Source organism: Nonomuraea typhae (assembly GCF_009760925.1).
In the GTDB taxonomy this organism is placed as follows: domain Bacteria; phylum Actinomycetota; class Actinomycetes; order Streptosporangiales; family Streptosporangiaceae; genus Nonomuraea; species Nonomuraea typhae.
In genome coordinates this window covers 446407-670632 of the sequence record NZ_VRLV01000005.1, presented here as the reverse complement: position 1 = coordinate 670632, position 224226 = coordinate 446407, and the positions used below count along the sequence as shown (strand labels likewise).

The following is a 224226-nucleotide window of genomic DNA, read 5'->3' as shown; positions in this document are numbered from 1 at the left end:
GCCGGCCGGGCGGGTCGGCGACCTGGTAGTGGAGGGTGTACGGCTGCAGCTCACGCACCTTGGTGATCAGGTCGCCCTCGTCGATCTGCGCGTGGTACAGGTCGAGCAGGACGCCGACGTGCCCGGCGTCGAGCGCCTCGGCGATGGCGGCGGCCTCGGCCTGCGTCCGCAGGACCCGGCCGGGGTTGTCACGCCGGTTCTGGGCTTCCAGCACGAGGCTGACGCCGCTGCCGGACGACTGATCGGCGGCCCAGGCGAGGTTGGTGATCAGGCGGGCGTAGGCGCGTTCCTGGCTGACGCCCTCGGGGCGGGCGCCGGCCCGGACGTGGACGAGGCCGGCGTCGAGCACGAGCGCGTACTCCATCGCCCGCTCGAAGCCGTCGCGGAAGCCGTCGGCGCGGCAGGCGTCGGCGTCGGCCGGGGTGTTGATGAGCACCTGTTTCAGCCCGGCCGCGCGCAGGAGGCCGTCGAGCTTGACGGGGTCGTGGTCGTAGGGCGAGGCGTACTCGACGCCCTCGAACCCGGCGGCCGCGGCGGCGTCGAAGCGGGCCTCGAACGGCAGCTCGGTGAACAACCACTTCAGGTTCGCGGCGAAGCGCATGGGCGGGACCTCTATCCGGCGTGTTCGGGGTTGACCGTGAAGGCGGGGGCGCGGCCGTTCAGGACGTCGATGACCGCTTGGGCGGCCATCTGCCCGGACCGGGCGCGGGACTCGGTGGTGGCGGCGCCGATGTGCGCGGTGACGATCACGTTGTCCAGCTCGCGCAGGCGGCTGCCGGCGGGCAGCGGCTCGACCTCGACGACGTCGAGCGCGGCGCCGGCCAGCTCGCCGCGGCTCAGCGCGCTCGCCAGCGCGCCCTCGTCGACGACCCCGCCTCGGGAGGTGTTGATGAGGTACGCCGTGGGCTTCATCAGGGCGAGGGCGGCGGCGTCGATGAGGTGGTGGGTGGAGGCGTCGAGGAAGATGTGCAGGCTGATGAAGTCGGCGCGGCGCAGCAGTTCCTCCAGGGGGACGGCCTGGATGCCGGCTTCGCGGGCGTAGTCGTGGTCGAGGTTGGGGTCGTGGGCGAGCACCTCCATGCCGAGCACGGCGCCCAGCTCGGCCACCGCCTTGCCGATGGCGCCCAGGCCGACGATGCCGAGCGTGGCGCCGGCCAGTTCCCTGCCGCTGGGCTGTTCCCAGCCGCCGCTCTTCACGCTCTGGATGTTCTGGGGCAGCAGGCGGGCGCAGTTGAGCATGAGGGCGAGCGTGTGCTCGGCGACCGCGCGCCGGTTGACGCCGGGCGTGGGGCAGACGGCGATGCCGCGGGCGGTGGCGGCGGGCACGTCGATGTTGTCGTAGCCGACGCCGGTGCGGCCGAGGACCTTGAGGCGGGGCGCCGCGGCCAGCACCTCGGCGGTGAAGGCGTCGGTGCCCGCGACGATTCCGTCGGCCTCGCGCACCAGGTCGGTGAGCGGCTCGTGGCGGTCGGCGAACGAGGAGTGGACCACCTCGAAGCCTTCCTCCCTGAGCAGGCGGTCGACGTGGTCGCCGGGGCGCAGCCAGGCCGTGGTCACGAGGACGCGCATCGAAGATCCCTTCTCTTAGAATATATTATATCTATCAATTCTATAGTCAAACTCTTGAGATAATCGGCTGCGACGAGAGGAAGCGTGATGTCCGAGGCCCGCAAGAAGAAGCAGCCCCTTGCCGACCAGATGTACGAGGTGCTGCTCGACCAGTTCATGACCGGCCGGCGGGCCCCCGGATCGCCACTCAACATCGGCGCCCTCTCACGCGAGCTCGACGTCAGCCAGACCCCGCTGCGCGAGGCCCTGGCCCGGCTCGAGCACACCGGGCTGGTGGTGCGCGAGGCGCTCAAGGGCTACCGCGTCGCGCCGGTGTTCACCGACCGGGAGATCGGCAAGCTGATGGACGCCCGGATGGTCCTGGAGCCGGCGCTGGCCTACGAGACCTGCCGGCGCACCACCCCCGAGTTCCTGGAGGAGCTGCTGGGGTCGGTCGAGGAACTGGAGCGCTCGGTCGGGCTGGCCGACACCGACACGGTTTCCTTCCGCTCCTACTGGGCGGCCGACGACCGCTTCCACGGCCTGATCGCCCAGCAGTGCGACAACCCCTTCCTGGAGACCGCCTACCGCTCGCTCAACGGGCAGGTCCAGCGCTTCCGGCTGTTCTCCCGCATGGGCAACACCGGCGCCGCGTTCGCCGCCAGGGAGCACCGCGCGATCTACGACGCGCTGGCCGAGGGCAACCCGGAGATCGCCTCCATCCGGATGCGCGAGCATCTCGAGAACGCCAACAAGCGCAGGAAACAGCAGCCGGTCGCGGCGGCCCGCTAGACGGCCTCCTCGACCACCTCCTCCCGCCCCTCCTTCGTGTAGAGCTGGAGGAAGGAGACGATCCCCGCCAGCGCCGCCACGATGCACATCCACTCGGCGAACGGGCCGCCGAAGAACGACGTGAGCCCCGGGCTGGCCGCCAGGATGCCGACGACCTGGAAGAACGTCACGGCCACGCCGCCGAGCACGAAGGTGATCAGCAGCAGCCGGAAGACGGTGAGCAACAGCTTGTACATCCCTGCCTCCTTTAGAAGGGAACCCAGACCAGGCTCAGGGCCACGACGATCCCGGCGAGGAACGAGGGCACCAGGTAGTACCCGATCACCGGTTTGAAGATCTTGACCGGATCGCTGCCGGAGATCCCCGCGGCGACGTAGAGGGGGGCGGCGCCGGGCGGCGAGCACCCCTCCGCGCTGGCCCAGACGATGAGGGCGGCGTAGGCCAGGTGCGGCGGGATGCCGGCGCTGGTCAGCGCCAGGAACCCGACCGAGCCGACCGCCGCGATGGTGGCCGTGGTGCTCAGCGGCCCCGAGACCAGCAGGACGATCAGGCCCACGACCATCACCATGACCAGCGTGGGCACGCCCTGCATGCGCGCGATGAACGGGGCCAGTTGCTCACCCAGGCCCAGCGTGGACAGCGCCTCCGAGGCGGCGAACGCCGAGACCATGGTCAGGCCGACCACGGCGAACTTGGGGCTGATCTCGCCGAGCATGTCCCACCACGCGGCGGGCCGGCGCGGCAGCCTCTTCCAGCCGACGATCACGCCGACGACCAGCATGAAGATGGGCAGCCAGAACAGCACGGGAATGGTGTCGGCGGCGTCCTCGCCGATCCGGTCCACGACCCACTGGGCGGTCGCGCCGGCCGTGGCCAGGATCGGGATCGCGACCGCGGCCAGCACCAGCAGCGAGGGCCAGCCCGCCCGCAGGGTCGCGCGGAGCGGGTGGACGTCGTCCGGGTCCATGCGGTCGACCCCGCGCCGCCGTACGATCACGTAGGCGATGATCAGCCGCATGATCACGGTCCAGGTGGCGACGACGAACATCGGCACGATCATCTGGTCGGCGTTCAGCACCGGCGCGACCGTCGGGGCGGCCAGCAGCAGGAAGAACGCGCCGCTGAACGGGAAGACGGCGCCGACGCCCGCGTTGCCCGAGATGACCAGGGCGGCGGTGTCGCCGCTGGTCTTGGAACGTTTCATCCACGGGATGGCGATGGAGCCGATGGTGGCGGCGATGGCGGCGCCGTTGTGCGCCACGGCCCCGAACGCGCCCGAGCCGACCGTCGCGGCGTAGAGCGCGCCACCGCGGCGGCGGCCCAGCATCGAGCTGAGGATGTCGATCAGCCTGCCGATCAGGCCGATCCTGGTCAGCAGCTCGCTGACGAAGACGAAGGCCAGGGCGGCGTAGGTGACCTCGGATTTCATGCCTTCGACGAGGCTGTTCCAGGCCACCGCGGGCGCGTTCAGCCCGGCGAAGGCGGCGCAGGCCAGGAAGCCGACGAACATGGACTCGGCGATGTTGCGCTTGAAGACGACGTTCCAGATGACGATCACGGCGATGAACGCGGCCAGCGCGAAGATGGCGTTCACGGTTGGGGGTGCTCCTCACTGTGCCGGAGGATAGTACAGCCGTAATGGCGATGAAATACTATAGCGATGTTCTGTGCAGTCTCCCTGGCCGAGCACGCAGCGTCAAGACCCCTTCGGCTACCGTGTGCAGGCATGACCACGGAAAGAGTCGGTCCGCCGCTCGTCGCGGACGAGCGCGAGATGTTGCGCGCGCACCTGGATTTCCATCGCGCCACCCTGGCCATGAAGTGCGACGGCCTGACCGACGAGCAGTTGCGGCGGCGCTCCATGCCGCCGTCCACCTTGTCGTTGCTGGCGCTCGTGCGGCACATGGCCGAGGTGGAGCGGCACTGGTTCCGGCGGGTGACCGGGGGCGAGCAGGTGCCGATGGTGTGGTCGGCGGAGATGTTCGACTTCCAGTCCGCCTACGACGCCGGAGCCTCCACGCGTGCCGAAGCCTTCGCGGCGTGGGAGGCGGAGGTCGGGCACGCCCGGCGGATCGAACGGGAGGCTGCCTCGCTGGACGTGACCGCCTACAACGCCCGATGGGAGGCGGACGTCTCGCTGCGGATGGTGATGTTGCACCTGATCCACGAGTACGCCCGGCACAACGGGCACGCCGACTTCCTGCGTGAGGCGATCGACGGCACCGTGGGAGCGTGAGGCCATGCTGATGCTGACCCAGTCGGAGGTCGAGCGGTTACTCGCCCCCGCCGACTACATCGACCTCGTCCAGGACGCCTTCGCCGCCTACGCCCGCGGGCAGACGCTGCCCAGCCGGCTGGCGCACCTGGACAGCCCGCCGGGCGAGTTCCACATCAAGGCCAGCGGCCACGGGGGCGTCGTCGCGGTCAAGATCGGGGCCTGCTTCTACGACCGGCCCGCCACGCTGGGGCTGCCGAGCATCGTCGGGGTGATCGCGCTCTTCGACTCCGCCACCGGCCAGCCGGTGCTCTTCCTGGAGTCGGCCACCGTCACCCGCCTGCGGACCGCGGCCGCCACGGCCGTCGCCGTACGTCATCTCGCTCGTCCCGACGCCGCGACGCTGGCCGTGCTGGGCCTGGGGGCACAGGCGGCCAGCCACATCACCGCGATCCAGGCGGTTCGCGATATTTCACGAATCGTGGTGTGGGGGCGGGACCCGGAGAAGACCGCCCGCTTCGCCGCTCTTCACGGAGCCGAGCCCGCGCCCTCCCCCGCCGCGGCCGCCGCCGCGGCCGACGTGATCGTCACTCTGACGCCGGCCACCGCGCCCTTCCTCGCCCTTTCCGACGTACGGCCCGGCAGCCTCGTGGCCGCGATCGGCTCCGACGCCCCGCACAAGCGCGAGCTCCACGACGACCTGCTGGCCGGAGCGGTCCTCGTCACCGACGTCACCCACCAGTGCGCCGACGTGGGCGAGCTGCACCACCGGCCGCACACGCCCGTCCGCGCCGAACTGGGCGAGGTGATCACCAAGGCCAAGCCGGGCCGCCTGACGGCGGAGGAGATCATCGTGTTCGACTCCACCGGAACCGCCGTCCAGGACGTGGCCGCCGCCGAGGCGTTGTACCGGGCGGCGGTCGCCGCGTCGGCAGGGACCTCGCTGCCCCTTTGGGAGTGAAAGCTAGAGTTGCCCAATGCTGCTCACCGTCGCCCCTGCCACGCCCGAAGACGGAGATGTCCTGGGCGAGATCCACGCCGAGTCCTGGAAGGTGGCCTACGCCCCCTTCTTCGACCCGGCCTTCGCCGAGGAGAACGTGGCCGACCGCCGCACCCGCTGGCACGCGCGCATCGGCGCGGGCGACGACTCGATCCTCCTCGGGCTGGCCGACGGCCGCCCGCTGGCCCTGTCGTACTTCGGGCCCTCCCAGACCCGGCCCGGCCTGGCCGAGATCCACGGGTTCTACGCCCACCCCGACGGCTGGGGCAGCGGCATCTCCCAGACGCTCATGGACGCCACGCTGGCCCGGCTCAAGGAAGCCGGATACACGCGGGCGCACCTGTGGACGCTCCGGGACACCCCGCAGTCGCGCCGCTTCTACGCCAAGTGCGGGTTCACCGAGAGCGACGCCGTGCGCGACCACGACTTCGGCGACGGGAACCCGCTGGCCCAGGTGGAGTTCGAGATCGATCTCTGAACCGGCTATGCCGAGGGTGCGGTCGAGGCGTGGACGATGCGGAGCTGATCGCGGGTGAACCAGGGATGGGCCGGCTCGCGGTCGAGTTGCTTGTAGAGCAGGACGGCGTTGAGGACCGCCACCGCCACGAAGAACAGCTGAACGACCAGGGCCACCACGTCGTCCGCCGTGGAGATCCCCTCCGTGACCATGAGCAGCGCCGTGCCCAGGGTGAGCGCCCCCATGACCCCCTGGAGCACGTGCGAGGCCCTCCGGCCTTTGCCGCGGTGGAGAAGGATGACCACCACGAGCACCCACACGGCCTGCAACGCCTGGCCGACCATCACCGCCCGGTTCACGAGCACATCCTCCTTCGCCAGCTCCCCCACCATCAGGGTCCCGAGCGCGAAGAGCGTGAAGGAGAGGACCTGGAACCAGTGCAGTGCGACGACCGCTTTCACTAATCCGGGCATCCGTCTTTTCATGAGAATCTCCCTCTTTCTTGAGGTACGGCGAGGCGCCTGCGCCGCTTCACTTCCGCGAACGGCACGCCGACCAGGAACAGCCCGGCGACGACGCCCACGGGGCCCAGGGCCGGCGCCCAGCAGAGGGCGACCACGGTCATGGCTGAGTACTCGGTGACGGTGAATCTGGACATGTCGCCGTTCCTCCGGAATGGACTGCCTTGTGCGCCAAGGCTGTCGTTCCGGGCTTGCAGCGCCGTCTCACCCGCGTTTCACGGCCGGTCGGCGGCCAGCCAGGCGAGCGCTTCGAGGCCGGGCATGAAGCAGTACTCGCCGCCGCGGATGGTGATGAAGTCCGGCAGCCCGGCCAGGCGCCTGCGCAGCGGCTTGCCGGGGATGGTGAACGTCGCGGGCCCGTCGTGCAGGCTGACCAGCGGATCGGTCTCATCGCCCAGCTCGACGAAGTCGCCGTTGTTGATCCACGCCTGATGGATGAACTCGAACTGGCGCACCAGACTGGCCCCCATGAAGATGAAGATCAGCCCGCGCTCGGCCCCGTCGTCCTCGATCTGCCCCTCCGGCAGAAGGGGGCCGTAGATGGCGCCACGGCGTACCATCCGGTGAATCCTGGCGTCGACGATGCTGCTGCCGCTGAGCGAATCACGAGGATTGACCCGGCGGATATGAGCACCGCGCGGCACCCGAAGGCCGTCCGGGTCGTCGCCGAGATAGGCGAAGTCGTTGTTGCGGTGCGGATCCGCGCCGAGCTCCGGATCGTCCCGCTCCGGCGCCAGCGCGAGCGGCGCCCCGCTGCGCCACCGGCCGACGATCTTCGCGGCGAGCAGCTCCTCGTCCTCCGGGCCGCGGGCCTGCTCCTTCAGGTAACGCCGGAACCCGGCGACATCCGTGGCGACCTGGCGGAAAGCGAGGAACGTGCCGTTGCGGCCAAGGATCTCCGGGTACGGCATGGCCGGCACCTGGCCCGACTCGTCCTCATAGCCGAGGATGAACTCGCCCGGCATGACCGGATCCTGGCCGGGCAACGCCTCGATGCCGCTGCCCATGACGTACGGGCCGCCGATCCCCTCCAGGAACCCGAAGTGCTCACGGCCGTCGGGCGGGATGTAGACGTCACACCGGTAGAGCTGGGACAGGCCCTTGAGCCCCGCCGCGATGGCCAGCGGCTCGGCCAGCCCCGCTGCCTCCCTCGAGATGATCACCACCCCGATGTGGACCTGGCCGGTGCCCATCGGGGCGACCCAGCGGGCCGGGTCGCTGGCGCCGATGTCGCCCAGCACGTCCTTGCGGGCGGCCATGCCGTACCGGAACTCCTGCGGGAAGCTCGCCAGGGACTCCTCGGGCACGCCGAGCGCGGCCAGCCCGGTGTAGGTGAAGACGATGTTGAAGGTGAAGGGGCGCGGCTCGTCCATGTGCGTGGCCGAGGTGACGGCGGGCAGCACCTCGCGCAGCGCCCGCCTGGCCGCGGCCGCGTCGTCGATCCGGTACAGCAGGTACACGCCCTCGCACACGCCCGGCCTGGGGCGCAGCACCGTGCCTTGGATGTCGCCGAGGTCGAGCCGCGGCTCCGGGCGGGCGCTCATCACTGGATGGTGTCGAGGAGGTCGTTGAGGGAGGTCAGCGCCTTCTGCCCGCGGGCGATGTCACGTACGGTGGCCTGCTCGTTGGAGCCGTACCAGACGCTGGCCTCCACCTGGTATTTGGCGATGTAGTCGAGTGCGCCCGGCGCCTGCAGACCGGGGTAGCCCTCGGCCACGTCGGTGAACATGTAGTCGATCCACGGGGTGGCGAACTTGATGACGTCCACGACGTACGGCTTGAACTCGTCGCTGTAGGAGGCGGCGAACAGGATCTGCGTGTCGTCGTTGATCAGGGCGACGCGCAGGTCGTGCACCGTGCCCAGGCGACCCTCCCAGTAGGCGGCCTCGACCTGGGCCTTCTTGGCCCGTTCGCGGAAGATGGCGGCGCCGCCCGGCTTGAGCGGCGCGACCAGGGTGAACTCGGCCTTGTTGCCGACCCGCAGGCCCACGCCGTCGGTCTGGCGGCGGCACGGCTGGGTCCACTTGGCGATGTCCTCGGCACTAACCTCCGCCGAGATCGGCACATAGTCGGACATAAGATCATCCTTCTTTCTCGCTGCTGGGAAATAGCTCGGAGACGGCCTGCGGCTCCTGCCGTACCTGACCGTTGAGGCCGTGGCGTTCGACGGACGAGCGCCGGTAGACCTCTTTGCGGATGCGTTGCAGGGATCCGACCGGGACATGCTCGGCAGGGCAACGCCAGGGCGTGAACGAGACGCGGTCGGCCGCCGCCAGATTGCCCTCGCCGCCGATGTCCTGGCGCGGGAACCGGATCCTGGCCACGGTGACGAACGGCGAAAGGGCCTCCGGCCACTCGACCGTGAGATCGTCGATCGGCATCTCCTCCAGCGAGGTGCAGAGCTGCACCTGGAAGTCGAACTCCGCCCCGTGCCCGGCCAGCTCGGCCACGAGCGCGGGCCGGAACACCTCCTCCTGAGCCGCCGGATCCAGATCGCGGACCTCGACCGCCTCCGCCGACGCCTCCGTCGGCCGGACCCGGAGCTTGGCGATGTAGTCGCCGTGCCGTACCGCGGCCATCGACCAGAACGTCGACAGCAGCAGGTTCTGCCAGCGCGCCTGCGCGCTGATCCGGAGCAGGGCGCCGAGCTCCTCCCACGCCCAGTCCTCCGGCTCCAGCGCGCCGTAGCCGGTGACCCAGTCGTAGTACAGCTGACGGGCTCCCCTTTTCCCGCCGGAACGGTACTTGGGCAGATCGATGAAAGCCTTGGCCAGGAACCGGTAGTGGCGAGCGGTGTTGCAGAAGAAGACCGGGCCGTTGATCAGGTTGAAGTCCATGGTCCGGCTCTGCCGCTCGTCGGGCAGCGTGGTCTCCCCCTCGACGCCGAACACCTTGATCGCCATGCCGACCACGTGCCCCAGGGAACGGTCGGCGCCCAGGTGCGACAGGCCGTTGGAGTAGCGCACCACGAGGTCGTGGATCCCCGGCCGCGCGTAGACGCCCTGGGCGTACTCCTCCGGGACGCCGTCGAGGATCTCGAAGGTGCCGCGGACCAGGCCATAAGCCTTGGCATGCGCGAAGCGGACCGCGCGGTCCTCGCCTTCGGCACGCACCGAGTTCCGCTCGAACTCCATGATGATGTCGATGACCTCCTGCTGGCTTTCCTCGAAACCAGGCTCAGGAGGCTCGACGTCGGGCGAGTATCTGATCGGACGCATGACTACATAGTGTAGTCAATGCGCGACATAGAGCGACGGAGGCTAGAGGTTGCGGCTGATGACCAGGCGCTGGATCTGGTTGGTGCCTTCGAAGATCTGCATGATCTTGGCTTCGCGCATGTAGCGCTCGACCGGGAAGTCCCGCGTGTACCCGTACCCACCGAACACCTGCACCGCGTCCGTGGTCACCTTCATGGCCGCGTCCGTCGCCACCAGTTTGGCCACCGACGCCTGCCGGCCGTACGGCACGCCGGCGTCCTTGCGGCGGGCGGCGTCCAGGTAGGTGGCGCGGGCGGAGTCCACGGCGGCGGCCATGTCGGCCAGGACGAAGGCGAGGCCCTGGTGATCGATGATCTTGCGGCCGAAGGTGGTGCGTTCCTTGGCGTAGGCCACGGCGGCGTCCAGGGCGGCCTGGGCGAGGCCGGTGGCGCAGGCGGCGATGCCCAGGCGGCCGGAGTCCAGGGCGCTGAAGGCGATCTGGAGGCCCTGGCCTTCGGAGCCCAGCAGGCGGTCTTCGGGCAGGATGGCGCCGTCCCAGTGGGCGGTGGTGGTGGGGATGGCGTGCAGGCCCATCTTCTCCTCCGGGCGGCCGAAGGTGAGGCCGTCGGCGGTGCCGGGGGCGAGGAAGCAGGAGATGCCCCGGCTGCCTTCGCCGGTGCGGGCGAACAGCGCATAGAAGTCGGCGATGCCGCCGTGCGTGATCCACGCCTTGGTGCCGGTGATGCGGTAGCCGTTCTCCACCTTCTCGGCCTTGCAGGTCAGGGCTCCGGCGTCGGATCCGGCCTGGGGCTCGGAGAGGCTGTAGCCGCCGATCTGGTGTCCGGCCAGCATGTCGGGCAGCCACCGGTCGATCTGCTCGCGCGTGCCGTACTCCTTGAGCGGGAAGCAGGCGAGCGTGTGGACGCTCACGGCGACCGCGACGGCGGCCCAGCGTGCGGCGAGCTCCTCCAGGACCTGCAGATAGACCTCGTACGGCTGGCCGCCCCCGCCCAGTTCCTCGGCATAGGGCAACCCCAGAAGCCCCACCTCACCCAATTTCGCGAAAAGTCCGGTTGGGTAGGTCTCCGCCCGCTCGTGCTCCTCCACGCGGCTCAGCAACTCTTTGTCGGCCAGCGAGCGGGTCAGGTCGAGCAGGTCGTACGCGTCCTGCGTGGGCAGGAGGCGGGATACGGCCACGTGTGTCTCCGATCTCAGAGTCCGGCCAGGACCTTGCGGGCGCGCTCACGGAATTCCGCGACCCGGGCGAGCTTGATGTCCTCGTACCCGCGGATCATGTCAGGCAGCGCGGCGATGTCGGCGACCGCTTCGGATGACGTGCCCGCGGCGAGGGCCTGGCGCACCAGGGTGCGGTATTCGTGGATGAGCTCCCGCTCGACCCGGCGGACATGAGCGTAACCGAAGGGGTCCAGGGCGGTCCCCCGCAGGAACCGGGCGGCACGCAGCGTGCGGAAGACCGGCTTGGCGGTACGGCGGAGCTTGATCTTCCGCTTCATGCCCAGGGCGCGCAGGACCGGCGGGTGCAGCAGGACCGCGACCTTGTCCGCCGGGTCGAACTCCTGCTCCAGGTGGAGACGGGCCACCTCGTACTCGTCCTTGTAGGCCATGAGCTTGTACAGGCCCTTGGCGTAGGCGACGGCGACGCTCTCGTCGGCGGCCAGCTCGGCCACCTGCCGCACGTCGTCGGCGTAGGTGCGCGCGTAGTCGGCGTTCTGGTAGGCGGCCAGGTCGCCGGTGCGCAGGTCGACGATCTCGGCGAACGTCTTGGGCTTCTCCTCGGCGGGCCGGTGCAGCGCGGCGGCGCGGCCGTGGGCGAAGGCGGCGAGGTTCTTCTCGACGGCCGCGCCGTTGAGGCGGATCGCCTCCTCGATGGCCTCGGCGCCGATCGGGATGCAGCCGTGCTGGTAGGCGGCGCCGATGAGCAGCATGTTGGCGGGCATGTGGTCGCCGAAGAGCTCTTCCGACAGCGTCTGGGCGTCGAGGTACAGGTTGTCGTGCGTGACGGACTCGATGCGCTCCAGCGCGGCCTGCGCGCCCGGGAGCGCGGCCCGGCCGGTGACCATCTCGGCGGTGGGGACGAGCGCGGTGTTGACGACCGCGACGGTCCGGTCGGCGGCCAGCACCCCGAGGTTGCCGTCCGCGGCGGCGCCGAGCAGGTCGAAGCCGATCAGGACGTCGGCCTTGGTGGCCTTGACCGCGCCGGTGATGGGCTCGGGCGAGATGCGCACGTCGCTGATGACCGGTCCGCCCTTCTGGGCGAGGCCGGTCTGCTCGAGCCCGGCGGCGTGCCGGCCGTCGAGGTGGGCGGCCATCTGGATGATCTGGGAGACGGTGACGACGCCGGTGCCGCCGATGCCGGGCATGCGCAGCGTGACGGCGCCGGTGAAGCGGCGTACGGGCTCGGGCAGGCCGGCGGGCGGCGCGGGCAGCGGCTTGCGCTTGCGCGGGCCGGGCTCGACCAGCAGGAACGAGGGGCAGTCACCCTTGAGGCAGCTCAGGTCGGAGTTGCACGACGGCTGGTGGATACGGGTCTTGCGCCCGAACTCGGTCTCCACCGGCTGGACGGACAGGCACGTGGACTTGTCCCCGCAGTCGCCGCATCCTTCGCAGACCCGTTCGTTGATGACGACCAGCTCCGCCGGGGTGGGCAGTTTGCCGCGCTTGCGGAGCCTGCGTTCCTCGGCGGCGCACCGGTCGTCGTGGATCAGCACGGTCACCCCGTCGAGAGCGGCCAGTTCGCGCTCGGTGTCGGCGAAGGCGTCGCGGTGCCGTACCGACGCGATCGGATCGAGGCGCACCCCCCGGTAGGCGGCGGGGTCGGCGGTGGTGATCACCACGCGGCGCACGCCCTCGATGGCCAGCCAGCGGGTGAGCTCGGGGATGCCCAGGCGGCCCTCGGCGCGCTGGCCGCCGGTCATGGCGACGGCGTCGTTGTAGAGCAGCTTGTACGTCATGGACACCCCGGCGGCCACCGCGGCCCGGATCGCCAGGGAGCCGGAGTGGTGGAAGGTGCCGTCGCCGAGGTTCTGCACGAAGTGGCGGTCGTCGGTGAAGGGCGCCAGCCCGATCCACTGGGCGCCTTCGCCGCCCATCTGGGTGAGGCCGAGCTGGGTGCCGCGGCCGTCGCCGTCCAGCGCGATCATGGCGTGACAGCCGATGCCGACGCCGACCAGCGTGCTGTCGTCGGTGCGGGTGGAGATGTTGTGCGGGCAGCCCGAGCAGAAGTACGGCGTGCGGGCGGCGACCAGCGGCAGCATGCGCGGCTTGCGCGCGGACGCGGCCCCGGCGCCGATCCCGAGCGCCTTGGCCACGTCGGCGGCGCCGACCGTCCCCCGCAGCGGCAGCAGGCCGCGCACCTTGGGCGCCTGCCCGCTGCCGTACAGCACGGCCTTCAGGTGGTTCTCCAGGAACGGCACCTTGTCCTCGACGACCAGCACCTCCTCCAGGCCGTCGAGCATGCCCAGGAGCTCGTCGCGGTCCAAGGGGTACGGCATGCCGATGCGGATGAGCCGGATGCCCAGGTCTTCGGGGTCCGCGGAGCAGTCGGCCAGGGCGCGCTGGACGGCGGCGAGAGCCGTACCCGAGGCGACGATGCCGAGGCGGGCCGAGGAGGCGTCGAAGACGACGCGGTTGAGCCCGGCGGCGCGGGCGTAGGCGCGGGCCAGGTCGAGGCGGCGGGTGAGCAGGTCGTATTCGGCGTCGAGCGAGGCGGGGCCGACCAGCGTGGGCGGCGGGGTGTCGGCGCGCTCGGCGGCGGGCACCGCCGGGCGCAGCGTGCCCAGGTCCACGGTGGCGGAGGCGTCGGCCACGTCGGCGACGATCTTCAGCCCGACCCAGAGGCCGCTGGCGCGGGACATGGCCACGGCGTGCAGGCCGAACTCGACGATCTCGGCGACGCTGCCGGGCGCCAGCAGCGGCATGCACAGGCTCTGGCACATCGGCTCGCACGAGCTGGGCACGGTGGACGACTTGCTGCCCGGGTCGTCGCCGATCCAGGCGACGGCGCCGCCCTTGGCCGCGGTGCCGGCGACGTTGGCGTGCCGGATGGCGTCGGCGGCGCGGTCGAGGCCGGGGTTCTTGCCGTACCAGAAGCCGGTGACGCCGTCGTGGCGGCGGCCGGGCGCGGCGTGGAGCAGCTGGGTGCCGGCGACGGCGGTGGCGGCGAGCTCCTCGTTGAGCCCGGGCTGGAAGACGACGCCGACGGGGTCGAGGTGCCGGGCGGCGCGGGCCATCTCGAGGTCGACTCCGCCCAGGGGCGAGCCCTGGTAGCCGGAGACGAAGACGCGGGTGTCGAGGCCGCGCTCCTCGTCACTGCGGCGCTGTTCCAGCGTGAGCCGGACCAGTGCCTGGATGCCCGAGAGGAGCACGCGCCCGTCGCGAGCCGTGTACTTGTCGTCCAGCGTCACCATGGGAAGAGTGCAGCAATTCACATGCCACTTGCACAAGCATTGGGCGACATAATGCGATAAAGACGCAAATTGTTTGCGACGCCGGGCTTCTCGTGAAGGCTGGTTTGCGTGAGGAGCACCCGTGACCGAGATCGACGAAATAGACCACCGGCTGCTGCGCCTGCTGCGCGAGGACGGCCGACGGACGTTCTCCGAGATGGCCGGCGACGTGGGCCTTTCCGTGGCCGCCGTGAAGCGCCGGGTGGACCGGCTGCGCGAGAGCGGCGTGATCACCGGGTTCACCGTGCAGGTGGACTACGCCAAGCTCGGCTGGGCCATCGAGGCGTTCACCGAGGTCAGGTATTCGGGCGCCACCCCGGTCAGCGAGATCCTCCGCTCGACCACCGCCGTCCCGGAGATCCAGGCGGTCTTCACCATCGCCGGCGACCCCGACGCGCTCATCCACATCCGGGTGCGCGACCTCGACCACCTGCAGCAGATCATCGACGGGCTGCGCAGGACGGGCAACGTCACGGGCACCAAGACCCTCATGGTCCTGGGCTCCTGGACCCGTGACACCGTCCGCGCCCCGCGCAGGGGTTTCACGTGAGGACGGGCGTGGTCTGCGCCGAGACGATCCGCCACCCCTCGCCGTCCTCGGCCACCACGTAGGTCAGCCAGCCCTCGGTGGCGTGGAAGGAGTCGTCCGACTCTCTCTCGTCGTGCACGAACTTCTTCACGCCCACGACCGCCACGTCCGGACGGACGAACCGGATGTCGGTCACCTCGACCGTGGTGCGCACCTGGGCCAGCGGCGTGGCCAGCGCCGCCCGCATGGCCTGCCCGATGGCGTCCCTGCCCAGCACCCGGCGTCCGCCGAAGTTCACGATGCTGGCGTCGCCGGCGTGCAGGGCCAGGAAGGGCTCGGGGTCGTTCTGGTGACGCGAGGCGTCCTCGACCAACTGGCGGATGGCGGCTTCTGCGCTCATGACTCATCATCTCCTTAATCGGAGCGTCGCGCTCCGGTTAGGACTTTAGACCGGAGTGATACGCTCCGCAAGTGGCGCGCAGAGTTGCCTACATCGTCGGGATCGCCGTGCCCGTGAAGGAGTTCCGGGCGGCGCTCGGAGAAGGGCTGCGGGTGCTCAGGGAACTGCGGCCCGGCCAAGTGGTCGTGGTCGCCGACGACCCGGGCCTCGACGTGGCCGGGCTCCCCGGCGTGCTCTGGGTGCGCCGCGACAAGCCCGAGCACATGGATGAGGGGCCCGGCACGCGGCCGGGCCCCTCATAGGGCGGTTACTGGACGGTTATCTTGTCGACCTCGACGGTGATGCCCCGCACCTGCGGAGTCGACGTGGCGGTCGTGACCGAGCCGACGCCGTTGGCGACGCCGCGCACCCGCAGCGAATAGGTCAGGCTGCCGCCGGGGGCGCCCGGGGTGCTGGTGACCCGGAGGTCGGTCGTCGGCGGACCGGTGATCTGGCCGCCGGCCGTACCCTCGTCGTTCTCCGCGCCCACGGTCAGGCCGAAGCCGGCCGGCGGGTTGCCGGGCAGGTTGGCCGGGTCGTAGGTGAAGGAGATGTCCTCGGAGCCGTTGACGCCGATCCACTGCTGGAAGACCTTCTGGCTGGTCGTGCCGAACAGGTTGACCCGCCATTCCAGCACCAGCCAGGTCAGCACGCCGTCGGTGAGCGTGGCCGCGTAGATGCCGGGCGCGCCGGTGCCGTCCAGGTCCGTCCAGTAGGAGGCCAGGACGTTGTTCGGGCGGGCCGGATCCGGCAGGTTCTGCGGCTGGAAGGTGATGTCCTCGCTGCCGGTGGTGCCGCCGACGACGGCGTAACCGTTGGAGGTCACGCCGATGCGGTTGTAGCTCTTGCCGGCGAAGACGTACGGCGGGACGGTGAAGTTGAGCGCCTGCTCGTCACCGATCGGCACCGGGGTGACGCCGAACAGGTCGAGCGGCAGATAACCGGCGGGGCTGGCGCCGGGGGCGATGCCGGGCCGGTCGGGCTGGCGGGCGGCCAGCGTCTGCTTGGTCGTGGCGCTGTGGTCGCCGACCTGCGTGGCGCCGGTGACGCCGTTGACCCGCAGCTTGGACCGGTCGACCGTGGTGAGCGCGGTGACCTCGGCGTCCTCGAGGGTGTTGTTCTGGACGTTGACCGTGCACACCGACTCACCGGTGTTGCGCGGGATGGCGGCCGGCGCGCAGGTCTGCTCGACCGGGACGTTGCCCTCCTTGCGCACGAACGCCACCGGCAGGTGCAGCTCGCGGCTGCCGCCCACCTGCTTGAAGTTGACCTGGCCGAAGTACTGGCCCTCGGCCAGTTCGGGCGCGGCGATCACGATGTTCACCGTGGTGCTGCCGCCACGCGGCACGACCACGAGCGGCGGCACGACGGCGATGGTGGCGCCGTTCACCGTCTTGCCGGTGGCCGTGAACGTCAGCGTCCTGTTGGTGACGTTGGTGAGCTTGCGCTTGGCGGTGATGACGCCGGGCATCGTGGGCGCGTTCACCGACGGCAGGTTGAGGTCGATGCGGTTGAGCACGTCGGTCTCGGCGGCCACGAAGTTCGCGGCGGTCTCGTCCAGCGTGATGCCCGGGTCGCCGGCCTTGGCCAGGTCGATGCGCCCGCCGCCGAAGTCGAACGGGTCGGCCGGGGTGGTCCGGTCCTGCTTGGTGACCTTCGTGGTCGCGGTCGTCTCCAGCGCCGACTTGACCTGTCCAGGAGTGAAGGACGGGTTGAGCGCGAAGACGAGCGCGGCGGCGCCGGCCACGTGCGGCGAGGACATCGAGGTGCCGGCGATCACCTGGTACAGGTTGCCCGGCGGGCCCTCCAGCGGGCTCTCCGGCGTCGGCGTGTGACCGGCCAGGATGTGCAGGCCGGGCGCGGTGACGTCGGGCTTGAGGAAGTCGCCGCCGGGACCGCGCGAGGAGAACGTGGTGATGGCGTCGCCCTGCCACGTCGTCTTGGCGCCCTGCGCCCACGTGGCGGTGGTGCCGGGGTTGGCCGCCAGGAAGGCCAGCAGCGCGTCGCCGTCCGGCTTGTCCAGGTGGACGGTCGGCAGCCAGTGGTTGTCGGTCATGATGTCGAGCGGCGAGGAGTTGTACAGCAGCATGCCGACCGCGCCGCCCTGCTTCACGTTGAAGCCCTTCAGCACGCGGTTCGGGCCGCGCTCACACGCGACGACCTTGCCCGCGAACAACCCCGGCGGAGCCGGCGTCGTGCACAACGCGTTCGAGTACGGCGGCGCCGAGGCGAGCACCACCGGCGCCGGCGTCGGCACACCCGCGGTGACCGTGGAACCGGACACCGTGGCGGTAGCCGTACCGGCGCCCTTGAGCGTGACGGTGGAGCGGAAGGTCCGCGTCTGCGTCGAGGCGGCGACCGTGGTCACCCACGGGCTGACGTGGTTGACGGTGGCGGCGCCGGGGCCGTCGTTGCCCGCCGAGGCCGCGACCAGCACGCCGGCGGCGTACGCGTCGAGGAAGGCCAGCTCGACCGGGTCGCTGTAGGGGTCGGTGCCACCGGAGATCGAGAAGTTGATCACCCGGACGCCGTCCAGGATGGCCCGGCCGACGGCCTGCGCGGAGTCGGAGGGGAAGCAGCCCTCGGCGCCGCAGACCTTGTAGACCGAGACCTGCGCGGCGGGCGCGATGCCGTGGATCGGGCCGCGGCTGATGCCCAGCGGCGTGGCGTTCGCGACGGGGCCGCCGGCCGAGGTGGTGGCCGTGTGGGTGCCGTGGCCGTTGGAGTCACGCGCGGAGTCGGGGTAGACCTCGCCGCCGATGACGACGTTGTAGGTGTCGAGGAACGGCCCGCCGCCGATCAGCTTGTTGTTGCAGGCGAACACGTCGGTCGCGGGGGTCAGCGGGTTGTCGCCGAAGTCGCAGATGCGCGGCGTGCCGTCCTTGGTGGGGCCGGGCGCGGGCAGGTTGCCCGGGTCGGCGAAGGACGGGTGCTCGGGCCAGGCGCCGGAGTCGAGGATGCCGACGTTGACGCCCTTGCCCGAGCTGGGCGCGCCGCCGAGCTGCTTGTAGATCGCCGGGGCGCCGATGAAGGCCGGGCTGGAGTCGGTCAGCATCTTCTCGGGCGCGTCCGACTGGACCGCGGCGACGCCGGGCAGCTTCAGCAGGTTCTTGGCCTGGTTGGCGGGCAGGCGCAGGGCGATGCCGCCGTAGACGACCCTCAGCTTCTGGCCGGCCTTCGCGCTGGGAACGTTCCTGGCGAGGGCCGCGAGGAAGTCGTTCTCCATCTTCTCGATGTGCGTGCCGTACTTCTTGGCGTCGGCGCTGCGCACGTCGAGCGCCTTGCCGGTGACGGAGGGGCTGGTGCCGGGCAGGCCCTTGAGCCCGCCGCGGTACGACGCGAGCGCGTCGTAGTCCAGCTTGACCATCACGCTCACTTCGCCGGCCGCCGTGGCGTTGATCAGGGCGGCGTCGTTCTCGGCGAGCTTGCCGGATGCGGACTTGTCGCCGTCCACCAGTTCGGCGCCGGTGAGCGGGGTGACCTTCCACTTGGCCTTGTCCGCGGGCGGGTCCGCGAAGGCCGGGGGCGTGGCCGTGAGCACCAGCGCGAGGGCCGCGGTGCCGACGGCTAAGCGCCGGGTTACGGATAAGCGAGGATTGCTCGACACTGAGAAACCTCCATGAAGGGGCTGACTTGAGTCCCGCGGGAGGTCTGTCACCCACCCGCCGGATGGCCGGAGGTACCTCGACGACCCTCCCCCGCGGGTGACATGCCAAATGCGGAGCCTAATTCGGGGTGTGGATCTCGCCTAGGGGAGGAAGTTGCCAGCGCTGGCAGTGGCGAGATGGCAGAAGTATCCCTTTCCAGACACGGTGGAGCGCCCCCGGAAGCCGCCGCTCCGGGGGCGCTCGCCAACCGGCCTTAGATCCGCTGCCAGAGTGCGGGTACGGCCGGCGGTGTCCAACCTGGCTGGGAGGTGTGGGCCTGGAGGCACCGGTAGGAGGCGCCGTCGTAGGTGACGGTGGCGCCCACCGCGTACGCGACGCCGGGAGCCCAGGTCCCGCCGGGAGGCGTCCCGGTCGGGGTCGAGGTCGGGCTGGAGGTGGGTCCGCCGCCGCCCGCGAGCGTGAGCTGGTACGTCTGGAGGATCTCGTTCACCGGCTGGTGGAAGGTGGTTCCGCCGCTGGAGCAGTTGCCGGAGCCACCGGAGGTGACGCCCTGCGCCTGGTTGCCGGAGATGTACGAGCCGCCGGAGTCACCGGGCTCGGCGCACACGGTCGTGCGGGTGACGCCGCTGACGGTGCCCTGGGGGTAGGTGACGCTGGTGTTGTGCTGGGAGATGGTGCCGCAGCGATACTGCGTGGTGGAGCCGGAGCGGCAGATGGACGCGCCGACCGCGCCCTGCTGCGAGCCGGTGACGTTGATGATGCCCTGGTTGTAGGCGTTGACCACGCCGACGGGCGTCCACTGGGTGTTCACCTCGACCCAGGCGTAGTCGTTGCCCGGGAAGGAGGAGCCGCGGAAGGTGCCCTGGGCGACGCGGTTGAAGCCCGAGGTGGTGGCGCCGGTGGTGCCGCAGTGGCCGGCGGTGACGAAGCCGCCCTGGCTGCCGGAGCGGTTGACCGAGAAGCCGACGGAGCAGCGGCTGCCGCTGCCGATGTAGTAGGCGTCGCCGCCGCGCACGTCGTGGAACGGCCGGGGCTGCTCCACGGACTTCTGCACCTCGACGAGCGCGGTGTTCACGCCGCTGGCGTCCACGAACTTCTGGGTGGCGACGACGTTCTTGGCCTGGAGCACGACCTTGTTGGCGCGGATGTCGGCGAACCAGGCGTGCACGCCGGCGGGCATACGGCGGGCCTGCCGGTCGAATTGGGCGGTCACGGCGTTCAGGTCGTTCAGCGAGTGGTTCACCAGCACCGGTTTGGCGCCCAGCTCACTGATCTTCGCGAAGCCGCTGACCTGCGTGGTGGCCAGGACCAGTTCGGCGGTTGGGCCGGTCACCCACAGGCCGCCGAAGGCACTGCCCAGGCGGGCGGAGTAGTCGGCTTCGACCTGGGCGGCGGCGGCCTCGTTGACCAACCGGGCGATGGCCTGGTCGGTGGTGAGGCCGAGGTCCCGCTCGAGGCCGGCGATGACCTTGGGGTCGGGGTTGGCGACGGCCGCGGCTAATTCCTTGGCCTGCGCGTAGGGGTTGGGGGCCTGGTTCGCGCCGTTGCTGGCGGCGTAGGCGACCACCGGGATGGTAGCGAGGGTGAGGCTGAGCGCAACACTCATCCCCACGACGTGCTTGCGGAGCATGGGGGGTTCTCCTCGAATTGGGGGGCGCGCCGTCAACGTAAATGGAAAGGACCGCTTTCCGGGCATATCAACCTGTTAGTCACTGCGCGTTATGGCACTTTTAAGAGGAGAACGTTTCAGCAGGTGAGAGGGGATGTTGAAGATCGGGTGAACAACCGCGGTCCGGCCATAACATCTCGTCCCAGCTTCACGTTATACCGAAGGACTTGACAGCCGGTATGCGCCGGGAGTGAGACCGTAGACGCGAGTGAACCACCTGGTCAGGTGCGCCTCGTCTCTACGGGGTCCCAGGGCGCAGCAGGCCGCTCTCATAGGCGGCGATCACCGCCTGGACGCGGTCGCGGAGCCCGAGCTTGGTCAGCACGTTGCTGACGTGTGTCTTCACCGTGTGCTCGCTGACCACCAGCGTCGCGGCGATCTCGGCGTTGGACAGCCCCCGGCCGAGCAGGGTGAGCGTCTCGCGTTCGCGTTCGGTCAGCTGGCCGAGCGCGGCGGGCGGCGGGCCGGGGCGGACGTTGCGGCGGACCACGTCGTCGATGAGCCGACGGGTGACCGCGGGCGCGAGCAGGGCCTCTCCCCCGGCCGCCACCCGCACCGCGTGCACCAGGTCGTCCCGGCGCACGTCCTTGAGCAGGAACCCGCTGGCGCCCGCCCGGAGCGCGTCGTAGACGTAGTCGTCCTGGTCGAAGGTGGTCAGCATGATGACCTTGGTACCGGTCTCGGCGCAGATGAGCCGGGCGGCCTCGATCCCGTCGAGCTCCGGCATGCGGATGTCGAGCAGGGCCACGTCCGGCTTGACCGCACGCACCGCCGCCACCGCCGCCCGCCCGTCGCCCGCCTCGGCCACGACCGACATGTCCGGCTGGGAGTCCACGATGAGCGCGAACCCGGACCGCACCAGCTCCTGGTCATCCGCGACGACAACGGTGATGGTCATGACATTTCTCCGATCGGCAACCGCACCACAACCTCGAACCCCGCGGCATCCGGCGTGGTCGCCACCGTCCCGCCGTACGCCGCGGCCCGCTCCCGCATCCCCACCAGCCCGTGCCCGCCCTCGAGCCCGGCGGGAGCCCCGCGCCCGTCGTCGGAGACGGTGATCACCAGCTCGTCGTCCTTCCAGTCCAGGCTGACCAGGCCGTGGGCGGCCTGCGCGTGCTTGACCATGTTGGTCAGCGCCTCCTGCACGATCCGGTACACCGCCACTTCGGCGTCGGCCGGGAGGTGCGACGGGGTGCCCGCGACGGCCAGCCGTACCTGAGGGCCTGCGGCGGAGACGCGCTCGACCAGGCCGGCGAGGCCGGCGAGGGTGGGCTGGGGGGCGCGTGGGCCCTCGGCCTCGTCCTTCAGGAGGTTGAGCATGCGGCGGAGCTGGGCCTGCGCGTCGCGGCCCGCCGCGCCGATCGCCTCGAACGCCTTCTCCGCGCGTTCCGGCGCGGTGCGTACGGCCAGCGGCCCGGCCTCGGCCTGGACGATCATGATGCTGATGCCGTGGGCCAGGATGTCGTGCATGTCACGGGCGATCCTGGCCCGTTCGCGTTCGGCGGCACGCTCTTCCATCAGGGCGGCGCGTTCCCGATAGTGCACGGCGGAGCGGCCCAGCGCGTAGGCCCCCAGAGCGGTGAGGGCGCCGCGGATGAAGGTCCCCGGTGAGACGCTGAGGGCGGGCGCCGTGCTCAGCAGGATGGCGAGCATGCGGGTCCAGCGCGGGGACAGTGACGCGACGGTGTAGAGCGCGATCAGCCAGCCGTACCAGATGGGCTGGGGCGGGATGTCGGGGTCGCGCAGCGAGTAGATGGCCGCGGAGGCGACGGTCAGGATCAGCACGGTCAGCGGGTAGCGGCGGCGCACCAGCAGCGGGACGACTCCCAGGAGCACCGGCAGGTATTCGGCCATGGTCCACGGCTCGGGGCCGCTCTGCCGCTGGGCGAAGAAGAAGGGCACGGACTGCCCGATCAGGACCAGCAGGGCGATGGCGAAGTCGACCACGAGGGGCGGCAGCGCACGCAGCCGGGCGGCGATGCGGGACTCCCAGCCGCCGGCCGGCCTGCTAACGAACATTTCGGACACAAGGCCCCAGTATCCCCCGCGCGAGCGACCCCGCAGATCACCCGCACCGGCGATGCCCCTAAAGGCCGAAATTTCGAGACTTATGGCGTTCCAAAAACCAAGGAGACCCATGAAGCTCACGGCCCTGCTGCTGGCCCTGTCCCTGCACGCTCCCGCCCCGGTCACGAGTACGGAGGTGACCAGCGTCCCCGTCACCTTCACCACCCAGGACGGGCAGAAGCTCGGCGGCCGGATCTTCCAGCCCGCCAAGGCCACCGGCACGCTGCCCGGCATGGTGCTGGTGCACGGCTCCGGCGCCGGCAACAGCTGGGAGGAGCTCCGGCCCGAGGCGGAGGCGTTCGCGAAGCAGGGCATCGTGGTGCTGGCGCCGGACAAGCGCTCGGCCGGCTACAGCTCCGCCCGCCGCGACTACCACCAGCTGGCTGACGACGCCCTGGCCGCCTTCGCCCTGCTGAAGGATCGGCCCGGCGTCGGCAAGGCCGGGATCTGGGGCATCAGCGAAGGCGGCTGGGTCGGGCCGATCGCCGCCAACCGGGGCGCGGACGTCGCGTTCCTGGTCACCGTCGGCGGGCCTGGGCTGAGCCCGTTGCGTACCCAGGCGTGGAACGCGGCCGGCAAACTCGACCGGGCCGGGGTCAAGGGGTCGCTGCGCCGTACCTATGCGCATGACTTCCACCGCCTGGCGGCCGACGCGGGGCTGTTCGCCTCGGCGCAGCACGACCCGGCGCCGGAGCTGCGCAGGATCAAGCAGCCCGTGCTCGCGCTGTGGGGCGCCGCCGACAACCAGGTGCCGCCCGCCGAGTCGGCCGAGCAGTTCACGAAGAACGTCCGGGGAAGCCTGACGGTCGGGTTCTTCGCCGGCGCCAACCACTCCCTGCACGACGGAGACGCCCTGACCGCCGGCTACGCCGACGCCGTGGGCGCGTGGGTGCGCGCAGTGGCCGCGGGCGACGTGCCGAAGTCGAGCGCGCAGCCGTCGCCCGCCCAGACGCGCAGCGTGGCCACCCCGCCCTCGGCCTGGTGGGAGTCGTGGCAGCTGCACGCCGGCACCATGGTGCTGCTCCTGCTGGCCTTCCTGGCGTACACGATCCGGCCCCTCGGCGCCGGGCGCTGGCCCGCCCGCGTGGTCGCCATCGCCGGCTCGGCGTCGATCCTCGCCTTCGCCGGCACGCTGTTCGCGCTGCTCGCCTCGTCGAGCTCGCGCGGGGTGGCCGCGGGCCCGCTGCTCCTGGGCCGGCCGCTGCTGTGGCTGGCCGCCCAGCTCCTGGCCGCGGTCACGGCGGTCGCCGCGCTGGCCTGCCTGACGCAGTGGCGCGCCGCGTCCTTCCGCGTACGGCTGGCGGGCGTGGCCGGCGTCGTGTTCATCCCGTGGGCGGTGTACTGGGGGCTGCTGCTGCCCTGAGGTGGTTTAGCGTGGTCGGGTGGAAGCGTGCGTGTTTGACCTCGACGGTGTGCTGGTCGACTCCGAGCCGGTCTGGGAGGAGGTACGGCGGGCCTTCGTCGCCGAGCACGGCGGCACGTGGCAGCCCGACACCCAGTCCCGGCTCATGGGGATGAGCACCGGCGAGTGGGCCGCCTACCTCCACGAGCTGGGGGTACGGCTGCCGCCCGCCGAGATCGCCGCCGGGGTGATCCAGCAGATGAAGGCCCGCTACCACGACAAGGGCGTGCCGCTGATGCCCGGCGCCGCGGCGGCCGTGGCGCGCATGGCGGCGGCGGTGCCGCTGGGGCTGGCCAGTTCCTCGCCGCGGGCGCTGATCGACACGGTGCTGGCCGAGACCGGGCTCGGGACCCACTTCCTGGCGACGGTCTCCACCGAGGAGGTGGAGCGGGGCAAGCCCGCCCCCGACGGTTACCTGGCGGCGGCGCGGGCCCTGGGAGTCGCGCCGGAGCGGTGTGTGGCGGTGGAGGACTCCAGCAACGGGCTGCGCTCGGCGCACGCCGCCGGCATGCGGATCATCGCGATCCCGCACCCGGTCTACCCGCCCGCCCCGGACGCGCTGGCGCTGGCCTGGAAGGTACTGCCCGGCCTGGACGCGCTGACCCCGTGATCAGGACCAGGCAGGCGGCGGACCTGGACGCCTGCGTGGCGGCGCTGGCCGAGGTCCAGAAGGCCGACGGCTACCCGGTGTCGTGGCCCCGGGATCCGCACGGCTGGCTGGCGCCACCGGACATGCACCGGGCCTGGATCGCCGTGGCGGCCGGAGCGGTGCTCGGGCACGTGGGGCTGGTCGTGGCCGATCTGGAACCCGAGGTGGCCGAGGCGGCCGGCCGTACGCGTGCGCCCACGGTGGCCAGGCTCTTCGTGACCCCGGGCGGACGCGGACGCGGCCTGGCCGAGCGGCTCTTGGCGACGGTGCGGCGGGAGACCGAGGGGCCGCTGGCGCTGGAGGTCTCCGACGAGGGCACGGCCGCCATCGCACTGTATGAGCGCACGGGCTGGCGGAGGGTGGCCACGACGCAGGCGACCTGGCTGAACAACGCGGGCACTCCAGCCGTGATGTACCACTACGTCATGCCCTGACCCGCATTTGAGCGGCCCTTGCCACATTTCCGGATAAGAACCCAGCTATGGCACAGGCAACGGACATCCTGCTGAGCGCTCTCAACGCATCGGCCACCGGCGACGCGAAGGCGATCCGCCAGTACTACGCGCCCGACGTCGTCGGCTGGAGCGCGGGCGAGGACATCGCCTCCGTCGAGGACCTCCTGGCCGAGGCCACGAGCAGGAGCGGCGCACTGTCGGAGGTCCGGGTGGAGGCCGCGCCGGTCGAGCTGCCGGGCGGCCCGGTCGTGGCGGAGTGGACCATGACCGCGCGCCACACCGGCCCGCTGAAGCTCGACGACGGCCTGGCGATCGCCGCCACCGGGCGCCGCCTGGAACTGCGCGGAGCCACCTTCGCCCGGCTCGAGAACGGCAAGGTGGCCGGCTTCCGTCAGTACTGGGACCCCGCCGACCTGCTGGAACAGCTGGGCCTCATGGACGAGGAGTGACCTCCCTGCCGGCGACCAGCGGGGAGGCCCACCGCGTCGCCGGATCGGCGTCCACCAGCACCGCCCGCACGAACGCGCTGAGCGGCACCGCCAGAATCGCCCCGAGCGCCCCCAGCACGTACGCCCACACCAGCAGCGACAGCATGGTGAGCGTCGTCGAGAGCCCGGCCGAGGCGCCGGTGTACTTGGGCTGGATGACCGACTGGATCACGAAGTTGAGCACGCAGTAGACCACCACGACCCAGACCATCGTCGCGGGCCCGGAGGCCAGCAGGGCCAGCAGCGCGGGCGGCACCAGGCCGATGACGAAGCCGACGTTGGGTATGTAGTTCGTGATGAACGCCAGCAGCCCCCACAACAACGGCAGCGGCACCCCCAGAATCGCCAGCGCCGCCGCGTCCAGCACCGCCACGATCAGGCCGAAGACCGTGGAGACGACCAGATAGTTGCAGGTGTCCTTGGCGAACCCGGCCAGCGCGGAGGCCACCGGCGCGGGTGTGAGCCGGCGGATCGCCTCCTGGAGGAAACCGGCGTCCAGGCTCATGCCGAACAACAGCAGCACGATCAGCACCGCCGCCGAGACCACGCCCAGCAGGCTCGACAGGATGTCCCCGGCGGCCTTGACCAGCTTGCCGGGGTCGAGGGTGGAGAAGATCTGCTTGGCCTGGCCGGCGGTGATCCCGATCCGTTCCAGCGCGGCCGTCACCGAGGCCAGCAGCTCCTGGAACCTACCGGCATAGGCAGGGACCAGCTCCGCGAGCTGGGCGACCGCCACTACCAGCGCCAACGCGAGCGCACCGAGCACCACGACGACCGTGGCCAGCGGCACGAACACGGTGACCCAGCCGGGCGCGCCCCGCCGTACCAGCCACGAGCGCAGCGGGCTGACCGCGATCGTCAGCGTCAGCGCGAGAAAGGCCGGGCCGGCGATCTCGCTGACCTCCCGGATGCCGGCCAGCGCGACCACGGCGGCGGCGGTCCCGATGAGCACACGTAGTCCCCGAGACATCATGTTCGCAACGGTAAGTCAGGAATCGAGCCCGAAGCGTGGTCAACGCGCCGACCAACTATCCTGCGTGCCGTGCGCGACATCACTGTCTTCAGCGGAAGTGCCCACCCCGAACTGGCCGAGGAGATCTGCGCCCACCTGGGCACCCCCCTGCACCCGGTCAGCGTGAAACGGTTCGCCAACGACGTGCTGGAAGTTCAGCTGCAGGCCAACTGCCGCGAACGCGACGTGTACCTGATCCAGCCCCTGGTGCCGCCGGTGCAGGAGCACCTGGTGGAGTTGCTGCTCATGCTCGACGCCGCCCGGGGCGCCTCGGCCGCCCGCATCACCGTCGTCCTGCCCCACTACGCCTACGCCCGCTCGGACAAGAAGGACGCTCCACGCATCTCCATCGGCGCCCGGCTCGTGGCCGACCTCATGGTGACCGCGGGCGCGAGCCGCGTGCTGACGATGACGCTGCACTCCCCGCAGGTGCACGGCTTCTTCAGCGTGCCCGTCGACCACCTGCACGCGCTGCGGGAACTGGCCGCGCACGTGCGCCGCTACGACCTGTCCAACGCAGTCGTGGTCTCCCCCGACCTGGGCAACGCCAAGGAGGCGGCCAACTTCGCCCGCATGCTCGGCACCGGCGTGGCCATGGGCGCCAAGCAGCGCTTCAGCGACGACCGGGTCGTCATCAGCTCGGTCATCGGCGACGTGGCCGGCAAGGACGTGATCGTGCTCGACGACGAGATCGCCAAGGGCACCACGATGATCGAACTGCTCGACCGGCTCGCGGAACGCGGGGTCAACTCGGTGCGCCTGGCCTGCACGCACGGGTTGTTCTCCGGCGGCGCGATCGAGCGCCTCAGCGCCCGGCCCGAGGTCGAGGAGATCATCTGCACCAACACCGTCCCCGGCCACAAGGCGGACGGCAAGCTGACGGTCCTCTCCATCGCCCCCGCCCTGGCCGAGGCCATGCGCCGCATCCACGAGGGCGAGTCGGTCAGCGCCTTGTTCAGCACGTCCTGATCCGCCCCCTGTGCCAGGGTTGACTCATGACCACCTGGGCGGGCGGCACAGGTTCCGTGGCCGTGGCCGGCGACGTGTCGGGCACGGTCATCACCAACGCGCCCGGCCTCCCGGTCCAGGCGGCCTTACGCGGGGCCGGGCGGCTGTTCGACGAGTGCGCCGCGCTGGTCGGGCGGCAGTGGCTCACCTCGCGCGTGGACGCCTTCCTGGCCCGCGAGCCGCGCGGCTACTTCCTCATCGAGGCCGACGCCGGCATGGGCAAGAGCGTCTACGCCGCCTGGCTGGCCACCACCCGCGGCTACCCCGGCCACTTCACCCGCGAGGGCGGCGACGTGCGCCTGGCCTCCACCGCGGTCCGCAACCTCGGCGCCCAGCTCATCATCGCCCGCGACCTGCACGACCTGGCACCCGGCGGCCTGCTGCCCGCCGAGGCCGCAGGACCCGCCTGGCTGAGCCGCGTGCTCAGCGCCGCGGTGGCGCAGGGCCCGGTCGTCCTGGTCGTGGACGGCCTCGACGAGGCGGCCGACGCCGACCCCGGCGCGCTGCCCCTCGGCCTGCCCGCCGAACTGCCCGACGGCGTCCACGTCATCGCGACGCTCCGCCCCGGAACCGCCCTGCCCGGGCTGCGGGAGCCGTACGAGGTGTGCAAGTTCGGCGACCACCGCGACGACGACCTCGCCGACCTGAGGCGGCACATCGGCGCGCTGGTCCAGGCCATGCCCACGGACCTGCCGGAGGACGAGGCCGTCGACCTGCTCATGGACCGGTGCGGCGGCGTCTGGGTCTATCTGCACTACGTCGCCGCGTCGGGCCGCCTGGACCAGTCGCTGCCCCGCGGCCTGGAGGACTACTACGCGGCCAACCTCGACGGGCTCCGCGCGTGGCTGCCCCTCCTGGCCACCCTCGCCGTCGCGGAAGAACCCCTCGACGCCCCTTCCCTGGTACGGCTGAGCGGCGTCGGCGACGTGGACAGCGTGACCGATCTGCTGACCGGGCCGCTCCGGCCGTTCTGCCGGGTGGAGGAGGACACGTTCGCCTTTTACCATGCCAGCCTGCGTGACTTCTTCACCGGCGCCGCCGCCGGGCCCGCCCTCGACGCCCAGGAATCCGCGCGCCGGCGCCGTGCCCGCGCGGGCCGCGACGCCCATGACCGCATCGGCTCCCACTACCTGTCGTGCGACATCGATGGGTACGGGCGCCGCCACCTGGTCACGCATCTGCTGGCAGCCGGACGGGTCTCCGATGTTCACGCCCTGCTGGCCAGGGAGAACTCGGAGGGGCGCAACCTTTGGCATGAGCTCCACGAGACGGCCGGGGACGTGTTCGGGTTCCTTCAGGACGTGGAGCTGGCCAGGAAGGCCAGCGATTCACCGGCGCTGGAGATCCGCTACCGGATGATCGAGGCCAGTCTCCTGTCCACGGTGCGCAGGATGCCCGTCGAGTTGCTCGCTGGACTGGTGCGCGAGGGGGTCTGGGCCTGGGAGCGTGGCCTGGATCACGTCATGCGTCACCCCGATCCGGCGTGTCAGGTCCGGGTCTGGGAGCAGTTGCTTCCACTGATGCCCGCAGCACGGCGGGACCAGGCCGTCGAGGCACTGTTCGCCCGCGTTCCTCGGGAGAGGCGGGGTCCTCTGGTCGAGCTGCTGCCGAATATGAGCGCAGAGCACAGGACGGAGCTTGTACACGACATCCTCGCCATGTGCCGCCCTCGCTACGTCGTCCGGATGGTGGAACTCATGGGGCCGCTCCTCGCGCCGGAAGACGCCCGTGATGCGTTCGACTCCATCCTTGCCGAGGCCGACGATGACTTCCACATGTGCCACCTGGCCGCGGTCGCCCCCTTTCTACCGGACGGGGAGCGGCAATCCGCACTCGAATGGATCTGTGCGGAATCTGCAGGGCTCGCCAATCAGGCGGCCATGGTCCGTGTCGCGGATCTCCTCTCCCGGTCGCGGCGAGCGGATCTCATCGCCGAGGTGACCGACCGGGGGTCGCAGTGGCTTCGCGTGGAGGCATTCGAGTTCCTCTCGGCCGGTGAACGCCACCGCTTGATCGACGAGGCGATGGCCGAACGCGATCTCATCGTGATGGTCGCGCTGGTGCGCAAGGTTTCGCGGCGGGACAGGCCACGCATCGTCAGACAGGTGCTCAACCAGCTCGACAAAGAACCGTGGCTCCTGGGGATCCACCTCGTCGAGCTGGCGCCTTATGCGGAGGGCCCAGAGCGTGAGTACGCTCTTGAGCGTGCCAGGAGCGCGGGGCCGGATGTGCTGGCGGCCTTCGCCCGGCCAGGGGATCGGGATCTCCTCCTGGAGGCTCTGGGAGCGTTGCCCGCGGAGACAGCGGACCTCGAGTGGGCTGAATTCCTGGCTGCCACCGCCCCGCTCATGCCTGTCCAGGTGCGGGAGCATGCCCTGGACAGAGCGCTCCGAGCAGCTTTCGCCGTGCCCCACTACCCCTTCCCTTTCTCGATGATGGCCGCTCTGGCCCCAGAGCGATCCGCCGAGATACTCGAGCACGCGTCGCATGGGAACGGGGACCTGCATGCGCTCCTGACCTGCGTGGCGGATTCCTTGGCGGCACAGTCCCTGGGCACCGCGCTTGCGATGGCGGAGTCGATCTCCGACCCTCGCCAGCGCGTGCTCTCCCTGTGCGCGCTCCTGCCGCGGCTCGACGGCGATTTGCGCGGTGCGACCTTGGTGAAGGCCGTCAGCATGGCGCGCGGTCTCGGCTCCGCGAGCGACCAGGCCGAGGCGCTCGTCGAACTGGCCCCTTACCTCCCGGCAGAGCACGCGGCCGAGCTGGTGGACTGGCTGGACAGCGCCGTGCTCCTGGCCGAGTTGGTCCCGGCCCTGCACGAGCCCCTTCGTGCCCACGCGGTCGACAAGACTCTCCGACTGGCAAGGACGGCAACCCTGCATATCGTGCTCAGCCGGGTGGCACCGTACTGCACGCCCCATCAGCTCAGGGATGTGATGGTCTGGCTAGAGAAGGCCGACCCGGGGGCAGGCGCTCTGGGGCTGGCGTTGATCGCCCCATACTGTCCGAAGGTAGTGCGGGACACGATCGTCCGGAGGGTGTTGCGCGAGGCGGAGAGGATTCCGGCGGCGGGCTTCCACCAACACCCGGTCGTCACGCTGGTCAGGTCCCGCCTGGTCCGCGATCTGCAGCAGTTGGCCCGCCTGTCGCCTGATGTCAGGGTTCTGGGACTGGCCACGCTCTTCAGCATCGGAGCCGGGAACGACGCCCTGAACCATTGGCCGACCGGCATCGCGCGCCCCCAGGCCCTGGGCATCCTGACCGAGGCCGCCGGCTGGCTGGCCGAGCGGGGTGCCGTCGAAGATGTGGTGAAGGCGGTGGACGACGTGTTCCGGTGGTGGCCCTAGACGGTGCGGGTCAAGCGAATCAACGCCTCGACGACCTGCTCCTTGGACAGCCCCCGCTCCCTGCGTTGAAACGTGTAAACGTCCGGAGCCAGCGGCGCCAGCAGAACGTCCACCAGCGCGTCCGCATCAGGCGTCCCGGCCGCCACCAGCAACGACAGCACGTGCACCCGCCAGAACCCGTACGCCCCGGTCTCGAATCGTTTTCCCCCCACCTCGGTCCCGAGCACCAGATGGGCATGGTCCTCCAGGAGGTCGGCCATCGCCGCGTAGAAGGCGCCCAGCCGCTCGGCAGGCGGTGCCCCGGGCCCCAGCGGCGGCGGCCCGCCGATGAGGCGTTCCTGGAGCGCCCGCTCGTGTGAGTCCAGCAGCGCGACGGCGATCGAGGCCCGGTCGGGATAGCGGCGATACAGGGTCCCCCGCCCGACGCCCGCCGCCTTGGCGATCTCGTCCATGGTGACGTCCTGCGGCGGCCGGGTGGCGAACAACTCCGCCGCCACCTGCAGAATCCTGGCTCGGTTGCGGGCGGCATCGGCTCTTTCCATACCCAGGAATATATCCGGACAGTGCGTCCGTTTAACCGGACACACTGTCCACTTAGGAGACCCACGATGCTGCTTCACCTGGACGCCAGCGCCCGCCGTACCTCCTTCTCCCGGGAGCTGTCCAAGACCTACGCCGACGCCTGGCGCGCCGCCCACCCGGACTCCCCCTACGTCTACCGGGACCTGGCCGCCGACCCGGTGCCGCACATCGGCCAGGCGTGGACCGAGTTGTGCGACTACGTGCTCGCCCACGAGATCACCGACATCTCCCGCTACCACGAGGCGGTCAGGACCCCGGAGCAGCGCGCGGCCTGGGACACCCTGCGGCCGCTGCTCGACGAGGTGGTCGCGGCCGAGGTCGTGCTGATCGGGACCCCGATGTACAACTACTCGATCCCGTCGTCGCTCAAGGCGTGGCTCGACCAGATCACCTTCCCGAAGATGTCGCTGCGCGGGCGCCGGTTCGTGGTCACCTCGGCCCGCGGCGGCGCCTACGGGCCCGGGACCGTCCGCGAGCCCATGGATCACCAGGAGCGCTACCTGCGCGACTTCTTCCAGGGCCACTTCAACGTCGAGGACGTCACCTTCATCTCCACCGAACTCGCCAACGCGCTCATCGACCCGCGCCTGGCACACCTGCGCGAGCAGCACGAGGAGTCGCGCCGCGCCGCTCTTAAGGAGGCAGCACAGTGAACTGGCTGATTCTCGCCCTCGCCGGCCTGGTCGAAGTGGCCTGGTCGCAGAGCATCAAGCCCACCCAGAACTTCACCCGGCCCATTCCCACGATCATCAGCCTGCTGCTCATGGCGGCCGCGGTCTTCCTTCTGTCGGTGGCGATGAACACCCTGCCGGTCGGCACGGCCTACGCCGTCTTCACCGGGATCGGCGCAGTGGGGGCGATCGCCCTCGGCATCGTGCTCAACGACGATCCGGTGTCCGTGGGCAGGATGGCCGCGCTGGCGCTGATTGTCGGCGGGATAGTGTTGGCGCGAGTAACGACCTGACCCCTCGGAAAGGCATGCGCATGGGCGAGATTCGGGAGTCCTACCTGGTCGCCGCCGGTTCGGCGGTCGCGCTGCTCGGTCACCCCGCGGTCGCCGCCGCGTGGGCCAAGCCGAGCGCGCTGACCGAGTTCAGCGTCGGCGGGCTGGCCGGACACCTGGGGCACCAGCTCGTCCGGGTGGACGAGGTGCTGCCGCACGATCCGGATACGCTCGCCCCGATCCCGCTCATCCAGCACTACACCAGCTCGCCCTGGGTGGAGGCCGGGCTCGACCACGAGAGCAACCTGGCCATCCGGCAGGGCGGCGAGGCCATCGCCGCCTGCGGGGCCGCGGTGCTGGCCGAGCGGATGCGCGGGGTGCTCGACCGGATCACCGCGGCGCTGAAGGACGAGCCGGGCGACCGGGTGGTGCACCTGGGCTGGAACGGCTGGTCGCTGCGGCTGGACGACTTCCTGCTCACCCGGCTCATGGAGATCGTCGTGCACTCCGACGACCTGGCCTCCAGCGTCGGCATCGAGACGCCGGAGCTGCCGGAGCCGGTGATCGATCCGGTCGTGGATCTGCTGGCGCGGCTGGCCGTACACCGGCATGGCGCGACGGCGGTCATCCGCACGCTGAGCAGGGCCGAGCGGGCACCCGCCACCATAAGCGCGTTCTAACCTCCGCCACCATGAGCGCGTTCCAACCTCGGCCACCATGAGCGCGTTCTGACCTCCGCCGCCACAAGCGCCTTCTGACACCTCCGCCGTCTGGGTGCTCTAGGACGTGATCGCGCGAAGGGCCGTGACGACGTCGCGGCCCTTCATCGCGCTGTCCGGGTCCAGCAGCCACTGGCCGAGCAGGCCGGTCAGCATCGCCTGATAGAAGGTGCCGGTCAGGCGGGCGCGCTCCGGCTCGGCGTCGGGGTCGACGCCGAGGAACAACTCCGCCAGTCCGGTGCGCGCCTCGCCCATCACGCCGATCAGCTGCGCGCGCACCTCGGGCAGGTGGTCGAGCTGCCCGAGCAGGTCGAACTGCGTGACCCAGAGCGGCCGCATGCGCTCGAACGACTCCACGACCCGGTCCCATGCCTGCTCGAAGCGTTCCATCGGGGTGGCCTCGGGCTTGAGGTCGGCGGTGAGCGTGGTGCCCAGTTCGTCACCCCATTCGCGCATGACGTCGAACAACGCCTCGTTCATGAGGGCGTCCTTCGAGCCGAAGTGGTAGCCGATCGCGGCCAGGCTCACGCCTGAGGCGTTGGCGATGTCGCGCGCGGTCGTGCGCGAATAGCCCTTCTCCATCAGACAGCTCTTGGCGCCGGCCAGCAGATCCTCGCGATTTCCCATGCCCAGAGATTAGCACAAACGTCTTGGACATACGTCTTGCACATCTGTCTAAGACTGCTGTACCGTTCACGGCATGACGAACATCCTGATCTCCGGCGCGAGCGTCGCCGGCACCGCGACCGCCTACTGGCTGCGCCGCCACGGCTTCACCGTCACCGTCGTCGAGCGGGCGCCCGCCATCCGCATGGGCGGCTACAAGGTCGACGTCCGGGGCGCCGCACTCGACGTGCTCGACCGCATGGGCCTGCTGGAGGCGGTGCGCGCACGCAGCACCGAGATGACGGTCGCGACGAACTACGACGCCAAGGGCCGCAAGGTGGCCACGATGGACGCCGACCTGTTCGGCGGCCGGATGGACGGCGACGACGAGCTCATGCGGGGCGACCTGACCCAGTTGCTCTACGAGGCCACCCGTAACGACGTCGAGTACGTCTTCGGCGACTCGATCACCTCGATCGGCGAGGACGGCACGGTCACCTTCGAGCGCTCGGCCCCGCGCCGCTTCGACTACGTCGTCGGCGCCGACGGCGTGCACTCCAACGTCCGCAGGCTGGCCTTCGGCGAGGAGAAGACCTTCGCCCGCGACCTCGGCTACCAGATCGCCATCGCGACCGTGCCCAACCATCTGGGCCTGGACCGCGAGGAGGCGGTACACCTGGCGCCGGGCCGTACCGTCAACGTCTACAGCACCAAGCAGGACACCAACGCCAAGGCGCTGTTCATGTGGTCGGGCGAGGAGGACCTGTTCACGGCGTTCGCGGGCGTGGGCTGGGAGACCCCCAAGCTGCTCGACGCGGTACGGCAGGCGCCCGACCTCTACCGGGACACGCTCACGCAGATCCACATGGACCGCTGGTCGAAGGGGCGCGTGGTGCTGGTCGGCGACGCGGGGTACTGCGCCTCGCCCGCCTCGGGCCAGGGCACGAGCCTGGCGCTGGTCGGCGCGTACGTGCTGGCCGGCGAGCTGGCCGCCGGCTCCCTGGAGGGCTACGAGCGCGAGATGCGCCACTTCGTGGCGGAGAACCAGAAGCTCGGCCCGGTCAACATCAAGGGCATCGTCCTGAACTCCAAGGGGATGATCTGGTTCCAGCTCCGGATGATCAAGCTTCTGCCCCGCCTGCCCTGGAAGAACGCGGTCATCGACCGGATCGCGGGCGGCATCCGCCGGGCCGCCAACGCGATCTCGCTCAAGAAGTTTGTGGAATAAATCGTTCCGTTCTGTTAGAGTGAGATCAGAACATTCCGTTCCACACTCTTCAGAAGGAGTTTCCCATGACCTTCCTCGTCACCGGCGCCACCGGAACCGTCGGCCGCAACGTCGTCGCCGAACTGCTCGCGGCCGGCCACCGGGTCCGCGCCCTGACCCGGAACCCCGCCAAGGCCGGCCTCCCCGAGGGCGTCGAGGTCGTCGCCGGCGACATGGCCCGCCCGGAGACCCTGGAGGCCGCCTTCGAGGGCGTCACCGCGGTCCACCTGATCAACTTCGCGGGCGACGACTTCGAACCGCTGGAGCGCGGCGACCTCATCGTCAAGCTCGCCGAGAAGCACGGGGTACGGCGGGCCGTCGTCCTCGGCGGTCGCGCAGAAGGCTCCCTGGAGCAGGCGCTGACCGGAAGCGAGCTGGAGTGGACGCTGCTCAACCCGGTCGAGTTCATGTCCAACACGCTGCAGTGGTGGGCCCAGACCGTGCGGGCCGGCGAGGTCATCAAGGAGCCGTTCGGCGGCCGGCTCAGCGCGCTGGTCCACGAGCGCGACATCGCCGCCGTTTCAGCAAAAATCCTGATCGATGGTGGTTACCACGGCCAGACCCTCGTCCTGACCGGCCCCGAGGCGATCCCCACCACGGAGAAGGCCCGCATCCTCGGCGAGGCCATCGACCGGGAGATCACCTTCGAAGAACTGACCGAGGCCCAGGCCCGCGACATGTGGGCCGCCCAGGGCATGGGCCAGGAGATCATCGAGTTCCTGGTCAACGCCCTCGGCAACACCCCCGAGGTCGGCTACATGGTGGTGGACAACGTCGAGCGCGTCACCGGCCGGCCGGCGCGCCCCTTCGCGCAGTGGGCGGAGGAGAACGCCGCCGCCTTCCGCGCCGCCTGAGCCCTCCGGGGGCTCTCCCCGGAGGGCCCCCGCTCAACCGCCCCCGCCTCAACCGTCCCCGCTCAACCGCGCGCAGCGTAATGACAGGCCGCCTGAGCGGCCGGTACGGCGGGCAGGATCTCCAGCAGCTCAGAACGGCACTTCGCGGCCACCCCCGCCTCCTCGGCCAGCCCCGAGGCCAGCACCTGACAACGCGCGTGGAACCGGCAGCCGCCCGGGATCCGGGTGGGGTCCGGTGGCTCGCCGGTCAGGACGACGCGTTCCGGCGACTCGGGCAGCACCGACAGCAGCGCCTGCGTGTACGGGTGCCGGGGCGCCGTGAGCACCTGCTCCACCGGGCCGGACTCGACGATCCGGCCGAGATACATGACCGCGACCCGGTCGGCGATGTTCCAGGCCAGCCCGAGGTCGTGGGTGACGACCAGCGCGGACAGCCCGAGGTCGGCGCGGAGCCTGAGCAGGAGCGCCAGGATCTCGCCGCGCACGGAGGCGTCGAGCGAGGCCACCGGCTCGTCGGCGATCAGCACGCGCGGGCTGAGCGCGAGCGCCCCGGCGATGACCACGCGCTGGCGCTGGCCGCCCGACAGCTCGTGCGGATAGCGGTGGAAGAAGCGCTCCGGCGGGCGCAGCCCGGCCCTGGACAGGGACTCGGCGACGACCTTCTCCTCGTCGGGCAGGCCGTGGATGCGCGGCCCCTCGGCGACCGCCTCGTAGACGGTGTGCCGGGGATTGAGCGAACCGGTCGGATCCTGCAGGACGAGCTGGACCTCGCGCCGGTATGCCTTGAGCGCCCTGGAGCCGTAGGCCAGCGGGGCGCCGCCGTACAGGACGGAACCGGAGCTCGGGCGCTCGAGGCCGAGGAGCGTGCGGGCGAGCGTGGTCTTGCCGCAGCCGGACTCGCCGACGAGCGCGACGATCTCCCCCGTGCCGACGGCGAGGTTGACGCCGTCCACGGCGCGGGCGCGGCGGCCGCGGGAGGCGAACGAGACGTGCAGGTCGCGCGCCTCCAGCAATGTGGTGCGGGTGGCCTGCTCCTGCTCGACGGGCGCCTGGGTCTCGGTCATGACGCCTCCTTCACGTGGACGCAGGCGGCGGTACGGCCGGCGCCGGCGGGCCACAGGTCGACGGCCAGGGACGGGCAGGCGTCGACGGCCACCGGGCAGCGGGGGTGGAACGCGCAGCCGCCGGGCAACTGCATCGGGTCGGGCGGGTCGCCGCCGAGACCCTTGGGAGCCATGCGGGAGACCGGGTCGCCCACCGTGGGGAAGGCGGCGGCCAGGGCCTTGCTGTAGGGATGCTTGGCGTCGTGGAAGACCTCGTGGGAGGGGCCGTACTCGACGATGCGACCGGCGTACATGACCGCCAGCTGCCCACACACATCCGCCAGAACCGACAAATCGTGAGAAATCATGATCAGGGAGATGTCCTGCGAGGCCACCAGATCCTTGATCAGCGTCAGCACCTGAGCCTGAACCATCACGTCCAGCGCGGTCGTCGGCTCGTCGGCGATGATCAGCCGCGGCTCGCAGGCCAGCGCCATCGCGATCATCACCCGCTGCCGCTGCCCGCCGGACAGCTCGTGCGGATAGCTGCGCGCCCGCCACGAGGGCAGCCCCACCTGGTCGAGCAGCTCGGCGACCCGCTTACGCGCCCCCTCCGGCTTGGCCAGGCCGTGCACGAGCAGCGGCTCGGCGATCTGCTCGCCGATGCGGCGGACCGGGTTCAGCCCGTGCTGCGCGCCCTGGAAGACGATCGACGCCTCCGCCCAGCGCACCGCCCGCAGGCGGCCCCACTTCATGGTCAGCAGGTCCTCGCCGGCCAGCATGATCTTCCCGGTGACGCGGGCGTCGCCGGGCAGCAGCCGCAGCAGCGACATGGCCAGCGTGGACTTGCCGGACCCCGACTCGCCCGCGATGCCCAGCGCCGCCCCGGCCGCCAGCGTCAGCGAGACGCCGCGCACCGCCGGAACCTCGCCCGAGGCGATCCGGTAGGTGACGCTGACGTCGTCCAGTTCGAGCAGGCTCATCGCAACCTCGGGTTCAGCACGGCTTCCAGGGCCCGGCCGACCAGCGTGAACGCCATCACGACGGCGACGATGCACAGGCCGGGGATGACGATGTACCACCAGGCGCCGTTGGCGGCGGCGTTCCAGTCGTAGGAGCCGCGCAGCATCGTGCCCCACGACGTCTTGTTCGAGCTCACGCCGAGGAAGGCCAGCGTGGACTCGGTGACGATCGCACTGGCCACCTCCAGCGTGATGCTGGCCAGCAGCAGCGGCGCCACGTTCGGCAGCACGTGCCGGGTCATGATGTGCCAGTGTCCCGCGCCGAGCGCCTTCGAGCGCTCGATGTACGGCCTGGCCTCCACGGCCAGCGTCTGCGCCCTGATCAGGCGGGCGGTGGAGGGCCAGGCGGTGACCCCGATCGCCACGATGATCGTCACCATGCTGCCGCCCAGGATGGCCGCGAGCACCAGCGCCGTCACCAGCGAGGGCAGCACCAGGAACCAGTCGGTCACCCGCATCAGCAACGCGCCGAACCACCCGCGGAAGTGCCCCGCGGCGATGCCGATCACGGTGCCGATGACCATGGCCAGCACCGCCGCCAGGAACCCGATGAGCAGCGAGGTGCGCGACCCCCACCAGATGAGCTCCAGGATCGAGCGCCCCGACTCGTCGCGGCCGAGCACGGAGTCGGCGCCCGGCGCGGTGAACTTGCCGCCGGTGTTCTGCAGCACGCTGGTCACGCTCTCGTCGATGAACAACGGCGCGATCAGCGCCATCACCACCGCGATCACCAGGACGGCCAGGCCGACGACACCGGCCCGCCGGGTGCGGAAGACGCTCCAGAACCGGCCGAATGCCATCCTTCTGCGCGTCCACGCCAGCGTGGTCATGCCGACCTCACCCTCGGGTCGAGGACGTGGTAGACCACGTCGGCCAGCGTGTTCATGAGGATGACCGAGACGCACAACACCATGAACGTGCCCTGCATCAGCGTGAAGTCCGGCACCCTGACGGCCTCGTAGAACAACTGCCCGAGACCGGGCCAGGTGAAGATGGCCTCCACGGTGACCGCGCCGCCCATGATGAAGCCGATGCGCATGAAGACCAGGGTCACGGTCGGCAGCAGCGCGTTGGGTACGGCGTGGCGGCGCCGTACCTGATCGTCGCGCAGGCCCTTGGCCCGGGCGGTGGTGATGTAGTCCTGGCCGACCTCGTCCAGCAGGGACGAGCGCATGACCAGGAGGTACTGCGCGTAGACGACGCCGACCAGCGTGAGCACGGGCAGCACCATGTGCATGCCGACGTCCAGGACGTAGGCGAAGCCGTCGGGGGCGTCCACGCTCTCGATGCCGCGCGTGGGGAAGAGGCCGGGGATCGGGCCGATGCCGTTGCCGAACGCCATGAGCAGGAGCAGGCCGAGCCAGAACGTCGGCACCGACCAGAAGATCAGCGACGTGCCGGTGGAGAAGCGGTCGAAGCGGCTGCCGGGCCGCCAGCCCGCCTTGGTGCCCTGCCAGACGCCCAGGCCGACCGCGATCACCAGCGCGGTGCCGGCGAGCAGGACGGTGGCCGGCAGGCGGTCCCAGATCAGGTCGAGGACCGGGCGCTTGTACTCGTAGGAGGTGCCGAAGTCCAGCCGGAACGTTCCGGTCACGAAGTCGATGAACTGCTCGAACCGCGGTTTGTCCAGGCCGAGCCGGTGGCGCTCCAGGTCGAGCGCCTCCGGCGTCATGTTCCTGCCCTGCGCGAGTGCCCGGACCGGGTCGCCGGGCAGCGTGCGGAACAGGAAGAACGTGCCGATGATCACCATGCCGATGCTGAGCAGGGCCCCGCCGGCCTTGGTCGCCGCGTACCGCAGCGTACCTCGGTAGGCGGGGCGCTCGTCACCGGGGCCCGCCGCCTGCGCGGCGGCGGGCTCGGCAGCTTCGAGCGGAGTCGTCATTCGCGTTCGTCCGCGGCGCCCTTGCGCCGCCTGGCCAGGAAGATGGCGGCGCCGCCGACCACGACGACCGCGGCGGCGATGCCGACGATCAGGCCGGTGTTGGAGCCGCCGCCGGTGCTGCCGCCGGAGGCCGCGGTCGCCTTGGCGTCCATGGTGAAGAACGGCCAGTAGCCGCTGCCGCCGTAGATGAGCCCGTTGCCCTCGGGGATCGAGGTGATGCTGGTGATGCGGTCCTTGCGGTACGCCTCGAGGTCGTTCGGGTAGTAGATGGCGATGACCGGGGCGTCGGTGTAGAGCTTCTTCTGCATCTGCTTGAGGATCTCGGCGCGCTTGGGCCGGTCGAGCTCCTTGAGCTGCTCCTGGTAGAGCTTCTCGAACTCCGGGTTGCAGTAGAAGGACTCGGTGCCGCCGCCCTCGCCGTTGGCGTCCGGCCGCCGGCTGCACAGGTGCGTGGCCATGACCTCTTCGGGGTCGGGGTTGACCGACCAGCCGCTGATGGCGATGTCGAACAGGCCGGTGACGCCGGTCTCCTCGGTGAACTTGCTGGAGTCCAGCCGGTTCGTGGTCAGCGTGATGCCGATCTCCTTGAGGAAGCCGGTGAGGTACTCGGCCAGCTTGTCCTCGACGGGGGTGTCGGTGTGGATGCTGAAGCGGAACTCCAGCTTGCGCTTGCCGTCGGGCATCGTGCGGACGCCGTCGGCGCCCTTCTTGTAGCCGGCCTCGTCGAGGATCTGGTTGGCCTTGGCCGGGTCGAAGGTGATCTTGTCGGCGCCGGTGGCCTCCCAGAAGAAGTCCGTGTACATCGGCGGCACGATCGAGCCGTCGGCCGGCTTGGCCAGGCCGCCCTGGACGTCGGCGACGAGCTTCTGCTTGTCGATGGCGTAGTGCAGGGCGGTGCGGACCTTCGGGTCCTTCAGCGCCGGGTGGCCGTCGCCGACCGGCTTGTCGTCGGTGGTGGTGGCGCCGTGGTTGATCTGCAGGTAGGCGGCGCGGCGGCCCTGCTTGTTCCACTGCTCGATGTTCGGCTTGCCGGTGAGCGCCTGGAAGTCCGGGGGGAAGAGGCGGCCGATGAGGTCGATGTCGCCCTTCTCCAGGCCCACGATCGCGGCGGCCGGGTTGTCGTAGAAGATGACCTGCAGCTCGTCCAGCTTCGGCCGGCCCCGCCAGTAGTTGGGGTTGGCGGTCAGCTTGATGAACTGGTCCTTCTTGTGCTCGGTCGCGATGTACGGCCCGCTGCTGACGGACGGGTAGGTGTCACCGGTGGCGTTGGCGATGTCGGTGACCTTCTCCCACACGTGCTTCGGCAGGATCGGGATGGGGTTGTCCAGCATGGACGCCTGCGGCGCCTTGAGCTTGATGGTGAGGTCCTGGCCGGAGGCGCTCACGCTCTCGAAGTTCTCGACCGCGGGACCGTTGGCGGTCTTGGCCGCCTCGTCCGTCATGATCTTGTTGAAGGTCCAGGCGGCGTCGTCGGCCGTGACCGGCTTGCCGTCCGACCACTTCGCCTGCCGGATCTTGAAGGTCCAGGTGAGGCCGTCCGGCGAGGTGGTCCACGATTCGGCCAGGTCGGGACTGGGCTGCAACGTCTTGGAGTCGGGCACCGTGAGGAAGCCGTAGGTCCAGCGGTGCACCGCGGTGGAGATCAGCCGGACCGCGAGAAACGGGTTCATCGAGTCGACCGACTGGGTCGCGCCCATCCGGACGATCTTCTTCCCCGCCCCGGGGTCTTGAGCCAGGGCGGCTTGTCCCTGGCCTGCGATGACGAGCGCCACGCCCAACGTCACCAGGCGCGCGAGCCATTTCCTCATGTGTGCCTCACCTTCAGGCGGGGGGTTCCTGTGTAGAGAAAGGCACACCATCTCGCGGTCGCGTGTCAACGACCGGCGGAAAATTGTTTCATTCTCGTTTCCTGGAGCGGTGTTAATTTTCAAAGACCTGGCCGTGATCGACCCGGAGATGGCGATCTACCTGCACAGCCTCGAGCATGCGCCGGTCGTGGGTCACCAGCAGGAGGGTGCCCGGATAACCGGCCAGCGCCGACTCGAGCTGCTCGATCGCGGGCAGGTCCAGGTGGTTCGTCGGCTCGTCCAGCACCAGCAGATTGACGCCTCTGGCCTGCAGCAGCGCCAGCGCCGCCCGGGTGCGCTCCCCCGGGGAGAGCGTAGCGGCCGGGCGCAGCACGTGCGCCGCCCGCAGCCCGAACTTCGCCAGCAGCGTCCGCGCCTCACCCGGCACCAGCCGCGCCTCGCGGGCGAACGCGTCGATCAGCGGCTCCTCGCCCACGAACAGCCCGCGCGCCTGATCCACCTCGCCCACCACGACACCCGGGCCCAGCGAAGCATGCCCCTCCTCCAGCGGGATCCGGCCCAGCAAGGCGCCGAGCAGCGTGGTCTTGCCCGAGCCGTTGGCGCCGGTGATCGCCACCCGCTCCGCCCAGCCGACCTCCAGATCCACCGGGCCCAGCGTGAAGCCGCCCCGGCGCACCACGCCCTGCCGTACCGTGGCCACGACGGCGCCCGCGCGCGGCGCCACGGCGATCTCCATCCGCAGCTCCCACTCCTTGCGCGGCTCCTCGACCACCTCCAGGCGCTCGATCATCTTCTCCGTCTGCTTGGCCTTCGCCGCCTGCTTCTCCGTCGTCTCGATGCGCGCGTTGCGCCCGATCTTGTCGTTGTCGGGCATCTTACGGCGGGCGTTCTTGACGCCCTTCTCCATCCAGGCCCGCTGGGTCCGGGCACGCGACTCCAGCTCGGCACGGGTCTCGGCGTACTCCTCGTACTGCTCGCGGGCGTGCCTGCGGGCCACCTCGCGTTCGTCCAGGTACGCCTGGTAGCCGCCGCCGAACAGGTTGACCCGCTGCTGGGCCAGGTCGAGTTCGAGCACCTTCGTCACGGTTCTGGCAAGGAACTCACGGTCGTGCGAGACCAGCACCGTGCCCGCCCGCAGCCCCTGCACGAACGCCTCCAGCCTGGCCAGGCCGTCGAGGTCCAGGTCGTTGGTCGGCTCGTCCAGGAGGAACACGTCATATCGGCTCAACAGCAGCGACGCCAGCCCCGCCCGGGCCGCCTGGCCGCCGGAGAGCGTGGTCATCGGCTGGTCCAGGTCCACCTTCAGGCCCAGCTCGACGGCGACCTCTTCGGAACGTTCCGCCAGATCCGCGCCGCCCAGCGACAGCCAGCGCTCCAAGGCGACGCTGTAGGCGTCGTCGGCGCCCTCCACCTGGTCCACGATCGCCTGGGTGGAGGCGTCCAGCTCGGCCTGGGCCCGCGTCACGCCCGTGCGCCTGCCCAGGAAGCCTCTGACGGTCTCGCCGCGGCGGCGCTCCGGCTCCTGGGGGAGGTGACCGACGACCGCGCTCGCCGGGCTCAGGCGGATCTCGCCCTCCTCGGGCGTGTCGATCCCGGCCAGCAGCCGCAGGAGCGTGGACTTCCCCGCGCCGTTGACCCCCACCAGGCCGATCACATCGCCCGGAGCCACCACCAGATCGAGACCCGAGAACAACACCCGCTCGCCGTGCCCGGCAGCCAGGCCCTTCACCACCATCGTCGCGCTCACGTGTACTGATGCTATCCAGCGGTGCGTGACCTGGTCGAAACGATTTAACGGCAGGAACGTTGACGATCGGCGTCCGATGGCCCGTAGTGTTCGGGAGATGCCGCGCTGGATCACCGCCCCCGCCGCCCTTCTCACCGTGGCCGCCGGTCTCGGCGTGCGCGCGCTGTGGGACGGCCCCGTCGCCAAGTACGCCGGCGACGCGCTCTACACCGTGCTGCTCTACCTGCTGATCGTCTTCATCGTCCCGCGCGTGCGCCCGTGGGTGGCCGCCCTGGTGTCCGCCGGGCTGAGCTGGGCCATCGAGTTCACCCAGCTCGCCGGCATCCCGGCCGTCCTGCGTCCCGTGCTGGGCAGCACGTTCAACCCGCCCGACCTGTTCTGGTACGCCGTGGGGGCGGCGCTGGCCGGCGCGCTCCATTTCCTGGCCCGTCGGCCCACATGAGAGTCCACGCATACACCGGCTATATCCGGAAAGGGGGCCAGGAAAGGGAGGAATCACCATGCAGGGACGAAAGATCGCATTCCTGGCCGCCCCCGAGGGCACTGAGCAGGTCGAGCTCCTCGAACCGTGGAAGGCCGTCAAGCAGGCCGGCGGGACCCCTCGCCTGATCTCCACCCGGTCCGGATCCATCCAGGGCTTCAACCACCTGGACAAGGGCGACGTCTTCGCCGTCGACGCCACGGTGGACGAGGTGAGCGCCGCCGACTTCGACGGGCTCGTGCTCCCCGGCGGCGTGGCCAACCCGGACCTCCTGCGCACCGTTCCGCAGGCCGTACGCTTCGTGCGCGACTTCTTCGACAGCGGCAAGCCGGTCGCGGCGATCTGCCACGCGCCGTGGACGCTCATCGAGGCCGACGTCGTCCAGGGCCGCACGCTCACCTCCTGGCCCAGTCTCCAGACCGACCTCCGCAACGCCGGCGCCACCTGGGTGGACCAGGAGGTCGTCACCGACACCAGCGGTCCCGCCCTTCTGGTCACCAGCCGGAAACCGGACGACCTCAAGGCCTTCTGCCAGGCCATGGCGGACGCTTTTGCCTGACCGCCCGCCGTACCCCAAAAAAAGGGGTAAATATCGCGAAACCTCAACGACCACGTCAACCAGGTGGAAACTCTGATGTAACGGCTTGATCGAAGGGTCGGATTGGTCTAGAAGTAGACCAAACACCCCTCGAGGAGACCTCATGACCACTGACGAGGATTCCCGACGACTAGCCGAACTGGGCTACAAGCAGGAACTTGCCCGCACCTGGAGTGGCTTCTCCAATTTCGCCATCTCCTTCTCGATCATCTCGATTCTCGCCGGCTGCTTCACGACCTTCTACCAAGCCTGGAACAACGGCGGCCCCGTCGCCATCTCCTGGGGCTGGCCGCTGATCTCCATCTTCATTCTGATCATCGGCTTCTGCATGTCCGAGCTGGTCTCCGCCTACCCGACGGCGGGCGGCATCTACTGGTGGGCGACGCGGCTGGGCAAGCCGGTCCACGGATGGTTCACCGGGTGGCTCAACCTCATCGGGCTCGTCGCGGTCACCGCCTCCGTGGACTACGGCTGCGCGACCTTCCTCGACCTCACGCTGACCCAGTTCTTCCCGGACTGGGAGCCGAGCCTGGCCAGGGTCTTCGGGTTCTTCGCGGTCATCCTCATCCTGCACGCGCTGATCAACATCTACAGCCACCGGCTCATCTCGCTGCTGCAGAACGTGAGCGTCTGGTGGCACGTGATCGGGGCCGCGGTGGTCGTGGGCCTGCTGGTGTTCCTGCCGCAGCAGCACCAGTCGCTGTCGTTCGTGTTCACCGAGACGATCAACAACTCCGGCTTCGGCGACGGGACGGGCGGCCTGCCGTTCTGGTTCTACGTGCTGCCGCTGGGATTCCTGCTCACGCAGTACACGATCACCGGCTTCGACGCGTGCGCGCACGTCTCGGAGGAAACACAGGGCGCGGCCATGTCGGCGGCCAAGGGGCTGTGGAAGTCGATCTTCTACTCGGCGATCGGCGGCTGGATCCTGCTGCTGGCGTTCCTGTTCGCCGCGACCGACGTCCAGTCGATCAACGACAGCGGCGGCGCCGTCTCCACGATCTTCACCACCGCGCTCGAATGGGCCCCCGCCACGCTCATTCTCGCGATCTCGACGCTGGGCCAGTTCTTCTGCGGCATGAGCTGCGTGACCTCGATGTCGCGGATGACCTACGCGTTCTCGCGCGACGGCGCCGTGCCCGGTTGGAAGATGTGGTCGCGCGTGGACGCCAACCGCACCCCGGTCAACGCCATCCTCGCCGGGTGCGGCGTCGCGCTGCTGATCACCCTGCCCGCGCTGTGGGCCCCTCCTGGTACGGCGGCGCCGACCGCGTTCCTGGCGGTCGTCTCGATCGCGGTCATCGGGCTCTACCTGGCCTTCCTGATCCCGATCTGGCTGCGGCTCAAGCAGGGCGACGCGTTCGTCCCCGGGCCGTGGACGCTCGGGTCGAAGTACAAGGTGCTGAACTGGATCGCCATCATCGAGATCATCGTCATCTCGATCTACTTCATCCTGCCGGTCTCGCCCAAGGGCGTGCCGGGCAACCCCGAGTTCACCTGGACCGCGGTCAACTACGCGCCGATCGCGGTGGGCGTGGTCCTGCTCGGCATCGCCCTGTGGTGGACCCTGTCGGCCCGGCACTGGTTCACCGGGCCGCGCCGTACCATCGACGAGGTTCCGACGACCTAGGAGGCTTCGAAGGCGGCGGCGACGACCTCGCGGACCTCGGTCATGGACGTGGCGCCCAGCTCGCGCTGGACCGAGGTCATGTCGACCTCGGGCATGCCGCAGGCTACCGCCCAGTGCCAGGGCTCGAGGTCGCCGTCGACGTTGAGGGCGAAGCCGTGGCTGGTGACGCCGCGGCTCTGCCGCATGCCGATCGAGACGATCTTGCGGCTGGTCGCGGTGGTCCACACGCCGGTCAGCAGCTCGTGGCCGGGCGGCGTGTCACGGCGCTCGGCCGGGACGTCGAGCTTGGCCAGCGCCTCCACGAGGCGGAGCTCCACCTCGCGGACGTAGTCGACGATGCCCTCCTCCTCACCGAGCTTGACGATGAGATAGCCGACGAGCTGGCCGGGGCCGTGGTAGGTGAGCTGCCCGCCCCGGCCCGTCTCCACGACGGGCACGCCGCGAGCGGGGTCGGGCAGGTGCTCCAGCGGCGTGCGCCGCCCGACGGTGAAGACCATCGGGTGGCTGAGCAGCCAGAGCGTGTCGCCCCGCTCATCGCGTTGCCGCTGCCCGACCAGGTCGGTCATGCGGTCCATCGCCTGGTCGTAGTCGACGAGATCGTCCTGGATGAGCGTGAGCGGGCGCGACTTCATATCAATGAGCGTAACTCCGCGGGCCGTTGGGCAGGACGATCCACAGGATGACGTAGAGCACCCACATCGGCCCGGGCAGCAGCGACAGCAGCAGCCACAGCGCGCGGACGACAGTGGGCGACCAGCCGAGCTTGTCCGCGATGCCGCCGCAGACGCCGGCCAGAATTCGGTGCTCCTTCGAGCGGTACATCTCGCTCCTCCGTATGGTTGCGAACTCACCCGAGAAAACGGACAACCAGGTGATTCACGTTCCACTAAGGACCCTGAGAAAACCCTGACAGGGTCAGCCACTCGGCGGCCAGGTCGACATGTCGCCTGGTCAGGCCCCGATCCGGGGCCACCTGGACGAGCAGGAAGTCGCCGACCTCCGGGTGGTCCCTGAGGAAGCGCTCGTCGCCGGCGAACAGCAGGTCGTCGAACCACACGAACGGCCGCCCCTTGACGTAGGCGGCCACGTGCGGCGTCTTGAACATCTCCCCGGCCGCACCGGCCTCTTGGTGGGGGACGCGGATGACCGGCAGCCTCGGCAGCCCGAGGCGGGGCGAGATCCAGTCGTTGGCGTGGTGCTCCCAGGTGGTCGCCCACACCAGTTCGGCACCCGCCCGCACGGCCAGTTCGAGCAGCCAGGTGCCGTGGCGCGGGTTGAGGTGGACCATGTAGATCTCACCGTCGAGCACGCACCGGTAGCGCCGGAAGTCCGCGGACGGCCGGCCGAACGGGTTGAGCACGCCGTCGATGTCGACGAGCACCAGGGGTTTCATCCGACTTTGAACTCCTGAGGGCTGACCCCGCGGACCCGTTTGAAGGCGGTGCTGAGGGCGAACGGGCTGCCGTAGCCGACCTTTCTGGCGACCGCGCCCACGGTGGCGCCGGGTTCGCGCAGCATGTCGGCGGCCAGGGCCAGGCGCCAGTCGGTGAGGAAGGCCATGGGCGGCTCGCCCACGAGTTCGGTGAAGCGCCTGGCCAGCGAGGCGCGTGAGACGCCGACCTCGGCGGCCAGGGAGGCGACGGTCCAGGGGTGGGCCGGGTTGTTGTGCAGCATGCGCATGGCCTTGCCCACGACCGGGTCGCTCTGGGCGCGGTACCACGCGGGCGCCTCGTGGTCGGCGAACCAGGAGCGCAGCGTGGAGATGAGCAGCAGGTCGAGCAGGCGGTCGAGGACGGCTTCCTGGCCGGGCTCGTCGCGGACCATCTCGGCGCCGAGCAGGCCGATGAGCGGGCCGCCGGGCAGCACGAGGAGGTTGGGGAGCGCGTCCAGCAGGCGTTTGCTGACCTCGGTCTCCATGCTGTACGTGCCGACGATCATGATGGTCTCGCCGTCGGGGCTGTTGCCCCAGGTCCGTACGCCGAGGTCCATGGACTGGTAGAGGGACTCGCCGTCGAGGGTGGTGCAGTGCTGGTCGGGGCCGATGATGATCTGCGGGGGCGTGCCGGGCTCGTCGGCGACGACGTAGTCGTCCGGCCCGCGGACGAGCGCCACCTGGCCGGGCATGAGCGGCACGGGCTCGCCACCGCTCGGCACGATCCACGCTTCCCCCCTGACCACGGCCACCAAAGTGAGGGGCGCCCGGTCCTCCACCCGCATCGACCAGGGTGGATCGAGGATCGCGCGGAGCAGGAACGCGCCTCGGGCCCGCGGCCCGTCGAGTAGTGCGGCAAGCTGATCCATGATTGAGACGATTGCATATGGAAACGCGCGCTTCAACCATGTTCAGTCTCATCGCTACGGACTTGAATATGACCCATGACGAACAACACGACTCTGGTTCTCGGTTCCAACGGCAAGACCGGCCGCCGCGTGGTCCAGCGGCTCGAGGCGCTCGGCCACGACGTGCGCAAGGGCTCGCGCCCCGCCTTCGACTGGGAGGACGACACCACCTGGCCGGCGATCGTGCAGGGTGTGCACGCGGTGTACATCACCTACTACCCCGACCTCGCCTTCCCCGGCGCGCTCGAGCGCATCCGCGTCTTCACCGACCTCGCGGTCAAGGCGGGCGTGCGCCGGCTGGTCCTGCTGTCGGGCCGCAACGAGGAGCTGGCCCAGGAGGCCGAGCAGGTCGTCCTGAACGCCGGCGTGGACGCGACGGTCGTCCGCTGCTCGTGGTTCATGCAGAACTTCGACGAGGGCTGGCTGCTGGACCCGGTCATGAGCGGCACCATCGCGCTGCCCGCCGGCGACGTGACCGAGCCCTTCGTGGACGTGGAGGACATCGCCGACGTCGCCGCCGCCGCGCTCACCCAGGACGGCCACGCCGGCAAGGTCTACGAGCTGACCGGCCCGCGCCTGCTCAGCTTCGCCGAAGCCGCCGCCGCGATCTCCCGGGTCACCGGCCGCGAGATCACCTATGTCCCGGTCACCCCCGAGGAGTTCGCCGCCGGGGCGATCGAGGCCGGCCTGCCCGAGGAGGAGGCGCACGGCCTGAACGCGCTCTTCGCCGAGGTGCTCGACGGCCGCAACGAGTCGCTCGCCGACGGTGTACGGCAGGCGCTCGGCCGTCCCGCCCGCGACTTCGCCGAGTACGCCCGGCAGGCGGCTCCGGCGTGGAAGGTCTAGCCGCCCCTTCGAGCGGGTCGGCGCGGACGGCGGCGCGGGGGCGCGACCGCGCCGACCCTCACGTGAGGACCCACCCGGGACGCGGAACGGAGGCCAGGAGCCGGCGCGTGTAGTCGTGCGCCGGCTCGGCCAGCACCGTGGCGACCGGCCCCCGCTCCACCACGACCCCCCGGTGCAGCACCAGCGTCTCCTCGCACAGGTGGCGCACCACCGCGAGGTCGTGGCTGACGAACAACAACGCCACCCCCCGCTCGGCCCGGATCCGGGCCAGGAGTTCGAGGATCTGCGCCTGGATGGAGACGTCCAGGGCGGCCACCGCCTCGTCCAGCACCAGCACCGCGGGCTCGACCGCGAGCGCCCTGGCGATGGCCAGCCGCTGGCGTTGGCCGCCGCTCAGCTCGTGGGGCCGCGCCCCGGCCTCGCGGCTGCCGAGCCCCACCTGCTCCAGCAGCTCCTCCACCCGGTCACCGGGCCCGCCGTGCAGCCGCACCACGGCCCGCAGGCACTGCGCGGACGTCAGCCGGGGATCCAGCGAGACGTAGGGGTCCTGGAAGACCATCTGGATCTCCCTGGCCCGCCGCAGCCGGGCCTCCCTGCCTCGTTCCCGGGGCGGCTGCACCCGGCCGGCCACGCTGATCGTGCCCGCGTCGGGCCTGGCCAGGCCGACCAGCATGCGGGCGATCGTCGTCTTCCCCGAGCCGGACTCCCCCACCAGCCCCAGCGCGCCACCGGCCGCCAGGGTGAAGGAGACGTCGTCGGCGGCGAGCGTGCCGCCGGGGAAGGTCTTGCGCAACCCGTCCACGACCAGCATCACAACGCGCTCCTCTCGCTCACCAGGTGGCAGGCGGCCACGCCGCCGCTCACCGCGACCGGCTCCGGCGCCACGGACGCGCACGCGTCCACAACCTGTGGACAGCGGGGCGCGAACGGGCACCCGGCCAAGGCGTCGTCGAGCGACGGCGGCCGCCCGGGAATGGGCCGCAGGGGCCGCGGATCGCCCAGGTCGGGCGTGCAGGCCAGCAGCCCGGCGGTGTAGGGGTGCCGCGGATCGGCGAACAGCTCCTTCGCCGGCCGGCTCTCCACCACGGTCCCGGCGTAGAGCACGTACACCCGGTCGCAGTAGGCCGCGGCCAACTGGAGGTCGTGGGTGATGAAGAGCATGCCGAGCGAGCGCTCCGCCTGCACCCGGCGCAGCAGCTTCAGCGTCTCGGCCTGGGTGGTGACGTCCAGCGCGCTGGTCGCCTCGTCGGCCAGCAGCAGCACCGGATCCGCGGCCAGCGCGGCGGCGATCACCACCCGCTGCAGCATGCCGCCGGACAGCTCGTGAGGGTACTGTCGCATGCGCAGCTCGGGCTCGCGCAGGCCCACGGCCGCGAGGAGCTCCAGCGCCCGCTCCCGCGCCGAGCGTTTCGTACGGCCCAGCGTCAGCACCATCCGCTCGGTCAGGAAGTCGCCGACCCGGCGCACCGGGTTGAGCGACGAACGCGGATCCTGGTAGATCATCGCCACCTGGGTCGCCCGCAGCTCGCGCAACGCCGTACCGGACATCTCCAGCACGTCCTCGCCCTCGACCCGCACCCGCCCGGAGACCCGCGCGCCGTCCGGCAGCAGGCGCAGCACCGCGCGGGCGATCGTGGACTTGCCCGAGCCGGACTCGCCGACCAGCCCGACCACCTCGCCCCGCGCCACGTGCAACGCGACGTCGCGCAGGATCGGCCGCCGGCCGCCCGCCTCGATCGTGAGCCCTTCCACCGACAACACCATCAGGAACCCCTCACGCCCAGGCGATCGGCCAGCCGTACCCCGATCACGTTGAAGCAGACCACGACCAGCGCGATCGCCGCCCCCGGCACCAGGACCGGCAGGAACGCGCCCTGCACGATCGCCGGCTGCCCTTCCTTGACCATGAGCCCCCAGTCGGAGGCGGGCGCCTGCGCGCCGAAGCCCAGGAAGCTCAGCGTGGCCAGGCTCATCAGCCCCTCGCCGAACAGCACGACCAGGTAGCCGACGATCGAGCGGGCCAGGTTCGGCACCAGGTAGCGCGCGCAGATCGTGAACCCGCCCATGCCCTGCACCCGATATGCCGCGATGTACGGCTTGGCGCACTCGGCCAGGGCGACGCTCCTGGTGTATTTGGCGATCGTGGGCGCGTAGGCCAGGCCGAGGGCGATGACCGCGGTGGTCAGGCCGTTGCCGAAGACGGCCACGACCAGCACGACGAACAGCAGTCCCGGGAAGGCGTACATGACGTCGGTGAGCCGGGAGACGACCGCGTCGACCCAGCCCCGGTGCCAGGCGGCGAGGGTGCCGAGGGCGACGCCGAGCAGCGAGGCGATGGCCAGCAGGCCCAGCGGCCCCAGCAAGGAGGTCCGCGCGCCGTACAGGACGCGGGAGAGCAGGTCGCGGCCGGACTGGTCGGCGCCCAGCGGGTGCTCGGGCGTGAGCGGCGCCAGCGAGGCGGCGAAGTCCACGGCGTCCGGCTCGTAGGGCGCGAGCAGCGGCGCGAGGACCGCCGCGGCCACGACCAGGATCAGGAAGGCGGCGGCCAGCCGGTAACCGAGAGGGGTGCCCGCCCGCAACGGCTTGCCGAGGCCGATCGAGGTGGTGGTCATGCCCGCCTCCACTCGCCGGGGCCGGTCGTGGCTGTCATGCCCGCCTCCGCGCTCTGGGGTCGATCACCGGCTGGACCAGCTCCACCACCGTGGTCACCGCGATGTAGGCGGCGACCATGAGCAGCAGCACGGCCTGGGTGACCGGGAAGTCGTGGGTGTTGATGGCCCCGACCAGCAGCGAGCCGACGCCGCTGAGGCCGAAGGCGGTCTCGATGGTGACGGTGCCGGCCAGCATCCCGGCGGTGACCAGCCCGCACATGGTGACGATGGGACCGAGCGCGCCGCGGAAGACGTGCCGCAGCACGATGCTCCGCTCGGCCAGCCCGGAGGCTCTGGCCACGGTGACGTGGTCGAGGCCGCGTTGTTCCACCATGGCCTGCCGGGTGACCCGGCTGATGATGGCCAGCGCGCCGAGTGCCAGCGTCACCGCGGGCAGCGTCAGGTGCCACAGCGAGCCGCCGCCCGCGACCGGGAACCAGCCGAGCTGCACCCCGAACAGTGAGATGAGCGCGGTGGCCACCACGAACGGCGGCACGGAGGTGGCGAAGGTGGTGCCGGCGACCACGGCCGAGTCGGTGCGCCCGCCGCGGACCGCGGCCAGCACCCCGAGCGCCACCCCGAAGACGGTGAACAACACCGCCGCGTAGGCGACCAGGCCGAGCGTCGTGGGCAGGCGGGCGGCCAGCAGGTCGGCCACCTGGTCGTTGTACTGCAGCGAGCGGCCCAGGTCGCCGGTGGCGGCGTCGCCGAGCCAGCGCAGGTACTGCACGAGGAACGGGTCGTCCAGGTGGTACTGCGCCCGGATCTGCGCAAGGTATTCGGGCGTCAGGTTCTCCTTGCCCCCGGCCAGGAACGTCACCGGGTCGCCCGGCGCGGCGTAGGCGGCGCCGAAGATGACGAACGAGGTGGCCGACAGCGTGGCGACCAGCCCGGCCAGCTTCCTGAGCACGGGCTCAGCCCTTGGTCCCGAGGTCGGCCGCCCACGGGTAGCCGAAGTACGTCATGGACGCCGGCGGGCCGGTCACCTTGCCGCCCAGCACGACGGTGGAGGGCACCTCGACCAGGGAGATCCACACCATGTCGGCGGTGAAGCGCCGCTGCAGCTCGATCACCTGCCCGGCGCGTGCGACCGGGTCGGTGGTCTGCAGGGCCTTGCCGACGAGCGTGTCGTACTCGGGCGAGCTGAAGCCGGCCCAGTTGTTGGAGGAGCCGGTGAGCGCGTTGTCGTAGAAGCCGATCGGGTCGCTCTTGGTGATGTACCAGTCGTCGGGCACCAGGTCGACCTGGGCCCGCTTGGCGGGGTCGGTGTAGAACGAGCCGAACTCCGCGCCGGGCACGGTCTTGATCTCCGCCTTGAGCCCGATCTTCTTGGCCGCGTCGAGGACGGCGTTGGCGATGACGTTGCGGGCCTGGTCGCCGTCGCCGGCCACGACGAACGGGGTCTGCGGGGAACCGGCTTCCTGCACGAGTTTCTTGGCGGCCTCCAGGTCGGGGCTGTCGGGCGCGCCCTGGAGCTCGTCGTATGCCTTCTGGAACGCCTGCCGCTCGTAGGACCAGGCGCCGGCCCCGACCGGCGTCTTCCACGGCCGGGCGAGTCCGGCAAATCCGGATTTGGCGATGCCGGCCCGGTCGATCGCCAGCGAGAGCGCCCGGCGGATCTTCGGGTCCTTCATCACGCCCTTGTCCGTGGGCAGCAGCACGAAGACCCGCGTGGTGGGGCCGTGGGCCACGGTGGCGCCCGACTTGGCCAGCGCCGCGGCGGGACCGGTCTCGCTGAGGTACGCGCCCTGGGCGGCTCCGGTGACCAGGCTGTTGACCAGCGCGCCGTCGTCACCCCACTTGAAGACGACCTGCTTGGTCAGCGGCTTGACCGCGGTGTTCCAGTAGGCGTCGTACCGTTCGATGACGACCTCGGCGCCGGACTTCCACGCGCCCAGCTTGTAGGGGCCGGAGCAGGCGTCGGGGTGGCCGGGCGTGCCGTACTCCTTGCCGAGCTTCTCCACGACCTTCCGGTTGAGCACGACGCCCGCGTCGCCGGCCATCGCCTGGGTGAACAGCGCGTTGGGCTTCTCGAACGTCACCGTGACCTGGTCGTCGCCGGTCTTGGCGACGGCGGCGACGTCCTCGAACTCGTCGGACTCGCTCATGCCCTTGCCCGCGTGCCGCTTGAGGCTCCACACCACGTCGTCGGCGGTCAGCGGGCTGCCGTCGTGGAAGGTGAGGCCCTTCTTGACGGTGAAGACGAGCTTGCCGGGGTCGGACTCGTCGAGCTTCTCGGCCAGCCACGGCTTGATCGTCATGTCGGGCTGCGTCTGCATGAGCCGCTCGCAGACGTTGGTCATGATCGTGCGGTTGGCGGTGCCGCCGTCGACGTCCAGGTCGAGCGTGCCCGGCTCCTCGCCGAGCAGCCAGACGGCCTGCTCCAGGGGGCCGGTGGCCTTGGGCGTCTGGTTGACCAGGGTCAGCCGGGATACGTCCGCGGTCTGGCCCGAGGTGGCGGCCTGGCCGCCGCAGGCCGCGGCCAGGCAGGCGAGCCCGGCCAGCGCGAGTGTCTTCTTCACAGGGACTCCGGTGCGTCGTAGAGGTTCCAGGGCACGACCTCGTAGTCGTGGTCGCAGGGGGTGCCGGCAGCGATCATGTAGTCGCCCGTGGTGAGGTCGACGCAGCTCGACAGCAGCGTGGCCCACCTCTTGACGGCGGGCTGGGCCTCGTCGGGGTGGGTACACAGGGACTCGGGGTAGCCGAGGTGGTCGGACATGGCCGATCTGATGCGCTTGCGCGCCTCAGCGGTTCCGGAGGACGCGTGTACGGCCCGCAGCCCCGTCTCGGCCCTCGGCACGCGGAACAGCGAGTCGGCCGAGCCGGGGCGGTAGGTGGCGGCGAGCTGGGGCGGGACGAACGCCTGGTAGTGGTTGCCGTGGACGAGCAGGCCGCCCTCGGGATACATCCAGCCGACCGCGCCCGGCGTGGTCTCCAGGTCGATGGCGAAGCCGTCGCGGTGGGTGATCAGCGCGTTGCTGGCGATGTGCGCCTTCGACTTGGTCAGCGCCTCCAGGGCGGCGTTGAGGTTGGGGCTGTCGAGCACCCGGCGCCGGATGAGCGTCTGCGGGACGCCCACGGCCGCGTCGAAGCGCCCGCCGAGCCCGTTGGCGTTGAGCGCGATGCCGGCGGAGCTGGCGCCCTGCCGGCCGACCTGGCCCGCCTCGACGTGCATGATGACCGTCGGGCGGCCGGGCTGGACCACCCTGAGCACCATGACCGTGTCGGCCACGGCGTGCCGCCAGTCCCAGTTCTGCCCGGCGTAGACGTGGCCGTCGCCGCTGGCCTCCTCCAGCAGAGCGAAGGAGGTGCAGCCGTCCGGCGGCTCCATGGTGGCGAACGTGCTGTCGTAGATGATCTCGCCGCGGGCGTTGAGCGCCAGGATGTCGAGGAAGCCGACGCCGGCGCCCTCGGCGATGCCGGTCATCTCCTCGACCAGCTCGGGGGCGAAGGCGGCGCTCGGCTCGACCCAGCGGGCCGCGCGCTCGGTCACCTGGCGCCAGGTCAGGCCGCTGGAGTGGCCGAACGCCTCGGCGTAGTAGGCCATGGCGCGGCCGATCTGCGCCCGGGCCTGCTCGCCGTACTGGCGGCCCCGGTCCCGCGGCGGGCCGGAGATCTCGACGAGGGGCAGGGAGGTGAGGCTCAATGGTGCTCCTTGGACCGGCCGGAGCCGTGTAACGTTCGTTTCAGCAGACCGCGAGTCTGTAGCGCGCGTTTCAGGACAGAGTAACGACCGCTACGAAGGAGTCAAGAGCCGTAATGGAAAATACACACAGCCCGATCGAGCAGCTCAGGGCCATGGTGAGACAGCTGTGGGACGAGCTGTCGCCGGCCGAGCGGGCCGTGTGCCAGTATGTCGTCTCCAATTCGCCCGAGCAGATCCTGTTCGCCAGCGCCAACGAGCTGGGCCGGGCCACCGGCACCAGCAACGCCACCGTCGTGCGCACGGTGCAGCGGCTCGGCTTCGACGGCCTGCCCGCCCTGAAGCGGGCCCTGGCCGGCGAATTCACCTCCGCGGTCGCCCCCGACGTACGCCTGCAGCAGCGCATCAGCCACGTCGGCCACGACCTGTCGGCCATCTGGTCACGCGTCTTCGACGAGGCCCGCGAGCGCATCGACCAGTGCCGCGCGCTCTGGGACGCCGACTCCTTCAAACGCGCCCTGGAACTCCTGGTCAACGCCTCCTCGACCCTCGTGTACGGCGTGGGCGCCTCGGAGCCCGCGGCCCGGCATCTCGCGCTCAAGCTGGGCCGCCGCGGCCACCGCGCCCGGACGAGCTCGGCCACCGGCTTCACGCTGGCCGACGACCTGCTCGCCCTCGGCCACGGCGAGGCCGTGGTGATCTTCCAGCCGGGGCGGCGGCTCAAGGAGATCACCGTGGTGATCGACCGGGCCCGCCAGGTCGGCGCCGGAGTCATCCTCATCTCCGATGAGCTGGGCGGCGCCTTCGCCGACCGGGTGGACGCCGTGCTGAACGCGCCCCACACGCCCACCGGCATCACCGCGGAACCCCTGACGGGCATGATCGTCGCCGACGCGCTCCTGCTCGCCATCGACTCCCTCGACGAGAATCGATCTGTCGAGCACTCTCACCAGCTCACCGCCCTGCGCGAGCAACTCCTGTCACCACCTCGTCCCGGCGACCGATAGCCTCCAGTCGTTAAAGGGACGGGCTCAGAAAGGTGTGCGCGCGTGATCGGCTGGTTCGAAGCTGTGGTCCTCGGCCTCATCCAGGGCCTGACGGAGTTCCTTCCGATCTCCTCCAGCGCGCACATCCGCGTGGCCGGAGAGCTCTTCGGCTGGCAGGACCCCGGCGCCGCCTTCACCGCCGTGATCCAGCTCGGCACCGAGACGGCCGTGCTGATCTACTTCCGCAAGGAGATCTGGCAGATCATCTCCACCTGGACGCGCTCCCTGTGGACGCCCGCGCTGCGCGGCGCCTTCCACGCCAGGATGGGCTGGTTCATCATCGCCGGATCCCTGCCCATCGGCGTGCTCGGCCTGCTGTTCAAGGACCAGATCGAGACCGTCTTCCGCGACCTGCGCATCATCGGCACCACGCTCATCGTCTTCGCGATCATCCTGTGGTTCGCCGACCGCACCGCCCGCAACAAGCTCACGCTGGAGCGCCACCTCAGCTTCACCCACGCCATCGTGTACGGCTTCGCCCAGTCGCTGGCCCTGATCCCCGGCGTCTCCCGCTCCGGCGGCACCATCACCGCCGGCCTCCTGCTCGACTACCGGCGTGAGGACGCGGCGAAGTACTCCTTCCTGCTGGCCATCCCGGCCGTGCTCTCGTCGGGCCTGCTGGAGGTGTTCGAGATCGGCGAGGGCCAGGCGCCCGCCTGGGGGCCGACGATCCTGGCCACGGTCATCTCGTTCGTCGTCGGGTACGCCGCGGTGGCCTGGTTCCTGAAGTACATCAGCACCCACCGCTTCACCGGCTTCGTCATCTACCGGATCCTGCTGGGCCTGCTCATCATCTTCCTGGTCACGACCGGCGTGATCGAGCCGCTTCCGCACTAGCTCCCGTAGCCCGGCGGGCGCACCGCCGGATGCCGGGCGGCCAGTTGCGCGGCCAGCCCGAGCAGGTGGGTCTCGCCGCCCGGCGGCGCGATGAGCTGCACCCCGATCGGCACGCCCGCCGAGTGGGTGGCGATCGGCACGGTCGCCGCGGGCCAGCCGCACATGTTCCACGGCCCGGTCACCGGCGCGTACCTGGCGTTGACCAGCACGTTGCGCAGCAGGCCGCGCTCGCCCCAGCGGTCGGCGCGCGGCGGCACCGCGGCCAGCGTCGGGGTGATGAGCACGTCGGCGTCCCCGAACCACTGGTCGGCGCCGTACCCCCGCCAGCGCTCGCGCCCCTTCGACCCGTCGAGCGTGAGCCTGGCCAGCAGCCGCCCGGCCCGGCCCAGGGCGCGGCTGCGCCGTTCCAGCCGGGCTCGGTCCAGGCCCTGGACCGCCGCGCCGGAGCGGGCCAGCCAGGCCGCGACCGTGGCGGGGCCCAGCCAGCCGGGCAGGCGCCGCGGGTGCTCCACGATCGTGTGCCCGGCCACGCGCAGCGTCTCGGCCGCCGCCTCCACCGCCGCGCGGAACTCCGCGTCCACCGCCATCCCCACCGGCAGCGGCTGCGGCGCGTAGGCCACCCGCAGCTCGAACAACCCGTCCTCGGCCGCCCGGATCGTCCGCGGCGCCGCCCAGCCCTCGTCGTCGTCCTCGGCCCAGATCGAGCGGAGCATCGGGCGCACCGGCTCGGTACGCGTGCCGGTGCGCCAGGACTCGGCCAGCCCCGGGTCGGCCGCCAGCACCGACAACGCCAGCGACAGGTCGGCCACGCTCCAGGCCACGGGCCCGTTCTCGGTCAGCCCGTCCCAGTCGTCGACCGGCGGCGGCACCACGCCGGGCCCCGGTTTCAGCGCCAGCACGCCGCAGCAGGCGCCCGGAATGCGCAGGGAGCCCATGCCGTCGTTGCCCAGGGCGATCGGGACCATCCCGGCCGCCACGGCCGCGGCGCTGCCGGAGGAGGAGCCGCCGGCCGTACGGGAGAGGTCCCAGGGGTTCCTGACGGTTCCGTACGCGCTGTCGCCGAAGCCGACCAGGCCCAGCTCGGGCATGTTGGTCAGGCCGACGATCACCGCGCCCGCCGCGCGCAGGCGGGCGACGGCCGGATGGTCCTCGGCCGCCGGGGCGTCGGAGGTGGCGCCGGAGCCGAGGCGGCAGGTCTCACCGGCGACGGCCAGGTTGTCCTTGACCGCCACCGGCACGCCCGCCAGCGGCAGGTCGGCCAGGTCGCGGCGTTTGCGCACGGCCCTGGCCTCCTCGACGGCACGCGCCCTGACCAGGCGGAACGCCTTGATCTTCGGGTCGCGTTCGGCGATGGCGCACAGATGTTCCTCGACCACGGTCTCCGGTGCGGCCTCGCCGTGCCGTACGGCTTGCGCGATCTCGACAGCGGACTTGCCTGCCCAAATCATGCATAAGAGTGTGCAGGTTTCTAACGTTCGGCGCGAGGCTCCCGCTTGGCTTCTTTCAAGGCCAGCCGTAGGGCGTACTCGATCTGCGCGTTGACGCTGCGCAGATCGTCGGCGGCCCACTTGGCGATCGCGTCGTACACGGCCGGATCCAGGCGGAGCAGGAGCTTCTTCTTCTCAGGCATACAGGCTGCCGGCGTTCACCACCGGCTGTGTCGCCCGGTCGCCGCACAGGACGACCAGAAGGTTGGAGACCATCTGCGCCTTGCGCTCCTCGTCGAGGTCCACCACGCCCTCAGCGGCCAGGCGGTCGAGGGCGAGCTGGACCATGCCGACGGCGCCCTCGACGATCTTGGTGCGGGCGGCGACCACCTGGGCGGCCTGCTGGCGCACCAGCATCGCCTGGGCGATCTCCGGGGCGTAGGCGAGGTGGGTGATGCGCGCCTCCAGCACCTCGACCCCGGCCAGCTCGGTGCGCTCGCGCAGCTCGCCGGTCAGCTCCTCGGCCACGCTGGTGCCGTCGCGCAGGCTGGTGCGGGAGTCGTCGTGGGAGTCGTACGGGTGGGTGGTGGCCAGGTGGCGCACCGCGGCCTCCGACTGGATGGCGACGTACTCCTCGTAGTCGTCGACCGCGAAGACCGCACGGGCGGTGTCGGTGACCTTGTAGACCACGACGGCGGCGATCTCGACCGGGTTGCCGTCGGCGTCGTTGACCTTGAGCTTCGCGGTCTCGAAGTTCCTGACCCGGAGCGTGACCCGGCGCTTGGTGGTCAGCGGCAGCACCCACTGCAGGCCGTTGTCGGTGACCGTGCCGACGTAACGGCCCAGGAACTGCACCACGTTGGCCTCGTTCGGGTTGATCACCGCGAACCCGGTGAGGACCAGCAGCGTCAGCGCCCCGAGCACCACGGCCAGGACCAGGCCCGCGGCCGTGCCGGACAGCGCCGAGAACCCCGCGACCGCGGCCAGGGCGATCGCCAGGATCAGGGCCAGGAAGCCGTTAAGGCGGAAGGCACGTCGTTCCATCGCGACTCCTTGCTATCGAAGTGATATCACCATGATAGCCCACGAGTCCTGTCGGCGGCGTTGCGTAGGCTCACCCGCGTGAACGCACGACCCTCGCTCGCCGTCGCCCAGCGCTCCTTGGGCGATCCGTCCCTCAGCTATCCGCTCCTGCCGCCCCTCACCCGTGGCTGCCCCGAGACCAGCACCCCTTCCGTGGCCTATCCGCTGGAGGTGGACTACGACTACGCCCGGGTGCCCGGGGATCTGTTCGCCCAGGCGCCCCTGCCGGACATCGCGCGATGGTCACCCCTGCTGCCGCCCCTGGCCGCGCCCACGCTGGGCGAGGGCGGCACGCCGCTCCTGGAGTTCGACGGGGTCTACGTCAAGGACGAGTCCCGCAACCCCACCTGGTCGCACAAGGACCGGCTCAACCGCGTCACCGTCAGCGCCGCCGTCACCACCGGGGCGCCCGGGGTGGTGGTCGCCTCCTCCGGCAACCACGGCGCCTCGGCCGCCGCCTACGCCGCGCGGGCCGGGCTGCCCGCCGTCGTTCTCGCCTCGGCCGAGTCGCCGCCCGTCGTGCAGACCTTCGTGCGGTCCTATGGGGCGAAGGTGCTGACCGTGCCGGCCGACAAGCGGTGGCCGTTGCTGCGGGAGATCGTGGACGAGCTGGGCTATCACCCGGTCAGCAACCAGAGCGTCACCCACACCGGGCACCCGTATGGGCCGGAGGGGTATAAGACCATTGCCTATGAGTTGTTCGCGCAGCTTGGGCGGGTTCCGGCGGCCGTGTTCACCCCGACCGGTTACGGAGAGCTGGTCTACGGGGTGTGGAAGGGGTTCGCCGAGCTGCTCCGGCTAGGGGTGGCCGCCGGCACGCCGGCCATCTTCACCTGTGAGCCCGCCGCCGGTGGGCCGACCGCGCGGGCGCTGGCGACCGGGGAGCCCGCCGTGATCGTTCCCGCCGGGCGCTCGGCCGCGTACGCCATCCTGTGCGACGTCGGCGGCCATCGCGGCGTCCGCGCCGTCCGCGACAGCGGCGGGCAGGCGCTGCTGGTGAGCGACGACGCCATGCGCGCCGCCCAGCGGGAGCTGGCCCTGCGGGGAGTCTGGCAGGAGCTGTCGGGCGCCGCCGGGCTGGCCGCCTTCCGCTCGCTGGGGCGGGCGTTCGACGGGCCGGTGGTGTGCGTGGCCACCTCCAGCGGGTTCAAGGATCTGGGGGTGGGCGAGCACCGGACCGAGGTGCTGGAGAACCCCACCTGGCGGGACGCTATCCACTCTCCTTGAGCCAGACCCGCAGCGCCCCGACCGGCGTGAACCCGTGGCGTTCGGCGGGCTCCACGTCGCTTTCGTAGCCGACCAGCGGCCGCCCGGGGAACAACCGGGCGGCCATGGCGAGCGCGCCCGCCCACGCGTCGTCCACGTCGCGACCGGCGGCGAAGACGTTCGAGACCCCGGCCACCCCGTCACCGGCGTTGAGCACGGCCCCGCAGACGATCTCGCCGTCCACCCGGCCCGCGAGCACCGCCGCCTCGGCCAGGATCGCGGGCCGGAACAGGTCGTTGTCCCGCCCGCCGTTCCAGGCGCGCTCCCAGGCGCGCAGATCGGCCGCGTCCTCGACCCGGCTCCAGTTCACCTCGCCGGGCAGGTCAGCGTCCACGGGCGCGTCCCGGTGGATCCACTGCGCCGCGAAAAGCACCTCGAACCCGCCGAACGGTTCCAGGGCGGCGAAGCTGTCCTTCACCGAGGCCCAGGGGCCCGCGTCGATGCCATCGAGCACGTCCGCGGCCGTGGCGGCCGGGTCGAGGGTGACCGCGTCCGGGTAGTAGGGCGGCGTGCGCCGCGCGCTACGCCACACCCTGGCGCCGAACTCCCCCGTGACACCGTGGGCACGGGACATCAGGTCGCACCACTCGGCGTTGTTGCGTGCCGCCGCCAGTGCCCGGGGGTCCGTCATGTGCCCATTATCCGGGCTTTCGTGTGACGTGTGGGGGCCGCGGTGAGGGGGTCCTCGGGCCACGGATGCTTCGGATACCGCCCCCGGAGCTCCGCCCGGACCGCCTTGTAGCCCTCCCGCCAGAACGACGCGAGATCCGCCGTCACCGCCGCCGGACGCCCCGCCGGCGAGAGCAGGTGGATGACCAGGGGCACCCCCGCGACCTTCGGCGCCTCCTGCCAGCCGAACAACTCCTGCAGCTTGACCGCCAGCACCGGCTGCTCACCCGAGTAGTCGACCCGGATCCTGGACCCGCTGGGCACCTCGATCCGCTCCGGCGCCACCCCCTCCAGCCGCTCGCTCCACGGGATCAGCCGCCTGAGGGCGCCGGCCACGTCGATCCGCGTCAGGTCGGCCCGCCTGCGCGCCCTCGACAGCTCCGGCTCCAGCCACTGATCGGCCAGGTCGAGCAGCGCCTGGTCGTCCACGGCCGGCCAGGGCGCCCCGATCGCCCGGTGGCAGAACTCCATCCGCCGGCGCAGGGCGGTGGCCTCGGGGGTCCAGCTGAGCACGCCCTCGGTCCGCAGGCCGTCCAGCAGCGCCTGCCTGACATCGGCGTCCTTCAGCGGCGACGACGCCACCTCGATCGCCCCGATCCGTTCGACCCGCCGGGCCACCACGTCTCCGTACCGCTCCCCCGGCGGCACCCGCCAGGCCACCTCGTCCTCGACGGTGACGCCGAAGGCCGCCCGCGCGATCTCCTCGTCGATCACCGCCGCCTGCCTGATGCGCGTTCTGGGCGAGCCGAGCGGCCGATCCGTCACCGCGACCGCCAGCCACTCGACCCCCTCGAGCCGCGACCCGCCGAGAAGCTCCGCCTGGGTCCCCGAGGCCATCAGATACGCCTGACCCTGCCGCCGCGCCACCCGCTCGGGAAAGGCCAGCGCCACGGTCAGCCCGGCCACGGCGTCCCGCACCCGTCCCGGTTCGCGTACGGCCGGCGCCAGGCGGTTCACCTCCTGCCGCCAGCGCGGCAGGGCGCCGCGGCGGGCCGAGCGCCAGACCTCGGCCAGGTCGTCGGAGGCGTCCCTGGGAAGCTGGTCCGACAGCAGCGCCACCACCTCGGCGGCATCGGGACCGGCGTCGAGAAGGGCCCTGGCCAGGCGCGGATGCACCCCTGCCCGGGCCATCCGCAGGCCACGTTCGGTCACGGTCCGGCCGGCCAGCGCCCCGAGGGTCGCAAGGACGCGGGCGGCGGCCGACATCGCGGCGGGCGGCGGCGGGTCGAGCAGACGCAGGCCGGAGGCGTCCGGGCTGCCCCAGCACGCGGCCTGCAGGGCGAACCCGGTCAGGTCGGCCAGGGCGATCTCGGGCCGTGGCTGGTCGGGCAGGCGTTCGTGCTCGGCTTCGCTCCAGCATCGGTAGACGACGCCGGGCGCTTCGCGGCCGGCCCGGCCGGCGCGCTGGACGGCGGCGGCCTTCGCGGCCCGGATCGTCGTCAGGGAGCCCAGCCCGCGGGCGTGGTCAGTGCGCGGCTCCCGAGCCAGCCCGGAGTCGACCACGACCCGGACCCCGGGCACGGTCAGGCTGGACTCGGCCACCGACGTGGCCAGCACCACCCGCCGGGCCGTACCGGGCGAGAGGACCGCGTCCTGGACCCGCGCCGGCGCCTGCCCGTGCACCTGGAGCACCTCGGCGGGCAGATCCCCGGCGAGCATCCCGGCCACTTTGGCGATCTCGCCGACGCCGGGCAGGAAGCACAGCACGTCCCCCTGCTGCTCGGCCAGCGCCCGCCGTACCGTCGCCGCGACGTGGGCCAGCAGCGCGGGGTCGACGCGCAACCCGTGCGGCGGGGCGACGGGGCGGGGCGGCGGCGCCCACATCGTCTGGACGGGGTGCATGGCGCCGGAGGCGGTCACGACGGGCGCGTCGCCCAGGAGCCGGGCCAGCGGGGCGGCGTCCGCGGTGGCGGAGGTGGCCAGCAGGCGCAGGTCCGGGCGGAGGGTGTCGCGCACGTCGAGCAGGAAGGCGAGGGCGGTGTCGGCGTCCAGGTGGCGTTCGTGGCATTCGTCGAGGATGACCACGTCCACGCCGGGCAGTTCCTGGTCGCGCTGGAGGCGCTGCAGGAGGACTCCGGTGGTGACGACCTCGACCATGGGGTTGCGGCCGGTCCGGCGCTCGCCTCTGATCGTGTAGCTCGCCCCCATCCGGCGGGCGGCAGCGCGTACGGCCAGCCGTCGCGGCTCGGCGACCAGCACCCGCGCCCCCTGCCCGGCCAGCGCCAGCGGGACCACGGTGGTCTTGCCGGTGCCGGGCGGGGCGGTGAGGACGGCGCTGCCGTACCGCTCGAGGGCGGCCGAGAGCTCGGGCAGCGCCTCGGTGATCGGCAGATCGGGCAGCGCGGATTCAGCCATGGGCGGGCACGGCGAGCTCCGAGGCGGCGACGATCGAGTCGATGAGCCCGGGGAACCGGGCGTCGAGGTCGGCGCGGCGCAGGCTGAGCAGGCGTTCGCGGCCGTTCACCCGGGTCCGGGTGACCCCGGCCTCGCGCAGGGCGCGGTAGTGGTGCGACAGCGTGGACTTGTGGATGTCCAGGTCGTCGCCGGCGGTCGAGCACGACAGCTCCGAGCCGTCGGCGAGCTTCCTGACCAGCTCCAGTCGCACCGGATCGCCCAGCACCCGGAGCACGTCCGTGAGCTGGATGTCCGCGGTGGCGGGGTGGGGTGGCTGGCGCATATCGCCCACTCTACTTCAGTTTGATTGTTTGACAACCATCCAACATTGATGCCAGCGTAGGCGGAGTGAATTCCAGGCTTTATCCCCTTGCTGTGGGTAATTTCGCCATTGGCACGGGCATGTTCGTCACCGCCGGACTCCTGCCCCCGATCTCCCAGAACCTGCACATCTCCGTCGCCGCCGCCGGGCAGATCGCGACCGTGTTCGCCCTGGCCTACGCCATCCTGTCACCGGTGCTGGCGGCGCTCACCGCCCGCCTGCCGCGCAAGCGGCTGCTCGTGATCGCGCTCAGCGTGTTCATCCTGGGCAACCTGCTGACCGCCATCGCCCCGACCTACCCGTTGATCATGGCGACCCGGGTCATCGCGGCGGCGGGAGCGGCCATGTTCACGCCGACGGCCTCGGGGGTGGCCAATGCGCTGACCTCGCCCGAACGCCGGGGCAGAGCGCTGGCGCTGGTGATGGGCGGATTGACGGTCTCCTCGGCGCTGGGCGTGCCGCTCGGCACCTGGCTCGGCGCGTCCGCCGGCTGGCGGGCGACGATCTGGCTGGTGGTGGGGCTGGGCGTGCTCGGGTTGATCGGGGTGGCCGCGGTGGTGCCCGAGGTGGTGATCCCCTCCTCCGGCCGGCTGCGCGCCCGCTTCGCCCCGCTGGCCGACCGGCGGGTGTCCGCCGTGCTGATCACCCAGTTGCTGATGTTCTCGGCGGGATTCACCGCCTACACCTACATCGGCTCGCTGCTCGACCTGTCGCTGCCCGCCGTCCTGTGGGCGTGGGGCCTCGGCGGGATCGTCGGCAACCAGCTCGGCGGGCGCTTCACCGACGCGTACGGGCCGCGCCGCATGGTGTTCCTGAGTCTCGGCGCCGCCACCGTCTTCCTCGCCCTGACCCCGGTCGCGAACCTGGCGTTGCCGGTCGCCCTGGTCTGGGCCTTCCTCTGGGGCGCCGTGGGCTGGCTGATCGCGCCCGCGCAGCAGTACCGGACCGTCGCCGCCGTCCCCGACAGCGTGCCGGTCGGCCTGGGCCTGCTGTCATCGGCGCAGTACGTGGGGGTGTTCGTGGCCGGCGTCACCGGCGGCCTCGCCCTCGAGTGGTACGGCAGAGCGGGCGTCATCGTGCTCGCCACCGCCTTCGGTGCCATCTCGCTGCTCTTCACCGCGGTCACCTATCGCCGCGCTCCCGCTCAGGTGGCCACTGCGCGGTGAAGACCTTCCTGGCATGCTCGACCAGCGCGCGGGCGGCCGGGCTCACGGGCTGGTCGGTCCGCCAGGCCAGCCCCATCTGACCGCGCATGGCGGGCTCCTCGATCTCCAGCACGTGCAGGTCGTCGTGCCGGGAGACCGCCGAGCGCGGCAGGATCGCCACCCCGAGGCCGTGCGCGGCCAGCTTGGCCAGGAAGTACGGCTCACTGGCCTCGAACGCCACCTGCGGGCGGAACCCGGCGCTCAGGCAGGCCGCCTCGACCACCGACCGCAGCCCGGTGCCCGGCGGCAGCGTGATCAGGGTCCGGTCGCGCAGTTCGGCCACCGTGAGCCGGTCACGCCCGTCGAGCTCGCCGCCCCGCCGTACCGCGGCCACCACCGCCTGGTCGATGACCACCTGGGTCTCCACCCCCGGCGGCAGCGGCGCCCCGAGCCCGAGCAGCGCCAGGTCCACCTGCCCGGCGGCCAGCGACTCCGTGAGGCTGACGGGGTCCATCTCGTTGAGCGTGATCTCCACCGCCGGATGGGCGTGATGGAAGCCGGCCAGCAGCCCCGCCAGGTCGAGCGCCCAGGGCGCGGTGACCACGGCCATGACCACCCGCCCGCGCAGCAGCCCGGTGAACTCGGCTACGACGTCCCGCGCCCCAGAGGCCGCCCACAACGCCGCCCGCGCGTACGGCAGCACCGCCGTGCCCACCTCGGTCAGCGCCACGTTGCGCCCGCTCCGGTCGAACAGCGGCTGCCCGAGCTCCCGCTCCAGCCGTTTGATCTGCGCGCTGATCCCGGGCTGCGCCACGTGCAGTCTGGCCGCTGCCTTGGTGAAACCGCCCTCGTCGACCACGGCCACGAAATATTCGAGCTGCCGAAGCTCCATAACTGTCGATTATAGCTGTGAGAAGAACCTGCTCTTGGACTTATGGATCCTGTCCGGGGCACGCTGACGTCATGGCCAGAAGAATCACTCCAGAATCCGATATTTACGACAGCGAGCGCCTCGGCTACCAGCGCTCCTCCAGCCACAAGCCCGACCTGATCTTCCCCGCGGAGACCGCCGCCGACGTGCGTGAGGCGGTGGCCCACGCCGCCGCGCACGACCTGCCCGTCGCCGTCCAGGCCACCGGCCACGGCCTGGCCCGGGCGGCCGAGGGCGGCGTCCTGATCACCACCGGCCGCCTGAACGCCGTCCACGTGAACCCGCAGACCCGCACCGCCCACATCGAAGCCGGCGCCCCGTGGTCCACGGTGATCGAGGCCGCCGCCGTACACGGCCTGGCGCCGCTGTCCGGCAGCGCGCCCGCCGTGGGCGCCGCCTCCTACACGCTCGGCGGCGGCATCGGCCTCATGGCCCGCACGTACGGCTACGCCGCCGACCACGTCCGCGCCGTCGACGTCGTCACCGCCGACGGCGAATCCCACGTGGCCACCCCGGACCACGACGCCGACCTGTACTGGGCGATGCTCGGCGGCCGCGGCGCCATCGGCATCGCGACCTCCCTGGAGATCGACCTGGTGCCGGTCACGACGCTGTACGGCGGAGCGTTGCTCTTCGACACCTTCGACGCCGTCCACGCCTGGCGGGAGTGGCTGGCGCACGTCCCGGAGGAGATGACCAGCTCGGTGGCGGTGATCCCCTTCCCGGACGGCCGCCGCCGCACGCAGGTCCGCATCGCCTACCTGGGTGAAGACGGCGACAGCCTGATCGCCCCGCTCCGGCGGCACCAGCCGCTGACGGACACGGTGAAGGACATCCCGTACACGGCGACGGCGACGATCCACAACGACCCGACCGAGCCCGCCGCCTACCAGTCCTCCCACACCCTGCTACGCGAACTGCCCGCCGAAGCGGTAGAGGTGGCCAGGAACCAGACGACGAACGTGGTGGAGATCCGCCACCTGGGCGGAGCCCTGTCCCGCCCGGTCAGGCCCAACGCGATCGGCAACCGGGACGCCCATTTCCTGTACGGCATCGTGACAAGGGGCCCAGAGGTTCCGCCGGTCCACGAGAAGACGGCAGAAGCCCTGGAGGAATGGTCGACGGGCGGCCACGCGCTGAACTTCCTGTACGCGGCCCACGCCACCCCCGAAGCGGTCAGGACGGCCTTCGACCCGGAGACGTACCAACGCCTCCGGGCCCTGAAGGCCACCTACGATCCGGCCGACCTGTTCCGCCACACCCACGTGATCGAAGGGCCGTAACGGCGCGCAACCACGTCCGACGTGAGAAGCGACCCCCACGATCGGCGTAAACCCACGTCGGCGGGTGGCGGGGGCGGCGGCTACGCCGTAAAGAATCAGACTCCGATGGGGTGCCAGACGGTCTTGGTTTCCAGGAAGTGGGTCATGCGGGAAATACCAGGATCCGCCGAGTGGTCCTCGTCGGACGCGCGCCGCACCCGCTTGAGGTTCTCCGCCGCCTCCTGCTCGCACGTGAGCGCCAGGTCGGCATCCTCGACCCCGCCGAGGTCCAGCCCGTTGACGTCCATGTGCGCCGCCAGCCACGGGGCCAGCTCGCGCTGATGCCCGGTGAGGAGGTTGACCACTCCGCCCGGCAGGTCGGACGTGGCCAGCACCTCGGCCAGCGTGATCGCGGGCAGCGGCGCGCTCTCCGAGGCCACCACGACGCAGGTGTTCCCGGTGACGATCACCGGCGCGATCACCGACACCAGCCCGAGCAGCGGGTCGGCGGGCGCGACGACCGCGACCACCCCGGTCGGCTCCGGCGTCGAGAGGTTGAAGTACGGCCCGGCCACCGGATTGGCCGCCCCGCGGACGGCCGCGATCTTGTCCGACCACCCGGCGTACCACACCAGCCGGTCCACGGCCGCGTCCACCCTCTCGGCCGCGGCCTTCTTGGGCCCGCCCAGTTCCTCGGCGAACTGCGCCCGGCGCCCCTCCAGCATCTCGGCGACGCGGTAGAGGATCTGCCCCCTGTTGTACGGCGTGGCCGCCGACCACCCGGGGAACGCCTTGCGGGCGGCGACCACGGCGTCACGGGCGTCCTTGCGCGATGCCCTGGCCGCGTTGGCCACGAACTCGCCCTTGGCCGTGGTCACGACGTAGGACCTTCCACTCTCGGATCGCGGGAACGCCCCGCCGATGAACAGCTTGTAGGTCTTGCGGACGGCCAGCCTACTCATCGCCGCGCCCCCTCCACGTGATCTCCTGGGTCAGCTGCACAGGAGCGAAGATCTGACCGCATCGGCTGACGCCGCAGCGGTGTGCGAACCAGCCGGTGCGCGCGGGACGCCCGGCCCTGGCGAAGCCGTGGCCCCGGGTGGCCTGCGCGCGGCGGGCTCTGCGTTTGGTGCGCCGGTGCTCACACATCGAGGTATGCCTCCAGCCCGGCCAGGCCGCCTTCCCGTCCGTAGCCCGACTCCTTGTAGCCGCCGAACGGCGAGGTGGGGTCGAACTTGTTGAAGGTGTTGGCCCACACCACGCCGGCCCGGAGCTTGTCGGCCATCCAGAGGATGCGCGAGCCCTTCTCGGTCCAGACGCCGGCCGACAGCCCGTACGGGGTGTTGTTGGCCTTCTCCACGGCCTCGGCCGGGGTGCGGAAGGTGAGCACGGACAGCACCGGGCCGAAGATCTCCTCGCGGGCGATCCGGTGGGACTGGGCGACGCCGGTGAAGACGGTCGGCGGGAACCAGAAGCCCTTGGCCGGGATCTCGCAGGGCGGCGACCAGCGCTCGGCACCCTCATCCACCCCGATATCCGACATTTCACGAATCTTTGCCAGCTGCTCGGCCGAGTTGATGGCGCCGATGTCGGTGTTCTTGTCGAGCGGGTCGCCGAGGCGCAGCGTGGCCAGGCGGCGCTTGAGCGCGGTCAGCAGCTCGTCCTGGACGGACTCCTGCACCAGCAGCCGGGAGCCCGCGCAGCACACGTGCCCCTGGTTGAAGAAGATGCCGTTGACGATGCCCTCGACGGCCTGGTCGATGGCGGCGTCCGCGAAGACGATGTTGGCCGCCTTGCCGCCGAGCTCCAGCGTGAGCTTCTTGTCGGTGCCGGCGACCGTGCGGGCGATGATGCGGCCCACCTCGGTGGAGCCGGTGAAGGCCACCTTGTTGACGTCGGGGTGGGCGACGACGGCGGCGCCGGTCTGGCCCGCCCCGGTGACGATGTTGACCACGCCAGGCGGCAGGTCGGCCTGCTGGCAGATCTCCGCGAACAGCAGCGCGGTCAGCGGCGTGGTCTCGGCGGGCTTGAGCACGACCGTGTTGCCGCAGGCCAGCGCCGGCGCGATCTTCCAGGCCAGCATGAGCAGCGGGAAGTTCCAGGGGATGACCTGCCCGGCCACGCCGAGGGGCTTGGTGCCGAACCCGGCGTACTCCAGCTTGTCGGCCCACCCCGCGTAGTAGAAGAAGTGGGCGGCGACCAGCGGCACGTCCACGTCGCGCGACTCGCGGATCGGCTTGCCGTTGTCCAGCGACTCCAGCACGGCCAGCTCACGGGCCCGCTCCTGGATGAGGCGGGCGATGCGGAAGAGGTACTTGGCGCGTTCGGCGCCGGGCAGCGCGCTCCAGACGCCGAAAGCCTTGCGGGCAGCCTGGACGGCCCGATCGACGTCGTCGGAGGTGGCGGTGGCGATCTCGGCGAGCTTCTCCTCGCTGGCCGGATTGACCGTCTTGAAAGGGGTGCCGGATCCCTCGGCGAACTCGCCGTTGATGAACAGCCCGTAGGACGGCTTGATGTCGACGACATCGCGCGACTCGGGCGCGGGCGCGTATTCGAAGACCATCGTCAGTCCAAGGTGAAGTAGTCGGGACCCGCGTAGCGGCCGGTGGCCAGCTTCTCGCGCTGCATGAGCAGGTCGTTGAGGAGCGAGGAGGCCCCGAGGCGGAACCAGTCGGGGGTCAGCCAGTCCTCGCCGGCGGTCTCGTTGACCAGGACGAGGTTCTTGATGGCGTCCTTCGTCGTGCGGATGCCTCCGGCGGGCTTCACGCCCACCTGCCGGCCGGTGACGTCGCGGAAGGCGCGCACCGCCTCCAGCATGATCAGCGTGACCGGGAGCGTGGCCGCCGGGGCCACCTTGCCGGTGGAGGTCTTGATGAAGTCGGCGCCGGCGATCATGGCCAGCCATGACGCCCGCCGTACGTTGTCGTAGGTCGCCAGCTCGCCCGTCTCGAGGATCACCTTGAGGTGGGCCGCGCCGCAGGCGGCCTTCACCGCGACGATCTCCTCGAAGACCTTGACGTAGTCGCCTTCCAGGAAGGCGCCGCGGTCGATCACCATGTCGATCTCGTCCGCGCCCGCCGCCACGGCCAGCGCGGTGTCGCTCACCTTGACCTCGAGGGAGGATCGGCCGCTGGGGAACGCGGTGGCCACCGAGGCCACCTTCACCCCCGAGCCCTTGACCGCCTCGGCCGCCACGGACACCAGGTCGGGGTAGACGCAGACCGCCGCCACGCGCGGGGCTCCGCCGCCGGGATGGATGGCCTTGGTGCACATCGCCCGCACCTTGCCATGCGTGTCCGCGCCTTCCAGCGTGGTGAGGTCGACCATCGAGATGGCCAGGTCGATCGCCTGCGCCTTCGCGGTCGTCTTGATGGAACGGGTGCCGAGCATCGCCGCTCGCTGGTCCGCGCCGACCCGGTCGACGCCGGGCAGGCCGTGCAGAAAGGCACGCAGGGTGGCATCGGATGCCGCCACGTCCGCGAGCGAGGTAGTCAGTGTTGACACCCCCACAGCATCGCCGACCGGGCACGCAAGCTCCAAACCGGAACAGTCACGGATAGGTGAGGATCAGCTGACGCGCCACTCCCGCCTCGTCCGTCTCGGCCGTCGCCCACATCTTCCTGGTCCCGGGCACGTTGGCCAGGCCGGTGACGGTGACGTTCTTCCCGATCGCGGTCTGGGTCCAGCGGCCGGAGGTGTAGCGGGTGAGCACGTCCGGGCGGTCCTGGCGGCGCGTGGCCAGCCACAACCCGCCGGCGCCGTCGGGCACGGCCGCGGTGTAGGCGGTCTCGGCCGGGCGGTGGGGCAGGCGCAGCCACGCCTTGCCGTTCCAGCGCAGCACCAGGGCCTCGCGCACGATGCGCTCCTCGCCGAGGATGAAGGAGATTCCGCCCACGGCGTACGCCTCGCGGGGGCCGAGCGCGACGATGTCGTGCAGTTCCGCGTAGGCGTCCCCGGCGCGCGAGCGTCCCGGCAGCGAGATCGACGGCACCGGCGCCTGCCGCCACCCCGCCTTCGTCAGCCGCAGGATCGCCGCCGCGTGCCCGGCGGACTGGGCGCCCAGGCTGCTCAGCGCCCACACGTCCGCCGGCGAGGAGGCGGCGAAGTCCGTGATCGGCAGCGGCGTGTGCACCTCGGTCCAGCCCTTGCCGCTCCAGTGCCACACCGCGTCCTCCATGCCGCGCGCGCCGAGCCGCAGCCCGGACACCCAGCAGTCGGACGGCCCCGTGGCCAGCGCCGCGACCGCGTGCGTGCCCTGCACGGCGATCGGGTGCTCGTGCCACTTCCCGCCGTGCCGGTGGCGCGCGTCCAACCGGGCCGGGCTCTCCACGAACTGCCACGCCTCACCCGGCCCCGTCGCGGTCACCAGGTACGGCACCGCCGTACCGCCCGACTCCCGCCAGGTCTTCCCGTTCCAGCGCAGCAGCGGCAGCCCGGTGCGCACCACCCAGGCGTCCTCCGGTCCGGTGGCGCCGACGTCCGCGTAGCCGCCGCTCGTGGAGTCCGCCGTCCTGGCGACCCGCCATCCCGCGTCCTGAACACCTGTGACCAGCGTCGACAGTGCCGCCCCCAGCAGCACGATGTGTTTCACGACGCACATGGTCGCCTGCCTTAGGGATGCCGGAGGGGTGCCCTAGGTAGGGGTGAGCCGATGGTTCGGCAAGAGATAGGGCATCCGCCCGATGTGGCGGGACCGGCCTTAGGAGGAGTGTTAGGGGTGCAGACAACGAAGGAGAGACATGAATCCCGAACTGGACTACCAGCTCATGAAGACCCACCAGAGCGAGCTTCGCCGACTCGCCGCCGAGCACCGCCGCGTACGCGAGGCGGAGCGCCGGAACAAGGCCGAGCGCCGCTCGGTCTTCGGCAAGCGCCGTACGCCATGAACCCGTCACGAGTGCCCGGCCGCATCCTCCCTCGCGGCCGGGCCTCACACCCTCCTTGACCCCTGCTGGTGCGGCCATTAATTACGGCGAAAACATCAGATAAGGCATGACATGCTGGATGACATGCTGGGACGTATGGTGAGTCCCGTCTTCGTCGGGCGGGAAGCGGAACTCGCCCATCTGGCCGACGCCATAGAAGCGGCCAGGCACGGGACGGCCACCGCCGTCCTCCTCGGCGGCGAAGCCGGAGTGGGCAAGACACGGCTGGTGCAGCGGTTCGCCGAGAAGGCCGCCAAGGACGGCGCGCACGTCCTGTTCGGGGCCTGCGTCGAGTTGTCCACCGACGGCCTCGCCTACGCGCCCTTCACCGCCGCCCTCAGGCAGCTCGTCAGGGAACAGGGCACCCGCAAGGTCGCCGCGCTCCTGCCGGAAGGCGCCGAACGCGACCTGGCCAGGCTGCTGCCGGAGTTCGGCGAGCCCACCGTGGACGGCGACACCGACACCGGTCGCGCCCGCCTGTTCGAGCAGTTCCTCACCCTTCTGGAGCGCCTGGCGGAAAGCCGCCCCACGATCCTCGTCATCGAGGACATCCACTGGGCCGACCGCTCCAGCCGCGACCTCATCGCCTTCCTCAGCCGCAACCTCGCCGCCGCCCAGGTCCTGATCGTGCTCACCTACCGATCCGACGACCTGCACCGCCAGCATCCGCTCCGCCCCGTCCTGGCCGAGCTGAGCCGGGTCAGCGGCGTGCTCAGGCTCGACCTGCCCCGCCTGTCCCAGGACGAGGTCGCCGAGCAGATGACCGGCATCCTGGGCCGCGTCCCCGAATACGCCAAGGTCGAGAAGGTCTACGAGCGCAGCGAGGGCATCCCCCTGTTCGTCGAGGCGCTGCTCGACGACCCCGACGGCGACTGCGCCTTCCCCGACTCCATGCAGGACCTCATCCTCAGCGCCGTCGAACGCCTGCCGGAGGAGACTCAGCGGGTCCTGCGCATGGCGGCCGCGGGCGGCACCCGGATCGGGCACTCCCTGCTCGCCGCCGTCAGCGGCCTGACCGACATCGAACTGGAGAGCGCCCTGCGCCCGGCCATCGCCGGCAACGTGCTGCAGATCGCCGACAACCGGGCCTACGTCTTCCGCCACGCCCTCATCCGCGAAGCCGTACACGAGGAGCTTCTGCCGGGCGAGCACCAGCGGCTGCACGCCCGCTACGCCGAGGAGATCTCCCGCAACCGGCAGCTCGTCCCGCCCGGCCGGGCCGCCGTCGAGCTGGCCCACCACTGGTACGGCGCGCGCAACGACGAATGGGCGCTCATCTCCGCCTGGGAGGCGGCGCGCAAGTCGATGAAGGCGTGGGCCTACGCCGAGGCGATCCCGCTGCTCGAACGCGTGCTCATGCTCTGGGACAAGGTGCCCGACGCGGCCACGCGGATCAACGCCGACCACACCTACGTGCTGGAGAAGGCCGCCATGGCCGCGGCCAACAGCGCCGAGGTGGAGCGCGGCGTCAAGTTCGTGCGCGCCGCCCTGGCCGAGCTCGACGAGGCCACGCAGCCCGACCGGGTGGCCATGCTCATGATCAAGTGGGGCGGCTTCAAGATCTCCAAGGCCAAGCTCGGCGTGGTCGAGGACTTCCACAAGGCCCTGGAGCTCGTCCCCGACCTCAGCCTGACCCGGGCCGAGGTGCTGACGAAGCTCAGCCAGCACCTCATGCTGCAGGGCGAGGTGGACGAGGGCAGAGCCCGGGCCGAGGAGGGCCTGCGCATCGCCAGGGACCTCGGCGACGAGTACCTCGAAGGCGACCTGCTCATGAACCTCGCCCTCGGCCAGGCCATCGTCGGCGGCAGCGCCGACCAGTACGAGACCAACGTCAACGCTCAGCGCATCGGCGAGCGGATCGGCTCACCCCGCCTCATCCTGCGCGCCATCGCCAACAACATCGACGCCCTCAACGACCTCGGCCGCTCCGACGAAGCGCTGGAGCTGTCCTACGAAGGCGAGCGCCTGGCCAAGAAGTACGGCGCGATCCGCACCAACGGCGCCTTCATCCTGAACAACCGGGCCGAGGCGCTGGAACTCCTGGGCCGCTGGGACGAGGCGCTGGAGACCACCGAGCAGGCGCTGCGCTTCGGGCCCAGCCTGCGCACCCGCCACCACATCATCCGCGTGCAGGCCGACATCGCGCTGTCCCGCGGCGACCTGTGCACGCTGGAGGGCACGCTGTCGGAGCTCGGCGTGCTGAAGGAACGCCCCGAGGACTTCGTCCAGGACATCACCCAGAGCACCCGCCTGCACATGGGCTGGCACCTGCTGAAGGGCGAGCCGGACGCCGCGCTGGCCGTGGCCCACCGGGTCCTGTCCCGGCCCACGCAGTCCAGCAAGTCCGCGCTCGGCTGGCGGCTGCTCGCCCTGATCAGCCACGTGTGCGACCAGGCCGAGTCCGTGGACCCCGCCCTGGCGGGGCACGTGCGCGCGCACGCCACCGAGGTGGCCGCCGCGCTGCGGCTCAGCGGCCCGCCCGCGGAGGCGTACCGGCTGACGTTCTCCGGCGACTTCGACGCCGCCGCCACCGCGTGGGAACGGCTGCGCCGCCCGCACCCGCAGGCCAAGGCGCTGCTGCACGCCGCCACCATCGCCGCCCAGACCGGCGACAGGGAGGGCGCCGCCGCCCGCCTGAAGGTGGCCCAGCCGCTGGCCGTCGCCCTGCGCGCCAGCCCGCTGGTCGAGGAGATCGAGATGCTGGCCCGCCGGGTCGGCGCCGCTCCCGCCCCCGCGAGCTCCACCGAGCTGCTCACGCCCCGCGAACTGGAGGTGCTCCGCCTGGTCACCCAGGGCCGCACCAACCGGGACATCGCCGCCGAGCTGTTCATCTCCGCCAAGACGGTCAGCGTGCACGTCTCCAACATCCTGGCCAAGCTGGGGGTCTCCAGCCGGGGCGAGGCCGCCGCGGCGGCACATCGGCTGTCCCTGCTGTCTTTGTGATCACCAGATCGCGTCGACCAGGAGGACGACGCCGAAGACGGCGAACGCGGCGGCCGCGCCGTACCGGATGACCTTCTCGGGCAGGTGCTTGCCCAGCATCCGCCCGACCACGATGGCCAGGGCGTCGGCGGCGACCATGCCGACCGTGGAGCCGATCCAGGTGCCGACCCAGCCGTGCTGCGTGGCCAGGACGATCGTGGCCAGCATCGTCTTGTCGCCCAGCTCGCTCAGGAAGAACGCGACCGTCACCGCGATGATCGCGTTCCTGGTGGTGCGCTGGGCCTTCTTCGACTCCTCCTCGCTCAGCTCGTCGCCCCTGAGGGTCCATACGGCGAAGCCGAGGAAGGCGATGCCCGCGACGATGGAGATCGCCGTGGTGGGCAGGGCGTCGCCGATCAGGCCGCCGATGGCGACGCTGAACAAGTGGACGACGGTGGTGGCGATGGTGATGCCGGCCAGCACCGGCCACGCCTTGAAACGGGTGGCGAACGTCATCGCCATCAACTGGCTCTTGTCACCCAACTCGGCGACGAAAATGGCCACAAGACTGATCCAGAACGCGTCCAACGGTCCTCATTCCCTCTGGAACCGGACCGGAGCGTCTGTCGGCGCACGACTCTTCGGCCCGGCATGACTGCCAGGCCGAAGGTCTCGTCCGCCCGTGAAGGCCCGCGTGACCGGGCGCGCGGGGCGCCAGTGTGTCGATCACGCGATTTGGGACTACTCCCCTTCGGAATATCTCGGCTACTTTAACAGCCTTCGCCCGGAGATTGTTCCCAGGTCACAACGCGCAGCCGACCATCACCGGCTCGTTGACGAGCGTGACCCCGAACTTCTCGCGCACGCCGTCGCGCACCTCGCGGGCCAGCGCCAGCAGGTCACCGGCGCCCGCCCGGCCGTCCGGGTTGGTCAGGGCCAGCGTGTGCTTGGTGGAGATGCGGGCGGGACCGCGGCGGTAGCCCTTGGCGAACCCGGCCTGCTCGATCAGCCAGGCGGCGGGCACCTTGGTCAGGCCGCCCGGCATCTCCCAGCGGGGGTGCCCCGGGGCGCGCAGCTCCAGGTCGGCGGCCTGATCGGGGGTGAGGATCGGATTGGTGAAGAAGGAGCCCGCGCTGCGGGTGTCGGGGTCGGCCGGGTCCAGGACCATGCCCTTGCCCTTGCGCAGCGCCAGGACGGCGGCGCGGACGTCGGCCAGGCCCACCCGCTCGCCCATCGGCACGTCCAGGCGCGCGGCCAGCTCCTTGTAGGCCACCGGGCCGGACAGGCCGGACAGCTCCAGGGCGTAGGTCACCCCGAGCACCACGTGCCGGGACGGATCCCGCTTGAACGCGCTGTCGCGGTAGGAGAAGCCGCAGCGCCTGGCCTCGATGTCCACCACCTGGCGGGTCCTGCGGTCGTAGGCGCGCACGCAGCGGATCGTCTGGGAGACGTCCTGGCCGTAGGCGCCGACGTTCTGGATCGGCGTCGAGCCCACCAGGCCGGGCACACCGGACAGGCACTCCACGCCCGACCAGCCCTCCCCGACGGCCCGGGAGACCAGCGCGTCCCAGTCCTCGCCCGCCTCGACCGTGAGCACCATCTGGTCGCCGTCGCGCTCGGCCCGGACCCCGGCCGAGGCCACGCGCACGACCAGCCCGTCGAAGCCCTCGTCGGACAGCACCAGGTTGCTCCCGCCGCCCAGCACCAGCGTGGGCACCCCGTCGCGGTCCGCCTCGGCCACGAGGGAGACGATCTGCTCGGCGGTCTCGGCCACGGCGAAGTCGCGGGCCGGTCCGCCCAGGCCCAGCGTCGTATACGGCGCCAGCATCTCCATGGGGCCCAAGCTTATGAGGCGTCCGGGATGCGCGGCACGTCCGGCCGTGCGGCCTCAGGCCAGTTGCACCACCGCGCGCGCCTTGGACAGCACGTGGGCGTCGCCGGACGTGGCCTCCAGCCCCACGACCACCCGCTTGTCCTCCAGCTTCTCCTCGACGACGCCGCTGACGGTGATCGTCGCGCCCGCGTCGTCGCCGGGCACGACCACCATGGAGGAGAACCGCACGCCGTAGTCGACGACCGCGGCCGGGTCGCCGGCCCAGTCGGTGACGAACCGCCCGCCCTGGGCCATGGTGTACATGCCGTGCGCGATCACGTCCGGCAGCCCGACGGTCTTGGCGAAGCGCTCGTTCCAGTGGATCTGGTTGAAGTCGCCGGAGGCGCCGGCGTACATGACCAGGTTCAGCCGCCGCACCGGGTACTCGACCGCGGGCAGCCGCTGGCCGACCTCGACCTCGTCGTACTTGACCGTCGCCGTCATCTCAGGCCGCCCCTCCACGCTCGACGATGGTGTTGTAGGTGACGCACACGGGCTCGCCGGCGACGGTGCTGACCTCGCTCTTGATGGTGAGCAGCTCGTTGCGGCCCGCGCTGCGGATGTCGGTGATCGTCGAGCGGGTGACCAGCTCGTCGCCCGGGTGGATCGGCCGGGTGTACTCGAACCGCTGCTCCCCGTGGACCACCATGGCGAAGTTCAGCCCCAGCTCCGGGTCGGCCAGCGCCTCGCCGCCGCTCTGCAGGCTGAAGACGATGGGGAACGTCGGCGGGGCCACGACGTCGGGGTGCCCGGCCGCCTGGGCCGCCTCGCGATCTCGGTAGATCGGGTTGTGGTCGCCGATCGCCGCCGCGAACTCGCGGATCTTCACCCGGCTCACCTCGTACGGCGCGGCGGAGGCATAGGTCCGCCCGACGAAATCACGGTTCAAGGCCATGCGTCCGACCGTAACAGAACAAGGTTCGGCTGTCGCTGGCGCGCTGTGAGCAATCCCACAACACGATCCCGCCATATCGGACAGAGAAGCCGTCTAAGGCATGATCTATTACATGCGCCGTTTCCTCGACTGGACCATCGCCGTTCCCGTGCTCGCACTCCTGGCGCTGGCCCTGACGTGGGGACGGGAGCCGCCGCTCCCCGTGGTGATCCTGGTCGCGGTGCTGCTCGCCGGCGCCGTGCTGGCCGCCGTCCACCACGCCGAGGTGATCGCCCACCGGGTCGGCGAACCGTTCGGCTCCCTGGTGCTCGCGGTCGCGGTCACGGTCATCGAGGTCGCGCTCATCGTCAGCCTGATGATCTCCGGCGGCGAGAAGACCGCCACGCTCGCCCGCGACACCGTCTTCGCCGCCGTGATGATCACCTGCAACGGCATCGTCGGCCTGTCGATGCTCACCGCCACGCTGCGGCGCCGCATCGCCGCCTTCAACGCAGAGGGCACCGGCGGCGCGCTCGCGACCGTCGCCACGCTCGCCACCCTCAGCCTGGTGCTGCCCACCTTCACCACCAGCGCCCAGGGGCCGGCGTTCTCCCCCGCGCAGCTCGCCTTCGCCGCCGTCGCCTCGCTCGCGCTGTACGGCCTGTTCGTGCTGACCCAGACCGTACGGCACCGCGACTACTTCCTCCCGGTCAGCCACGACGGCCACGCCATCGCCCCCGACGAGCACGCGCCCCGGCCCTCCGGCCGCACCACGCTGACCAGCCTCGGCCTGCTCCTCGTCGCCCTGGTCGCGGTGGTCGGCCTGGCCAAGGTGGAGTCGCCGGTCATCGAGGCCGCCGTCTCCGGCGCCGGGCTGCCGCACGCCGTCGTCGGCGTGGTCATCGCCCTGCTGGTGCTGCTGCCGGAGACGATCGCCGCCGTGCGCGCGGCCAGGCGCGACCACTTCCAGATCAGCCTCAACCTCTCGCTCGGCTCGGCCATGGCCAGCATCGGCCTGACCATCCCGGCGATCGCGATCGCCTCGATCTGGCTGGACGGGCCGCTGGTGCTCGGCCTCGGCGGCACCCACATGGTCCTGCTGGCGCTGACCGTCGGCGTCTCCACCCTGACCGTGGTCCCAGGGCGCGCCACTCTGCTGCAGAGCGGCGTGCACCTGGTGTTGTTCGCCGCCTTCCTGTTCCTCGCGGTCAGCCCGTAACCGCGTCAGCCCATCGACTTCTGGCCGTCGATGGTCTCGCGCACGATGTCGGCGTGCCCGGCGTGCTGGCTGGTCTCCGCAATGACGTGCAGCATCACACGGCGCACCGACCAGCGCGCACCCGGCTCGAACCACGGCGCCTTCGGCAGCTCGTGGGAGGCGTCCAGGTCGAGCGTGCGCACCAGCTCGGTCGTCGCGGCGGCCACCTCGTCGTAGCGCTTCAGCAGCGCCTCCAGGGTGTCCTCCCCCTCCATCCGGAACTGGCCCTCCCAGTCGATCGGCGCGCTGTTCATCGCCTCGGCGCCACCGGCGGCGAAGCGCTGCCAGCGCTCCTCCACGGTCGCGACGTGCTTGATCAGGCCGCCCAGGCACAGCTGGCTGGCCGTCGGCGTCAGCGCCGCCTGCTCGTCGGTGAGTCCCTGCACGGTGTGCTTGAGGAACCCGCGGTGCTTGTCCAGCGTCTGGACGAGGTCGTCGCGCTCGCTCGACATGGCGTCACCCCTCTGGGAACTAGATGCCCTTGCGCATCGCCCGGGTCCCGGCGTAGAGACCGATCAGGGCCACCAGGCCGGCGGCGGCTGCGCCGTACAAGACAGAGATATCACTCAGCCGCCCGGCGAAGAGCGCACGTTCCGCGTCCACCAGGTATCTGACCGGGTTCACCAGGCCGATGACCCGCAGCCACGCGGGCCCGGAATCCAGCGGCAGCAGCACCCCCGACAACAGCAGCATGGGGAACAACGCCCATTGCGTCACCAAGTAGAACATCGTGCCGTCCGGCGCCGACTTCAGCGCCAGCACGAACGACAACGATCCCAGCCCGACGCCCAGCACCACCAGCAGCGCCAATCCGGCGAGCACGCCGACCGCGTGCAGCTCGAAGCCCAGCGGCAGCGCCAGAAGGATGATCAGGACGGCCTGGGCCACCAGGACGGCCATCTCCTTGAGCGTCCGGCCGACCAGCATCGCCGCGCGGTTCAGCGGCGAGACCATGAGCCGCTCCAGCGAGCCGCCCAGCGCCTCGGTCAGCAGGTTGAAGCCCGAGCCCATCGGCCCCGTCAGGCACATCATCACGAGGATGCCCGGCACGAACCACTGCCACGAGCCGCCCGCGACCGCCCCCTGCAGCAGCGAGCCGAACAGGAACAGGAACAGCAGCGGCTGCAACATCTCGAAGATCAGCCCCAGCGGCTCGCGCCGGGACGGGGTGAACTCGCGGGTGAAGACGATCGCGGTGTCACGCAGGAACGTCGTCATCGGCCAGGCTCCTTCCGGTCAGGGCGAGGAAGACGTCGTCGAGGGTCGGGCGCCGCGTCTCGGCCGCCGTGACCTTGATCTCGTGCGCGTCGAGGGTCCGGAGGGTCTCCGGCAGGGCGGCCGGGGCGTTGGCCACGCGCAGCCGTACCGTCTCGCCGTCGCGCTCGCCGCCGGTCAGTTCGGCGGCGCGGGCGGCGTCCGGGGTGGTCAGGATGATGTGGTCACCGGCCAGGTCGTTCTTGAGCTGCCCGGCGGTGCCGTCGGCGATGATCCGGCCGTTGTCGATGATGATCACCCGCTCGGCCATGGCGTCGGCCTCTTCGAGGTAGTGGGTGGTCATGAAGATGGTCATGCCGGTGGCCGCGCGCATGCGCAGGATGTGCGACCAGACCTCGGCCCGGCCGGTGGGGTCCAGGCCGGTCGAGGGCTCGTCGAGGAAGAGCAGCTTCGGCCGGTGCACCAGCCCGATCGCCAGGTCCAGCCGCCGGCGCTGGCCGCCGGAGAGCGTGCCCGGCTTGCGGCCGGCCATCGAGGTGAGCTCCAGCATCTCCAGCACCTCGTCGGCGCGGCGGCCGGCCTCGCCGATCGTCAGGCCGTAGCTGCGGCCCTGCGAGACCAGCTCGTCGCGGACGCGGTAGCGCTCGCCCGCGCTGTTCTTCTGGCCGACGTAGCCGATGCGGGCGCGCACCCCGCCCGGATCGGTGGCGATGTCCCGCCCGGCGACCATCGCGCTGCCACTGGTCGGCGGCAGCAGCGTGGTCAGCATGCGCAGCGTGGTCGATTTTCCGGCGCCGTTCGGACCCAGGAAGGCGACGAGCCGGCCGTCTTCGATGTCGAGGTCGATGCCGCGTACCGCCTCGACGGTCTCTTTCCGTTTGAGTTTGAAGCTCCGGGTCAGGCCCCGGGCACTGATCATGGGCATGGCGAAACAGCCCCTTGCTTGGGAGGCGGGTGGATTTCCCTAAGTTTGTGCAGGGTTGGCTTTCGAAAGCAAACGCGAATGTGATGTTCACATTGTGCCTCTGACCTGCGAAAACACTTCGTGAAGATACGTTCGCAGATTGCCCCTGAGCTGGGCTTTCTCCGGCTTTCTCGGAAATTTCCTGACTTGCCGAGCCATGCTGGCTTCCGGGAAGATCTCAGCCGCGATCCAAGCTGAAGGGGGACCCTCATGAAGCGTGTCTTAGCGATGGCGGCGCTCGCCCTCGCCGGTGTCGGCATGGGGACCGCCCAGGCCGCCAACGGCGTCATCGGCGTCGACGTCAGCAACTGGACCGGCGAGATCGACTGGGCGAGCGTCGCCTCCGGCGGCGGGAAGTTCGCGTTCGTCATGGCCACGGAGGGTGGCGACTTCATCAGCCCCACGTTCGCCGCCCAGTTCGCCGGCGCGGCCGACGCCGGGCTGGTGCGCGGCGCCTACCACTTCGCCCAGCCGCACGAGTCGGACGGCGCCGCCCAGGCCGAGTACTTCCTGGCCAACGGCGGCCGGTGGACCGGCGACGGCGTGACCCTGCCGGGCGTGCTGGACCTCGAGGACAACCCGTACACCGCGCGCAACGGCAAGAACAACTGCTACGACCTGTCCCCCGCGGACATGGTCACCTGGATCAAGGGCTTCACGAAGCGCTACCACCAGCGCACCGGCCGCCAGGCGATCATCTACACCACCACGAGCTGGTGGCGCACCTGCACGGGCGACTCCGCCAAGTTCAAGGCCAACCCGCTCTGGCTGGCCCGCTGGGGCGCCGATCCCGGCGAACTGCCGAAGGGCTGGGAGAAGCACACGTTCTGGCAGTCGGCGGAGAAGGGCACGCTGGCCGGCGGGCAGAACACCTTCAACGGCAGCGAGGCCGAGCTGCGCGAGCTGGCCACCTCCGCGGCCGAGGTGACGGTCTCGGGCCAGGTCCGCAACCGCCGCACGTACACGGTCACGGTGGCCAACACCGGGCCCTACCCCGTGACGAACGTCAAGATCTCCGGTCGGGCGTACGGCGGGCAGAGGGTCGTCAAGGCACCGGGGTGCAAGTTCAGCGGGACGGCGGTCACGTGCCGGGTGGCCAAGCTGAACCGGGGGCAGAAGGTGCGGCTGACGTTCACCACCAAGCCGCGGGCCAAGGGCGTCGTGGGGATGCGGTTCACGGTGGGGACGGTGGAGCTGGACCTGAAGGCCCGGTGACCTTCTGCGCGATCTTTCGTGTAGTAGGCGAGAATTGACCCCGATTTAGGATGGTTTTGGGTAAATCGGGGGTGTGGGAGATGCCGGGGTGGGCGCGGCGGGTGCTGCCTGCGCTCGGGCTGTTGCTTCTGCTGGCCACCGCCTCGGCACCCATCCGGCAGTACGTGGCGCCGGAGATCGTCCGGCTCGCCTATGAGATCGAGGGGCGGGACATCGTCTACTCGTGGGGCGGCGGGCACGCCGCCGATCCGGGCCCCTCCAAGGGGACCTGCCTGGGCTACAAGGGCAAGATCAAACCCTGCCCGGCCGCGGACACGGAGGGGCTGGACTGTTCCGGGTTCACCCGATGGGTCTACGCGCTGGCGCACGGGGCCGACGTGCTGGGGCCGGGGAACACCAACGACCATGTGCGGCGGATGTACCGGGTGTCGGATCCGCGGCCCGGCGACCTCGTCTATTTCGGAAAAATCACGAAAAAGCGTATCAAGACGCACCACGTCGGGATCTTTCTCGGCGGCGGGAAGATGATGAACGCCCCCGAGACCGGCTCCGTGGTCCGCATCGACGAGATCAGCAGTAAGAAGGGCTTCGCGGGCTACTACCGCTACTGACGCGACTGACGCGAGGAGCGCGTGGGGTCAGCCGGGAAAATTGAGAGTGCTGGGGTCTACTGTGACTCGCTATGGACAGGCGATGGGTGGGGCCCTATGGCTACGAGATCGTCCCCGCGGTGCGCGCCGGCCGCCAGGTGCTCCGGATCCGCAAGCACGGCTGGCTCATCGCCGATTGCGTGTCCGTCGCCGAGGTCGCCAGACACGTCGACCTGGCCGACCTGTGTGAAGTGATCGCGCTGCCGATGGACCGCCGTTACAAGGCCGCCGGATAGCCGATACACGCCGCCCATATGGTCGCTGACATGCGGAAAGAGCATAACGTGGGCGCATGAAGAGGGCATCGGCGCTGCTCGCGCTCACCCTGGCCGCGGGCTGCGGCGCCGGCGGCGGCGTCCGGGTCGAGGGCCCGGCCCCCACCGCGCAGCGCGCCCGGCCCGTCTACGTCATCGCCTACATGGGCGACGCCCTGCAGCGCCCGCGCGACTTCGCGCTCACCGAGTTCAGCAGCATGACCGGCGTCCGCTGGACGTCCTGGGGCCAGGCCAGCGCCGTGGGCGCGGGAAAGCTGTCCGGCACCTGGTGCATCCCCACGTGCGACATCCCCGCGACCATCACCCTCACCCGCCTCCAATGGATGGAGCGCACCGGCTACTACAGCCGCTTCACCGTCACCGCCGACCGCGAGATCACCGAGGCCGACCTCGTCGACCAGAAGCTGGAGGTGCCGCCGCGATGACCGACGTGCTGCTCGTCGAGGACGACGCCGTGATCCGGGAGGCCACCCAGCTGGCCCTGGAACGCCACGGCCTGGCCGTACGCACCGCCGCCGACGGCCTGTCCGGCCTGGCCGCCGTCGAGACGCGGCTCCCCGACGTGGCCGTCCTCGACGTCATGCTCCCCCACCTCGACGGCGTCAGCCTGACCAGGCGCATCAGGGAGTCGGCCGGCATCCCGATCATCATGATCTCCGCCCGCACGGACGCCATCGACGTCATCAACGCCCTCGAAGCCGGCGCCGACGACTACGTCACCAAACCCTTCGAGCTCGGCGTCCTGCACGCCCGCATCCGCGCCGTCCTGCGCCGCGCCGCCGCGGCCGCCCCCGCCCTCCTGACGTTCGCCGACGTGAGCGTCGACACCCAGTCCATGGAGGTACGGCGCGGCGGCGCCCTCGTCCCGCTGACCCCCACCGAACTGAAGCTCATGCTGGAGTTCGCGGCCAACGCCGGGATCGTCCTGTCCCGCGACACCCTGCTGCAGAACGTCTGGGACTACGCCTGGGACGGCGACACCCGGGTCGTCGACGTCCACGTGCAGCGGCTCCGCGCCAAGATCGGCAACGACCGGATCGAGACCGTCCGCGGTTTCGGCTACAAGCTGAGGCGCACATGAGCCTGCGCGTCAAGATCGCCCTGGCGCTGGCCGCGACGGCGCTGGCCGTCTCCACGGTGATCGGCGTCCTGGTCCACGCCCGTACCGCCGAGAGCCAGCTGGACGCCGCCCGCCGTACCCTCGACGACCGCTTCCAGTCCCTCCTGGAACGCCAGGCGGAAGGCCAGGACGCCGGCCTGACCGTCGGCCCGGCCCGCGTCCCCCGGCCCCTGCTGGAGCAGGTCACCAAGGAGCGCGTCCGCGCCACCTACCTGACGGGCGACACGTTGTGGGCCGCCACCGCACTGGACGGCACCGTCGTCTCCCTCACCGCCCCCTACACCAGGGAACGGGCCTCCTTGTCCGCCCTCGACGGCACCCTCCTGCTCTCCGGCGCCCTGGCCACGCTGGTCGCCTCCCTGGCGGGCATCGCGGTGGCCGCGGGACTGAGCCGCCGCGTCCGCCACGTCGCCCGCACCGCCACCCAGATCGCCTCCGGCGACCTGACCGCCCGCGTCTTCCCGGCCGGCGCCTTCCTCAGCCGCCCCGAGCGGCGCGGTGACGAGGTCGTGGCGGTGGGCCGGGCGCTGGACCATATGGCCGACACCCTCCAGGCCAGGCTGGCGGCCGAACGCCGGGTGACCGCCGACATCGCCCACGAACTGCGGACCCCGGTGGCCGGGCTGACCACCGCGGCCGGGCTCCTGCCGCCCGGTCGTCCCACCGAGCTGGTGCGCGACCGCGCCGCCGTACTCGGAAAGCTGGTCGAGGACGTGCTGGAGGTCGCCCGCCTCGACGCGCACGCCGACCAGCCGGTCCTGGAGCGCCGGCTGCTCAGCGCGCTGGCCCGCCGGGCCCTCGCCGCGGCCGGCGCCGAGGAGGCCGAGCTGGTAGTGCTCCGGGACGCCGAGGTGGAGACCGACCCCAGGCGGGTGGAACGCATCCTGGCCAACCTGGTCGCCAACGCCCTGCGCCACGGCCGGCCGCCGGTGACCGTGACGGTGGACGGCGCGGAGGTGCGGGTGGCCGACCACGGTCCCGGCTTCCCGTCCGACATGCTCGCCCGGCTCAGGGAGTACGGCCCGCAGCGCTTCGCCAGCGGCGCGGCGGCCCGCGGCACGGGTGTCGGGCTGGGCCTGACGATCGCCGCGGGACAGGCCCGGATGCTGGGTGCTGAGCTGGAGTTCGGCGAGTCGGGCGACGGCGCTGTCGTGACGCTGAGATTGCGGGAATCGAGTTCGCATCATCGTTGAGTGCCGTGTATGGTTACACCTGTCCGCAACGCAGACAGCCCAGCGGACAAGGCCCCTATAGCTCAGTCGGCAGAGCGTCTCCATGGTAAGGAGAAGGTCAACGGTTCGATTCCGTTTGGGGGCTCCAGCTTCACCAGCCTCACCGGAAGTCTTCGGTTGAGGCTTTTGTTATGAAAGCCATGGTGAGGCATAATTGAGGTCAACCCTCCTGACCAGGCGGTGTACGTATGTGCTCCCTGGGTCGGGTATCCTCAACGGGTCCGGGTTGTTTTCGCCCGGCTCAAGGCGGAGTAGCTCAGTCAGGCAGAGCAAACGGCTCATAATCGTTGTGTCGCCGGTTCAAGTCCGGCCTCCGCTACGGCCCCTCCCCAGGTCACCTGGCCTGGGTACGGGCGTGTCCATGTCCCGAACGTAGAAAGGCACTCCCACGTGGCTGCCACCGACGTTAGGCCGAAGATCACGCTGGCCTGCCAGGAGTGCAAGCACCGCAACTACATCACGCGGAAGAACCGGCGCAACGACCCGGATCGGCTTGAGCTGAAGAAGTACTGCCCCAACTGCCGCACGCACCGCGCGCACCGCGAGACCCGCTAGTTCCTCGGGCCGCGGCCGGACCACCTCCCGATCACGGTCCGCCGCACCGCCGCCGCGATTCCACACGCGGCCGGGTTCTCCGCAGGGCAACACTCCTGCCACGCATACCGCACGAACCGGCACCTCACCACCGAGGCGCCGGTTTGTCGCGTTTCCAACCGCTGGTCCCTCCATCACGCCGGCCGTACCAGCGCTTCGAGGGCAAGTTCCCACGGCTGCTCGTCCTGCTCCCCGTCCGAGCCCTCCACCACCACGACCCCCTCCTCCCGCAAGCTCTCCACACTGCGCCGGAACGGCGCCCGGCCCGACAGCGCGGCGTTCACGAAGGTCAGCACCACCACCGGAATCCCCAGCCCGGGCGCCTCCGCCATCAACCCCAGCGCGTAGGTGTCGGTGATCCCCTGGGCGAACTTGTTCACGGTGTTGAACGTCGCCGGGGCCACGATGATCGCGTCGGGACGGGGCGGCTTGGGCTCGCCGGGCTTGCGGTACCTGCTGCGCACCTGCCGGCCGGTGCGCGCCTCCAGCGCGGGCACGTCGATGAAGTCCAGCGCCTGCGGCGTGGCGACGATCTGGACCTCCCACCCGGCATCCTGGGCGAGCGAGACCAGGCGGCCGACGTCCGAAGCGGGCGCCGCCGCGCACACGATCACATACAGCACCTTCACCCGGCCAATGTAGCCAAACCACCCGCACCGCTTAGGCTGACGGGCGTGACGAAGATCCCCCTTCGCCGGTTCACGGCACGCGCCCTCCCCATCAACGACGCAGGCCGGGTCCTGCTGCTGCACGGTTTCGACCCCGCCAACCCTGAGCATCCGTTCTGGTTCACGATCGGCGGCGCGGCGGAGGACGACGAGACGCTGCTGGACGCGGCGATCAGGGAACTGTACGAGGAGGCCGGGATCCAGGCCGAGCCCGCGGCCTTCACCGGCCCGCTCACGACCGGCACGATCGAGTTCTTCTGGGCCGACTACGCCATCACCCAGGACCAGACATTCTTCGCCGTCAGGGTGAACGGCACGGAGGTCTCCTTCGACCACATGGAGGAGATCGAGCAGCAGACCACCCTGGGCCATCGCTGGTGGAGCGCCGAGGAACTGGAGGCGACCGACGAGGCGTACTTCCCGCGCGACCTCCCCGCCATCCTCCGCATGATCACGTGGGACGGAGTGTCCGGGTAGCACCGGAGATCAACGCGGTGGCCAGGATCCAACCGGCCGTGATCAGCCCGTAGGCGAGCCCCTGCGTCCACCCCTCCGGGTCGAACAGTCCGCGCTGCCCGAACGCCCCGATCGGCAGCAGCAGGTCGAAGGTATAGGCGAAGGCGTCGAACTCCGGTGTCTCGGCGGGCTTGAGTGCTCTGGGTGGGTTCATCCCGAAGGCCACCGTGCCCACGAGCAGCAGGAACACGAACCAGAGCGCGGCCAGCCAGGGGCGGTAGCCGTACCCGACCGTGCCGTCGAGGAGGTAGCCCCAGATGCGGCCGGGCGCGCGGAAGGTGCTACGGCGGGCGCGGAGCTTGGCGAGCTGGGTACGGCGGGCCAGATGTTCGTTGCCGTCGCGCACGTACCACGCGGCGAGCTGCTCGTACGGCTGCGGCCGGAATCCCGACGGGTCGCGCCCGGCCCAGCTGATGCGCTCGGCGTTCATGCTGCCGCGCAGCCCCTCGTAGACCAGGCCGTTCAGGCGCAGCTTCGCCGGCCAGGTCTCCGGGTCGTCGCGGAGTGTGCCGACGCGAGAGTGGGCGAGGCTGACCACGCCGTCGATGGGCTCGGCGGGCCGCAGGACGAGTTCGCGCACCTCCATGTGGCTGGCGTGCAACGCGTACTCGGTGCCGGGGCTGCGGATGACACCGGTGATCGACAGAGTGCCGTTGAACCGGGCGCCGCGCAGCCGCACCACTCCCTCGGCGGTGAAGGCGCCTTCCATGGTGTCCTCGACCACCATGTTGTCGCCGGCCAGCGCGTCCTTGCCGGGGTTGCGGACGACGGTGTTGTTCATGAACAGGCCGCCGTTGAGCCGGGCCCCGACCAGGCGCATGCCGCCGGTCAGGTCGGCGTTGTTGAGGTAGAGGCCCGAGTCGACCACCATCGCGCCGGTGTACAGCGCCCACTCGGAGCCGGCGACGATCTTCGTGCCGCCCATCCAGAGGCCGCTCTCGAAGACCGCCCGGGCCAGCCGTACCGGGCCGGTCACGATCGAGCCCGACAGGCTCAGATGCCCGGCCACCCGCATGCCGCCGCCGTTGAGCCCGGGCAGGTGGCAGTCGGTGAGCCGCAGCGTCCTGGTCGTGGCGCCGGTGCAGTCCACGGGGTTGTCGAGGTGGCAGCCGCTCAAAGTCAGCTCATGCTCGGTGCTGCCGGCTCTGAGGACGACCTGGCCGGAGATGCGCGCGCCGCGCAGCCGTACCGCGGGAACCGTGCCCGCGGCCGGCTCGCGCGCCCCCAGCAGCAGCGCCGTGATCACCTCGCCGCGCACGGTCCGCTCGCGCCCCCACGAGTCACCGTCGACCGGTGCGTTCTCCCCCGCGGCGCACCGCTCGCCGGAAAACGTCACCGGCTTCGCGAACGCCACCCACTCGCCGGTCTCGAAAGCCTCCCAGACCCGCTGCTCCGCGGGGCTGAGCCGCATGCGTAACGCCATGATCCGATTCTGCCCTCTAGCGCTTGTAGCCCGCCATGCGCTCCAGCCGGGCCACCCGCTGCGAGGTGGGCGGGTGGCTGGCGAACATCCGGCCCAGCCCGGACCCGCTGAACGGGTTGGCGATCATCATGTGCGCGGCCGAGGTCAACCGGCTGTTCTCCGGCAGCGGCAGGCGCCGGGCGCCCATCTCGATCTTCCGCAGCGCGGACGCGAGCGCCAGCGGATCCCCGGTGAGCCGGGCGGCCGACTCGTCAGCGGCGAACTCCCGGGAACGCGAGATCGCCATCTGCACCATCCCGGCCGCCACCGGCCCCAGCACCATCATGAGCAGCGCGCCGAGAAAACCCGGCCCTTCGTCGTCGTCGGATCCCCCGAAGAACACCGCCACATAGCTCAGCCAGGTGATCATCGTGGCCAGCGCCGCGGCCACGGACGACAGCAGGATGTCCCGGTTGTAGACGTGCGACAGCTCGTGCCCGATGACCCCCCGCAGCTCCCGGTCGTCCAGCAGCCGGGTCAGCCCCCAGGTCACGCAGATCGCCGCCCGCCGCGGACTGCGTCCGGTCGCGAACGCGTTGGGCTGCGCCGTAGGCGAAATGTAGAGCCGCGGCATGGGCTGCCGGGCCTCGGTGGACAGCTCCCGCACGATCCGGTACAGCGTGGGCTGCTCCACCTCGCTCACCGGCCGCGCCCGCATGGCCGACAACGCGATCCGATCGGAGAAGAAGTAGGCGACCCCGGAGCTCCCGAGCGCCAGCAGGAACGCGATCTGCAGTCCGACACCGCCGCCCAGCCACGCGCCCCCCACGAGGAGCAGCGCCGACAGACCGCCGAGCAGCACGGCGGTACGCAGACCGTTGCGACGCAAGGTTCCCCCTTCCGCGGACTGGGTTTCACCAGCTCCAACGTCCGTCCCCCACCTCAGCGTTCCCATTCCACGATCCCGCACGGGGACGTGGAAATCTCCGGATCCCGGAGACGATCACGCTGCGGGCGGGGCACAGGAAGAGAACGCGCAAGCTCTCGGCCGTGTGCCCCAGGGCGCCCTAGCGGTAATTCACGAACTGCACGGCGATGTCGAGGTCCTTGCCCTTCAGCAGGGAGATGACGTCCTGCAGGTCGTCCTTCTTCTTGGAGCTCACGCGCAGCTCCTCACCCTGGATCTGCGCCTTCACACCCTTGGGGCCCTCGTCGCGGATCAGCTTGGAGATCTTCTTCGCGTGCTCCTGGTCGATGCCCTCCTTGAGGGCGACCATCATGCGGTACTCCTTGCCGGACAGCTTCGGCTCACCGGCGTCCAGGATCTTGAGCGAGAGCCCCCGCTTGATGATCTTCTCCTTGAACACGTCGAGAGCGGCGTTGGCGCGCTCCTCGCTGTTCGCCCTGATCTCAATGTTCTGCTGGCCGGACCAGCTGATCGCGGCACCGGTGTTCTTGAAGTCGAAACGGTGCCCGATCTCCTTCACCGTCTGGTTCAGCGCGTTGTCGACCTCCTGATGGTCGATCTTGCTGACGATGTCGAACGACGAGTCTGCCAAAGCCCGAAACCTCTCTGACGTGCCAAGTCGCGGCGGACTCAGCCTTCTTCACTCTCGATGGCCCGCACGGGCGCTGCGGCCCGATAGTCCTAGATAAGCCTGCCAAGCCTAGCCAGCATCCGCGCGCGCCGCTCTGCCGGTCAAATGTCGTTTACCCGAGCCTTGGCCGGGGAGATGGGGGTGAGCTGCGGGAATACCCACGACCAGGATGGTGAGAGGTGGAATCTTGAACAAGCAGTCATTGACCGCGGTTGCCCGCAACCAGCTCCAAACCGCGCGTGTCGCCACCAGCGGCCGCTCGGCCACCACTCTGTACGGCGGGCACGAACAGATGCTCCGGCAGACCATGATCGCCCTGGCCGCCGGTTCCCGCATGAGCGACCACAACAACCCCGGCGAAGCGACCCTCTACGTGGTCTCCGGCCGCGTCCGGCTCTCGGCGGACGGCGTCACGTGGGACGGCATGACCGGCGACCTGCTGATCATTCCGCAGGCCGTACACGCGGTCGAAGCCATCGAGGACTCAGCCGTCCTCCTCACCGTCGCCAAGGCCCGCTGAGCCCCAACCTCAAGCAGGACATTCCGATGTCACGTGCACCTCGAAAGTCCGCTATTCTTCTACCTGTCGCCGCGCAAGCGGGTCTGACATGGCAGGTTGCCCGAGTGGCCAATGGGAGCGGACTGTAAATCCGTCGGCTTAGCCTACCCAGGTTCGAACCCTGGACCTGCCACACCCTGGAGAAAGGGCCTCCAGCCCGCGGAAATGCGCGGCTGGAGGCCCTTTCGCTTGTCCGATTGGATCTGGCGCGACAGGGGTCGAAACCGTCCAGCGACATGCTGAAGTGGAAGAGGACCTTGCCGGCGGCCTGCTGCGGTTCGAGGTCGAACGGCTGGCGCTCCTTCGCTCGTCGTGCCTACACAGACAGACCGGACGGACGTCCCAAACTCATCGCCGATATTTGCTGACAACCCCCTCCGGGCGTCCTTGCGCCTGGAAGGCGGGATTCCCTCTTCCAGGCGCGTGGCCGTACGGCAGGCGCGCTGTGGGCGGCCTTCTCATCGGCCCTCGAACCGGCGGGAGCTACGGCGGGCTCTCACCACGCACGGACCGGCGGGAGCTACGGCGGACTCTCACCGCGTACGGCGCGGCCACGTGCACAGGCCGAGTGGACCGTGGTTTCGCGGTGGGTCAGAACTTGGCGGTGGTCAGCAGCCAGGACTCGACCGCGCCGCCGGAGGGGGCGGCGGCCGCCTCCGATGACAGGGTGGTCAACGCGGCGGCGCCCAGGCCGCCGGCGATGATCCCGGCGAGGACCTTACGACGTGAGACTGATTCGGACATGGTTGTCCTCCGCTTGCTAACGGATCTGCTGGCGTATGAGATCGATTTCCTTGGCGTCCAGGTGGTTCGTGGCGTGGCGCAGCAGTTCCTTGAGGGTTTGCGAATCGCTGTCCTCCAGGAGGATGATGCGCCGGTCGGCTGACAGTTCCAGCGCGACCACACGCGGGGCCACCTTGGCCAGTGCCACACGGCCGTGCGAGGTGTCCAGGTTGGTCACCTCGATCCAGCGGAAGCCGAGCCTGCTCGCGTCCGGCGCCTTCAGGGACTCGTTGACCCGCAGGCCGTCCAGCACCTGAACAACTGCGGATCGGGCGGGACCGTCGAGGGTCCAGCTCGGATTCGGCCGACCTGAATATATCTCGACCGTCGCGACGCTTGGCGATTCACCCTGGGCCTGGGAATTGCCGCACGCGAGCATGGACAGCGAAAGTCCGACCACCGCTAGTGCAAGCCGGATGGGCACTGGAAACTCCCTGACTAGTTGATTGTGGCCCGCGGGTTCACCCGGGCGTAGATGTACGGCGCCCCGTCCCACGTGTACGGGCCACGGTTACAGGTGATGGGGTCGGTAATGGGCTGCCCGGAATTGTCGACGTTCGTCGCCGGGGTGCTTCCTGGTTTGTGCGCCCACCGCCGGAGGCTGCCCCAGAAATCGGCGATCCGGTGGTAGAAGTGATAGTCCGTACCCGGCCAGATGCATACGTAGTCGACGAACCTGTCGTCGTTGCATCCAGCAGTGTAGCCGTCGCGGAAGGTCGCGTCCTTGACCGCGCCGATGGTCAGCGAGGTGAAGATCTGACCGGTGCCGCGACCGGGCTGCGCGAACGTGTTCGTCGCCAGGCTGGAGGCGAAGTTGTAGCAGTTGTTGGAGGGACGGCGGGCGCCGTTCCAGAAGGTGTTGAGGTCGGCCCAGGTCGACGACCAGGTCGCGCAGGCGGCGAGCGCGGCGTCCAGGCCGCTGGATCCCGAGTCCTGGAGGGCCGAGGGCGAGCCGATGGTCCTGGCGGATTCGGTGCTGACTTCCGGCGTGAGAATCTGCTGTGCGCCGGGGGTGTGTAACAGCCAGCGCTCGGCGACGTCCGAGACGTTCAGGCCCGTGGATTCCCTGAGCCGGAAGGCCGGCGGCAGTCCGGCGCGGGTGAGTCTTTCCTGTCCGGCGCGGTCGGCGTGCACGACCATTCCTCGATAACCCAGTCTGGACTCGACGTCACCGACCGGTCGCAGTGCTGCGGGGCTCGCCTTGAGCCGGTCGATGAGTTCGCGTTCCTCTCGAGCGGTGAGCTTCCAGTACGGATTCGGACGTCCTGAGAAGACGTCGAGTTCGATGTGGAGCATTGCCTCTCCTCCGGGGGTGTGATGATTCCACAGCGAAGTTAACAGGCAAGCATGCGCAGGGAAAGACTTGAATTTCGCGCCGAACGGGCATGCCGGCACGATCACATTCAAATTGAAACTTTCGTTAAACCATTCGAGGCTCACATTAATGATCTCGGATATTCAACGGGTCATCCTCCAAGGGCCTAGGTTGTTTCACCATGTGAGATAAGTAAGGAACGTCATTGCCGATTGCGCATTCGCCGGCCGTGCATTCACGGCATACGGCGGAGCGTCTGGCGGCGTTTGCCATGCCCCAGGTTGTCCCTTTTGCTACCGTGATCACGATCTCGTACGAACGGGGTGGCATGGGCAGGAGAAGCGCACGAGGACCTCGTCCGCACTGGGGCTACTGGGCCGGAGGCATCGTGACGACGATCCTCGTCGTGGCCATCGTGGGAGGCTATGCCTACTACCGCAGCTTGGAAGCCGGCCTGATACGGAAGCCGGTCTCGGACAAGCTCGGCACGCAGCGGCCACCCGAAACCGGGGCGCTCAACCTGCTGATGATCGGATCGGATTCCCGCGAGGGCGACAACCAGAAGTACGGCGCCACCTCCCACGGGCTCGGCGAGCGTAGCGACACGCTCATGCTCCTGCACGTGTCACCGGATCGGGACAAGGTCACGCTGGTCAGCTTTCCGCGCGACCTGATGGTGACCCTCCCCCCATGCGAAGGCCGCAACGGCGGCGTCATCCCCGGGGGACTGCGGCAGATCAACTCGGCGTTCAGCGACGGCGGCGAGGCGTGCGTGATGCGGACCGTCGAATCGCTGACCAAGCTCCGGCTGAACCACTTCGTCAAAGTGGACTTCACCGGGTTCAAAGGCGTCGTGGACGCGCTCGGCGGCATCTCCATCTGCCTGCCCAAGCCGGTCAACGACCCCAAGGCGAAGCTGGTGCTGGCCGCCGGGAAGCACGTGGTGAAGGGTGAGCAGGCGCTCGGGTACGTGCGGGCCCGCTCGTCGATGGGCAACGGCAGCGACCTGTCACGCATCAAGCGGCAGCAGATCTTCCTGACGCAGGTGATGAAGAAGGTCACCGACGGCGGGCTGCTCACCGATCCGAGCCGGCTGGACGCGTTCCTCCGCGCCGCGGTCGCCGCCGTCACCGTCGATGACCAGTTGTCGCTGGATCGCATGCTGGAGATCGCGCGCAGCTTGCAGGGGATGACGGCCGGCCAGCTCAAGGGCATCACGGTGCCCGTTCAGGCGTACAAACCCGACCCCAACCGGGTCGAACTTGCCCAACCGGCCGCCGACGAGTTCTTCACCCGGCTGCGCGACGACGTCGAGGTGACCAAGTCCAGCACACCTCCGCCTGCCGCCGGGGCGCCGGAGAAGATCACCAACGACAAGGTCCGGGTACAGGTGCTCAACGGGTCGGGCAGGGCCGGGCTGGCCAAGCAGGTGGCCAAGGAACTGGCGGCCCAGAAGTTCGTCGTCACCGAGACCGGCAACGCACCCACCACCGCCGTCACCCAGATCCGCTACGCCAAACGGCAGGCCGACGGCGCGGCCTACGGCGACGTGGTGGCGGGGCGGCTCAGCAAGGACAAACGCGCACCGGTCGCGGGCAAGATCAAACCCCTCAGCACCGAACCCTTCACCGCCCGGACCGCTGCCACGCCCCCGCCCACCGCCACCCCGTCGCCCAACGCCTCCACCCCCGCACGGGGTACCACTCCGCCAGGCGACACCCCAGCAGGCGACACTCCGCCGGGCGGCACCCCAGCAGGCGACACCCCCGCAGGTGACCCCCCGGCAGGCGGCGCCTCAGGATCGGGCCGCGCCTCAGGATCGGGCCGCGCCTCAGGGGCGAGCGGCGCCTCAGGATCGGGCGGAGGGCCGATCGTCCAACTCGTCATCGGGGCCGACTGGCCGGGCGTGCGGGTCCTCTCGGTGATTCCGGACTCGCTGAAAGAACAGTCGGTGGACGCCTCAACCAACCCGTGCCAATAGCACGCCTAAGCAAGGCCGCCCCTCCCCTGCCCGTCCGGCAAAGCCGGCAGACCAAGGAGACCTTCCCCGGTCCACCCCGGCAAAGCCGGGCGCGACCCCGTCACCCGGGGAGTGTGGTCAGCGACAGCACCACCTGCGGCGCGGCGGAGAACACGACCGCGACCACCACGGCGGCACCCACGGCGGCCCAGGTGGCCGGGTACGCACGCCCCGCCCGGTGCACGGCGGCCGCCGGAGCAGGGGTGAACAGGCGGGCGGTCCAGGCCACGTAGTAGTACAGCCCGATCACCGTGTTGACCGCCATGACCACGGCCAGCCAGCCCAGCCCCCCGTCCACGATCTCCCGGAAAACCACGACCTTGGCGAACAGGCCCGCCAGACCGGGCGGGAGGCCGGCCAGGCAGATCAGGCAGAACGCCAGCGCCAGCCCGGCCGCGGGCGTGCGGAAGGCCAGGCCCCGGTAGTCGTCCAGTTCGTTCCTCGAACCGGCCCGCGAGACCAGCATGACCACGGCGAACGCACCGAGGTTCATGGCGGCGTAGATGACGAGGTACGCCATCGAGGCGCTGACCGGCGTCGCCGATCCACCACCGAGGCCGGCGGCACTCCCCATGGCCAGCGGGGCCAGGATGTACCCCGACTGGGCCACGGACGACCACGCGAGCAGGCGTACGGCGGAGCGTTGCCGCATGGCGAGCAGGTTGCCTGCGGTCATGGTCAACGCCGAGAGGATGGCGATCAACGGCCCCCAGGTCTCGGCCTGGGAGCGCAGGGCGGCCACCAGGACCAGGATCAGCCCGGCGAACCCCGCCGCCTTGGAGATGACCGACAAAAGGGCAGCCACCGGGATCGGCGCACCCTGGTAGACATCGGCCGCCCAGGAGTGGAACGGCACCGCCGCCACCTTGAAGGCGAAGCCGGCGATCACCAGCACCACGCCCACCGTGACCACCATGGGCAGGGCGCCGGGCGCGCCGGGCGCGGGCGCCTGGCCACTCAGGACCGCGGCCAGCCGGTTGAGGTAGACGGTGCCGGCGACGCCGTACAGCAGAGAGACGCCGAAGAGCATCACGGCGGTCGAGACCACCGAGACCAGGAACAGCTTGACCGCGGCCTCCGAGGAGCGGCCGTCGTAGCGGCGCAGGGCGGTCAGGGCGAAGACCGGCAGCGAGACGAGTTCCAGGGCCACCACGAGCATGATCAGGTCGCGGGAGGCGGGCAGGGCGACGGCGCCGACCAGGGTGCACAGCAGGAGGAAGTACCACTCGCCGACCGGGATGCCGCCGCCCGCCAGCTCGGTCATCGACAGCAGGATCACCACCGCCCCGGCCGCCAGCGTCAGGGCGGCGAAGACCACGGTGAAGTGGTCGGCCACGAACGAGCACATCGGCGGGCCGGGCGTGGCCAGACTGTCCGGGACGCAGAAGGTCGAGCGTGGGCCGGACATGCCCTGCGCCACCACGAAGGCCAGGGCGGCGAGTACTCCGGCCAGGCTGACCAGGCCCAGGGAGGTGCGGACGGCGCCGGTCGCGGGGAGGAAGGCGTCCAGCAGCAGGACGAGTCCCGCCGCCAGGGCCAGAACCAAGGGGGCGGCGATGACGAAATAGTCGATGGACTGGATCACGACACGACCCCCAGCAGCGCCTCGACGGCGGGTGTGGTGAGCGAGAGCAGGAGGCCCGGCCAGAGGCCGAACAGCAGCGTGAGCACGATCAGAGGTACCCAGGCGGCCAGCTCGTAGCCCCTGATGTCGGGCATGCGGGACTTCAGGGCGAGCTGGGCCCCGGCCTCCTCCAGGCGGGTGTCGGCATGCTCGCCCTGTTGCTCCGATCGCGGGGCTGCGGCGTTCGCGGGAAGGCCGTGGGTCACCCGGGACAACATGACCAGGAAGTAGGCGGCGGTCAGCACCGCGCCCAGCCCGCCGATGACCATGAACGTCAGGAACAGCGACCTGGGCAGGCCGGCGGCCGGATCGAAGGCGCCCAGCAGGGCCAGCATCTCGCCCCAGAACCCGGCCAGGCCCGGCAGGCCCAGCGAGGCCACGGCGGCGAAGGTCAGCACCGAGCCCAGGTGCGGGAGGGTCGCCAGCATGCCGCGGATGGAGGGCATGTCGGCGCTCGCGTAGCGTTCCTTGATCGCTCCGGCCAGGAAGAAGAGCAGGCCGGTGATGAGGCCGTGGGCGACGTTCGCGAACAGGGCGCCGTTGATGCCGGGCGTGGTCAGCGTCGCGAAGCCGAGCAGGACGAAGCCCATGTGGCCCACGGACGAGTAGGCGATCATCCGTTTCAGGTCGCGCTGGGCCAGGCAGGCCAGGGCGCCGTAGACGATGCCGACGACCGCGAAGGCGCCCAGCCACGGGGCCACCGCGGCCGCGCCCTCGGGCAGGATGGGGATGGCGATCCTGGCGAAGCCGTACGTGCCCATCTTCAGCAGGACCCCGGCCAGCAGCACCGAGCCGACCGTCGGCGCCTCGGTGTGGGCGTCGGGCAGCCAGGTGTGCAGCGGCCACATCGGCGTCTTCACCGCCAGGCCGACGCCCACCGCCAGGAACGCGATCACCTGGACCGCTCTGGGCAGGCCGCTGCCGTGCCGCTCGGCCAGGGCCACCATGTCGAGCGAGCCCGTCTGCGCCCAGATGAACAGCAGGCCCAGCAGCATCACGACGGAGCCGAGCAGCGTGTACAGGATGAACTTGACCGCCGCCGCCCGCCGCGCCTTGCCGCCCCAGATGGCGATCAGGAAGTACATCGGGATCAGGACGATCTCGAAGAAGACGAAGAACAGCAGCAGGTCGAGGGCCAGGAACGTGCCGATCATGCCGACTTCGAGCACCAGCAGCGTGAACACCAGCGCCCTCGGCCGGGAGTGCAGCAGCCGGCCCGGGCCGCGGCCGTCGCCGAGGCCCAGGTAGACGAAGCACAGGAATGTCAGCAGCGCGGTCAGCGCGACCAGCGGCAGCGAGATCCCGTCGACGCCGAGATGGAACCTGATTCCCAGGCCGGGGATCCACGGGGCGTCGAGGGTGAACTGCATGCGCGCGGCCTGCCCGTACTCGAAGGTGGCCACCATGACCGCGGCCAGCACCAGCACCGCGCCGGAGACCGCCAGCCCGTAGCCGCGCAGCGCCGCCCGCAGCGCGCGCGGGGGCGCGAGCAGGACGAGCGCGCCCAGCAGAGGTACGGCAAGCAGCGCCACAGGCAGCCAGCTCATACGCCCACCACCGGCGGGACAGGAAACCAGAGGACCCCGCTCATGCGAACACCACCGCCCCGACGACGATCAGGAGCACACCGGCGAGGACGCCGCTGACGTAGAGCTGCACGTTGCCGTTCTGGGCCAGGCGCAGCACCCCGGACAGGCCCGTGGCCGTGCGGCCGGAGCCGCGGACCGCGCCGTCGACGACCCGGTCGTCGGTGCTGACCACCAGGCGGGCCAGCATGAGGATCGGGCGGACGAACAACACCGTGTACAGGGTGTCGACGTAGAAGGCGCGCTCGCATGGGGCGCGGAACGGGCCGAGCAGCCGTGCCGGGTCGGCCACCGGGTCGCCGCGCCAGGCGGCGTAGACGACGCCCGCGCCGAGCAGGGCCAGGACGACGCTCGTCACGGCCACGCCGACGTCGAGGTGGAGACCGCCGGCGAAGCCCAGCAGCAGCGCGGGCACGGCCAGCACGGCGATCGGCAGCAGCATGGTCAGCGGGGCCTCGCGGGTGTCGACCACGTGGGCGGTGCCCGGCTTGGGCTCGGGCAGGGCGAGGGTGCGGACGGGGCCGAAGAAGGTACGCAGCCAGGCTCGGGCCGAGTAGGCGCCCGTGGCGACGACGGTGGCCAGCGCGCTGCCGTACAGGAGAAGCGCGGCGGCGTCCGTCAGCGGGCCGCTGCTCGCGGCGGTGTCCATGGCTGCCAGGAGGCTGTCCTTGCTGAAGAAGCCGCTGGCCGGCGGCAGGCCCATGAGGGCGGCGAAGCCGATCGTGGTCGCGGCGAACGTCACCGGCATCTCGCGGCGCAGGCCGCCCATCTGGCTCATCAGGTTCGAGCCGACGTGGTGGATGACCGCGCCCGCGCACAGGAACAGCAGCGCCTTGAACGCGCCATGCGTCAGCAGGTGGAAGATCGCGGCCGAGTCGGAGCCCGCGGCCAGGCCGCCGGCCATGTAGGCGAGCTGGCTGATCGTGGAGTAGGCCAGCACGCGTTTGAGATCGTCCTGGGCCAGCGCGGCGAGGGCGGCGCCCAGCATGCCGAGGGCGGCCAGCACGGCCAGCACGTCGAGGGTGGGCCCCGCGGCCGTGAACGCCGGGAACAGGCGAGCCACGATGAAGATGCCCGCCGCGACCATGGTGGCGGCGTGGATCAGGGCGCTGATCGGCGTGGGGCCCGCCATGGCGTCGGGCAGCCACGTGTGCAGGGGCACCTGGGCGCTCTTGCCCGCCACGCCGGCCAGCAGGAGCATGGTCGCGGTGATCAGCGTGCCCGGCGACATCTCGGGCACCTTGGACAGCACGTCGGCGATCCGGAAACTGCCCGCCCCGATGCCGAGCACGAAGATGCCGAACAGGAAGCCGACATCGCCCAGGCGGGTGACCAGGAACGCCTTCACCGCCGCCCGCGAGTTGGCCCGGTCCTCCCACCAGTGGCCGATCAGCAGGTAGGAGCACAGGCCCATGATTTCCCAGCCCACGTACAGGACCAGCAGGTCGCCCGCGTAGACGACCAGCAGCATGGCACTGGTGAAGAGGCTGACGAAGGCGCTGTAGGACGGGTAGCGGGGGTCGTCGTGGAGGTAGCCGACGGAATAGAGCTGTACGGCCAGCGCCACCACGGTCACCAGGACGCCGAGGACGCCGGACAGGGCGTCGGCCTGGAGGGTGAGCGCGATGGACACCGTGCCGGTCTCGATCGTGCCGTAGGCGGCGCCCGCCGGGAGGACGTCTCGGTCGCCGAAGAACGCGAACCCCTGGGCGGCGGCCAGCCACACCGCGAGGGCGGCCGAGCCCGCGGTGGGCAGGACGGCGATCCACGCCGCCCGCCGATTGCCGCCGCGCCCGGCATGCTCCAGATCCGCTGCAGCCCCCGGCCCGGCTCCCGGCCCCGGCCCGGCTACCGGCTCTGGTGCGGGTACGGCCAGCCGTACGTGATGGGGCCAGCGGGACAGGAGCAGTCCCGCGAAGGCGCCCGCGAACGGCAGGAGCACGATGAGCAGCGGGAACGTGTTCATGCGCTGCCTCCTCGCGTGGCGGGGTGGCCGGGCTGGGCGGTGCCGCCGTCCTGGTCGGAGGCGCCGTTGCCGCGGGTGGTGAGCTGGGGAGAGGTGACGGTGTCGAGGGCGGCGGGGGCTCGGGCGCCGTTGTCGCCTCCCGGCTGGGACGCCTGGGCGGCGGATCCGTCGTGGTCGGAGGGCTCGGCGAGGCTGCGCAGGCGGTCGAGGTCCACGCTCTGGCGGTTGCGGAAGAGCGCGAGCACGATCGCCAGGCCGAGTCCGACCTCGGCGGCCGCGATCACGATGATGAACAACGTCAGCACCTGACCGCTGTGCAGCGCGTCGGCCAGCCACACGTCGAACGCGACCAGGTTGATGTTGACGGCGTTGAGCATGAGCTCGACCGACATCAGCACCAGGATCGTGTTGCGCCGGGCGAGCACGCCGTAGACGCCGATGGAGAAGAGGAGCGCGGAGACGACCGCGGGGTACACGATGTGCACTATGGCCCCCCGGGACCTTCAGCCGGAGCCGACCCGCCGGACTCGCCCACGGGTGGGGGCGCGCCGCGGATGTCGGTGCGGGACAGCACGATGGCGCCGATCAGCGCCGCGAGCAGGAGCACCGAGAGTGCCTCGAACGGCAGGACCCACGTCCTGAACACGCTGGCGCCCAGCTCGCCCGCCGCGCCCTCGCCCGGTTTCAGCGGCGTGTAGGCCGTGCGGAAGCCGTCCACCACGACCGTGACCAGGATCGCCGCCGTCGCCAGCGCCACGACGGCGGCCACGACGCGGTTGCCGCTGTCGAGGTCGGCCGAGCGGCCGATGGGCGCGCGGGTCAGCATGATGCCGAACAACAGCAGCACCACCACGGCGCCCACGTAGATCAGCACCTGCACCCAGGCGACGAACTCCGCCGTCAGCACCAGGTAGACCCCCGCCAGCGCGCCGAAGCAGACGACGAGCCAGAGGGCGGCGTGGACGAGCTGCCTGGTGGTGACGACGAGCAGCGCCGAACCGACGGCCACCGCGCCCAGGAGCAAGAACACGACCTCTTGCGTGGTGGGTGGCAGGAAGGAGGGCGCCGCCTCGGTCACGAATCCTCCTCGGACTCCTGTGTCTCGTCGGACGGGAGCCGCCCGGGTGGACGTATGGACCGAGGATCGGCCATCCGCCGCCTGCGCGGGCTCGCGGATGAATTGTGCTCCTCGGTTTCGGGAAGTTTTGACGGCTCGCCGGAACCTGTGGACAACTGACCGGGACCCGACTCGCCTGTGGACAACTCCTCGGGAGCAGGGGGCTCACCCTCGGCCGCCGGCGGCTCAGGGGTACGGCCGGCGTCGGGGAGCGAACCGGGCGGCCGGATGCCCCGGACGTTCGTCACCGCCCGGCGCGGACGCCGCGGAGCATCTGGCCCTGATGGCGCATCCGCTGACTCGCCGGCGGGATCCTGGGCCGTGGGCGTCTCAGCCGTGGGCGTCTCACCCGTGGGCGTCTGAGCCGGGAGCGTCTGAGCCGAAGGTGTCTGAGCTGGGGGCGCTTGCCCCTCGGGCGTCTGAGCCGAAGGTGTCTGAGCCGGAGGCGTCTGTCCCTCGGGCGTCTGTCCCTCGGGCGTCTGGGGCGAGGGTGTCTGGGGCGACTTGTCAGCAGGGGCGGCCGCGGAGGGCCCGCCCTCACCCGCACCCGCGCCCTCCCCATCCGAAGCACCCGTCTGAGCCGCAGCGGAACCGGCCCCCGCCCCCCTCCTCTGCGCCCCAGGCGCCCTGGGCGGCCGGGCGGCCGGGGCGTCGGACGGCTCCGCCGTACCAGATGCTCGGGCGGGACGGCGGGGCCCGGCCGTGGTCTCCTTGGGCGGTTCGGCGCCGGGGTCATGGCCGGGTGGCGGCGGGACCGTCTGTACCCACGCCTGGAGCTGCTCCTTCTCGTGGAGCAGGTTACGGATGTCCCCCTCGGCGTACTCGAACTCGGGAGACCAGAACAGCGCGTCGAACGGGCACACCTCAATGCAGATGCCGCAGTACATGCAAAGGGCGAAGTCGATGGCGAACCGGTCGAGAACGTTGCGCTGGCGCGGCCGTCCGCCTTCGGGGGCGGGGAGGGTCTCCTTATGGGAGTCGATGTAGATGCACCAGTCCGGACACTCCCTCGCACACAGCATGCAAGAGGTGCAATTCTCCTCAACCAGCGCGATAACGCCACGACTACGAGGCGGAAGGGCGGGCTTGACCTCGGGATACTGCTGCGTAACCGATCTGCGCAGCATGTGGCGAAGGGTGACGGACAACCCTTTTGCCAGGCCTACTCCCGGTATCCGCGCCATGGTTCAACATCATGACGCACTATGCGTCAGAGGTGAATGAGGCAGACGTGTTGTCCCCAGGTTTTCCACAGTCATCCACAGCCTCACCCGGAGTTATCCACAGGAGGTCCCGCCCCGCCTCGACCTGTCACCCGCGCCCGATAGTCTTCCCGCCATGCCACACCCCCACCCCCTCCCCGCCCGGCCCAGCGCCGGGGCCTGGGTTGCCTTCGTGGGCTGGGCGATCATCCCCCTCTTCACCTGCGGTCTCGCCACCCCCCTCACGATCGGCTTCGCCGCCTACTGGCTGCGCAGCACGTTCCACGCCATCGCCGCCGTCTTCTACACGGTGTGCGTGGGCGCGTTCCTGATCACCGCCGCCGCCTACGGCGAGTTCGAGGACATCCCCGAGCCGATGAAGACCCTGATCAGCCTCGGCTTCGGCGTCAGCTGGCTGGGCGGCGTCATCCACAGCGGCATCCTGGTCCCGTTCATGGCCAAGGCCCGGCTGTCCCCCCAGCCCGACCTCCACCAGCGCGTGACCTCCCCCACCTACCAGCCGCGACCCGTCCACATCACCCCGCCCAGCCAGGCCGACTGGATCGGCCCCTACCGCGTCCTGCGCCAGCTGGGCCGCGGCGGCCAGGGCGCGGTCTACCTCGCGGCGGCACCCGACACCAGGAACGTGGCCGTCAAGGTCCTGCACGACCTGGTGGACGAGACGGCCCGCGCCAGGTTCGTCCGCGAGGTCGACGCCGCCCGCCGGGTCGCGACGTTCTCCACGGCCAGACTCCTCGACGTCAACATCACCGGCCGGCACGCCTACATCGTCAGCGAATACGTAGAAGGCCCTTCCCTGGAACAACTGGTCAGGCAACACGGCCCCAGAGACCAGGACAGCCTGACCCGCCTGGCGTTATCCACAGCCGGTGCGCTGGCCGCCATCCACAAGGCAGGAGTCGTCCACAGGGACTTCAAACCCAGCAACGTCCTGATCGGCCCCGACGGGCCGCGGGTGATCGACTTCGGCATCGCCAGAGCGCTCGACCAGGTAACGGTCACCCAGGGCAAAATGATCGGAACCCCGCCCTACATGTCACCCGAACAACTGACCGGCGAACTGGTCGGCCCGGCGTCCGACATCTTCAGCTGGGCGGTGACCATGCTGTTCGCCGCCACGGGCCGCCCGGCGTTCGGCGAGGACACGGTCCCCGCGGTCTTCAACCGCGTGCTCACGGTCCACCCCGACCTGACGCCCCTGCCGCCGGCGTTGCGCGGGGTCATCGGCTCCTGCCTGAACAAACGCCCCGAAGAACGCCCCTCAGCCTCGGACGTCATGCTGGCCATCGTCCACTGACGCCTCTCGGGAAACCGATCGCCTCTCGGGGCGGGCCGTAGTGGTATGCGCCTCAGGGGGAGGTCCGGGGTACGGCGGCGCCTCAGCGGGAGGCGCCTGGGGTACGGCGGCGTCTCAGGGGGAGGCGCCCAGGGGAACGGCCGGCGCCTCAACGGGTGTGGGTCCGGAGGTACGGCCGACGCCTCCGTGGACCCGGCGGCCGGGCGTGGATGGCAGGCGGCTCAGGGTGTGGCGTCGATGGACTGCGTGGTCAGGGAAAAGTACTCCTCGCGCGCCAGGTTACGGACCTCCAGCGGGAATCCGTGCAGGTCGGCGAACCGGTTGACGTGCTCGGGCGACCACGGCCCGGGAATGTGGTGGATGGGGCGGCCGCTGACGGACAGCACGACGAGACCGGCCAGGTCCTCATGCCGGTAGAGAAGGAGACGCGCGGCACGACCGGCATACCCGCTGCGGGGTTTGGTCAAGGGCAAGCCGACCGCCCGCGGGGCCGCCACGGCGTCGTGCCCCTGGGTCCCCGAACCACCTGAAGCACCGGACCCCCCTGAAGCACCGGACCCTCCAGAAGCACCGGACCCCCCTGAAGCACCGGACCCCTCGGAGGCACCGGACCCTCCAGAAGCACCGGATCCACCGGACAGCTCACCCGCAGGAAACGCCTCCGGCGCGATGAGAAGGGACGCCAGCCGCTGCGCCCCCCGATGGATATACAAAACCCCCGACGACACCCGAAGATGACGCCCGCCCGCAGACCCCACGACCACCCCCTTGCGCAGGCTACGCCGGGTCAGCCGCTCCCGGACCGGCGCGAGCAGGAGCAGCAACGGGCTGAACAAGAACACCAGCCACTTAACCTCCACAAACTCCACCAAAAGCCGCCCCAAGGTGGCAAACCCCCGCCACACAACCCACGACCCCGTCGAAGCCAGGTAAGCCATGGCAGCCAGCGCCACCACCCCCAGCCCGACGGCCACCGGCTTCCGCCACCGGGCAGGCGGGCCGGGCCGTACCCCGGTCATCCGGCACCACCCAGGCGCCCGGACGGACAGCGCGGCGCGGACCCGCGGCGAGAAGGCGTCCAGCGCCGGGTGATGCGCCAGCCCGGTCGTCTCGCAGAAGGCGGCGACCTCCTCCGCCGCCCACTCCCCCGGCAGTTCGACCAGCACCAGCCCGGCCGCATCCAGCACGGCCAGCCCGTCGACGTGATGGTCGAAGACCGGAGCCCTGCTCCGGACGTCCAGGACGCTCTGCTCGTAGCGGTAGTGCAGCAACCCGCCAACCCCCCGCAGAGACCGGGACCCCGAGGGCGCGGAAACGACAAGCACGCCGGAGTCCCAGGTCAGGATGGTCTCAGCCGGCGGGCGGGCGCGGAGTTCATGTGGGGACATGTCAGAGCAATACCTTGACGACCCCCGTCAACGCCAGTTGCCCCAGGGCCAGGGGCACCAGCCCCACCCACGCAAGCTTCTGCAACTGGTCCTCACGCAGCCGGGGAAAGCTCACCCGCAACCAGATCACGACAAAGGCCAGCAGGAACACCTTGAGCAGCGTCCACATCCACCCAGGGAGGAACGGCCCGTGCCACCCGCCCAGGAACAACACGGTGGTGAGGAACGACAGCACCACGATCCCGACGTACTCGGAGAGCATGAACAGGGCGAACCGCATCCCGGTGTACTCGGTCATCGGCCCCATGATGATCTCGGACTCGGCGATCGGCATGTCGAACGGCGGACGCCGCAGCTCGGCGAGCCCGGCCACGAAGAAGACGAAGCCGCCGACGGCCTGCCAGGGCAGCCACCACCACTGCCACTGCTCCAGGATCCCGGGCAGCGACAGCGTCCCGGCGGCCATCGCCACGGAGGAGGCGGCCAGGACGAGCGGCAGCTCGTACGACATGAGCTGGGCGGCCGAGCGCATGCCGCCGAGCACGGAGTACTTGTTGGCCGAGGCCCACCCGGCCATGATCGAGCCGAGGACCCCGATTCCCATGACGGCGAGCACGAAGAACAGGCCGAGATCGAGGTTGACGCCGAAGCCGTTGCGGTCGACCGGGATGACGATCAGGACGACGAGGTACGGCACGAGCGCCACGCCGGGTGCGATCATGAAGATGCGGCGGTCGGCCGCGGCCGGGATGACGTCCTCTTTCTGGGCGAACTTGACCCCGTCGGCGATGAGCTGCGCCCAGCCGTGGAAGCCGCCGGCGTACATGGGCCCGAGCCGCGACTGCATGTGGGCCATGACCTTGTGCTCGGTCTGCCCGATGATCAGCGGCAGGAGCAGGAACACGGCGAGGATGACGGCGAAGCGCAGGATCACGTCGAGCATCGGGCCATCTCCAAGGGATCAGTCGGACGTGCCCCAGTCGGCGGGTACTCCGGGCGGCAGGGTCTTGCGGCGGCTGGGCGAGCCGTGCCCGGACTCGCCGGGTTCCTTGGCGCCTGGCCAGACCTTGGCGACGCGGGCGGCCAGGACGAAGTCCTTGCGCAGCGGGTGCCCTTCGAAGCCGTCGGGCAGAAGCAGCGGCACCAGGTTGGGGTGACCGTCGAAGACGACGCCGAACATCTCGTACGTCTCGCGCTCGTGCCAGTTGGCGCCGCGGTAGACGCCGACGGCCGAGGCGAGCCGGGGTTCGGCGCGGGGCACCCAGGTGCGCACGAGCAGACGGGCGCGCTCGGCGGGGTTGTAGAGGTGGGCGACGACGTGGAAGCCCTCGGGCGGGTCGTCGACGCCGGTCAGCCAGTCGAAGAACTCGTAGCCGAGTTCGTCGCGGGCGTGGGTGAGCGCCTCGATCCAGTCGCCGGCGGCCACGTCGGCCGTGCGCTCGCCGAACGTCTCGCTGACCCGGGCGCGCTCGCCCCAGGACTCGAAGCTCACGTGTCCTCCCCGTGGGCGCGCGACCAGATGTAGCGTTCGCTGAGTTTCTCCCCGGAGATCTTCTCCTGAAGCTTCATGATCCCGTAGAGCAGCGCCTCCGGCCGCGGCGGGCAGCCGGGCACGTAGACGTCGACGGGGATGATCTGGTCGACGCCGTTGGTCACGCAGTAGGAGTCCCAGTACGGCCCGCCGGAGTTGGAGCAGGCGCCGAAGGAGATCACGTACTTGGGATCCGGCATCTGCTCATAAAGCCGTTTTACGGCGGGCGCCATCTTGTCCGTGACGGTCCCGGAGACGATCATCAGGTCGGCCTGCCGCGGCCCGTTGGCGAACGGGATGACGCCGAACCTGATGAAGTCGTGCCGGGACGTCGAGGTGGCGATGAACTCGATCGCGCAGCAGGCCAGCCCGAAGTTGAAGACCCACAGCGAATACCGCCGCCCCCAGTTGAGCACGAACCGCATGGGCTTGGGCGCCAACCTGGAGATCGGACCCACGGTGGGCATCGGAAGATCGGCCATGCGGACCATTCTTGCTCGGGGCGTGGACTAGGTCCAGGTGAGGACCTTTTTGCGCCAGGCGTACAGGATGCCGAGGGCGATGAAGCCGAGGAAGACGAACATCTCCACCAGCGTCGTCATGCCGTAGCCGGGGGCGGCGAAGACCGTCGCCCACGGGAACAGGAAGACGGCGTCCACGGCGAAGACCACGTACAGGTACGTGAACACGTAATAGCGGATCTGCGACTGCGCCCAGCCGTCACCGACCGGGTCGACGCCGCACTCGTAGGTGGTCAGTTTCTCGGGCGTCGGCCGGCTGGGGCGCAGCAGGCGGTTGGCCGTCAGCGCGCCGGCCACGATGATCACGCCGATGAGCAGCAGCGCGGCGACCAGAGCGTAGTTGCCGTAGTAGCCGTCCATGGGCTGATCGTAACCTCCGCTACCCCAGGCGGCGAGGAGCCGCGTGACTGCGCAGGGCGGGAGCCACCGGAGCGCCGGTCAGGAAGCGGTCGACGCCGTCCTCCAGCGCCTTGCCGTACACGATCAGGGCGGCGCGCGCGGCCTCGACGGTCAGCTCGATGTCCTCGGGGGTGTGCGCGGCGGAGACCACGAACGACTGGCACAGCACGCCGCGGCGCAGGAGCTCCTGCAGGAAGAGCGTGCGGAACGCCTGGGACGGCCGGCCGTCGGGGTCCCTGGTGGTGAAGATCAGGCAGGAGGGGCGGCCGACCACTTCGACGTGGGGGGCGACGCCGAGGTCGCGGGCGGCCTCGTTGACGCCGTCGGCCAGGGCTCGGCCGCGTTCCTCCATGACGGCCACGGGGTCGTTTTCCGCGTAGGCGCGGATCACCGCGCGCAGGGCGGCCAGCGAGACGCTTTCCGCGCCGTGCGTGGACGACAGCAGGAAGACGCGGGGGCGGTCGGTGCGCAGGCCGCCGAGTTCCATGAGCTCGCGGCGGCCGGTCAGGGCGGAGACGGGGAAGCCGTTGCCGATGCCCTTGCCCCAGCAGGACAGGTCGGGGCGGACGCCGTACAGCTCCTGGGCGCCGGGGTAGGACCAGCGGAATCCGGTGATCATCTCGTCGAAGACGAGGACGGCGCCGTGGTCGGTGCACAGGGCGCGCACGCCTTCGAGGTAGCCGGGCTCGGGCTCGGCCATGGCGGTGCCGGCTTCCATGATGACGCAGGCGATCTGGCCGGGGTGCTCGGCGAAGAGCCTGCCCAGCGCGCCGAGGTCGTTGTAGGGGAAGCGCAGCGTCTGCCGTTTGGTGGCCTCGGGGATGCCGGCGTTCATGTCGAGGGCGCCGACGAACCAGTCGTCGGTGGAGAAGAACGGCTGCTCGCAGATCGCCACGAGGTCGCGCCCGGTGTGGGCACGGGCCAGCCGGAGGGCGGCGGTGGTGACGTCGGAGCCGTTCTTGGCGAACTTGACCATGTCGGCGCCGGGCAGCGGGGCGAGGAAGTCCTCGGCCGCGTGCAGTTCCAGCTCGGTGGGCCGGGTGAAGCTGAGGCCGTCGTCGAGCACGGCTCTGACCGCGTCGAGGACCGGCTGGTAGGCGTGGCCGAGCGTGACCGACCGCAGGCCCATGCCGTACTCGACGAAGCGGTTGCCGTCGGCGTCCCAGACCCGGGCGCCCTTGCCGCGGACGAGCACCGGCGCCATGCCTTCGGGGTACTGGTCGGCGCCGCGGGCGTAGGTATGGGCGCCGCCGGGCACCAGGTCATGGAGCTTGCGCTGAAGAAGAGTCGATTGAAGGAACCCCGTCACCGGTTCTTGATCCCACACCCACCACATCGTAGGCACGCAACTCCATTACGTACATACCCCGCTAAAGGCTCGACTCCAAGATTCCCAAGGGAAGGTAAAACGCGAAAAGGGCCCCCATAGCCTGGCTCGCATGCCCAAAATGCGATTCTTCGGAGGAATCGCGCTAATTGCCGCATCCGTCGCAGGTTGCGGCATGGCCACCGCCTCCCCCGAGGGCGACCGCACGGTCCCCGCCGAGCCGACGAAGATCGATTTCGTGGACCCCTCCCGCGTCGACGGGCTGGTCACCAAAACGCTGAGCGAGGGTGACGCGGGCCGCAGATATGTGCACATCACCTATCCCCAGATCGACGGCGCCGACCCCCTCAACGAAAAGGTGCGCGAGGAGGCCCGGCGCCAGATGCGCGCCTTCCGCGAGTCCACCGCCAAGCACGGGCCGGCCCCCCGCCCCGAGCTCAACGTGGACTGGCAACTGCCCGTCGCCTCCGACGCAACCATCGCGGTACGGCTGCGCACCGGGGAATTCTTCGGGGCCAACTGGGGCAACGCCAATCGCACCTTCTGGTACGACGGCCCGACCAAGCAGGCGTTTCCCTCCTCAGGACTGCTGAGCGGCGGCGAGGCGCTGCGCATCCTGGCCGAGAAGGTGAAGCAGCGCCTGTCGGCCCGAGGGCTGGGAGAGGACGGCTACGAGGTGGGCGCGGATCCCGAGCTGTTCGACTCCATGGCCTTCAACCGCGACGGCGATCTGGTGGTCGAGTTCGACGACTGCCAGGTCGGCGCCTGCTCGCTGGGCAGGGTGGCGGAAGCCGTACCGGCTGCCGAGGCGGAGCCGCTGCTGTCGGAGGCCGGGCGGCGGGCACGGGAGGCGGCGCGGGAGGCCGCCCCCGAGCCGCCGCGGAGCACACCGGAGATGACGCCCACGCACAGCCCGGAGGCGACCAGCAGCCTGGCGGGCACGGTGGACTGCGCGACGGTCAAGTGCGTGGCGCTCACCTTCGACGACGGGCCGGGCCCGCACACGGGCCGGCTCCTGGACATGTTGCGCGACGCGGGGGCGCGGGCAACGTTCTTCACGGTCGGCATCAACGCCGCGGCCCGGCCCGACCTCCTGCGCCGGATGAGCGACGAGGGGCATCTGGTCGGCAACCACAGCTGGGCGCACCGGGATCTGTCGAAGTTGTCCAGCAGCAAGATCACGGATTCGCTCGGACGGACCCAGGACGCGTTGACCGCTACGCTCGGTGAACGCCCGACGCTGGTCCGCCCGCCGTACGGAGCGGTGAGCAAAGACGTCAGAACGGTCGCCAAGGAGCTCGGGGTGGCGCTGGTGAACTGGGACGTCGACACCCGCGACTGGAAGGACAGGAAGCCCGGCGTCGTGGCCAAGCGGGCCGTCAAGGGGGCGCATCCCGGGGCCATCGTCCTGATGCACGACATTCACCGGACAACCGTTGACGCCGTTCCGGACATCCTCAAAAAACTCCGCGGGAAGGGTTACACCTTCGTCACCGTTCCAGAGTTGTACGGTACTGCAAGCATGCAGGCCGGACGCTTGTACCTATCGGGGGCGGCGCAATCGGAAGCCAACCCCTGACGTATCCGGCGGTTGAGGGGGACGTATAGTTGGCGCTCGTGACCCGAACGGCCCTCTTCTCCCGCCTGCACGTCGATCTCTGCAGGCTCGCGTCCGGGCTGTGTCACCCGTAGTCGTTCTCCCCCGCATCCCCTAACTTTCATCGCGTTTACCCGCATTGTGCGGCGAGGAAACGTCTTGACCCTTCCGAGGATCTAGCATGGAAACAGAGACCGCGCCCACTCCCGCGCAACGGCGCGCCGAGGAGGACTCGTGACCGAGCGTAGCGAGGGCACACAAAGACGCACCGCCCCGGACAAGGAGGCGTTGTGACGAAGCAGGTTCAGCAACTCGACCGCGTGATCATCAGGTTCGCCGGCGACTCCGGCGACGGCATGCAGCTCACCGGTGACCGCTTTACCGCCGGCACGGCGGAGTTCGGCAACGACCTGTCCACGTTGCCCAACTTCCCCGCCGAGATCCGCGCCCCTGCGGGCACCCTGCCGGGGGTTTCCAGCTTCCAGCTCCACTTCGCCGACCACGACATCCTCACACCGGGTGATGCCCCTAATGTCCTGGTCGCGATGAACCCTGCCGCGCTCAAGGCCAACCTCGGCGATCTTCCCCGGGGCGCGGACATCATCGCCAACACCGACGAGTTCACCAAGCGCAACCTCCAGAAGGTCGGCTACGACGGCAACCCGCTCGAGGACGACTCGCTGGCAGAGTGGCGCGTGCACGCGGTGCCGCTGACCTCACTCACGGTCAAGGCCCTCGAGGGCTTCGACATCTCCAAGAAGGACGCCGAGCGCTCCAAGAACATGTTCGCGCTGGGCCTGCTCTCGTGGCTCTACCACCGGCCCACCGAGCACACGATCTCGTTCCTGGAGCAGAAGTTCGCCAAGAAGCCCGAGATCGCCAAGGCGAACATCGCGGCCTTCCAGGCGGGCTGGAACTACGGCGAGACCACCGAGTCGTTCTCGGTCTCCTACGAGATCAAGCCGGCCAAGCTGGAGCCGGGCGTCTACCGCAACATCTCGGGCAACCAGGCGCTGGCCTACGGCCTCATCGCGGCCAGCGTGCAGTCCAAACTGCCGTTGTTCCTGGGCTCCTACCCGATCACCCCGGCCAGCGACATCCTCCACGAGCTGTCGAAGCACAAGCAGTTCGGGGTGCGCACCTTCCAGGCGGAGGACGAGATCGCCGGCGTCGGCGCCGCCCTGGGCGCGGCCTTCGGCGGCGCGCTGGGCGTGACCACGACCAGCGGTCCGGGCGTCGTGCTCAAGGGCGAGACCGTGGGCCTCGCGGTCATGACCGAGCTGCCGCTGATCCTCGTGGACGTGCAGCGGGCCGGGCCCTCGACGGGCATGCCGACCAAGACCGAGCAGACCGACCTGCTGATGGCCATGTTCGGCCGCAACGGCGAGTCTCCGGTGCCGATCGTGGCGCCCAGCTCGCCGAGCGACTGCTTCGACGCGGCGATCGAGGCGGCCAGGATCGCGGTGAAGTACCGGACGCCGGTGTACCTGCTGTCCGACGGTTACCTGGCCAACGGTTCCGAGCCGTGGCGCCTGCCCGAGGTTTCCGACTTGCCGGATATCTCCACTGAATTCGCCGTGGTGACCGACGACGAGTTCAAGCCGTACACGCGGAACCCCGAGACGCTGGCCCGCCCCTGGGCCATCCCCGGCACACCCGGCCTGGAGCACCGCATCGGCGGCATCGAGAAGGCCGACGGCACCGGCAACATCTCCTACGACCCCAACAACCACGACCGCATGGTCCGGCTCCGGCAGGCCAAGATCGACGGGATCGACGTCCCCGACCTGGAGGTCGACGACCCCCACGACGGCACCCGGGTGCTCGTGCTGGGCTGGGGCTCGACCTACGGGCCGATCGCGGCAGCCGTACGCCGCATCAGGAAGGCCGGCGGCAAGGTCGCGCAGGCACATCTGCGCCACCTCAACCCGCTGCCCGCCAACACCGGCGAGGTCCTCAAGAGCTACGACAAGGTGCTGCTGCCCGAGATCAACCTCGGCCAGCTGGCCCTGATCCTGCGCGCCAAGTTCCTGGTGGACATCATCAGCTACAACCGTGTGCGCGGGCTCCCGTTCAAGGCCGAGGAATTGGCCGGAGTCATCCAGGACGTGATCGACAGTGACTGAGCTGGTCAACGGCAAGGGGCTGGACCTCATCCCCAAGACCGACGCGAAGCAGACGCTCAAGGACTTCAAGTCCGACCAGGAGGTGCGCTGGTGCCCGGGTTGCGGTGACTACGCGATCCTGGCCGCGGTGCAGAGCTTCCTGCCCGAGCTGGGGCTGCGCCGCGAGAACATCGTCTTCGTCTCCGGCATCGGCTGCTCCTCGCGTTTCCCGTACTACCTCAACACCTACGGCTTCCACTCGATCCACGGCCGCGCGCCGGCGATCGCGACCGGCCTCGCGGCCAGCCGTCCCGACCTGTCGGTGTGGGTGATCACGGGGGACGGCGACGCCCTGTCGATCGGCGGCAACCACCTCATCCACGCCCTCCGGCGCAACGTCAACCTCAACGTCCTGCTGTTCAACAACCGGATCTACGGGCTGACCAAGGGCCAGTACTCCCCCACCTCCGAGGTCGGGAAGATCACCAAGTCGACGCCCATGGGCTCGCTGGACAAGCCGTTCAACCCGATCTCGCTGGCCATCGGGGCCGAAGCCTCGTTCGTGGCCAGGACCATCGACTCCGACCGCAAGCACCTGCAGTCGGTGCTGCGCGAGGCGACCGCCCACCGCGGCACGTCGCTGGTCGAGATCTACCAGAACTGCAACATCTTCAACGACAACGCCTTCGAGCCGCTCAAGGACCCCGAGGTCCGCGACGACATCACGCTGCGCCTGGAGCACGACCAGCCGATCGTGAGCACCACCAAGGCCGTCGTGCGCGCGGCCGGCGGCGGCATCCGGGTGGCCGACCGGGCCACAGTGGACGAGGACGAAATCCTTATCCATGACGCCCACAATCCCGACCCTTCGGTGGCCTTCGCGCTGAGCCGCCTGGACGAGCCGGCCTTCGAACACGTGCCGATCGGCATCTTCCGGCAGGTCGACCGGCCTGCGTACGACGTGCTCATGGCCGAACAGCTCGAGCAGGCGGCGGCCAAGCAGGGTCCCGGCGATCTCAGCGAACTGTTGCTGGGCGGAGACACCTGGCGCATTAGCTGAGCCGAGTTAACAATGGCTCCGTAGCAGACCCTCTGTCTCGGAGACCTCATTGGCTGCCAAGAGCGTGGTATCTGCCATTTTGCTCTTGGCAGCCACCTTTCTCGGGCTACCGGCGGTAACACTCCTACCGCCGCCAGTCCCGCACATCACCGTGGCCGAATCCGAGCCACCGGTCGAACCCGACTGCGGCGGCCACTCATGCCGCCTCACCCGCGCCCCGCGACACGTCGGCCTGGCCCACTGCCCGGCCAAGCGTGCCCGGCCGTACGCCGCCCCCATCTCGAGACCGCAACGACGACGGCACGAGATCCGCCGGAACGTGCCACGACGCCGTCCACGCAAGGAACCCCGCCGCCGCGCTCTCACCAGGGCCGGGCCCGACCCTGATCCTCATAGTCCCGGTCATCCCCCGCCGAGCCCGAGGGGGCCGCCGCCCCTTCCTTCAGGCACGTTCCGGCATGTCATGAGGGAGGGAGAAGAACAATGCCGCAATGGCAGAGAACCCGCGCACTCGTCACAGGCGCCTCAGGGTTCATAGGAGCACATCTCACGCGCCGACTCGAACAACTCGGCGCCGAAGTACACGCGGTAAGCCGCCGGCCGCAATCACGCACCGGTCGCGAGATCTGGCACCAATGCGACCTACGGGACGCCGAGCCCACCGCCGAACTCCTGGGCACAGTCCGCCCCGACCTGCTCTTCCACCTCGCCAGCGAGGTCACCGGCACCAGAGACGTCGGCATGGTCAGAGCCATCCTCCACGGCAACCTGATCGCCGCCGTCAACCTGCTCACCGCCGCAGTCAACCGGCCCATGCGGCTGGTCTTCGCCGGATCGATCGAAGAACTGCGCTCCGACCAGGGCGTGCCGCACTCGCCGTACTCCGCCGCCAAGACCTCGGCAGCGATCTACGCACGGCTCTTCCACCACCTGTTCGCGGTGGACGTGTCCGTCCTGCGCATCGCCATGGTGTACGGCCCCGGCCAGCAGGACACCACCAAACTGGTGCCCTACGTCACCACCTCGCTGCTCAACGGGCAAACCGCCCAGTTGGGCAGCGGTACCCGGCTGGTGGACTGGATCTACATAGACGACGTGATCGAGGCATTCATCGCCGCCGCAGAAAGCCCGAAGGCCGCGGGCGGCATGTACGACGTGGGCAGCGGGATCGGCGTGTCCATCCGCGACACCGTCGAACTGCTCCACCGCCTGGCCGCCAGCCCGACCCCGCCCGAGTACGGCGCGCTGCCCGACCGGCAGCTCGACCGCGCCCACATCGCCGACCTGGCCCCGACCGGGGCCGCACTCGGCTGGCAACCCAGGACCTCGCTGGTCGACGGGTTGAAGAACACCATCGCGTGGTACGCCGACCAGGGCAGAAAGACCTGAGACAGAGGCGCGGGGCGGACCGGCCACCCCGGTCCGCCCCGCGCTTTCTCCAGTTGGTGTCCAGGCAGACGCGGCAGGTGAACCGATCCGCAACTATCGGGTCGTGTGGGCCCTGCACCTCGCCTTCCCAGTCGTTCCGCCGGCGATCGTCTGGCCGAGCCGGACGGCCGCGCTCTCGCTGCCCTCGAGTTTCCTGGACAAGCCACTTCACGGGGAATCATCACCGCCCCGGTGCGGTCAAAAGTCTGACTATTTCGAATTTTCGCTGCGGCCTTGCCGAAGGTCACCCCGCCAGTTGTATGGTGAATTCGGGGAAAACTTACGGGAATTCTTTTCGGGTTCACCAAGTCAACCGGCCGGAATACGGGATTCGGCTCGTCTATCAACGGGGAGAGGTGAGGCGGTAACACGCGGCCCGGTCATCGACAACCGGGCCTCGTTCGCAGCATCAGGGGAAACAAACATGCCATCAAGAACAAGGTCTTAGTGCTGTTCGTCGCGACCCGGACCGGTCCGTCGTGACCTATCCGACAGTGCCTGCGGACGCGCAGTCCAGGCACCTGGCCGGGGATGTCCCCGGCGGCGGGACGTACCCATCACAGCGATGTCTGGAACTGCCAGTCCGGGTGGCCCCACCGTAGTCAGATGGAAGAACTTCGACCTCTTCCGCTGTAACCGATGCGGGCTATTTCGTGAACCACCAGACCGGACGACGAGGTGCACGACCAGAACTGGACACCCGTCTGGTCCATTCGTAATTGCTGACCACCGTGTGGTGAGTTGAGCCTATATTCCGCGGGGAATTCAGTTGCCGAGGTAGCGCAGCACCGCCGCCACCCTCCTGTCCACCCGGTCGGTCTGCGTCAGGTCGAGCTTGGCGAAGATGTTGCGGATGTGTTTGTGCACCGCCCCCTCCGAGATCACCAGTTTGTCGGCGATCGCCATGTTGCCCAGCCCCTCGGCCATCAGGGAGAGCACTTCGCGTTCCCTGGCGGTGAGCTGGTCGAGAGGGTCGCGGCGGCGGGTGAAGAGCTGCGCCACCACGTCGGGGTCGATCGCCGTGCCGCCGTCGGCGACCCGGTTGAGCGCCTCCATGAACTCCTCGACCTTGCCGACCCGTTCCTTGAGCAGGTAGCCGATGCCTTTGGTGCCGCCGGCCAGCAGGTCGGTGGCGAACGCCTGCTCCACGTAGGCCGACAGCACGAGCACGCCCAGCTCCGGATGCAGCCGCTTGGCCTCGACGGCGGCCTTGATGCCCTCGTCGGTGTGCGTGGGCGGCATGCGGACGTCCACGACGGCCACGTCGGGCAGGTGCTCTTCGACGGCGGCCAGAAAGCCTCCGGGTTCGCCGGTGGCGGCGGCCACCTCGACGCCTTCGCCGCTGAGCAACAGGACCATGCCTTCACGGAGCAGCGCGTCATCCTCGGCGATCACGACTCGCACGGCAGTTCCACCTCGATCACGGTCGGCCCCCCGCAGGGGCTCGTCAGGGTCATCATTCCGTCGTGTGCTTCGACGCGGCGCCGGATCCCGGCCAGGCCGGTCCCGGTGTCGTCGCGGGCACCGCCCTTGCCGTCGTCGCGCACCATGATGCGCAGGGCGGGCCCGTTCCGTTCGACCAGGACCTCGGCCTGCCGGGCGCCGCTGTGCTTGCTGACGTTGGTGAGCGCTTCGGCCACGGTGAAGTAGGCGGCGGTCTCCACCGACAGCGGCACCGGCCCCGTCTCGCCGACGGTCAGCCGGCAGGGGACGGCGCAGCCGGAGGCCAGGGCGCTGAGCGCGCCGGACAGCCCTCTGTCCTCGAGGATGGGCGGCAGCAGGGCGCGTACCACGGCGCGCAGTTCGGCCGCGGCCTGCTCGGCGGCGTTCTGCGCACGGTCGAGCGCGTGCAGGGCGCGTTCGGGGTCGCGGGCGACGGCCCGCTTGGCCGCCGCGACGGTGACGACGACCGCGTTGAGCCGGTTCTGGGTGCCGTCGTGCAGGGCGCGTTCGATCCTGCGCAGTTCGGTGGCGTGGGCGCGCAGTGCGCCCGCCCGCGTCGCGGTGAGCTGCACGATGCGCTTGGACAGGTCCACGGAGGGGTGCGGGACGAGCAGCCGGGTCGCCGGATGCTCCTGCAGGCGGGTCAGCGCAGGGGACAGGCGGATCAGTCCCACGAGGACGACCGCGCCCATGAACGAGGTGAAGATCGCGGCCGGCCAAGTCTGCACCGGCACGTCGAAGTTCGTCGTCTGCTCCTGCGGCGGCAGCAGCTGCCACCACAGCGGGTAGCTGATCTCACGCACCGCGGCGATGGGCATGAGCACGCCCAGCACCCCGCACAGCAGCCCCAGCGTGGCGTGCGAGCCGAGCCAGCCGAGGTCGCGCAGCGTGGCACGGTCGGCGCGCACCGCGCGCATCCTGGCGGCCCACCCGGCCCCGGGCATTCTGTCCTGCGTGTAGGGGGAGACGATCTCGACGCCGCGGCGGCGCAGCCGTTCGCGCTCCCGCTCGGCCAGCGCCCTGGTCACCGCGACCATCGGCAGGACGAGCAGCAGCCCCACGCCCAGCAGGCAGGCGGCGCCGACGAGCGCCCAGCAGAGCATCGTCAGCACGGCCAAGGACGCGGTGCCGAGCCCTCCCGCCAGCCGTTTGAAGGTGACCAGCATGTAGCCAAGGTACCGTCGAACCGGACATAACTCCCTCCAGCAGGCACTACTCCATCTGGGTAGCCTCCGGGATTTCCGCAGATCAGGCGGGTTCCTAGGGTCGGACCCATGACAAGCGACACCACCTTCCGCGCCTTCCTCTGGATCGTCCTGACCGCCTGCGCGGCGGTCAACGTGATCGCCAACAACATCCTCAGCGGGACCACCTGGATCGGCTACATCGCCGGGGGCATCGCCCTCGCCTGCATCGCCGGCCTCATCACCAGCCACGTCAGGGGCCGCAAGCAGGGAAGCTGAGTCACACGTCAAGGAGTGTCGGATGCTCCCGGTGGATCCAGGCTCCGTCCAGCCGCACTCCTGATTCCCGCTCGATCACGGCCAGGGACACCGCGTGCCGGTAGTAGGGATCCTGCGTGGCGTCGTCCAGGTCGTAACGGGCGAAGAGAGGGGCGTGCCCGGCCATCGGGCCGAGTCCCGTCGCCCAGGTTTCGCGGGGTTCATAGGGGTTCCAGCCGCCGGTGACGGCGCCGTCGTCCCAGATCAGCATGGTGAAGTCGGCGTTGACGTCCCAGGTGACCGTCCACGCACGGGCATCCCGGCTCAGCGGTTCCATCACCTCGGGCAGGAGACCCGCGTATCCGCCGATCTGGAACAGCGCCACGCCGTCGCCCGCCTCGTCCAGGGACAGGGCGGTCTCCCCCATGTGGGCGAGTTCGGCGGCGTCGAGGGTGTGCATGTGCTCGAGCTCTTCCGGGGTACGGCCCAGCCTGATCACGGCGTCGTTCACGGTGAGGGTGCCGGTCCGGGGTTTGACCACGATCCAGCAGACGTCCTCGGGCAGGCTCTGCCTGACGATCCGCGTGTAGAGGTCGATCAACTCGGCCGTCATGACCGCTCCCGGCGGTGGAGCCGGGGCGCCCGGCGGACTTCCGCGAGGCGCCCCGGGCGGTGGGCTTATTGAATGGGCGGCGCTTGCGGCACCCTCGGGTCCACCTTGAATTTGTCGTATTCAGTCTTGCGGGTGTTTCCATCGACCGCAAGAACCCTGTTGAGTTCGTAGAACAAGCGCAGGAGCCGGCCGTCGTCGCCGTTGTTGCGCCAGTAGACGGGACGGATGGAATAGTTTCTGTTCTGCGGCTGGTCCTTGCCTTCCGCCGAGGTCCAGGCTCCTTGGATGGTGGACTCGAACGGGAACTCGTCGCATTCGTAGACGCGCCGGTCCTTGGCCGGAATGGGTACCGGCGGATTGCCGGTCGTGCCCGGTTTCCCGATCTCGGCATTCGTCGTCGTGTATTCGGGGTACAGGTCCTTGCACTGCTTGCGGACCTTGTTGTTGTTCTTGGCGTTCCAGGTCTCGTTGACGGATCTGACCAGGCCGAGGCCCCAGTACCCGGGGACGCTCTTGTTCTCTGCCCACGGCTGCGTCTGTTGCGGCCGATGCAGCGCCGTCCAGATGTGCGACGGGACGTTCCGGTAGGCGGTTTTGACTTCCTGCTTGATGTCGGGCAGGTTCGAGGATTTCATCGGGTCGCCGGGAAGGACCTCGTGCGTCACGTAGACGAGTTTCGCGTGGTCGAACACGCAGCCGCTGCCCACCGTTTTCTTGAAATACTCCGCGGAGTCGCACCGCAGCTGCGGATAGGCGTCGGAGGTGTGGGTGAACTTCACCAGCGGCGTGTCGGCCCTGGTGATTTTCGCGTAGAAGCGCGGGTGGCACCACGAGATCTTGTCCGTGCCCGCGCCGTCCTCCTCGTACGAGGCGAAGACGAACGTGACCTCCTTTCCCGCATCCCATTCCTGCCATTTGGCCTTGTGCGACTGCTGGGAGATCAGCTGGCATCTGGTGCCGGTCTCCGTGGCTTCCTTCATGCCGATCTCGATCTCCGCCCATCGCCGGTAGGCGGTGTTCCCCCTTTCGATGAACGTGAAGTTGTCGAGCGAGATGTCGAAGGCGAAGTTGCGGATGCGCATGGGCACGGTGGGATCGCTGGGCTTGGTGTTCCACGTGAACCCGATGATGGTGGCGTCGGAGTCGAACCCCTCGGCGGCGACGCGGGGACCCGGCCGGAGGTGGGCGCCGAAGGAGCCGATCTTCTGGATGGCGCACCAGGTGTTCCGGCCGGCGTGGAAGCCGCCCGGGGTGCGGAGGGTGGAGTAGACCGGTTCCGAGGGTTTCCGGGCTTCCGCCTCGTTTCTCCAGCAGTGCTCGTAGTGCGGGTTGCCGGCGGTGACGGCCGGAGTGGCCGACCGCGGTTTCGCGGCCTGCTTGGCCGGGGCCGTCGCGGCCGGGGCCGGGGTTTCGACGCCGTCGCGCACGGCCACGATCTCGTCGTTGCTCAGGCTCCTGCCGAAGACCCTGACCTCGTCCAGATCGCCGATCAGCTGGGTGCCCAGTGTCATGGGCGCGTCGGCCGTCCACGCGGGGAAGCCGATCTCCTCGCTCTTGACCAGCTTGCCGTCGAGGTACAGCGACGCGGTGTTGTCCGCGGCGCGGTAGACGCCGGCGAGGTGGAACCACTGGTTCTGCGGCGCCTCGACGCCGGAGAGCACGCCCTGGCGCGCGGCGCCGGCCGTATCGCCTTCCGCCAGGGTGAAGACCAGGCCGTGAGCGGGGTCGTTGCCCAAGTAGAACGGCGCGTTGTGCTGCCCGCCCTGCTGGACGACGGTGTAGGCGCCGTCCTTGTCCGGCCAGCGGACCCAGGCGGCGACCGTGTAGTCCTGGTCGGTGCGCACCACGGGACCGCCGGTGCGGGCAAGCGGCTCCTCGCCCGCGTGGATCAGGTCGACCTTGAGCTGCTGCCAGGGCGACCAGTCCGACGCGGCCGTGGCGGAGACGGCGCGAGCGCGCCATCGCACCAGCCAGCCGTCGGCCAGTTCGCCGTCCGGGAGGGTGACGGACGTCGAGGAACCGGCCGGCACCGCAGGCACGTCACCGGTCCAGATCGCCCCTGAGCCCTGGCCTTCGGGCGCTTCGGGGTCGTGGTGCACCTCGAACTCGGTGGTGAGCGCGTCACCTCGGGGGTCGTCGGGCGTGGCCCACAGGGTCGGCGTCGTCGAGGGCGTCACCGTCTTGCCGCCGCTCTGGTGGGCCGGGGAGACGCGCAGGTCGCCCAGCGTCGGCGCCGACGCCGGCCGCTTGACCGCGAGAGGCGTCCAGGCGGACCAGGCCGAGGTGAGTTCGCCGGCGACGGATCTCACCCGCCAGCGCGTCAGCCAGCCGTCCGTCAGCTTACCGGCGGGCACGGTGACCGACGCCTGCGTTCCCGCGGGCACGCCGTCCACGGCCCCGGCCCAGATCTGCCCTGTCCCCTGGTCACCGGGCGCCGAGGGGTCGTGCTCGATCTCGAACTCGGCCCGCAACGCGCCGCCGGGCGCGTAGGAGGCCGTGGCCCTGAGCGAAGGCGTCAGCACCGGGGTCACCGTACGGCCGTCGACCTGGCTGGAGGGAGAGACCTGCAGGTTCTCCACGCCGGGCTTGGGGATCCGCACGGACAACCGCTGCCAGTCGGACCACGGCGAGGCCGCGCTCGCCGAGACGGCGCGGGCGCGCCAGCGTACGGCCCAGCCGTCGCTCAGCTTCGCCGGGGGTACGGTGACCGCCGCCGTCGAGCCGATCTCGACCCTGTCCAGGCCGGCGGCCCAGATCTGCCCGGCGCCCTGCCCCTCGGGGGCGGAAGGGTCGTGCTCGATCTCGAACTCGGCCTGGACGGGCTCGCCGCGGGGGTCGAGCACCGTGGTGCGCAGTTCGGGCGTCAGCGTCGGGGTGACGCTCACGCCGTCGGCCTGCGCCGATGGGACGACCTGCAGCTCTTCCACCGAGGGGGCGGAATCGGGCTGGTCCACGGTCAGGTGCTGCCAGTCCGACCACGGCGACGCGCTCGTGGCCGTGGTCGCGCGCACGCGCCAGCGCACCTGCCAGCCGTCGGTGAGCTTGCCGGCGGGGACCGTCACCGTCGCCTGCGTCCCCGCGGGGACGTTCTCCGCGGCGCCGGCCCAGATCTGCCCGGCGCCCTGCCCCTCGGAGGCGGAAGGGTCGTGCTCGATCTCGAACTCGGCCCCGAGGGTCCCGCCCGGGGCGTAGGTGACCTGCGCGTACAGGGCCGGGGTCGCAACCGTGGTCACCGTCCGGCCGTCCACCACCTGCGCCGGCGTGACCTGGAACTGGCCCACGCCCGGCCTGGGGACGACGACCTTCACCTGCTGCCACGCGGACCAGGTCGATGACGCCGTCCCCGCCAGGGAGCGTGCGCGCCAGCGCACCTGCCAGCCGTCGGCCAGCTTGCCGGCCGGCACGTTCACCGCGGCGACGGTCCCCGAGGCCACGTTGTCCAGCGCGGTGGCCCAGATCTGGCCGCTGCCCTGTCCCTGGGGCGCGCCGGGATCGTGCTCCAGCTCGAACTCCACCCGCGACGGGGCGGCCTGCGGGTGGGCGATCGACACCCGGAGTTCCGGGGTGACCGTCGAAGTCACCGTGCCGCCGTTGTCACCGGTCGAGGGGACGACCTGCGGCTGGCTGACCGCGGGGTCCCTGGCCGGGTCGAAGACGTCGGTGTTGAACCGCTGCCAGCCCGACCAGGACGGGGTCGAGCCGGGCGTGGTCGCCTTCACCCGGAATTCGTAGGCGGTCTGGTCCAAGAGCCTTCCCGCCGGTATGGTCACCGTCGCCTGGGTGCCGGAGGCGACGTTCGCCACCGAGCCGGACCACACCACGACGTCGTCGCTGTAGCGAGCCACCTCGACCGCGACCGTCGCCGGGCCGCCCAGGGGGTCGGTCACCCGCGCCCGCAACGCCGGCGTCAACGAGGTGGTCACCGTGGCGGTGCCGACGGTCTCGCTCGGCGTGACCTGGAACTGGTCGGTCACCGCCTCGGGCACGTCCGCGGTGAAGTAGCGCCAGCCCGACCAGGCGGGGGTGCTCCCCGGCGTGCTGGCCTTGACCCGCCACTCATACCGCGTCCCGTCCAGCAGCCTTCCCGCCGGTACGGTCACCGTCGCCTGTGTGCCGGAGGCGACGTTCGCCACCGCGCCCGACCACACCACGACGTCGTCGCTGTAGCGAGCCACCTCGACCGCGACCGTCGCCGGGCCGCCCAGGGGGTCGGTCACCCGCGCCCGCAGCGCCGGCGTCAACGACGACGACACGATCTCACCATTGACCACCTGCGACGGCGTCACCTGGAACTCATCCACCACCGCCTCGGGCACGTCCGCGGTGAAGTACTGGTAGGCCGACCATCCGGAAGCCGCGCCGCCGGCGTCCGAGGCGCGCACCTGCCACTCGTACCGCGTGCCGTCCAGCAGTTTGCCTGACGGGACGGTCACCGACGCCTTCGCGCCGGAGGCGACGTTCGCCGCCGAACCCGACCACACGAAGCTGTCGTCGGAGTACTTCAGCACCCGGAACTCCACGGTCGAGGCGCCCCCGGACGGTTCGGTCACGGTGGCGCGCAGGGCCGGTGTCAGCGACCTGGTCACGATGCTGCCGCCGGCGCTCTGGGACGGGTCCACGATGAAGTCGCCGACGGCCGGAACGGCCGCGCTCCTCGCCGTGACCTGCGGTCCTGCCGGGGTGGCGTTCGTCAATGCCTTCCCCGACCTGCCGGTGGTCCATCGGGCGGTGCCGGTCAGGGTGGCGTCGTGGCCGTTCCCCGTGGAGTCGGCGGCAAGGGTGCCCGAGCCTTCGTCCAGCCGCCAGCGAGCGCGTTCCCCGGAGGGCCGGGTGCCCGCTTTCGTGGTGAACGACCAGGAGTACGGCGTCATCACGTTGCCGGTCACGTCTCTCGCCTGGCTCACCTCGGCGGTGTACCGGGTGGAGAAGGTGAACGGCTGAACGGGATCGAAGGTGACCGCGCTCTTGTCCTCGTTGGCGGTCAACCGGCCCGGCACCGCCGTACCCGCTGCGTCCTTGACCGTGAGCTGGACGCCGTCGACGGGCTCGCTGAAGGCGACGCGCACGTCCGTCTCGACGGGCACGTCGGTGGCGTCGGGGATCGGGTTGAGGCCGGCGACCGACGGAGGGGTGTCGGGGCCGGGCGGCACCTCCGGGTCCTGGCTTCCGTCGTAGTAGCCGGGACCGCTGTTCGGATCGCTCATCCACTCCAGTTGTTCCGGGGTCATGTCCGAGGGCGGCTGCAGGGTGGCGGCGTCCACGACCACCTGCGACTCGGAGCGCTCCGCGCCCTCACGCGACTGCTCGTCGTCGACGGCGGGGAACTGCGGGATCGTGTCGGTTTCCCGGGCCTTCAGCGCGGCGATCTCCGAATCGGTGAGCACCTCGGACGGCTTGCGCGACTGGAAGTAGCTCACCCGTTCCATGATCGCGGGCTCGTAGCCGATGACGAGCTTGGGCCCGTGGGAGCCGCCGCTGGGGGTCCATTCCTTCGAGCGGTAGGCCCGCCAGTTCGTCAGGTCGGATTCGTTGCCCGCGGTCAACTGGAATCCGTAGTTGGGCTGGCCGTCCGCCCACGCCTGCGCGATGCCGTTGACGTAGTGGTAGAGGTCCCATTCGTAGTCCATGTATCCGCGGGAACAGCCCGGCAGATAGGCGCCGTACTCCGTGTTGGCGGCCTCGCCGGTGACGGCCGGCTGGTTGTTCCAGGTGAGCGTGGAGACGTCCCAGCGTTGCGTGACCCTGCGCGCGGTGATTCCCGAGCCGACCCTTTCCCCGCAGTCGTTGGAGGCGATGTTCCACAGGATGAGGTCGGCGTTCGTCACCCGGCCGCCGCGCAGCGGGGAGTCCTCCGGGATCTCCTCGAAGCGGATGTAGGTGCGCCAGCGCACGGATCCGCTGTTGGTCTTCCCCGCTTGCAGGTGGTAGGCGCCGCTGTTGGCATAGCCGTCCTGGTAGGCGGAGTTGTTGACGAACGTGTCGTTGCCCACGGGCAGTTGCGTCCAGTCGGAGGCCACCGCGGACAGTGTGACGGGGTAGGTCACGCCCGGATCGCGCAGGAACCGCGGGTCGGGAACGAACGTCAGGACCTGGCCGGTGCCGGTGTTCTCCACCGTGGCGGCGGCTTTGCCGACGCGCCCCTCCTCGCCGGCGCTCAGATCCGCGCCGGCGTCGACCACGAGCGGGGCCGGGAGCTCTCTGTCGTCCTTGGCGGCGCTGTCGTGAAGGGCGAGCTTGCCCGAGGCGGCCTTGCCGAAGGACAGAGTGGACGGAAGCCGGACCGGGACCCGGAGCTTCAGCGGGCCGGCGGGGCGCTGCCGTATGACGATCTGCTGCCGGAAGCCGCTGGGTGTCGCGGTGACGACCAGGTCGATGCCGGGCGCGTAGGCGTTGGCGTACTCGGCCCGGTTGCCCGTCAGCTTCGGAGCGGGCAGGTCCTTCGGGCCGAAGAGCTTGAGGTTTCCGCTCGACATGGTGAGCAGTTCGGGGCCGCCGCCGGCGGACAGGGCGAGGCCCGCTTTGGTGGCGCGGGGGCTGATGCCGTTCTCACCGGAGATCAGCGTGGTGTCCACGGGCCGCCACTGGCCCGCTTGTTTGACGCGCACGGGATCCGCGGTGAACTCCGTGGTCAGCGTGGTGCCGTCGCTGTTGGCGTAGGTCGTCGAGCTTTCCGTGTGCAGGCTCGGGATTTCGGTCTGCCGGCCGGCGCTCTTCGCCTCCGACTGGGCTTTGGTGATCGCCGTGGAAGGGTCGGGGGCGGCGGCCGCGGCGGCTGAGGGGGTCGCGGAGAGTGGCGCGGTTACTGCCGATAACACGACAATAACGCAGAGTAATCGAAGGAGGTTCACATTCACCTTCCGGCACGAGGGGGCGAGCAGGGGTCAGTGCCGGCCCCCGTGAACGAGACGATCCATACATATGTCCGCGCCGTTGTCCGGGCCAGGTCACACGGTGTTCGGAACAGTTCCGGACACGCCTAGCGGGAGCGGAAGGTACGGCGGTAGCCGTCCGGGGGCACGCCGACAGCCCGGTTGAAATGGCGGCGGAGCGTTGCCGCCGTCCCCATCCCCGTGGCCGCGGCGATGGCGTCCACGCCGTCGTCGGTGGTCTCCAGGAGTTCCTGGGCCCGCCGGATCCGCTGGGTCAGCAACCATTGCAGCGGCGTGGTGCCCGTCATCGCCCTGAAGTGCCGCCCCAGGTGACGTGAGCTCATGTTCGCCTGCCGGGCCAGATCCTCCACGGTCAAGGGCTGATCCAGCCGCCGAGACGCCCAGGCGAGCAGGGCGCTGAGGGGATGGTCGGCCTGTTCCGGCACCGGTGTCGCGACGAACTGAGCCTGCCCGCCGGGCCGATGCGGGGGCACGACCAGCCGCCGGGCCACCGCGTTGGCGACGGCCGAGCCGTGGTCGAGGCGGACCAGGTGCAGGCACAGGTCCATCGCGGCCGCCTTCCCCGCGGAGGTGAGGACGCTGCCGTTGTCGACGTAGAGCACGTCCGGGTCGACCTCGACCCGGGGGTAGCGGGCGGCCAGGTCCTCGGCGTGCGCCCAGTGGGTGGTGGCGCGGCGGCCGTCCAGCAGGCCGGCGGCGGCCAGGATGAACGCGCCCGTGCAGAGCGAGGCCACGCGCGCGCCGGCCTCGTGTGCCGCGCGCACGGCGGCGACCAGGTCGGCCGGCGGCTCCAGGTCCACGTCGCCCCAGCCGGGGACGATCACCGTGTCGGCCTCCGCGAGCCGGTCGAGCCCGCAGTCGGGTTCGAGGGTGAAGCGGGCGCCGGGCCGTACCACGCCGGATCCGCAGACGACGAGGTCGTACCAGCTCGCGACCGGAGCCGGCGGGGCGGAGCTGAAGAGCTCGTAGGCCAGGGCCAGTTCGAAGTGCAGGATCCCGTCGGCGACGGCCAGCGCGACTGTGTTCACGTCCGAAATTGTACGCATCATGTCGTTCCGGACACTCGTCCGGCTAAGGGGACCGCCGCGACGATAGCCCCATGGAAAGAACAGCCGTCTTCGGCGCCTACGGGCACACGGGCCGATTCGTCGTGGCAGAACTGCAGAAGCGCGGATTCGCCCCTATCGCGGCCGGTCGGGACGGCGGCAAACTCCGCGACCTGGCGGCCGGCAACCCCGGCCTCGACGTACGGCGGGCGTCGGCGGACGACCCCGGCTCCCTCGACCAGGCGCTGAAAGGGGCGGACGCGGTGATCAACTGCGCCGGTCCCTTCGCCGACACGGCCGGCCCCGTGATCGAGGCGGCGTTGCGCGCCGAGATCCCCTACGTGGACGTCGCGGCCGAGATCGAGGCCAACCTCGACACCTTCGAGCTCTTCGGCGCCCGCGCCCGCGACGAGGGCGCCGTGGTCGTGCCCGCGATGGCCTTCTACGGCGGGCTGGGCGACCTGCTGGCCACCGCCGCGATGGGCGAGTGGACCGAAGCGGACGAGGCGCACATCGCGTACGGCCTGGCCAGCTGGCACCCCACGACCGGCACGAGGGCGGCCGGCGCGGTCTCCCGCCGGCGGCGCGGCGGCCGGCGCGTCCGCTACACCGGCGGCCGCCTGGAGTACCGCGACGACGAGCCGCCGGCCCTGACCTGGCCGTTCCCCGAGCCGATGGGCACGCGTGCGGTCATCGGGGAGTTCAGCATGGCCGACGTCGTGGCGATCCCCAGCCACCTGCGCATCCCGGAGGTCCGCACGTACATGACGGTCGAGGCGGCCAGGGACGTGTCCTCCCCGGACACGCCGCCGCCGGTCGCGGTTGACGAAAGCGGGCGCTCCGGGCAGTCGTTCGTCGTGGACGTCGTCGTGCGCAACGGCTCCGCGCAGCGCCGGGCCGTGGCCTACGGCCAGGACATCTACGCCGTCAGCGCCCCGCTCGCGGTGGAGGCCGTCCACCGGATCCGCACCGGCAGGACGAAGACCACCGGCGTCGCCTCGGCGGGCGAGATCTTCGACGCGCCGGACTTCCTGAAGGCGCTTTCGCCCCACATCACGGTGGAGCTGCCATGACCATGCGCGCCATGAGCCAGGACGTCCTCGGCGGCCACGGGTGCTGAAGGGGGTCCACCGGTAAGATCGCGCTCCCCCCGAAGGCCCCATTTGTCGGGGAATGGGCGGGCGAAGGTGTCCAGAGCCGGTCTACCTGGGTAACAAGGCTGGCGCGGGAACGGTCCTTGGGCGAAGATGACGCGGTGGGATCCCCCTTGCGGAATTTATTCGTCGACGGACCCAATTCCGTCGCGGCGAAGGCGCGAGCGCGCCGCTGGCGTTGGGTGGCGGAGAGCTTTCCCCACCTCAGCCAGATGAACGTCATCGACCTCGGCGGCACCGCCACAGCGTGGATGCGTGCCCCGATCAAGCCGGCCAGCGTGCACGTCATCAACCTGGCCCACGACGACCAGGAACTGCCCGACTGGCTCAGGACCGAGGTGGGCGACGCCTGTGACCTGCCCAAACGCATCCTGGGCAGCGGGTACGACCTGGTCTTCTCCAACGCGGTCATCGAGCACGTGGGCGGGTACGCCCGGCGGCAGGCGTTCGCGGACTCCGTGCACTCGCTGGCCGGGAGGTTCTGGGTGCAGACGCCCTACAGGTACTTCCCGGTCGAGCCGCATGTGCTCTTCCCCTTCTACCAGTTCCTCCCCGTGACCACGCGGGCGCGGATCAACCGGTTCTGGCCGCTGGTGCACACCAAGGCCCGCGACCGGCCGACCGCGCTGCAGGACGCGCTGGAGATCGAGCTGATCGGGCGGGCGGAAATGGCGTTGCTGTTCCCGGGCGCACGGATGCGGGCGGAGCGGGTCGCGGGCCTGACCAAGTCGCTGATCGCGATCAGGGCGTGACGGTATCGGTCGGCCTGGTCGGTTCCGGCCCGTGGGCGCGGGCATTCCACGCGCCGGTCTTCGCGGCCGGCCCGGAGACGCGGCTGGCGGGCGTCTGGTCGCCCGACCCGGGGCACGCCGCGCGCGTGGGCGCGCCGGTGTTCGCCTCGTTCGAGCGGCTTTTGGAACGTTGCGACGCGGTGGTCTTCGCCGTGCCGCCGGACGTTCAGGCTGTGCTGGCCGTCGAGGCGGCGCGGGCGGGCCGGGCCGTACTGCTGGAGAAACCGCTCGCGCTGGACGTGTCGTCGGCGGAGAACCTGGCCGCGGAGATCGAGCGCGCGGGCGTGCCGAGCATGCTCACGCTGACCAGCCGCTTCCGGCCCGGCGTGCGGGCGTTCCTCCGCGAGTGCGGAAGGACCAGCCTGTACGGCGGGCGGGCGTGCCAGCTGACCAACGAGTTCCGCGACGGCACGTTCGCCCACAGCCCCTGGCGGGAACGGGCAGGGGTCCTCTACAACACCGGGCCCCATGGGCTCGACCTCCTCGACGCCGCCCTCGGCACGATCAAGGAGGTCAGGTCGGCCGGCGACGGGCTGCTGGCGGTGACCTGCCTGCACGAGGGCGGCGCGATCAGCCAGCTCACGCTGTCCGGGCGGATACCCGGGACGGGCAAGCGCACGATCTACGAGCTGTACGGCCCGCACGGCGAGCTCCGGCTGGACCTGGCCGACCTGGCCGGGGACCACGAGCCGACCAGGGCCACGCTGCGCGCGGAGTTCGCCGAGGCCGTGCGGGAGTGGCGGCCCCACGCCATCGACGTGCACCGCGGCCTGCACCTCCAACGGCTCCTGGCCGCGGTCAAGACCGTGTAACGGGAGCACGGACCGGCCGATTACCTAAAGCTGACCAGGGAGGGTTTGTGGGGGATTCGGTCATCAACTTAACCGTGCACGGCATCGGCCCGACCTGCCGGACGCTCGACCCGGGCGAGGACCTGACCTGGGTGAGCGTGGAACGTTTCGAGCAGGTGATGGACGCGGTGGTGAACCGGCCCGAGGTGCGGATCACCTTCGACGACGGCAACGCCTCCGACGTGGAGATCGCGCTGCCCCGGCTGCTGGAGCGCGGGCTGGACGCGGAGTTCTTCGTGCTGGCCGGGGAACTCGGCAAGCCGGGCAGGCTGGACGAGGACGGCGTGCGCACGCTCGTCGCCTCCGGCATGCGGGTCGGCTCGCACGGCTGGGCGCACCGCGACTGGCGGGGCATCTCCCCCCGCGAGGCCGAGCAGGAGCTGACCGAGGCGCACCAGGTCCTGACCAAGGTGTCGGGACGCCGGGTCACCAGGGTGGCGATCCCGTTCGGCTCCTACGACCGGCGGGTGCTGGCCCGGCTCAGGACCGCCGGCGTCACCCGCGCCTACACCAGCGACGGCGGCCGGGCCCGGCCGGGCGACTGGCTGCAGGCGCGCACCAGCCTCAAGCACGACCTGGACGCCGCCTGGATCGAGCGGACGCTGCTCGGGCACGTGTCCGTGCGGGATCTGGGCGCCCGGCTCTACAAGAGGATGCGCTGATGAAGCGGGTCGCGGTGGTGATCGTCACCTACAACAGCGCGGACGTCGTCGGCGGCTGCCTGGCCTCGATCGTGGCGGGCTCGGAGGGCGTCAAGCTCATCGACGTCGTGGTGGCCGACAACGCCTCCAAGGACGACAGCGTGGCCATCGCCAGGGACGGCGGCGCCCGGGTCGTGGAGGTCGGCTCGAACGCCGGGTACGCGGCGGGGATCAACGCCGCCGTGGCCGCGCTCGACCTGGACGAACTGGACTGCGTCTACGTCATCAACCCCGACTGCCGGCTGCGGCCCGGCTCGATCCTGCCGCTGGCCGAGGCCGCCTGGCGGGGGATCGCCGTGCCGTACATGGTGAACCCGGACGGCTCGCTGCAGCCGTCGTTGCGGCGGATGCCGTCGCTGGGCCGGGCGGTGGTGGAGGCGGCCATCGGCGGGCTCAGGGCGGGGCGGATCGGCAAGCTCGGCGAGCTGGTGACGCACCCGAGCGAGTACGTGCAGGCGCGTGAGGTCGCCTGGGCGACGGGCGCGGCGATGTGCATGTCGGCCCGGATGCTGGCCGAGCTCGGGCCGTGGGAGGAGTCGTTCCTGCTCTACAGCGAGGAGACCGAGTACTGCCTGCGGGCCCGCGACCACGGCTGGGCCACCTGGTACGAGCCGGCGTCGGTGATCGAGCACATCGGCGGCGACTCCGCGGTCAACCCGTCGCTGGCGGCGCTGCTGATGATCAACAAGGTGCGGCTGTTCCGGCGCCGGCGCGGGGCGCTGGCCGGGGGGCTGTACTTCCTGGTCGTGCTGCTGGGTGAGCTGGCGCGGGCGGCGACCGGGCGCAAGACCTCGCGCAAGTGCGTGGCCTGGCTGCTGCGGCCCTCGCTGCGGTGGAAGAGCCTGCCGCGATGAGGGTTCCGCCGCTGCACGTGCTGCCGTTTCACGAGCTGCCGGCGGCCGAGCTCGAGCGCTGGCGCGAGCTGCGGGCGGGCAATCCCGCGCTGGACAGCCCCTACTTCCATCCGGGCTTCGCCGCGGCCGTGCACGCCAGCGGCCATCCCGTGCGGGTGGCGGTGGCCGACGACGTGCTCATGGCCGGTCATCTGATCGGCTCGACGCTGCGACCCGTGGGCTGGCCGGGCGCGGACTTCCAGGGGCCGCTGCTGGCGCCCGGGGCCGCGTTCGACCCGGTCAGGCTGCTGGGCAAGGGGGTCACCGGGTTCGCCTTCGATCACCTGGTGGACGGGATGCCCGGGTTCGACCGGTGGACGGTCACCCGGCGGGCCTCGCCGTACCTCGACGTGCGCGGCGGGATGGACGGCTACCTCGCGCGCGCCTCGAAGGCGGGCAAGGAGAACATGGGCCAGGCGCGCAGGCGGGCCGGCAAGGCCGGGCGGGAGCTGGGCGAGGTGCGCTTCGCCGCCGACTCGCTCGACGAGGGCGCGCTGGCGCGGGTGATCGAGCTCAAGCGGGCCCAGTACGCGGCGACGGGCGCGCGGGACTACTTCGCCGAGCCCGACCGCACCGACCTGCTCAAGCTGCTGCTGCACACCCGCGAGCCGGACTTCGCGGGCATCCTGTCGACGCTGCACGCGGGGCCGCACCTGCTGGCCGCGCACTTCGGGATGCGCGCGGGCGGGGTGCTGCACTGGTGGTTCCCGGTCTACGACCCGGCGCACGCCAAGCTGGCGCCGGGCTGGATCCTGCTGCGCGAGCTGGTGCTGGCCGCGCCGTCCCTGGGCATCGAGCGCATCGACCTGGGCCGGGGCGACGACGAGTACAAACGCCGGGCCAAGACCGGCGAGACCACGGTCGGCCAGGGCCTGGTGACCCGCAATCCGGTACGGCGGGCCGCCCGCGCCGCGCTGGAGCGGGCCAGGCCCACGCTGAGCAGGGTGAAGCGGCGCCTAACGTAGCTTGCGTTCCAGGGGCCGTTCGACGAAGCGGTAGAGCAGCCACGCGGCGAGCATCGCGACCGCCAGCATGACCGCGACGGCGACCAGCACGACCGGCACCGGCCGATCCGTGCCGACCAGCCGTTGCAGCACCCGGATGACCGGCTGATGGACCAGGTAGAAGGCGAAGGAGATCTCCCCGAGCCACACCATGGGCCGCGAGGCCAGGAAGGAGGCCCGCGTGCCGAAGGCGTCGCTGGCCGCCGCGGCGCCGATCAGCAGCGCGAACGGCCCGGCCGTCCAGGCCACCCATCCCCAGCGCTCCCAGACGAACGGCACGGTCGCGTAGGCGGCCAGCGCGATCACCGCCGCCGTGGTGAGCCCGGGCCCACGCCAGCGCCCGGCGGCGACCAGCAGGGCCACGACGATGCCCAGCGCGAACTCCAGCGCCCGCGTGACCGGAAATATCCAGACAAACCAGTAGGCCAGGTCGTCCGGCAGCAGCATCGACACCAGCGGCACCGCCCAGATCCCCGCCAGCAGCCCCAGCGCCGCCCAGCCGAGCCGATGCCCGGGGATGCGCCGCAGCAGGGGCAGCAGCAGCGGGAAGGCGGCGTAGAAGGCGAGTTCCCCCGAAAGCGACCAGGCCGGGGTGTTGCCGGCGAAGTAATACTCCGGTGCCGGCACCCAGCTCTGCAGCAGCACCAGCCCGCTCAGCGAGGGCCCGATGGAGACGGCCGCCCCCGAGACGGCCAGCAACGCCAGGACGGCCAGCCAGGTGAGGACGTGGTTGGGCAGGACGCGGGCGGCACGCCGCCGCCAGAAGACGCCCGCGGTGGTGCCGGGCCGGGCCGACCAGGTCAGCACCATCCCGGACAGGACGAAGAAGAAGGGGACCCCGGCGGCGCCCGCCGAGAAGAGGGCGGACAGCACCGCCTTGAGGGCCGGGTCAGTGGTCAGCCCGGCGGCATGAATATGGAAACCGAAGACCGCGAAGGCGGCTATCCACCGTAACCCGGTCAGCGAATCCAGCCTCTTGCGAGTTTCCACGAGCTCGCTCACCACCCGTAATTATCACGATCTCTCGTAACGTTCCAAGTGATGCCGTCGATATCGAGACGTGGGCGGGGGGTTGCGCTGCCCTGCTTATCTGGAGGGCAGATGAGAATCAGCGTCTTCGGCCTTGGATACGTCGGCTGTGTGTCCGCCGCGTGCCTGGCCTCGATGGGCCATGAGGTCATCGGCGTGGACGTGAACCCGGACAAGGTGGCGCTCGTCGCGGGCGGGCACGCGCCCGTCGTCGAGGAGCGCATCGGCGAGCTGACCAGGGAGGTCGTCCAGGACGGCAGGCTGCGGGCCACCACCGACGCGGCGGCGGCCGTGGCGGCCAGCGACGTCTCGCTGGTCTGCGTGGGCACGCCGTCGGCGGCCAACGGCAGCCTGTCCACGGTCTTCCTGGAGCGGGTGGCCGAGCAGATCGGCCGGGCGATCGACGGCGAGCGCCGGCACACGGTGGTCTTCCGCAGCACGATGCTGCCCGGCACCTGCGCCGACCTGCTGATCCCGATCCTGGAGCGGGCTTCCGGGCTGAAGGCGGGCGTGCATTTCGGGGTCGCGGTGAACCCCGAGTTCCTGCGCGAGGGGTCCAGCGTGCGGGACTTCTTCGACCCGCCGAAAACGGTGATCGGGGAATCCGATCACGAGACGGGCGAGCTGGTCGCGGCGTTATACCGGGAGTTGCCGGGCGAGGTGTTCAGGGTGCCGATTCCTGTCGCCGAGATGACGAAATATGCCGACAATGCTTTCCACGCGGTGAAAATTGGCTTCGCCAATGAGATCGGCGCCGTCTCCCGGGCCCTGGGCATCGACTCCCATCAGGTCATGGACGTCTTCCTGGCCGACCGCAAACTCAACGTCTCCCCCGCCTACCTGCGCCCCGGCTTCGCCTTCGGTGGCTCCTGCCTGCCCAAGGACCTGCGCGGCCTGGTGTACGCCGCGCGCCGCGCGGACGTCTCGGTGCCGCTGCTCTCGCACGTGCTGCCCGCCAACGAGGCCCACCTGCACCGCGCCCTCGACCTGGTCATGAGCGCCGACAAGCGGCGCGTCGGCATGTTCGGCCTGTCGTTCAAGCCCGGCACCGACGACCTGCGCGAGAGCCCCCTGGTCGAACTGGCAGAACGCCTCCTCGGCAAGGGCTACGACCTGCGCATCTACGACGCCAACGTCACCCTGTCCCGCCTCATGGGCGCCAACCGCGCCTACGTCGAACAGCGCCTGCCGCACCTGGCCGACCTGCTCACCGACGACGCGCAAGCCGTCCTCGACCACGCCGAGGTGTGCGTGGCCGGCTGCAAGGACCCAGCGGTGCTGGACGTGCTCGAGCGCGCCGGCGACCGCCCGGTCATCGACCTCGTCCGCCTCCCCGACGCCGAGCGGCGCCGGGCTCACCCTGGATACGTGGGCCTTGCCTGGTAGAAGAGCGCTGATTCTGGTCGAGAACCTGTCCGTGCCGATGGACCGGCGCGTCTGGCAGGAGAGCACGACGCTGCGCGACGCGGGCTGGGAGGTGCACGTCATCTGCCCGCAGGGCACCAAGCAGGACACCGAGCCGTACACGGTGATCGACGGCATCACCATCCACCGCTACCCCCTGACCGCGGCCACCGGCGGCCCTCAGGGCTACCTCAAGGAGTACGGCACCGCCCTCTGGCACACCTTCCGCCTGGCCAGACGGGTCGGCCCGGTCCACGTGGTGCACGGCTGCAACCCGCCCGACTTCTTCTTTCTCGTCGCCCTCCTGGCCAAGCTACGCTGGCGCAGCCGCTACGTCTTCGACCAGCACGACCTCATCCCCGAGCTGTACGAATCCCGCTTCAGCCGCGGCCGCGACCTGCTCTACAAGGTCGTGTGCCTGCTGGAGAAGGCCACCTACCGGGTCGCCGACGTGGTCATCGCCACCAACGAGTCCTACCGGCAGGTCGCGCTCACCCGCGGCCGCAAGCGCCCCGAGGACGTCTTCGTAGTGCGCAGCGCACCCGTCGTCGAGCGCTTCCACCAGGTGCCCGCCGAGCCCGCGCTCAAGAAGGGCAAGCCGCACCTGCTGTGCTACCTCGGCGTCATGGGACCCCAGGACGGCGTCGACTACGCGCTGCGCGCCCTGGCCAAGCTCCGCGACGAGCAGCAGCGCGGCGACTGGCACGCGGTCTTCGTCGGCGGCGGCGACACCTTCGAGGCCATGGTCGAGCTGTCCGGGAAGCTCAGGCTGGACGGGATGGTGGAGTTCACCGGCCGCATCCCCGACGCCGACCTGCTGCGCTATCTGTCCACGGCGGACGTCTGCCTGGCGCCCGACCCGCTCAACCCGCTCAACGACGTCTCCACGATGAACAAGATCATGGAGTACATGGCGATGTCCCGGCCGATCGTCTCCTTCGACCTGCGCGAGGCTCGGGTGTCGGCGGGCGAGGCGGCCGTGTACGCGCCGCCCAACGACGAGTCGGAGTTCGCCAAGCTCATCGGGCTGCTGCTGGACGACCCGGATGAGCGGCGCAGAATGGGCGAGATCGGGCAGGCCAGGGTGTCCGGTCCGCTGTCCTGGGCGAACTCGCGCACCGCGCTGGTGGCCGCCTACGAGGCGGCCGCCGCCCGGTCATGACGTCACGTGCACCTGACGTCGGCCTCCCCTTGACGTCATCGGCTGCTGGCGTCGGTTCCCCAGTCGGCCGGGCGGCCCCGCCGTACGCGGGTGAGGACGCGGTCGGCCAGGAAGACGGCGAGGTAGCAGGCGGCGTCGAGCACGCTCACCGCGCGGGCGCGCACCAGCGCGGCCAGGTCGCCCAGCCGCAGCGGCACCGCGTTGACCGGGCGGCCCAGCTCGGCCAGTTGCCGGTTGCCCAGCCGTACCCGCACCCGGCGGCGCAGGTGCGCCCGGACCGTGCGCGCCGGCCGTACCACCGACGTGGCCTCGGCCACGACCACCCGCTCGTCCGGCGCGAAGCTCGCCTGCACCCAGCCGTCGTCGGAGAGCACGTCGGGCAGCGGGAAGACTCGCTTGTGCCCGTCCTCGCCCAGCACGTAGACGCCCACGCCGGCCAGCGCGCGCTGCGGCGACACGAGCGCGTCGTGCACCCGGTGCACCCGCCGCGCCACCCACGTGGCGCCGGACAGGTCCCACACCGGCCGCGGCGCGCACGCCAGCGCCCCCGGCCGCGCCAGCGCGGCCACGAGCGCGCGCACGCTGGCCGGGTCGAGGCCCACGTCCGCGTCGGCGTACACCCGGGGAAAGGTACGGCAGGCCGCATCGCCCAGGCGCAGCGCGTGCGCCTTGCCGCCCACCGGCGTCACCAGCACCCGCACCCCCGGCCGGGCGGCCCGCGCGGCCGTGGCGTCGGCGCAGGCGTTGGCGACCACGATCACGTCGAACTCGCCCGGGTCCGCCCCGCCGAGCAGCCGGTCGAGCCCGGACCCGATGACCGCTTCCTCGTTGTGCGCGGGGATGACGATGCTGGCGATGGGATTCACCTGTCGTTCCCTTCGAAAGGCCGACCATGAGAGTAGAGCGCACGAACCTCGACGGGGTTCTGCTGTTCATACCGACGCCGCACCACGACGACCGCGGCCTGTTCACCCGGACCTTCGACGCGGCGCTGGCCGCCGGGTACGGGCTGGATCCGGCCGCCTTCATCCAGGACAGCCAGTCGCGCTCGCGGCAGGGCACGATTCGCGGAATGCACGGGCGTGCCGGGCGCGGGGAGGCCAAACTGGTGAGGTGCGCGCGGGGAGCCGTCCATGACGTGCTCGTCGACATCCGGCCGGGTTCGCCGACGTTCGGGCAGAGCCAGGCGGTGGTGCTCGACGACGAGACGTTCACGACCCTCTACGTGCCGGCCGGGTTCCTCCACGGGTTCCAGGCGCTGACCGAGCAGACCGACATCTGTTACCGCATTGACCGCGAGCACGACCCCTCCGAGGATCTGTCTGTGCGCTATGACGACCCCGAACTCAAGATCGACTGGCCGCTGCCGGCCACGGCGGTGAGCGCGCGCGACCTCGGTGCGGGATCGTGGGCGCAGTTGCTGGATCGCCTGACCTGAAGGAGTGGCCGGGATGCGACGGTTGTTCAAGGGCCTGCCCGTGCTGGCGGCCCTGGTGACGGTGGCGGCGTGCTCCGCCGCGGGCGGCGCCGCGCCGTCCCCGAAGGCGGCCACCGTCACCGTCACGGTCACCGCGACCCCGTCGCCGAGCGCCGCCACCCCGTCGGGGCCGGTCACGACGGCGCCGACGCCCGACGCCACGAGCAAACCCGCCTCCTCCGGCCCGCGGCCGGTCGTGGCGCCCGACGGGCGCACCTGCCCCGACCATCCGACGCCGGCCTGCACGGGCGCCCCGCCCGGCCTCGCCCTCACCGAGGCGCCGCTCAACGACAGCGGCTCGGCGCACCGCATCGACGTGGCCGGGCGGCGGCTGGACCGCGTGCACATCAAGGGCGACCTGGTCGTGCTGGCCGACGACGTGGTGATCACCAACAGCGTCATCGACGGCCGCATCCTCAACGAGAAGGACCGGCGGCTCAAGCGCTTCACGATCAGCGACAGCACGGTCGGCCCCGCGCAGGGCTGCGACAGCCTGCCCGCGATCGGCGACGGCGAGTTCACCGCGGTCCGCGTGCACATCCGCAACCACGGCGACGGGATCCGCTTCTCCGGCGCCAACATCGTCGTCCAGGACTCGTTCATCGACCTGTGCTCCAACCCGAAGGACCACTCCGACGGCATCCAGGGTTACTACGGCAAGAGCAACCTGGTCTTCGACCACAACACCGTGGACCAGCGCGGCGTCGCCGACCGCACCGCGCCGATCTTCATCCCGCGCTCGCAGAACCCCGAGGCGAAGAACGTGGTGATGACCGGCAACCTGGTGATGGGCGGCACGTTCAGCATCCAGCTCTGGGTCGCGGGCGGATACGCGATCTTCCGCAACAACATGCTCCTCGACGGCACCTGGGACTACCAACCGGTCGAGGCCCAGTGCAAGGCCATCGACTGGAAGGACAACAAACTCGTCACCATCGACGACTCCTACCGGGTGACGTCCGTGACCGGACCGCTGGAATGTGCGGGTGACTGAGCCTTCTCCCGACCGGCCTTCTCCTGCCTGGCCACGCGCAGCAGCGCGCCGCAGGCCCCGATCAGCACGAACATCAGCCCGGTCACGGTGGCGAAGGCGAGCATGTCGAACGTGGCCGCGGAGACGATCGGCGCCAGCATGACGGCCGCGAGCGTGAGCCCGAGGTCGCGTATGTGCGGGTCGGCGCTCAGCTTCCTGGCCCAGATCCCGGCGACGATCCCCGACGCCATCATGAGCAGGAAGATGACGACGCCGATCAATCCGAGGTCGATGGCCGTCTGCATGTACTGGTTGTCGAACACCTGGTACTTCGGGAAGTACCAGGTGCCGGTGCCGCGTCCCAGCAGCAGGTGACGCTGGATCTCGGCGAAGGCGATGTCGTAGTCGTGGGTGCGGTACTGAATGCTGCTGTCGGTGAAGAAGTTGGCGAACAGGTCGACGAACGTGCCGAGCAGCCCCGGCACCGCGACCCGCATCACGGCGAGGAAGCCCACCAGCAGGGCCAGCGCCCGCAGCCGCCGCTTCCACGTCCAGCCGGTCACCAGCATGGCCGCGATCGCGATCAGGCTCAGCACCGCCGAGCGCGACACCGAGAACATCATCCCCATGCCGATCAGCGCCGTGCAGGCCCACCAGCGCAGGAACGGCTCGCCGACGGTGCGGGCCCGCATCGCGTAGTGGGCGGCGATCGGCAGCAGCATCGCGCTGATCACCCCGAACTCGATCGGGTGCGCGGTGGTGGACGCCACGCGGCGGACCGAGCCCCGCTCGAAGACGTAGAGGTCCTCCCAGCTCAGCCGCAGGCCGGGCAGGACCATGTAGCGCGTGATGTCGAAGTTGGCGGTGAACTGGATGGCGCCGATCACGCCGATGACCGCCCCGCCGACGACCGCGGCCTTCAGCAGCAGGTTGAGCCGGTCCATGGTGCGCACGCCGTCGCAGACCAGCAGGCCGATGCCGAGGTTGGCCAGCAGCAGGAAGAGGTTCTGGTCGGCGAGGTTCATCTCGTCCGACGGCAGGTAGTGGGCGGTGCCGTAGCCGTAGCTGACGAGGTTCGCGGTGAAGAACAGGAACAGGCCGGTCCTGGCGACGTTCCTGCCCTTGGCCGCGCCGAGCGTGCTGGTCATCTGCGTGAGCAGCCACAGCACCAGCCCGATCATGCCGATGATGGCCGCCGGCGTGACCGACAGCGGCAGCCCGCGCACGATCAGCGCCGCCGGCGTGGTCAGCAGGATCAGGACGTAGAGGATGGCCACCGTGGCGCCGTCGGCCCGCGGGCCGGCGAACAGGCCGTCCAGGTCCGCCACCCGGGTCGGACGGTGCCCGTTGAGGCTGGGCAGCCCAGTAGGGCGGAAGCCGATGGCCATCGTCAGGGCACCCGCTCGGGCAGCGGCTTCGTGGCGATGCCCGGCCCTTGCTCGGCCCGCTTCCTGCGCCGGGCCACCAGGATGCTCTCGGCCGCGTAGGCGGAGGTGAGCGCGGCCATGCCGCCGAGCGCGAGCGCCACGACCATGGCCCGCGAGCGGCGGGCCAGGCGCGCCTCCGGCTCGGTGGGGGGCACGATGTCGGTGACCACGATGTAGGTCTCGGCCGGCGCGCCGACCTGCAGCTCACGCTCGCGCAGCTCGGTGCGGGCGCGGGCGGAGACCTTCTTCACCAGGTCGAGGGAGAGCTCGGGCGACGGGCTCTCCACCGACACGTACACCAGGGGCCCGTTCGCGCTGGTCTCCAGGTTGCTGCTGCCGTTGTTGACGCTGAGCTCGACGTCGCCGCCGGGCGGGGCGCCCAGCTCGGTGGCGACGTCGGGCGCGTTCAGCGCGGCGATGAGGATGGAGGCCGTGGAGGTCAGCCCGCGCTCGGTGACGATGAGCGGGTTGACCTCCGGGTTGGGCACCTTGGGGTTGTAGGGCAGCGAGCCGCCCCTGAGCGGCAGCGTCAGCGCGATGACGGCGTTGGAGGCGTACTGCGCCGGCACCGTGCGGTAGACCGCGAGCGAGATGAAGATCGCCAGCGCGAACGCGGGCAGCACCACGTACCACCGCCGGAACAGCACGCCGACCGTGCTCCAGAAGTCCATAGCGCGCCCCCGTCAGCCGCCGCGCTCGGTGGCGACGGCTTCTTCGGACTCGTTGTCGTCGTCTTCCTCGACCTTGAGCTTGCCGTTCCTGCTCGCGGCGGCGTCCTCGGCCCGCACTGCGGGGAAGGAGTCGGTGGGCATGTCGTCCTCGTCGGGCTCGGCCGGCACGGGCGCCCGGTCGGGGATGCGCGCGTGCACGACGAGTTCCCTCTCCGGTACGGCCGGCGCCGCCGTGGCCATGCGGCGGCGTGAACGCCGGCGCTCGAGCCCGTAGGCGATGCTGAGCCCGAGGAAGACGGCGATCACGAAGCCCATCGCCGCGCCCATGAGCTTGTCGGTGACGGCCGACTCTGGTTCCGTGGGCGGCACGATGTCCATGAGCACCACGTAGGTGGCGGTCGGGGCACCGAGCTCACGCTGGCGCCCGTCGAGCTCGCGGATGAGGCGCTCGCGGGCCCTGGCCACCACCTCCGAGGCGACCTTGGCCGAGGTGCTGGTGGCCTGGACGAGGACGAACGGGCCGTCCATGCCGATGAGCTGCGGGCTGCCGGTGCCGTCGTTGACGATCAGCTCGGTGGGCCCGTCCTTGGGCGCGCCCAGTTCGGCGCGGGTCTCCTCGACGCTCAGCGCGAGCACCAGCGTGGCGACGGCCGTGCTGAGGCCCTCGGTCTGGATGAGCAGTGGGTTGCCGCCGCCGCCGGGGTTGGTGGCGTTGCGGTTGACGACACCGCCGTTGACCGGCGGCGAGACCATCATGATGGTGCTCGCTGTATAGCGGACGGGGATGACGGCGAAGGTCGCCGCGGCGACGCCCAGTGCCAGAAGGACCACCGGGATGCCAATGCGCCTGCGCAGAAGGAGGCTTAAGAGCGCCTTCCAGAAATTCACGTGCCGGTCTCCCCCTCAGTGCCCGGGACGCAGGCCCTCAACAGGATTTCATCGTTCCAATGGGGCGTGTCGTTACAGAACACGCGCTTCTTCCGGGATCCGCTCGAGGTCGGTCGCCCGCATGAAGTCGCCCAGGGTGGTGCCGGTGCAGTCGGCGTCCACGTTCGGCGCTCCTCTGCCCGTGCGTACATCGTCTATGTGGACGGTCCTGAAGTCGATGCTGTATCTGGTGCGACCGGAGGTGTTCGGCACGGTGGAGTGGAGCTGGGCTCCGGAGAACATGATGATCCCACCGGGCTCGGGCACGATCCTGATCTCGGGTAACAGGTCCAGCGACTCTTCCGGCTTGGGCTGCTCGCGGGTGTCGGAATGCACGTGCCGGGCCGCGGTGGGGCGGCCGACGCGGTTCCATTCGCCGTAGTCGTAGCGGGCGCTGCCGTTGGCCACCGGCCGGTCGAAGTAGCGCGGGTGGAAGGCCATCACGTTCTCCGGGACCACCGCGTAGACCGGGATCCACCAGTTCACCTGGCAGAACGGCGCGGAGTACCAGCAGTCGCGATGGGCGTGGTAGGCGTAGGAGATGCCGGAGTCGAGGTAGTGGTCGGCGGTCGAGGTGCGTAACCGCGGCACGTCGAAGTAGGTCTGCTGTGGTGACATGCCCACCTCCTCGAAGATCTTGGGCAGGATCTCCTTGCACCGTTCATGGTGAATGAACCGTGGTTTGAGCTCGGCCAGCAGGCCGGCGAACTCTTCCACGGGCATCTCGTGCTGCGCGGTCTCCGGGTCACGGCCGCCGAACGCCTCCTCGATCAGCTCCTGGGCGAAGGTGATCAACTCGGTCGTGGCGGTCGTGGCGGAAAAGGTGAAGATCTCCCCCTTGAAGAGGCGAGCGCGGCGAGCGTCGTCCTCGAGGGTGCTGTTGGAGAAGACTGACGTCATGGGTTGTTCTTTCTCGTGCTTCCCCGCCCCAGTAAGTGATTAATACCTCGCCCGAATCGGCAATTTCGTTACATGCCCGGAATGAGGTGGAGGAGGCGACGGGTACGGCGGCGCAGCAACATCCGCTGCCGGGCCGCGTAGTGCCGGTAGACCGCGGCGTGCGCGCGTTTGCGCTGATCGGGGCTGAGCCCGGCCTCGTCGGCCGCACGCAGCAGCTCCCTGGTGAAGATCACGTTGGCGAAGGCGCCACGCCATTTAGGCAGCGAGTGCCGCCTCGACATGGCCATCATGCGCGCCGGGATCCAGAACCGGGCCGCCAGCACCTCGTTGACGTGCGCCCACGGCCCGGCCAGCGCGTAGCGGGCCGCCGCCAGCTCGTCCTCGCGCACCAGGATCGGCCGCGGAATCGTCACCGCCACGTCGCGGCGCATCAGCCCGTAGAGCGGGTCGATGATCGTGTAGCTCTGGGTCAGCAGCCGCAGCAGTTCGGTGAAGCGGACGACCGGGTCGTCCGAGCCCAGCTCGGTGCCCTCGTAGCGGTCGGTCGTGGTGACGCCGTCGGTGGTGTAGGACGTCTGGTGGGTGACCATGATCAGCCGCGGGTCACGCTCGAACTCCTGCAGCACGCGCGAGACGTAGTGCGGCTCGATCCGGTCGTCGTCGCCGATCCAGCGGAAGTACGTCCCGGTCGACAGCTCTAGCGCCTTCATGAAGTTCGGGATCGTCCCCAGGTTGCGCGGCTGGCGGTGGTAGAGCACACGGCTGTCGCCCGCCGCCGCCTCACGGCAGATCTCCTCGGTGCCGTCCGTGGAGGCGTTGTCGCAGATGACGAGCTGAATGTCGGCGTGGTCCTGGGCCAGGATCGATCTGACGGTCTCGGCCAGATGCGCGGCACCGTTGTAGACGGGCAGGCCGATGGAGACGGTCATGTCGGGATGTCCTTCAGCTTGAGAGAGGGTAGGACGACGAGCGCGTAGACGAGCATGGCCGCGCCGCCCGCGGTGATGAGCTCGACCGGCGCGGGCGCGGTGACCACGCGTTCGAGGGCGAAGGCGACGGCCGTGGCCAGCAGGGTGGCGATCGTCGGGCGCACGAGGAGCGGCAGGATGCCGTGCAGGTCCACGCCGGCGCGGCGCAGGAAGTACACCGCGAGCGGGAGCGCCGCGGCCACCGAGGCGATCGCCTGGCCGATGGCCGCGCCGCGGATGCCGTCGAGGTGCGCCCCGATGATCAGCGCCGGGATCAGCACGACCGCGTGACCGAGGTTCATCCACACCGTCGCCTTGGTGTCGCCCTGCGCGGTGAGGATGTCGTAGGCCAGCGCGACCAGCATGCGCACGACCATGACCACCGCCAGCCAGCGCAGCACCCCGGCCGCCTGCCCCCACTTCTCGCCGTAGAGGAAGTCGATCAGCGGGTGCGCCAGCGTCGCCATGATCACGGCGAAGGACAGGATCGCGGTGTACAACAGCGGCACCACCCGCCGGACCCCGTTGGACAGCCGTTCACCGCCGTCCTCGGCCAGGCGGGAGAAGCCGGGGATGGTCACGTTCCTGATCGCGTTGCCGATCAGGCCGGGCACCCAGCTGGAGACGTTGAAGGCGAGCAGGAAGTACCCCAGCCAGTCGGGCCCCATGACCGCGCCGACCACGATGTAGCCGGCGTTGAGCAGCACGCTCTCCAGCCCCACCCCGGCGGCCGACGGCAGCCCGAACTTCATCAGCTTGACCGCGATCGGCTTGTCGAAGGCGACCCTGCCCGGCAGCTTGGCCCAGAAGAAGACGATGACGCCGGTGATCACGGCGGCCACCACCTGCCCCCAGGCGAAGCTGTACGGCCCGGCCCCGGCCTTGGCCAGCGAGATGGCCGTCGCCGCGTTGGCCACGAAGCCGATCGCGATGGCGGTGGTCAGCTTGTCCATCTCGAAGCGGCGCAGCATGGCCGCGCTGCGCACGGCGGTGAACGCCTCCACCAGGATGACCGCGGTCAGCAGTCGCACCACGCCGGTGGCCTCGGGCGCTCCGGACGCGGCCGCGTAGTAGGGGGCGCCCACCCAGAAGACCCCGTACAGGATGATCGCCGAGACGAACGAGAGCAGCGTCGCGGTCGGCGTGACGTCTTCCAGCTTGCCCCGCCACTGCACGACCGCGGCCATGATGCCGAGGTCCTTGACCGTCATGGTGAACGCGGTCGCCGCCATGGCCACCGCGAACAGGCCGAAGTCCTCGGGGGTCAGCAGCCGGGCCAGGATCAGGCCCATCGTGAACGAGCCCGCCCGGGTGATCAAATTGCCGATCAGGCCCCAGCGCAAGCCGCGGCCGGCCTGCTGACCGATGGATGTCACTGATGGTTCTCGCTCTCATTCACACGTTCCAGCCAGATCTCCCGCCAGAACGGAACGAACTCCCGCGGGCAGTTGACCATGTAGGCGCCGGCGCAGACGATGTCCTCGAGCGTGATGCACGGGCTCTTCATCGTCAGCAGCTCCCCGGTCCGCTCGTCCACGCAGACGTCGACCCGGGAGCGGACCCGGGTCACCTTGCCGCAGTGCCTGGCCATCTCCTCTTCGAAACCCAGGCCCCGGTTGTTACGGTTGGCGTCCAAGGTTGCGAGGATCTCGGCCTTGGGGCGGATCCGCACGAGCTCGCCCGGCTTGAGGTCGAGCTCGCCCTTGGGCGTCCGCTTGAGCGTGCCCGCCGGGACGAATCCCCAGTTGATGCCGCCCTTGATGCGCAGGAAGCCGGGCAGTTTCCTGGAGAAGCGCTGCCAGTGGTTGAACAGCCCGACGAAGATCGAGCGCGCGGTGGCGGCGATCCCGGCGTTGCCGCTCTTGACGTCGGTGACGTACTGGCCGACGTCGCTGAAGCGCACGCAGGTGGGCGCCGCGCGCAGCAGCTCGGTGGCCTGGCAGGCGAACCGCTCCGGCGCCTTCAGCGTGTTGGCGTCCAGCAGCGGCAGCAGCTTGGGCGCCGGCCTGGCCTCGCCCCGGGGCTCGCCCGGCGCGACTTTCTTCAGCCAGGCGTGCTTCCAGTACAGGGAGCAGGCCGTCCCGCAGCCGCCGTGTGCGGCGCCGTCGCAGCGCGCCCCGGTCAGGTGTACGGCATGCTCCATCCTGCGCATGCGGCCCTTTTCGATGGTGTCGCAGAGCTTGTGCGCGACTTTGTGGACCATCATGCGCCGCCCGCAGTACTGGAGCATCTCCGGCATGAACGGGAGGTTGTCTAACTCGCCCCTCTCATCCAACGTGGCCAGAATCTCTTCTTCGCTCCGAACTTCCACCAGGTCCCCGACCCGGAGCTCCATCACGTCTTCTCCTTCAGCAGGCTCGCGCCATGCAGCGCTTCAGCGGCGTGGGCCACCACCGGGAACGCCAGGTTCGCGCGCTCGGCGATGTCGAGCAGAGAGTGATCGCCGTCGGAGAGGTTCAGCACCCATAGCATCGCCATCTGGGCGGCCTTCGTGTCGCTGCGGCCGCCCAGGGAGGCGTAGAGACCTCTCCGGCCGAGTTGCGGCTCGCCGTACGGGCTGAGGTTGACGTAGACGCGGTCGCCGTCGAGCACCTCGACCACCTGCTTGAGGACGTCGAGGGTGTCGGCCATGGCCTCCTCGGTGACGAAGCCCGGATTGTCGCCCGAGGTGTGGTACTCGGGGTATCCGGCGTACGGCGTCCTCGTGAGGCCGCCGACGGGGAGGTTGAAGCCGGGCGAGCAGTACTGGCGCTCGTCGTAGCCGTAGGGCGAGAAGTCGAGCAGAGTGTGCGGTCGCTCGCGCAGCACGTGGGCGACGGCCCGGTCGATCGGGGCGGCGCCGCGCCTGCTGCGTTTGTACGTGAGCGGGCCGGGGTCACCGGCGCAGGCCAGGGTGAGGCCGTGCTTGATCCGCTCTGTCTGCCCGCGGTTGCGGGCCAGCCAGGTGATCGCGCCGATGGTGCCGGGCGCGAAGATGAACCGGTAGGTGTGGCGGGGCCGGACCAGGCTCTTGGCCAGCTCCACCGCCACCGCGATCCCGGCCAGGTTGTCGTTGGCCAGCGACGGGTGGCAGGTGTGGCAGGAGATCAGCACCTCGTCGTCGAGCTCGCCGGGGACGACGTGCTCGGCGTAGGTCAGGCTCCCGTCGGCCAGCGTGGAGTCGATGAGCACCTCGTAGGGGCCCTCGTCCATCGCCTCGAGCGTCTCCTGCGTGAGGCAGAACCCCCAGGTCTCGCTGTAGTAGCTGGTGCGGTAGGGCACCAGGCCGGGCAGCGTGTGCAGGTGCGGGCGCAGCTCCTCCAGCGTGAACGTGCCGCGCACGGGGACGCTGTAGCCGACCACGTGCAGGTTCAGCTCCTGGAAGTCGACCACCTTGCGGCCGGAGCGGTCCTTGACCCAGGCATCGCGGATGTTCCACTCCTTGGGAATGTTCCAGTCCAGCACCTGGGTTCCGGTCGGCACCTCGGAGATCGTCAGCGGGAGGTGCTCGCCGATGACGGCCAGCGTCTGGCGCACGCCGTCGCCCGTGATGCTCCGGCAGAAGGGGTAGAGCCGGTCAACCAACTCCTTCATGGGCGCAGCGTTCCGTCCACCGTGCCCGCGCCCTGCCGGTCGGCCAGCCTGGCCAGGCGGGTGAAGCGGCGTTCGAAGGCGTGCTTGTCCAGGCCGTGGCGCTGGTATGCCTCGACCAGTTCGGCCGCGCCCGCCTTCACGCTCCACCGGGCCTCGAACTCCGGCAGCGCCCGCCGTACCCGGGAGAAGTCCACCCGGTAGGAGCGCGGGTCGTTGCCCGCCTCGCCGGTGATCACCAGGCGGGAGCCCGGGACCGCGTCGGCGACCTCCTGGGCGATCTCGGCCACGGTGACGTTGTTCTGCTCGGTGCCGATGTTGAAGGGCTGGTCGTGTACGGCGTCGCGGGGTGCGACCAGCGCGCAGGCGAAAGCCTGGGCGATGTCCAGCGCGTGCGCCAGCGGCCGCCACGGTGTGCCGTCCGACAGGACGCGTACCTCGCCGGTCAGGAAGGCCAGGCCCACGAGGTTGTTCAGCACGATGTCGGCACGCAGCCTGGGCGAGAAGCCGAAGGCGGTGGCGTTGCGCATGTACACCGGGGAGAAGCCGGAGTCGGCCAGCTTGGCCAGGTCCTCCTCCACCCGGACCTTCGACTCGGCGTACGGCGTGACCGGCTTCAGCGGCGCCTCCTCGTTCACCAGGCCGTCGCCGCCGGAGGCGCCGTAGACCGAGCAGGTCGAGGCGTACAGGAAGCGGCTCACCCCGGCGGCCTTGGCCAGCTCGGCCAGCCGTACCGAGGCGTGGTGGTTGATGTCGTAGGTCAGCTGGGGCGCCAGCGAGCCCAGCGGGTCGTTCGACAGGGCTGCCAGGTGGACCACGGCGTCGATGCCCGCGAACACCTCGGGGCCCACGTCGCGCAGGTCGACGGTATGTCCCGGCGGATCGTCCGGCATGGGGCCCAGCACGCAGTCGGCGAACAGGCCGGAGTCCAGGCCGGTCAGCTCGTGCCCGGCCGCCCGGAGGACGGGGGCCATCACCGTGCCCAGGTAGCCCTGGTGTCCGGTCAGAAGTACCCGCATGTCAGCCTCCGGCCAAGTCGATCGTCAGTTTGTTCACGTGGAAGCCCTCGGCGTAGCGGCTGTTGCACTCGATGCCGCGGATGCGCATGAGGCCGAGGAACGCCTCACGGTCGAACCAGGAGCGGTGGACCTGTGAGGGGTAGTGCTGGTGGAGCAGGTCGATCTTGCGTTCGGCCAGTGCGTCCGGGATCGGGTGGTAGGCGTTGGGGCGGCCCATGTCGCCGTCCCACTTGGCGATCTCGTAGCCGAGCGTGAGGTGGTCGCGGAAGGCCGTCGGCATCAGCGTGGCCAGGCCCCGGTGGTCCTGGTGGGCGTCGCCCGCCCAGGGCGCGAGGATCAGGTCGGGGTCGGTTTCGGCGCGCAGTTCCTCCAGCGCGTTCTTGGCCTTCTCCCAGTGGGACGGCAGGCGTCCGTCCGGGATGTCGAGGATGGTCACGTGGAGGTCTGCCTCGGGGCAGAACGCCTTGAGCGCGGCCCGCTCCTCGTCCTCCCTGGCGGTGCCGCCGCCGGAGAGCACGAGGGCGTCCACGCGGCGGGCGCCCAGCGTGAGCAGGGTGGCCCCGGCGCCGATCGCGAGGTCGTCGCAGTGGGCGCCGAGTGCCACGATCCGCTCCGCACGGGCGGGGGTGAGTGCCTTCATCGTTCCCACAACGCCCACGGGCGTTCGCCGCGGCTCCAGGAGCCGTCCAGTTCCAGCCGCTGGTTGACGGTGTCGCTCGGCCGCCAGTATCCGCGGTGCCGGTAGGCCAGGAGCCTGCCGCGCTTGGCGAGTTCCATGCAGCCGTCGGCGACCAGGTCGCCGCCCTCCGGGATGTGGTCGAAGACCTCCTGGCGCAGCACGAAGAAGCCGCCGTTGATCCACAGCGGCATCTCGCTGACCGGGGTGATGCCGCCGACCACGCCGTTCTCGGCCATCTCGACGACGTGGAAGGTGTTGGAGGTGGGCGGGACCACCATCATGGAGGCGCCCGCGTCGGAGCCGGTGAAGCGCTCGATGATGTCGGGCAGCGGGGCGTCGGTCACCACGTCGGCGTAGTTGGCCAGGAACATCTCGTCGCCGTCGAGCCGGTCGCGCACCCGGCGCAGCCGCTCGCCGATGGGCGAGTCGGGGCCGGTGTCCACCAGCGAGATCTGCCAGTCGGAGATGTCGGTCTCCAGCATCTCGATCCGGCCGTCGCGCAGGGCGAACTGGTAGGTGAGGAAGAAGTCCTTGATGTGCTGCGCGCCGTACCCGAGGCACAGGATGAACTCCTTGTGCCCGAAGTGGGCGTAGTAGCGCATGACATGCCAGAGCAGGGGCCGGGGACCGACCAGTTGCATGGGCTTGGGGATGTCGCCGCCGACGCCCTCGTGCCGCATGCGCGTGCCGCGCCCGCCGCAGAACAAGACGACCTTCACTCGACGACCTCCAGCCTGGGGATGGGGAAGACCAGGCGGCCGCCCCAGTCGCGGACATGGGAGAGCTGCTCGACCAGTTCGTCGCGCAGGTTCCACGGCAGGACGAGGACGTAGTCGGGCTTGTCCGCCTCGATCGACTCCGGCGGCAGGATCGGGATCCTGCCGCCAGGGGTGAACCTGCCGTGCTTGTACGGGTTGCGATCGACGGTGTAGGCGAGCAGGTCGGGGCGGATGCCGCAGTGGTTGAGCAGGGTGTTGCCCTTGCCCGGGGCGCCGTACCCGACCACGGTCTTGCCCGCCTCGGCCGCGTCGATGAGGAAGCGCAGCAGGTCGCGCCGGACTTTGGCGACACGGGCGGCGAAGTTCACATAACCCGAAATGTCGTGAAGTCCGGCGGCCTTCTCCCGCTCCAGGACGTCGGCCACCCGGCTCGACGGCTCCCCCTCCGGCCTGGCCCACAGCCGGATCGAGCCGCCGTGCGTCGGCAGCAGCTCCACGTCCACCAGCGTCAGCCCGCCACTGGCCAGCGCCCGCTGCGCCGAGGCCACGGTGTAGTACTGGAAGTGCTCGTGGTAGATCGTGTCGTACTGATTCAGCTCCATCAGCGTCAGCAGGTGCTGCACCTCGATCGAGACCACGCCGTCGTCGGCCACCAGCGCCCGCAGCCCCTGCGTGAAGCCCACCACGTCCGGGATGTGCGCGTAGACGTTGTTGGCCACGACCACGTCCGCCGGGCCGTGCTCCTCGCGCACCCGCCGGCCCACCTCGGGCGAGAGGAACTCGGTGAGCGTCGGCACCCCCTTCTCCACCGCCGCCGCGCCCACGTTGGCCGACGGCTCGATGCCCAGGCAGCGCACCCCGCGCTCGGCCACGTGCTGCAGCAGGTAGCCGTCGTTGCTGGCCACCTCCACCACGAACGAGTCCGGGAACAACGTCAGCCCGTCCACGAAGCGGCGCGCGTGCTCCACCCACGAGGTCGAGTAGGAGGAGAAGTAGGCGTACTCGGTGAAGGTGTCCTCGGGCGTGATCAGCGGCGGCAGCTGCGCCAGCCAGCAGTCCGTGCACACCCGCAGATGCAGCGGGAAGGTCTGCTCCGGCTGGTCCAGCCGATCGGCGGTCAGGAACAACTCACACGGCGGCGTGGCCCCGAGGTCCACGACGCCGGCCATCGCGCTCGACCCGCACAGGCGGCAAACGATCATGTGTCAGCTCACTCCCGCGAGTTCGTCGGGCACGGACGGCGAGGCGTTACAGCCGCCGGCAGAGGAGACGATGGTCAATGACCTAGCCCTTTCCAGATCGTTTGTGTGATGCTGCGCACTATGAAGCCCATGAGCATCGACGGTGCGTGGGAGTTCACCCCGCGCGTGCACGCAGACTCCCGCGGCGCCTTCCTCGAGGCGTACCGCGCCGCCGATCTCCCCCGGCCCTTCGAGCTCGCGCAGGTGAACTGCTCGATCTCCCAGGCCGGAGTGCTGCGCGGGGTGCACTTCGCCGACGTCCCGCCGGGCCAGGCGAAATACGTGATGTGCGTGTCCGGCGCGATCCTCGACGTCGTCGTCGACCTGCGCGAAGGCTCCCCCGGCTTCGGCCGCTGGGAGGCCGTCCAACTCGACTCCGACGAGCGCAGGGCCGTGCTCATCGCCGAAGGGCTTGGCCACGCCTTCCTCGCGCTGAGCGAGCAGGCCACGGTCGTCTACCTGTGCTCGCAGGGCTACAACCCGGGCCACGAGCACGGCGTCCACCCGCTCGACCCCGACCTGGACATCCGGTGGCCCGTCGACGAGCCGATCCTGTCCGACAAGGACGCCGCCGCCCCCACGATGAAGGCGGCGCTGGAGGCCGGACTGCTGCCCTCCTACACCGCGTGCCAGGAGTTCTACGCGGGGCTGCACTGAGGTCCAGCTTTCGTGACCAGCACCGGCCAGGCGGCGTGCAGCGCCTCGCGCCAGGGGCGCAGCGGCTCGCTCCTGGTGCAGGCCAGCAGGCTGTTGGCCGGGCGCTGGGCCGGCATGGGGTAGTCGGCCGTGGTGATCGGGCGCACCCGGTCCGGATCGGCGCCGAGCAGCGTGAAGATCTCCCTGGCGAAGCCGTACCACGTGGTCTCGCCCGCGCTGGCGCCGTGGTAGATGCCGGGCGGCAGGTCCGACTGGGCCAGCCCGACGATGTAGTCGGCCAGGTCCACGGTCCAGGTCGGCTGGCCGCGCTGGTCGGCCACCACGCCGACCGTGTCGCGCTCACCGGCCAGGCGGATCATCGTCCTGACGAAGTTGCGCCCGGCCGCGCCGTACAACCACGCCGTGCGCACCACGTAGTGCCCGGCGGCGGCGACCTCGCCGGCCAGCTTGCTGCGCCCGTAGGCGTTGACCGGGTTCGGCACGTCGTCCTCCCGGTACGGTAGCGCCGAGTTGCCGTCGAAGACGTAGTCGGTCGAGAGGTGGATTAATCGCGCCCCCGCCCGCACACAGGCGTCGGCCAGCACCTCCACCGCCCTGCCATTGACCGTCATCGCCTCGTCCTCGTGCTTCTCGGCGTCGTCCACGGCCGTCCAGGCGGCGCAGTTGACCACCACCCTCGGCCTGTAGGCGCACACGAAGTCACGCAGCGCGCGGGGATCGCACACGTCCAGGTCGGCCCGGGTGAGCGCGAGCACCGGCTCGCCCGTCACCGCGATCCGCTCCAGCACGTCGGCGGCGAGCATGCCACCGCCCCCGGTGATCAGCCAGCGCATCACTCACCCCACCAGTCCCGGTGCTCGGCGTACCAGCGGACCGTCCCCTTCAGGCCCTGCTCGAAGGAGACCTCCGGCCGGTAGCCGAGAGCACGCAGCTTGGCGTCGTCGAGTGAATACCGCCGGTCGTGCCCCTTGCGGTCGGCGACGTGCTCGACCATGTCCCAGTCCTTGCCGCACGCCTCCAGGAGGCGGCCGGTCAGCTCCTTGTTGGTCAGCTCCGCCGTACCGGCGATGTGGTAGACCTCGCCGGGGCCGCCCCTCTCGGCGACGAGCCGGATGCCAGCGCAGTGGTCGCTGACGTGGACCCAGTCGCGGACGTTGCCGCCGTCGCCGTACAACGGCACCTTCCTGCCCCGGAGCAGGTTGCCGACGAAGAGCGGGATGATCTTCTCCGGGTACTGCCGGGGGCCGTAGTTGTTGCCGCAGCGGGTGATCGAGACGTCCAGGCCGTGGGTGATCGCGTACGCGCGGGCCATCAGGTCGCCGCCGGCCTTCGCCGCCGCGTACGGCGAGCGGGGCTGCAGGGGGGCGTCCTCGGTCCAGGAGCCGGTCGCGATCGTGCCGTAGACCTCGTCGGTGGAGACCTGCACCACCTTGGGCGTGGCCGCGCGCAGGCACGCGTCGAGCAGCGTCTGCGTGCCCAGGACGTTGGTGCGCACGAACTCGGCGGCGCCGTCGATCGAGCGGTCCACGTGCGACTCGGCGGCGAAGTTGACCACCAGGTCGTGCCCGGGGACCACGTCGTCCATCAGCCGGGTGTCGCAGATGTCACCGTGGACGAAGGCGTGCCGTACCCCGTCGAGGTTGCGGCGGTCGCCGGCGTAGGTGAGCTTGTCGAGGACGGTGACCTCGTGGCCGTCGTCGGCGCACATGCGGGCGTAGTACGAGCCGATGAACCCCGCCCCGCCCGTTACCAATATCTTCATGAGCTGATCTGAACCTTGCTGTGATCGCCCAGCACGAGGCGGTGGGCTCTGGGCGTGTTGGGAGCGGGCGTGACCTCGACGTCGTGGCCGATGAGCGAGGACTCGATGCGGCCTACGCCCTCGATGGAGGCGCGGGGCAGCACGATGGAGTACTCGATCTCGCTGTCGGCGATGACGCAGCCGGCCCCGATGGAGGTGAACGGGCCCACGTAGCTGTCGACGATCCTGGCTCCGGGGCCGATGACGGCCGGGCCCACGACGCGCGAGCGCACGACGTGGGCTCCGGGCTCGAGCTTGACCCGGCCGATGAGCTCGCTGTCCACGCTCTCTCCGTGTACGGCGGGCGTCAGCGACTCCAGGACCAGCCGGTTGACCTCCAGCATGTCCGCGACGTTGCCGGTGTCCTTCCAGTAGCCGGTGATCGTCGTGGACTCGACGTGGTAGCCGCGGTCGATCAGCCACTGGATGGCGTCGGTGATCTCCAGCTCGCCCCGCCAGGACGGCTTGAGCTCGGCGACCGCCTCGTGCACGGCGGCGGTGAAGAGGTAGACGCCGACCAGGGCGAGGTCGCTCTTGGGCGCGCGGGGCTTCTCCTCCAGGCTCTTGACGCCGCCGTCCGGATGGAGTTCGGCCACGCCGAACTGGCGGGGATCGCCGACGCGGGTGAGCATGATCTGGGCGTCCGGCTTCTTCGCCAGGAAGCCGGAGACGATGTCGTTGATCCCGCCGACGATGAAGTTGTCGCCCAGGTACATGACGAAGTCGTCGTCACCCAGGTACTCGCGGGCGATCAGCACCGCGTGCGCCAGCCCGAGCGGCGCCTCCTGGCGCAGGTAGGTGACCTGAAGCCCGAACTTCGCGCCGTCACCGACCGCGGCCTCGATCTCGGCCTGCGTGTCGCCCACGACGATGCCCAGTTCGCGGATGCCGGCGGCGGCGATGGCCTCCAGCCCGTAGAAGAGCACCGGCTTGTTGGCCACCGGAACGAGTTGCTTGGCCGAGGTGTGGGTGATCGGCCTGAGCCGGGTCCCCGACCCTCCGGCGAGGACGAGCGCTTTCACGGCTAGTAGGCCCCTTCTCCACGGGTGACGACCGACCAGGTCTTCCAGAGGATCTGCAGGTCGAGGATGAGCGACCAGTTCTCGACGTACCTGAGGTCGAGCCGCACGGACTCCTCCCAGGTGAGGTCGGAGCGACCGCTTACCTGCCATAAGCCGGTCATACCCGGCTTGACCACGAGGCGCCGGCGTACGTCGATGCCGTACTTGGCGACCTCCTCGGGCAGCGGCGGGCGCGGCCCCACGAGCGACATGTCGCCGCGCACCACGTTGAGCAGCTGCGGCAGCTCGTCGAGGGAGTATTTGCGGAGGAAGGCGCCGATGCCGGTGATCCGTGGATCGTTCCTAATCTTGAACAGCACGCCGTCGAACTCGTTCGCCGCGAACAGTTCTTGTTTCAACCGTTCCGCGTCGGCCACCATCGTCCGGAACTTCAGGACCTGGAAGGTGCTGCCGTCCCTGCCCACGCGCGTCTGCCGGAACAGGGCGGGCCCCGGGCTGGTCATGCGGATGGCCACCGCGATCGCCAGCAGCCCGGGCGACAGCAGCAGGACTGCCAGCGCCGCGACCACCCGGTCGAAGGCGTTCTTCACCACCCGCTTCGCGCCGCCGAACTCCGGATGCTGCACGTGCAGCAGCGGCATCCCGGCGAAGGGCCGGATGCTGATGCGCGGCCCGGCCACGTCCATGAGCGCCGGAGCGACGAACAGGTCCGTCTTGGCCGTCTCCAGGCTCCACGCCATGCGCCGCAGCGTCGTCCCGTCGAGCTCCGGGCAGGCCAGCACCGCGACGGCGTCCGCCCCGACCTTGGCCACGACCTCGGCCACCTCGGCGAAGGAGCCGAGCACCGGCGTCCCCTCGAGATCGGTGCCGAGCGAGTCCGGAGGCAGACAGGCGCCCACCACGACCATGCCGTGATGGGGCTGGCGCCGGAACTCCACGACCAGGTCCAGCACGGCCTCGCGGTGACCGACGGCGATGACGTGCCGCATGTAGTCGCCGACGGCCCGGCGGCTGTGCAGCCGCTTGCGCATCCGGTAGCGGAAGAAGAGCGTCCCGATGATCGCCAGGGGCAGCGTCGCCATGACGAAGCTGCGGGCGACCGCGGTCTGCGTGGCGTAGGCGCTGATGGCCACGGTGGCCATGAGCCCTATCCCGCCGTTGAAGACCGCGCGGAACTCGTCGGTGCCCTCGCCATGGGCGCGCTGCCGGTAGGCGCCGCCCAGGGAGAGCGCCACCGGCCAGGCGACCAGCAGCCCGGTCCCGAGGGCGATCTCCTCGATCGGTATGTAGGCCCCGAAGGCCAGCCGTACACCGAACACGAAGGCGCAGCAGACCACCGCACTGGCCACGTCGCCCAGTAGCAGGAGCCGTAGATACGCCCGCGTCCAGATGCTCGATGCGTGGCGTGGAACCGCCCGGAGGAGCACGACATCGGACTCCCCTATCCCCACCCTCATAACACCCCACCTGCAACTCTGTGCACCGCAATAACGTGACGTTCCTTGAAGCGCAGTGGTTTACCCACATCCCACATGAGTTCAAGGGCGGCGGCCCCCCATAAAGAGTAAAGATCCATTCCATGCGGGGGAATAACACCCAATGTCCACAATCGGACGCACGCGGGGGCATTTCAGACCTTGACGGAACGGTCCAGAGGTGCAGCGAGGACCAGGAGAAATGTCTGCTTTGCTGCCAGATATCGAACAATTACTCCCAAATTTGGGAGCTAGTCATACTCCAGATCTGGTAATGCGGACGGCGGATCCGGGCTACGCCAAACGACCACAACTCCGTCGTGGCCGGAGTCGGCCGCCACGGCCAGCCTGTCAAGATCGAAATCAGGCAGGTAGCGCAGCCTGGCCAGGAAGGTGGCGTCCGTCGCCGAACGCGGCACCACGCACCCCTCGCCGTCGCGGTCGAGCAGGACATACAGGACGTCGTCCGGGGCGTCGCTGACAACCCGAACCTCCACCACGTCCTCCCAGGCGAGAGCTTCCACGCTCCCGTCGGCGTAGTGACGGGTGACGCCCTCCTCGGTCACGTACACGTAGGAGTCCGGCATCGGGTTGCCGTGCATGGGCGCGATTCTTGCGAGTTCTGCCCTCGTCCCGCAAGGGTCTGCGCTTATGGGTGCTTATGGCCGTAGTCCCAGGGTGGCCTCGAAGGCCGCCACCATCTCCGCCGGCGCGGTCAGGCACCACGCCTCGGCGACCAGCTCCCACAGCTCATCGGCCTCGATCTTCCCCAGGTGCACCACCACCCAGCCGAACCGCCCGGCGGTGAACTGCACCTCGAACACCTCCGGCCGCTCGGCGACCAGCGCCAGCTGCTCCTCGATCGTGGCCTTGAGGCCGACTGTCTCGGTGCGCTCCCACAGGTAGCCGAACCCCCGGCCGCGCACCTTCACGCTGGTCCACTCACCGCCGTCACTGAGCTTGTGCTCCGGCAGGCGCCGCAGCATCTCCAGGAATTCGTCGACGGTGACACTCATGCCCACAGGTGTAGCAGAGCCGCCCGACAATCGCCCCACGGCCGCCGAGGATCGGCCGGTCAGTAGGCTGGGAGCCATGTCAGCGGGTGATCGTCCCCGGTTCGGGGTCCTGGGACCGCTGGAGGTCCGGGACGCCGACGGGGAGCCGGTCGCGGTCGGCGGCCCCCGCCCGCGCGCGCTCCTGGCCATGCTGCTGCTCGACGCGGGCCGCCTGGTCAGCACCGAGCGCCTCATCGACGGCCAGTACGGCACGGCGCCCCCGCCCGGCGCGGTCAACACGATCCAGGCGCACGTCTCCCGGCTGCGCCGCAACCTGCCGCCCGGGCTGGTGGAGTTCCACGGCGCCGGCTACCTCCTGGCGGTCGCGCCGGACGACGTGGACGTGCACCGCTTCGAACGCCTGGCCGCCGAGGGACGCGCCCTCCTGGCCGCCGGCCGGCCGCAGCACGCCGCCGACGTGCTCTCCCACGCCCTCGCGCTGTGGCGCGGCCCCGCCCTGCCCGACCTCCCCCACGCCGAGGCGCAGATCGCCCGTCTCGACGAGGTACGGCTGGCCGCCACGGAAGACCTGATCGAGGCGGAGCTGGCGTTGCCCGGCGGCACCTCCACCGGCCGGCTCCGCCAGCTCGTCGAGGCCCATCCCCTGCGCGAGAGGCTGCGCGGGCAGCTCATGCGGGCGCTGCGCGCCGACGGCCAGCAGGCGGCGGCGCTGGAGGTGTACGAGGAAGGCCGCCGCGTCCTCGCCGAGGAACTGGGCGCCGACCCGTCACCCGAGCTGGCCGCCCTGCACCTGGCGATGCTGCGCGGCGAGGAACGCCGGCCGGGCCACCGGCTGCCCACGCCGCTGACCAGCTTCGTCGGCCGCGAGGACGAGCTGCGCCGCCTCGGCACGCTCACCGGCGCCCGGCTGGTCACCATCACGGGACCCGGCGGCACGGGCAAGACCCGCCTGGCCGTCGAGGCCGCCCGGCGGCACGGGACGGCCTGCTTCGCCGACCTGTCGCCGCTGGCCGACCCCGGTCAAGTGCCCCAGGCCGTGCTCGCCGCGCTGGGCGTGCGCGAGGCGGGCCTGGCGCTGCCGCAGGCGCGGGAAGATCCGGCCGACCGGGTGGTGACCGCGCTGGCCGACCGGGAACTCCTGCTGATCCTGGACAACTGCGAACACGTCGTCGACTCCGCCGCCCGGCTGGCCAGGCGGCTGCTGGACGCCTGCCCGGCGCTGTCGATCCTGGCCACCAGCAGGGAGCCGCTCGGGCTGACCGGCGAGGTCCTGGTCCCGCTGGGGCCGCTGGCCGTGCCACCGCCCTCCTCCGCCTCCGCCGACTGGCCGCGGTACCCGGCGGTGCGGCTGTTCGCCGAGCGGGCCGCCGCCGTGCGCCCCGGCTTCGAGCCCGGCCCCGAGGTCGTGGAGATCTGCGCGCGGCTGGACGGCTCGCCGCTGGCCATCGAACTGGCCGCGGCGCGGCTGCGCACGTTCACCCCGGCGGAGATCGCCGCCCGGCTGGAGGCGCACGGCCGGTTCAAGCTGCTCTCGCGCGGCGACCGCACCGCCGCCGCCCGGCACCGGACCCTGCGGGCGGTCGTCGAGTGGAGCTGGAGCCTGCTCAGCCCCGAGGAGCAGGTGGTGGCCAGGCGGCTGAGCGTGTTCGCCGGCGGGGCGAGCATGGAGGCGGTCGAGCGGGTCTGCGGCGACGGCGAGGTGCTCGCCGACCTCGTGGACAAGTCGCTGGTGGAGGCGGTGGACGGGCGCTACCGGATGTTCGAGACGGTCCGCCTGTTCTGCGCGGAGAAACTGCAGGAGGCCGGCGATCCCGCCCGTGACACGCATGCCGCCTATTTCCTGGAACTCGCGCAGGAGGCCGATCCGTGGTTGCTGCGGGCCGAACAACTCGACTGGCTGGCCCGGCTGTCGGCCGAGCAGGCCAACCTCCAGGCGGCGTTGCGGCACGCCGTACACACCGATCCCGTGCCGGCGCTCCGGCTGATCGCCGCGCAGGCGACGTACTGGCTGCTGGCGGGGCGTCGCGGGCAGGGCGCCGAGCTGGCCAGGGAGCTGCTCGACCGGCTGGCCGAACCGCCCGCGGAGTTCGCAGAGGAATACGTGTTGTGTGTGCTGCAGGCCGTACCCGAGGTGTCGCCCGAGCAGTGGGCGCGGGCGGAGGCGTTCCTGGAGGGGCTGGAGCGGCCGATGCGGCACCCGTTCGGCCTGGTGCTCTGGGGCATGGTCGCCGGGCCCGGCGAGCCGGCGGCCAACGAGCGGCGCGGCCGGCTGCTGGGCGCTGGGCCGTGGGGCCGGGCCGTGGCCGTGCTGGGCCGTGCGCTGGTGCACCAGATCGACGGGCGGCCCGACGCGGCCGAACGCGAGCTGGAGGCGTCGCTGACCGGCTTCCGCGCGCTCGGCGAGCGCTGGGGCACCGCGCAGGCACTGGACTCGCTGGCCACGCTGGCGAGCTGGCGCGGTGAGTGGGCGCGCGCCCGCGACCTCTGGCAGCAGGCGCTGGATTTGCTGGACCAGCTCGGCGCCCGCGAGGAGATCACGGACATTCTCTGCCGTCGCGCGAACGGCCTGCTGCGCGAGGGCGATCCGTCTGCCGCGGCGGCGGACCTGGCCAGGGCCGCCGAGCTGGCCCGGCGCACCGGACGGCAGGCGCTAGTGGATCACACGCGCGGCGAACTGGCCGAGTGGCACGGCTCGCCGGTCGCGGCCCGCGAGCACTACACGGCGGCCCTGGCCGCGGCCCGGCCGGGCGTCTACGTCACCGAGGGCATGCGCCCCTACGCGCTGACCGCCCTGGCCAGGCTCGCGGAGGCCGACGACCCCGGGCGGGCGCGCGAGCTGTACGCCGAAGCGCTGGCCGCCGCCGCCCGCGTGCACGCCGCCGACCTCGCCACCGTGATCGAGGGCCAGGCGGGCCTGGCCCTCCTCGAGAGTACGGCGGAGCGAGCCGCCTACCTGCTGGGCGCGGCGGTGGCGCTGCGCGGCACGGCCGTGACCGGCGACCCGGCCGTGGCCAGGGTGGCGGCCGGCGCGACGGCGGCGATCGGCGCCGAATCCTTCGCCGCCTGCTACGCGCGGGGCGCGACCCTGTCCAGGGACGAGGCGCTGACAGTGCTGTCGTGACCGTCAGCGCACTGTCGCCGGAGTGTCAGCGCACCCGGCGAAGCTCACGGCCATGAAGAACATCCTGATCTCCGGCGCCAGCATCGCCGGGCCCGCCCTCGCCTACTGGCTGGCTCACCGCGGCTTCACCGTCACCGTCGTCGAGAAGGCGCCCGCGCTGCGCTCCGGCGGGCAGGCGGTCGACTTCAGGGGCGACACGCACCGGACCGTGCTGGAGCGCACCGGCATCCTGCAGGAGGTGCGGCGGCACCAGACCGACCGCACCGGTCAGCAGATCATCGACGCGCACGGCCGGGAGCTGGCGGTCATACCCCCCGAGTTCACCGGCGGCGACGTCGAGATCCAGCGCGGCGACCTGGCCCGGATCCTGTACGACAGGAGCGTGGCGGCCGGGGCGCACTATGTCTTCGGCGACTCCATCACCTCGCTGACCGAGACCGCCGGGGGCGTGCACGTGACCTTCGAAAGCGCGGCGCCGCGTACCTTCGACCTGGTGGTGGGGGCAGACGGCATCCACTCCAACGTGCGCCGCCTGGCTTTCGGCCCCGAGTCGCGATATGTCACCCATCTCGGCCATTACTATGCGCTGGCCGATCTGCCGGATCGTTTCGCGGGCCCCGAGCAGATGTACAACGAACCGGGCCGGATGCTCGTCTCCGGCGGGTCCAAAGCGGGGGCGCTCTTCGTCTTCGCCGCCGATGAGCTGACCTACGACCGCCACTCGTCGGCGGACATGAAGCGGGTGCTCCTGGGCGCCTACCGCGGCATGGGCTGGCGGGGCGAGGAGGCCGCGGCCGCGGCGGAGAACGTCTACCTCGACTCGGTCAGCCAGGTCCGCCTCGACCACTACACCAGGGGGCGCGTGGTGCTGGTCGGCGACGCGGCCTACGGCAACACGCTGGGCGGGTTCGGCACCGGGCTGGCGATCGTGGCGGCGTACGTGCTGGCCGGTGAGCTGGCGGAGTCGGGCGGCGAGCACGAGCGGGCCTTCCTCGCCTACGAGGACGCCTTCCGCGACTACGCCAAGATCGCCCGAAACGGCAACGCGGGACGCTACCTGGCTCCGACCACGCCGCGTGGCATCCGGATGCGAAACTGGATCTTCAAGTACCGCTTCCTGCTGAAGGCCATGATGAAGATGGGCAACCAGGCGGCTACCGACATCTCCCTGAAGAACTACGCGTCCTGACTCGAACGACCACTCACGTCGCCTGTGACCACGGGCTTGCCGGTCAGGGGTTCTCCCTGGCCGTGGTCGCCTTGCGGAGGCGGCCAGCCACGGCCCGCCGTACCAGGGGGCTCATCTCGTCCAGGACGCCCACCAGCACGGCGAGTTGGTCGAGGGAGTCCAGCGCGCGGGCCGCGCCCTCGGCGTCCACCCCCTCGTACAACTCCAGCCCGACGAAGGCGGCGGCCACCGCGCGGGCGAGGCCGGGCACGTCGACCAGGTCGGCCAGCGGGCCCTGGCTCAGCACGCGGGCCAGCGTCTGCTCCAGCTCGGCGATCCACAGGTTGAGCCCGGCGGCGGTGGCGGGGGCGAGTTGGGGGTCGTTCTGGGCGCCGGCCAGGAGCTGGGCGAGCACGGTGATGTTGCCGGACTCCTGCTCCTCGTCGTGGATGGCACGGGCCAGGCCGACCAGCTCGCGCAGATCGCCGACGGCGGCGAAGCGGGCCCGGTAGTGTGCCACCCGTTCGGTCGAGCCGTGCTCGCACGCCTCGGCCAGCAACTGGTCGACGCTGCCGAAGTGGTAGAAGACCAGGGCCTGGTTGACTCCGGCCCGCGCGGCGATCGTCCGCGCGGAGACCCCCGCGATGCCCTGGGCGCGCAGGGTTTCCAGGGCCGCGTCGAGCAGCTTGGCACGGGTGGTGGCGGACATCGGCGGCGGGCTCCCTCTCGTCGTGGCCTCACGCTATCGGGATCGCCGCGCCGTCGCGGGGAAGGGGTGTCCGGATCCGGACTCGGTCCGGGGCTGGCAGGAGGGGGCGTCACGACGCACTCTGGAACCAGAACCACCTTCAACCGGCCCGCACCACGTGACTCGCGGCGGCGTCCCAACGTGCGGGCCGGTCCCACGATGGACCATTTATGGCCTTCCGTCACCGATATGAGGTATATCGGTATACGGGAGGTTTTGTCGGGTGGGAATTGAGCTGCGCGCATGGCACGACGACGACGCGGCCGTGGTGTTGCGCGCGTTCCAGGCGGAGGACATGCACCGCCAGGCCCCGTGGCCGATGGTGACCCTCAAGGACGCCCAGGGCTGGATCGCCTCCTGGGAAGGCGCCGGACACGCCTTCGCCGTCACCCTGGACGACGAGGTGGTCGGCAACGTCGCGGTCACCGGCATCGACCGCCACCTCAACGGCTGGGTCTCGTACTGGACCCTGCCCGAGGCCCGCGGCAAGGGCGTGGCCCCGGCCGCCGCCTCACTGCTCGCCGCCTGGGCCTTCTCCGAACGCGGCCTGTTCCGCCTGGAGCTCGGGCACCGCGTCAACAACGCCGCCTCCTGCCGCGTCGCCGTGAAGGCCGGATTCCTGCCGGAAGGCATCGAACGCGCCAAACTCGGCTACGACGGCACCCGCTACGACGTCGAACGGCACGCCCGCCTGGCCACCGACTAGCGCAGCTCCTCCAGCAGCTCGTCGAGCAGCCGGCCCGCCGGCTCGGACACCTCGGCGGTGTACTCATCCAGCAGTTCCAGCGCGTCGTCAAGCTCCGGCACGCTCTTGCGCGGTAAGTCGAGCAGGGCCTCGTCCTCGGCGATCACCTCACCGCCGACCCGGTAGGCGCCGTCGGCCACCGCGATCGACACCGCGAACCGCACCTCCCTGCCGTCGGGCAACGTGAACACGGTCCCCGCGACCGCGCCCGCGGGCGGATGCAGATACGAGAACGGCAGGCTCGGCACGAACGGATGGTGCAGCTCGGCGAGGGTTCCCGCGGCCCGGCTCAGCGCCGAGAGCAGGGCGGCCGCGGCCAGACTCGCGCTGTCCACACCCCAGAGGGTAGATCAGCCACGACCCTCCTGCCACCTGCCCGCCCCAGACCCGGAGTTTCCTCGCCCTGGGTCAATCCGGTGGACAGCCTTGTCTGTTTGTCAGACAATCCTGTCCTATGCGCAACGGTCCACTCGCCATCGTCGGCGCCGCCGTACTCTGGGGCACCGCCGGCACCGCGGGGCTGCTCATCTCCGCCGACTCCGCGGCCCTGGCCGCCGCCAGGCTGGTCGTCGGCGGCGCCGCCCTCGCCCTGTTGTCCGCCGCCCACCTGCGCACCGCCCTGCGCCCCGGCCTCCTGCTCAGCGCCGTCGCCGTCGCCGCCTACCAGCTCGCCTTCTTCGCCGCGGTCAGCCGTACCGGCGTGGCCATCGGCAGCGTCGTCGCCATCGGCAGCGGCCCCGTGTTCACCGGCCTGCTGACCTGGATCCGCCACGGCCGGCGCCCCACCCCCCGATGGGCCGCCGCCACCTCCGCCGCCATCGCCGGCTGTGCCGCGCTGATCATCGGCGGCGGCGCCCAGGCCGGCGGCCAGATCGTCACCGGTGTCCTCTTCGCCCTCCTCGGCGGCATGCTCTACGCCTTCTACGCCGTCAGCGCCGCCGACGCCATCGACCGCGGCCTGGAGTCCAACGCCGTGATGGGCGTCACGTTCGGCGGCGCCGCCGTACTCATGCTCCCGGTCCTTCTGTGGCAGGGCACCACCTGGCTGGCCGCCCCCGCCAACCTGCTCACCGTCCTCTACCTCGGCCTGTGCACCACCGCCCTGGCCTACTTCCTGTACGGCAAGGGCCTGCGCACCACCCCGGTGGCCACGGCCGCCACCCTGGCGTTGACCGAGCCGGCCGTCGCCACCGTCCTCGGCGTGCTCGTGCTCGGCGAGCACCTGTCCACGGTCTCGATCCTGGGTCTGGTCCTCCTGGCCGCCAGCCTGGTCGTGGTCGCCCTGCCCCAGCTGACGAAAGAACCTCTGCCGGCGGGGCGCTAGAGTGCCATGGTGTCGTTCAGACCCGTGTCCACCGTCGACGCGCTGGCCGGGGCACTACGCCGCCGTGTGCTGTCCGGGGAGATCGAGCCCGGCACCCCGCTGCCCGAGCAGGAGATCGCGGCAACCTACGGCGTGGCCCGCCCCACGGTCCGCGAAGCCCTGGCCCAGCTGGTTCACGAGGGCCTGCTCCGCCGGGAACGCAACCGCAGTGCCCACGTCCCCGTCGTGACGCTCGCCGACCTGGACGATCTCATGTACGTCCGGCGCCCCCTGGAAGACCTGATGGCCAAGGCGGTGATCGGCCGCCGTGTCGCGGCCGCCGAAGCGGCCCTGTCCCGGATGGCCGCCCTCCCGCCCGAAGCCCCGTGGGCCGACATCGTCGCCGAACACATGGCCCTGCACCAGGCGCTGATCGAGGCCGTGGGCAGTCCCCGGCTGGAACGCCTGTACGCGAGCCTGGCCGCCGAGACGCAGTTGGGGATCGTGGGGTTGCGCGAGGTGTACAAGGACCGGGAGGTGCTGATCAGGGAACACCGCGAACTCCTGGACGCCCTCGCCTCCGGCTCTCTGGAGCTGGCCCGCGCCGTGGTGTCCGCCCACCTCAACCACTCCTGGGGCCGCTGAGAAGCAGCCGCTCGGAGGACGGCCGTAGGATGGCGGCGTGCCCGGCCTCCTCCGCTCCGTGTGGCACGAGCCGCGTCCCTCCGACCCGCCGCGGCGCGGGTGGCGTGACTGGGCGCTCGTGGGGGTGCTGGCGCCGGCCGCGTTGCTGGAGGGCGCGCTGCGGCCGGACCTCCCGTGGCTCTCGATGGTGATCACCCTCGCCCTGCTGCCCACATTGTTGTGGCGCCGGACCAGGCCCCTGCTGATGATCACGCTGGCCTTCGCCGTCTCGACCCTGCTCCCGCTCGCCGCGGACGCCCGCCCGGAGTCGTACACGATGGTGTACGTGCTGCTCGTGGTGTACGCGTTGTTCCGCTGGGGTTCGGGAAGAGATGCCGTGATCGGCATGGCCGTCATGCTCGCCGGCCTCACCCTGTCGCTCGCTCTGCGCCGCATCCCGCCCGCCGACACACTGGGAGCCGTAGCCGTCCTGGTCTCGGCCCTCACCCTGGGCCTGGCCTTCCGTTTCCGGGCCGGGGCCCGCATGCGCGAACTCGACCAGGTCAAGCTCCTCGAACGCGAACACCTGGCCCGCGACCTGCACGACACCGTCGCCCACCACGTCTCGGCCATGGCGATCCGGGCGCAGGCGGGCCTGGCGGCCTCGGCCGCGCACCCCGAGGCCGCGACCGACGCCCTGCGGGTGATCGAAGCGGAGGCCGCCCTCGCCCTGGACGAGATGCGGCTCATGGTCCGCGTCCTGCGCCAGGACCAGCCGGCCGACCTCGCCCCCGGGCGCCGCATCACCGATCTCCAGCAGCTGTCCGGCGGCGACCCGGCCGTGGACGTGACGGTCTCCGGCAACCTGGACGGCCTCCCGCCGCTGGTGGAGGCCGCCGTGTACCGCGTGGCCCAGGAATCGGTGACCAACGCCCGCCGCCACGCCCGCCGCGCCACCCGCATCGAGGTGCGCGTCGAAGCCGACGACACGTCGGTACGGCTGCGCGTCGCGGACGACGGCGACCCGGTGGCCCAGACGTACCCGGGCTTCGGCCTCGTCGGCATGCGGGAACGCGCCGGCCTGCTGGGCGGCACCTGCGTCGCCGGCCCGGGCCCCGACCGGGGCTGGACGGTCACCGCCGTCCTGCCCAGAACGGGATCGGCCCCATGACCATCAAGGTGATCGTCGCCGACGACCAGGAGATCGTCAGGACCGGGCTCACGATGATCCTCAACGCCCAGCCGGACATCGAGGTCGTCGCCGAGGCCGCCGACGGCCGACGGGCCGTGGAGCTCGCCCGCCGCCTGCGCCCGGACGTGTGCCTGTTCGACATCCGCATGCCGGGCCTGGACGGCATCCAGGCAACCCGTGCACTGGCCGGCCCCGCCGTACCCGATCCGCTGGCCGTCGTGGTCATCACCACGTTCGACCTGGACGACTACGTCTACGCCGCGCTGCGGGCGGGCGCCAAGGGGTTCCTGCTGAAGAACGCCGGCGCCCAGTTGCTCTCGCAGGCCATCCATGCGGCCGCCTCGGGCGACGCGCTCATCGCCCCGAGCGTCACCGCCCGCCTGCTGACCGCGTTCGCCCGCACCGGCCCCGCCGTACCGCCCGCGAACCCCATCGAGGCGCTCACGGAGCGGGAGGAGCAGATCCTGGCCACGGTGGCGCGCGGCCGGACCAACAGCGAGATCGCCGACGAGCTGCACATCTCACTCAGCACGGTCAAAACCCACATCGCCAGCCTGATGGCCAAGCTGGGGGCCCGCAACCGCGTCGAGATCGCCATGTGGGCCTACGAGACCAAGCGCCTCTGACCGCGGATGGCGAGTTCGGCCACCACGAGGTTGAGCACCCACGCGCCGCCCATCACCAACGCCCTGGGCACACCCACAGGATTCCCGGCGATCGCCACATAGGGGATCAGCAGCAGCGCCTGCGTCCCCGCGCCCACCCCGACCGCGTACCCCCGCATCATCCAGGCGCGATGCCGCCGCAGGTCCCGCCGCCGAATCGCGATGAACCCCAGCACCAGAAACACCAGCATCCCACCCCCAAAAACCACCCGGAACCCACCCAGAAGCCCGCCATCCCCATCCCCCTGGGCATGAGCCACCCCCAGCCACACCCCGGCCCCCCCGGCCAGCAGCCCTCCGGGCACCGCCACCCGCCCCGCCACCCGATGCCACCCCGGCCACCGCCGCCGCACCCCGGAGGCGACCTGCAAGGCTCCCAGCAGGGAGAACACCATGGCCCCCACGATGTGCAGCACCAGGGGCAGCGTGTCGGCGTCGCGCTGCCCGGCCAGTTCGCCCAGCCGTACGCCCCCGACCACCAGCGGCAGCGCGCTGAGCCCGATCAACCCGGCGGGCACCCGCCATCCAGTTCTCATGCCCCCGATCGTGACAAGGCCGGCACACACCCCTCATCGGACGAACGGCCCCACCTGACCTGGCCAATCGTCCGCCAATCGGGCGTACTTTCGGCTGATTTGCCGGTTGAGGACCCCCTCCTACGCTGACCCCGCCCCGAACGAAGAGGAGACCCCCATGAAGGCTTTCGTCCTCCACAAGTACGGCCCGCCGGACAACTTGACCCCCGCCGACCTCCCCATCCCCCAGCCAGGCAAGGACGAGGTCCTGGTCCGGGTCCGCGCCGCCTCCGTCCAGCCGTACGACTGGCACTTCCTGCGCGGCGAGCCCTACCTCGCCCGCCTGATGCCCGGCGGCCCCGGCCTGCGCAAACCCAGCATCCCCATCCTGGGTGCCGACATATCCGGCACCGTCTCGGCACTGGGCCCAGGCGTAACCGGCATAACCGTGGGCGACGAGGTCTTCGCCATGCCCAAACAGGGCGGTTTCGCCCAATACGCCATCGTCCACATGAACGACCTGGCCCCCAAACCCGCCGCCCTCTCGTACGAACAGGCCGCGGCAGTCCCCCTGGCCGCCTGCACCGCCCTGCTGGCCCTGCGCGACCAGGGCCGGCTGGAACCCGGCCAGAACGTCCTGATCAACGGCGCCTCAGGCGGAGTGGGCACCTTCGCCGTACAACTGGCCAAAGCACTGGGCGCAAAGGTCACGGCCGTCTGCAGCACCCGCAACGTCAGCCTGGTCCACTCACTGGGCGCCGCCCACGTCATCGACTACACCAAGACCAACTTCACCCGCGAGCCCACCCGATACGACCTCCTGGTGGACATCGCCGGAACCCACCGAGGCTCAGCCGCCCGCCGCGTCCTGACCCGCAAAGGCACCCTCGTCATCGTCGGCGGCCCACCCGGCCGCTGGTTCCAGCCCGCCGCCCACGCCTTCGCCACCCTCGCCACGGCCCCCTTCGCCTCCCAGCGCGTGGTACTCGCCGACGTCATCCACGACCCGAACACCGCCGCCAACCTCCGCACCCTGACCCCCTACCTGGAGGACGGCCGCATCACCCCGGTGGTCGACCGCGTCTACCCCTTCGACGAGATCCCGGCGGCAATGACCTACCAGGAACAAGGCCACGCCCCAGGCAAGGTCGTCATCACCATCTGACCCCGGCTCTCGTTCCCCTGCGCCCCTCGGACGAACGACGCTGCCCGCGCCATCCGTCCTCCTCCCGGAGTTCAGGCTCCACAGCCGCATCGACGCAGGCGGAAACCAGGGCTAAAGGTCGTTGGAGAGATTGATCCGGATCTCCGTGTTGCGGTACCCAGCGCGCAAGAACGCCGCCGCCATCGGCGCGTTCCCCACGTCGGTGGTCGCGGTGACCCGCGGCTCTCCGTTGGCCGCGTGCATACGGGTGATCTCGGCGAGTATCTCATCCACGTATCCGCGCCCCCGGAACTCCGGAACCACCCCGAGATACCCCACGTTCACGCTGTACGGCGTAGCCGAGGGAATCGCCATACCCGCCACGTCACCCTCGGCCGTATAGGCGATCCGCCACCACTCCCGCTTGCCCGGCGCCCCGAGATAGAACTCCATCTCTTCCCGCGCGGCAGCGTCCACACCCTTGGCCGCCACATTCATCCGGGTCTGGAAGTCCAGGCTGCCCTCGGCGATTCTCCCGAACACCGCCAGGAACTCCTCATCGGCCGCCTCGCCGAACCGCAGCACCCCGGCCGCCGAGGGCACCCCGTCGGCCGGCGCCCACTCGAACTGCAGCCGCTCCACCTCCCGGCTGAGCCCGGCCGCGTGCGCCGCCGCCCGCCGCCATCCCACGGCCGCCGAGATCGCCGGATCGTCACGCCAGCCGCCGGCCGCCTTGATCGCGTACTGCACCGGCCGCGGAAACACCGCCAGCGCGGCCCCGACCAACTCGGCGGCGACGGCAGTACGCTCACCCACCGCCGGATCCACGTCGAGACAGTCGAGCGCAACCGGATACGCACTGTCCCTCGGCCCCCACCACAGCGCCCGTCCCACGACCCGGCCGCCGACCTCGGCGATCCACGTCCACTCAGGCCGATACATATTCTCAGCCAGCTCTGCGAGATAGCGATCAGCAGAGATCCAGCCGACGGGCTCGGTCACGACCCACGCGGTCACACGGTCGAGCTCCCCAGGGACGATCGCACGGTAGGAAATCACCCGAAGAGGCTAGCGCGCCTTTTGTCCGCCTCTGCGCCAACCCAGCATGGCCCAGACCAAGCTGATCACCCCTCGCCGCCGCCCAACGAGGCTCGACCCACATAGATGCACGACCTAATGAGGCTTGGACCGGTACTCAGCCCACGTGTCGACCGCCTCTTGATGAACGAGTGCACGCTCACCGGGTCTCCCGCACGAAGAAAGCCGTCGCCCGCTTGAGGATGTCGACGTCCTGGCGCAGCCGCTAGTTCTCCCGCCTCAGCGCCACCAGCTCTTCTCGCTCGATGCTGGTCAACCCGTCCCGCTGGCCGGCATCGACCTCGCCCTGGCGGATCCACTGACGCACCGCGGTCTCGGTCAGGTCGAAGTCCTTGGCCACCTGCCCGACCGAGAGGTCACCGCGCTGGCACAGCTCAACGATCTCGGCCTTGAACTCCGGCGTGAACGAGCGGCGAGGACGCGGCTTCATCTTCCCCATGCTCTCCATCATGGACATCCTTCCGGGGGGCGAACCCCTGATCTCGGATGTCCGTCAAACCGGACCAAGCTCACCATGCCGTCCGTCCTGGCTCGCCTACTCGGCATCACACGGACCGAACTGCGGCACAGACTTCGGCTTTCGTACGCCAAGGTAGCCGAGTACCAAGCGCGTGGCCTGGTCCACTTCCACGCCGTGATCAGGCTCGACGGACCGGACGGGCCAACCGACCGACCGCCGGACGAGATCTCGATCGAACTACTCGACCGGGCGATACGCCAGGCCGCCGGACAGATCTCGGTCCGCGTGGCGGACGAACCACCGCTGCCCGTCCGCTGGGGCGATCAGCTCGACGTGCGACCGGTGTACGTCTCGGCCGAGTTGGACGGCGTCAGCGATCAGCGAGTCGCCGCATACGTGGCCAAGTACGCCACCAAGGGGGCAGAGTCGGCCGGAACCGTTAACCGTCCGATCCGCCACGCTTGGGAGATCCCCGGCCTGAACGTGACCGAGCACGCCCGGCGCATGATCTACGCCTGTTTCAGCCTGGCGCAGTTACCCCAGTACAAGGGCCTGCCTCTGCGCCAATGGGCCCACATGCTCGGCTACCGGGGCCACTTCTCCACCAAGTCCCGCCACTACTCGGTCACCCTCGGAGACCTACGGCAGGCACGTGCCGACTTCCGCGCCGAGCAAGCGCGGCTCCTCTACGGCGTCCAGGTCCCTGATCCCAACACCGCCCTCACGATCGCGGAGTGGCAGTACGCCGGAAAGGGGCACCGCAGTGGCGAGGGGTTCTGGGCCAACCTCGCTCACCAACGGATCACAGCCGCCCGGCGGCGAGAGCAACGCACCGGAATGACGTAACTGCTACGAGGCGGTCAGCTCGCGGTATGCCTCGCGCAGCTCGCCCGCCTCGGGAAGGCGGCGTTCTTCGACGGCCCTGATCACTTCTCTGGCTCGCCAGTAGCTCGACGGGACAAGGATCCCGCTCGTGATGGCCGTGAGTGTGATCTGCCCGGCCTCGTCGAGCTGATCGGCGGCGAGCAGTGACAGGGCGAGATCCAGACGAGCCGAGACTGCCCGGCGGGGCCGTGGCGGTCCGTCCTTGGCTGACTCCAGACGAGCCAGCACGTGACGGGCGTAGCGCTCGGCGGCGGGGTCGCCGAGCCATGACAACGTGGTCGCGATGTACGCCTCGCTCTTGGCGGGGTCGTACCGGTAGTGGTGTTCAGGACGGTCCGGCATCGGCAGGGGTGAGACCAGGCGGGCCACACGGTCCAGGGCATCGCGGGTCTCGGGCCCCGCGCCGAGTCTGGCCCAGGCACGACCTTCCTGCGCTGTGGCCTGGATGTAGGCCGAGCTTCCTCGTGGCGCGACGGCTTGCGCGCCCTGGGAGAGGGTGACTGCTCGGCGGTAGTCGCCGGTGGTGAGGACCTGCCATGCCGCTGTCTCCAGGCACCAAGCTGCGATCTCGGCGTGCTCGGAATGCTTGGCCAACTCAGCAGCGGTCTTCAGGCGCGCTGTACCGGCCCGGAACTGGTGAAGGTCGATATGACAAGTGGCGGCGAGCAGCGAGAGCCATCCACCGACCACCAGGAGGCGGCGATGCTCCGCGAGCGTCTTCCTGGCATCCATCAAGCGAGCCACGTAGGCGAGATGCCAACGGACGCGGTTGAGTAGCTCGGCGGGCAGAGTGCCGGGGTACGCGGTCGCCAGATCGTCAACCGCCAGTTCCAGCCGCTCCAGGGTCTCCGTACCCACGTCGCTCGCGGCGCTCCTGCGGGCGAGTTCCATCGCCTCCATCTCGTCGTCGCCGTAGGACCATGCGTTGGCGGGTGTGCCGAAAAGTTCGTCCTCGCTGATCCCAAGCGCACGGCTGTACAGCACCCGGTACGGGTCGTTCGGCTGGTGCTCGCCTGCCTCGTAGGACTTGATCCGCCGCACGATCGACTCCCGTGAAGGCAAGTGCGCACGAGTCGCGCCGTCTGCGGCCTCGGCAAGCCGCTTGGCCATCTCGGTCTGCGACCAGCCATGCTCACGCCGCTCGGCACGGAGCCGGACGGCCCATGGGGGGACGTGTTTGGCCTCCATGCGAACACCTCTCGCCGGGCTGCAGGGGACATCGCCACTATCCCCCAGTGTCCCCCAGGCGCACCTGCCCGTGCGCGACACCGACCGATGTGATGGATGACATCGCCGTGAACAGCGGGAACCCGCCCAAGCGTCGCGTCCTCAAACAGGAATCGAGGCCCCGCCATGCGAACCGTCCAGGCCCATACCGATCATCACGTTGCCCTCGAGTGTCCTGCTGCCCGGAGAGCGAACGCACTATGGTCGGCCCTCCGTGATCTCGGGATTTCGTCCGAGGTCCACACGGGTCACGGAGTGGCACTGGTCTGCGTGTGGATCGAACTGCTCGTCTGGTGCGACGGGATCACCTACCGGTGGTGGAACGGTCAGGTCTCCTCAACGACCGGACGGCGCATCTACACCACGTACAGCACGGCCAACCCGCCAACTGCTGCCCGCGCCGTCGCCTATCGACTGTCCATGCTCCGGCGGACGGTCATTGCCGAGCCGCGGCATGAATGACGCGCTGATCAACCTCGATGAGTGCCTGAGTCCGCATGTGACGGCAGTCCGTCGAGGATCGGGACGGCTTCGTTGGAACGTGGTGGACCCGTACGGGAGGCCGGTGCGCGTGATCGAGTGGACCTGTGCATGCCGGGCGACGGTGTATGAGTTGTGCCTCGCGGGTGGCCGCGCCTTTATCCGGCGCACCGTGCAGGGTGAGCCGGTGGCGAAGACGCATGAGACCGACTGGGCATCGCTCAGGCAGACACGGGAGATCTGGGGCGCGCTGCTGGCCGGGTATGTCCGGTAGCCCTTCAGGGGCTTGGCACGGCCCACATTCCCCCGCCCCCGATAGCTGCCGGACTGTGTGGCCCGACCGAGGTGTCAACTCCGTCTTCCCGGACCTCAGCCCTGTGAGGTTCCACGCGGCCCACCCCTTTCGCCGCACAGACGGAGTTGACGCCGACCGAGGGACACGAACACTGCGGTATCGGGGGCGGGGGTACGGACCTCGGCCCGTGGGTGATCGATCGGGGAGTGCAGTGGCCGGCGTCCATGCGCAGCACCCCGCAGGGGCCGCGTAGCGGTGGAGGCCGGTGACGGAACGGCCTTGATGCTCCAGGAGATGGCTGAAGGGTTGTCGCGCCGCCTTGGAGCGGTGGGCGGCGCGCGCCGGGACCGGCCCCCAGGCCGCATGCCCGGCGCGCTGGCCGCCCGGAGCGGGCGGCGGCGCGGCGAGCGAAGCGAGCCCTTGACCCTGTAGAGAAACTTGTCGCCGAGAACGGCTCTGGCCCATGATCGACACCGGGTTGCGCCGGGCGATCCAGGGCCAGGATCTAGCTATCTACGCAGGTCTACGCCTCGCCCGAGGTCAGGCCGATCGGGCAGGCGACTCCAGTGCCGCCGATTCCGCAGTAGCCGTTTTTGTTGCGGTGAAGGTACTGCTGGTGGTAGTCCTCGGCGTAGAAGAACTCCGGGGCCGGGGCGATCTCTGTGGTGATGTCGCCGTAGCCGGAGGTCTTCAGGACCTTCTGGTAGGCGTCGCGGGAGGCCAGGGCGGACTTTTCCTGCTCCGGCGTGTGGTAGTAGATGGCGGAGCGGTACTGGGTGCCGACGTCGTTGCCCTGGCGCATGCCCTGCGTGGGGTCGTGGGCCTCCCAGAAGAGCTTGAGGAGTTCCTCGTAGGACACCTTTGCCGGGTCGTACACGACGCGGACGGCCTCCGTGTGGCCGGTGGCGCCGGTGCAGACCTCTTCGTAGGTCGGGTTGGGGGTGTAGCCGCCCTGGTAGCCGACGGCGGTGGTGTACACCCCTTCTGTCTGCCAGAACTTGCGCTCGGCGCCCCAGAAACAGCCTAGGCCGAAGTCAGCGATCTCCAGCCCCGAGGGGTACGGCGGGGCCAGCGGGGCGTCCAGGACCGCGTGGCGGGCGGGGATCTTCATGCGGGTCGAGCGCCCTGACAGGGCGTCCTCCGGATGGACCATCGATGTCTTCTTGCCGAACAGCCAACCCATGGTGCACCTCCTGGTCTCCACGATACAGAGGTGCAAACCATTAAGGATGCCTAAATAGTCCCACATAGTAGAACGCGTTTGTGTTTAAGCATGTAATGTCCGAAAATGGGTTACATGCCTGACGAGAAGCGTGGTGTGTTGTTCGGGGTCGCGGCCTACGCCATGTGGGGACTGTTCCCACTCTACTGGCCGCTCCTCAAGCCCTCGGGGGCGCTTGAGATCCTCGCGCACCGCATGGCGTGGTCTCTCGTGGCCGTGGTGGCCATCCTGGCGGTGCGGCGGCACTGGTCGTGGTTCCGGGAGTTGCTCAAGCAGCCCAGGAAGCTCGCGCTGCTGGCCCTGGCCGCGGTGGTCATCACGGTCAACTGGGGCACCTACATCTACGCCGTCAACACCGGGCACGTGGTGGAGAGTGCGCTCGGGTACTTCATCAATCCGCTGGTGAGCGTGGTGTTCGGGGTCGTGTTGCTGCGGGAGCGGCTGCGGCCGTTGCAGTGGGCGGCGGTTGGGGCCGGCGCGCTGGCGGTGATCGTGCTCACCATCGACTACGGCCGGCTGCCGTGGATCGCGCTCACGCTGGCCGTCAGCTTCGGGGTGTACGGGCTGGTCAAGAAGCAGGCCAACGTGGGCGCGGCCGAGAGCCTGACCGTGGAGACGCTGGTGCTGCTGACGCCCGCGCTCGCATACCTCGTATATCTGGAAATGTCAGGGCAGGCGACGTTCGGGCACACCAACCCCGGTCACGCGCTCCTCCTGGCCGGCGCCGGGGTGATCACCGCAGTGCCGCTGCTGTTCTTCACCGCCTCGGCCATCCGGGTGCCGCTGAGCACGATCGGCGTCCTGCAGTACATCGCCCCGATCCTGCAGTTCCTGTGCGGCGTGCTGATCGCCAAGGAGACCATGCCGCCGAGCCGCTGGATCGGGTTCTCGATCGTCTGGCTGGCCCTGTCGATCTTCACCTACGACAGCATCCGCGCGGCGCGCGCCAGCCGGAAGGCCGCCGAACTGGTCAAGGTGTGACCGTGCTGAGCGGCATCTACGCCTGCGACCTCCAGGTCTTCCGCTTCTACCCGGACGGCCTGGCACTGGACGTCCTGGTACGGCCGGCGCCGGGCCCCGAGCAGGGGCCCCTGATCGCCACATGGCTGCGCCGCGAGGCGCCGCCCCAAGGCGTCCACCCGGCCCGCTACACCCTGGCCGGCGGCGTCTACACCTTCGAGACCCGCGGCCACCTGAGGGACGAGCCCGTCATCGTCCAGGTGACCAAGCGCAGGGACCATCTCCTGGTCGACCGCCGCGACGGCGGCCGCCTCCAGAGCGACCTACGGTTCGTCCGGATATATCCCGAAAAATCAGCCTGAACGTTCCACGACATAGTCACACAAGGCCAAAAAGGCACGCTTAGCCGGAATGTCCGGCAAGCCAGAGATGTCGGCACGCGCCCGGTTCACCCACGCATCCAGCTCCGCCCGAGCCTGAACCATCGCCGAATGCCCCCGCAGCAGCGACAACGTCTCCTCGACGTCCTCCTCCGCCACCGGCCCGGCCGCCAGCAGCGCCCTGAGCCGCGACTCGTCCGGCGAGCCCAGCACGTAGAGCACCGGCAGCGTCCTGATGCCCTCCCGCAGGTCCGTCCCCGGCGTCTTGCCCGACTCCGTCGAGGTGGAAGCCACGTCGAGAAGGTCGTCCCCGAGCTGCCACGCCACCCCGATCGCCTCGCAGGCGCGGCTCAGCCGTTCCTCGACGTCCGCCGGCGCCCCGGACAGCAGCGCCCCGAACCGCCCCGAGGCGGCGATGAGCGAGCCGGTCTTGTCGGCCAGCACCTTGATGTAGTGGGCCACCGGGTCCTCCCCCTCACGCGGCCCGATCGTCTCCCTGATCTGCCCCTGCACGAGCCGGGAGAACGTCTGCGCCTGGATCCTGATCAGCTCGGGACCCAGATCGGCCAGGAGGTCGGACGCCTGCGCGAACAGGTAGTCGCCGGTCAGGATCGCCACGGTGTTGTCCCAGCGGGCGTTGGCCGACGCGGAGCCCCGCCGTACCGGGGCCTCGTCCATGACGTCGTCGTGATAGAGCGATCCAAGATGGGTGAGCTCGATCACCACCGCGCCCGGGACGACACCGGGCGCGGACGGATCGCCGAACTGGGCGGCCAGCAGCACCATCAGCGTGCGGAACCGCTTGCCACCAGCCTCGATGAGGTGCTTGGACGCCTCCGTGACGAAGGCGTCCTCGCTCTCCACCGACGCGCGCAGGAGCTTCTCAACTGCGCTCAGCCCGCTGGCTATGTCCTGCGCCAACCGCTCGTCCTCAATGGGCAGATCAACAACCGGAGGCGCGGACATAGGTGGACCCCTTATCTAATGAACAGGCCGGACGCAGCCTGGTTTGCGATGTCGAGCGCGGGCTGCGGGAAAAGCCCGACTCCTACCGTAACCAGCAGCGCGACGCCGATGACCACCGCGGTGCCCATGCTGGGAGCGACCACGGTGGGGCCGTCGGCGGCGGGCTCGCTGAAGAACATCAGCACGATGACGCGGACGTAGAAGAACGCCGCGATCGCCGAGGCGATGACACCCACGACGACCAGGCCGGTCATCCACGCGCCCATCGAGTCTCCGGTCTGTGCGCCGCTGTCCACGGCCGCCGCGAACACGGCGTACTTCCCGAAGAAACCACTGGTCAGAGGGATACCAGCGAACGCCAGCAAGAAGAAAGCGAACACACCGGCAAGTAGCGGAGATCGCTTACCCAGACCCGCCCAGCGCGACAGATGCCCCGCCTCGCCTCCGGGGTCGCGCACCATGGTGACCACGGCGAACGCGCCCACGGTGGTGAAGCCGTAGACCAGCAGGTAGAACAGGATCGCCGACAGCGAGCCCGCGTTCTTCTCGGCCGCCTCGAACGTCGCCATCACGCCGATGAGCAGGAAGCCCGCGTGCGCGATCGACGAGTACGCCAGCATGCGCTTGATGTCCGTCTGCGTGATCGCCAGGATCGCGCCCACGATCATCGTCAGCGCCGCGACCACCCACATGACCGGGCGCCAGTCCCAGTCCAGGTTGCCCAGCGCCACCCAGAACACCCGCAGCACCGCGCCCATGGCCGCCACCAGCGTGCCGGAGGCCATCAGCGCGGTCACCGGCGTCGGCGCGCCCTGGTAGACGTCCGGCTTCCACGCGTGGAAGGGCGCCGCACCGATCTTGAACAGCAGGCCCACGCCCAGCAGGGCGAAGCCGAGCAGCAGCAGCGGGTCCATCAGCGCGCCGGTCGCCATCGCCTGGCTGATCCCGGGCAGGCTCACCGTGCCGGCGTAGCCGTACACCATCGCCATGCCGTACAGGAAGAACGCCGAGGAGAACGCGCCCAGCAGGAAGTACTTCAGCGACGCTTCCTGCGACAGCAGGCGACGCCTGCGCGCCAGCCCGCACAGCAGGTACAGCGGCAGCGACATGACCTCGAGGGCCACGAACATGATCAGCAGGTCGTGCGAGGCGGCGAACAGCAGCATGCCGCCGACCGCGAAGAGCACCAGCGGGTAGACCTCGGTGTGCGCGCCGCCGCTCGACTCCGCCTCCTCCTCTTCCGCACTCCCGGGTACGGCTGCCGCCGAGGCGACGAAGTGGCCGTCGTCGTTGATCATGAGTACGGCGCCCAGCGAGAGCACCAGGATGACGCCCCAGATGAACAGCGCCGGGCCGTCCACCGCCACCGCGCCCATGGCCGAGGCCGTCGCCGGCACGCCGCCCCTGGCCACCTGCACGATGACCAGCGCGAACGCGCCCACCATGCTCAGCAGCGTGAGCGGGACGTGGATGGACTTGCGCAGGTAGCGCGGCGCGAACGCCTCCACCAGGACGCCGATGCAGGCCGCGCCGAAGACGAGCAGCAGCGGCGCGAGCTGCCCGTACTCGATGGTCGGCGCCTCGAAGCCGTTCAATTCCCGGCTCCCTTCTCAGCGATGGCGGGGGTTTCTACTTTCACGTTCTGGATCGTCTGCTTGACCGACGGGTTGATCACGTCGAGCAGCGGCTTCGGGTAGAAGCCGAATCCGATGATCAGCGCGACGAGCGGCGCGAGCACCACGACCTCACGCACGTTCAGATCCTTGAAGCCCTTCACGGACTCGGCCGTCGGGCCGTTCAGGGTCCGCTGGACCACCCACAGGATGTAGACGGCCGCGAGGATGACCGCGACCGCGGAGACGATCGCCGCCACCGCCAGCGCGCCGGAGCCGAACGCGACGCTGGAGTACGTGCCGATCATCACCATGAACTCGCTGACGAACGACGACAGCCCCGGCAGCGACAACCCGGCCAGACCGGCGACCAGGAAGAACCCGGCCAGCAGCGGCGCCACCTTCTGCACGCCGCCGTAGTCGGAGATGTACGGCGAGCCGCGCCGCGCGATCAGGAACCCGGCGACCAGGAACAGCGCGCCGGTGGCGAAGCCGTGGTTGACCATGTAGAGCGTCGCCCCGGACTGGGCGATCTGGTCCATGGCGAACACGCCCATGACGATGAAGCCGAAGTGCGAGATCGAGGTGTAGGCGATCAGGCGCTTCATGTCCGTCTGCCCGATGGCCACGATCGCGCCGTAGATGATGCTGATCACCGCGAGCACGACGATCGGCATCGTGAACGTCTTGGCCGCCTCGGGGAACAACTCCAGGCAGAAGCGGAGCATCCCGAAGGTGCCCACCTTGTCGAGCACACCCACCAGGAGTACGGCCGCGCCCGCCGGAGCCTGAGCCGCCGCGTCGGGCAGCCAGGTGTGCACCGGCACCAGCGGCGCCTTGATCGCGAAGGCGATGAAGAAGCCGGCGAACAGCCACTTCTGCGTGTTCGGGTCCTGGATGGCGCCGATCAGCTCGGGGAACATGAACGTGCCCTTGCCGGCGGCGAAGTAGAGCCCGATGACCGCGACCAGCATGAGCAGGCCGCCGAACAGCGAGTACAGCAGGAACTTGACGGCCGCGTAGGACCGCTGGGCGCCGCCGTACGACCCGATCATGAAGTACATCGGGATCAGCATGGCTTCGAAGAAGATGTAGAACAGGAAGATGTCGGTCGCCGCGAAGACGCCGATCATCATCGTCTCCAGCACCAGGAGCAGCGAGAAGTAGGTCTTGACCGACCGCTTCGGCGCGATGACCGTGCCGTCGGCCGTCTTCACACCGTCGGCGTCGTTCCACGAGGCCAGCACCACGATCGGCACCAGCACCGCCGACAGCGCGATCAGCACCAGCGCGATGCCGTCCACGCCGACGCCGAACTTGACCCCGAAGCTCGGGATCCAGTTGTACTCGGCCACGAACTGGAACCGGTCGCCGCCCGGCTTGAACTGCACCGCCATGACGAGCGTCAGCACCATCACGGCCAGCGAGACCAGCAGCGTGACCTGCTTGGCCAGCTTGTCACTGCCCTTGGGGAGCAGGGCCACCACGATGGCGCCCAGCACGGGCACCGCCATGAGGATCGGGAGCCAGGGTGACATCACATGTTCCCAACGAGGAGCAGGGCGCCGGCCAGGAGGGCCGCACCGAACAGGATGGACAGCGCGTACGTTCTGGCGAAGCCCGTCTGCAGCCGCCGGACGCGGCCCGAGGTTCCGCCGATCGCCGCCGCCAGCCCGTTGACCAGGCCGTCGACGCCGCGGTTGTCGAAGAAGACGGCGATCCTGGTCAGCCACTGGCCGGGGCGCATGAACAGCGACTCGTTGAGGGCGTCGCCGTACAGGTCACGCCGGGCGAAGTTCACCAGGAGGTTGCCACGCGGCTGGAGGACCGGGACCTCGGACCTGCCGTACTTGAACCACGCGAACGCGGCGCCCAGGGCGACGAGGGCGAGGGAGCTCAGGCCGACCGTGGTGGTGCTGAACAGGTGGAATTCCGGCAGGTGCTCGGGGAGGCCGACCGCCGGGGACAGGAACTTCATGAACCGGTTGTCGCTGATCAGGTAGTAGCCCAGGCCGATCGAGCCGATCGAGAGCAGGATCAGCGGCCAGGTCATCACCGCGGGCGACTCGTGGGGGTGCGCGTCCTTGTCCCAGCGCTTCTCGCCGAAGAAGGTCATGAAGACCATGCGCGACATGTAGAAGCCGGTGATGCCCGCGCCGAGGACGGCCAGCCAGCCCATCCACTGCCCGTGCTCCATGGCCGTCTCCATGATCCCGTCCTTGGTGTAGAAACCGGACAGGAACGGGAAGCCGATGATCGCCAGGTACCCGACCATGAAGGTGAGGAAGGTGATCGGCATGACCTTGCGCAGCGCGCCGTACTTCCTCATGTCCACTTCGTCGTTCATGGCGTGCATGACCGAACCGGCGCCGAGGAACATGTCGGCCTTGAAGAAGCCGTGCGCGATGAGGTGCGCGATGGCGAAGGCGTAGCCCGCCGGCCCGAGGGCCGCGCCGAGCATCATGTAGCCGATCTGCGACATCGTCGAGCCGGCCAGGCCCTTCTTGATGTCGTCCTTCGCGCAACCGATGATCGCACCGGCGAGCAGTGTGGCTACGCCGACGATCGCGACGACCAGCGAGGCCGTGGCCGACGCCTGGAAGAACGCGCCGGAGCGGACCACCAGGTAGACGCCGGCGGTGACCATGGTCGCGGCGTGGATGAGGGCCGAGACCGGGGTCGGGCCCTCCATGGCGTCGAGCAACCAGGACTGCAGCGGCAGCTGGGCCGACTTGCCGCACGCGCCCAGCAGCAGCAGGAGCCCGATCGCGGTCAGCGTCCCGTTGGACGCCTCCCCGACCTGCGCCGTGCCCAGTTGGGAGAACGTCAGCGTGCCGAACGTCGTCCAGATGACGAACATGCCGACCAGCAGGCCGAAGTCGCCGACGCGGTTGACGATGAACGCCTTCTTGGCCGCGACGGCCGCCGACGGCTTGAACTGCCAGAACCCGATCAGCAGGTAGGACGCGAGACCCACGCCCTCCCAGCCGATGAACAGCCCGACGTAGTTGTCGGACAGCACCAGCAGCAGCATCGCCGCGACGAACAGGTTCAGGTAGGCGAAGAAGCGCCGCCGGTCGGTGTCGTGCGACATGTAGCCGATCGAGTAGATGTGGATCAGCGATCCGACACCCGTGATCAGCAGCGCGAAGCTGATCGACAGCGGGTCGACGAGCAGCCCCATGTTGACCATGCCGGGGATGAACTCATAGAGCTGTACGGCCTGGCGTCGCGCGTCCTCGGGCAGCCCGAGGATCTCGAAGAAGGCCAATACCGCCACCACGAACGAGGCCAGCGACATGGCCACGCCCAGCAGGTGTCCCCACTTGTTCGTGATCCGGCCGAGGACCAGCAGAATCGCGGCGCCGAGGAGTGGCAGGGCGATCATCAGCCATGACACGCCGATCACGCCGCTGCCGGCGTAATCGGCGATCTTAACGGGATCCACCAGTCACCCCTCAGTACTTCAGCAGGTTGGCGTCGTCCACGGACGCCGACCTGCGGGTTCGGAAGATCGTCACGATGATGGCCAGACCGACCACGACCTCGGCCGCGGCCACCACCATCACGAAGAACGCGATGATCTGGCCTTCGAGGTTGCCGTTCTGCCTGGCGAAGGTGACGAACGCGAGGTTCGCGGCGTTGAGCATGAGCTCCACGCACATGAACACCACGATCGCGTTGCGCCGGATCAGCACCCCGAGCGCGCCGATGGCGAAAAGCAGCCCGGAGAGGATGAGGTACTGCGTCGTCACTTCGACTCCTCCTCGACCTCGACCTCGACCTCGACCGAGTGCCTGATCGCCTCGGCGAGCTTCGGATCGGCGGGCAGGTGGTCGTGTTCGACGTCATAGCGCGCGATGTAGCGGTTGACCGACTTCTCGGAGACCGATCCGTCGGGCAGCAGCGCCGGCATGTCGACCGCGTTGCTCCGGGCGTAGGTGCCGGGGCCGGGGAGCGGCGAGGGCTGGTCGCCCTGGAAGCGGGCGCGTGAGAGATCCTTCTGCGTGAGCTTGGCGGTGAGCCGCTCGCGGTGGGCCAGGACCATCGCGCCGAGCGCGGCGGTGATCAGCAGCGCCGAGGTCACCTCGAAGGCGAACACGTGGCGGGTGAAGATCTGCCCGGCCAGCGAGCGGATGTAGCCGCCCTGCCCGGTCGCCGCGGCCAGCCCCTTGGCGTTGGAGAACACCGCGTTGCCGACGGCCAGGATGATCAGCGACGCGAAGCCGACGCCCGCGATCACGGCCCAGAAGCGCTGGCCCTTCAGCGTCTCCACGAAGGAGTCCGAGGAGTCCACGCCCACGAGCATGAGCACGAACAGGAAGAGCATCATGACCGCGCCGGTGTAGACGATGATCTGCACCGCGGCCAGGAACGGCGCGTCCTGCGCCGCGTACAGCACCGCGAGGCAGAGCATGACGCCGCCGAGCATCAGCGCCGAGTAGACGGCCCTGCGGCTGAACACCACGCCGAGCGCGGCCAGCACCGAGATAACGGCCAGGACCCAGAAAGTGACTTGCTCACCCATTGGTCCGTCCCAGGCGGTAGTAGTCCTCTTCGGTCTCACCGAGCCGCATCGGGTGCGGCGGCTGCTCCATGCCCGGAGTCAACGGCGCGAGCAGCATCTCCTTGGTGTAGATGAGGCTCTCACGGTTGGTGTCGGCCAACTCGTACTCGTTGGTCATGGTCAGCGCGCGAGTCGGGCAAGCCTCGATGCAGAGGCCGCACAGGATGCACCGCAGATAGTTGATCTGGTAGGTGCGCCCGTAGCGCTCGCCCGGCGAGAAGCGGCCCTCTTCGGTGTTGTCCGCGCCCTCGACGTAGATCGCGTCGGCCGGACACGCCCATGCGCACAGCTCACAGCCGACGCACTTCTCCAGCCCGTCGGGCCAGCGGTTGAGCTGGTGGCGACCGTGGAAGCGAGGGGCCGTCGGCCGCTTCTCCTCCGGGTACCGCACGGTGACGGGCTTCTTGAACATCGTGTGGAAGGTGACGCCGAAGCCCTTGACGGGGTTCAGCCAATCAGTTAGTCCCACTGGGAACCTCCTTGTGCTGCACCCCGTGGTAGTGCGGCAGATCGAGCGGCGGCACAGGGAAGCCACCGGCGGTCGGCTCGCGGTCCAGCTCTTCGAACTCAGCGGCGACCTCGGCCCTCTCGGCCTCCTTCCGCCGCTGGTTGACCGTGTCGAACCGGGCCCAGATGGCGAGCGCGCCGACGACCACGACGGCGGCGATCGTCAGGACGACCGCCATGCTGCCCTCGAAGCCGGAGCTGGGGTCGCGGACGTACATGATCGCCCTGACCGTGGCCACGAGCATGATCCACGCCAGGTTCAGCGGGATGAGGACCTTCCAGCCCAGCGACATCAGCTGGTCGTAGCGGACCCGCGGCAGCGAGGCGCGCACCCAGACCACGAACGAGAAGACCAGGACGAACTTGATGAAGAACCAGAGCAGACCCCACCAGCCCTCGTTGGCGCCGTCCCAGAGGGAGATGGGCCAGGGAGCTCGCCAGCCGCCCAGGAAGAGCGTGACCGCCATCGCGGAAGCGGTGAACGTGTGCAGGTACTCGCCCATCATGATCAGAGCGAACTTCAGCGACGACGAGTACTCGGTCTGGAAACCGCCGACCAGCTCGCCCTCGCCCTCGGGCAGGTCGAACGGGATACGGGCGGCCTCGCCGAAGCCGCAGATCACGAAGATCAGGAACGACGGCAGCAGGAGCACGACGTACCACGACGGCATCGGAATCCCGAGGAACTCGCCGCCGGCCGCCTGCGCCTTCACGATCTCCGACGTGGACAGCGTCCCCGCGAACAGGAAGACGCCGACGAACGACAGTCCCATCGCGATCTCGTAGGAGACCACCTGCGCCGCCGACCTCAGACCGCCCAGCAGCGCGTACGGCGAGCGGCTCGACCAGCCGGCCAGCACGACGCCGTACACGGAGATCGCGCCCATGGCCAGCATGAACAGCACCGCGACCGGCAGGTCCACCAGCTGCAGCGGCGTCTGGACTCCGAACAGGTTGACCATGCCCGCGAACGGCGTGATGGAGAAGGCCAGGAAAGCCGGAACCACCATGATCACCGGGGCCAGCAGGTAGAGCACCTTGTCCACGGTGTTCGGGAACAGGTCCTCCTTCAGGCCCATCTTGATCGCGTCGGCGATCGACTGCAGGAGGCCGAACTTGCCCGCCCGGTCGGGACCGATGCGGTTCTGCATCCAGGAGATGAGCTTGCGCTCGTACCAGACGAAGAACATGACCCCCAGCAGGAGGAACACGAACAGCATCAGGGCCTTGACGATGGTGATCCAGAGCGGGTCCTTGCCGAAGTCGGCAAGGGTCGGTTCTACAGCGAGGATCATGAGGCGCTCCCGATCGAGACGATGTCGCCGGACACCGCGCGCAGGTCGCGGGTGACCGAGCTGCCGCCGGAGTTCGCCGGCACCCAGACCACGCGGTCGGGCAGCTCGGCGATGCGCACCGGCAGCGTGATCGCGTCGCCGATGACGAGCGTGTCGCCGTCGCCGACGCCGATCTCGGCCGCGGTGGCCTCGGAGACCAGGGCCTCGGCCGCGCGGGCGGTGCCCGCGAGGTAGGGCTCGCCGTCCTGCAGGCGGCCGTTGTCGAGCAGCAGGTGCCAGGTCGACAGCAGCGCCTGGCCGGCCCCCGGCGCGCCCGCGGCGGCGCCGCTGACGTTGGGGGCGGCCACGTGGGTGCCGCGCCAGGCGCCGATGGCGCCGAGCTCGCGGCGGGCGGCCTTGACGTCGGGCAGGCCCAGATGCACGTCCATGCGGTCGGCGAGGTTGCCGATCACGTGGAGGTCGCTCTGCAGGCCGGGCACCTTGATGGGCGCCTCGAAGGAGCGTCCGCGGCCTTCCCAGTTGACGAACGTGCCGGACTTCTCCTGCACGGCCGCGACGGGAAGCACCACGTCGGCGCGGTCGGTGACGGCGCTGGCGCGGATCTCCAGGCTGACGATGAACGGGGTGTTCTCCAGCGCCGCGAGCGCGGCGGCCGGGTCGGCCAGGTCGTGGGGGTCGAGGCCGGCGACGACCAGCGCGTCGAGCTCCTCGTTGGCGGCGGCGGCCAGGATGGCGTCGGTGTCGCGGCCCGGGGTGCCGGGCAGCGAGGCGACGTTCCAGGCGCGGGCGACCTCGGCCCTGGCGCTCTCGTCGTCGACGGGACGGCCGATCGGCAGCAGGTTCGGCAGCGCGCCGGCCTCGAGGGCGCCGCGCTCACCTGCCCGGCGCGGGATCCAGGCGATCTTCACGCCGGAGGCGGCGGCCAGCCGTACCAGAGCGGAGAGAGCGCCCGGGACGGTGGCCAGGCGCTCGCCGGCGAGCACGATCGTGCCCTCGGCGAGGTTGCCGACCAGGTCGCCGATGGCCTCGGCCTCGGCGCCGGGGGCGGTGCGGATGAGCGTGCCGCCCATCTTGGCCAGGCCCCTGGAGGCGAAGGGTGCGATCGAGCTGACCTTGAGGCCGTTCTTCTTCCACGCCTTGCGCAGGCGCAGGAAGACGATCGCCGCCTCCTCCTCGGGCTCGAGGCCGACCAGGACGACGGCCGGGGCCTTCTCCAGGTCGGTGTAGGAGACGTCGATACCCTTGCCGGCGACCGCGTGGGCGAGGAACTGGGTCTCCTCGGCCGACAGCGGCCTGGCGCGGAAGTCGATGTCGTTGGTGCCGAGCGCGAGGCGGGCGAACTTGGAGTAGGCGTAGGCGTCCTCGAGGGTCAGCCGGCCGCCGAGCAGCACGCCGGCCTTGCCTCGGGCGTTGGCCAGGCCCTCTGCCGCGACGGCCAGCGCCTCCGGCCAGGAGGCCGGCACGAGCACGCCGTCCTCGTTGCGGACGAGCGGCGTCTTCAGGCGGTCGGGCTGCGTGGCGTAGCTGAACGCCCAGCGGCCCTTGTCGCAGTTCCACTCCTCGTTCACCAGCGGGTCGTCCCCGGCCAGGCGGCGGGTGACGCGGCCGCGGCGGTGGTCGGTGCGCAGGGCGCAGCCACCCGAGCAGTGCTCGCAGACGCTCGGCGTCGAGACGAGGTCGAACGGCCGGGCGCGGAAGCGGTAGGCGGCGCCGGTCAGCGCGCCCACCGGGCAGATCTGCACGGTGTTGCCGGAGAAGTAGGACTGGAACGGCTCGCCGTCGGCGACCCGGACCTGCTCCTTGTAGCCGCGCTCGAAGAACTCGATGAACGGGTCGCCGGCGATCTGCTCGGAGAAGCGGATGCAGCGCGCGCACTGCACGCAACGCTCGCGGTCGAGCAGGACCTGCGTCGACAGCGCCAGCGGCTTGGGGAAGGTGCGCTTGTGCTCGTGGAAGCGGGACTCGCCCTGGCCGTTGGACATGGCCTGGTTCTGCAGGGGGCACTCGCCGCCCTTGTCGCAGACCGGGCAGTCGAGCGGGTGGTTCAGGAGCAGGAACTCCATCGCCGCCCGCTGTGCCTTCTCGGCCACCGGCGAGGTGAGCTGGGTCTGCACGACCATGCCCTCGGCGACCTCGATCGCGCACGACGGCTGCGGCTTGGGGAAACCGCGGCCGTTGCCCGCGTCGGGGATCTCGACCAGGCACTGGCGGCAGTTGGCCGCCGGGTCGAGCAGCGGGTGGTCGCAGAACCGGGGGATCTGGATGCCCAGGAGCTCGGCGGCGCGGATGATCAGAGTGCCCTTGGGGACGCTGACCTGGAAGCCGTCGATGCTCAGGGTCACCAGGGAGGTTTCTACAGCGGTGCTCGTCACTGGTCACCCCAGACAGTGGACTTCTTCGCGTCGAACGGGCAGCCGCCGACCTCGAAGTGCTTGAGGTACTCGTCGCGGAAGTACTTCACCGACGAGTGGATCGGGCTGGCGGCGCCGTCGCCCAGAGCGCAGAAGGACCGGCCGAGGATGTTGTCCGCGATGTCGGTGATCGTGGACAGGTCCTCCTCGGTGCCCTGTCCGGCCTCCAGGCGCTTGAGCACCTGCTTGAGCCAGTAGGTGCCTTCGCGGCAGGGAGTGCACTTGCCACAGGACTCGTGGGCGTAGAACTCGGTCCAGCGCAGCACGGTGCGGACCACGCAGGTGGTCTCGTCGAAGATCTGCAGCGCGCGGGTGCCGAGCATGGAGCCCTTGAGGCCGACCTGCTCGAAGTCGAGCGGCACGTCCAGGTGCTCGGCGGTGAAGATCGGCGTGGATGAGCCGCCCGGGGTCCAGAACTTGAGCTCGTGACCCTGGCGGATGCCGCCGGCCATGTCGAGCAGCTCGCGCAGCGTGATGCCCAGCGGGGCCTCGTACTGGCCGGGCCGGGTGACGTGGCCGCTCAGCGAGAAGATGCCGAAGCCCTTGGACTTCTCGGTGCCCATCCCGGCGAACCACTCGGCGCCGTTGGTGACGATCGAGGGAACACTGGCGATCGACTCCACGTTGTTCACGACAGTAGGCGAGGCGTACAGGCCCGCCACGGCCGGGAACGGGGGCTTGAGCCGAGGTTGACCGCGACGCCCTTCGAGCGAGTCGAGCAGCGCCGTCTCCTCACCGCAGATGTACGCCCCGGCGCCGGCGTGCACGACCAGTTCGAGGTCGTAGCCGCTGCCGAAGATGTCCGTGCCGAGGTAGCCCTTCTCGTAGGCTTCGCGCACGGCCGCGTGCAGGCGGCGGATGACGTGCAGCACCTCGCCGCGCACGTAGATGAAGGCGTGCTTGGCGCGGATGGCGTAGGAGGTGATGATGATGCCCTCGACCAGCGAGTGCGGGTTGGCCATCATCAGCGGGATGTCCTTGCAGGTGCCCGGCTCCGACTCGTCGGCGTTGACGACGAGGTAGTGCGGCTTGCCGTCGCCCTGCGGGATGAAGCCCCACTTCATGCCGGTGGGGAACCCGGCTCCGCCTCGGCCGCGCAGGCCGGAGTCCTTGACCGCCTGGATGACGGCGTCGGGGTCCATCGCCAGTGCCGTGCGAGCAGCGGAATACTCCCCGTAACCCTCGAGGGTGAAGGAGTTCGGCTGATCCCAGTTGGCGGTCAGGACCGGCGTCAACGTAGTGCTCATGCCTCGGGAGCCTTCCATCCGTTGGCCTTGGCGACCTTGAGGCCCTCCAGCGAGGCGCCGGCGGCCGAAGGGCCGTCGCCCGCGAGCTCGTCGGGCAGGCCGGCCAGGACGCGCGAGGCTTCCTTGAAGGTGCACAGCTTCTTCGGACCGCGGGTCGGCGAGACGCTCTTGCCGTCACGCAGGTCGTCGACGAGCTGCTTGGCCGACTCGGGGGTCTGGTTGTCGAAGAACTCCCAGTTGACCATCATGACCGGGGCGAAGTCGCAGGCCGCGTTGCACTCGATGCGCTCCAGCGACACCCTGCCGTCGCCCGTCGTCTCGTCGTGACCGACGCCGACGTGCTCCGACAGCTCGTCCCAGATCTGGTCGCCGCCCATGACGGCGCACAGCGAGTTGATGCAGACGCCGACGTGGAAGTCGCCGGCCGGCTTGCGCTTGTACATCGTGTAGAACGTCGAGACGCCCACGACCTCGGCCTTGCTCAGCCCCAGCATCTCCGCGCAGAACTGGTGACCGTCGTCGGAGACGTAGCCCTCCTCGGACTGCACCAGGTGCAGCAGCGGCAGCAGCGCCGATCGCGCCTTCGGGTACCGCCCGATGATCTCCTTCGCGTCCCGCTCGAGACGCTCGCGGATCTCCGGTGAATAACTCACCGGTCAACACCTCCCATAACCGGGTCGATAGATGCCACCGCGGCGATCACGTCGGCGACCTGGCCCCCCTCCGTCATCGCGGGGAAGGCTTGCAGGTTCGTGAAGGAGGGCTCGCGGAAGTGCACGCGGTAGGGCCGGGTGCCGCCGTCGCTGACGACGTGGGCGCCCAGCTCACCCTTGGCCGACTCGATCGCGGCGTAAGCCTGGCCGGCCGGTACCCGGAAGCCTTCGGTCACCAGCTTGAAGTGGTGGATGAGGGCTTCCATGGAGCTGCTCATGATGTGCGCGATGTGGTCGGGCGAGTTGCCGAAGCCGTCGGGGCCGAGCGCGAGCTGCGCCGGCCAGCCGATCTTCTTGTCCTCGATCATCACCGGCTGGCCCTTGAGCGGGCCGGCGATGCGGTCCAGAGCCTGCTCGATGATCTTGAGGGACTCTTCCATCTCCGCCATGCGCACCAGGTAGCGCGAGTAGACGTCGCAGCCGCGCTCGGTCGGGACCCGGAAGTCGTAGGTCTCGTAGCCGCAGTAGGGCTGCGACTTGCGCAGGTCCCAGGGCAGGCCGGCGGCACGCAGGATCGGGCCGGTGACGCCGAGCGCCATGCAGCCGGTGAGGTCCAGGTAACCGACGTCCTTGGTGCGGCGGACGTAGACCGGGTTCTCGTCGAGGAGCTTGCGGATGTCCTTGATCCGCTTCGGCATCTCCTTGAGGAACTCGCCGACCTTGTCCACGGCGCCGGCCGGAAGGTCCACGCTGACGCCGCCGGGGCGGATGTAGGCGTTGTTCATCCGCAGGCCGGTGATGTACTCGAACAGGTCCATGACCAGCTCGCGGTCACGGTAGCCGAACAGGAACGGCGTGGTCGCGCCCAGCTCCATGCCGAAGGTGCCCATGGCGACCAGGTGCGAGGCGATCCGGTTGAGCTCCATCATCATGACGCGGATGGCCTGGGCCCGCTCGGGGATCTGGTCGGTGATGCCGAGCAGCTTCTCCACGCCCATGCAGTAGGCGGTCTCGTTGAACATCGGCGTCAGGTAGTCCATGCGCGTCACGAACGTGGTCCCCTGGGTCCACGTCCGGTACTCCATGTTCTTCTCGATGCCGGTGTGCAGGTAGCCGATGACGCCGCGCGCCTCGGTGACCGTCTCACCGTCGAGGGTCAGCACCAGCCGGAGCACGCCGTGGGTGGACGGGTGCTGCGGTCCCATGTTGACGACCAGGCGCTCTTCCTCAGAGTCGCGCGCGCTGGTGACGACCTCGTCCCAGTCGCCGCCGTTGACCGAGTAGACCTTGCCCTCGGTCGCCTCCTCGTAGCCTGTGCTCACGAGTAGGACCTCCTCTCGTCCGGCGCGGGGATGGTGGCGCCGCGGTACTCGACCGGGATGCCGCCCAGCGGGTAGTCCTTGCGCTGGGGGTGGCCGTCCCAGTCGTCCGGCATCATGATCCGGGTCAGGGCGGGGTGGCCGTCGTAGACGATCCCGAAGAAGTCGTAGGACTCGCGCTCGTGCCAGTCGTGCGTCGGGTAGACGCCGACGGTCGAGGGAATGTGCGGGTCCTCGTCGGGAGCGCTGGTCTCGACGCGCACGCGCTTGTTGTGTGTGATCGAGCACAGGTGTACGACGGAGTGGAGCTCTTCGCCCGTCAGATGCGGGTAGTGCACGCCGGTCACCCCGAGGGAGAGCTCGAAGCGCAGGGCGGGGTCGTCGCGCAGCTTCTGCAGCACCTCGACCAGGCGCTCGCGCTTGACGTGCAGGGTCAGCTCGCCCCGGTCCACGACCACGCGCTCGATGGCGTCGTCCAGGTCGAGGGTGTCGACCAGGGCGTCGAAGTAGCCGCCGTAGGGGCGGGGCGTGGACAGCTGGGGCGCCCGCCGTACGACGAGACCGCCGTAGCCGGAGGTGTCACCCGTGCCGTGGGCGCCGAACATGCCGTGCCGGGCGACCGGGGTCTCGGGTACCTCGGGCAGGTTGTCCTTCTGCTCCTCGGGAAGGTTGTCGCTCACTGGCCCGCCCCCTGGTCGATCAGCGGAAGGGCGCGCAGAGCCTGCAGTTCGAGCTCGTCGATCTGCTTCTTCCTGTGGGCGCCGAACTTCATGTTCTGGATCTTGTCGTGCAGCTTGACGATCGAGTCGATCAGCATCTCGGGCCGCGGCGGGCAGCCGGGCAGGTAGACGTCGACCGGGACGATGTGGTCCACGCCCTGCACGATGGCGTAGTTGTTGAACATGCCGCCGCTGGAGGCGCACACGCCCATGGAGATGACCCACTTGGGCTCGGCCATCTGGTCGTAGATCTGGCGCAGGACGGGCGCCATCTTCTGCGACACGCGGCCGGCGACGATCATCAGGTCGGCCTGGCGGGGAGACGCCGAAGCGCGCTCCATGCCGAAGCGCGCCAGGTCGAAGTGGGGGCCACCGGTGGCCATCAGCTCGATGGCGCAACATGCGAGGCCGAAGGTGGCCGGCCACACCGAGTTCTTACGCGCCCAACCGGCGGCCTGCTCGACCGTGGTGAGGACGAATCCGCTGGGGAGTTTCTCTTCAAGTCCCATAATCAGTCCCAGTCCAGACCCTTGCGGCGCCACACGTAGGCGTAGGCCACAAGCACGGTGACGATGAACAGCACCATCTCCACCAGGGCGAACACCCCGAGACCCGAGGCGATCACCTGGCCGTCGGGGCCCTTCAGCGGGGCGAAGGAGACCGCCCACGGGTAGAGAAAGATGATCTCGATGTCGAACACGATGAAGAGCATCGCGGTGATCATGTATTTCAGCGGGAAGCGGCCGCCGCCGACCGGCTGGGGGGTTGGCTGGATGCCGCATTCGTAGGCGTCGAGCTTGGCGCGGTTCCAACGCTTCGGACCGGTGAAGGGAGCGATGGAGACCGAGAAGATCGCGAAGCCTCCCGCGAGAATGGCGAGCACCAGGATGGGCACATAGAGGTCCATCGCTACGCCTCCTCTTCTGTCTCAAAGCGCGCGGGCGCGCAGTCTGACCTATGGGTTTGCCGTTTGGGTCTGAGGTTCATGCTGGTGGGGCGACCTTTGACAGTGCGTTGATGATCTTGTCCGACGCATCGCCTCGCCGGTCGGTGAGATTACCAAGGAGTTTGAGCGCGAAGCGCATCAGCCTCGGGTGAGGCAGGCCGTGCCTCGTACCGAAGCTCATCACACCGGGCTTCCCGATCGCTTCGACGAACAACCTGCCCAAGGTGAAATATCCGCCATAAGCATCCTTAAGGACCTGCGGATAGGTGCGCAGGATGCGCTCACGCTGGGCGGGCGTGGTGCCGCGCAGCGCCTTGGCGATCACCTCGGCGGCGATCTCGCCGCTCTCCATCGCGTAGGCGATGCCTTCGCCGTTGAACGGGTTGATCGCGCCGCCGGAGTCGCCGACGAGCACGAGCCCGCGCGTGTAGTGGGGCTGCCGGTTGAAGGCCATGGGCAGCGCGGCGCCGCGGATCGGCCCCGTCATGTTGGCCTCGGTGAACTCCCACTCGGCCGGCATGTTCCGGCACCAGCGCTTGAGCAGCTCCCGATAGTCGATCTTGCCGAAGGCGTCGCTGGTGTTCAGCAGCCCAAGGCCGACGTTGGCGGTGCCGTCACCGACGGGGAAGATCCACCCGTACCCGGGCAGCAGCGTCTCGTCGTCCCACAGTTCCAGCCACGTCTCGAGGTAGTCGTCGTCGTGGCGGGGGCTGGTGAAATAGGTGCGTACGGCGACGCCCATCGGGCGGTCCTCGCGCTTGTGCAGCCCCATGCCCAGCGCCATGCGCGTGCTGTTGCCGTCGGCCGCGACCACGAGGCGGGCGCGGTAGGTGACGCCGTCCTTGGTCGTCACGCCGGTCACGTGGCCGCTGCGGTCGTCGAGCACCGGGCCGGTGACGTTGACGCCCTCCAGGAGGCGCACCCCGGCCTTGACGGCGTGGGCGGCCATGATCTGGTCGAAGTCCTGGCGGGTGCGGACCAGGCTGAAGTCGGGGAAGCGCTCGAGCTTCGGCCAGTCGAGCTCGAAGCGGAGCCCGCCGCCGACGACCCGCAGGCCCTTGTTCCTGATCCAGCCGGGGGCGTCGATGTCGACGCCCATGTTCTGCAACTGCTTCACGGCCCGCGGCGTCAACCCGTCGCCGCAGACCTTCTCCCGGGGGAATCGGGTCTTCTCCAGGAGCAGCACGTCGAGCCCGGAGCGGGCGAGATAAAAGGCGGTTGCGGAACCTGCGGGACCGGCGCCGACGACGATGACGTCGGCGTCAACTGTGTTCAATGGTCGCGCCCGCTCACCACTCGTTGGCATCGTGCCTCGCTCTCTCGTCGCGAGCTCCTGCGCTTGGCGATTGGCTGTTGGCACGGTCACTGGACTGTCCTGTCCTACACGCTCGAAGGCCGTGGGGTGCGGGGCCTTCGTTCCTTTGTGAACCCCTTCACAAACTTGTCGGCCCGCAGTCTAACGCTTTTACGGGGCAAAGTGGCAGCCGGGGCCCCTCATGCCGGCTTGAATCCGCGGTGCATCGCGACGACGCCCCAGGTGAGGTTGCGCCAGGCGACGCGCTCCCAGCCGGCCTCCTGGATGGTACGGGCCAGGGACGCCTGGTCGGGCCAGTCGCGGATCGACTCGGCGAGGTACTCATAGGAGTCGTCGTTGGAGCCGAACACCTTGGCCACCTTGGGCAGCAGCCGCATGAGGTACTCGCGATAGACCAGATCGGCCGGCGCGAAGGTGACGTGGGAGAACTCCAGGATGACCAGCCGCCCGCCCGGCTTGGTCACGCGCGCCATCTCGCGCAGCGCCATGCCGGTGTCGTGGACATTGCGCAGCGCCACCGAGATCGTCACCGCGTCGAAGCTGTCGTCGGCGAAGGGCAGCCGCATCGCGTCACCGGCCACGAACGGGATGCCGGGTCCCGACAGCGCGTTGCCGCCGTGGCGGCGCACACCGGTCTGGAGCATGCCCAGGGAGAAGTCGGAGGCGATCGCACGGGCGCCCAGGGTGGTGAAGGAGTCGGTCGAGGTGCCCGTGCCCGCGCCCAGGTCGAGAACCACCTCGCCGGGTCCCGCGTCGACCGCGGCGGCGACCGCCCTGCGCCAGTAGCGCACCTGGCCGAACGAGATCACATCGTTGACGAGGTCGTAACGCCGGGCCGTGCGATCGAACATCGCGGCGACCTCGTGCGGCTGCTTGTCCAACTGAGCGCGGGTCATACGGCAAGCCTATTGCCCCTGACCTTAAGGCCCTCACAGCCTGCGCCTTATCCCGACAATCAACGGAAAGTAGCGGCACCCTTACAGGTCGTCTGCTAGAACTTGGCGAATGTTCACGCGTGTCACCCTTGCGGCGGTCATCGCGATGACCCCCTTCACGCACACCCGCGTGGTCTCGGCCAACCCCGCCGACACCACGCCCCATGTCCTCGACGGCATCGTCAACGCCATCGCCCTGGTGGGCGGCACGGTGGTGGTGGGCGGATCGTTCAGCGAGGTCGCCGACGCCGGCCGTACCACCACCTATCCCCGCGCCAACGTCTTCGCCTTCGAACTGGCCACCGGGCGGGTTCTGCCCGGGTTCGCGCCGGTCGTCGACGGGCCGGTGCACGCGCTGGCCGCGGGCGCGGGCAGCACCGTCTACGTGGGCGGCGACTTTCCCGCCGTCAACCGGTCGCGGGCGCGCGCGCTGGCCCGCCTGAACCTGGCCGACGGCTCGCTCGTGCGCGGCTTCACGCCGCGCGTCGGCGGGGGCATGGTGAGCACGCTGGCCGGCCGCGGCCGTCATCTGTACGCCGGGGGCGACTTCACCAGCCCGCGTACGGCACTGGCCAGGCTCGACGCGGTCACCGGGGCGGCCGACCCGCGCTTCACCATCGAGCCCGGCCTGCCCCGCACGCCCAAGGCGAAGGTGTACGCGCTGGCCGCGAGCGCCGACCGGCTGGTCGTGGACGGCAGCTTCACCACGCTCGACGGCCAGCCGCGGCCCCAGCTCGGCGTCATCGACATCGGCACGCCCACGCCGTCGGTGGCCAACTGGCGCACCGGCGCCTACGAGCCGGAGTGCATGGCCGACGTCTTCCCGTCGTACGTGCGGGGGCTCGACCTCTCCCCCGACGGCAGCTATTTCGTGGTCGTCACCACGGGTGGGCCGGTCAGCTCGCGGCTGCGGCTGTGCGACAGCGCGGCCAGGTTCGAGACGTACAAGACCAGCCAGCGGGTCACGCCGACCTGGGTGAACTACACCGGCGGCGATTCGCTCTACTCGGTCGCGGCGACCGGCGCGGCCGTGTACGTCGGCGGGCACCAGCGCTGGATGGACAATCCGCGGGGGCGCGACTCGGTGGGGCCGGGTGCGGTGCCGCGGGAGGGCATCGCGGCGCTCAACCCGCGCACCGGAAAGGTGCTGCCGTGGAATCCGGGCCGCGAACGCGGCATCGGCGTGAAGGCATTCCTGGCACACCAGACTGGGCTACTCGTTGGTAGCGACACAACACGACTCGGACGGGAGTACCATGCCCGAATTGGCATGTTCCCCCTGCCCTAGTCGTCCTGCGGCTTCGGTCGGTCGACCTTGTCGCTGATGCGTGCGCTCACGGCGTCACGCTGCTTGGACAGCAGGACGTAGCTGGCCACACCGCTGATCAGGAAAGACACCACGAACAGCAGCAGCGGGTTTTGCAGTCCGAGCAGATACAGGACACCGAGGGTCACGACGAACAGGCCGATCCGCGACGCGGTGTAAACGAGAACGGGATGCACAGCTCAGAGGGTACTCGCCCCAGGTCGTGCCCCCTCGGGCCGCACCGCCGGCCGCTCTTCGCACCGGGCGCGAGCACTGCTACTGTTCCCAGTCAGGGAGTTTCGTAAAGAAACACCCACGAGAGCCCCAAAGAGGCTCTATCATATAACAATCGGGCAGTCAGCTGATAACAACCCGTGATCTTTGTAGAAAACCACGGATAAATCAGGCTTCGCTCGACACACTGGTTACCTGTCCGCCCGCTGGCAGGAAGCGGGATGCGAGGGGGAGAGATTGGTGGAGAGTAGCAGCGAGCGTCTGCTGACCCCAGGAGAGGTTGCCGCCCTCTTCCGGGTAGACCCAAAGACGGTTACGCGCTGGGCTGCGGCAGGCCGCATCAGCAGTATCCGCACCCCCGGAGGGCACCGGCGTTTCCGAGAGTCGGAAGTGCACGCCCTTCTTAGAGGCGAGGATGTTCTTACGGCCGAACGGCCGGCAGGTGAGTCCCCGCGCGTCTGACGTTCCGTCAGGTCGGTGATCCTGCGCCGCAGGATCACCGTCCGGGAGCCCCCGGGCACGCGCTCTGGCCGGTACGGCGGAGCCCCGCCGGCGCCCTACCCCGCGCCGAAGTCCCGGCACGCGTGCTCAGTCCATCACCCACATCACCGGACGACCCGAAACCACCCCGGCTCCCACCCCCCAGCCGGCGTGGTGACCCCCACCCCCCTAGGTCAAGGGTTGTCCCCAGATGTCAGGCGCCCTCTTGTTGCGCCTTGAAAGCCAGGAACTCGCGTTCCAGCTCGTCGTTCTCCGCGGCCCAGCGTTCCTTGCGCTCGGCCAGTTCCTCTTCCGTGAGCGACTCCGGCAACCAGCGCTCGTAGTCGGGATCCCCGGGTTCCAGCTCCACATACGCGTTGCCGATGAGACGCCCGTCTTCACTGGTCAGGCTCTGCGGCACGCGTAGCGTCCCGTCCGCGAGCCGGATGACGTACATCGCTCACCACCTAGATTCCGAAGCGCCGGTTGAAGAACAACATGACGTCGAGGGCCATCCGCGTGTCGCCACCCAGCATGTCCACCAGCGCGGGTCGCTGGCGCGAGGCGATCGCGGCGAAGGCGTCGGCGAAGAACTCCTTACGGCCGAGCCCTCCGCCCTGCCGGTGGAAAGCGGAGGCCAGTACGGGAGCGGCCTTCTCGTAGAGTGCCACGAACTCGGGCGAGTCGGAGACCCAATCGCCGGGTGCGGAGTCGATGTCGTCGAGCGCGTGCCCGACTTCGTGCATCATCACGTCGGGGGTGGGCGAGGGCCGGTCACCGACCACGATCTTGCGGTCGCCGTAGGCTCCGGCGCAGATGTCCCAGGTCGCCCGGCCCGAAGGAAGCGGCGCGCCGCGCAGGTAGCCCATGTCGTCGAGGTCCGGCACGCCGCCCTCGCCGACGTAGATGCCGTCGAGGCCGATGGCCAGCTTTCTGCGCAGCCGCTCGGGGAGCCTGGCGAGGCTCTCCACGGCCCGCACGACCTCGGGCGAGGGTGGGCCGAGGCGGGCGTCCCATTGGCGGTGCAGGACGCCTTCCAGCTCTCCGCAGTGCCGTAACCCGTCACCCTGGTCGGGCGCGTCGGGCCGGTTGGGCTGGGCGCGCGGCCGCTCGTCGGCGAGTTCGAAGTCCTGCCAGGTGTACTGGGGGCGGTCCATCACCGCCGCGGGCAGGCGTTCCCACCACCCGCGCTGCTCCACGTTCCGGTCGGGAGCGTTCCTGCGCTCGGCGCCCACCAGGTCCTCGTTCGGCGTGTCCCTGGCCCAGAACGACCGATCGGCCTCCGCCGGCGCGTCCGTCTGGCGTGAGGAGAGATAGGACCCCCGCCGCCACCATTGCCCACGCCGGTGCCGGCCCTTGTCACTGGAAAAGGCCATTTCTCCCCTAGCCGCACCCAGGGTGGAAGAACCATCCGCCACCTGACCCGACTACCACCGTACGCGGCCGATCTTCCCGAGTCATCCGAAATGGGACGCAGGTAAAGCACGATCACGCTGCGGATGGCTTACAGTTCGGGCATGGCAGGTGTCCTGTTCACCCTGGCGGTGCTGGCTTTCTGGCTCTACTCCCTCTTCGACGTCATCACAACGCCGGAGGACGAGGTACGGAACGTGCCAAAGACGCTCTGGGTCCTCGTCATCATCCTCGTCCCCGTCGTGGGCGGACTCCTGTGGTTCCTGCTCGGGCGGCCGGCCCGCGGCGGCGCGGGCGAGCCCATGGGCGGCCCGCAGCGGCCGTTTCAGCCGCGCCCGGCGCCGCCCAAGGGCCCGGAGGACGATCCGGAGTTCCTGCGCAACCTCGACCGGCGCATGCGCGACGAGGAGTAAAGGGCTAGTTGCTGACGTCGGCGTAGCTGTGCAGGCCGCCGAGGAAGATGTTGACGCCGACCAGGTTGAACAGCAGGCAGCCGAGGGCCACGAGCTGCACGATGGTGGCGGCCTTGCCGCGCCAGCCGGCGGTGACCCGGGCGTGCAGGTAGGCGGCGTAGGCCACCCACGTGATGAACGACCAGACCTCCTTGGGGTCCCAGCCCCAGTAGCGGCCCCACGCCTTGTCGGCCCACAGCGCGCCGGCGATGACGGCGAAGGTCCAGAGCGGGAAGGCCAGCACGATCGCCCGGTGGGCGACGCGCTCCAGATCGGCCTTCGCCGGCAGGCGGGACAGGCCGTCGCCGCGGATGAGGTAGAGCACGCCCGCGGTGCCCGCCAGGATGAACAGGCCACTGGCCAGGATCGCGGCGGAGACGTGGATGGCGATCCAGTAGGAGTTCAGCGCGGGCACCACCGGCCCGGCCGAGGTGTAGAGGAAGCGCACGGCGGCGCCGAGGCCCAGCACCACCACGAGCATGACGAACGGGCCGACGAAACGGACGTTCGCCCGGAGTTGCGTGGCCAGGAACGCGGTCACGGCGGCGAAGCAGATGGCCACCACGAACTCGTACATGTTGCCCCACGGCCAGCGCCCGACCGCCAGCCCGCGGGTGAAGATGGCGCCCAGGTTGGCCGCCCAGCCGACCCAGGCCAGCGCCAGGGCGACCTTGCCCGCCGTCAGCGCCCACCGCGCCGGCGGGACCTCGGTGGGAGGCGACTCGGGCTCACTCGGGGGCTCGCCGCCCACGGCGCCGGCGGCGACCGGCTGCTTGACCTTGCGCTTGGCCGGGGCGTCGGCGCTGGCCCTGCCGTACGCCAGCTCCAGCGCGAAGCCGATCATGGCGGCGAGGTAGAGCAGGACGGAGCCGAGGACGAGCTGGTCGCTCAGCTCGGCGAGTGTTTCAGCGGACATCCTTGACTCCAGCGGAAGCGGATAGGACCTTGACGATGTCGGCGAACTCCTCGGCGAAGCCCGCGGCGGAGCCCTCGGTGCGGGTGAGGCCGCCCACCTCGGCGGCGCCGTCCTTGACCCGGACGAACACACGGCGGCGGCGGATCATCAGCGAGAGCGCGATGGAGACGGTGGCCAGCGCCGCGGAGATCAGGGCGGGCACGCGGCCGGGGTCGTAGGCGATCTGGAGCGTCATCCACTCCCTGACCTCGACGAACTCGATCTTGCCCAGCTTGTCGGGCAGGTCGAAGGACTGGCCGGGGGCCAGCGGCTTGGGCGCCGTGGAGCCCATGGCCAGCGGCTTGAGCTTCTTCATGATCTCCGGCGGCGCCAGCTCGTACACCGACTGCGGCATGCCGGAGCGGGTGCCGAAGTCGCCCGTGAAGGCGCCGAGGATCTGCACCCGCGGCATGAGCGCGGCCGGGAAGCTGGAGGTGAAGCCGCCGCTCTGGGCCGGCGCGACGGTCGGCAGGAAGCGCATGAGGAAGCCAAGCTGCCCCGGCTGGGCGTCGGGCGCCTTGAGCACACAGCCGGAGACCCGGGTGAGCGGGAACTCGATCAGGCACGGCACCGGTCCCTCGAAGGCGACCTGCCCCTTGCCGTCGGTGACCCGGAAGACCGGCGCGTAGCCGTTGCCGATGAGGAAGGTCTGGGTGCCGTTGATCTCCAGCGGCAGGTTGACCTTGAGGTCGTAGTCGCGTTCCGGCGCCCCGGGCGCGTCGACGACCTTGAGGCGGGCGGTGAAGTCGAGCGGCTGGCCGATCTTCTTCGGGTCGCCGCCCACCTGGTAGTCGGCCTGGAAGTCGGTGAGCGTGAAGGCGAAGGGCTCCAGCGACTCGGCCGAGACCTGGGTGCCGGGCATGAAGCGGTCGTAGGCGGCGACGGTGTTGGCGAAGCCCTCGTTCTCGGCGACCAGGACGTTGCCCCGATAGCCGAACAGCGCGCCGACGCCGACGGCGGCCAGGACGCCGAGCAGGGAGATGTGGAAGAGCAGGTTGCCGGTCTCGCGCAGGAAGCCCTTCTCCGCCGAGACCCAGCCGTCGCCGGTCTCGACGCGGAAGCGCAGCTTGCGCAGGCGGGCCGCGGCCAGCTCGACCGTGAGCTCGTCGGTGTCGAGCTCGGCGTGGTGCGACAGGCGGGACAGGTGGCGGGGCGCGGCCGGCGGCCTGCGGCGCAGCTCTTTGAAGTAGGTGATCGTGCGCGGAATGATGCAGCCGACCAGCGAGGTGAACAGCAGCAGGTAGATCGCGGCGAACCAGTACGAGCCGAAGACGTCGAAGAGCTGGAAGCGTTCGTACCACTCGGCCCTGACCGGGTCGTTGAGGTAGATCCGCGCGACCTTGTCCGGCTCGACGCCGCGCTGCGGGATCAGCGAGCCGGGGATCGAGCCCAGCGCGAACAGAAACAGCAGGATCAGCGCGGTCTTCATCGAGGTGAGCGTGCGCCAGCCCCAGCGCAGCCACTCGACCGGGCCGAATCCCGGCGGCTTGGGCGCCTGCTTCTCAAGCTCCTGGACGGCCATCAGATCACCGGCTGGAATCCGCCGATGAGGCCCTGCAAACTCGCGATCATCTGTCCCCACAGCCCGCTGACGAGAAGGATGCCGACGGCGACCATCATGCCGCCGCCGATCCGCGTGATGAGGCGGGAATGCTTGCGGATCGCGGTGAAGGTCCGCAGCGCCCGGCTATAGGCAAGAGCGGCGCCGATGAACGGCAGCCCGAGCCCCAACGCGTAGAAGACGGCCAGCAGCGCGCCCCGCGAGGCGCTGCCCTCGTTGAGCCCGAGCGCGAGCACGACGGCCAGCGTCGGCCCGATGCACGGCGTCCAGCCGAGCCCGAACACCACGCCGAGCAGCGGCGCCCCCGCCAGGCCCGCCGCCGGCGTCCTGTGGATGCGCACGTCGCGCATGAACCCGGGCACCAGGCCCAGGAAGACCAGCCCGAGCACGATCGTCAGCACGCCGAGCACCCGCGTGATGACCTCGGCGTTGCCGAGCAGCAGCGAGCCGAGCCCGCCGAACAGCGCCCCGCTGAGCACGAAGACCACCGCGAACCCGGCCACGAACAACACGGTGCCCAGCACCAGCCGCCCGCGCTTGGGGTCGCCCCCGCTCATCCCGGTGACGTACGACAGGTAGCCCGGCACCAGCGGCAGCACGCACGGCGACAGGAACGACACGACGCCGGCGAGCACGGCGATGGGCACGGCCAGCAGCAGCGAGCCGGAGGCGACGACCTCATTCATCGCGGACCTTGGTGACGGCGCTCATCAGGTCGTTGTACTTGACCGCGCCGAGCGCCCTGGCCGCGACCCTGCCCTGCTTGTCGATGATCAGCGTGGACGGGATGGCGGCGGGCGGCACGGTGCCCTGGAAGGCCAGCGCGACCTTGCCCGGCTGGTCGAAGATGCTCGGGTAACCGGTCTGCTCGGTGCGTTCGAAGGCGATGGCGTCGGCCTTGCGGTCCTTGAAGTCGACGCCGACGAACTCCACGCCGCTCGCCTTGGTCTTGGCGGCGACGTCCTTGAGCACCGGCGCCTCCGCCCGGCACGGCCCGCACCAGGAGGCCCAGAAGTTGAGCACCACGACCTTGCCCTTGTGCTGGGCCAGCGAGACGGGCGGGCCCTCGAGCGTCGGGCCTTCGACCGCGGGGGCGGGCTTGCGGTCCGCGGCGGCGAAGATCTGCATCTTCCCGTCGCCGGCGATGAAGCGGGTGTCACCGGCCGCCGGCTGGCCGCTCTGGTTGCCCGCGCAGCCCGCGACCAGAAGGGCCAGCAGGGCGAGGGAGGCAGACGTCGCGCGCACGGGAGGATGATCTCCTTGTACTACAACCGGTAGAGCTTCAAACTCTACCGGCGGTACCGCCTGCCCCGAACACCAGGGCTCAGGCTCCCCGTGTCCGCCGTCTTCTGTCCAGTGAACCGGCGGGTTCGCTGTAGCCGATGCTGATGAGCCGGCCGCCGTCGAAGGTGAAGCTCGTGAGGCTGGCCAGCGCGCACTGGCGGCGCCGCGGGTCGTGCCACAGCCTGCGCCCTTCCGCGGCCATGCGAATGGTCCAGATGGGCAGCTGGTGGCTGACGAGCACCGCCTCGTGCCCGCGGGCCGCCGCGCGCGCGTCCTCGACGATCGAGCGCATCCGCTCCCTGATCAGCAGGTACGGCTCGCCCCAGGACGGCTTCCACGGGTTGTAGAAGTAGCGGTAGTTCCGCGGCCGGCGCAGAAGCTCCAGCCCTTCGCCCGACGTCGAGCCCTCCAGGAGGTTGCCCGCCTCCACGAGCCGGTCGTCGGCCTCCACGACGAGCCCGAACGCGGCGGCCAGCGGGGCCGCGGTCTCCTGAGCACGTTCCAGGGGCGAGGAGTAGAGGGCGACGACGTCGCGGCCGGCCACGGTCTTGGCGACCATGTCGGCCATCTGACGGCCCGTCTCGGACAAGTGGTAGCCGGGCAGCCTGCCGTACAGGATGCCTTCCGGATTGTGCACCTCACCGTGGCGCAGCAGATGAACGACGGTGGTCTCAGCCATGATGGGGCACAGCCTAATCGTTTCGATGACCCGCATAGCCGACCCGGCCTCGTCCGAAACACCGGGCGGCGGTAGGGTCGGCTTGACTGCGCCTAGGGTTCCGATGTCCGGTCCGTCCTGCCGAATCACAATCAGGGCCGGGAGACAGGTCCGAGCGGCGCCACCGGCCCTGGGCCGCACAGCTGACGGGACAAAAGCCTGGAGGCTCCTATCCGCACACCCGGAAGGAGCTCGGCGGTTGAACCCCCTGGCCCTCGTTCTCGTCCTCGTCGCCGCCTGCGCGCACGCCGCCTGGAACCTGCTGAGCAAGCAGGCCGCCAAGACCGACTCCCTGACCTTTCTCTGGCTGGTCGCGCTGGCCTCGACCGCCGTGTGGACCCCTTTGTTCGCCGGTTTCCTGCTGGTCACCGGCACGGGCGTGGGGTGGCGGGACGTGGCGCTGGTGTCGGTGAGCACGGCGCTGCACCTCGGGTACTTCGTCCTTCTGCAGCGCGGCTACCGCTACGGCGATCTGTCGGCGGTCTATCCGGTGGCGCGGGGCACGGGGCCGATGCTGGCGAGCCTGGTGGCGGTGTTGTTCCTCGGCGAGCACCCGGGTCCCGCGGGCGTGGCGGGGATCGCCCTGGTCGGGGTCGGGGTGTTCATGATGAGCGGGGGCGCCGCCCGCGATCTGCGCGGACTGGGGTACGGCCTGGCCACCGGGGTGTTCATCGCCGGCTACACAATCTGGGACGCGCAACTGGTCAGCGCGTTCGCGGTGGCGCCGCTGGTGCTGAACTACCTGGGTGAGGCGGGGCGGGCGCTGGCGCTGGCGCCGGTGGTGCTGGCGGGCGGGCGGCGGCGCCTGGTCGGGCAGATCTGGCGGGCGCACCGATGGCACGTGCTGGGCGCCGCGGTGCTCATTCCGCTGTCGTACCTGCTGGTGCTGTTCGCGTTCACGATGGCGCCGGTCAGCGTGGTGGCGCCGACGCGGGAGGTCAGCGTGCTGATCGCGGTGCTGCTCGGCGGCAAGCTGCTGGCCGAGGGCGACCTGCGCCGCCGGTTGCTGGCGGCCGCGGTCATCCTCGGCGGCGTGGTCACGATCGCATTGAGCTGATGTCCGCGCCGGCGTCCTTCAGCGCCTCGACCGCCGCCCTGATGGCCGGACGGCGGGCGGCGTCGGTGCGCCAGATGGCGTAGATGCGCCGGGTCTGGCGGGGCAGGATCGGGATCGCGCGCACGCCTGCCGGCATGCAGTCGCGGCCCAGCCTGGGCACGATGGCGCAGCCGGCGCCGCCCGCGACCAGCGCGAGCTGGGTGGGGTACTCGTCGGCCATCGTGGTGATCTCCGGTTCGAGCTCGGCGGCGCGCAGCGTGTAGACCAGCCAGTCGTGGCAGATGGTGCCCGGCGAGGAGCTGATCCAGCGCTCGCCGCTCAGCTCGGCCAGCCCGATCTCCTTGCGGTCGGCGAGCTGATGGTCGGCGGGCACGATCACGTCGGCGATGTCGTCGAGCAGGATCGCCTTCGACAGTCCCTCGGGGATGGCCATGGGGCGGTTGAGCCAGTCCTGGATCACGCCGAGGTCGAGCTCGCCTCTGGCCACCTCGCGCACGACGCGCTCCGGCTCTCGCTCGATGAGCTGGATCTGCAGGTCGGGATGATGCTCGCGCAGGCGCTTGAGCGCGGGCGGCATGAGGCCCCGGGCCGCTGTCGGGAAGGAGCCGACGTGAAGGCGGCCGACGACGGCGCCGCGCAGCGCCTCGAAGTCGGCCTCCGCGGTCTCGACGAGGGCCAGGATGCGCTCTGCGTGCTCGGCCAGGAGCCCGGCGGCGTCGGTGAGGCGCACGCCGCGCCCGTTGCGTTCCATGAGGCGGGAGCCGGTCTCGCGCTCCAGCTTGGCGATCTGCTGCGAGACGGCCGAAGGCGTGACCATGAGGGCTTCGGCGGCCGCGCCGACCGAGCCGTACACGTGGACGGCGTGCAGCGCTTTGAGCCGGTTAAGATCCAACATCTCGGTAGCCCTCCTTGGCACTGTGACCGGAGTCTCGTAAGCCACTCTAAAGGGTTTAGCGTAGAAAGTCTCGCTTGTGGTTGATTGTGTAGCGAGAGAAAATATATGCATGAGAAACAACAAGGCTCCGAAGACCGAGATCTCCTACCTCAAGAAGCTGGCTGAGCAGGCTCGCGAGCAGCGCATCCGCGCTCGGCAGTCCGCCTCCAAGTGAGGCCGCGCCATCTGGCCCTCGTCGTCGGCCTCGCGGCCGTGTGGGGCTTCAACTTCGTGGTCATGGAAGTGGGCCTGCGCCACTTCCCGCCCCTGCTGTACGCGGCGCTCCGGTTCGCCCTGGCCGCCTTCCCCGCGCTTCTGCTCGTGGGACGGCCAGGCGTACCGTGGCGCTGGGTGGCAGGCGTCGCCGCCGCGGTTGGAGTGGGTCAGTTCGGCTTCCTTCTCATCGGCATGCGGGCGGGGATGCCGCCCGGCCTCGCCTCACTGGTGCTGCAGGCCCAGTCGCTCTTCACCGTCGTCTTCGCAGTGACCCTGCTGGGCGAACGGCTCACCGGCCGCCGCATCACGGGACTCACCGTCGCGCTCGGCGGCCTCATCCTCGTCGCCGTCGACTTCGGCATGTCCGGCCCGTTCGGCGCCTTCGCGCTGAGCGTCGCGGCCGCCGCCTCATGGAGCGTCGGCACGATCCTGCAGCGCAAGGCCGCGCCGCCCGACTCGCTGCGCTTCATGGTGTGGGTGAGCGCCCTGTCGGCGCCGCCCCTCTTCCTGCTGTCCTTCCTCGTCGAAGGCGCGCCCTCGCTGGCCGCGCCCCTGGAAGGCTGGATCTCGCTGGGCTACGTGGCCTTCATCTCCACGCTCGGCGGCTTCGGCGTGTGGGGCTGGCTGCTGCGCCGCTACGACGCCTCCGTCGTGGCCCCCTACACCCTGCTCATCCCCGTCTTCGGGATGTCCACGGCCGCGCTGTTCGTCGGTGAGCCCATCACCTGGGTGAAGGCGGGCGCGGCCGTGCTCATCGTCTGCGGCGTCCTCTACGCGGGCCTGCGCCCCCGTCAGGCCGCCACGGCGGCCGCGGCCTTGGCGGCGACCGGCAGCGCGTCCGCGACCCGGCTCAGCGCCTCCTCGTCGTGGGAGGCCGAGAGGAACCACGCCTCGTAGGCCGACGGCGGCAGGTAGACGCCCTGGTCCAGCATGGCGTGGAAGAACGCGGTGAAGGCCGCGGTGTTCTGGCCCTTGGCCTCGTCGAAGTTCGTCACCTCGCGCTCGGTGAAGAAGATCGAGAACAGGCTGCCCGCGGTCTGCAGCCGATGCGGCACACCCGCCGCCGCCAGCGCCTGAGTCGCCGCCTGAGCGACCGCCCCGGCGGCGGCGTCCACCTTCGCGTAGGCGTCGTCGTCGAGCGCCCTGAGCGTCGCCAGCCCCGCGGCCGTGGCCAGCGGATTGCCCGACAACGTGCCCGCTTGGTACACCGGCCCCTCAGGCGCCAGGTTCGCCATGACCTCGGCCCGCCCGCCGAACGCCGCCGCCGGCAACCCGCCGCCCATGACCTTGCCGAACGTCATCAGGTCGGCGTCCACCGGATCCAGGCCGTACCAGCCGGCCCGCGACACCCGGAAGCCGGTCAGCACCTCGTCCACGATGAGCAGGGCGCCGTTGCGGCTGCAGATCTCCCGCAGGAACGTATTGAACCCCGGCGCGGGCGGCACCACGCCCATGTTCGCCGGGCACGCCTCGGTGATCACGCACGCGATCTCGTTGGCGGCGAACGCCTGCTCCACGGCCTCACGCGAGTTGTACGGCAGCACGATCGTGTCCGCCGCCGACGCCCCCGTGACACCCGGCGTGTCCGGCAGCCCGAACGTCACCACCCCGGAACCGGCCGCCGCCAGCAGCGCGTCCACGTGCCCGTGATAGCACCCGGCGAACTTGACCACCTTCGAGCGCCCGGTGAAGCCACGGGCCAGCCGTACCGCGCTCATTGTGGCCTCGGTGCCGGAGCTCACCAGCCGGACCTTCTCCACCGGCGCCACCCGGGAGACCAGTTCCTCGGCCAGCTCGACCTCGCCCGGCGTGGCCGTGCCGTACGACAGCCCGTGCGCCAGCGCCCCGGACACGGCCTCGACCACGGCCGGATGACGGTGACCCAGGATCATCGGGCCCCACGAGCAGACCAGGTCGACGTAACGGTTGCCGTCGACGTCGGTGATGTACGGCCCCTGCCCCGCGGCCATGAAACGCGGCGTGCCCCCCACGGCCCCGAAGGCCCGCACGGGCGAGTTCACACCCCCCGGCACGATGGTCTTGGCTCGGGCGAACAGGCTCTCGGAGTTGTCAGTACGGCTCACGCCGCAAGCCTATGCGGGGCCTAGTCCGCCAGCCACTCCAGGAGGCGGAGCGGGTCGGGGAGGGGGCGGCCGTCGGGCGGGCGGAGCCAGGAGACCGGCTGGCCGGTGGGCAGGGTGGAGGGCGGGGCCAGGACGTAGCTGTCGCGGCAGTGCCAGCGCAGGCCGGGCGTGTCGTCTATGGTCGCCGGGTCGCAGTCCAGGTGGCAGGACCACCACTCGTCCTCGTCGTCCGGGTTGCCGCGCGTGCCCACATAAAACAGAACCCGGTCGCCGTTGGCGGCGACCGGGCCTGAGTGGGAGCCGGCGGCGTCGATCCGCGTGAGGGCGGACAGGCCGGCGGCCAGGGGTACGTCGAAGACGTCGAACACGCGACCGGTGGGCAGAATCACATTCGCGTCCGGCTCGCGTTGCCACCAGCGGGTGAGCTGGGTGGCGTCCGTCGTGGCCTGCAGGTGCCAGGCCGGGGAGAGCGGATGCGCGCCCGGGTCGGGACAGCCGATGCGGTCACAGGAACAGGCGCGGGGCCCGTGCCGCAGCGGGTGGGCCCCCGGCACGCTGGGCCAGCCGAGAGCGGCATAACCCAGCACCGCGTCGATCCTGGTCGGCCGCGCGAGTTTGGCGGCCCGCTTCCGCGTACGCCGAGCGAGTGGTACCCCGACCATGGTGTCTCCCGTTCGAAATCCCGCGCGCCTGAGGAGGTCCCTGACCCCGGGGCCCTAACGCACCACCTGGGACACACCAGCACTTGTTATCGCACTCTAACGCACAGGTCGCAGGGGCGAGCGGGAAACCCCCGCCTAGAGACGCCGCGCCACCTCGGTGGCCCAGTAGGTGAGGATCAGGTCGGCCCCGGCGCGGCGGATGCCGATCAGGGACTCCATGATCATCCGCTCGCGGTCGATCCAGCCGTTGGCCGCCGCCGCCTCGATCATCGCGTACTCGCCGCTGACCTGGTAGGCGGCCACGGGCACGTCCACGGTGTCGCGGAAGCGCCGGATGACGTCGAGGTAGGACATCGCCGGCTTCACCATGACGATGTCGGCGCCCTCGGCGAGGTCCAGCCGTGCCTCGCGCAGGGCCTCCTCCAGCGAGCCCGCGGGGTCCTGCTGGTGGGAGGCGCGGTCGCCGAACTGCGGCGCGCACTCGGCGGCGTCGCGGAAGGGCCCGTAGAACGCCGAGGCGTACTTGGCCGTGTAGGCCATGATCGGGACGTTCTGGTGCCCGGCGGCGTCGAGCGCGGCCCGGATGGCGGCCACCTGGCCGTCCATCATCCCGCTCGGGGCGACCATCTGGGAGCCCGCCTCGGCCTGCGCCACCGCCATCGAGGCGTAGCGCTCCAGCGTGGCGTCGTTGTCCACCTCGCCGTCGGCCGTCAGCAGCCCGCAGTGGCCGTGGTCGGTGAACTCGTCCAGGCATGTGTCGGCCATCACCACGATGGCGTCGCCGACCTCGGCGTTCACCTCGCGCAGCGCCTGCTGCAGGATCCCGTCGGGGTCGTCGGCGGCCGAACCGATGGCGTCCTTGACCGCCGGGATGCCGAACAGGATCAGCCCGCCCACGCCCGCCTCGGCGGCCTCGTGGGCGGCCTTACGCAGCGACTCGCGGGTGTGCTGGTACACCCCGGGCATCGAGGCCACCGGGACCGGCTCGGCGAGCCCTTCCTTCACGAAGGCCGGAAGGATCAGCTCGGACGGGTGCAGCCGCGTGCCCGCGACCATCCGTCTCAGGACAGGGGTACGGCGAAGCCGCCGCGGGCGTGCCGCGGGGAATTCAGCACTCATGACAGGCACATCTCCTATTTGCGGCGGCGAGCCCCGCGGCGGTTCTGCGAGGGCTTGCGCGGGGTGTCCCCCGCGGCGAGCGCCGCCTGCCTCTGCTTAGCACCGTACTCGGCCAGGGCGGCGGCCAGCGCGGAGGCCGACGGCTTGTCCGCCATGACATCCACGCGCAGGCCGAACTCCTCGGCCGTCTTGGCCGTCTGCGGGCCGATGACCGCGATGACGGTGACGTTGTGCGGCTTGCCGGCGATGCCGACGAGGTTGCGCACGGTCGAGGACGAGGTGAACAGCACCGCGTCGAACCCGCCGCCCTTGATCGCCTCGCGGATCGGCTGCGGCGGGGGCGCCGCGCGCACGGTCCGGTAGGCGGTCACGTCGTCGCACTCCCAGCCCAGCTCGGTCAGCCCGGCCACGAGCGTGTCGGTGGAGATGTCGGCCCGCGGCAGCAGCACCCGGTTGATCGGGTCGAGCATCGAGTCGTAGGGCGGCCACTCGGCGACCAGGCCCTCGGACGACTGCTCGCCGGAGGGCAGCAGGTCGGGCTTGACGCCGAACTCCACCAGGGCCCGCGCGGTGGCCTCGCCCACGGCGGCCACCTTGAGCCCGGCGAAGGCCCGCGCGTCCAGGCCGTACTCCTCGAACTTCTCCCGCACCGCCTTGACGGCGTTGGCGCTGGTGAAGGCGACCCATTCGTAGCGGCCGGTGACCAGGCCCTTGATCGCGCGGTCCATCTGCTGCGGCGTGCGCGGCGGCTCGACCGAGATGGTCGGCACCTCGTCCGGCACCGCGCCGTAGGAGATGAGCTGCTCCGACAGCGCCTTGGACTGCTCCTTGGTCCGCGGCACCAGCACCCGCCAGCCGAACAGCGGCTTGGTCTCGAACCACGACAGCTTCTCGCGCAGCCCGACGGCCTCGCCCACCACGATCAGGGCGGGCTCGGTGAAGCCCGCGTGCTTGAGGTCGGGCTGCAGCCTGCCCAGCGTGGTGGCCACGGTGAACTGCTCGGTCGTGGTGCCGCTGCCGCTGACCGCGACCGGCGTGGTGTCGGGCTTGCCGCCGGCGATGAGGGCCTTGCCGATCGCCACCGCGTCGCCGATGCCGTTGTAGATCACCAGCGTGCCCGGGCAGGCGGCGTGGACGGACCAGTCCTGCTCCTGCGCCGCGTCGACGATGCGGAACTCCGGCACGTCGTCCGCCGGCGGGATGCCCGCGTAGGTGAGCACCGCGGTCGCGGGCGGCACCCCTGGCACGATCTCGAAGTCCACCTCGGCGGCGGTGCAGGCGGCGACCTCCTCGGTGATCGAGGAGAACAGCATCGGGTCGCCCTCGCACAGGCGGACCACCAGCCTGCCCTGCTGGGCACGCTGAAGGTAGTCGCCCTCAACCACTTCGACATCCTCGCGGCAGTGCTTGAGCAGCGCCCCGAAGTGTTCCTCGTCAAGGACCACGGCGTCGGCCTTGCCGAGCAGTTCGGCGCCACGCAGCGTCAGCAGGTTCGGGTCACCGGGACCCGCGCCCACGAACGCCACGAAACCGGAGGTAGGACTATCGGCGCTCAATGGGAATGCTCCCCCATCAATCTGTCGGCCCCCTCGGCGAGCATCTCGGCCGCCAGCAGGCGACCCAGGCGATCGGCCTCCGAGGAGGGGCCGGCGGCGGACTTGCGGACCGCAGCCTGGCCGTCGAGCGAGACGACGGCGGCGGTCAGGTTCAAAGTCTGCCCGTCATCGGCGGCGAAGGCACCCACCGGAGCGGAGCAGCCTGCCTCCAAAGCGGACAGCACGGCGCGCTCGGCCGCGACCGCGGAGCGGGTCCGCGGGTCGTCGAGCACGCCGAGAAATTCGATCAGGTCGGCCCGGTCGGCCAGGCACTCGACCGCCAGCGCGCCCTGTCCCGGCGCGGGCAGCATCTCCTCGACCTCGAAGATCTGCGAGATCTCCGCGTCGCGGCCGATCCTGGTCAGGCCGGCGGAGGCGAGCACGACCGCGTCGAGCTGGCCGGAGACGACCTTGCCGATCCGGGTGTCGGCGTTGCCGCGGATCGGGACGTACTCAACGTCGGGCCGCAGCGCCCGCAGCATCGCGATGCGGCGGGGCGAGCCCGTGCCGACCTTGGCCCCGGGGGGCAGGTCGGCCAGCTTGCGCGGGCCGACCAGGGCGTCGCGGTGGTCGTGCCGGGCGGGGATGGCGGCCAGCGTGAAGCGCTCGTCGTACTTGGTCGGCAGGTCCTTGAGCGAGTGGACGGCGAAGTCGATCTCGCCCTCGACCAGCTTGTCGCGCAGCGCGCTGACGAAGACGCCGGTGCCGCCGAGCTGCGCCAGGTGTGCCTTGGTCACGTCGCCGAAGGTCGTGATGCCGACCAGCTCGATCTCCCGGCCGGTGGCCTGGGTGTAGCTGTCGGCGACCATCTGTGACTGCGTGGTCGCCATCAGGCTCCGCCGAGTCCCGAGCCGCAACGTCACAGTTCCACCTCCCTTACGGCTTCGGGCATCTTCGGATCCAGGTCGAACAACTCGCGCAGCGCTTCCGCATAATGATCGCCTCCGGGCGAGGTGGCGAGCTGTTTGACACGCACAGTGGGCTCGTGAAGGAGTTTGTCGACCACGCGCTGCACGGTCTGCGTGACCTCGCCGCGGGCCCGCTCGTCGAGTTCCGGCAGGCGCATGAGCAGCCGGCCGAGTTCGGCCTCGACGACGTCGGCCGCCTTGCTGCGCAGCGCCACCACGGTCGGGGTGACCTTGGCCGCGCGCTCGGCGTCCAGGAAGGCCGTCAGCTCCTGCGCCACGAGCTCACGCACCGTCTGTACGGCGTCGCCCTCGCGCGAGCCGATGCCCGACTCCTGGATCGTCTCCAGGTCGACCAGCGTGACGCCGGGCAGCTCGCGCACGGCCGGGTCGACGTCGTGGGGAAGCGCCAGGTCGAGGAGGAAGACCTCGCCGGTGACCATGTCCGGGGTGATGACGTGCGACCCTCCGCCGGTGCACGTGATCACAAGGTCGGCCGTGGCGAGCTCCTGGGGAACGTCGCGCAGCCCGACGGCCCGGCCGCCGACCGCCTGGGCCAGCCGTGCGCCGCGTTCGAAGGTGCGGTTGGCCACCACGATCTCGCCGGCGCCCGCGCGGGCGAGGGTGGCGGCGGCGAGCGCGCTCATCGAGCCGGCGCCGACGACGAGCGCCCGCTTGCCCTGCAGGGGGCCGAAGAAGGCGAGGCCGGCGGTGACGAGCGAGGCGCCGGCCTGGTCGATGCCGGTGTCGGTGTGGGCCCGCTTGCCCACCCGCAGCGCCTGCTGGACGAGTTCGTTCAGCGTGGCGCCGACGGTGCCGACCTTCTGGCCGAGCTTGAGCGCCTGGCGGACCTGGCCGAGGATCTGGCCCTCGCCGACCACCATCGAGTCGAGGCCGCACACCACCGAGAAGAGGTGCTCGACGGCGCGGTCCTCGTAATGCACGTACAGATGCGGCGTCAGCTCGTCGACCGGCACGCCGGAATGGACGCTCAGCAGCCTGGTGATCGCCGTCACGGCCGCGTGGAAACGGTCCACGGCGGCGTAGACCTCGACTCGGTTACAGGTCGAGACCACCATCGCTTCGGCGACGCAGACGTCCTTCTGGACGTCGAAGAGAAGTTTGGCCAGAGTGTCCCCCGACACAGACACGCGCTCGAGCATGGCCACCGGCGCTGTCCGGTGGCTGAGTCCGATCGTCAAAACACTCATTGACTGTCCACGGCCATGAGTGGCCCCCCAGCTTTGCGTTGCTCATGGAACGCAAGGATCTGCAATTCAATTGATAGGTCAACTTTACGGACATCGACGGTTTGAGGCACGGAAAGTACGACAGGAGCAAAGTTCAGGATGCTCGTCACTCCCGCGGCAACCACACGGTCGCACACTTCCTGAGCCGCCGCCGCCGGTGTCGCCAGAACCACGATCGAGACGCCCCGCCGCCCGATCACGGCTTCCAGCTCGTCGATGTGCTCCACATTCAACCCTGCGATGTCGTCGCCCACGATTTCGGGGTCGGCGTCGAGCAGGGCGGCGATCCGGAATCCGCGGGAGACGAAGCCGCCGTAGTTGGCGAGGGCGCGGCCGAGGTTGCCGACGCCGACGATGGCCACGGCCCAGTCCTGGGTCAGGCCCAGCTCCCGGGAGATCTGGTACACAAGGTATTCAACGTCGTACCCCACGCCCCGAGTGCCATACGACCCCAAATGCGATAGGTCCTTGCGGAGCTTGGCCGAGTTCACGCCCGCGGCGGTCGCCAGATCCTCGGACGAGACGGTGGCGATGCCACGCTCGGCCATCCCGTGCAGCGCCCGCAGGTACAGCGGGAGCCGTGCGACCGTCGCTTCGGGGATGCCACGGTCACGGGGCTGGGACGGGCTCTTCACGTGCGGGAGCTCCAGGGGAACGGGCGGCCTCTCGGCCGCGTCATCGGAATCGAACCGTCTTTCAGGTTAATCCCTTTGTGAACCGACGCACAAAGTCAGCACTACCGTGGACGGCATGCACGAGATCACTCTGTACGGCCGGAAGGGCTGCCACCTGTGTGACGAGGCCCGCTCCGTCATCGCCAAAGTCGCCGCCGAGCTGGGCGTCACGTGGACCGAGATCGACATCGACACCTCCGATGAGCTGCGGGAAAAGTACAACGACATGATTCCCGTCACGCTGGTGGACGGCGTCCAGCACGACTTCTGGCGCGTGTCGGAGGAACGGCTGCGGGCGGCCCTTGGCTAGCGGGCTAGAACAGGGCCGTGGGCAGGGGGACGACCTTCGCGGCGTTGACGGTCAGCTCGATGATGTTCGTGGCCAGGACCATCGCCTGCCGTTCGGCCACGAAGCGCTCGACGTGCGGCTGGCGCTGGTGGTCCTGGAAAGCGACCTCGTCGCGGTAGAGCTCGTAGACGATGCGCTGCAGGGGGGCCGACTTGACCGCGTGGCAGGCGTAGACGAGCGTGTCGGGCTCGCCGCGCCGTACCGCCTCGACGGTCTGCTCGGCCAGGCGGTCGAACATCTCGCCCGAGCCGTCCATGAGCGTGAAGACGGTCAGCAGGCCGTAGATGTTGGGCGAGGGACGCCCGCCCTGAACGGGCTGGGGAGCGCTCGGCGTGAACAGTTCGGCGCCCGGGTAGACGACGCCGGTGTTCGGCATGTTGTAGCCGTCCTGGGGCGGCTGCTGGGGGCTCGCGCTGTGGCGGCCGAACGCCTGCTCCTGCGGGAAGGCCGGTTCCTGGCCGAAGGCTTGCTCCTGGCCGTTCATGACGTAGCCGGTCGAAGGGCCCGCATCCATCGGCGCGGCGTACCCGGGGACGGGGGCGGGGTCTCCGGCGCGGTATTCGGCCACGAGGTCGCCCAGACCGGGGCTCCTGGGCCGCACGGGTTCGATCGGGGCCTGCGCCTCCATGCGGGCGGGCGTCTGCTCGGCCATGGCCCTGCGGCCGGTCGAGGGGCGGTCCCAGGCGTCGCTCTTGATGTCGGCCTCCTCGTCCTCATCCTCGTATGGCGCGAGCGGGCGCAGCACGGAGTACCAGATCGCGGCGGCGGCCACGACGAGCAGCGCGGTGGTGAAGATCCCCGGCACCGAGAAGCGCAGCGCGCCGATCAGCGCGAGCGCCGAGGGCGCGATGACCAGCGTGGCGTGCAGGTTGTCGGTGTCGTAGTCGTCCCCGCCACGCCAGCGCAGCGCGGCCAGCACCACGCAGCCCAGCAGGATGAGCCCGTCGATCACGTGCGCGCCGACCAGGGTGTAGCCGGCGATGAGCCCCCAATGGGCGGAGCCGGACGGCAGCACCTTGACCATCTCGCTGCCCTTGAGCACCGGATCGAATACGATCACCACGGCGGTCACGATCGTGAACGCGATCCCGAACAACCAGGCGAGGAACTTCGGTGGCGTCTTCTCGGTCAGTAGCTGGATGAGCCCGATGGCCATCCAGAGCGGCGCGATCAGGGATCCGGCCAGCTGATAGATCCGGAAGGTGGTCTCGCCGAAGCCGACGAGATAACCCGTGCCGACCGCGCCGAGGGCGACGCAGAGCATCGCGGCGGCGACGGTCCAGGCGATGAGCCACCCTTCGCGCTCCTCACGGAGGTTGCGGATCAAGGCACCGGTGGCGATCGCGGCGAGTAGTGCGCCGGCGAAGGCCAGGACAGCAACGAGGATCTCCATGGTGACTCCAATGCTGCCGGACGATGCCTCCCAGCCGGTAGCCGAAGAGGGAACGGGTCGGTCCACACCGTATCCGCCGATTACGGCTAGTCACGCCACCCCGAAGCGGATTGTGGAATTTCCGGTTGATTTCTAGAGTGTTCGAGCACGCCGCACCCCTTACCCCCAGGGATACCGGATGCCTGACTCGTGGCCGTTCGCCGGGCTCCTGCCGCCAGCGGTCGCTGGCAACGCCCGGACGAGCGAGCTTGCCGTGCGCGAAGAGATTCCAGATGACGTGCGCACGCTGGTGTTGCGTGCCAAGACCGGAGACACGGACGCCTTTGGCACGCTCTACGACCGCTACGTCGATCTTGTCTACCGCTACATCTACTTCCGGGTGGGCTCTCATCCGCTCGCCGAGGACCTCACCAGCGAGACATTCTTACGTGCCCTCCGCCGCGTCGCCGACTTCACCTGGCAAGGCCGCGACTTCGGCGCCTGGCTCGTGACGATCGCCCGCAACCTCGTCACCGACCACTACAAGTCCGGGCGCTACCGGCTGGAGATCACCACGGGTGAGGTGCTCGACGTCCCGATGGACGGCTCCTACATCCCGGAGAACGCGGTGGTCACGGCCATCATCAACGACCGCGTGCTGCGCGCCGTCCGAGACCTCAATCCCGAGCAGCAGGAATGCGTCGTCCTTCGCTTCCTGCACGGCCTGTCTCTCGCGGAGACCGCGTTGATCATGGGGAAGAAGAGTGGAGCGATCAAAGCGCTGCAGTTCCGTGCGATCCGGGCCCTGGCCAGGGCTCTCAAGCACGACCTGGCGTAACCTCCGCACGCGGCGCCTCGTTAGGCAGGTGTCACCACGCACGGGGGCCTCAGGGAGCAGTCATGGGTAGGGCGCGACCTCGCCGATGGCCGTTCGGAGCCACACGCAGGTCGCAGGAGCGGGTTCTCGGCCAGTTGGACGAGCTGAGCCGGGTTCCGCGCGGCGGCGGGCCCGACGGTGAGTTCCGCGAGCGCCTGCGCGCTCAGCTGACCTCGGCCGACCTCCTCATCGTCGCCGACGACACGGCCGCGGAGCCGCCCGCGCGCCCGCGCACCGGTACGGCCCGGCACGCCAAGCCGGTCAGGCGGGCGCGGGTCCGGCTGTCGTGGCCCACCCAGCTCGCCACGCTCAGCCTGGCCGTGGGCATGATGATCTCGGCGTTCGCCACCTACCGGGCGGTGCCGGGAGACACGCTCTACCCGCTCAAAAGGGCGGCCGAGCACACCCTGGTCAGGCTGAGCACCGACGACAAGGAGCGGGCCGAGCGCGAGATGGTCTCGGCCAGGGAACGCGCCGCCGAGGTGGCCGCCCTGCTCGGCGGCGCCGGCGAGGACGGCCCCCTTGTCGCGGCTACGCTGAGTGACATGGCGGAGGCCACGCGCTCGGCGATCAGCCGCCTGGAACGAGTGGAGCCGCGCTCGCCCCGCCTGGGCAGCTTCGCCGAGGAGCAGCGCGACCGGATCGAGCCGATGCTGGACCAGCTCAAGGGCCCCGAAATGGACCAGGCGAGCACGTACCTGCACTACATCGAGGGCCTGGCGGGACCCCAGTGACGCCCCGCTGAGCGCGAGGCCGCCGGCACCGGGGACGAGAAGGAGTCCGGACGGCTGCGCGAGACGGCGCGGCGGGGCGTCGCATGAACGTTCCTCCAACGGACAGAGGGCAACGATGGACTGCCCGGCTTTGCCCTTCTCGTCTGGGTAAGCTAGCTGTCCATGAGGCGGCTCCTGCGACGACGACACGAGACGGAAGCCCAAGTCGCCGGCGAGGTCGCCGCCGCGGCCGCGGTGTCGGCCGAACCCGTCGCGCCCGACCTCGAGGCGGCCGCGTTCTTCGACGTGGACAACACGATGATGCGCGGCGCCTCGATCTACCACTTCGCCAGAGGGCTGGCCACGCGCGGCATGTTCACCACCTCCGACCTGCTGAGGTTCGCCCTCGGGCAGGCCGCCTTCCGGCTGCGCGGCAACGAGAACCCCGAGCACATCGCCGTGGCCCGCGAGACCGCGCTGGCCTTCGTGGCCGGCAGCAAGGTCGACGACGTGGTACGGCTCGGCGAGGAGATCTACGACGAGGTCATGGCCGACCGCATCTGGGCGGGCACCAGGGCGCTGGCACAGTCGCACCTGGACGCCGGCCAGCGGGTGTGGCTGGTGACGGCCACGCCGGTCGAGCTGGCCCGGGTGATCGCCCAGCGCCTCGGGCTGACCGGCGCGCTCGGCACGGTCGCCGAGTCCAGCGACGGCGTGTACACCGGCCGCCTGGTGGGCGACCTGTTGCACGGCCCGGCCAAGGCCGAGGCGGTGCGCGCGCTGGCCAGGCGGGAGGGGCTGGACCTCACCCGCTGCACCGCCTACAGCGACTCGGCCAACGACCTGCCGCTGTTGTCGCTGGTCGGGCAGGCGGTGGCCATCAATCCCGACTCCGAACTGCGTGAGCACGCCAGGAAGCACGACTGGCCGGTCAAGGACTTCCGCACCGGCCGCAAGGCCACGCTGGCCGCCTTGCCGATCGCGGCCGGGGTCGGCGCGGTCGCGGGCGGCATAGCGGCCGGGATCGCCCTGCGCCGCCACTACCGCGGCAAGTAGAGGCCCCCTCAGCGCAAGAGCGACCTGCGGATCAGCCTCCTCCACGCTCGAGCGACCTGCGGATCAGCATTCCCCGCGCGCGAGCGACCTGCGGATCAGCCCCTTCAGCGCCGCGTTGACCAGTTCCGGACGCTCCAGGCCGAGCATGTGACCGGCGCCGGGCGCGACCACGAGCGTGCTGCCGGGGAGCGCGGCGGCGATCCGGCGGGCGTGCGCGGGTGGGGTGAGCCGGTCGCGCTCCCCCACCATCACCAGCGTCTCGACCCGGCTCAACGCCTCGAGCGCGGCGACCTTGTCATGCGCCATGATCGCGTGGAAGTAGCCGACCATCACCTCGGTCGGCGTCCCGGCGACCATCCTGTTGACGAAGCGCACGTGCCGGCGCCGGGGCTTGGCCCCGAACGCCGTCAGCCGGGTGACCGGCCAGTTGGTCCCGGCGCGCAGGAACCGCGGGCTGGCGTCGATGAGCGCCGCCCTGGCCTTCAGCCGGTTCAGGAGCACCGGCGCGGTCCTGCCGGCGAAGCTCTCGGCCAGCCGTCCCGAGGACGTGCTGATCAGGCCGACCCCGGCGACCCGGCCGCCGAACAGGCCGGGACGGCGGGCGGCCAGTCCCATGATGGTCATGCCGCCCATCGAGTGGCCGACGAGCACGATCGGCAGACCGGGCGGGACGGCCGCCTCGATGACCGCCTCCAGGTCGGCGGCCAGCCGTTCGATCGAGCACGGGCCGCCGGGGCCGGGCGTGGAGGCGCCGTGCCCGCGCTGGTCGTAGCTGACCAGCATGGCCTCTGCGGGGAGCGCCTCCCGTTGGTAATGCCAGCTGTGCCGGGTGAGCACCCAGCCGTGGGCGAAGACCACGGCGTAGGCGGGCGGGCCGTCCGGCTCCTTGATGTCGACGTCGATGACGGCGCCGTCGTCGGTCTCGACCGGCAGTCTCCGGCCCTGGTGCCCGCCGAGCGGCTCGGCGGATCTTCTGCGGGCGGCGATGCCCAAGGCGGCGCCGAGCAACAGCCCGGCCACGAGCGCTTTGTACCGCATGCCCGTGACTATAAGACGCAACATCCAATAACGCTATCGGAGGGAGTCGAATACCTCCTTCGCCCCGGGCTGCGACCAGGTCAGCCGATTGGGGTCGCCAGACGCGACGGCGGTGGGAACCGTGGCGAAGGACGGCTGGCTTCCGGCCAGGTTCACCGCGGTCTGATAGAGCGTCTCCAGATCCAGGTCCGTCCGGACAGCCTGCCTGGCCACGCTGACGAACTCGCGCAGCCGTACCGGATCCTTCACCACCGTCTCCCTGGCCTTCGCCAGCAGCTCCGACAGCATCTTCTGCTGGCGCTTGATGCGCTCCAGGTCGGATCCTTCGCCTATGTTCCGCAGCCGGAAGAAGCCCAGCGCCTTCTCACCGTCCAGCTTGTGGCGGCCCGCGGAGAGCGTCAGCTTCGCCTTGCTGTCGTTGATCGGCTCCGATATCCGTACCTCGACTCCGCCGAGGGCGTCGACGATCCTCTTAAACCCGTCGAAGTCCACCTCCACGGTGTGGTCGATGCGCAGGCCGGCCTCCTTCTGCAGCGTCCTGATCAGGCAGTCCGCGCCGCCCTTGTCGTAGGCGGTGTTGATCGCGGCCTTCCAGGAGGGCTGCCCGCCGCACTTCGGGATCGTGACCAGGGTGTCCCGGGGAATGTTCACCACCTTCGGATTGCCGCGGCCCGCGGGCAGGTGCACGAGCACGATGGTGTCGGCCCGCATCCCCGCGTTGCCCGGCCGGTTGTCGGAGCCGATCATCAGGATGCTGCGCGAGCTCGGGCTGCCTCCTGCCACGTCCCGGGCGCGGTTGCCCAGCAGCAGCGTCGGCACCGCCACCGCCAGCGCCGTGGCCGCCGCCGCCGCGACCAGCACCATCCCATTCCATCGCCGCCGCGGCGCGGGCCCTCCGCCCATCAGGCGCGCGCGCTGGCGCACCAGCGTGGCAGGCGGCTCCTGCTCCAGCTCCCCGCCGAAGTCGCGGAGCAACTTCAGATCGTCCATCGTCACTCCTCCTCGATCATGGGATTGGCCTCGCCGAGGGCGGCGCGCACCTTCCGCCTGCCCCGGTGGAGGCGGGAGCGCACGGTGCCGATCGGGATGTCCAGCGCCCGTGCCACCTCGTCATAGGTCAGGTCGCCCCACGCGATGAGCAGCAGCACGTCCCGGTCCTTGGCCGGCAGCTTCGCCAGCGCGGCGGCCAGCTCCGGCCGCCGCGCCTGCGCGCTGACCCCGGCCGCCACGCGGTCGGCCGGGGACTCCACGTCGCCGTCGAGCGGCGCCCGCCGCATCGCGCGGTAGCGGGCGGCCTCACGGCGGTGATGGCGGGAGACGAGCTTGGTGAGGATGCCGAACAACCACGGCCGGGCGTCGGCGTAGCTCGTGTCGTAGCTACCGCGGCGCGAGAAGGCCACCAGGAACGTCTCGCCCACCAGGTCCTCGGCGGGCTCGGGGCCCAGCCGCTTCACGACGTACCTGTAGAGCATGCCGGAGTAGCGGTCGAACAGCTCCGCGAACGCCTCCGGATCGGACCAGGACGCGCTGACGAGTGCCGCGTCAGCGGTCCTGGTGGCGGGTTGCGTGATCATCTCCGCCCTTCTGTGGGGGAATCAGTCAACGATGTCTTGCCGCAACCCGCCAGATGGGTTCACAGCTCCTTCAGGAAGCCTCCGTCGATCACGAAGTCGGCACCGGTCGTGCTGCCGGAGCGGGGCGAGACCAGCAGCGCGACGGCGTCGGCGATCTCCTGCGGCTCCACCAGGCGCCCGGTGGCCAGCCGCATCATCTCGGGCGCCGCCTGCTCGATGACGGTGGCGGTGTCCCCGCCGGTCATCCCGGCCAGAACCGCGGCGGCGCCCCCCTCCTTGGTCCACCAGGCGGTCAGGGTCGGGCCGGGCGAGACCGTGTTGACCCGGATGCCGCGCGGGCCGTACTCCTCGGACACGGCCTTGCCCACGGAGTTCAGCGCCGCCTTGGCCGCGTTGTAGTCGACGTTCATCGGCGCGGGCTGCCGCGCGCCGCCGGAGGAGACGTTGACGATCGAGCCGCCGCCGCGCTCCAGCATCAGTGGTACGGCGGCGCGCATCGCCCGGACCGCCGAGTAGAGGTTGAACTCGAACATCGCCCGCCAGTCGTCGTCACCGGGGGTGAGGAAGCCGAAGCGCGGCAGGGTGACGCCGGGCGGCGGGCCACCGGCGTTGTTGACCAGGATGTCCAGCCCGCCGAAGCGCTCGGCGGCGGTGGCGACGACGTGCGCGGGCGCCTGCGGGTCCATGAGGTCCACAGGCACGTGCACCACCTCGGCGGGAAGGTCGGCGGTCCTGGTGCGGGAGGCGGCCACGACATGCGCGCCCTCCGCGGCCAGGGTGCGGGCGACGGCCAGGCCGATGCCCTTCGACGCGCCGGTCACGACGGCCACGCGGCCGGAAAGCTGCAGGTCCACAAGGGTTCCTTTCTTGGGGTACGCCTCGTGAACACCTGGCCCGCCGTACCGGTTGCAGCTTCTTTCAGACGAACGCGTGGCCGCGCTTCAGCCGGAGCGCGTTGAGCATCTGCTGGATGACCTCGCGCACGTGGTCGGTGACGTTGAACACGACCATCGGGTCGTCGGCGGCGGCCGGCTCGTGCTCGTCGGTCCGGATGGGCTCGCCGAACTCGATCATCCACTTGGACGGCAGCGGCACCAGCCCCAGCGGCCCCAGCCAGGGGAAGAGGGGCGTGATCGGCAGGTACGGCAGGCCGAGGAGCCTGGCCAGCGTCTTCATGTCGCCGATCTTCGGATAGATCTCCTCGGCCCCCACGATCGCGGTGGGCACGATCGGCACCCCGGCGCGGATGGCGGAGGCGACGAAGCCGCCCCTGCCGAAGCGCTGGAGTTTGTAGCGCTCGGAGTACGGCTTGCCGAGCCCCTTGTAGCCCTCGGGGAAGACCCCGACGAGCTCGCCCTTGCGCAGCAGCCGGTCGGCGTCCTCGCGGCAGGCCAGGGTGTGGCCCGACTTGCGGGACAGGTGGCCGAACACGGGAAGCTGGTAGACCAGGTCCGCGCCGAGCAGCCGCAGTGCCCGCCCGGCCTCGTCGTGCAGGGCGACCTGGGTCATGAGAGCGTCGACGGGCAGCGTGCCGGAGTGGTTGGCGACCACGAGGGCGCCGCCGTCCACGGGCACGTTCCCGACGCCGGAGGTCTCCACCCGGAACCAGTGGCGGTAGAGCGGGCGGACGAGTTCGAGCAGCACCTTGTCGGTCAGCTCGGCGTCGTAGCCGAACTCGTCGACCTCGTATTCGCCGGTGAGGCGACGGCGCAGGAAGGCCAGCCCCTCGGCCAGCCGATCGGGCTCGGTCATGTGCGCGCGGCTCCAAGCCCGTGTGAGTGGAGGAAGTCGTCGAAGGCGGCGGCGGTGGTGAACTTCGGCTTCCAGCCGAGCTCGGCGACGAGCCGGTCGGAGTCGACGGCGCGGCCGTGGCACATGAGCTTGAGCTGTTCCGGCGAGAAGTCGACCAGCCCGGCCCGCCTGGCCGCCTCGCCGAGCACCCGGAAGGCGGGTGAGAGCAGCGGCAGCGAGAACCGGCCCGCCCTGCGCACGCACTGCGAGAGCAGAAGCACGCCCGCCCCGGCCACGTTGAACGTGCCGGGGTGGTCTTCTGTGGCCATCCGCCGCAGCACCTCGACCGCGTCGTCCTCGTGGACGAACTGCAGCCGAGGGTCGAAGCCGAACACCGTCGGCGCGACCGGCTGGGCGAAATACCGGGTCAGCGGTGAGTCGACGCCCGGTCCCATGAAGTTGGCGAAGCGCAGCATGGAGACGCTCACGTCGGGACGCCGCCTGGCGAAGCCGCGGACGTAGCCCTCGACCTCGGCCGCGTCCTTGGCGTAGCCGTGGCCGGGGCCGTCGTGCGGCTCCACGTCCTCGGCGAACACCGCCGGGTCCTTGGGCGAGGAGCCGTAGACCGCGGTGGTGGAGCGCACCACCACCCGGCGCACGGTCGAGGACCGCTGACAGGCGCCGAGCAGTTGCATGGTGCCGATGACGTTGTGCTCTTTCATCAGCGCCCGGCCGGTGCCCCGCGAGGGCGCGCTGACCAGGCTCATGTGGACGACCGTGTCGATGTCCGCGGCCGCGATCACCTGAGCGATGTCGGGGCTGCGGAGATCCACCCGGACGAATTCCGTCCGGCCGAGGGAACCGCCGCCGTCTCGCGCGAGCGAGGGGGGCGGGACGGTGTCCACTCCGATGACGCGGCTGATGTCCGGGTCTTGCGCCAGAACACTCGCCACCCGGGCGCCGATGTGGCGCGAGACCCCGGTGACGAGCACGGTGTGGGTCATCAGCGCCTCACAGCTGCGTACGTGCTACTTCTTGTTACGCCGCTGGATGCGCGTCTTCTTGAGCAGCTTGCGGTGCTTCTTCTTGGCCATCCGCTTGCGGCGCTTCTTGATCACAGAGCCCACGGGACCCCCAGGTACTGATAGCAAGTCTGAATCGACGTGCGAGCGCACGCCGGGTCACAGACTACCGGCGATCGGTGGTGGATCGCCCCTCGGGGGTGAGAGCCCGGCCGCCGGCCTGGCGTCCGGGCCCCTGTCCCACGACGTATTCACGGCGTGAGTGTGGCCGCGCCGCTACTCCGATTCTCATCCGGCCTCGATGTAGGCCTCTCGTAGATAGTCGTGTACGGCCTGCTCAGGCACCCTGAACGAGCGGCCGACCCGGATGGCCGGCAGTTCGCCCGAGTGCACCAGCCGGTACACCGTCATCTTGGACACTCGCATGACCGTGGCCACTTCCGCCACTGTCAGGAACTTCACCTCGCTGAGAGGTCTTTCGCCTGCACCCATCGGACGCCTCTTCCGCACGTGTTTCCGGGTTATCCCCACTGGTGCCATTGCTCACGCACGTGTACTGCCGTCAGCGTAAGTCGCGACTCCGAGAGCGCAAACCCCCTATTTTCTCAGCTCGCGGAGCAACCTGTCAGCCAAACCAGCAAAATCGCTGGCCAGCAGCCGGGCAGAGCACCTCGCCTGGACGTTGGAACTGTCCAACTTCGTACACATAAGAGTCGCCCCAGCTCCCTCAAAAGTTGGCAAAGGGACGACGAGCCTCTTGGAATGCAGGCGCGAAAAGACGGTATGGGGATGACCGAATTCGACTCAAAGGGCTCGTGTGACTCGTGTGACCAGATGATCTGTCAACGGTCCGTAATGGCGGGGAAGCACGTTGTCATCGAGCGGGACCACCACCTCGATCTTGCCCTCCGCCTCGCCCACGAACAAGGCCGGATCGTTGCTGTCGGCGAACCCGACCGTCGGGATGCCCGCCTCCCCCGCCGCGCCGGCCCACCCGTGGTCGGCGATGACGAGGTCGGGAAGCTCCTCGCCCATGTCCGCGATCATGGCGACCATGGGCGCCGGGTCGTGGGTGTGCACGAAGCCGCCCTTGTCGTCCAGCATCGCGACGTCCTGCAGGTAGCGGATCTTGCGCTTGCGGCCGAAGCCGTGCCCCCAGTAGGTCCAGCCCTCGGCGGGCGTCAGCAGCCGCGCGCCCCGCTCGGCCGCGAACCGCGCCAGCGGCAGATGTACGGCCAGCAGCCCCGTGGGGTGCCCGGTGGCGAACAGAAGGCGGGGAGAGGGCGACGACAGCGCGGCGGCGATCCGGTCGGCCATGGCGTCCAGGGCGTCGATCGTCCGCTCGGGGTCGATGGTGTCCTGGCCGGCCCGGTGGCCGGGGTCCGCGTCCACGCCGGCCGACTTGGCCATGAGCTCCAGGATGTCCCGGTAGGACCACGGCTGCGAGGTGGTCAGGCCCAGCATGTAGTGCGGGTCGCGGTTGGCCAGGGAGCTGTAGTGATCGAGGTTGTTCTCGCGGGGGGTCGCGACGTCGCCGGAGATGCGCGTGCGAACCAGGTGCTCGCGGAGTTCGTCGCGGGTCGGCACAGCTCTCCTAAGGCATCGGGTCGAGGCCGTGCAGAGGGAACACCGCGTTTCGCGTCGCCATGATCGCACGGTCAATGGGGTCCGCTGGGTCATAACCACCGGACAAGTCCCGAAATTCCGGGATTCGGCCGTCTGTCATGGTCAGCGGGGGTGTCTCCCCTGTTCGTTCCCTGACCAGGCGCTGCCACGCCTCGGGCGTCGGGGTCGCCGGGTCGACCGGGCGGCCCGCCGCCTCCGCGAGCAGGTGGGTCCACG

226 protein-coding genes, 3 tRNA genes and 1 pseudogene (2 of these 230 cut by a window edge) are annotated in these 224226 nt (G+C 70.2%); 82 read left to right on the top strand and 148 right to left on the bottom strand.

From position 1 onward, the window contains the following. Together FVE25_RS22635 and FVE25_RS22630 are read right to left on the bottom strand one after the other, a co-directional pair. On the bottom strand, positions 1–601 hold the 5' portion of the coding sequence (locus FVE25_RS22635) for a hydroxypyruvate isomerase family protein (protein WP_157248991.1). Its footprint begins 146 nt before the window's first position; only the first 601 of its 747 coding nucleotides appear in the window; its start codon is at positions 599–601; its stop codon lies off the left edge, out of view. 11 nt (positions 602–612) lie between these two features. After that, positions 613–1569 (bottom strand): phosphoglycerate dehydrogenase, encoded by a 957-nt coding sequence (locus tag FVE25_RS22630; protein WP_157248990.1) that lies wholly within the window; start codon positions 1567–1569, stop codon positions 613–615. Between the two features lie 87 nt (positions 1570–1656). On the opposite strand from FVE25_RS22630, the gene FVE25_RS22625 reads away from it, so the two are divergent. Continuing rightward, positions 1657–2340 (top strand): GntR family transcriptional regulator, encoded by a 684-nt coding sequence (locus FVE25_RS22625; protein WP_157248989.1) that lies wholly within the window; start codon positions 1657–1659, stop codon positions 2338–2340. Here the strand turns inward: FVE25_RS22625 and FVE25_RS22620 are convergent. Beyond that, positions 2337–2576 carry a hypothetical protein gene (locus FVE25_RS22620; protein WP_157248988.1) on the bottom strand — a complete coding sequence of 80 codons (240 nt, stop codon included), beginning with the start codon at positions 2574–2576 and terminating at the stop codon, positions 2337–2339. The genes FVE25_RS22625 and FVE25_RS22620 overlap by 4 nt on opposite strands. 11 nt (positions 2577–2587) lie before the next feature. Continuing rightward, positions 2588–3934: a TRAP transporter large permease subunit gene (locus FVE25_RS22615; protein ID WP_157248987.1), complete on the bottom strand. Its 1347-nt coding sequence runs from the start codon at positions 3932–3934 to the stop codon at positions 2588–2590. A 132-nt stretch (positions 3935–4066) separates the two neighbouring features. Between FVE25_RS22615 and FVE25_RS22610 the strand changes: the two genes are divergently transcribed. From FVE25_RS22610 to FVE25_RS22600, 3 genes are read left to right on the top strand one after another with little or no spacing between them, the layout of a single operon-like run. Continuing rightward, positions 4067–4576 carry a DinB family protein gene (locus tag FVE25_RS22610; protein WP_157248986.1) on the top strand — a complete coding sequence of 170 codons (510 nt, stop codon included), beginning with the start codon at positions 4067–4069 and terminating at the stop codon, positions 4574–4576. 4 nt (positions 4577–4580) lie between these two features. Next, positions 4581–5516 carry an ornithine cyclodeaminase family protein gene (locus FVE25_RS22605; protein ID WP_157248985.1) on the top strand — a complete coding sequence of 312 codons (936 nt, stop codon included), beginning with the start codon at positions 4581–4583 and terminating at the stop codon, positions 5514–5516. Between the two features lie 16 nt (positions 5517–5532). Then, entirely contained in the window at positions 5533–6033 is a 501-nt protein-coding gene (locus tag FVE25_RS22600; RefSeq protein WP_219825603.1) for a GNAT family N-acetyltransferase, read from the top strand. A gap of 5 nt (positions 6034–6038) precedes the next feature. Here FVE25_RS22600 and FVE25_RS22595 read toward each other — a convergent pair whose 3' ends face one another. From FVE25_RS22595 to FVE25_RS22565, 7 genes are all read right to left on the bottom strand, one after another. Then, positions 6039–6497: a hypothetical protein gene (locus FVE25_RS22595; protein WP_181019671.1), complete on the bottom strand. Its 459-nt coding sequence runs from the start codon at positions 6495–6497 to the stop codon at positions 6039–6041. After that, the gene (locus FVE25_RS22590; RefSeq protein WP_157248983.1) at positions 6494–6670 is read right to left on the bottom strand and encodes a hypothetical protein; all 177 of its coding nucleotides are present in this window, start codon (positions 6668–6670) and stop codon (positions 6494–6496) included. The genes FVE25_RS22595 and FVE25_RS22590 overlap by 4 nt, the downstream gene beginning before the upstream one ends. A 78-nt stretch (positions 6671–6748) precedes the next feature. Then, positions 6749–8077 carry a Dyp-type peroxidase gene (locus FVE25_RS22585; protein WP_157248982.1) on the bottom strand — a complete coding sequence of 443 codons (1329 nt, stop codon included), beginning with the start codon at positions 8075–8077 and terminating at the stop codon, positions 6749–6751. Beyond that, positions 8077–8610, bottom strand: a complete 534-nt coding sequence (locus tag FVE25_RS22580; RefSeq protein ID WP_157248981.1) for a hypothetical protein — start codon at positions 8608–8610, stop codon at positions 8077–8079. The genes FVE25_RS22585 and FVE25_RS22580 overlap by 1 nt, the downstream gene beginning before the upstream one ends. Before the next feature lie 4 nt (positions 8611–8614). Continuing rightward, the gene (locus FVE25_RS22575; protein WP_157248980.1) at positions 8615–9751 is read right to left on the bottom strand and encodes a catalase family protein; all 1137 of its coding nucleotides are present in this window, start codon (positions 9749–9751) and stop codon (positions 8615–8617) included. Between the two features lie 42 nt (positions 9752–9793). Continuing rightward, a complete protein-coding gene (locus FVE25_RS22570; protein WP_157248979.1) occupies positions 9794–10927 on the bottom strand; it encodes an acyl-CoA dehydrogenase family protein in 1134 nt (377 codons plus the stop codon). Between the two features lie 14 nt (positions 10928–10941). Then, complete coding sequence (locus FVE25_RS22565; RefSeq protein WP_157248978.1) at positions 10942–14157, bottom strand: indolepyruvate ferredoxin oxidoreductase family protein; 3216 nt, start codon at positions 14155–14157, stop codon at positions 10942–10944. 121 nt (positions 14158–14278) lie between these two features. Here FVE25_RS22565 and FVE25_RS22560 point away from each other — a divergent pair, with 121 nt between their 5' ends. Next, positions 14279–14746, top strand: coding sequence for an Lrp/AsnC family transcriptional regulator (locus tag FVE25_RS22560; protein WP_157248977.1), 468 nt, complete (start codon positions 14279–14281; stop codon positions 14744–14746). On the opposite strand, the gene FVE25_RS22555 is transcribed toward FVE25_RS22560, so the two are convergent. Then, positions 14739–15125 carry an SgcJ/EcaC family oxidoreductase gene (locus FVE25_RS22555; protein ID WP_157248976.1) on the bottom strand — a complete coding sequence of 129 codons (387 nt, stop codon included), beginning with the start codon at positions 15123–15125 and terminating at the stop codon, positions 14739–14741. The genes FVE25_RS22560 and FVE25_RS22555 overlap by 8 nt on opposite strands. Before the next feature lie 71 nt (positions 15126–15196). On the opposite strand from FVE25_RS22555, the gene FVE25_RS22550 reads away from it, so the two are divergent. Next, positions 15197–15427, top strand: a complete 231-nt coding sequence (locus FVE25_RS22550) for a hypothetical protein (RefSeq protein ID WP_157248975.1) — start codon at positions 15197–15199, stop codon at positions 15425–15427. 5 nt (positions 15428–15432) lie between these two features. Here the strand turns inward: FVE25_RS22550 and FVE25_RS22545 are convergent, their stop codons facing one another. The 4 genes from FVE25_RS22545 to FVE25_RS22530 form a co-directional block, all read right to left on the bottom strand. Next, positions 15433–18771 (bottom strand): S8 family serine peptidase, encoded by a 3339-nt coding sequence (locus FVE25_RS22545; RefSeq protein WP_157248974.1) that lies wholly within the window; start codon positions 18769–18771, stop codon positions 15433–15435. Positions 18772–19025: 254 nt separating this feature from the next. After that, on the bottom strand, positions 19026–20402 hold the full coding sequence (locus tag FVE25_RS22540; RefSeq protein ID WP_157248973.1) for a carbohydrate-binding protein: 1377 nt from the start codon (positions 20400–20402) through the stop codon (positions 19026–19028). A gap of 277 nt (positions 20403–20679) precedes the next feature. After that, the gene (locus FVE25_RS22535) at positions 20680–21339 is read right to left on the bottom strand and encodes a response regulator (protein WP_157248972.1); all 660 of its coding nucleotides are present in this window, start codon (positions 21337–21339) and stop codon (positions 20680–20682) included. Continuing rightward, positions 21336–22463: a sensor histidine kinase gene (locus FVE25_RS22530; RefSeq protein ID WP_157248971.1), complete on the bottom strand. Its 1128-nt coding sequence runs from the start codon at positions 22461–22463 to the stop codon at positions 21336–21338. The genes FVE25_RS22535 and FVE25_RS22530 overlap by 4 nt, the downstream gene beginning before the upstream one ends. 118 nt (positions 22464–22581) lie before the next feature. Between FVE25_RS22530 and FVE25_RS22525 the strand changes: the two genes are divergently transcribed. The 4 genes from FVE25_RS22525 to FVE25_RS22510 are packed head-to-tail and all read left to right on the top strand — an operon-like array spanning position 22582 to position 25466. Then, positions 22582–23874: an alpha/beta hydrolase family protein gene (locus FVE25_RS22525; protein WP_157248970.1), complete on the top strand. Its 1293-nt coding sequence runs from the start codon at positions 22582–22584 to the stop codon at positions 23872–23874. 31 nt (positions 23875–23905) lie between these two features. Further along, positions 23906–24523, top strand: coding sequence for an HAD family hydrolase (locus FVE25_RS22520; protein ID WP_157248969.1), 618 nt, complete (start codon positions 23906–23908; stop codon positions 24521–24523). After that, positions 24520–24996, top strand: a complete 477-nt coding sequence (locus FVE25_RS22515) for a GNAT family N-acetyltransferase (protein WP_157248968.1) — start codon at positions 24520–24522, stop codon at positions 24994–24996. The genes FVE25_RS22520 and FVE25_RS22515 overlap by 4 nt, the downstream gene beginning before the upstream one ends. A gap of 47 nt (positions 24997–25043) precedes the next feature. Further along, a complete protein-coding gene (locus tag FVE25_RS22510; RefSeq protein WP_157248967.1) occupies positions 25044–25466 on the top strand; it encodes an ester cyclase in 423 nt (140 codons plus the stop codon). Here the strand turns inward: FVE25_RS22510 and FVE25_RS22505 are convergent. Further along, a complete protein-coding gene (locus FVE25_RS22505; RefSeq protein WP_157248966.1) occupies positions 25450–26478 on the bottom strand; it encodes an AI-2E family transporter in 1029 nt (342 codons plus the stop codon). The genes FVE25_RS22510 and FVE25_RS22505 overlap by 17 nt on opposite strands. 69 nt (positions 26479–26547) lie before the next feature. Here FVE25_RS22505 and FVE25_RS22500 point away from each other — a divergent pair, with 69 nt between their 5' ends. Together FVE25_RS22500 and FVE25_RS22495 are read left to right on the top strand one after the other, a co-directional pair. Further along, a complete protein-coding gene (locus FVE25_RS22500; RefSeq protein WP_157248965.1) occupies positions 26548–27486 on the top strand; it encodes a ribose-phosphate diphosphokinase in 939 nt (312 codons plus the stop codon). Positions 27487–27512: 26 nt separating this feature from the next. Then, on the top strand, positions 27513–30872 hold the full coding sequence (locus FVE25_RS22495; protein ID WP_157248964.1) for a P-loop NTPase family protein: 3360 nt from the start codon (positions 27513–27515) through the stop codon (positions 30870–30872). On the opposite strand, the gene FVE25_RS22490 is transcribed toward FVE25_RS22495, so the two are convergent. Next, entirely contained in the window at positions 30869–31414 is a 546-nt protein-coding gene (locus FVE25_RS22490) for a TetR/AcrR family transcriptional regulator (RefSeq protein ID WP_157248963.1), read from the bottom strand. The two genes, FVE25_RS22495 and FVE25_RS22490, sit on opposite strands and share 4 nt — an antisense overlap. Positions 31415–31480: 66 nt before the next feature. Between FVE25_RS22490 and FVE25_RS22485 the strand changes: the two genes are divergently transcribed. Genes FVE25_RS22485 through FVE25_RS22475 form a run of 3 tightly spaced genes read left to right on the top strand, consistent with a single transcriptional unit; the run spans position 31481 to position 33077 of the window. Then, positions 31481–32107, top strand: a complete 627-nt coding sequence (locus FVE25_RS22485) for an FMN-dependent NADH-azoreductase (RefSeq protein WP_157248962.1) — start codon at positions 31481–31483, stop codon at positions 32105–32107. Then, the gene (locus tag FVE25_RS22480) at positions 32104–32418 is read left to right on the top strand and encodes a DMT family transporter (protein ID WP_157248961.1); all 315 of its coding nucleotides are present in this window, start codon (positions 32104–32106) and stop codon (positions 32416–32418) included. The genes FVE25_RS22485 and FVE25_RS22480 overlap by 4 nt, the downstream gene beginning before the upstream one ends. A gap of 20 nt (positions 32419–32438) precedes the next feature. Further along, on the top strand, positions 32439–33077 hold the full coding sequence (locus FVE25_RS22475) for a maleylpyruvate isomerase N-terminal domain-containing protein (RefSeq protein ID WP_157248960.1): 639 nt from the start codon (positions 32439–32441) through the stop codon (positions 33075–33077). A gap of 99 nt (positions 33078–33176) precedes the next feature. Here the strand turns inward: FVE25_RS22475 and FVE25_RS22470 are convergent, their stop codons facing one another. Next, positions 33177–33743 (bottom strand): TetR/AcrR family transcriptional regulator, encoded by a 567-nt coding sequence (locus FVE25_RS22470; protein ID WP_157248959.1) that lies wholly within the window; start codon positions 33741–33743, stop codon positions 33177–33179. Between the two features lie 73 nt (positions 33744–33816). Between FVE25_RS22470 and FVE25_RS22465 the strand changes: the two genes are divergently transcribed. Together FVE25_RS22465 and FVE25_RS22460 are read left to right on the top strand one after the other, a co-directional pair. After that, on the top strand, positions 33817–34950 hold the full coding sequence (locus FVE25_RS22465; protein WP_157248958.1) for an FAD-dependent monooxygenase: 1134 nt from the start codon (positions 33817–33819) through the stop codon (positions 34948–34950). A 65-nt stretch (positions 34951–35015) separates the two neighbouring features. Further along, positions 35016–35843, top strand: coding sequence for an NAD(P)H-binding protein (locus tag FVE25_RS22460; RefSeq protein WP_157248957.1), 828 nt, complete (start codon positions 35016–35018; stop codon positions 35841–35843). Positions 35844–35905: 62 nt separating this feature from the next. Here FVE25_RS22460 and FVE25_RS22455 read toward each other — a convergent pair whose 3' ends face one another. From FVE25_RS22455 to FVE25_RS22430, 6 genes are all read right to left on the bottom strand, one after another. Beyond that, positions 35906–36907 carry an ABC transporter ATP-binding protein gene (locus FVE25_RS22455; RefSeq protein ID WP_157248956.1) on the bottom strand — a complete coding sequence of 334 codons (1002 nt, stop codon included), beginning with the start codon at positions 36905–36907 and terminating at the stop codon, positions 35906–35908. Continuing rightward, positions 36904–37869, bottom strand: a complete 966-nt coding sequence (locus FVE25_RS22450; RefSeq protein ID WP_157248955.1) for an ABC transporter ATP-binding protein — start codon at positions 37867–37869, stop codon at positions 36904–36906. The genes FVE25_RS22455 and FVE25_RS22450 overlap by 4 nt, the downstream gene beginning before the upstream one ends. Then, positions 37866–38738, bottom strand: a complete 873-nt coding sequence (locus tag FVE25_RS22445) for an ABC transporter permease (protein WP_157248954.1) — start codon at positions 38736–38738, stop codon at positions 37866–37868. Before FVE25_RS22445 ends, FVE25_RS22450 begins: the two co-directional genes overlap by 4 nt. Continuing rightward, positions 38735–39790 carry an ABC transporter permease gene (locus tag FVE25_RS22440; RefSeq protein ID WP_157248953.1) on the bottom strand — a complete coding sequence of 352 codons (1056 nt, stop codon included), beginning with the start codon at positions 39788–39790 and terminating at the stop codon, positions 38735–38737. Before FVE25_RS22440 ends, FVE25_RS22445 begins: the two co-directional genes overlap by 4 nt. Continuing rightward, positions 39787–41598 carry an ABC transporter substrate-binding protein gene (locus FVE25_RS22435; protein ID WP_157248952.1) on the bottom strand — a complete coding sequence of 604 codons (1812 nt, stop codon included), beginning with the start codon at positions 41596–41598 and terminating at the stop codon, positions 39787–39789. The genes FVE25_RS22440 and FVE25_RS22435 overlap by 4 nt, the downstream gene beginning before the upstream one ends. Before the next feature lie 112 nt (positions 41599–41710). Then, positions 41711–43345: an ABC-F family ATP-binding cassette domain-containing protein gene (locus FVE25_RS22430; protein ID WP_157248951.1), complete on the bottom strand. Its 1635-nt coding sequence runs from the start codon at positions 43343–43345 to the stop codon at positions 41711–41713. Positions 43346–43442: 97 nt separating this feature from the next. On the opposite strand from FVE25_RS22430, the gene FVE25_RS22425 reads away from it, so the two are divergent. The 3 genes from FVE25_RS22425 (at position 43443) to FVE25_RS22415 (ending at position 46054) form a co-directional block, all read left to right on the top strand. After that, the gene (locus FVE25_RS22425; protein WP_219825602.1) at positions 43443–43787 is read left to right on the top strand and encodes a ribosomal maturation YjgA family protein; all 345 of its coding nucleotides are present in this window, start codon (positions 43443–43445) and stop codon (positions 43785–43787) included. Positions 43788–43845: 58 nt separating this feature from the next. Beyond that, on the top strand, positions 43846–44385 hold the full coding sequence (locus FVE25_RS22420) for a type 1 glutamine amidotransferase domain-containing protein (RefSeq protein ID WP_157248949.1): 540 nt from the start codon (positions 43846–43848) through the stop codon (positions 44383–44385). Positions 44386–44527: 142 nt separating this feature from the next. Next, complete coding sequence (locus FVE25_RS22415; RefSeq protein WP_157248948.1) at positions 44528–46054, top strand: amino acid permease; 1527 nt, start codon at positions 44528–44530, stop codon at positions 46052–46054. Here FVE25_RS22415 and lipB read toward each other — a convergent pair. From lipB to FVE25_RS22395, 4 genes are all read right to left on the bottom strand, one after another. Beyond that, a complete protein-coding gene (gene lipB, locus FVE25_RS22410) occupies positions 46051–46686 on the bottom strand; it encodes a lipoyl(octanoyl) transferase LipB (RefSeq protein WP_157248947.1) in 636 nt (211 codons plus the stop codon). The two genes, FVE25_RS22415 and lipB, sit on opposite strands and share 4 nt — an antisense overlap. 1 nt (position 46687) lies before the next feature. Further along, positions 46688–46876, bottom strand: coding sequence for a PspC domain-containing protein (locus tag FVE25_RS22405; RefSeq protein WP_157248946.1), 189 nt, complete (start codon positions 46874–46876; stop codon positions 46688–46690). Positions 46877–46940: 64 nt separating this feature from the next. Beyond that, positions 46941–47447 (bottom strand): HAD domain-containing protein, encoded by a 507-nt coding sequence (locus tag FVE25_RS22400; RefSeq protein ID WP_181019670.1) that lies wholly within the window; start codon positions 47445–47447, stop codon positions 46941–46943. Further along, a complete protein-coding gene (locus FVE25_RS22395) occupies positions 47444–48355 on the bottom strand; it encodes an AraC family transcriptional regulator (protein ID WP_157248945.1) in 912 nt (303 codons plus the stop codon). Before FVE25_RS22395 ends, FVE25_RS22400 begins: the two co-directional genes overlap by 4 nt. 75 nt (positions 48356–48430) lie before the next feature. On the opposite strand from FVE25_RS22395, the gene FVE25_RS22390 reads away from it, so the two are divergent. Next, complete coding sequence (locus tag FVE25_RS22390; protein WP_157248944.1) at positions 48431–49240, top strand: NmrA family NAD(P)-binding protein; 810 nt, start codon at positions 48431–48433, stop codon at positions 49238–49240. 58 nt (positions 49241–49298) lie between these two features. On the opposite strand, the gene FVE25_RS22385 is transcribed toward FVE25_RS22390, so the two are convergent. Genes FVE25_RS22385 through FVE25_RS22360 form a run of 6 tightly spaced genes read right to left on the bottom strand, consistent with a single transcriptional unit; the run spans position 49299 to position 55537 of the window. Beyond that, entirely contained in the window at positions 49299–50051 is a 753-nt protein-coding gene (locus FVE25_RS22385) for an ABC transporter ATP-binding protein (RefSeq protein WP_157249070.1), read from the bottom strand. After that, positions 50051–50992, bottom strand: a complete 942-nt coding sequence (locus tag FVE25_RS22380) for an ABC transporter ATP-binding protein (RefSeq protein WP_246267286.1) — start codon at positions 50990–50992, stop codon at positions 50051–50053. The genes FVE25_RS22385 and FVE25_RS22380 overlap by 1 nt, the downstream gene beginning before the upstream one ends. A gap of 11 nt (positions 50993–51003) precedes the next feature. Further along, positions 51004–51852: an ABC transporter permease gene (locus tag FVE25_RS22375; RefSeq protein ID WP_157248942.1), complete on the bottom strand. Its 849-nt coding sequence runs from the start codon at positions 51850–51852 to the stop codon at positions 51004–51006. Positions 51853–51886: 34 nt separating this feature from the next. After that, positions 51887–52801 (bottom strand): ABC transporter permease, encoded by a 915-nt coding sequence (locus FVE25_RS22370; protein ID WP_219825601.1) that lies wholly within the window; start codon positions 52799–52801, stop codon positions 51887–51889. Between the two features lie 4 nt (positions 52802–52805). Next, positions 52806–54413: an ABC transporter substrate-binding protein gene (locus tag FVE25_RS22365; RefSeq protein ID WP_157248941.1), complete on the bottom strand. Its 1608-nt coding sequence runs from the start codon at positions 54411–54413 to the stop codon at positions 52806–52808. Further along, positions 54410–55537, bottom strand: coding sequence for a C45 family autoproteolytic acyltransferase/hydrolase (locus FVE25_RS22360; RefSeq protein ID WP_157248940.1), 1128 nt, complete (start codon positions 55535–55537; stop codon positions 54410–54412). The genes FVE25_RS22365 and FVE25_RS22360 overlap by 4 nt, the downstream gene beginning before the upstream one ends. 113 nt (positions 55538–55650) lie before the next feature. Between FVE25_RS22360 and FVE25_RS22355 the strand changes: the two genes are divergently transcribed. Together FVE25_RS22355 and FVE25_RS22350 are read left to right on the top strand one after the other, a co-directional pair. Further along, entirely contained in the window at positions 55651–56541 is an 891-nt protein-coding gene (locus FVE25_RS22355) for a MurR/RpiR family transcriptional regulator (protein WP_157248939.1), read from the top strand. 42 nt (positions 56542–56583) lie between these two features. Beyond that, a complete protein-coding gene (locus FVE25_RS22350) occupies positions 56584–57417 on the top strand; it encodes an undecaprenyl-diphosphate phosphatase (protein ID WP_157248938.1) in 834 nt (277 codons plus the stop codon). Here FVE25_RS22350 and FVE25_RS22345 read toward each other — a convergent pair. Genes FVE25_RS22345 through FVE25_RS22340 form a run of 3 tightly spaced genes read right to left on the bottom strand, consistent with a single transcriptional unit; the run spans position 57414 to position 59888 of the window. Further along, positions 57414–58865 (bottom strand): amidase, encoded by a 1452-nt coding sequence (locus tag FVE25_RS22345; RefSeq protein WP_157248937.1) that lies wholly within the window; start codon positions 58863–58865, stop codon positions 57414–57416. The two genes, FVE25_RS22350 and FVE25_RS22345, sit on opposite strands and share 4 nt — an antisense overlap. A gap of 20 nt (positions 58866–58885) precedes the next feature. Beyond that, on the bottom strand, positions 58886–59047 hold the full coding sequence (locus FVE25_RS53920) for a type II toxin-antitoxin system antitoxin (protein WP_181019669.1): 162 nt from the start codon (positions 59045–59047) through the stop codon (positions 58886–58888). After that, positions 59040–59888 (bottom strand): SPFH domain-containing protein, encoded by an 849-nt coding sequence (locus FVE25_RS22340; RefSeq protein ID WP_157248936.1) that lies wholly within the window; start codon positions 59886–59888, stop codon positions 59040–59042. The genes FVE25_RS53920 and FVE25_RS22340 overlap by 8 nt, the downstream gene beginning before the upstream one ends. A gap of 78 nt (positions 59889–59966) precedes the next feature. Between FVE25_RS22340 and FVE25_RS22335 the strand changes: the two genes are divergently transcribed. After that, positions 59967–61154, top strand: a complete 1188-nt coding sequence (locus FVE25_RS22335; protein WP_157248935.1) for a threonine synthase — start codon at positions 59967–59969, stop codon at positions 61152–61154. Here FVE25_RS22335 and FVE25_RS22330 read toward each other — a convergent pair. Genes FVE25_RS22330 through FVE25_RS22320 form a run of 3 tightly spaced genes read right to left on the bottom strand, consistent with a single transcriptional unit; the run spans position 61138 to position 64539 of the window. After that, positions 61138–61824 (bottom strand): hypothetical protein, encoded by a 687-nt coding sequence (locus FVE25_RS22330; RefSeq protein ID WP_157248934.1) that lies wholly within the window; start codon positions 61822–61824, stop codon positions 61138–61140. The two genes, FVE25_RS22335 and FVE25_RS22330, sit on opposite strands and share 17 nt — an antisense overlap. Next, on the bottom strand, positions 61821–64217 hold the full coding sequence (hrpB, locus tag FVE25_RS22325; RefSeq protein WP_157248933.1) for an ATP-dependent helicase HrpB: 2397 nt from the start codon (positions 64215–64217) through the stop codon (positions 61821–61823). Before hrpB ends, FVE25_RS22330 begins: the two co-directional genes overlap by 4 nt. After that, positions 64210–64539 (bottom strand): ArsR/SmtB family transcription factor, encoded by a 330-nt coding sequence (locus tag FVE25_RS22320; protein WP_157248932.1) that lies wholly within the window; start codon positions 64537–64539, stop codon positions 64210–64212. Before FVE25_RS22320 ends, hrpB begins: the two co-directional genes overlap by 8 nt. 92 nt (positions 64540–64631) lie before the next feature. On the opposite strand from FVE25_RS22320, the gene FVE25_RS22315 reads away from it, so the two are divergent. Beyond that, on the top strand, positions 64632–65744 hold the full coding sequence (locus tag FVE25_RS22315; protein ID WP_157248931.1) for an MFS transporter: 1113 nt from the start codon (positions 64632–64634) through the stop codon (positions 65742–65744). Here FVE25_RS22315 and FVE25_RS22310 read toward each other — a convergent pair. Continuing rightward, entirely contained in the window at positions 65701–66615 is a 915-nt protein-coding gene (locus FVE25_RS22310; RefSeq protein ID WP_157248930.1) for a LysR family transcriptional regulator, read from the bottom strand. The genes FVE25_RS22315 and FVE25_RS22310 overlap by 44 nt on opposite strands. Positions 66616–66686: 71 nt before the next feature. Between FVE25_RS22310 and FVE25_RS22305 the strand changes: the two genes are divergently transcribed. Beyond that, on the top strand, positions 66687–67937 hold the full coding sequence (locus FVE25_RS22305) for an FAD-binding oxidoreductase (RefSeq protein WP_157248929.1): 1251 nt from the start codon (positions 66687–66689) through the stop codon (positions 67935–67937). 95 nt (positions 67938–68032) lie between these two features. Here the strand turns inward: FVE25_RS22305 and FVE25_RS22300 are convergent, their stop codons facing one another. The 4 genes from FVE25_RS22300 to FVE25_RS22285 all read right to left on the bottom strand — a co-directional run bounded on the left by FVE25_RS22300 (position 68033) and on the right by FVE25_RS22285 (position 72507). Beyond that, positions 68033–68878: an aldehyde dehydrogenase family protein gene (locus FVE25_RS22300; RefSeq protein WP_157248928.1), complete on the bottom strand. Its 846-nt coding sequence runs from the start codon at positions 68876–68878 to the stop codon at positions 68033–68035. Between the two features lie 179 nt (positions 68879–69057). Continuing rightward, a complete protein-coding gene (locus FVE25_RS22295) occupies positions 69058–70479 on the bottom strand; it encodes an aldehyde dehydrogenase family protein (RefSeq protein WP_157248927.1) in 1422 nt (473 codons plus the stop codon). Between the two features lie 2 nt (positions 70480–70481). Next, entirely contained in the window at positions 70482–71411 is a 930-nt protein-coding gene (gene deoC / locus FVE25_RS22290) for a deoxyribose-phosphate aldolase (protein WP_157249068.1), read from the bottom strand. A gap of 55 nt (positions 71412–71466) precedes the next feature. Beyond that, entirely contained in the window at positions 71467–72507 is a 1041-nt protein-coding gene (locus tag FVE25_RS22285; RefSeq protein WP_157248926.1) for a hypothetical protein, read from the bottom strand. 148 nt (positions 72508–72655) lie between these two features. Here FVE25_RS22285 and FVE25_RS53915 point away from each other — a divergent pair, with 148 nt between their 5' ends. Together FVE25_RS53915 and FVE25_RS56365 are read left to right on the top strand one after the other, a co-directional pair. Then, entirely contained in the window at positions 72656–72802 is a 147-nt protein-coding gene (locus tag FVE25_RS53915; protein ID WP_181019668.1) for a hypothetical protein, read from the top strand. Positions 72803–72925: 123 nt separating this feature from the next. After that, positions 72926–75784 (top strand): ATP-binding protein, encoded by a 2859-nt coding sequence (locus tag FVE25_RS56365; protein ID WP_281367875.1) that lies wholly within the window; start codon positions 72926–72928, stop codon positions 75782–75784. On the opposite strand, the gene FVE25_RS22275 is transcribed toward FVE25_RS56365, so the two are convergent. From FVE25_RS22275 to FVE25_RS22260, 4 genes are all read right to left on the bottom strand, one after another. Further along, positions 75785–76351 carry a TMEM165/GDT1 family protein gene (locus FVE25_RS22275; RefSeq protein WP_157248924.1) on the bottom strand — a complete coding sequence of 189 codons (567 nt, stop codon included), beginning with the start codon at positions 76349–76351 and terminating at the stop codon, positions 75785–75787. A gap of 214 nt (positions 76352–76565) precedes the next feature. Continuing rightward, on the bottom strand, positions 76566–77597 hold the full coding sequence (locus FVE25_RS22270) for a UDP-N-acetylmuramate dehydrogenase (RefSeq protein ID WP_219825600.1): 1032 nt from the start codon (positions 77595–77597) through the stop codon (positions 76566–76568). A 54-nt stretch (positions 77598–77651) separates the two neighbouring features. Continuing rightward, on the bottom strand, positions 77652–78080 hold the full coding sequence (locus FVE25_RS22265) for a MaoC family dehydratase (protein ID WP_157249066.1): 429 nt from the start codon (positions 78078–78080) through the stop codon (positions 77652–77654). Between the two features lies 1 nt (position 78081). Continuing rightward, a complete protein-coding gene (locus FVE25_RS22260) occupies positions 78082–78531 on the bottom strand; it encodes a MaoC family dehydratase N-terminal domain-containing protein (protein WP_157248923.1) in 450 nt (149 codons plus the stop codon). A 112-nt stretch (positions 78532–78643) separates the two neighbouring features. Here FVE25_RS22260 and FVE25_RS22255 point away from each other — a divergent pair, with 112 nt between their 5' ends. Continuing rightward, positions 78644–79729 carry a calcium:cation antiporter gene (locus FVE25_RS22255; RefSeq protein ID WP_219825599.1) on the top strand — a complete coding sequence of 362 codons (1086 nt, stop codon included), beginning with the start codon at positions 78644–78646 and terminating at the stop codon, positions 79727–79729. A 5-nt stretch (positions 79730–79734) separates the two neighbouring features. Here FVE25_RS22255 and FVE25_RS22250 read toward each other — a convergent pair whose 3' ends face one another. Genes FVE25_RS22250 through FVE25_RS22240 form a run of 3 tightly spaced genes read right to left on the bottom strand, consistent with a single transcriptional unit; the run spans position 79735 to position 81902 of the window. Further along, on the bottom strand, positions 79735–80220 hold the full coding sequence (locus FVE25_RS22250; RefSeq protein ID WP_157248921.1) for a DinB family protein: 486 nt from the start codon (positions 80218–80220) through the stop codon (positions 79735–79737). A 19-nt stretch (positions 80221–80239) separates the two neighbouring features. Continuing rightward, complete coding sequence (locus FVE25_RS22245; RefSeq protein WP_157248920.1) at positions 80240–80986, bottom strand: ABC transporter permease; 747 nt, start codon at positions 80984–80986, stop codon at positions 80240–80242. Beyond that, positions 80967–81902 carry an ATP-binding cassette domain-containing protein gene (locus tag FVE25_RS22240; protein WP_157249065.1) on the bottom strand — a complete coding sequence of 312 codons (936 nt, stop codon included), beginning with the start codon at positions 81900–81902 and terminating at the stop codon, positions 80967–80969. Before FVE25_RS22240 ends, FVE25_RS22245 begins: the two co-directional genes overlap by 20 nt. Positions 81903–82157: 255 nt before the next feature. On the opposite strand from FVE25_RS22240, the gene FVE25_RS22235 reads away from it, so the two are divergent. The 9 genes from FVE25_RS22235 to rpmG all read left to right on the top strand — a co-directional run bounded on the left by FVE25_RS22235 (position 82158) and on the right by rpmG (position 86994). After that, on the top strand, positions 82158–83162 hold the full coding sequence (locus FVE25_RS22235; protein WP_157248919.1) for a GH25 family lysozyme: 1005 nt from the start codon (positions 82158–82160) through the stop codon (positions 83160–83162). 80 nt (positions 83163–83242) lie between these two features. Beyond that, positions 83243–83773 (top strand): C40 family peptidase, encoded by a 531-nt coding sequence (locus tag FVE25_RS22230; RefSeq protein WP_157248918.1) that lies wholly within the window; start codon positions 83243–83245, stop codon positions 83771–83773. Positions 83774–83844: 71 nt separating this feature from the next. Further along, complete coding sequence (locus tag FVE25_RS22225; RefSeq protein ID WP_157248917.1) at positions 83845–84048, top strand: transposase; 204 nt, start codon at positions 83845–83847, stop codon at positions 84046–84048. A gap of 56 nt (positions 84049–84104) precedes the next feature. Beyond that, positions 84105–84512, top strand: coding sequence for a hypothetical protein (locus tag FVE25_RS22220; protein ID WP_157248916.1), 408 nt, complete (start codon positions 84105–84107; stop codon positions 84510–84512). Further along, on the top strand, positions 84509–85168 hold the full coding sequence (gene cseB, locus FVE25_RS22215; protein ID WP_157248915.1) for a two-component system response regulator CseB: 660 nt from the start codon (positions 84509–84511) through the stop codon (positions 85166–85168). The genes FVE25_RS22220 and cseB overlap by 4 nt, the downstream gene beginning before the upstream one ends. Continuing rightward, positions 85165–86400, top strand: coding sequence for a sensor histidine kinase (locus tag FVE25_RS22210; RefSeq protein ID WP_157248914.1), 1236 nt, complete (start codon positions 85165–85167; stop codon positions 86398–86400). Before cseB ends, FVE25_RS22210 begins: the two co-directional genes overlap by 4 nt. A gap of 51 nt (positions 86401–86451) precedes the next feature. Further along, a tRNA-Thr gene (locus FVE25_RS22205) sits at positions 86452–86527 on the top strand. 157 nt (positions 86528–86684) lie between these two features. Beyond that, positions 86685–86758, top strand: a tRNA-Met gene (locus FVE25_RS22200). A 71-nt stretch (positions 86759–86829) separates the two neighbouring features. Further along, positions 86830–86994, top strand: a complete 165-nt coding sequence (rpmG, locus tag FVE25_RS22195) for a 50S ribosomal protein L33 (RefSeq protein WP_101786011.1) — start codon at positions 86830–86832, stop codon at positions 86992–86994. A 173-nt stretch (positions 86995–87167) separates the two neighbouring features. On the opposite strand, the gene FVE25_RS22190 is transcribed toward rpmG, so the two are convergent. Then, positions 87168–87662: a flavoprotein gene (locus FVE25_RS22190; RefSeq protein ID WP_246267282.1), complete on the bottom strand. Its 495-nt coding sequence runs from the start codon at positions 87660–87662 to the stop codon at positions 87168–87170. Between the two features lie 45 nt (positions 87663–87707). Here FVE25_RS22190 and FVE25_RS22185 point away from each other — a divergent pair, with 45 nt between their 5' ends. Next, positions 87708–88178, top strand: coding sequence for an NUDIX hydrolase (locus FVE25_RS22185; protein WP_157248912.1), 471 nt, complete (start codon positions 87708–87710; stop codon positions 88176–88178). Here the strand turns inward: FVE25_RS22185 and FVE25_RS22180 are convergent. From FVE25_RS22180 to FVE25_RS22170, 3 genes are all read right to left on the bottom strand, one after another. Beyond that, entirely contained in the window at positions 88153–89640 is a 1488-nt protein-coding gene (locus FVE25_RS22180) for a hypothetical protein (RefSeq protein WP_157248911.1), read from the bottom strand. The genes FVE25_RS22185 and FVE25_RS22180 overlap by 26 nt on opposite strands. Before the next feature lie 16 nt (positions 89641–89656). Continuing rightward, positions 89657–90508: a zinc metalloprotease HtpX gene (gene htpX, locus FVE25_RS22175; protein WP_157248910.1), complete on the bottom strand. Its 852-nt coding sequence runs from the start codon at positions 90506–90508 to the stop codon at positions 89657–89659. A gap of 178 nt (positions 90509–90686) precedes the next feature. Continuing rightward, positions 90687–91178 (bottom strand): YajQ family cyclic di-GMP-binding protein, encoded by a 492-nt coding sequence (locus tag FVE25_RS22170; RefSeq protein WP_157248909.1) that lies wholly within the window; start codon positions 91176–91178, stop codon positions 90687–90689. Positions 91179–91404: 226 nt separating this feature from the next. Between FVE25_RS22170 and FVE25_RS22165 the strand changes: the two genes are divergently transcribed. Continuing rightward, positions 91405–91737, top strand: coding sequence for a cupin domain-containing protein (locus tag FVE25_RS22165; RefSeq protein ID WP_157248908.1), 333 nt, complete (start codon positions 91405–91407; stop codon positions 91735–91737). A gap of 90 nt (positions 91738–91827) precedes the next feature. Then, positions 91828–91909 (top strand) — tRNA-Tyr (locus FVE25_RS22160). 458 nt (positions 91910–92367) lie between these two features. Here the strand turns inward: FVE25_RS22160 and FVE25_RS22155 are convergent. The 3 genes from FVE25_RS22155 to FVE25_RS22145 are packed head-to-tail and all read right to left on the bottom strand — an operon-like array spanning position 92368 to position 93999. Beyond that, the gene (locus FVE25_RS22155) at positions 92368–92520 is read right to left on the bottom strand and encodes a hypothetical protein (protein WP_157248907.1); all 153 of its coding nucleotides are present in this window, start codon (positions 92518–92520) and stop codon (positions 92368–92370) included. 16 nt (positions 92521–92536) lie between these two features. Further along, entirely contained in the window at positions 92537–92983 is a 447-nt protein-coding gene (locus FVE25_RS22150; RefSeq protein ID WP_157248906.1) for a hypothetical protein, read from the bottom strand. 14 nt (positions 92984–92997) lie between these two features. Further along, a complete protein-coding gene (locus FVE25_RS22145) occupies positions 92998–93999 on the bottom strand; it encodes a hypothetical protein (protein WP_157248905.1) in 1002 nt (333 codons plus the stop codon). Between the two features lie 263 nt (positions 94000–94262). Here FVE25_RS22145 and FVE25_RS22140 point away from each other — a divergent pair, with 263 nt between their 5' ends. Further along, on the top strand, positions 94263–95855 hold the full coding sequence (locus FVE25_RS22140) for an LCP family protein (RefSeq protein WP_246267281.1): 1593 nt from the start codon (positions 94263–94265) through the stop codon (positions 95853–95855). Positions 95856–95955: 100 nt separating this feature from the next. On the opposite strand, the gene FVE25_RS22135 is transcribed toward FVE25_RS22140, so the two are convergent. The 6 genes and pseudogenes from FVE25_RS22135 to FVE25_RS55315 all read right to left on the bottom strand — a co-directional run bounded on the left by FVE25_RS22135 (position 95956) and on the right by FVE25_RS55315 (position 103314). Continuing rightward, positions 95956–97479: an NADH-quinone oxidoreductase subunit N gene (locus FVE25_RS22135; protein WP_157248903.1), complete on the bottom strand. Its 1524-nt coding sequence runs from the start codon at positions 97477–97479 to the stop codon at positions 95956–95958. Further along, a complete protein-coding gene (locus FVE25_RS22130) occupies positions 97476–99065 on the bottom strand; it encodes a complex I subunit 4 family protein (RefSeq protein ID WP_157248902.1) in 1590 nt (529 codons plus the stop codon). Before FVE25_RS22130 ends, FVE25_RS22135 begins: the two co-directional genes overlap by 4 nt. Positions 99066–99105: 40 nt before the next feature. Continuing rightward, on the bottom strand, positions 99106–101070 hold the full coding sequence (locus FVE25_RS22125; protein ID WP_157248901.1) for an NADH-quinone oxidoreductase subunit 5 family protein: 1965 nt from the start codon (positions 101068–101070) through the stop codon (positions 99106–99108). A 203-nt stretch (positions 101071–101273) separates the two neighbouring features. Then, a pseudogene (nuoK, locus tag FVE25_RS56845) lies at positions 101274–101555 on the bottom strand (NADH-quinone oxidoreductase subunit NuoK); the annotation flags it as partial. Then, on the bottom strand, positions 101555–102148 hold the full coding sequence (locus FVE25_RS22115) for an NADH-quinone oxidoreductase subunit J family protein (protein ID WP_246267279.1): 594 nt from the start codon (positions 102146–102148) through the stop codon (positions 101555–101557). The gene FVE25_RS22115 and the pseudogene nuoK (FVE25_RS56845), both read right to left, overlap by 1 nt. After that, the gene (locus tag FVE25_RS55315) at positions 102145–103314 is read right to left on the bottom strand and encodes a 4Fe-4S binding protein (protein ID WP_343046151.1); all 1170 of its coding nucleotides are present in this window, start codon (positions 103312–103314) and stop codon (positions 102145–102147) included. The genes FVE25_RS22115 and FVE25_RS55315 overlap by 4 nt, the downstream gene beginning before the upstream one ends. Before the next feature lie 211 nt (positions 103315–103525). On the opposite strand from FVE25_RS55315, the gene FVE25_RS22105 reads away from it, so the two are divergent. Next, positions 103526–104707, top strand: coding sequence for a serine/threonine-protein kinase (locus FVE25_RS22105; RefSeq protein ID WP_157248900.1), 1182 nt, complete (start codon positions 103526–103528; stop codon positions 104705–104707). 221 nt (positions 104708–104928) lie between these two features. On the opposite strand, the gene FVE25_RS53910 is transcribed toward FVE25_RS22105, so the two are convergent. The 6 genes from FVE25_RS53910 to FVE25_RS22075 form a co-directional block, all read right to left on the bottom strand. After that, complete coding sequence (locus tag FVE25_RS53910; RefSeq protein WP_181019667.1) at positions 104929–105978, bottom strand: hypothetical protein; 1050 nt, start codon at positions 105976–105978, stop codon at positions 104929–104931. Between the two features lie 118 nt (positions 105979–106096). After that, positions 106097–107038, bottom strand: a complete 942-nt coding sequence (locus tag FVE25_RS22095; RefSeq protein WP_157248899.1) for a complex I subunit 1/NuoH family protein — start codon at positions 107036–107038, stop codon at positions 106097–106099. Positions 107039–107056: 18 nt separating this feature from the next. Next, a complete protein-coding gene (locus tag FVE25_RS22090) occupies positions 107057–107587 on the bottom strand; it encodes an NADH-quinone oxidoreductase subunit C (protein WP_157248898.1) in 531 nt (176 codons plus the stop codon). Then, entirely contained in the window at positions 107584–108108 is a 525-nt protein-coding gene (locus FVE25_RS22085) for an NADH-quinone oxidoreductase subunit B (protein WP_157248897.1), read from the bottom strand. Before FVE25_RS22085 ends, FVE25_RS22090 begins: the two co-directional genes overlap by 4 nt. Positions 108109–108135: 27 nt before the next feature. Further along, on the bottom strand, positions 108136–108507 hold the full coding sequence (locus FVE25_RS22080; RefSeq protein WP_157248896.1) for an NADH-quinone oxidoreductase subunit A: 372 nt from the start codon (positions 108505–108507) through the stop codon (positions 108136–108138). A 19-nt stretch (positions 108508–108526) separates the two neighbouring features. Then, complete coding sequence (locus FVE25_RS22075; RefSeq protein ID WP_219825598.1) at positions 108527–109873, bottom strand: glutamate-1-semialdehyde 2,1-aminomutase; 1347 nt, start codon at positions 109871–109873, stop codon at positions 108527–108529. A gap of 175 nt (positions 109874–110048) precedes the next feature. Between FVE25_RS22075 and FVE25_RS56355 the strand changes: the two genes are divergently transcribed. The 5 genes from FVE25_RS56355 to FVE25_RS22055 all read left to right on the top strand — a co-directional run bounded on the left by FVE25_RS56355 (position 110049) and on the right by FVE25_RS22055 (position 116024). Next, positions 110049–111452 carry a polysaccharide deacetylase family protein gene (locus tag FVE25_RS56355; protein WP_157248895.1) on the top strand — a complete coding sequence of 468 codons (1404 nt, stop codon included), beginning with the start codon at positions 110049–110051 and terminating at the stop codon, positions 111450–111452. A gap of 38 nt (positions 111453–111490) precedes the next feature. Further along, complete coding sequence (locus FVE25_RS57045; protein ID WP_425489496.1) at positions 111491–111565, top strand: putative leader peptide; 75 nt, start codon at positions 111491–111493, stop codon at positions 111563–111565. A gap of 195 nt (positions 111566–111760) precedes the next feature. Beyond that, positions 111761–113596, top strand: a complete 1836-nt coding sequence (locus tag FVE25_RS22065) for a 2-oxoacid:acceptor oxidoreductase subunit alpha (RefSeq protein ID WP_157248894.1) — start codon at positions 111761–111763, stop codon at positions 113594–113596. After that, a complete protein-coding gene (locus FVE25_RS22060) occupies positions 113589–114635 on the top strand; it encodes a 2-oxoacid:ferredoxin oxidoreductase subunit beta (protein WP_157248893.1) in 1047 nt (348 codons plus the stop codon). The genes FVE25_RS22065 and FVE25_RS22060 overlap by 8 nt, the downstream gene beginning before the upstream one ends. A gap of 483 nt (positions 114636–115118) precedes the next feature. After that, positions 115119–116024, top strand: a complete 906-nt coding sequence (locus FVE25_RS22055) for an NAD-dependent epimerase/dehydratase family protein (RefSeq protein ID WP_157248892.1) — start codon at positions 115119–115121, stop codon at positions 116022–116024. An 804-nt stretch (positions 116025–116828) separates the two neighbouring features. Here the strand turns inward: FVE25_RS22055 and FVE25_RS22050 are convergent. Together FVE25_RS22050 and FVE25_RS22045 are read right to left on the bottom strand one after the other, a co-directional pair. Continuing rightward, complete coding sequence (locus tag FVE25_RS22050) at positions 116829–117467, bottom strand: response regulator transcription factor (protein WP_157248891.1); 639 nt, start codon at positions 117465–117467, stop codon at positions 116829–116831. After that, on the bottom strand, positions 117455–118672 hold the full coding sequence (locus FVE25_RS22045) for a sensor histidine kinase (RefSeq protein ID WP_157248890.1): 1218 nt from the start codon (positions 118670–118672) through the stop codon (positions 117455–117457). Before FVE25_RS22045 ends, FVE25_RS22050 begins: the two co-directional genes overlap by 13 nt. A 108-nt stretch (positions 118673–118780) precedes the next feature. Between FVE25_RS22045 and FVE25_RS22040 the strand changes: the two genes are divergently transcribed. Further along, positions 118781–118969: a hypothetical protein gene (locus FVE25_RS22040; RefSeq protein WP_157248889.1), complete on the top strand. Its 189-nt coding sequence runs from the start codon at positions 118781–118783 to the stop codon at positions 118967–118969. Position 118970: 1 nt separating this feature from the next. Here the strand turns inward: FVE25_RS22040 and FVE25_RS22035 are convergent, their stop codons facing one another. The 3 genes from FVE25_RS22035 to FVE25_RS22025 form a co-directional block, all read right to left on the bottom strand. Next, positions 118971–119561 carry a DUF6461 domain-containing protein gene (locus FVE25_RS22035; RefSeq protein ID WP_157248888.1) on the bottom strand — a complete coding sequence of 197 codons (591 nt, stop codon included), beginning with the start codon at positions 119559–119561 and terminating at the stop codon, positions 118971–118973. 65 nt (positions 119562–119626) lie between these two features. Continuing rightward, complete coding sequence (locus FVE25_RS22030; protein ID WP_157248887.1) at positions 119627–126376, bottom strand: DNRLRE domain-containing protein; 6750 nt, start codon at positions 126374–126376, stop codon at positions 119627–119629. A 161-nt stretch (positions 126377–126537) separates the two neighbouring features. Continuing rightward, a complete protein-coding gene (locus FVE25_RS22025; RefSeq protein WP_246267276.1) occupies positions 126538–127479 on the bottom strand; it encodes a helix-turn-helix domain-containing protein in 942 nt (313 codons plus the stop codon). Between the two features lie 71 nt (positions 127480–127550). On the opposite strand from FVE25_RS22025, the gene FVE25_RS22020 reads away from it, so the two are divergent. From FVE25_RS22020 to FVE25_RS21995, 6 genes are all read left to right on the top strand, one after another. Continuing rightward, complete coding sequence (locus FVE25_RS22020) at positions 127551–128570, top strand: saccharopine dehydrogenase family protein (RefSeq protein ID WP_157248885.1); 1020 nt, start codon at positions 127551–127553, stop codon at positions 128568–128570. Positions 128571–128863: 293 nt separating this feature from the next. Then, positions 128864–129403, top strand: coding sequence for a class I SAM-dependent methyltransferase (locus FVE25_RS22015; RefSeq protein WP_219825597.1), 540 nt, complete (start codon positions 128864–128866; stop codon positions 129401–129403). Then, entirely contained in the window at positions 129400–130254 is an 855-nt protein-coding gene (locus FVE25_RS22010) for a Gfo/Idh/MocA family protein (RefSeq protein ID WP_157248884.1), read from the top strand. The genes FVE25_RS22015 and FVE25_RS22010 overlap by 4 nt, the downstream gene beginning before the upstream one ends. Before the next feature lie 47 nt (positions 130255–130301). Continuing rightward, positions 130302–130955: a polysaccharide deacetylase family protein gene (locus FVE25_RS22005; RefSeq protein WP_157248883.1), complete on the top strand. Its 654-nt coding sequence runs from the start codon at positions 130302–130304 to the stop codon at positions 130953–130955. Continuing rightward, positions 130955–131848 (top strand): glycosyltransferase family 2 protein, encoded by an 894-nt coding sequence (locus FVE25_RS22000; protein WP_157248882.1) that lies wholly within the window; start codon positions 130955–130957, stop codon positions 131846–131848. The genes FVE25_RS22005 and FVE25_RS22000 overlap by 1 nt, the downstream gene beginning before the upstream one ends. Then, on the top strand, positions 131845–132852 hold the full coding sequence (locus tag FVE25_RS21995) for a GNAT family N-acetyltransferase (RefSeq protein WP_157248881.1): 1008 nt from the start codon (positions 131845–131847) through the stop codon (positions 132850–132852). Before FVE25_RS22000 ends, FVE25_RS21995 begins: the two co-directional genes overlap by 4 nt. On the opposite strand, the gene FVE25_RS21990 is transcribed toward FVE25_RS21995, so the two are convergent. Further along, positions 132844–133893, bottom strand: coding sequence for an acyltransferase family protein (locus FVE25_RS21990; protein WP_157248880.1), 1050 nt, complete (start codon positions 133891–133893; stop codon positions 132844–132846). The genes FVE25_RS21995 and FVE25_RS21990 overlap by 9 nt on opposite strands. A gap of 99 nt (positions 133894–133992) precedes the next feature. Here FVE25_RS21990 and FVE25_RS21985 point away from each other — a divergent pair, with 99 nt between their 5' ends. Then, positions 133993–135306 carry a nucleotide sugar dehydrogenase gene (locus FVE25_RS21985; protein ID WP_157248879.1) on the top strand — a complete coding sequence of 438 codons (1314 nt, stop codon included), beginning with the start codon at positions 133993–133995 and terminating at the stop codon, positions 135304–135306. Then, the gene (locus tag FVE25_RS21980) at positions 135296–136486 is read left to right on the top strand and encodes a glycosyltransferase family 4 protein (RefSeq protein ID WP_157248878.1); all 1191 of its coding nucleotides are present in this window, start codon (positions 135296–135298) and stop codon (positions 136484–136486) included. Before FVE25_RS21985 ends, FVE25_RS21980 begins: the two co-directional genes overlap by 11 nt. A 35-nt stretch (positions 136487–136521) precedes the next feature. Here FVE25_RS21980 and FVE25_RS21975 read toward each other — a convergent pair whose 3' ends face one another. Continuing rightward, positions 136522–137352, bottom strand: a complete 831-nt coding sequence (locus tag FVE25_RS21975) for a glycosyltransferase family 2 protein (RefSeq protein ID WP_157248877.1) — start codon at positions 137350–137352, stop codon at positions 136522–136524. A 26-nt stretch (positions 137353–137378) separates the two neighbouring features. On the opposite strand from FVE25_RS21975, the gene FVE25_RS21970 reads away from it, so the two are divergent. After that, on the top strand, positions 137379–137924 hold the full coding sequence (locus FVE25_RS21970; protein WP_157248876.1) for a dTDP-4-dehydrorhamnose 3,5-epimerase family protein: 546 nt from the start codon (positions 137379–137381) through the stop codon (positions 137922–137924). A gap of 13 nt (positions 137925–137937) precedes the next feature. Continuing rightward, positions 137938–138957, top strand: a complete 1020-nt coding sequence (locus FVE25_RS21965) for a hypothetical protein (RefSeq protein ID WP_157248875.1) — start codon at positions 137938–137940, stop codon at positions 138955–138957. Here the strand turns inward: FVE25_RS21965 and FVE25_RS21960 are convergent. The 12 genes from FVE25_RS21960 to FVE25_RS21905 form a co-directional block, all read right to left on the bottom strand. Next, a complete protein-coding gene (locus FVE25_RS21960; protein WP_157248874.1) occupies positions 138909–140324 on the bottom strand; it encodes an O-antigen ligase family protein in 1416 nt (471 codons plus the stop codon). The genes FVE25_RS21965 and FVE25_RS21960 overlap by 49 nt on opposite strands. Before the next feature lie 2 nt (positions 140325–140326). After that, positions 140327–141034 carry a hypothetical protein gene (locus FVE25_RS21955; RefSeq protein ID WP_157248873.1) on the bottom strand — a complete coding sequence of 236 codons (708 nt, stop codon included), beginning with the start codon at positions 141032–141034 and terminating at the stop codon, positions 140327–140329. 12 nt (positions 141035–141046) lie between these two features. Further along, entirely contained in the window at positions 141047–141922 is an 876-nt protein-coding gene (locus FVE25_RS21950) for a hypothetical protein (RefSeq protein ID WP_157248872.1), read from the bottom strand. 72 nt (positions 141923–141994) lie between these two features. Beyond that, the gene (locus tag FVE25_RS21945; RefSeq protein ID WP_157248871.1) at positions 141995–142861 is read right to left on the bottom strand and encodes a 2OG-Fe(II) oxygenase family protein; all 867 of its coding nucleotides are present in this window, start codon (positions 142859–142861) and stop codon (positions 141995–141997) included. Between the two features lie 68 nt (positions 142862–142929). Next, entirely contained in the window at positions 142930–143790 is an 861-nt protein-coding gene (locus tag FVE25_RS21940) for a glycosyltransferase family 2 protein (RefSeq protein WP_157248870.1), read from the bottom strand. Next, entirely contained in the window at positions 143787–145205 is a 1419-nt protein-coding gene (locus FVE25_RS21935; RefSeq protein WP_246267274.1) for an oligosaccharide flippase family protein, read from the bottom strand. The genes FVE25_RS21940 and FVE25_RS21935 overlap by 4 nt, the downstream gene beginning before the upstream one ends. Beyond that, complete coding sequence (locus FVE25_RS21930) at positions 145202–146068, bottom strand: hypothetical protein (RefSeq protein ID WP_246267272.1); 867 nt, start codon at positions 146066–146068, stop codon at positions 145202–145204. The genes FVE25_RS21935 and FVE25_RS21930 overlap by 4 nt, the downstream gene beginning before the upstream one ends. Before the next feature lie 95 nt (positions 146069–146163). After that, a complete protein-coding gene (locus FVE25_RS21925) occupies positions 146164–147402 on the bottom strand; it encodes a DUF4910 domain-containing protein (RefSeq protein ID WP_157248869.1) in 1239 nt (412 codons plus the stop codon). Next, positions 147399–148418 carry an NAD-dependent epimerase/dehydratase family protein gene (locus FVE25_RS21920; RefSeq protein WP_157248868.1) on the bottom strand — a complete coding sequence of 340 codons (1020 nt, stop codon included), beginning with the start codon at positions 148416–148418 and terminating at the stop codon, positions 147399–147401. Before FVE25_RS21920 ends, FVE25_RS21925 begins: the two co-directional genes overlap by 4 nt. Before the next feature lies 1 nt (position 148419). After that, the gene (locus FVE25_RS21915) at positions 148420–149058 is read right to left on the bottom strand and encodes a PIG-L deacetylase family protein (RefSeq protein ID WP_157248867.1); all 639 of its coding nucleotides are present in this window, start codon (positions 149056–149058) and stop codon (positions 148420–148422) included. Further along, on the bottom strand, positions 149055–149816 hold the full coding sequence (locus FVE25_RS21910) for a glycosyltransferase family protein (RefSeq protein WP_157248866.1): 762 nt from the start codon (positions 149814–149816) through the stop codon (positions 149055–149057). Before FVE25_RS21910 ends, FVE25_RS21915 begins: the two co-directional genes overlap by 4 nt. Continuing rightward, positions 149813–151018: a class I SAM-dependent methyltransferase gene (locus FVE25_RS21905; protein ID WP_157248865.1), complete on the bottom strand. Its 1206-nt coding sequence runs from the start codon at positions 151016–151018 to the stop codon at positions 149813–149815. Before FVE25_RS21905 ends, FVE25_RS21910 begins: the two co-directional genes overlap by 4 nt. A 129-nt stretch (positions 151019–151147) precedes the next feature. On the opposite strand from FVE25_RS21905, the gene FVE25_RS21900 reads away from it, so the two are divergent. Then, positions 151148–151714, top strand: a complete 567-nt coding sequence (locus FVE25_RS21900) for a dTDP-4-dehydrorhamnose 3,5-epimerase family protein (protein ID WP_246267270.1) — start codon at positions 151148–151150, stop codon at positions 151712–151714. Here the strand turns inward: FVE25_RS21900 and rfbD are convergent. The 6 genes from rfbD to FVE25_RS21870 form a co-directional block, all read right to left on the bottom strand. Beyond that, on the bottom strand, positions 151696–152547 hold the full coding sequence (gene rfbD, locus FVE25_RS21895) for a dTDP-4-dehydrorhamnose reductase (protein WP_157248864.1): 852 nt from the start codon (positions 152545–152547) through the stop codon (positions 151696–151698). The two genes, FVE25_RS21900 and rfbD, sit on opposite strands and share 19 nt — an antisense overlap. Beyond that, positions 152547–153476 carry a dTDP-glucose 4,6-dehydratase gene (rfbB, locus tag FVE25_RS21890; RefSeq protein WP_157248863.1) on the bottom strand — a complete coding sequence of 310 codons (930 nt, stop codon included), beginning with the start codon at positions 153474–153476 and terminating at the stop codon, positions 152547–152549. Before rfbB ends, rfbD begins: the two co-directional genes overlap by 1 nt. Beyond that, complete coding sequence (locus FVE25_RS21885) at positions 153473–154537, bottom strand: glucose-1-phosphate thymidylyltransferase (RefSeq protein WP_157248862.1); 1065 nt, start codon at positions 154535–154537, stop codon at positions 153473–153475. Before FVE25_RS21885 ends, rfbB begins: the two co-directional genes overlap by 4 nt. Before the next feature lie 2 nt (positions 154538–154539). Then, complete coding sequence (locus FVE25_RS21880; protein WP_157248861.1) at positions 154540–155994, bottom strand: sugar transferase; 1455 nt, start codon at positions 155992–155994, stop codon at positions 154540–154542. Between the two features lie 269 nt (positions 155995–156263). After that, positions 156264–156614, bottom strand: a complete 351-nt coding sequence (locus tag FVE25_RS21875) for a hypothetical protein (protein WP_157248860.1) — start codon at positions 156612–156614, stop codon at positions 156264–156266. A 57-nt stretch (positions 156615–156671) separates the two neighbouring features. After that, on the bottom strand, positions 156672–157028 hold the full coding sequence (locus tag FVE25_RS21870) for an MmcQ/YjbR family DNA-binding protein (RefSeq protein WP_157248859.1): 357 nt from the start codon (positions 157026–157028) through the stop codon (positions 156672–156674). 76 nt (positions 157029–157104) lie between these two features. Between FVE25_RS21870 and FVE25_RS21865 the strand changes: the two genes are divergently transcribed. After that, positions 157105–160149, top strand: coding sequence for an AfsR/SARP family transcriptional regulator (locus tag FVE25_RS21865; protein WP_157248858.1), 3045 nt, complete (start codon positions 157105–157107; stop codon positions 160147–160149). A gap of 52 nt (positions 160150–160201) precedes the next feature. After that, the gene (locus FVE25_RS21860; protein WP_157248857.1) at positions 160202–161338 is read left to right on the top strand and encodes an FAD-dependent monooxygenase; all 1137 of its coding nucleotides are present in this window, start codon (positions 160202–160204) and stop codon (positions 161336–161338) included. A gap of 43 nt (positions 161339–161381) precedes the next feature. On the opposite strand, the gene FVE25_RS21855 is transcribed toward FVE25_RS21860, so the two are convergent. After that, the gene (locus tag FVE25_RS21855; RefSeq protein WP_157248856.1) at positions 161382–162026 is read right to left on the bottom strand and encodes a TetR/AcrR family transcriptional regulator; all 645 of its coding nucleotides are present in this window, start codon (positions 162024–162026) and stop codon (positions 161382–161384) included. A gap of 262 nt (positions 162027–162288) precedes the next feature. Here FVE25_RS21855 and FVE25_RS21850 point away from each other — a divergent pair, with 262 nt between their 5' ends. Next, entirely contained in the window at positions 162289–162771 is a 483-nt protein-coding gene (locus FVE25_RS21850) for a GNAT family N-acetyltransferase (RefSeq protein WP_157248855.1), read from the top strand. Here the strand turns inward: FVE25_RS21850 and FVE25_RS21845 are convergent. Then, a complete protein-coding gene (locus tag FVE25_RS21845) occupies positions 162768–163145 on the bottom strand; it encodes a hypothetical protein (protein WP_157248854.1) in 378 nt (125 codons plus the stop codon). The genes FVE25_RS21850 and FVE25_RS21845 overlap by 4 nt on opposite strands. Before the next feature lie 119 nt (positions 163146–163264). Between FVE25_RS21845 and FVE25_RS21840 the strand changes: the two genes are divergently transcribed. From FVE25_RS21840 to FVE25_RS21825, 4 genes are read left to right on the top strand one after another with little or no spacing between them, the layout of a single operon-like run. Continuing rightward, positions 163265–164134, top strand: coding sequence for an EamA family transporter (locus FVE25_RS21840; protein ID WP_157248853.1), 870 nt, complete (start codon positions 163265–163267; stop codon positions 164132–164134). Between the two features lie 24 nt (positions 164135–164158). Then, positions 164159–164758 (top strand): GntR family transcriptional regulator, encoded by a 600-nt coding sequence (locus FVE25_RS21835; RefSeq protein WP_246267268.1) that lies wholly within the window; start codon positions 164159–164161, stop codon positions 164756–164758. A 37-nt stretch (positions 164759–164795) separates the two neighbouring features. Next, the gene (locus FVE25_RS21830) at positions 164796–165908 is read left to right on the top strand and encodes a sensor histidine kinase (RefSeq protein WP_157248851.1); all 1113 of its coding nucleotides are present in this window, start codon (positions 164796–164798) and stop codon (positions 165906–165908) included. After that, complete coding sequence (locus tag FVE25_RS21825) at positions 165905–166555, top strand: response regulator (protein ID WP_157248850.1); 651 nt, start codon at positions 165905–165907, stop codon at positions 166553–166555. The genes FVE25_RS21830 and FVE25_RS21825 overlap by 4 nt, the downstream gene beginning before the upstream one ends. Here FVE25_RS21825 and FVE25_RS21820 read toward each other — a convergent pair. Beyond that, positions 166534–167130, bottom strand: coding sequence for a DUF2306 domain-containing protein (locus FVE25_RS21820; RefSeq protein WP_157248849.1), 597 nt, complete (start codon positions 167128–167130; stop codon positions 166534–166536). The genes FVE25_RS21825 and FVE25_RS21820 overlap by 22 nt on opposite strands. A 157-nt stretch (positions 167131–167287) precedes the next feature. Here FVE25_RS21820 and FVE25_RS21815 point away from each other — a divergent pair, with 157 nt between their 5' ends. Beyond that, a complete protein-coding gene (locus FVE25_RS21815; protein ID WP_157248848.1) occupies positions 167288–168274 on the top strand; it encodes an NAD(P)-dependent alcohol dehydrogenase in 987 nt (328 codons plus the stop codon). Between the two features lie 111 nt (positions 168275–168385). Here the strand turns inward: FVE25_RS21815 and FVE25_RS21810 are convergent, their stop codons facing one another. After that, on the bottom strand, positions 168386–169312 hold the full coding sequence (locus tag FVE25_RS21810; protein WP_157248847.1) for a GNAT family N-acetyltransferase: 927 nt from the start codon (positions 169310–169312) through the stop codon (positions 168386–168388). 244 nt (positions 169313–169556) lie between these two features. Continuing rightward, positions 169557–169790 (bottom strand): transposase, encoded by a 234-nt coding sequence (locus FVE25_RS21805; RefSeq protein WP_157248846.1) that lies wholly within the window; start codon positions 169788–169790, stop codon positions 169557–169559. Between FVE25_RS21805 and FVE25_RS21800 the strand changes: the two genes are divergently transcribed. Then, positions 169692–170657 carry a replication initiator gene (locus FVE25_RS21800; RefSeq protein WP_343046152.1) on the top strand — a complete coding sequence of 322 codons (966 nt, stop codon included), beginning with the start codon at positions 169692–169694 and terminating at the stop codon, positions 170655–170657. The genes FVE25_RS21805 and FVE25_RS21800 overlap by 99 nt on opposite strands. A 3-nt stretch (positions 170658–170660) precedes the next feature. On the opposite strand, the gene FVE25_RS21795 is transcribed toward FVE25_RS21800, so the two are convergent. Next, complete coding sequence (locus tag FVE25_RS21795) at positions 170661–171884, bottom strand: helix-turn-helix transcriptional regulator (protein ID WP_157248844.1); 1224 nt, start codon at positions 171882–171884, stop codon at positions 170661–170663. A 309-nt stretch (positions 171885–172193) separates the two neighbouring features. Between FVE25_RS21795 and FVE25_RS21790 the strand changes: the two genes are divergently transcribed. Further along, entirely contained in the window at positions 172194–172385 is a 192-nt protein-coding gene (locus tag FVE25_RS21790) for a hypothetical protein (protein ID WP_157248843.1), read from the top strand. Further along, positions 172378–172677: a hypothetical protein gene (locus FVE25_RS21785; protein WP_157248842.1), complete on the top strand. Its 300-nt coding sequence runs from the start codon at positions 172378–172380 to the stop codon at positions 172675–172677. Before FVE25_RS21790 ends, FVE25_RS21785 begins: the two co-directional genes overlap by 8 nt. A 544-nt stretch (positions 172678–173221) precedes the next feature. Here FVE25_RS21785 and msrA read toward each other — a convergent pair. Next, positions 173222–173881: a peptide-methionine (S)-S-oxide reductase MsrA gene (msrA, locus tag FVE25_RS21780; RefSeq protein ID WP_157248841.1), complete on the bottom strand. Its 660-nt coding sequence runs from the start codon at positions 173879–173881 to the stop codon at positions 173222–173224. A 114-nt stretch (positions 173882–173995) separates the two neighbouring features. Here msrA and rarD point away from each other — a divergent pair, with 114 nt between their 5' ends. Together rarD and FVE25_RS21770 are read left to right on the top strand one after the other, a co-directional pair. Next, positions 173996–174901, top strand: coding sequence for an EamA family transporter RarD (rarD, locus tag FVE25_RS21775; RefSeq protein ID WP_157248840.1), 906 nt, complete (start codon positions 173996–173998; stop codon positions 174899–174901). A gap of 2 nt (positions 174902–174903) precedes the next feature. Further along, entirely contained in the window at positions 174904–175242 is a 339-nt protein-coding gene (locus FVE25_RS21770) for a hypothetical protein (RefSeq protein ID WP_157248839.1), read from the top strand. Here the strand turns inward: FVE25_RS21770 and FVE25_RS21765 are convergent. From FVE25_RS21765 to FVE25_RS21685, 17 genes are all read right to left on the bottom strand, one after another. Continuing rightward, positions 175234–176226, bottom strand: coding sequence for a polyprenyl synthetase family protein (locus FVE25_RS21765; RefSeq protein WP_157248838.1), 993 nt, complete (start codon positions 176224–176226; stop codon positions 175234–175236). The genes FVE25_RS21770 and FVE25_RS21765 overlap by 9 nt on opposite strands. Positions 176227–176237: 11 nt before the next feature. Continuing rightward, positions 176238–177821, bottom strand: a complete 1584-nt coding sequence (gene nuoN / locus FVE25_RS21760) for an NADH-quinone oxidoreductase subunit NuoN (RefSeq protein WP_157248837.1) — start codon at positions 177819–177821, stop codon at positions 176238–176240. After that, positions 177818–179377 carry an NADH-quinone oxidoreductase subunit M gene (locus tag FVE25_RS21755; protein WP_157248836.1) on the bottom strand — a complete coding sequence of 520 codons (1560 nt, stop codon included), beginning with the start codon at positions 179375–179377 and terminating at the stop codon, positions 177818–177820. The genes nuoN and FVE25_RS21755 overlap by 4 nt, the downstream gene beginning before the upstream one ends. Next, positions 179377–181227, bottom strand: coding sequence for an NADH-quinone oxidoreductase subunit L (nuoL, locus tag FVE25_RS21750; RefSeq protein WP_181019676.1), 1851 nt, complete (start codon positions 181225–181227; stop codon positions 179377–179379). The genes FVE25_RS21755 and nuoL overlap by 1 nt, the downstream gene beginning before the upstream one ends. A 70-nt stretch (positions 181228–181297) precedes the next feature. After that, the gene (gene nuoK, locus FVE25_RS21745; RefSeq protein WP_157248835.1) at positions 181298–181594 is read right to left on the bottom strand and encodes an NADH-quinone oxidoreductase subunit NuoK; all 297 of its coding nucleotides are present in this window, start codon (positions 181592–181594) and stop codon (positions 181298–181300) included. Beyond that, a complete protein-coding gene (locus FVE25_RS21740; protein ID WP_157248834.1) occupies positions 181591–182367 on the bottom strand; it encodes an NADH-quinone oxidoreductase subunit J in 777 nt (258 codons plus the stop codon). The genes nuoK (FVE25_RS21745) and FVE25_RS21740 overlap by 4 nt, the downstream gene beginning before the upstream one ends. After that, entirely contained in the window at positions 182360–182875 is a 516-nt protein-coding gene (gene nuoI / locus FVE25_RS21735; protein WP_157248833.1) for an NADH-quinone oxidoreductase subunit NuoI, read from the bottom strand. The genes FVE25_RS21740 and nuoI overlap by 8 nt, the downstream gene beginning before the upstream one ends. Next, positions 182862–184208, bottom strand: coding sequence for an NADH-quinone oxidoreductase subunit NuoH (nuoH, locus tag FVE25_RS21730; protein WP_157248832.1), 1347 nt, complete (start codon positions 184206–184208; stop codon positions 182862–182864). The genes nuoI and nuoH overlap by 14 nt, the downstream gene beginning before the upstream one ends. Next, the gene (locus tag FVE25_RS21725; RefSeq protein ID WP_157248831.1) at positions 184205–186580 is read right to left on the bottom strand and encodes an NADH-quinone oxidoreductase subunit G; all 2376 of its coding nucleotides are present in this window, start codon (positions 186578–186580) and stop codon (positions 184205–184207) included. The genes nuoH and FVE25_RS21725 overlap by 4 nt, the downstream gene beginning before the upstream one ends. Then, positions 186577–187866 (bottom strand): NADH-quinone oxidoreductase subunit NuoF, encoded by a 1290-nt coding sequence (nuoF, locus tag FVE25_RS21720; RefSeq protein WP_157248830.1) that lies wholly within the window; start codon positions 187864–187866, stop codon positions 186577–186579. The genes FVE25_RS21725 and nuoF overlap by 4 nt, the downstream gene beginning before the upstream one ends. Further along, positions 187863–188519, bottom strand: coding sequence for an NADH-quinone oxidoreductase subunit NuoE (gene nuoE / locus FVE25_RS21715; RefSeq protein WP_157248829.1), 657 nt, complete (start codon positions 188517–188519; stop codon positions 187863–187865). The genes nuoF and nuoE overlap by 4 nt, the downstream gene beginning before the upstream one ends. After that, positions 188516–189841 (bottom strand): NADH-quinone oxidoreductase subunit D, encoded by a 1326-nt coding sequence (locus FVE25_RS21710; RefSeq protein ID WP_157248828.1) that lies wholly within the window; start codon positions 189839–189841, stop codon positions 188516–188518. The genes nuoE and FVE25_RS21710 overlap by 4 nt, the downstream gene beginning before the upstream one ends. Next, a complete protein-coding gene (locus FVE25_RS21705) occupies positions 189838–190518 on the bottom strand; it encodes an NADH-quinone oxidoreductase subunit C (RefSeq protein WP_157248827.1) in 681 nt (226 codons plus the stop codon). Before FVE25_RS21705 ends, FVE25_RS21710 begins: the two co-directional genes overlap by 4 nt. After that, positions 190515–191066, bottom strand: coding sequence for a NuoB/complex I 20 kDa subunit family protein (locus FVE25_RS21700; protein WP_157248826.1), 552 nt, complete (start codon positions 191064–191066; stop codon positions 190515–190517). The genes FVE25_RS21705 and FVE25_RS21700 overlap by 4 nt, the downstream gene beginning before the upstream one ends. A 2-nt stretch (positions 191067–191068) precedes the next feature. After that, positions 191069–191464, bottom strand: coding sequence for an NADH-quinone oxidoreductase subunit A (locus FVE25_RS21695; RefSeq protein ID WP_157248825.1), 396 nt, complete (start codon positions 191462–191464; stop codon positions 191069–191071). A 76-nt stretch (positions 191465–191540) separates the two neighbouring features. Next, on the bottom strand, positions 191541–192809 hold the full coding sequence (locus tag FVE25_RS21690; protein WP_157248824.1) for a geranylgeranyl reductase family protein: 1269 nt from the start codon (positions 192807–192809) through the stop codon (positions 191541–191543). A gap of 188 nt (positions 192810–192997) precedes the next feature. After that, positions 192998–193714, bottom strand: a complete 717-nt coding sequence (locus FVE25_RS21685; RefSeq protein WP_157248823.1) for a demethylmenaquinone methyltransferase — start codon at positions 193712–193714, stop codon at positions 192998–193000. 109 nt (positions 193715–193823) lie between these two features. Between FVE25_RS21685 and FVE25_RS21680 the strand changes: the two genes are divergently transcribed. Next, positions 193824–195041 (top strand): hypothetical protein, encoded by a 1218-nt coding sequence (locus FVE25_RS21680; RefSeq protein WP_181019666.1) that lies wholly within the window; start codon positions 193824–193826, stop codon positions 195039–195041. Here FVE25_RS21680 and FVE25_RS21675 read toward each other — a convergent pair. Continuing rightward, complete coding sequence (locus FVE25_RS21675; protein ID WP_157248822.1) at positions 195038–195256, bottom strand: DUF4229 domain-containing protein; 219 nt, start codon at positions 195254–195256, stop codon at positions 195038–195040. The two genes, FVE25_RS21680 and FVE25_RS21675, sit on opposite strands and share 4 nt — an antisense overlap. A gap of 277 nt (positions 195257–195533) precedes the next feature. Between FVE25_RS21675 and FVE25_RS21670 the strand changes: the two genes are divergently transcribed. Continuing rightward, a complete protein-coding gene (locus FVE25_RS21670; protein WP_157248821.1) occupies positions 195534–195755 on the top strand; it encodes a BldC family transcriptional regulator in 222 nt (73 codons plus the stop codon). Between the two features lie 232 nt (positions 195756–195987). On the opposite strand, the gene FVE25_RS21665 is transcribed toward FVE25_RS21670, so the two are convergent. Together FVE25_RS21665 and FVE25_RS21660 are read right to left on the bottom strand one after the other, a co-directional pair. Then, complete coding sequence (locus FVE25_RS21665; RefSeq protein WP_157248820.1) at positions 195988–196230, bottom strand: hypothetical protein; 243 nt, start codon at positions 196228–196230, stop codon at positions 195988–195990. A gap of 10 nt (positions 196231–196240) precedes the next feature. Continuing rightward, complete coding sequence (locus FVE25_RS21660; protein WP_157248819.1) at positions 196241–197149, bottom strand: hypothetical protein; 909 nt, start codon at positions 197147–197149, stop codon at positions 196241–196243. A 141-nt stretch (positions 197150–197290) separates the two neighbouring features. Between FVE25_RS21660 and FVE25_RS21655 the strand changes: the two genes are divergently transcribed. Continuing rightward, on the top strand, positions 197291–197599 hold the full coding sequence (locus FVE25_RS21655; protein ID WP_246267264.1) for a PLDc N-terminal domain-containing protein: 309 nt from the start codon (positions 197291–197293) through the stop codon (positions 197597–197599). 4 nt (positions 197600–197603) lie between these two features. Here FVE25_RS21655 and ccsA read toward each other — a convergent pair whose 3' ends face one another. The 5 genes from ccsA to FVE25_RS21630 all read right to left on the bottom strand — a co-directional run bounded on the left by ccsA (position 197604) and on the right by FVE25_RS21630 (position 202117). After that, complete coding sequence (gene ccsA, locus FVE25_RS21650; RefSeq protein ID WP_157248817.1) at positions 197604–198554, bottom strand: cytochrome c biogenesis protein CcsA; 951 nt, start codon at positions 198552–198554, stop codon at positions 197604–197606. After that, complete coding sequence (gene resB, locus FVE25_RS21645) at positions 198544–200115, bottom strand: cytochrome c biogenesis protein ResB (RefSeq protein ID WP_157248816.1); 1572 nt, start codon at positions 200113–200115, stop codon at positions 198544–198546. The genes ccsA and resB overlap by 11 nt, the downstream gene beginning before the upstream one ends. Next, positions 200115–200840: a cytochrome c biogenesis CcdA family protein gene (locus tag FVE25_RS21640; RefSeq protein WP_157248815.1), complete on the bottom strand. Its 726-nt coding sequence runs from the start codon at positions 200838–200840 to the stop codon at positions 200115–200117. The genes resB and FVE25_RS21640 overlap by 1 nt, the downstream gene beginning before the upstream one ends. After that, positions 200833–201399 carry a TlpA family protein disulfide reductase gene (locus tag FVE25_RS21635; protein ID WP_157248814.1) on the bottom strand — a complete coding sequence of 189 codons (567 nt, stop codon included), beginning with the start codon at positions 201397–201399 and terminating at the stop codon, positions 200833–200835. Before FVE25_RS21635 ends, FVE25_RS21640 begins: the two co-directional genes overlap by 8 nt. 79 nt (positions 201400–201478) lie before the next feature. Continuing rightward, positions 201479–202117 (bottom strand): histidine phosphatase family protein, encoded by a 639-nt coding sequence (locus tag FVE25_RS21630; RefSeq protein ID WP_157248813.1) that lies wholly within the window; start codon positions 202115–202117, stop codon positions 201479–201481. A 238-nt stretch (positions 202118–202355) separates the two neighbouring features. Between FVE25_RS21630 and FVE25_RS21625 the strand changes: the two genes are divergently transcribed. Next, positions 202356–203213, top strand: coding sequence for a DMT family transporter (locus tag FVE25_RS21625; protein WP_181019665.1), 858 nt, complete (start codon positions 202356–202358; stop codon positions 203211–203213). Here FVE25_RS21625 and FVE25_RS21620 read toward each other — a convergent pair. After that, positions 203194–204108, bottom strand: coding sequence for a LysR family transcriptional regulator (locus tag FVE25_RS21620; protein WP_157248811.1), 915 nt, complete (start codon positions 204106–204108; stop codon positions 203194–203196). The genes FVE25_RS21625 and FVE25_RS21620 overlap by 20 nt on opposite strands. 210 nt (positions 204109–204318) lie before the next feature. Here FVE25_RS21620 and FVE25_RS21615 point away from each other — a divergent pair, with 210 nt between their 5' ends. Next, positions 204319–205260, top strand: a complete 942-nt coding sequence (locus FVE25_RS21615) for an EamA family transporter (RefSeq protein ID WP_157248810.1) — start codon at positions 204319–204321, stop codon at positions 205258–205260. On the opposite strand, the gene hemL is transcribed toward FVE25_RS21615, so the two are convergent. The 7 genes from hemL to FVE25_RS21580 all read right to left on the bottom strand — a co-directional run bounded on the left by hemL (position 205155) and on the right by FVE25_RS21580 (position 212613). Continuing rightward, entirely contained in the window at positions 205155–206447 is a 1293-nt protein-coding gene (hemL, locus tag FVE25_RS21610) for a glutamate-1-semialdehyde 2,1-aminomutase (protein ID WP_157248809.1), read from the bottom strand. The genes FVE25_RS21615 and hemL overlap by 106 nt on opposite strands. A gap of 20 nt (positions 206448–206467) precedes the next feature. After that, a complete protein-coding gene (locus FVE25_RS21605; protein ID WP_157248808.1) occupies positions 206468–207109 on the bottom strand; it encodes a bifunctional DNA primase/polymerase in 642 nt (213 codons plus the stop codon). A 135-nt stretch (positions 207110–207244) separates the two neighbouring features. Further along, positions 207245–208228, bottom strand: a complete 984-nt coding sequence (hemB, locus tag FVE25_RS21600) for a porphobilinogen synthase (protein ID WP_157248807.1) — start codon at positions 208226–208228, stop codon at positions 207245–207247. Between the two features lie 14 nt (positions 208229–208242). Next, a complete protein-coding gene (locus tag FVE25_RS21595; protein WP_181019675.1) occupies positions 208243–209745 on the bottom strand; it encodes a bifunctional uroporphyrinogen-III C-methyltransferase/uroporphyrinogen-III synthase in 1503 nt (500 codons plus the stop codon). Positions 209746–209780: 35 nt separating this feature from the next. Beyond that, positions 209781–210686: a hydroxymethylbilane synthase gene (gene hemC, locus FVE25_RS21590; protein WP_281367872.1), complete on the bottom strand. Its 906-nt coding sequence runs from the start codon at positions 210684–210686 to the stop codon at positions 209781–209783. Then, positions 210683–211939: a glutamyl-tRNA reductase gene (locus FVE25_RS21585; RefSeq protein ID WP_157248804.1), complete on the bottom strand. Its 1257-nt coding sequence runs from the start codon at positions 211937–211939 to the stop codon at positions 210683–210685. Before FVE25_RS21585 ends, hemC begins: the two co-directional genes overlap by 4 nt. Next, on the bottom strand, positions 211936–212613 hold the full coding sequence (locus FVE25_RS21580) for a redox-sensing transcriptional repressor Rex (protein WP_157248803.1): 678 nt from the start codon (positions 212611–212613) through the stop codon (positions 211936–211938). The genes FVE25_RS21585 and FVE25_RS21580 overlap by 4 nt, the downstream gene beginning before the upstream one ends. A gap of 115 nt (positions 212614–212728) precedes the next feature. Between FVE25_RS21580 and FVE25_RS21575 the strand changes: the two genes are divergently transcribed. Then, positions 212729–212962 (top strand): glutaredoxin family protein, encoded by a 234-nt coding sequence (locus FVE25_RS21575; protein WP_157248802.1) that lies wholly within the window; start codon positions 212729–212731, stop codon positions 212960–212962. Positions 212963–212966: 4 nt separating this feature from the next. Here FVE25_RS21575 and FVE25_RS21570 read toward each other — a convergent pair whose 3' ends face one another. Next, positions 212967–214394: a putative quinol monooxygenase gene (locus FVE25_RS21570; protein WP_157248801.1), complete on the bottom strand. Its 1428-nt coding sequence runs from the start codon at positions 214392–214394 to the stop codon at positions 212967–212969. 178 nt (positions 214395–214572) lie between these two features. Between FVE25_RS21570 and FVE25_RS21565 the strand changes: the two genes are divergently transcribed. The 3 genes from FVE25_RS21565 (at position 214573) to FVE25_RS21555 (ending at position 217019) form a co-directional block, all read left to right on the top strand. Continuing rightward, entirely contained in the window at positions 214573–215211 is a 639-nt protein-coding gene (locus tag FVE25_RS21565; RefSeq protein ID WP_157248800.1) for a sigma-70 family RNA polymerase sigma factor, read from the top strand. Positions 215212–215273: 62 nt separating this feature from the next. After that, positions 215274–215984 carry a DUF5667 domain-containing protein gene (locus FVE25_RS21560; RefSeq protein WP_157248799.1) on the top strand — a complete coding sequence of 237 codons (711 nt, stop codon included), beginning with the start codon at positions 215274–215276 and terminating at the stop codon, positions 215982–215984. Positions 215985–216146: 162 nt separating this feature from the next. Further along, a complete protein-coding gene (locus FVE25_RS21555) occupies positions 216147–217019 on the top strand; it encodes an HAD family hydrolase (RefSeq protein ID WP_157248798.1) in 873 nt (290 codons plus the stop codon). 63 nt (positions 217020–217082) lie between these two features. Here the strand turns inward: FVE25_RS21555 and FVE25_RS21550 are convergent, their stop codons facing one another. The 10 genes from FVE25_RS21550 to FVE25_RS21505 all read right to left on the bottom strand — a co-directional run. Then, positions 217083–218057, bottom strand: a complete 975-nt coding sequence (locus FVE25_RS21550) for an alpha/beta fold hydrolase (RefSeq protein ID WP_157248797.1) — start codon at positions 218055–218057, stop codon at positions 217083–217085. 33 nt (positions 218058–218090) lie between these two features. Continuing rightward, positions 218091–219047 (bottom strand): LCP family protein, encoded by a 957-nt coding sequence (locus FVE25_RS21545; protein ID WP_157248796.1) that lies wholly within the window; start codon positions 219045–219047, stop codon positions 218091–218093. A 2-nt stretch (positions 219048–219049) separates the two neighbouring features. After that, entirely contained in the window at positions 219050–219631 is a 582-nt protein-coding gene (locus tag FVE25_RS21540; protein ID WP_157248795.1) for an RNA polymerase sigma factor, read from the bottom strand. A gap of 59 nt (positions 219632–219690) precedes the next feature. Next, the gene (locus tag FVE25_RS21535) at positions 219691–220485 is read right to left on the bottom strand and encodes an SDR family NAD(P)-dependent oxidoreductase (RefSeq protein WP_157248794.1); all 795 of its coding nucleotides are present in this window, start codon (positions 220483–220485) and stop codon (positions 219691–219693) included. Positions 220486–220549: 64 nt separating this feature from the next. Continuing rightward, the gene (locus tag FVE25_RS21530) at positions 220550–221383 is read right to left on the bottom strand and encodes a lysophospholipid acyltransferase family protein (protein ID WP_157248793.1); all 834 of its coding nucleotides are present in this window, start codon (positions 221381–221383) and stop codon (positions 220550–220552) included. Then, the gene (locus tag FVE25_RS21525) at positions 221380–222366 is read right to left on the bottom strand and encodes an NAD-dependent epimerase/dehydratase family protein (protein WP_157248792.1); all 987 of its coding nucleotides are present in this window, start codon (positions 222364–222366) and stop codon (positions 221380–221382) included. The genes FVE25_RS21530 and FVE25_RS21525 overlap by 4 nt, the downstream gene beginning before the upstream one ends. A 24-nt stretch (positions 222367–222390) precedes the next feature. Beyond that, positions 222391–222489: a 30S ribosomal protein bS22 gene (locus FVE25_RS21520; protein WP_018654693.1), complete on the bottom strand. Its 99-nt coding sequence runs from the start codon at positions 222487–222489 to the stop codon at positions 222391–222393. Positions 222490–222672: 183 nt separating this feature from the next. Next, positions 222673–222876, bottom strand: coding sequence for a helix-turn-helix domain-containing protein (locus FVE25_RS21515; RefSeq protein ID WP_026214222.1), 204 nt, complete (start codon positions 222874–222876; stop codon positions 222673–222675). A gap of 312 nt (positions 222877–223188) precedes the next feature. After that, positions 223189–223971: a phosphatase gene (locus FVE25_RS21510; RefSeq protein WP_246267263.1), complete on the bottom strand. Its 783-nt coding sequence runs from the start codon at positions 223969–223971 to the stop codon at positions 223189–223191. A gap of 7 nt (positions 223972–223978) precedes the next feature. Then, a protein-coding gene (locus FVE25_RS21505; RefSeq protein ID WP_157248790.1) for an acetoin utilization protein AcuC crosses the window boundary here: on the bottom strand, positions 223979–224226 show its end. The gene runs 916 nt beyond the window's last position; only the last 248 of its 1164 coding nucleotides appear in the window; its start codon lies off the right edge, out of view; it ends in the stop codon at positions 223979–223981.

Coding starts and splice junctions, on each gene's coding strand:
- FVE25_RS22630 (WP_157248990.1), bottom strand. CDS start 1,569: ATGCGCGTCCTCGTGACCACGGCCTGGCTGCGCCCCGGCGACCACGTC.
- FVE25_RS22625 (WP_157248989.1), top strand. CDS start 1,657: ATGTCCGAGGCCCGCAAGAAGAAGCAGCCCCTTGCCGACCAGATGTAC.
- FVE25_RS22620 (WP_157248988.1), bottom strand. CDS start 2,576: ATGTACAAGCTGTTGCTCACCGTCTTCCGGCTGCTGCTGATCACCTTC.
- FVE25_RS22610 (WP_157248986.1), top strand. CDS start 4,067: ATGACCACGGAAAGAGTCGGTCCGCCGCTCGTCGCGGACGAGCGCGAG.
- FVE25_RS22605 (WP_157248985.1), top strand. CDS start 4,581: ATGCTGATGCTGACCCAGTCGGAGGTCGAGCGGTTACTCGCCCCCGCC.
- FVE25_RS22600 (WP_219825603.1), top strand. CDS start 5,533: ATGCTGCTCACCGTCGCCCCTGCCACGCCCGAAGACGGAGATGTCCTG.
- FVE25_RS22595 (WP_181019671.1), bottom strand. CDS start 6,497: ATGAAAAGACGGATGCCCGGATTAGTGAAAGCGGTCGTCGCACTGCAC.
- FVE25_RS22590 (WP_157248983.1), bottom strand. CDS start 6,670: ATGTCCAGATTCACCGTCACCGAGTACTCAGCCATGACCGTGGTCGCC.
- FVE25_RS22585 (WP_157248982.1), bottom strand. CDS start 8,077: ATGAGCGCCCGCCCGGAGCCGCGGCTCGACCTCGGCGACATCCAAGGC.
- FVE25_RS22580 (WP_157248981.1), bottom strand. CDS start 8,610: ATGTCCGACTATGTGCCGATCTCGGCGGAGGTTAGTGCCGAGGACATC.
- FVE25_RS22575 (WP_157248980.1), bottom strand. CDS start 9,751: ATGCGTCCGATCAGATACTCGCCCGACGTCGAGCCTCCTGAGCCTGGT.
- FVE25_RS22565 (WP_157248978.1), bottom strand. CDS start 14,157: ATGGTGACGCTGGACGACAAGTACACGGCTCGCGACGGGCGCGTGCTC.
- FVE25_RS22555 (WP_157248976.1), bottom strand. CDS start 15,125: ATGAGCGCAGAAGCCGCCATCCGCCAGTTGGTCGAGGACGCCTCGCGT.
- FVE25_RS22540 (WP_157248973.1), bottom strand. CDS start 20,402: ATGCTCCGCAAGCACGTCGTGGGGATGAGTGTTGCGCTCAGCCTCACC.
- FVE25_RS22535 (WP_157248972.1), bottom strand. CDS start 21,339: ATGACCATCACCGTTGTCGTCGCGGATGACCAGGAGCTGGTGCGGTCC.
- FVE25_RS22530 (WP_157248971.1), bottom strand. CDS start 22,463: ATGTTCGTTAGCAGGCCGGCCGGCGGCTGGGAGTCCCGCATCGCCGCC.
- FVE25_RS22525 (WP_157248970.1), top strand. CDS start 22,582: ATGAAGCTCACGGCCCTGCTGCTGGCCCTGTCCCTGCACGCTCCCGCC.
- FVE25_RS22510 (WP_157248967.1), top strand. CDS start 25,044: ATGGCACAGGCAACGGACATCCTGCTGAGCGCTCTCAACGCATCGGCC.
- FVE25_RS22505 (WP_157248966.1), bottom strand. CDS start 26,478: ATGATGTCTCGGGGACTACGTGTGCTCATCGGGACCGCCGCCGCCGTG.
- FVE25_RS22495 (WP_157248964.1), top strand. CDS start 27,513: ATGACCACCTGGGCGGGCGGCACAGGTTCCGTGGCCGTGGCCGGCGAC.
- FVE25_RS22490 (WP_157248963.1), bottom strand. CDS start 31,414: ATGGAAAGAGCCGATGCCGCCCGCAACCGAGCCAGGATTCTGCAGGTG.
- FVE25_RS22485 (WP_157248962.1), top strand. CDS start 31,481: ATGCTGCTTCACCTGGACGCCAGCGCCCGCCGTACCTCCTTCTCCCGG.
- FVE25_RS22475 (WP_157248960.1), top strand. CDS start 32,439: ATGGGCGAGATTCGGGAGTCCTACCTGGTCGCCGCCGGTTCGGCGGTC.
- FVE25_RS22470 (WP_157248959.1), bottom strand. CDS start 33,743: ATGGGAAATCGCGAGGATCTGCTGGCCGGCGCCAAGAGCTGTCTGATG.
- FVE25_RS22465 (WP_157248958.1), top strand. CDS start 33,817: ATGACGAACATCCTGATCTCCGGCGCGAGCGTCGCCGGCACCGCGACC.
- FVE25_RS22460 (WP_157248957.1), top strand. CDS start 35,016: ATGACCTTCCTCGTCACCGGCGCCACCGGAACCGTCGGCCGCAACGTC.
- FVE25_RS22455 (WP_157248956.1), bottom strand. CDS start 36,907: ATGACCGAGACCCAGGCGCCCGTCGAGCAGGAGCAGGCCACCCGCACC.
- FVE25_RS22450 (WP_157248955.1), bottom strand. CDS start 37,869: ATGAGCCTGCTCGAACTGGACGACGTCAGCGTCACCTACCGGATCGCC.
- FVE25_RS22445 (WP_157248954.1), bottom strand. CDS start 38,738: ATGACCACGCTGGCGTGGACGCGCAGAAGGATGGCATTCGGCCGGTTC.
- FVE25_RS22440 (WP_157248953.1), bottom strand. CDS start 39,790: ATGACGACTCCGCTCGAAGCTGCCGAGCCCGCCGCCGCGCAGGCGGCG.
- FVE25_RS22435 (WP_157248952.1), bottom strand. CDS start 41,598: ATGAGGAAATGGCTCGCGCGCCTGGTGACGTTGGGCGTGGCGCTCGTC.
- FVE25_RS22425 (WP_219825602.1), top strand. CDS start 43,443: ATGCCGCGCTGGATCACCGCCCCCGCCGCCCTTCTCACCGTGGCCGCC.
- FVE25_RS22420 (WP_157248949.1), top strand. CDS start 43,846: ATGCAGGGACGAAAGATCGCATTCCTGGCCGCCCCCGAGGGCACTGAG.
- FVE25_RS22415 (WP_157248948.1), top strand. CDS start 44,528: ATGACCACTGACGAGGATTCCCGACGACTAGCCGAACTGGGCTACAAG.
- lipB (WP_157248947.1), bottom strand. CDS start 46,686: ATGAAGTCGCGCCCGCTCACGCTCATCCAGGACGATCTCGTCGACTAC.
- FVE25_RS22405 (WP_157248946.1), bottom strand. CDS start 46,876: ATGTACCGCTCGAAGGAGCACCGAATTCTGGCCGGCGTCTGCGGCGGC.
- FVE25_RS22400 (WP_181019670.1), bottom strand. CDS start 47,447: ATGAAACCCCTGGTGCTCGTCGACATCGACGGCGTGCTCAACCCGTTC.
- FVE25_RS22395 (WP_157248945.1), bottom strand. CDS start 48,355: ATGGATCAGCTTGCCGCACTACTCGACGGGCCGCGGGCCCGAGGCGCG.
- FVE25_RS22390 (WP_157248944.1), top strand. CDS start 48,431: ATGACGAACAACACGACTCTGGTTCTCGGTTCCAACGGCAAGACCGGC.
- FVE25_RS22385 (WP_157249070.1), bottom strand. CDS start 50,051: ATGCTGGTCGTGGACGGGTTGCGCAAGACCTTCCCCGGCGGCACGCTC.
- FVE25_RS22375 (WP_157248942.1), bottom strand. CDS start 51,852: ATGACCACCACCTCGATCGGCCTCGGCAAGCCGTTGCGGGCGGGCACC.
- FVE25_RS22355 (WP_157248939.1), top strand. CDS start 55,651: ATGGAAAATACACACAGCCCGATCGAGCAGCTCAGGGCCATGGTGAGA.
- FVE25_RS22345 (WP_157248937.1), bottom strand. CDS start 58,865: ATGATTTGGGCAGGCAAGTCCGCTGTCGAGATCGCGCAAGCCGTACGG.
- FVE25_RS53920 (WP_181019669.1), bottom strand. CDS start 59,047: ATGCCTGAGAAGAAGAAGCTCCTGCTCCGCCTGGATCCGGCCGTGTAC.
- FVE25_RS22340 (WP_157248936.1), bottom strand. CDS start 59,888: ATGGAACGACGTGCCTTCCGCCTTAACGGCTTCCTGGCCCTGATCCTG.
- FVE25_RS22330 (WP_157248934.1), bottom strand. CDS start 61,824: ATGACGGACCCCCGGGCACTGGCGGCGGCACGCAACAACGCCGAGTGG.
- hrpB (WP_157248933.1), bottom strand. CDS start 64,217: ATGGCTGAATCCGCGCTGCCCGATCTGCCGATCACCGAGGCGCTGCCC.
- FVE25_RS22320 (WP_157248932.1), bottom strand. CDS start 64,539: ATGCGCCAGCCACCCCACCCCGCCACCGCGGACATCCAGCTCACGGAC.
- FVE25_RS22310 (WP_157248930.1), bottom strand. CDS start 66,615: ATGGAGCTTCGGCAGCTCGAATATTTCGTGGCCGTGGTCGACGAGGGC.
- FVE25_RS22305 (WP_157248929.1), top strand. CDS start 66,687: ATGGCCAGAAGAATCACTCCAGAATCCGATATTTACGACAGCGAGCGC.
- FVE25_RS22300 (WP_157248928.1), bottom strand. CDS start 68,878: ATGAGTAGGCTGGCCGTCCGCAAGACCTACAAGCTGTTCATCGGCGGG.
- FVE25_RS22295 (WP_157248927.1), bottom strand. CDS start 70,479: ATGGTCTTCGAATACGCGCCCGCGCCCGAGTCGCGCGATGTCGTCGAC.
- FVE25_RS53915 (WP_181019668.1), top strand. CDS start 72,656: ATGAATCCCGAACTGGACTACCAGCTCATGAAGACCCACCAGAGCGAG.
- FVE25_RS56365 (WP_281367875.1), top strand. CDS start 72,926: ATGCTGGGACGTATGGTGAGTCCCGTCTTCGTCGGGCGGGAAGCGGAA.
- FVE25_RS22270 (WP_219825600.1), bottom strand. CDS start 77,597: ATGGAGATGCTGGCGCCGTATACGACGCTGGGCCTGGGCGGACCGGCC.
- FVE25_RS22265 (WP_157249066.1), bottom strand. CDS start 78,080: ATGACGGCGACGGTCAAGTACGACGAGGTCGAGGTCGGCCAGCGGCTG.
- FVE25_RS22260 (WP_157248923.1), bottom strand. CDS start 78,531: ATGGCCTTGAACCGTGATTTCGTCGGGCGGACCTATGCCTCCGCCGCG.
- FVE25_RS22255 (WP_219825599.1), top strand. CDS start 78,644: ATGCGCCGTTTCCTCGACTGGACCATCGCCGTTCCCGTGCTCGCACTC.
- FVE25_RS22250 (WP_157248921.1), bottom strand. CDS start 80,220: ATGTCGAGCGAGCGCGACGACCTCGTCCAGACGCTGGACAAGCACCGC.
- FVE25_RS22245 (WP_157248920.1), bottom strand. CDS start 80,986: ATGACGACGTTCCTGCGTGACACCGCGATCGTCTTCACCCGCGAGTTC.
- FVE25_RS22240 (WP_157249065.1), bottom strand. CDS start 81,902: ATGATCAGTGCCCGGGGCCTGACCCGGAGCTTCAAACTCAAACGGAAA.
- FVE25_RS22235 (WP_157248919.1), top strand. CDS start 82,158: ATGAAGCGTGTCTTAGCGATGGCGGCGCTCGCCCTCGCCGGTGTCGGC.
- FVE25_RS22230 (WP_157248918.1), top strand. CDS start 83,243: ATGCCGGGGTGGGCGCGGCGGGTGCTGCCTGCGCTCGGGCTGTTGCTT.
- FVE25_RS22225 (WP_157248917.1), top strand. CDS start 83,845: ATGGACAGGCGATGGGTGGGGCCCTATGGCTACGAGATCGTCCCCGCG.
- FVE25_RS22220 (WP_157248916.1), top strand. CDS start 84,105: ATGAAGAGGGCATCGGCGCTGCTCGCGCTCACCCTGGCCGCGGGCTGC.
- cseB (WP_157248915.1), top strand. CDS start 84,509: ATGACCGACGTGCTGCTCGTCGAGGACGACGCCGTGATCCGGGAGGCC.
- FVE25_RS22210 (WP_157248914.1), top strand. CDS start 85,165: ATGAGCCTGCGCGTCAAGATCGCCCTGGCGCTGGCCGCGACGGCGCTG.
- FVE25_RS22180 (WP_157248911.1), bottom strand. CDS start 89,640: ATGGCGTTACGCATGCGGCTCAGCCCCGCGGAGCAGCGGGTCTGGGAG.
- FVE25_RS22155 (WP_157248907.1), bottom strand. CDS start 92,520: ATGTCCGAATCAGTCTCACGTCGTAAGGTCCTCGCCGGGATCATCGCC.
- FVE25_RS22130 (WP_157248902.1), bottom strand. CDS start 99,065: ATGAGCTGGCTGCCTGTGGCGCTGCTTGCCGTACCTCTGCTGGGCGCG.
- FVE25_RS22125 (WP_157248901.1), bottom strand. CDS start 101,070: ATGAACACGTTCCCGCTGCTCATCGTGCTCCTGCCGTTCGCGGGCGCC.
- FVE25_RS55315 (WP_343046151.1), bottom strand. CDS start 103,314: ATGCTGCGCAGATCGGTTACGCAGCAGTATCCCGAGGTCAAGCCCGCC.
- FVE25_RS22105 (WP_157248900.1), top strand. CDS start 103,526: ATGCCACACCCCCACCCCCTCCCCGCCCGGCCCAGCGCCGGGGCCTGG.
- FVE25_RS22095 (WP_157248899.1), bottom strand. CDS start 107,038: ATGCTCGACGTGATCCTGCGCTTCGCCGTCATCCTCGCCGTGTTCCTG.
- FVE25_RS22085 (WP_157248897.1), bottom strand. CDS start 108,108: ATGGCCGATCTTCCGATGCCCACCGTGGGTCCGATCTCCAGGTTGGCG.
- FVE25_RS22080 (WP_157248896.1), bottom strand. CDS start 108,507: ATGGACGGCTACTACGGCAACTACGCTCTGGTCGCCGCGCTGCTGCTC.
- FVE25_RS56355 (WP_157248895.1), top strand. CDS start 110,049: ATGGCCACCGCCTCCCCCGAGGGCGACCGCACGGTCCCCGCCGAGCCG.
- FVE25_RS22055 (WP_157248892.1), top strand. CDS start 115,119: ATGCCGCAATGGCAGAGAACCCGCGCACTCGTCACAGGCGCCTCAGGG.
- FVE25_RS22045 (WP_157248890.1), bottom strand. CDS start 118,672: ATGCTGGTCACCTTCAAACGGCTGGCGGGAGGGCTCGGCACCGCGTCC.
- FVE25_RS22040 (WP_157248889.1), top strand. CDS start 118,781: ATGACAAGCGACACCACCTTCCGCGCCTTCCTCTGGATCGTCCTGACC.
- FVE25_RS22035 (WP_157248888.1), bottom strand. CDS start 119,561: ATGACGGCCGAGTTGATCGACCTCTACACGCGGATCGTCAGGCAGAGC.
- FVE25_RS22020 (WP_157248885.1), top strand. CDS start 127,551: ATGGAAAGAACAGCCGTCTTCGGCGCCTACGGGCACACGGGCCGATTC.
- FVE25_RS22015 (WP_219825597.1), top strand. CDS start 128,864: ATGAACGTCATCGACCTCGGCGGCACCGCCACAGCGTGGATGCGTGCC.
- FVE25_RS22000 (WP_157248882.1), top strand. CDS start 130,955: ATGAAGCGGGTCGCGGTGGTGATCGTCACCTACAACAGCGCGGACGTC.
- FVE25_RS21995 (WP_157248881.1), top strand. CDS start 131,845: ATGAGGGTTCCGCCGCTGCACGTGCTGCCGTTTCACGAGCTGCCGGCG.
- FVE25_RS21985 (WP_157248879.1), top strand. CDS start 133,993: ATGAGAATCAGCGTCTTCGGCCTTGGATACGTCGGCTGTGTGTCCGCC.
- FVE25_RS21970 (WP_157248876.1), top strand. CDS start 137,379: ATGAGAGTAGAGCGCACGAACCTCGACGGGGTTCTGCTGTTCATACCG.
- FVE25_RS21965 (WP_157248875.1), top strand. CDS start 137,938: ATGCGACGGTTGTTCAAGGGCCTGCCCGTGCTGGCGGCCCTGGTGACG.
- FVE25_RS21960 (WP_157248874.1), bottom strand. CDS start 140,324: ATGGCCATCGGCTTCCGCCCTACTGGGCTGCCCAGCCTCAACGGGCAC.
- FVE25_RS21955 (WP_157248873.1), bottom strand. CDS start 141,034: ATGGACTTCTGGAGCACGGTCGGCGTGCTGTTCCGGCGGTGGTACGTG.
- FVE25_RS21945 (WP_157248871.1), bottom strand. CDS start 142,861: ATGACGTCAGTCTTCTCCAACAGCACCCTCGAGGACGACGCTCGCCGC.
- FVE25_RS21940 (WP_157248870.1), bottom strand. CDS start 143,790: ATGACCGTCTCCATCGGCCTGCCCGTCTACAACGGTGCCGCGCATCTG.
- FVE25_RS21930 (WP_246267272.1), bottom strand. CDS start 146,068: ATGCCGGAGATGCTCCAGTACTGCGGGCGGCGCATGATGGTCCACAAA.
- FVE25_RS21925 (WP_157248869.1), bottom strand. CDS start 147,402: ATGAAGGAGTTGGTTGACCGGCTCTACCCCTTCTGCCGGAGCATCACG.
- FVE25_RS21920 (WP_157248868.1), bottom strand. CDS start 148,418: ATGCGGGTACTTCTGACCGGACACCAGGGCTACCTGGGCACGGTGATG.
- FVE25_RS21915 (WP_157248867.1), bottom strand. CDS start 149,058: ATGAAGGCACTCACCCCCGCCCGTGCGGAGCGGATCGTGGCACTCGGC.
- FVE25_RS21905 (WP_157248865.1), bottom strand. CDS start 151,018: ATGATCGTTTGCCGCCTGTGCGGGTCGAGCGCGATGGCCGGCGTCGTG.
- FVE25_RS21900 (WP_246267270.1), top strand. CDS start 151,148: ATGAGCATCGACGGTGCGTGGGAGTTCACCCCGCGCGTGCACGCAGAC.
- rfbD (WP_157248864.1), bottom strand. CDS start 152,547: ATGCGCTGGCTGATCACCGGGGGCGGTGGCATGCTCGCCGCCGACGTG.
- rfbB (WP_157248863.1), bottom strand. CDS start 153,476: ATGAAGATATTGGTAACGGGCGGGGCGGGGTTCATCGGCTCGTACTAC.
- FVE25_RS21880 (WP_157248861.1), bottom strand. CDS start 155,994: ATGAGGGTGGGGATAGGGGAGTCCGATGTCGTGCTCCTCCGGGCGGTT.
- FVE25_RS21875 (WP_157248860.1), bottom strand. CDS start 156,614: ATGCACGGCAACCCGATGCCGGACTCCTACGTGTACGTGACCGAGGAG.
- FVE25_RS21870 (WP_157248859.1), bottom strand. CDS start 157,028: ATGAGTGTCACCGTCGACGAATTCCTGGAGATGCTGCGGCGCCTGCCG.
- FVE25_RS21865 (WP_157248858.1), top strand. CDS start 157,105: ATGTCAGCGGGTGATCGTCCCCGGTTCGGGGTCCTGGGACCGCTGGAG.
- FVE25_RS21860 (WP_157248857.1), top strand. CDS start 160,202: ATGAAGAACATCCTGATCTCCGGCGCCAGCATCGCCGGGCCCGCCCTC.
- FVE25_RS21855 (WP_157248856.1), bottom strand. CDS start 162,026: ATGTCCGCCACCACCCGTGCCAAGCTGCTCGACGCGGCCCTGGAAACC.
- FVE25_RS21840 (WP_157248853.1), top strand. CDS start 163,265: ATGCGCAACGGTCCACTCGCCATCGTCGGCGCCGCCGTACTCTGGGGC.
- FVE25_RS21825 (WP_157248850.1), top strand. CDS start 165,905: ATGACCATCAAGGTGATCGTCGCCGACGACCAGGAGATCGTCAGGACC.
- FVE25_RS21820 (WP_157248849.1), bottom strand. CDS start 167,130: ATGAGAACTGGATGGCGGGTGCCCGCCGGGTTGATCGGGCTCAGCGCG.
- FVE25_RS21815 (WP_157248848.1), top strand. CDS start 167,288: ATGAAGGCTTTCGTCCTCCACAAGTACGGCCCGCCGGACAACTTGACC.
- FVE25_RS21805 (WP_157248846.1), bottom strand. CDS start 169,790: ATGGGGAAGATGAAGCCGCGTCCTCGCCGCTCGTTCACGCCGGAGTTC.
- FVE25_RS21795 (WP_157248844.1), bottom strand. CDS start 171,884: ATGGAGGCCAAACACGTCCCCCCATGGGCCGTCCGGCTCCGTGCCGAG.
- FVE25_RS21785 (WP_157248842.1), top strand. CDS start 172,378: ATGAATGACGCGCTGATCAACCTCGATGAGTGCCTGAGTCCGCATGTG.
- msrA (WP_157248841.1), bottom strand. CDS start 173,881: ATGGGTTGGCTGTTCGGCAAGAAGACATCGATGGTCCATCCGGAGGAC.
- rarD (WP_157248840.1), top strand. CDS start 173,996: ATGCCTGACGAGAAGCGTGGTGTGTTGTTCGGGGTCGCGGCCTACGCC.
- FVE25_RS21765 (WP_157248838.1), bottom strand. CDS start 176,226: ATGTCCGCGCCTCCGGTTGTTGATCTGCCCATTGAGGACGAGCGGTTG.
- FVE25_RS21755 (WP_157248836.1), bottom strand. CDS start 179,377: ATGTCACCCTGGCTCCCGATCCTCATGGCGGTGCCCGTGCTGGGCGCC.
- nuoL (WP_181019676.1), bottom strand. CDS start 181,227: ATGATCGCCCTGCCACTCCTCGGCGCCGCGATTCTGCTGGTCCTCGGC.
- FVE25_RS21740 (WP_157248834.1), bottom strand. CDS start 182,367: ATGGGTGAGCAAGTCACTTTCTGGGTCCTGGCCGTTATCTCGGTGCTG.
- nuoH (WP_157248832.1), bottom strand. CDS start 184,208: ATGATCCTCGCTGTAGAACCGACCCTTGCCGACTTCGGCAAGGACCCG.
- nuoF (WP_157248830.1), bottom strand. CDS start 187,866: ATGAGCACTACGTTGACGCCGGTCCTGACCGCCAACTGGGATCAGCCG.
- FVE25_RS21700 (WP_157248826.1), bottom strand. CDS start 191,066: ATGGGACTTGAAGAGAAACTCCCCAGCGGATTCGTCCTCACCACGGTC.
- FVE25_RS21695 (WP_157248825.1), bottom strand. CDS start 191,464: ATGGACCTCTATGTGCCCATCCTGGTGCTCGCCATTCTCGCGGGAGGC.
- FVE25_RS21690 (WP_157248824.1), bottom strand. CDS start 192,809: ATGCCAACGAGTGGTGAGCGGGCGCGACCATTGAACACAGTTGACGCC.
- FVE25_RS21685 (WP_157248823.1), bottom strand. CDS start 193,714: ATGACCCGCGCTCAGTTGGACAAGCAGCCGCACGAGGTCGCCGCGATG.
- FVE25_RS21680 (WP_181019666.1), top strand. CDS start 193,824: ATGTTCACGCGTGTCACCCTTGCGGCGGTCATCGCGATGACCCCCTTC.
- FVE25_RS21665 (WP_157248820.1), bottom strand. CDS start 196,230: ATGTACGTCATCCGGCTCGCGGACGGGACGCTACGCGTGCCGCAGAGC.
- FVE25_RS21660 (WP_157248819.1), bottom strand. CDS start 197,149: ATGGCCTTTTCCAGTGACAAGGGCCGGCACCGGCGTGGGCAATGGTGG.
- FVE25_RS21655 (WP_246267264.1), top strand. CDS start 197,291: ATGGCAGGTGTCCTGTTCACCCTGGCGGTGCTGGCTTTCTGGCTCTAC.
- ccsA (WP_157248817.1), bottom strand. CDS start 198,554: ATGTCCGCTGAAACACTCGCCGAGCTGAGCGACCAGCTCGTCCTCGGC.
- resB (WP_157248816.1), bottom strand. CDS start 200,115: ATGGCCGTCCAGGAGCTTGAGAAGCAGGCGCCCAAGCCGCCGGGATTC.
- FVE25_RS21640 (WP_157248815.1), bottom strand. CDS start 200,840: ATGAATGAGGTCGTCGCCTCCGGCTCGCTGCTGCTGGCCGTGCCCATC.
- FVE25_RS21630 (WP_157248813.1), bottom strand. CDS start 202,117: ATGGCTGAGACCACCGTCGTTCATCTGCTGCGCCACGGTGAGGTGCAC.
- FVE25_RS21620 (WP_157248811.1), bottom strand. CDS start 204,108: ATGTTGGATCTTAACCGGCTCAAAGCGCTGCACGCCGTCCACGTGTAC.
- FVE25_RS21605 (WP_157248808.1), bottom strand. CDS start 207,109: ATGGTCGGGGTACCACTCGCTCGGCGTACGCGGAAGCGGGCCGCCAAA.
- hemB (WP_157248807.1), bottom strand. CDS start 208,228: ATGAGTGCTGAATTCCCCGCGGCACGCCCGCGGCGGCTTCGCCGTACC.
- FVE25_RS21585 (WP_157248804.1), bottom strand. CDS start 211,939: ATGAGTGTTTTGACGATCGGACTCAGCCACCGGACAGCGCCGGTGGCC.
- FVE25_RS21575 (WP_157248802.1), top strand. CDS start 212,729: ATGCACGAGATCACTCTGTACGGCCGGAAGGGCTGCCACCTGTGTGAC.
- FVE25_RS21570 (WP_157248801.1), bottom strand. CDS start 214,394: ATGGAGATCCTCGTTGCTGTCCTGGCCTTCGCCGGCGCACTACTCGCC.
- FVE25_RS21565 (WP_157248800.1), top strand. CDS start 214,573: ATGCCTGACTCGTGGCCGTTCGCCGGGCTCCTGCCGCCAGCGGTCGCT.
- FVE25_RS21560 (WP_157248799.1), top strand. CDS start 215,274: ATGGGTAGGGCGCGACCTCGCCGATGGCCGTTCGGAGCCACACGCAGG.
- FVE25_RS21555 (WP_157248798.1), top strand. CDS start 216,147: ATGAGGCGGCTCCTGCGACGACGACACGAGACGGAAGCCCAAGTCGCC.
- FVE25_RS21550 (WP_157248797.1), bottom strand. CDS start 218,057: ATGCGGTACAAAGCGCTCGTGGCCGGGCTGTTGCTCGGCGCCGCCTTG.
- FVE25_RS21545 (WP_157248796.1), bottom strand. CDS start 219,047: ATGGACGATCTGAAGTTGCTCCGCGACTTCGGCGGGGAGCTGGAGCAG.
- FVE25_RS21540 (WP_157248795.1), bottom strand. CDS start 219,631: ATGATCACGCAACCCGCCACCAGGACCGCTGACGCGGCACTCGTCAGC.
- FVE25_RS21530 (WP_157248793.1), bottom strand. CDS start 221,383: ATGACCGAGCCCGATCGGCTGGCCGAGGGGCTGGCCTTCCTGCGCCGT.
- FVE25_RS21525 (WP_157248792.1), bottom strand. CDS start 222,366: ATGACCCACACCGTGCTCGTCACCGGGGTCTCGCGCCACATCGGCGCC.
- FVE25_RS21515 (WP_026214222.1), bottom strand. CDS start 222,876: ATGGGTGCAGGCGAAAGACCTCTCAGCGAGGTGAAGTTCCTGACAGTG.